Origin of the sequence: Sphingorhabdus sp. M41, assembly GCF_001586275.1 — a bacterium.
GTDB lineage: Bacteria > Pseudomonadota > Alphaproteobacteria > Sphingomonadales > Sphingomonadaceae > Parasphingorhabdus.
In genome coordinates, this window is record NZ_CP014545.1 from 57672 (window position 1) to 286652 (window position 228981).

Here is a 228981-nt window from a genome sequence, read left to right on the forward strand (position 1 = left end):
GCTTGTTGATAGATTCCACCGCACCCTCGATCGCTCCCTGACGGTGCATTTCATTGTCGAAAAACTCCTTCAGCATTGGCCAGATCAGCTCTGGCAGAACCTGGGTGCCATCATGTTTGTGGCGCAGCGCATTCGCAAAATTATTGCCGTTTTCCAGATCGAAATGGATATGTTTGTCGCTGTCCAGCCATTGCTGGAAAGGCACCACCATATGCAGCAGAACTTCGTCGCAGTCGCTGATTAGAAGCGGCTTTTTACTCATGAAAATCTCCGGGAGCGTTAAGATGCTGCGCTGCTGCAGCAAGTTTGGCGGGGGCGACACCGATAGCATCGGCGCAGGCAATCAGGTCGGGCTCGTGATTGGCAAGAAAGCCCAGCAAGGATGCCAGCATCGCCGGGTCCTCAAGGCCTGATCTCAGTTCGCGGGGATCCAGCCCGGTCAGGGCCAGCAAACGCTCCGCGCGGTCCTGATCTTGCAGCACCCAGCCGAGCGCCTGTAAGGCGATGATTTCGCTATCGGGCCCGAGATTGGGATTTGTTTCCATTGCCGCTTTCGCCTAATGGGTCGACAGCAAGTTTGAAAGGGTAAATCCGGTCGTGGCAAAAAGAGTGTTGGTGGTTGAGGACAATGAATTGAACCTCAAGCTGTTCTGCGATCTGCTGCGGGCCCATGGTTTTGTCGTCGAGCCGGTCAGCGATGGCCGGGAAGTGCTCGAAAAGGCGCGCAGTTTTGTGCCGAATCTGATTGTGATGGATATTCAGCTGCCCCATGTCAGCGGCCTGGAACTGATCGAGCAGATCAAGAAAGATGGTCAGCTTAAGATCATACCAATCATGGCCGTGACCGCATATGCCGGCAAGGGTGACGAAGACCGGATTTTGAGTGCCGGAGCAGAGGCTTATGTCTCAAAGCCCATATCGGTGGCGAAATTTGTCGAATCGGTACAGAAAATTCTGCACCGCTAAAGTCGGGCCAAAGCCTGCTTATTTGATTTTGGCTTCTTTGAATTCGACATGCTTGCGCACAACCGGATCATATTTGCGCTGCACCATTTTTTCGGTGAGATTACGCGGATTCTTGCGGGTTACGTAGAAAAAGCCGGTATCCGCCGTGCTGACGAGTTTGATCTTTACATTGGCTGGTTTCGCCATGGTGCATTCCTTAAGGCAGAAGCTGAAATAAAAACAGCGACGCTATCCGGCGCCGCATTCGTTCCCGCGCTAATGGTGAAAATGCCGATGATTGTCAAGAAAAAGCCATCGAGCTTCCTGCGGCAGCAAACTCTGCTCCGTTTACGGCTTTTTAACCATGTTTTTGCATGGTCACATTGAAGCGGGGAGCAATTGCGATGAATCATGATAGAAATCTGTTTGTGCACGCGGAAATGCTGAAGTTGCTCGACGGTTTGCCGGCGGAACTGGTTGGCCAGCATCCCCTGCAGTTTCTCATGCACCTGGACCATGTCCGGCAAAAAGCAACGCAGTATGGCCTGGCAGCGCTGCGCGATCTCAGCTGCATATTGGAAACCGCTTTGCAACCTGCGCTAGAGACTGGTGGTGCCACCACAATCGCACGCACATATCTCGAAGCGATGCGCGCGACGCTTGACTGCGACGAAATGAACCCTGCCATGACCGAAGCGCTCATGGCCAATGTAGCGCTCCGCCTTGGCGGGCAGCCCTAACCGTAACGGCAGTGGATGCATTTCTAACTTCGCTTTTTGCTCTGGCTGTTGCTGAATTTGGCGACCGGCCGCAGATTCTTTGTGCCGCTCTGGCGATAAGATATGGCCGTGTGTCGCCGATCATCTGGGGCCTGGGTCTGGCAACTCTCTGCAATTGCGTGATTTCCGGTATCGCCGGTTCCGCGGTTCACCAGTGGATCAGCGAAGACGCGCTGCAACTCTTCTATGCCCTGTCCCTGATTTTTGCCGGCTTTGGCATGGTCGCATGGCGTCGTCCGGTCGACTTGCTGGAAAAATGGCAGCTCGGACCATTCTGGACATCCTTTCTCGGCCTCTTCATTCTTCAGCTTGGCGACAAGGGACAATTTGTTCTCATGGCTACCGCCGCTCGGACCGACATGTGGGCTTTCGCCGCCGCTGGTGGATGGATCGGCGTAATGATCGCATGCCTGCCCGCCATCCTGTTTCACCGGCAACTGGCTGAGAATGTCCCGATGGCACTAGTTCGCTATGTCGGCGGCGCTGGCTTTCTTTTGGTCGGGTCTATCCTCGCGCTAGGAGCATGGGGCATAATTTGATCTCGCCTCGGCAACCTTGTGCAGGCTGCTAGATCGATATTATCAATCTGAGATAGCAAATCTTCCCGTTACATCGGGCTATCAATATATTCTAATCTCCACGTCATAAAATAATCAATCCGATAAGGAGAATGAATATGACCACAGGTGACAATGCAAAAAAGGCCGTAGCCGAATCACTGAATGGAATATTGGCTGACAGTTTTGCGCTCTATCTCAAGACCAAGAACTTCCACTGGCACGTTTCCGGCCCCCACTTCCGTGATTACCATCTTATGTTCGATGAGCATGCGGCGCAGATACTCGCCACCACGGACCTGATTGCCGAACGTGTTCGCAAAAACGGACATCGCACTCTAACCTCTATTGGTGATATCGCCAAACGGCAGACCATTGCCGACAACGACGATGCCAAGGTCGCGGCGGCGGACATGCTGGTCGAATTGCGCGCTGATAATCTGAAGCTCGTCGAAAAACTCCGTGAAGCGAAGGAATTGGCGGGAGAGGCAGGAGACAATGCTACTGACGGCTTGTTGGATGACTGGACGGATCAGGCAGAAGAACGCGCCTGGTTCCTGCTGGAAATCGCAAAGAAAGACTGAGTAAAGATAATCCATTATTTGCCGGAAGGAAAAGATGCTTCAATTTGGACCAGCCCCCCGTGCCGGCCGAAAATAGCATGAGCCCTTTCGGCAGCAATGGATCAAGCTCATTGCCAGTCATGGATTATGGAACCAGACCCTACGGCTGTAAGCGGATTTGCATCAGAATGCGGCGCATTCTGATCCGGTTTCCACGCCCTGAAGATGGAACATCCCAGCTCATTTGGAAAATCATGGTAAATAAATAATGCCCCGCTATTCTCGCTGGATTTTTCTGGGGGTATTATTGAATGAATATGAGTTTCGGGCAGTCAAAACGGTCTTTACTTTTGCGCACAGCGGCGGTGGGGGCATTTGCTACCCTCGCTGTTTTGGCAACGTCGGCACAGGCCATAGTGCCCAACGATAATTTCTCACCGGAAGATATTGTCGACACCGATGGCGGGGTGAATGGTGTCGGCATGTTTGCTCGCGGGGATGGTTTCGTCTGTTCCGGAACATTGATCAATCCGCGAACTGTTCTGTTTGCCGCGCATTGTGTGAATGATCGCCCGGAAAGTGATTATAACAATGTCGTCAACACAGCATGGTCATTTGACACTGATGCGATTCAACTCCGTAGCTTCATTCTTGATGAATTGGGTATTACGAGCGGCACGTTCGAGCAGTCGATCAACACGTTTCTGGTGAATCAGATTCGCTGGAATGCGCAGTCCACTGAACGCGCCGACAGCCAGGGGTTTCTGGAAGGCGATATTGCTCTCGCCAGCCTGGCCGCACCGGCAGGCAAAATCCCCACTTGGGCACTGTTGTTTTCAGCTTTGCCAACTCCTGATTCCATCAGCGATGCGGATGGCACAGGTTATCATGTCAACATCACAGGTTACGGCCGCACAGGCAGCGGCAGTGCCGGCTCAAATGTCGGCATTGATTTCCGTCGACGGGCTGCCGAGAATATGCTGGGTTCCCTGTCGTCTTTTGACGATCGGAACAGCTTCTTGTTCGGCGCTCCATTCGGCGACCTGCCCCAGGTTCTCTATCGCCTTGACTTTGATGACCCCGACAAAACCAATACCTTTGATTTCAATCTCTACAAGGATGAGCCGCGCACACGCGAGGGCACGACGGCTGGCGGGGACTCCGGCGGCCCGTTGATTCTTGATGCTGCAAATAACAGCTTGTCGACCGAAAATCTCCAGATTGGCGTTCTGTCTGGCGGTTCGCGTTTCTTTGGCCCTCAGGTCTTCAGCTCTTACGGGACGGAAAGCTTCTATCAGCCCTTGTTCCTGTTTGCCGATTATATTGCTGCCAACAATCCTTATCGCTACGTCAGTGCAAAAGCAGGTGACGGCAATTGGGAAGATGCAACCCACTGGCAGACCGATCTCGATCCTGCCTACCGGATAATCGATGTCGACGGCAATGTCGTAAACGGTTTTCCTGACACCCAGTCGGCTGGCCGGCTTGGTGCCGACCCGCAATTTGGTGAAGTCTGCTTTGACCCCGAAGGCGATAATCCTGGCGATGGCTGTCAGGATCTGGCGACTGGTGATTTCTCTCCTCCATCGCGTCCAGCTCCAGCAGCAGCGCCTGTGGCAAGCGGAAATTTGACGTCCGCTATCGGAAACGTTGAAGTCAGCGCAACGTCGGAAATTGCTGCCGGCGGCGAAGCGCGGGCGTCATCCGAAGTGGTCTCATCGGTTACGTCGGCATCTGCCTCTGGTGCGCGCGCAGTCATGATCACGGGATCCGAGTATCAGGCCCATGGTGCCAACAGTGTGAACATCGATGGCGCGGAAAATATAGCATTTCCCGAGGGGAATGCTGTCGAAGTCGCTGAAGCAGAAGCACAAGCTGACAATGGCGCCGAACTTGCTCAGGAAGAATCCCAAGCTCCTGGCGATCCGCAACCAAATCCAACATTGGCGAACGGATTGCCGGGTGCGACGGACTTTGTTCCCGACAATATCGATCCGGTGATCAGTGCTGATCCGGCTGTCCAGGTAAACAGCCGCTATTTCGAAGTCACGCTGAACCAAGCTGGTAACACCACTTTGAGCAGCAGCAGAACGATCGACCGTTTGAACGTTAGCGGGGCGGCAGGTTTGAGTATCGCTGCAGCTGGCGATTTGACGTCGCTAATTGATGTCAATCAGTCAGGGGGACGCGTTGCCGTTGATGGTAGCCTGACCAGTGCGGGAGACTATTCCCTGTTTGCCGGCCTGTTGTCAGGAAGCGGCACAGTAAAGGCACCTTTCGTCACCAGCATAGCGGGCGGAATCGCGCCGGACACAATGGGAACGACTGGCACTCTGACCATTGACGGAAATCTGGTTCTGTCATCGGGAACCACTTTGTTCATCGATGTTGGCGCATCGAACAGTTCTGATCGCGTCTCCGTAACGGGCGAAGCCAATGTCGGGGGCAATGTGGCCATTGGCAGTATTGAACTCTTCCAGACAGTTACGCCAAGCATCTATCGTATCCTGACCGCTGACGGGGGTGTGACCGATCGGTTTGCCGGTGTTTCCAACCTGTCGGCGATCCTGATGTCACGACTGATTTATGGTGCCAACGCCGTAGATCTTGAGATTCGTGCGCAAAGTTACCAGAATGGGATCGACAGCAACAGTGCAGTACAGGTCAGCTATGCAGGTTTGCTGGACCGCAATCGCGGAAATGCCACGGTCGGCGACCTGTTCTCTTTCTTGGACTTCGCGGATGCAGGTACAATCCAGTCTACATTTAACAGCTGGGCACCAACGACGGAATCTACGGTGCAGGCAATGGGGCGCGGCTTTATCGGGAATGTCGCGAGTTTCTATCAGAACAGAAGCAGCGCGGCCGACCGTTCTTCAAACGGCGGCACGATTGCCGTAATCGGTCGTCCGATACAATTGGCAGTGTCATCTCTCGGCGGTTTTGCCATGAACGGTGCTAGTGTCCTGAGTGATGCGGCTGCAAATAGCAGCGAGACAGAAGTGCGTTCCGGTGGTGTTAACGAAGACATGGCTGTCTATCTTTCCGGTGGTTTCGTCAATGGCGATGCCGGCTCGATGCCGCTTCGCAATCCTTCCGCAGGAGCCGATGGAGAGGATGAATTTGACGGGTTCTTCATTGCCGCAGGACTTGAATATTATTTCGACGAATCCTCATTTATCGGTGTCTCGGGATATTATTCGGATGTCGATGCCACGGTGGAATTGGGTAACACGGCGCAGTCAAAAGCGATCATGGGTTCGATTTACGGACGCAGCAAAACCTTTGCTGATCTGGTACTGGACGCCCGGGTGACATTGGGTACCTATAATGTTGAGACCTTGCGCAACGTGGCTCTTGGTGCCCAAGCGTTCAGCCTGACTACCGATGATGACAGTCTGCTATTTGCGTCTGAGTTCGGATTGTCGAAAGAATTGAATCTTCTTGATGCAATCATCGCTCCCGGCGTCCGGGGCCGTGCAGCAAAGATTAATTTCAGCGATGTCAATGAACAGGGTGGTGGACCAGCCCTGACAATTGTTCGTCCGGACTATAACAGCATCCAGGGGCTGGCCGGTGTTGAATTCAAGTCGAAGCCAGGCAAGAAATTGCAACTGCGCGCTTCGATGAACTATGTTCACGAATTTATGGATAACCCGAATAGTTTCGGCGCAAATTTTGTTGGAGGCAATGGGTTGGCTGCTCCATTTCAGGTAATAAACGCCGACAAGAACTGGGGAGAAGTCGGAGTGGGCTTGCGTTACAACGCCGGCAATATGTCATTCGACCTCTCCGCCGATTCGACGGTTGGCCGGTCGGATGTTTCCAGTCAGGTATATTCAGGTGCGGTTAGCTTCCGTTTCTAGGAACCGACAAGCCTAGAGAGCCCGCCGGTTAACATCGGCGGGCTTTTTTATGCCCCTGTGATTGGTTGGTCCCGCTTCGGGAATATAGGGCAAAAAAAAGGCGGGCCAAAGGCCCGCCATTCTTGAGATATTTGATCTGGTCTAAAGCGTTATTTCGCCACCAAGTTCACCGCAGCGGTCTTGCCGCGTTGATCAACTTCCAGTTCAAACTCCAGCTTGTCGCCTTCTTCCAGTCCGCGCATACCAGCGCGCTCTACGGCTGAAATATGGACAAATGCATCGGGCTGGCCATCATCGCGTTGAATGAATCCAAAGCCTTTGCTGCCGTTGAAAAATTTCACGGTACCCGTGGCTTTTTCTCCGGTAAGTTCCCGGCGAGGAGCACCGCCACCACCGCGATCTTCGCGAGGAGCGGCTCCGCCAGCCGGAACTTCGATAAGATCGCCTTCGATTTGAATGTCCGAAGCGGAAACCTTCCCACCGCGGTCAACCAGCGAAAAGCGCAGAGTCTGGCCTTCGGCGAGACCTTTCAGGCCAGCGCGTTCCACCTGACTGATATGGACAAAAACATCTTCGCCGCCACCATCTTGCACGATGAAGCCAAAACCCTTTTGCGCATTGAAAAATTTCACGGTCCCAGTGCTTTCGCCGACGACCTGATCCGGCATGCCGCCGCTCCGCCTGGCTCCGCCGGAATCACTCTCCGGCCGCGTGTATCTCTCTACAGGCGGACCGTTATCACCTTGATATCCATCGAAGTTTTCGTCACCGAAGCCGTCGCGCTTGTCCCGGCCTCTACCTCGCCGGTTTCTGTCAAAACCCATTCTTAAAACGTCACTTTCAATTCGCCCTACCTAAGTAATACCAATGTTACAGCGGACGACCTCCAGAACATTGTTTTGCGCGAATCCTATTACCGCACGGCTCCGTCATACAGAAAAATGAAGGAATAAGCGAATGAATTCGGTGTTTTGGTGACGGCCCGGCTGAAATAGATGTTCATACGTCCCTATTCAGAACAGCCAGGTTTTCGGATCAGCAATGGGCTCCTGTTTCTGTGCTTTGAGCAATGCGACCACCGATCGTACCAAAATCCAGACGGCGAGGGCCAGCAATATGGGTATGCCAATTAAAACAAATGAGAGAATTCCACCGATAGTTCCCACGATCAATCCGATCACGAATGTCATGACATGGAATTGCAGATGGCTTTCTTCCCAGCTTCCAGCGACCTCATCCTTCCAGACCAATGCGAGAATGAAACCCACCAAGCCGGTGACACCCACGAAAAATCCCGCGATATAGAGAAGTGCAACTATGGTTGCCTTGTTGAGATCAAATCCGGGAGCAACCGGTTCGGGTATTTTCTCTGCCATATTGCCAAATCCCTATTTTATTCCCGCATTTGCGATACGAAATGAGGATCAAACTAAACTTGCTGTTTGAACCGGCCTGCGGCACATAGCATATTCAATGATGCGCTGCTGTCAATTTTCGCAGCCGGAGATCTGGCCAGGGTTCAAAACCCCGAGCCAAAACAGGTGTCTTGCCGATGCCACGGTTGAGAAAATGAAGTTGGCCCAGAGATTAAATAGACAGGCAAATATTAATGGCAGTTTTTTTTCATGAAGAAGATATTCCCGCCGGCGTTCTAGCCGATGGCGCTGTTGCGGTGGATACCGAAACCATGGGGCTTCAAACCCACCGTGACCGACTGTGTCTGCTTCAGATATCAGACGGTCAGGGGGATGAACATCTCGTGCGCTTCGGTCCTGATAGTGACTATTCTGCGCCAAATCTCAGGGCGATCCTATCCGACCAGAGCCGCCTGAAGCTCTACCATTTTGCCCGTTTCGATCTGGCGGCAATCGAACATTATCTTGAGGTGACGGCAGCTCCTGTCTTCTGCACTAAAATCGCTTCACGGCTGATCCGCACCTATACGGATCGTCACGGGCTAAAGGAAATTGTTCGCGAGCTTCTCGGTCAGGATATTTCCAAGCAGCAGCAATCTAGCGACTGGGGCAATCCCGAACTGAGCGAGGCGCAGCGGGAATATGCAGCTTCGGACGTCCGCTTCTTGCACAGATTGAAGGAAGAGTTGGAAGTCCGACTCGAACGCGAGGGCAGAACTGCCTTGGCCCAGGCCTGTTTCGATTTTCTGCCCGATCGTGCACGACTGGATCTGGCTGGTTGGGCGGAAACAGATATTTTTGCCCATGCCTAAACGGTTGGATGTCTTTTACAGTCGCCGTGACACTGATTTTGGGATTGTGGTTTAGCCATGTCAAACGCCGCTACGCTTATCCGGACCAAGCGTCAGGAATTTGCCGCTCCGAATGGCAAGCACGATCGAAATGTACGCTGGCTTCGCTTCATACTGCCGGTCGGGGTGGGGCTATTGGGTTCTATGCTGGCACTGGCACCATTCACCATGGGCGGCGAACTGAGTTTCGTCCTGGACAAGAATAGCGTCGATGTAGCCAAGGAACGCATGCGTGTGACCGAGGCACTCTATCGGGGGGAGGATAGCGAAGGCCGGCCCTTTTCTCTCAAAGCAGGATCTGCCGTGCAGAAAAGTTCGACCGAAGCGGTGGTTGAGCTGACCGATCTCTCCGCGCGGATATTGCTGAAGGATGGCCCGGCCCAGATTCGCGCAGGCGAAGGTCGCTACGACATGGACCTGGAAAATGTCCGGGTACCGGGCCCCGTGCAGGTGGAGGCCGCTAGCGGCTATCGGCTCTCTACGAGCAACGTGACCGTAGATCTCAGGCAGCGCACATTGCGAAGTGAAGGCGCTGTGGAAGGACGGACCAATATCGGCACTTTCGGGGCGGACCGGCTGGAAGCGGATCTGGCGGAGCGCACCGTGAGCCTCAATGGCAATGCCCGTTTGCGGATCGAACAAAATGGATTAAGAAGACCTTAGATGAAATTGAACTTTTTCTTTTCCCTTGCCACGGGCACAGTCGTCCTGACTTCCGCATTTTTATTGTTAGCAGGTCCTGCGCCGGCGCAAGTTTTCGGAGGCCACAATAGCAATGCACCGGTGAATTTCGACGCTGGACGGATTGAGGTGCAGGACCGAGCTGACCGCGTTGTTCTGTCTGGTGCGGTGCGCGTTGAGCAGGCTGGGCTGGTGCTCAATTCGGCGCGTATGACGGTGGCCTATCGGAGCACCGGGGGTATCGAGATTGACCGGATTGACGCTTCCGGCGGAGTTACCATTCGCAAGGCGGGTGACACTGCTTCGGGAGATGTTGCCATTTATGACCTCAATCGACGGTTAATCACCCTGATTGGGAATGTTAAGCTCACCCAGGGAACGAATCGTCTCTCTGGTGGTCGGGTCATAATCGATCTCGAATCGGGCAGATCCACAATCGATGGGCGCTCGTCCGGAGGTTCGTCAGTCGGAACGCAGAACTCCAGCGGGCGTGTGTCTGGTACATTCACTGTGCCCCAGCGGAAAGATTGAAGTCGCAATTCGCGACAGCCACAGGCAGTTTTGTTGTGGCCTATGACAAACCAAGCTGTTTCCCTTTCTGGCGATGCTTGATTTACCGTGAGAACCATCCATTTTCGATCTACCATGCACAAAGCTTGCCAATTCGGATGAAGATGGGGCATGCTGGCGGCCGATGGACATGACAGCCCACGCAAATGAGGACGAACGATGAACGATACAGCCGTGTCAGAAACGCCGATAATGGCTGATCCGGGTGCCGCCATGGCTAGCGATGCCATGGAACATGGCCTGGCAGTGGTTTCGATCGCCAAAAGTTACGACAAGCGCTCGGTTCTGTCCGATGTGTCGCTGTCGGTAGGGCGGGGCGAAGTCGTGGGGCTGCTGGGCCCCAATGGCGCGGGCAAAACGACTTGCTTTTATTCCGTCATGGGTCTGGTTCGACCGGATTCCGGACGAATCATGCTGGATGGTGAGGATATCACGTCGCTCCCCATGTATCGCCGGGCCATTCTCGGCATTGGTTATCTTCCTCAGGAAACGTCAATTTTTCGCGGAATGACCGTCGAACAGAATATCATGGCGGTTCTTGAAATGGTGGAGCCTGATACGCAGGTCAGGCACGAAACGCTCGATCGTTTGCTCGATGAATTCGGCTTGACCAAATTACGGAGTTCGCCGGCAATGGCGTTGTCCGGCGGCGAACGCCGGCGGTGCGAGATTGCCCGCGCGCTCGCGGCAAGCCCGTCGATCGTACTGCTGGATGAACCCTTTGCCGGCATCGATCCGCTGTCGATTGCGGATATTCGTGATCTGGTATGCCAGCTGCGCGAGCGCGGCATCGGCGTGTTGATCACCGACCATAATGTACGCGAGACGCTTGATATCGTCGACCGCGCCTGCATCATCTATGACGGCCAGGTGTTATTCGCCGGCAGTCCGGAAGATCTGGTTGCCGACGCCAATGTTCGCCGGCTCTATCTGGGTGAAGGTTTCGCGCTCTAGCCATGGCTCTCGCGCCTCGCCTCGATTTGCGGCAGAGCCAGTCGCTGGTGATGACGCCGCAATTGCAGCAGGCGATCAAGCTGCTGACCCTGTCCAATCTGGAGCTGGAAACCTACATTTCCGACGAGATCGAAAAAAACCCGCTTCTCGATACCGGAGAGATATCTACCGAGAGCGGCGATGCGGCTGACAGCGAGCTTCTGATAGAGCCCGGCGCGCAGGGGAGCGACGAGATATTGTCTTCGGGTCCGTCGGAATCCGAGTCTGCACTCGACATGCAAGGCGATACCGACAGCTTTTCCAACAATAGTCTTTCCGAAAGTGACGGTGCGCTCGACGGGCAAATGGGCTTGAACGGTGCGAGTTCCGGCTCTGCGGCGGGGGGTGAAGCGCCGGATTTCGAGAATATGCTGGTCGCTGAAATAACCCTTACCGACCATTTGATGGACCAGGCAGGCGCGGTTCTTTCCGGTACTGACCTCTTCATTGCGCAGCATATCATCGACCAGACCGACGAGTGCGGCTATTTGCAGGCAGACCTGCTGGAACTGGCTCAGCGCCTGAATGTCGCTCTGGTCGACATCGAGCGCATATTGGGCATCGTCCAGACACTGGATCCTGTCGGCGTCGGCGCACGGGATCTGGCTGAATGTCTTATGCTGCAGGCTAGGGATGCGGACCGCTATGATCCCGCCATGGCGCGGCTGATCGACAATCTGGACCTGCTGGCCAAAGGGGCCCTGCCGCAACTCAAGCGAATATGCGGGGTCGACGATGAAGACCTGATGGATATGATCAGTGAATTGCGCAACTATGATCCAAAGCCGGGCTGCAAGATTGGCGGCGGTGCGGTGCAGGCGGTTGTGCCCGATGTCTTCATCGCGGAGCGTGCGAACCGCTGGATCATCGAAGTGAACAGCGCCACCTTGCCGAAGGTATTGGTCAATCGCAGCTATTATTCCGAACTGAAAGACGGCGCGCAGGACAAGCAGTCGAAGGAATGGCTGAACGAATGCCTCGCCGATGCCAACTGGCTGGTCAAGGCGCTGGATCAAAGACAGCGCACGATCGTCAAGGTGGCGACCGAAATCGTCAAGCAGCAGGAAGAATTTTTCCGCAAAGGGGTTGAGCATCTCCGGCCGTTGACGCTGAAGAATATCGCCGAGCAGATCGAGATGCACGAGTCGACGGTCAGCCGGGTGACGTCGAACAAATATCTCTCCTGTTCCCGCGGGACGTTCGAGCTCAAATATTTCTTCACCAGCGGCATCCAGTCTTCCACCGGTGGCGAGGCGGCGTCGGCGGAAGCGGTGAAAAGTCATATCAAGTCCCTGATCGATAATGAGGACCCCAAGAAGATCCTGTCCGACGACAAGCTTGTCGCCCTGCTCAAGGACCGGGGCTTCGACATTGCCCGGCGCACAGTCGCCAAATATCGCGAAGCGCTTGGCCTGGGCAGTTCGGTCCAGCGCCGGCGCCAGAAAGCGCTGGAAGGCAAAGCCGCCTAGACCGGCTTGCGCAGCACCGCGAATTCCAGCTCTGGCGTCTTTGGCAAACCAAAGCGCCGATCACCATGCGGAAACGGCCGGTGCTCGCCGGTCCGGGCATAGCCACGGCGTTCATAATAAGCGATCAGGTCATTGCGCTGGCGGATGACGGTCATTTCGATCGCTTTTGCTTGCCAGTGGTCCCGAACAAAACGCTCTGATTCTGCCAGCAATCGCTTGCCCAAGCCGCCGGCCTGCAGCGTTGGATCGACGGTGAGCAGGCCGAGATAGGCGAGCCCGTCTCCAACATGGGAGAGCTGGACGCATCCGGTGATGCGATTCCCGTCCTTCGCCAGCAGGATGACCTGGTCGTTCGCCGCGATAATCTCGCGCAATGCCTTTGCATCGGTACGCTGTCCACCGAGCAAATCGGCCTCGTGGGTCCAGCCGCGCCGGGCGCTCTCTCCGCGATAGGCGCTTTCGACCAGCGCATGGAGCGCCGGGACATCGCCGTATTTTGCAGGTTCGAAATTCATGCCAGCCGGATCCCGTCCGCTTCCAGTATCGCGCTATCAATAATCCGCCCGATTATCACAACCCGCTTCTCGACCTCGTCGATCGGCGTGCGCAACAGTTCGAGCCGATAGCGGGTGCCATCGTCGCATTGCAAAAGGAAACCGCCTGCGTCGCGTTGCAGCAGCCCGGAAAATTCCCCGTCGTCTCGTTCTTCTGTCACCATCATGCCGTGGCGAGCAAGGCCTCGCTGATCTCCCAGAGCCGCTCTGCATCTTCGTCTACGGTAATATGTGGTGCGCAATGCTCATAGGGCAGCGAATCCTCGCCCATCAGTTGGGCGACATCGCAATCTTCGCAATAGACGCCCGGCATGTCGTCGAGCAGCGGTGAAGTGGCGGCCCATAAGGTAGTGGTGCAGCCCTGTGTCGGTGTTTTGAAGATTTCGGCAACCGCCGCTGGCACGGTGCCGTCCTCGTTGAGCCAGCCGAGTGCGATCTGTTCTTCTTTGGGCAGATGGCGTTGCAGCGGGGTGAAAATCCCGCCCGGATGGACCGAAAAAGCACGGCCACCGAAGCCCTGTATCCGTCGGCTGAGCGCATTGGCGAACAGGGCGTTGGCGCTTTTTGCCTGAGCATAGGCGACCCATTTGTCATAGTCGCTATTTTCAAACTGGATATCGTCCCACAATATGCCGTTGCGTTTGTGAGCGACGGACGACAGCGCGACGACGCGCGGGGAACTAGCTTTTTCCAGCAGCGGCAACAGCGCCTTGGTCAGCGCGAAATGGCCCATATGATTGATGCCGAACTGGCTTTCCCAGCCGGGTCCGACGCGGGCCAGCGGACAGGCCATTGTTCCGGCATTGTTGATCAGCAGATCAAGCGCCTCGATGCTGTCATAGACCGAAGAAGCGAAGCCGCGGACCGAATCAAGATCTGCGAGATCCATTTTTGCCGACGAGATATCACCCTCGATGGTCGAGAGATTTTCCTCCGCCTTGGCCGGATCACGGACCGGTACGATCACCGTGGCACCAGCGCCCGCCAGCGCCCGGGTGGTTTCCAGACCGATCCCGGAATAGCCGCCGGTAACAATCGCGGTCTTGCCGGTCAGGTCGATGCCGGCGAGCATCTCGTGCGGTTCGCTTCTGGCGTGAAATCCCGATCCGAGCGGTTTCTGGTCTGCTGCTGCCATGTTGGTCTGTCCTTTCCACTAATCCGTTCGTCCTTAGCCTGTCGAAGGACAACTTTCGTCCGAGAGGCGTGGTTCGACAAGCTCACCACGTGCGGATCAAACAACCTGTTCTCCAATCAGATCTAAGCCTTCAATCCCACAATCTCCGACACCGGCATATAGTCATAGCCCAGATCCTCGGCGACTGCCTTGTAGGTCACATGACCATTCCAGACGTTCAGCCCTTCGGCGAGATGGTGATCCTCGCGCAGCGCTATTTCCCAGCCCTTGTTGGCGATGGCCAGAGTATGCGGCAGGGTCACATTGTTGAGCGCATAGGTCGATGTCCGCGATACTGCGCCCGGCATATTGGCGACGCAATAATGGACGATATCGTCGACCACATAGGTCGGATCTTCGTGGGTGGTCGGCTTCGAGGTTTCGAAACAGCCGCCCTGGTCGATCGCCACATCGCATAGCACCGAACCGGGACGCATGGTCGACAGCATGTCGCGGGTCACCAGCTTGGGTGCTTCTGCACCGGGAATCAGCACGGCGCCGATCACCAGATCAGCCTCGGCCACACATTCGGCCAGATTGGCCTTGTTCGAGAAGCGCGTCTTGGCGCGCGATTCAAAATGGGTGCCAACCGATTCCAGCACGTCCGGATCGCGGTCGAGGATCGTTACATCCGCACCGAGACCGGCGGCCATTTGCGCAGCGTTGAAACCGACCACACCGCCGCCGATAATCGTGACCTTGCCGGGAGCCACGCCGGGCACGCCGCCAAGCAAGATGCCGCGGCCGCCATGAGCTTTTTCCAGCGCGGTCGCGCCGGCCTGGATCGACATGCGTCCGGCGACCTGGCTCATCGGCTTGAGCAAGGGCAGGCCACCAGTGCCGGTGACCGTTTCATAGGCAATGCAGATTGCTTTGGATTTCACCAGATCGGCGGTCTGTTCGGGATCGGGCGCAAGATGGAGATAGGTGAACAATATCTGGCCTTCACGCAGCATGGCGCGCTCGACCGGCTGCGGTTCCTTGACCTTGACCACCATTTCGCATTTTTCGAAGATTTCGGCCGCGGTCGAAGCGATTGTGGCGCCTGCATCGACATATTCGGAATCTTCCGCGCCGATACCCAGTCCGGCGCCGGTCTCGACCAGCACATCATGGCCGTTGGCGGTCAGTTCGCGGACCGATTCGGGGGTCAGGCCGACCCGATATTCGTGATTCTTGATTTCTCTGGGGGTACCAACGCGCATGGAGGAGCTCCTGTTCTGACGAGTCTAACGGACTATCATTACCAGCAAATGACGGAGGGCGCGAGACGCTTTGTAATATTATTACCCTATTTTGAAACTTTCCTAATCGGCACCGGCACGGTGCAGATATTGCCATAGCCGCCATGGGCCCCGATATATTGCAGCAGCGCCGGACTATAGCTGGCGAGATATTCATAGGCGGGCTGTTCGGCGAGAGACAATTCGCTGGCCAGCCGGATCGAGACAATCTCGATAAATTCCGACTTGTCGGCGTAGAAGCCGCCCGGATCGGTGCCGAGCGGCAGATTCTGCAAATGCTCCAGCCCGTCGATCACCCGTCCGACCATGCCGAAGGTCGTGTCGAGGCTGCGCGCCGCTTCGCCGGTGATCACCGACATTTCCGCGCCGCTTCCGGTGTCCGGTGGATCATAATGGGCAGGGGACAGCGCACCGCGACAGGTCAGCGGATAATATTTCGTCTCGCCGTCGACGGTCTTGCTGCCAATCGGCCAGCCGCCGCCGAAACCGACTTTCGCGCCATAGCTTTCATAGATGATCTTCATCAGCGATCGGATCGCAGTGCCCTGATACTCATTGCTATAATCGACCGCTGCCTTCAGCGCCGCCATATCGGTGTCGCGTCTGGCACCCAGCGCGGCGTTATAATATTCGCTCTCCGGCACGGTCTCGAGCCCTTTGGGTGGTGCCTTGGCATCGGGATTGCCACCGAACTGGGTGACGAAATCCTTGGCGACGCGGTAGATTTTGGTGCCGTCCCACCAGCGGGTACGGGCAAGGGTGCGGACATTGCGAACATGGCCGCCGGAAAGCTCGGGCGGGAGTAGCTGGATCACCGCCTGACGTTTGCTCCCGTCTGCCGTGTCGGGCAGGGTGAGGACCATCAGGTCGGTGAGCGGGATCGGAAGCCAATGGTCGGCTGGGGTGGAGGCGAGAATTTCTGCCGGCGTGGCTTGGGGCGTTTCTTCTTGTGCGAGCGCTGGAGACACGAGCGAAAAACAGGCTGCCGCAAGCGACCAAAATGCGATGCGCGCTGATCGAAGATGCTTTTTCATGCTGCTCTTTCCGCGTCGAACTTTACAAACTTTACAGTGTTAAAGAAAAGAAAGCCTTCTCTCCCCGCGGAGCCGTCAAAATGCTGAAAATCAGGGAATGAGAAGGATGCTGGCAGGTCTATTGTCATGGCGTTGGTTTACGCATTTCCGCTGGTGTAGGAAAGATGACTTTCACTCTCCGCTCACCCGGCGCACCGGCACGGGAATATTGCAGATATCCGCTCCACCTGCTGGCACAATGAAAAACGGATCAAGCCGATTGGCCCGCGCATCGGCATATTTCGCGAAGCTGCTGCTTTCGGTATCGAGATATTCGAAGGCGGGAGATGCGCCTTCGGCAAGCGCGTCACCCAGCCGGATGGATCTAATCGGCACGCGCTTGCTGGCATCCTCGTAGAAACCCAATTGTCCCTTGCCGCGCGGCAGGCTGGAGAGATGCTCAATCCCTTCGATCACCCGCCCGATCACGGCAATGTTGCGATCGAGATGTCGCGGCGCATGGCCGATCACGGTGTAAAGTTCGGCACCGCTGCCGGTGTCGGGGGAATAATTGCGGCCGACGCCGACCGCACCGTAGCAGTGGACGGGCCATTTTCCCTGACCGTAGGCAATCTGCCAGCCCCCTTCGAAGCTGGTGATAATACTGTAAGCATCTTTTTCGCTCGCCGCGCTATCTAAAACGACCGCTCTTTTGCCATTATCTTCAGCGACATAATCACTCTCCGGCACCGTCTCCAACCCCTCCGGCAAAGCCTTCTGCCCGGTCTCGCCCGATTCCGGATTATCGTAACCGGGATCGCCCCATTGCACGACATAATTGTCCTGCACCCGGTTGATGCTGGTGCCGTCCCACCAGTGCGCCGCGGCCAGCTTGCGGATATTGCGGATCCAGCCCTGCGAAAACGGTTCGGGCATCAGCTGGATGACCACGCGGCGGGCATTGCCCTCGGCATCGGCGGCGAGGTCCATGACCAGCAGGTCGCTCGGCGCGATCTTCACCCAGTCGCTGGTCGGGGCTGCATCGACGATGGCATTGGGGCTGGGATATTCAGACGTCGCGGTTTCTTGTGCGGAAATGGATGTCGAGCTCAACAGAGCGAACAGTGAAACAACGGCGCTGATTTTTCTCATAAAGACATCCCCATAATTCCGTTCGTGGTGAGCCTGTCGAAGCACAGCCATTGACGCACCCGGTCCTTCGACAGGCTCAGGAGGAACGGATCATTTTTCCAACATTCTGTTCACTGCGCACCCTAACGCGACACAATCGCTTGCGAAAGCGCGAATCCGGCATTAGGGAAGCGGCGCTGTCTGACATTCGACCGGATTCACGGGTCAGATGGTATTTGCGGAGCCGTGGCAGAGTGGTCGATCGCGCACGCTTGGAAAGCGTGTATAGGGCAACCTATCGAGGGTTCGAATCCCTCCGGCTCCGCCATTCATCCTGTTCGTTCCGATTCGTATCCATGCGGAGAGCGACGATCCATGTCCAAGCCGCTCCCTTTCGTCGCGTAACGCGCGGACTTCGTTCGAAAAGGGCTAAGGATCGGAAGGCTGCAGGATGAGGTCGTCAGCATTCGGCTGGCGAAAATCCGTCTGGTTGTTATCAGGGCTGGCCAGGTTCCGGCGTGAAGCGGATGTTGCCTTTTGCCAGGCCGCGTTCGACGATTTCCAGACCGCCGGACTTGATCATCCATTCCAGCCGGTGATCCCGATATTCACGCTTGAACAGGCCCGCCTCTACTGCCCCCGCGACCTGTTCCATCCCGGCGAGGACCGCTTGTGCCGCCTCTTGCGCCGCAGCGACAGAGGCACGTTGGTTCGCCCGGACAAGCCAAGCGGCAAGCTTCGATCCAGCGGGCGGCGAATAGCCGAAGCCGCTCGCTCCGTTGAGGAAGGGCGCCGCGCATAGATCGCCCCAGCCGAACCGATCACCCGCAAACCACTCGGCTTCGCCCAGCTTTTCTTCCAGCCAGCGATGATAGGCCGCGATCTGATCGGCCGCCGCGACTTCAATCCTCTCGGCGAGTTCACCCGCGCCCCGCTTGAACCAGTGCAATTCTCCCAAACCCCAGACGATCGCCTCGAACTGGGTATCCAGCATATCCTCGATGGCGCGCTGCTTTGCCCGTTCGACGGGGCCTTCGGGAAGCAAGGCGGGTTCGGGCCACTTGTCCTCGATATATTCGAGAATGATGGTCGAATCGAAGAGACATGTATCGCCGTCTATCAGCGCCGGCACTTCCAGACGCGGGCTGGCATCGGCGAAGGCATCCGGCACCCCGCCCGCTCCGATGCCGTCGGGAATGCGCGTTTCATAGGCGATGCCCTTCTCGTCTAGGGCAATCTTGATTTTCTGCGCATAGGGCGAAAGCGGGTGGTCATAAAGCAATATCATGGGTGGTATTTCCTCTCAGCATGTTATTTTGGCCAGACGCCTGGCGAGGCTCGCATCGGCTTTGTCGATGTTCGGACCGACCCCCATGAACGGCCTTTCCCGGCGCTCATGCAATACCGTTCGTTCCTTTCCGGAAGACGTCGAATTACTGCCAGGCCGTGTTGCCCGGCAGGCCGAGCCTGAGAGCGGCCTGATAAGCTGGAGACTCGGTGTCGACTTTCTTGTCTGCCTGCCGTCCGATGAATTTCACCATCAGCCTCTCCGGTAGCGAGAGGTTCCATTCCGGACCGAGATCGAGCTTCTCGCGCACGATCGGCGGCAGGATGTCGACGGCGGCGCGGGCAAGCGCGCGGTGGATGAAGGCGGGAATCTGCGGGCGCGCCTTTCCGGAGGAAACGATCTCGAGGAAATCGCTGTTGATCTGATGCGGTTCGAAGCGCGGAACCAGACGCTCCATCATGACAAGGAAATCGGCTTCGGAATGGGGGATTTCGGTGACGCCGTAGAGTTTCGCGATTTCGTCGCCGCCGGTCCAGTAGTCAAGCTTCTCTTCCTCGCTCAGTTTGTGGACGAAGCGATCGTAGGCGGTAAGGAAGCCATATTGCGCGGTGGCCGAGACCCAGTCGAGCAATTCGGGATCTTGCGCGGTATATTTCTCCCCGTTCGGGGTTTCGCCGGCAACCTTTGCGTGCATCCGGTTGACTCCGCCGATCACCCGCTGCGCCATGCTTTTCGGGCCATATACACCCAGCATCGCCGCCATGCCGGTCCGTTGCGAGCGGCCGATAGGATCGACCGGATAGACCGAATGGTCCCACACGCCGGACCGGATGCGCGCGTCGGCAAATTCGAGCAGCACCGCAGCGACCCCGCCAATACCCATGGCAATGCTGTTCTTGAAGATGCGCCAGTGCATCGAACCGGGCGCGCAAATGGCTTCCTCGCCTTCCGGCCTGGTGAAGTCTATCTTTGTCGGAGTCGTGCTCTTCTGATAGGTTCTGGTTGCCGGTTTTGTGATCGACGCATGTTCGTTCATGATGCCTAGGCCCTTCGCGCGGAGTTGACGTTATGGCGAAAGATGTTATCAGAACTGATAAATGATGGCAAACGGATATAGTATGAACCTCGATTGGTCCCCCGAAGACAAGGCATTTGCAGCCGATCACGCAGCGCTGCTCGAACGCGAGCTAACAGAGGATATCCGGGATGCCGGGCGGCATGCGACTAGCGTCTATCCCGACCACGAAGCCTCGATGGCGTGGCAACTGAAACTCAATGCAGCCGGTCTTGCGGCACCGCACTGGCCGGTCGAGCATGGCGGCAAGGAATGGAGCGTTGCCCAGCATTATCTCTACGCCAACGAAAAGGCGAAAGCAGGCGCGCCTTCGCTTTCGCCGATGGGCATCCATATGGTCGCCCACGTTATCGCCGCCTTTGGCACGCCCGAACAGAAGGATTATTTCCTGCCGCGCATTCTCACCGGTGAGGTGTTCTTCTGCCAGGGCTATTCCGAACCCAATGCCGGCTCCGATCTCGCTGCACTGCAAATGAGCGCCATTTCCGATGGCGAGGATTTTATACTCAATGGCTCGAAAATCTGGACCACGCATGCGCAGGAGGCGAACTGGATCTTCTGCCTCGTGCGCACCAGCAGCGAGGGCAGGAAACAGCAGGGTATCACGTTCATTCTGGTGCCGATGGACCGGGATGGCATAACCGTACGCCCCCTGACCATGCTGTCGGGCGAAACGGTGCAGAACCAGGTCTTCTTCGACGATGCCCGCGTGGCCAAGGCCAATGTCATTGGCGAAGTCGACGAGGGCTGGCGGGTGGCGAAATATTTGCTCGAGTTCGAGCGTGGCGGCTCGGCTTATTCGGCGGGCCTCAGGATTCGCGCGCAGGCAATTGAAAAACATGCGCTTGCACAGATGCGGGGAGACCGGCCGTATCACGAGCATGGCGACTTCGCCCAGCGGCTGGCGCGGGCCATGATCCGGATCGATGTCCTCGAAGTGCTGGAGCTGAAGCTGCTGTCATCGGCTGGCCGGGGCCAGAGCGTGGGCGCCATGTCCTCCCTGATGAAGATCATGGGCACCGAACTGGCACAACATCTGACCGAACTCGCGCTCGAGATTGCCGGTCCGAGCGGAAGCGTGTTCCAGCCGCATCCGACTCGGCCAGGGGCAGACATTCCCGACTATCAAGCCCCCGAGGACGGATATGTCTCGGGCGAAACCTGGCAGGCCATTGCGCCACTGCAATATCTCAACGAGCGAGCGGGTTCTATCTATGCGGGTTCAAACGAGGTGCAGCGCAATATCCTCGCCAAGGCCGTACTCGGCCTCTAGGCGGCCTGCCGCGTCTTGCGATACCGCTCGACATGGTCGGCTGCACTGCCAAGCTTATATTCGAGCACCGTTGCGCGCTTGAAATAATGGCCGACGCGTAGTTCTTCGGTCAGGCCCATCGCGCCGTGCAGCTGCACCGCTTCCTGACCGATCCGGCGCAGGCCATCGGAGGCAGTCGCCTTGGCTGCCGAAACTGCGCAGGGCTGATCGACCTTGAGCGCGGCCAGTAACGAGGCTGCCTCGATCTCCTGTGCTTTCGCCCACATGTCGACCATCCGATGCTGCAACGCCTGGAAGGATGAAATCGGCACGCCGAATTGCTCACGCTCCTTGCTGTAGGCCACGGTGTCCTCAACCATGACCGAAGCAATCCCAGCACTTTCCGCGCATAGCGCCGAAAGCGCGCGATCAACGGCCGCTTCAAGGGCTGGCAGGACCGAGTCCCCGCGCGCGATCAGGGCGTCGGCCGGGACATTGAAGCCGTCGAGCAGGATGTCCGCCGAAGGTGTATCGTCAATCAGGGCATATGGCTTGAGCGACGAACCGAGCGCGGCCGGTTCGACCGCGAAGAGGCCCAATTCGCCGTCTTCCAGCCGGGCCGGTATCAGGACAAGACTGGCATGGCTGGCGAAATCGACGACGAGTTTCGTGCCCGACAGGATCCAACCTTTCTCTGTCTCGCTTGCGCGGGTCTCGACCAGAGAGACATCACCCCGTGTCTGTGGCTCCTCGATAGCCGTAGTGACCAGCAGGCCTTCCCCTGCAATCGCCTTCGCAATATTGGTGGCACCGACGCTGCCAAGCAGCGTGGCCGAAAGGACGTTGCAGGCAATATAGGGCGTGACGGCCAGCGCGCGTCCCTGGGCAGCAGCGATAGTCATCTCGCTTTGACTACCGCCGCCAAAGCCGCCCAGTTCCTCGGGCAGTCCCGCAGAAGCAACACCAAGCTCCGCATCCAACGCGCGCCAGAAAGCTAGAAATTCACCGCCGCCTTTCTGGCTGCGGCGGGTGTCAAACGGCAGACGCTTCTCGAGATATCGATCAAGCGATTGCTGGAGCAGTTGCTGGTCTTCGTCAAATTGTAGATTCATGCCCGCGCTTATGACATGGCGAAGAAAATTATCAAGTCTGATAATTAAACGAGCAGGCCCGCCATCAGCGTTTCAACCGTCTGCTTCTTGTAACGCTCGTGCAGCGCATCATCCGCCTCGGCAATTCCGCCAAATACGGCTGACAGTGTGAACCGGTTGGCATAGAGGCCATCGGCCGATCCGATCGTGTTGAAGTAGAACAGCTTGGGATCAACTTTGCGAAACTCGCCCGCCGCTATACCATCCTGAATGATCCGGTGCTGCGCGCTGGCAATCGGCTTGAGCAGTTCTTCCGCGATATGATGAACGCGCTCGGGCGTGGCGTCGCGGACCATCAGCTGGATCAGGCGGTTGAGATAGGGAATCTGGTAATAGGTATCGAGTATGCCTTCGAGGTGAATGCGCATCCGTTCGGTTGGGCTGACATCGAGCCGGAACAGCGCTCCCAACTGCCTGATCCGGACACCGACGTCACGGTCCAGCAAGGCAAGCAACATGCCTTCCTTGCTGCCGAAATAATAGCGGATCATGCCGTGATTGACCTCGGCGCGCGCGGCAATGTCGAGGATTCCGATCTCAACCGTGTCCAGTTCGCGCATCAGCGCACTGGCCGCATCGAGCAGCGTTTCGCGGATCGCCCCCTTAGCCGATTGGCGGGTCGCAGTGGCGGACTGGGATCGTGTCATCCTTCTATCCATGCGCATTTTGCCACTCGATAGCAATCGCTCTTGCTAAAATTATCAGAGCTGATAATCTATCAAGCCTGATAACGTTTCGCAAAGATAACGGGGAGAGGATTGATGAAGAGGATCACAAGGGACTTTTTCGCTTGTGGTGTGGCCGGAATTGCGCTGGGCCTGCCTTCTATGGGCCATGCGCAATCGGCCAGCGATGATGAAGTGGCGGCCGAACAGGGCGTAGATCGCAACGCCATCATTGTTACGGCCAACCGGCGCGAGGAAGCGATCACCGATGTCGGCGTCGCCATCCAGGCATTTTCGGGAGAGCAGCTCGACAAATTGCAGGTCAATTCGACCGAAGATCTTCAGGCCGTGGTTCCCAGCCTCAATGTGTCGAGAGGCTATCAGGGCATCCCGATTTACACGCTGCGCGGAATCGGTTTCAACACCATCAACCTTTCGGCGACCTCGACGGTCGGCACCTATCAGGACGAAGTTGCACTCGCCTATCCGTTCATGAACAGTGGCCCGGTGTTTGATCTTGAACGCGTCGAGGTTCTCAAGGGGCCGCAAGGCACGCTTTATGGACGCAATACGACCGGCGGCCTTGTCAACTTCATATCTGCCAAACCAGAATTCGGCGACTTCAACGGCAGCATCGCGGTTGATCTCGGGTCCGAGGAGACGCTCAACACCAAGGGACATCTCAATATCCCGATCGGCGAGTCGGTTGCCCTGCGCGCAGCTTGGCGAACCGAACGCAGCTGGGAAGGCTGGCAGAAAAGTATCTCGCGCGACGAGAAACAGGGCCAAGTTGAACGCTACGGCGGTCGTTTGACGATCGCTGCCGACCCGATCCCCGATATGCATATCGAACTGGCAGCTAATTTCTGGGTCAACAAATCGGATACGCTGGCGGCACAGGCCGTAGGCTTCACGCCGAACACCGATCCGGCCAACGGCACGCTGTTCAGCCTTTTCAACGCTGCCGGGCTTCCCGCCTACGTGGCAGCCAATGGCAATAACTGGAGCAGCGACACGGCCGACTGGCAACCGCTTGACCAGCGTGCACAGAATATCGGTCGCGGCACAGGGATCGACCGCCCTAATGCCGAAGACAGCAATTTCTATGGTCTGCGCGCCATGTTGCAGTTCGACTTCACGCCCGATGTCAGCTTCATTTCGTTGACTGGCTTCAACCATGTGAAGCGCGATGCAAGCTATGACTGGAGCGGCGCGCCATATGAAATTCTCAGCCAGCATGCCGAAGGCGAAATCGACTCGCTTTCGCAGGAAATTCGTTTCCAGGGGACCACCGGCCCTGCCGAATGGGTCGTTGGCGGATATTATGCGAATGACAAGGTGGTCGATACCAACCAGACGTTGCTGGGCGAAAATGCGAATGTGGGCGCAATCCGCGCGCTGATCCTCGCTCCGCAGGCGGCGCTGGGTGGTGCGAGCATTTTCGATGCATTCAACACCTTCGGCTACACACCCGCCGACGTCCTGACATCCTTTCGTACCTATCGCGACGAGGCTGAATTCGACGTCGAAACCTTCAGTGCCTTCGCGAGTGCGGACTGGGAGCTTTCACCCTCGCTGACGCTGACCACCGGAATCCGATACACTCAGGATACCCAGGATTACGAAGGCTGCTCGCGCGATTTGAACGGATCGATGCTGCCCAATGTGAACCTGTTCAACCGCTTTTTCTTCTTTACCAGTTATGGTGCGATCACCGCTCCGATATCGGAAAACCAGTGCAACACCTTCGACGTCGACACGCTGACCTTCGGACCCGTTACTTCAAGACTGAAGGAAGACAATGTCGCCTGGCGCGGGGCGCTGACCTGGCAGCCGAATGACGATACGCTGCTCTACGCCTCGGTATCGCGCGGATACAAAGCCGGCTCGACCCCGGTCAATGCTGCCAATATTGCCACGCAGAACCGCCCGGCACGGCAGGAGCAACTGACCGCCTACGAAGTCGGAACCAAGCTCGCTCTTGCCAATCTGTCGTTCAACCTCAACCTTGCCGGCTTCTATTATGACTATTCCGACAAGCAACTGGCGGTCTATTTCGCTGACCCGATCTACACGACTTTGCTGCGGCTCGATAACATCCCTGAATCGCGGGCCTATGGCATCGACGGAGATTTCACCTGGTTTGCCACCGACGAGCTGACGCTATCGGTAGCGGCCACCTGGCTGCAAACGGAGATCATCGGTTACCAGGGCATCAATGCCGCTGGCCAGCCTCTGGATTATGACGGCTTTGCATTTCCCTACAGCCCCGAATTCTCGGGTGCCGCAACAATCACTTATGATACGCCGATCACCTCTGACCTCGGTCTGCGTGCCATGGTAAATGGCCGCTACCAGTCATCCACTTCGAGTACGATTGAGGACTTCGATCCGCTGGCGATTGATAGCTACGGCATTCTCAACACCAGCCTTGCGCTCTACGATCTGGATGGTGTTTGGGAAGCCTCCATCTGGGGCCGCAACGTAACCGACACCTATTATTGGTCATCGGCCGCGACCAACGCGAATAGCGCGGTTCGCTTTCCCGGTCGTTCTGCCAGCTACGGTGCCACCGTCCGCATGCGCTTTTAAGAAAGGATAATCCCGGTACCGTCTGTCTTCGGACAGGGTGCCGGGGCCAATTCATGACTGATACTGCTCCCCCGTTCCGCCCGCTTTCCCAGAAACCCGCCGCCGTGAATGTCGAGCGGCGCGACGATGGGACAATCCTTGTCTGGTCAAAGCATGAGCCGTTCGCCGTCCCGGCCAATCTCGCCACCATTTTCCGCGACCGCAGCGAGGCGCATCCCGATCATGCTCTTCTGTTTGAACGCAAGCCCGGTCATGGCGAGTGGGCAGGAGTCACCTGGGGCGAGGCACGGGCCGCGGCGGATTCCATTGCGCAGTGGCTGATCGACCGCGGCTTTGGTCAGGACGACCCCGTCATGGTCATTTCCGGCAACTCGCTGGAACATGGCCTGCTGATGCTTGGCTGCTATACCGCAGGGGTACCGATCGCGCCGGTCAGTGCAGCCTATTCACTGATGTCGCAGGACCACGAGAAGCTGCTGCACTGTTTTCGCAAGATCGGCGCGAAGGTGGTCTTCGCCAAGGAAGGCAGCCTGCATGCGAAGGCGCTTGCACGACTGTTGGCGGAAGATCCCGAATTGACAATCGTCACCTGTGACGGCGTGCCGGAACAGGCTCTGGACTTCTCGCAGATATGCGCCGTGGAACCGGGCGCAGCGGTGGACGACCGCGTCGCCTCGATCGGCGCGGATACGGTGGGGAAATATCTATTCACATCCGGTTCTACCGGAATGCCGAAATGTGTCCCGCAGACACATGGCATGATGACGACGCTGATCGCCGGACAGGAAGGACTGTCGAGCGAGGCACGCGAAGATCGCGAACCACCGGTGACACTTGAATGGATGCCATGGAGCCACATCAGTGGCGGCAATGTGTTTTTCAACGGCCACATCTGGTCGGGCGGCACAATGTATCTTGATGCCGGCAAGCCGCTCCCGGGCATGTTCGAAACCACGATCAGGAATCTCTACGAGATTTCCCCCACCGGCTTCGGTTCTGCGCCCGTCGCCTTCGCCATGCTGGCCGACGCTATGGAGAGTGACAGGAAGCTGCGCGCATCCTTTTTCAGCAAGGTGCAGTCTCTCGGCTATGGCGGAGCAACTCTGTCAGACGATCTCTACGATCGCCTGCAAGCGCTGGCCATTGCCGAGACCGGGAAACGCATCCCGATTACCACCATGTACGGCGCAACCGAAACGCAGGGTATCACCATGGTCCACTGGGAGGTCGACCGCGTCGGCCTCATCGGTCTTCCGATGCCCGGCACCACATTGAAGCTGGTCCCCAACGGCCCCAAGATGGAGGTGCGCGTAAAAGGCCCGTCCGTCACCAAAGGCTATAAGGACGACCCGGAAAAAAATGCCGAGGCGTTCGACGAAGAAGGTTTCTATAAACTTGGCGATGCGGCGCGGTTCCTTGATGATGATCATCCCGAAAAAGGCCTCGAGTTCGACGGCCGTGTGACCGAGGATTTCAAGCTCTCTACCGGTACGTGGGTGTCGGTCGGCACGCTTCGTCCGGAGATCGTCAGCGCGTGCAGCCCGCTGATCCATGACTGCGTAATCGCCGGTCAGGACAGGGATTTCGTTAGTATTCTGGCCTGGCCCAGCCCGACAGCGGCGCAAACCTATGCCGGAGAGAAGGGCCCGCAGGGGCTGACCGACCTGCTCGGTGACATCGCCGCGAAGCTGGCCGCATTCAACAGAGCGGCCGGGGGAAGCTCTCGCAGGATCGGCAAGGTGATGCTGCTTACCGATCCGCCGTCGCTCGACGCCGGGGAAATTACCGACAAGGGATATATCAACCAGGCAGCGGTTCTGTCGCTGCGCGCCAATGCCATCAAAGTGCTATATTCCAAAAAAAGTGCACCATTTGTCATGGAGATCGTCTGAGGTCGGAAACAGTTTCGCACGATGTTTCAAGCGCAGGGAATTGCGGCGCGGGAAGCACCCCGGTGCGAAGCTTTTCACGTCAACACAAGATGAACCCTGACGGATTGCTCTCTGCCATTCGCAGGACCTTAGTTTTCCTCCGGGAACAACCGAACCGGCCTGTTGGCCAGCAAGCGCAACATCTGCAATTTCTCTGGCTCCTCGTTTCGTCGGGGCGATATCAGCCCGCCAGTCAGCCCATGATGTAGTTGGTTGTTCGCGAGCACCGGTGCTTATGTTAATTCTCCAGATCTGAAGCCGCCACCCGTGAACGGGATAGCTGTTTCTATTTTGTCCGTGCAAACGATCTGTGAGGCATTATGATATTCCAGCAGCTGAAAAATATCCGCTCAATCGCATTACCGGCACTTGCAGCAGCGGCATGCGCGTTATCTGGATGCCAGACCGCGTCCAATCTAGCACCAGCGCCGTCAAATGATGTGCAGGCTGACATGCGGATGATCGATGCCGGTGCGTATCCGGCTACGGACGAACTTTTTGCCAAACCTTATATTGATGCCCAGGAATGGCGGGATGATCCTGTTCGGCATTTCTATGTCCATGGTGGATTTGAAGGGACGGACACGCGCTTTTCCTATTATTTTCCGCCCGCCGGCCAATATGAGGGTCGTTTTTTCCAGCATGTCACGCCCGTGCCGGACAGCGAGACGCTGGCTCAGAGGCTGCCGGCCGGAAAATTCAACAAGATCGGCTTCTCGGCAGCCAGCGGCGCTTATTTTATCGAAACCAATGGTGGCGGTACCATCGATCTGACCGAAGGTTCCGAGGCGCTGGCGGACCCGACGATTACGGCTTACCGCGCAAATGCAGCCGCCGCGGCTTTTTCGCGCCATGTCGCGCAGCAATTCTATGATCGCGAGGACCGGCCTTATGGCTATATTTACGGTGGTTCAGGCGGCGCTTTCCGCACGATAGGCGGTTTGGAAAGCACCAAGGGTGTCTGGGACGGCGGCGTGCCCTATGTCAACGGCTCGACAATGGCGATCCCGAACATGTTTACCGTGCGCATGCAGGCGCTGAGAGTATTGCGGGACAAGTTTCCGCAAATTGTCGATGCGCTCGAGCCGGGCGGCAGCGGCGATCCCTATGCCGGACTAACGGCCTATGAAGCCTCGGTATTGCGCGAAGCCGACAAGATGGGCTTTCCGATGCCGAGCTGGTTTGGTTATCGCACCATGGGATTGCACGGCTTTGCCGCGCTCTATGGCGGTGTATCGATGGCGGATCCGAGCTATTTTACCGATTTCTGGACCAAGCCCGGCTATCTGGGCCACGATCACCCAGACCTGTTTGACGACGACCGGATGCAGCATGAAAGCCAGATCGTTGACCTGATAACAGCGGCAGAGGCAGCCCGGCTTGGCCTTGATGCCAATCCTTTCAGCGAAGCCAATCGGGGCGGCGTCGACACCGCGTTCATCCTTCCGCCTGGCGAAGATGGTTCGCGTATCGTCGGCCTGCGACTTGCCAAGGCACCACCGGGAAAATATTTTCTTGGCGGCGAGCTTGTCCCGGAGAGCGGCAACAGCAAAGGTCAGCGGCTGTTTTTGAGCCGCATCATTGGTGATGTGGTCATGTTCGGCGTGGTGAACCCGGAGCAGGTCGCGCAATTGCAGGTTGGCGATGCAGTGAAAGTCGACAATTCAAATTTTCTCGCGATGGAAAGCTACCACCGCCATCAGGTGCCGGGGCCGGATTTTCCGGTGTGGGACCATTATCGCGATGCGAAAGGCGAACCGCTTTACCCGCAGCGGCCGTTTCTGGTCGGTCCGCTTTTTGTTCAGTCCACTGCCGGCAGCCAGCTGACCGGAGAATATGACGGCAAGGCGATTCTCGTCGCCTCGCTCTGGGATCGTGAGGCGATGCCGTGGCAGGCCGACTGGTATCGTAAACGGGCCGAGGCGGCGGGAAGGGATATCCGCCTCTATTATACCGAGCACGCAACGCATGGCGACGAGCCGCCAAGCGGCGACCAGAACCGCCTCGTTTCCTATCAGGGCGAGTTGCAGCAAGCCTTGCGTGTTCTGGCCGCCTGGGCCGAGGATGGAACAGCGCCGCCAGAGAGCACGAGTTACCGTATCGAGGATGGGCAAGTCATCGTCCCCGATGTTGCTGACAGGCGTCTCGGTCTCCAGCCGGTTGTTGCGTTGACCGTCAATGGCGGGGAGCGCGCTGATGTCAGGGTAGGCGAACGCGTTCGTCTTGAAGGCCGAATCGCGGCACCGGCAGGTGGCGGGACGATCATGTCGGCCGGCTGGGATTTTCAGGGCAATGGCAACTATGTTCCGGTGGACCCGCTTATCACCGGAAAGACGCATGCATCGGTTTCGATCACCCATATGTTTGACCAGCCCGGCACATATTTCGTCGGTCTGCAGGGAATGTCACAGCCGGACGAGGCGCAGGGCAGCCCCTATGCCGAGCTGACCAATCTCGACCGGGTCCGGGTGGTGGTCAGCGAATAGGCTTCATCTAGATGTGATAGGAGCAGGATATGCCTCGGTACTAGACATGCCTGTTCGGTGGCATGGGATAGCGCCATCATATTCCCTGACAATTTAGCAGTCTTTGCGCTTGATGACCGATACATCGCGGAACGTCGCTGGCTATCAGCGTTGCCTAGCTGGATATTCTAGCGCTTGCCTTCAATCCGGACATGAAGCTCTTCCAGCCCGCGGATGATGAAGCTGGGTTCATAAGTCAGCTTCCGGTTGTCCGGTTGACCATGTATCGCTTCATCAAGAGTAATGGACGAGGTTTCCCGGAGCAGGGTGCCGAGCAGGAATTTCACTTCAGCTCGGGCAAGAGCTGCGCCGATGCAAGTATGGCGACCCCGGCCAAAGGAAACATGCTGGTTGCCCTTCTTGCGGTCCAGACGAAACTCTGCCGGCTGTTCCCATTTGGCCGGATCGCGATTGGCCGCCGCCAGCGTGATGACCATCGGCTTCCCGGCAGGAATAATCATATTGCCCACCTTCACATCGTCCAGCGCCAGACGGAACGTAGCCTTGGTCGACCCCTCCAGCCGCAACATTTCCTCGATAAACGGCACCAGGTCCGAAGGATTGTCGCGCAAATGATCCTGCATGTCGGGATTTTCCGCCAGATAGCGGACCGAATTTGCAACCAGCTTTGCGCTGGTATCCTGACCTGCCGCAAACAGGAACATCGAGGCTTTGACGACTTCGAGAATATCGGGTGTCGTTCCGTCGGGAAAGCTGGCGTGGGCGAGCTCGCTCATCACATCGCCCATGTCCTGCGCCTTGCGTTCGGTAATATAGCGCATGAAAAAGCCGCCGAGATAGATAAGCGTCGCATCGGCCGAACGTTCGTCATTTTCGGTCATGTTCCCGGCAGGGGGACCCTTGTCGATGACTTCGCGAAATTTTTCGCGATCATCCGCCGGAACGCCGAGCAGATCGGCGATGACCAGAGTGACATAAGGTGCCGCAATGGCTTTCACCATCTCGGCCTTGCCCTCGCTCACCGCTTCGGCGACCATTTGCTCGGCAAGCCGGGCCATATATTCTTCATTCGACTTGATGCGTGTCGGGGTGAACAAGCGGCTGAGCAGCGAACGGACATTGCTATGTTCCTGCCCATCATAGTTGACGAGCAGATCAAACATCGGATGCTGTTTACGAAACTCGGCGAGTTCGGTGCGAACGTCGGCACCATCCTGACCAAATTTGGGAATATCCTTGGCGCCGAATACCGCAATGCCCGAGGAAAGATGCTCGCTGTCGAGCAGGGTCTGAACAACTGTATCAAATCCGGTGATAAAATAGATGTCGCGCTCCTCATCATGGAAGACGCCATCTTCGGAACGGATTGCTTCAAAATAGGGATAGGGATCGCGCAGAATATCGAAATCTGCAAAATAGTCGCGCTTTGTCAGGTCGGTCATAATACTATCCTGTCTAGTTCCGCATAAGCCGAGCCTAGGCTGATGCTAGAGAGGAAGAAAGATGTCGCCAGGTCTGACGGTGAATGCATCGCCACGGCGTTCTATTATCCGGTCCGGACAGGACAGGCTGGCCTCAACAGGTCAAATCTATTTGTATCTAACCATGTTTTCGGACTGGCATGAAGGTCTAAGGACAAGGAAAAGCCCTTCTGCCGCCTATCGCAGCGACGATAGATTTCCGACAATATCGATAATGCTTTGCTCTCATCTCCAGCTTGGATAGGCAAAGCAAAGTTATCGCATTCTATAAGGATTGAGCCATGGCGACCGAAATTTTGCTTCCGAAACTTGGATTTTCGATGACCGAGGGTCAGGTGGCTGAGTGGCTGATAGCTGATGGCGGGGAAGTGAAGGAAGGCGATTTGCTGTTTCTTCTGGAAGCGGACAAGTCGACCAATGAAGTAGACGCCCCGGCTTCCGGCACGCTCAAGATCGTCGCACCGGTCGGGGAAACCATCCAGGTCGGTGATGTAATCGGCTATATTGAGTAACCGCTTGTGACTCTCCGGGTAGGCATCGTTTCGGCGGCTTGGGGCGCATTTGCGCATCTGCCGGCATGGCGGGCAATCGAGGGCGTCGAGGTTACCGCGATCTGTACCTCGCGCGAGGAGACGGCACGAGCCGCCGCCGCACGCCATGACATCAAACGGCCTTTCTGGGATGCGCTGGCCATGTGCCGCGATCCCGATATCGATATCGTCGATCTGGGCACGCGCCCGGCGATTCGTCTGCCGATGGTGATCGAGGCCCTGCGGCACGGCAAGCATATCTACAACAGTTGCCCGCACGCGCCGGACTGGGCAGGCGCCAAGGCGATTAACGCCGCCTGGGACGGCAGCGCCAGTCACACCGCTGTCGATGCGTTTTCACGTTATCTGCCCGCCCATCGCAAGATGAAAGCAATGATCGACGAGGGATTCCTCGGGCGGATGCTGGGCGGAAGTTGCCACTTCAACATGTCGCTGTTCAACCGTCCGGACAAGAATTTCCCTTATAACTGGTTCGCCGAGGAAGGTTCGGGGGTCTCCAGCCTGCGCAATTTCGGCAGCCATTTGCTTTATGTGCTGTGCGAATTCCTTGGTCCGGTGAAGGAACTGGTGGCTGACGATCAATTGATGTTGCCCGAATGGGAATTTGCCGACGGCGATCGCATGCGGGCCTATAATAATGATTTCGCTAACCTGATCGTGCGGTTTGCCTCGGGCGTCACACTGTCGTTTCAGACGAGCTGGAACATGCCCGCGCAGGAAGGCTGGACCATCGACCTGTTCGGCACGGACGGCCGGCTGCGCGCTCGTGCGCCGAGCTTTCCCACCCTGGCGGATTGTAAGCTTTACGCGGGCGCTGCGGAGAGCCGCGATGCTGCAGGGCTGGAACCGGTGGCTCTGGATTTCACTGCGGATTCGAGAATTGCGATCGAACCGGTCAGCAATCCGGCTCCTGCTTTTCCCATGGCGCTCACCATGCAATCGCTAGTCGACACAATCAGGGGACGCGGCCCTGCGCGGCCCGATTTCGCGCTGGCGCTCGAAGTGGAGCGGGTGCTCGAAGCCGCTCGCCTGTCGAGTGCCGAACGGCGCTGGGTAGAGGTTGCAAGCGTCGTCTAGCTGCTATTCGGTCACGCTGGCTGGAGTTCGGATTCCTCAAGCGTATCGGGGTAACGGCCCAGCGACAGGAACATCACGCTGGAGATTGCGAACATCGGGATAATCGCCCACAGGATCGCATCATAATTGCCGAATATTTCATAGAGCGTATTGGCGATGAATGGCGCAATGCCCGATGTGAAACCGAACATTCCCCCCAGCAATCCGAACAGGGCTGCGAAATGACGCGGCGAGAAATGGCGCGTGGTGAGATAGGCGCAGGCATCATATTCCGCCCCGGCGGTCAGGCCGAGCATCAGGCAGGCAATGGATGCAGCCAGCGTCGACTGATCGGTCGCCAAGAAAATCATCGCGGCAGAAAGCGCACCGACGGCACATCCCATGGCGACGAAGCGCCCGTCAATCCGGTCGAGCAACAAGCCGCCAACGATGCGGCCAATGATCGTGCCGATTCCGATCAGGCCGGCTACCTCTGCTGCAGCGATCAGGGTGAAACCTTCCTCCATCAGCACCGGTACAGCGTTGATCCCGAGACCCGTCGCGCCGAGTGAATAGATTACGCCGCCAATGGCCAGCCGGATGAATTTGGGAGACAGCAGTTCTTTTGTCATTGCTTCGGGTCGAACTTTTGCCAGTTTCTGGTCAGCCGGCCGTTCGGGCGGCTTGTCCTTTGCAAAGAGGAAAACAACCAGCGGAAAAACGACGATGAAAGAAACGCCGCCCATGCCGATATAGGCACCGCGCCAGCCATAAGCCTCAATCAGTGTAGCGCCGAGATAGGGCACGACTGCCGAAGCGATGCCGGTTCCCGACAGGGTGACTGCCAGCGCCAGCCCACGGTTCTTCTCAAACCGCTGGGCGACCGCTGCCGTCCATACGCTGGGGTAAATGCAGATCAGCGCCACTGCCAGCAGCGCATATAGCGCCAGCCAGGAAACAAGACTTGGTCCGGCGGTTGAAATCAGGGCGAGAGCGGCGCCGTAAAACGGGACGCCGATCAGCGCGACCTTGCGCGGTCCGAAATGGTCGACGGCCCTTCCGCCGAAGACCGCCAGCAGCAGGGCAACGACCGAGGTGACCAGTGGCCCGGCGGAAATCTCCGCGCGGGACCAGCCAAATTCCTGCTCCAGCGGTTCGATCATCACCCCCAGAGCATAAGCATGCACGGCCACCAGCGTCATGCCCATCACTGCGGGCGGCAGATTGCCTCCATAGCGACGCCATTCCTGCGGATCGAATATCTGCTTTTTGCCGTCGCTACTCATTGCCCATATTCTCCCAGTCGTCGCATGAATTTTTCCAGACCAATATCCTGCGATACATCATTTGGAAGCAAAGGAATCGTCAGGCCGCTTTATCCGCCCCGGCGATACTCGGAAATAGGCCAATAAATGCGCCGGGAAGCCCTTGATCGATTGTGGTTCGTTTGAAGATGCTTCTCTCCCACCCGGAATAATTCAACCGCCGGCGGTCTCGTCCAGCTCCGCGAAAGCTTCCTTCATTGCCGCCTTGGCAACATTGGAGGCCGGAAGTCCGCAATAGGGAACGGCCGTATACAGGATTTCCTCGATCTCCTCTTTGGTGAGCCCGTTCGCCAATCCCATTTTGGTGTGATATTTGATTTCCTCGGTCTGCCTAAGTGCAATCAGCATTCCCAGAACGGCAGCGCTGCGAATTTTGCGCTGCAACCCGTCGCGCGACCATATCGTTCCAAAGGCAAAGTCGATCGCCCATTTCGCTTGCTCCACGCCGAAATCGTCGGTTTCCAGATGTTGCCTGGCGCCGGCTGCGGCAGCCTCTCCGTAGATTTCTTCGAAAATCTGCAAGCCTGTTTCGCGTTGTTTATTCATAACCGGTCCTCTGTGTGATTTTTGAACATATTGTCGCGTCGGTCATTTCGGTCGCCTGAAAAAAATCCGTGCAGCAAGCAGCAATAGCGGTGGCTCTCCGGGTCATTCACTCGGTCCGCATCGCGGGTTCTTCAAACACCGGATATTTCCCGAGACTGAAGACTAGCATGGCACTAACGAGGGACAATATTATCCCGCCTATGAGGAAAGGCCCGTAGCCGTCGGTTTTGTCGAAGGCCAGTCCTGCCAGAATCGGTCCCAGTCCCGCCGCCAATGCAATGAGGCTCGACATGAAACCGAAAATGGCACCATAATTTCTCATGCCCGCATAGCGTGCCGTCAGATATCCGCAGAGCTGCAATTTGGTGCCTGCTGCATAGCCGTTGATCATAACCGCAACGATGATCAGCTCGGTCGCCCGCACTGGTTCCATCAGTAATGGATAGGCGATGGCGGTCGATGCGAGGGTCAGTCCCCCGACCCAGCGGACATGGAAACGGTCGATCAATATCCCGGTTACAAGCTTGCCAATAATCCCGGCAATGCCGGCGAGGCTGGCCAGCCAGGCGGCGTTGGTGCGCGAGATTCCGGTGCCGATAATGATCGGTACCTGATGGACCGTGATGCCAATGGTGATGGTAAGGGTCAGAAGCGTTGCCAGTGCTACCCGCCATAGTGACGGGTCCCGCCAGGCCTGACTGATCGTCAGGCCGGGGAGTTCCGGCGCTGCTGACAGTTCGACATTGGCCGCGATTGCCGCTTTGCGTCGACCGTCATGGGCATCGTACAGAAACAGGATAGTGAGAATCAGGGCAAAGCCTCCCCAGCCCAGTCCCAACCAGATATAGGCCCCGCGCCACCCGAATCCGTCGATCAGAAAGTTGGTCAGCGGGGCGACAATCGCCGACGCCAGGGCAGAACCGGCCAGGGTCATGCCCAGGGCGAGTCCCCTGTTGGCCTTGAACACGCTGGCAACCGCGGTCGTCCAGGTAGTGGCATGGACGGTCATCGACGCGAGGCCAAAAAGAAACCAGAGCCCCAGCCACTGGAAGGAAGCCCCGGTCATTGTGGCGAATGCGGCGATGGAAAGCGATGTGGCGGACAGGCCGATGATGGCAAGTTTTCTGGATCCGTAGCGATCAATCAAGACACCGAAGAACGGCGACAGAAGCAGGGAAATTGCCGCCCCGATTGCCGACCCGGACGACAGCAAAGTCCGGCTCCAGCCAAACTCGTCCTGCAACGGCCCCATGAACAGGCCGGTGGCCGGGCTCATGAAGGATTGAAAGGAAAAACCTATCGCGGCGGCAAGGACCAGGGTCCAATATTGTCTCCATTCACTCCTGCTGGACTCAGCCGCTGCGGGACTATTCATTGATGGAATCGATCACGTCCTGGGTGATGCCGGGCTTGCCGGGGTCACCAGCAAGAAACTCTTCGTGCTTCTTTTTGATGAAGGCATCCGGATCTTTCGCTGCTTCTTCCAGCGTTGCCCACAGTTCATCATGGGTCGGAATGACAACCTTGCCCTGTTCCATGGCATCGGAAAGGATGGTGGCTGTCTCTTGCTGTGTTTTCACGAAGAGATGGCTGCCCGGTGCCCGCATCACATAGTCGTCGGAAAAATGCTTCATGCCCTGAGTCGAGCTGGTCATGACGGGTCCGGGGCACAGGCAACTGACCTTGATTCCGAACTGCATGAGATAGAGCGCAAGATTCTCCGACATGGAAAGCACAGCGGCTTTCGATGCCGCATAATGCACCCGGCTTGCGGCGAACGGATAGAGGCCGGCGAAGCTTGCCGTATTGACGATATGGCCAGCGCCGCGCTCGATCATGCGCGGAACGATGATGTTGTTCGCACGGACCATGCCGAACAGGTTGACGTCGAACATCTGTTGCCAGGCGGACAGCGGAATGTCTTCCGGATTGCCACCGGATAAAATTCCGGCATTGTTCATGTGGATGTCCAGCGGGCCAAGCGCGCTTTCCGCCGCATCAATTGTCGCAAGAACCGAACCCTCATCAAGGACGTCGCAGTGCAAGGCGACAGTCTCTGTACCCATGGAGCGTAAGATTGCGGCGGTCTCTTCTGCCGCGTCTTTTCCAATGTCGGCAACGGCAACGCGCGCGCCGCGCCTGGCCCATTCCTGTGCAATCCGCCGTCCGATATTCTGACCCGCTCCGATGATGAGAGCATTCTTCCCCTGAAATGTCTGGCTCACCGTCCGTCCCCTTCCCAATCCCTTATAATGCCGCGTATCAGTAGGTGTGATCATGCAGCAGAGCAACCGGTGGCGCTGTGCAGATTCCTGCGCAAACCAGGGAAACAGCAAACCTGATCGGTGCATTGTAAATCCCTGAAACAGCGCAATTCAGCGGAAAACCGGTCCAGATCAATAGTACGGAAATCCCGGTTGCCGAGGTCCCCAAGCTCGCATCACCCACGCGATATGTGGAACCCCTTCGGTGCTGGTAATTGATCCCGCAGTTTCTTTCTCACATAGAACGCTCTCAATTCTAGGTCGTACATTTTTCGGTTGCGGAAGGCTGCAAAGGTCGAAACGCCAAATGACCAAAGAACAATAATGGGTTCAAGATACCAAAGTGAATCTGGCCAGCGCTGTTTCAGGGAATGGCGTAAAAATGAAGAGGGAGGATTAAAATGAAATTCAAATCGAAAAAAACTGCTCTGTGTCTGGCGTCCGCAGTAACAGCGCTCGTCGCTTGTCCGGGAGTTGCCTATGCTCAGGATCAGGATGACGCTGCAACGGTTGATCACAAAACCATCGTAGTCACCGGCTCGCTCATCCGCGGCGTGGAAGCTACGGGTTCGCAATCAATCGCTCTGGACGAAGACGCGATCATCGAGAGTGGCGCTTCGACGACCAATGAATTGCTCGGCGAAATTCCTCAGATAGCCACTTTCAACAACCGGTTTGATAATGATCCGCGGGCCGCAGACAGGTCTGAAATTTCCCGTCCCAATCTTCGCAATTTGCCGGGGGTTGATGCTGCTACCGGCGCGACAACGCTCATTCTGGTTGACGGTCACCGCATGACGCCAATGGGGGTCAGTCAGGCATCCTTCGATCCCGATTTCATCCCGCCCGGCGCAATCCAGCGCCTTGAAGTCATCACCGATGGCGGATCCTCTCTTTACGGTGCCGACGCGGTTGGCGGCGTGATCAACTTTATCACGAGAAAGAGTTTCGACGGCATTCAGGTCGATGGCGGCTACGACTTTGGCGATAATTACAGCGCCTGGAACGCCGGGATCACGGCGGGAATCAACTGGGATCGCGGAGGTGCATTTTTCACCTATTCGACTTACCAGCGCGACGAAATCTCGAACAAAGACAGAAGCTATGGCGCGCGCGGCAACTGGAATGCCGACGGTACCGTGCTGACCCCTTCAGGCACCGAATGTCTGGTGCCGGTTGGCGAGATTGTAACCTGGGCCAATTTTGGTGCGGGTTGGACGAGCAACCCGGCGGCAGCGGCTCTGGGCGTGAAGCGCACACCCGTGGGTTCACCCTGTGACATTGATGGAGAAAGTGCATTATTGCCCAAACTCTCCCGTCACAGCGCCCTGTTTGGCCTGACCCAGGAATTGTCGGATAATCTGACATTTGAAGTGAAAGCCAATTACGGTGAATCTTCGGTTCGTTTTTCCAAATATCCGCTGGGCGATACGATCTCCGGGGCAAGCCCGAATACCCTGATGATTCCCGGGGCCTTTGGCGATACATATGATGTGGCCTCGGTCGGTTTTTCCTACGGCGCGAATGCCGCCTATGTTGATCGCCAGCAGACACAGGATTTGCAGGTCTACGGCATTACACCTGAATTTACCTTCGATGCCGGCGGCGGATGGCAGATAAAAACCACTGCCTATTTCGGAGAATCGCAATCAAGCAGAGTGCTGCCTGGTTCTGATCGGGCCAAGCTGACCAACTATGTAAATACCGGTGCGCTCGATCCCGGAAATGTTGCTGCTGCCAGCGCTGCTGTGATCACGGACATACTCAATTTTGAAACCGCCGGTGAATCTGTGCAGGACCTGTTCCTGGTCCGAACGATTGTCGACGGGGGATTGTTCGAACTGCCGGGTGGAACAGTAAAAGCCGCTGTCGGTGTTGAATATAACCGTGATCGGGCAAAATTGCGGGAAGGCGATGTCACTATCGGCGGAATCGCGAACCAGCCGTTCCGGCAAGCATCGCGCAATGTCAAATCGGTGTTTGGTGAACTCTCCATACCGGTATTCTCCATGCTGGATCTGTCACTGTCCGGTCGATATGATGACTACAGCGATTTTGGCGACACGTTCAATCCGAATATCGGGTTCAATTTCACACCCGTCGACAGGCTGAGAATCTTTGGCCATTGGGGCGAATCGTTCAATGCGCCAACCGCGCTGGACAGTGTCCGGACGGCCAATGCGAGATTCATTGCCGGTGCCGTACTAGGGGTGCCGGATCCTAACGGCGAGATCACCAGCGCTCCCGGCGTTCTCATCGATCCTACACGGGATGACGTCTTGCTCGTTGAAGGTTCGGGCGGAGCCTTGAAGCCTCAGACCGCCGAAACATGGTCCGTTGGTTTTGATTTTGAACCGGTCGATAATCTGAAATTTGGTGCGAATTATTACGACATTGATTTCACCAACATTTTGGGCGCGGTTAACCCTCAGTTGGCGTCGGTCGTTCTGTTGAACCCGGAAAAGTTCATCTTCAACCCGACTCAGGCTGACCTTGATGCATTTCTTGCGGCGTCTGAAAATGGTACGCAATTTGCCGGGATTAATGTCGCAGATTTGGCTCTCATCATTGACCGGCGTGTTGCAAATATCTCCAAGGCACGTCTGAAGGGTCTGGATTTCTCGGCCAGTTATTTGGTCGAGACAGGCTTCGGTGATGTCAGCTTTGGGGTGGCCGGAAACAAACTGTTCACCTTCGATATCACGGACTCCGGCACCACGGTCGATCAACTTGAATTCGACGAACCCGATTTTAATATCGCGGGTAATATCGGTTTGAGGGCTGGTGGTTTTACCGGCAGGGTTACCGTGAAACACACCGGTGGATTCGATACCAACACCGCTGTGAACCAGACAAAAGTCAGCAGCTTCACCGTTGCCGACCTATATCTCGGTTATGAATTCCCGGAAGGTTCGGGCATTGCCGACGGTCTGGCGCTGCGGGTGAACGTGGACAATATATTCGACACCGATCCGCCAGTCTTCCGTCAGCAGCGGAACCTCAACTATAGCGGCTTCACGCTGGGACGCATTTTCAAGCTGAGCTTGTCCAAGAAATTCTGAGTTCGGAATTTTAATCGATAAGCCGAAAAGCCCGGCCAGAGTCCTCTCACTCTGGCCGGGCTTTGTTTTTTGCAGGAATTGAAAATGACCAAGAAAATCGCTCTGGTAACCGGAGCAAGCAAGGGGCTGGGGCGCGGAATCGCCCGGGCGCTGGGGTCAAAAGGGATGACTGTCTATCTCTCCGGCCGCGACGAGGCCGCTCTGGAAGCGGCCGTAGAAGAAGTAACGTCTGCGGGCGGGCAGGGTGTCGTTGCCCGTTGCGATCATAGTGACGATCAGCAGGTGAAGGCAATGTTCGATCGCATAGCGAACGAACAGGGCCGGCTCGATCTTCTGGTCAACAACGCCGCTGCCGTGCACGCACAGGAACTGGCGGCACCGGGCCCGTTCTGGGAAAAGGACCTGAAGCTGGTCGACATGATCGATGTCGGCCTACGCTCCAATTATGTCGCCAGTTTTTATGCCGCTCCGTTGATGATCAAGAGCGGCGCATCGCTGATCGTCAATATTTCCTTCTATGGCGCTGCAAGCTATTTCCATGGCCCGGCTTATGGGGCTGCCAAGGCAGGCACCGACAAGATGGTGCACGATATGGCGATCGATTTTGCCGACACCGATGTCAGCGTGGTTTCGCTGTGGCCCGGCTTCATCCTGTCGGACATGATCAAGGCGCTGCCGGAAGAGCATAAAAGCCCGGCGTTGAAAGCGATGCTGCCGAAATTTGAAACACCCGAATTTTCGGGTCTGGTCATTGCTGCGCTGCTCGAAGATCAGGACCGCAAAAGCCATTCCGGCAAGGCGCTGATCGGAGCGCGCCTCGGCAAAAAATATGGCATCGCCGATCTCGACGGCAAGCAGCCGCGGGACTGGTCGGAATTACATGGTGAACCGCTTGCGTTTTTCACCGCACCCGCAAAACCCGAGGAGCAGAAATCATGATTGAAGCGATGCTGGTCGTCCTGACCAACGCTGTCGAAGGGCGGGATGCCGATTTCAATGACTGGTACAGCAATATCCATGCGCGCGACACGATGCGGATGCGCGGCGCTCTGGCCCAGCAACGCTTTCGCTTTGCCGAGGAACAGGTGCAGGATTTTGCCGACCCCTTTCCGGCTCAATATCTGGCACTCTACGATGTCTATGATGCTGTCTGGCTCACCCAGGAACATATCGACCGGGCGCGCACGCCCTATATGATTGTCGAGGATTCACTCGATATGTCGCGGCTGGACGATTTCTTCTATTTCCCGCTGCACTTCCGCGACAAGAAACCGCGCACATTTTCCAATTGCGGTGTGGTGCTCGAGCAGATGCAGACAAAACCTGGCCAGGAAGCGGCGTTTCGAGAATGGTATGGAGACGTCTATATGGCGGACAGATTCCGGCAAGACGGTATTGTCTCCAGCGCATTTTTGGGTTTCGAAGATTACGGACAGATGATGCCGTTCCCGCCCGGCCATGATCATGTCGCTATCTGGCGGCTGGAAGATGAAAACGCGCGGGACGCCTGGCGGGGAAGCAGCCCGTTGGCGGACTGTCCGTTCATCGAGACGGACAAGACCGCAATCAGTTGCTGGGATGTGGCCTCGAAACGGATCATCAAGGACGATGTCACTTATCCGGATTCGGCCTCTCTGGCGAAGGAAGAGGCGGCGCGTGCACGGATCAAGGCGCAGAATTCGGTGCTGGTCAGTGCCAAACAGCGGATCAAGGATTGAACGCGATCTCCGTTCAGGCTTGAGCGATCAGGGGAACAAGCTTCTCGATCACAACCAGAGGGTTGAAATGTTCGGCAACCGACCGGATGCGTCCGTCACTGATGCGGAACACAAAGACATAGGTGTTTTCATAGTCTGACCCGTCGACCAGCCTGGCAGTCGCTCGTGCTTCGGCCACGGCACGATTGTCTTCTGCCGTTATCGAATCGATCGTGAACCGGATCGATCCGCCGGTCAATTTTGCCAGTAGCGGGATCGCGCCCTGATATTGCTCTTTCGCCAGCGAGCCCTGCGTGGTCGTCCAGGCGGTAAAATCATCAGCCAGCAGGTCATCGGGCAGCGCTCCTGCCTCTATCGCCGCGAAATAGGCGCGGACTATGCGATGGCTTTCTTTCATGATCTTCCCGTCCGGTTCCCTAGCTGTTGACGAGCGCCGATGTCCCGCTGTTGTCCCGGATCGTCTCGGCTGCCCGCAGGCCGGAAAAGACACAGTCGCCCAATGACAATCCGCTGACATAATAATGGGAACAGACACCGACAGCCGTTCGCCCGGCCGCATAAAGACCGGGGACAATGCCGCCTTCGTTGGAGAGCACCTGACCGGTCTCCTCGTCAACCAGCAGCCCACCCATGGTCAGCGCCGGAATGGGGGAGACTTTCAGCGAATCGCCAATGTCGGTCGCAAAATAGGGTCCCGTGTCGATAGTACGGCGATATTTTTCGGACTTGCCGAGCGGATCGGGTTCGCCCTTTGCGATATGGTCATTATAGCTGTGGATCGTCTCCGCCATCACGTCGGCGGGAACACCGATCTTGGCTGCCAGTTCCTCGAGCGTTGGGGCGCTGACCGTATAATCCTTCTGTGTCGCGCGGAACTGGATCTTCTGGAACAGCATCTTGTCCATGCCATCGATTTCTTCCTGGACCATCTGTTGCAGGGGCTGATCCATGATCATCCAGCCCTTCCCGCCTGCCTTGGAAAACACGGCTTCGCCGGTTCTTGCGCCATAATATTCCTCGCCGACAAGCCGCTTGCCATCCGGACCGACGGTACAGCTTTTCACCCAATTCTCGGGTTGATAGAGGAATTTCCAGGCCGAGATCCTGTCGAGCGAACCGGTCTGGCCACCGACCGACATGCCGAGCTTGATGCCTGATCCGTCGTCGGCGATGGTTCCGAGCGGATGGGATTTCAGATAGTCCGGCGCGGTTTTCGCCATCATGGCGCGATTGTAGGTAAAACCGCCCGCAGAAAGCACCACAGCCTTCCGCACGCGGATGCGAAGCGTCCGGGTCTTTTCCGCTTCGAGCTTCATGATCGTGCCCTGCAACTTGCTGGTCAGACCCAGGACCGAGGCAACGATATTGTTCACCAGCGCCATCGCCTTGCTGTGGCGCCAGGCGGCGAAGCCGGACGGCATGCGCTGGACTTCAATCCCGATCACCGCGCCCTCGCCGTCAACGATCAGCCGGGTCGCGCGTGTCTGGCGAAAGAAACGGACATTGGGTTTTTCTTCCATCGACCGGAGGAGCGGCGGCAGCAGATACTGGCCGGACAATTTGGTCGGTTCGCCGCCACCTTCCGGCTTGGCCCGGTGGCCGCGCGGAGCCGGCGTCGCGCGCTCGCGTCCCGGAACCGTCAGCTCGTTGCCGGAATAATAGAGCGAGGCATCGTTGGGGTAGGAGGTTTTCTGTTCGGTGGCCGGTCCGCCGAACCGCGCGCCATAGGTTTCCAGCCAGTCCTGAAAGGAGGCGCTGGCTTCGGAGAAACGGCGTACCGTTTCGGGGCGCACGATGTCGCCGGTTTCAAAGCTCAGGTAATTGGCCATATTTTCCGGGTCATCAGTGATCCCGGCTTCTTTTTGTGCTTTCGTGCCCCCGCCCATATAGATGACGCCGCCGGACAGCTTGCTGGCGCCGCCGCCTTCTCCGCGGTCAATGGTGATTATGTCGAGCGCGGAATCTTCAGAGGCGCGCAAGGCAGCGCAAACTCCTGCCAGACCAACGCCGACCACCAGCATATCGCAACTCTCGTCCCAGGACAGGGCATCGGGATCGGCAACCACTTCTGCCGGTTCGACCCGGTTGGAGGTCGGGGTCAGGTCGTCGAGAAATTGATGGTCGGGCTTCACGCAAAATACTCCTGTGGATCAGTCGGCTGCGACATCGGCAAATAATTCGCAAAGCGCGGGCCGATGCACCTTGAACGACAGCGTCTTGGGCAATTCGTCGACGAAGCGCCAATGCACCGGAATATGCGTTGCCATCACATGTTCCCGCAAATGGGTTTCGATCGCGTCCGGGCCAGGGGCGTCATGTCCCGGCTTGATCTGGATCGCAGCGCCCGGAACTTCGCCCAGCCGACGGTCCTTAACGCCGACCACGCCGGCGGCGGAAATGTCGGGATGCAGCAACAGCGCCCGTTCGATGGCTTCGGGCAATATCTTGAACCCGCCGCGGATGATCGCGCCGTCGGCCCGGCCGCGCAGATAGAGGAAACCGTCTTCGTCAATCATGGCAAGATCCGAAGTGCGGATCCAGTCCGGACCGATACGCGGGGAAATGACTTCCAATATCCCTTCGCTGGCCAGGGGCAGTTCTTCTCCGCTCTCCGCGTCGGTCACGCGCAATTGCGCGCCACCGATCGGGCGGCCGACGCTGCCGATCTTGGTGTTTCCGAACTCCTCGATATCCTTGAGGCTGGTGGACGTTACCGGTCCGCCAAATTCGGTTGCGCCATAGGAGATCAGGATCGGGATGCCATAATGATCCTCGAACGCGCGCTGGACCGACGGGTCGAGCGGAGCAGCGCCGGTGCCGATGGCCATCAGGCCGGCGAGTTCCTCTTTCGGAACATCCGCATCAAGCACCATCTGCACGCCGGCCGGCGGAAGACCGGAAATTTTCGGCTGATAAGTCGCGATGAATTCGCGCCATTTGGCAAGGCTGAAACGATCGTGCAGCACCGCCCGATGTCCGCGCAGGAAAGTTGGGATGGTCGAATAGATGCCCGAAATATTGCCGATCGGCATGTACAGCAACATGGGCGGCTGGCTCGCCGCGTCACTCGCCTGCTGGTTGCCGGTCGTGCCGCCTGCCAGCAATTTTTCGATCATAGCATATTCGACGGGGAATTGTTTGGGCGGGCCGGTGGTACCGCTGGTCAGAATTTCAACGCGCGGTTCGCCGGCCGGGTTGATATTTGCTTTTTCATTGACGGTTTCCAGTCCCGGAACAGCGTCCGCTGCAAGCTCGTCGAGCGCGATACCGGCATAACCAAAGCCCTGCATCGCTTCCACGACTTCAGGCTCGAATTCCTGCGCTGCGGCGACCACTATCGGCGATGCAAGGCGCTCAATGTCTCTGATGATCCCGGCAGGCGACTGGAAGGCATAAACCATCCGGATCGTGCGACCCTGCGACAGCAGGGTGAAAAGCGCGGCAATCGCCCATGGACGGTTGCGCGGGATGAAGGTGACCGGCGCATCGGCCGCCACGCCGCTGGCGTCGAGCAGATCGGTCAGCCTGTCTCCAAGCTGGCACAGATCGTCCCAGCCGTACCATTTCCCCTCGAACTCCACGACCTCGGTCCCGCCGGGACGGGCCAGAAGTTCGGAACATAGTCTGGGAAGTTCACTCATTCGCCTTCTTTCAGGCCAAGCCGCTGCTCATAACGGTCATGGAAGGCGCGGATGATCGATTCCTGATAGGCGCCGTATATGACATGGGGCGGATTTTTGGTCTTGAGCCCCTTGTGGACCTCGGTGATATTGGCCGTATCCTGATCGAAAATCCGCGCGAGCGTGCCCAGATCCTCGCATGATACCCAGGGCTCATCCGGATCAATCATCTGCAGTTTTGCGGCAGGCGGCTTGGGCTTGTCCTTCGGCCACGGAGCGAGCAGCATCGTGTCCAATATGCATTCATCCGGATTGTCGCCATGGGGACGGAATCGATAGACGATCCGGGCCCAGCCACCCCACGGACTGAAATTGGGGAACAGATTGTTGAACGTCTGTTCGATCAGCTCGATATCGGAATATTCTTCTACCTCGTCGCCGATCAGGCTGCGCAGATATTCGGCGTTATAGTCAGCCATCATGCGGAATATGTCGAGCGTGCGTTCCTTGGGCAGGATCATGCCGCGCTGCGGGCTCGATCCACTTGCATTGATATGGCCCAACCGCCCCCAGTTGCCGAACACATCATAGCGTGTCTCGGCCAGATCCCCGCCCTGCAGCAGCAATTGCGGGTGAGTGGCGATCGAGTGATAGGCTTCGAGGAATGCCTCCTGCATCAGTTTCCAGTTGGCCTTGATCACCTTGCCGACGTGCAGCATCTTGTAGCGGTTTTCGAGCTTGTTCTTCTTGTAATGCTCAAGCATCTCCGGCCCGGCATAATCCTCGAATGATTCGCCATCAGGATCGGGATTGATGAAAATGAAGCCGGCCCAATGCGCTACTCTGGCTTCGGTCAGATCGCCATCGGTTTCCCGAATGTCCGGGAAATCCCATTCGCAGGTCAATTCCTTCATCTTGCCGTCGATGCCCCAGCTCCAGCCATGGAAGGGGCAGCGGAACATTGCCGCTTTCTTCCCGTCCCGCTCGCAGATTCGGCGGCCACGGTGGGGACAGGCATTGGCATAGGCCTTGAATTCATTTTCGCCGGTACGCGTCACGATATATTCGAGATCGGCAATCTTGTAGAGAATATGGTCGCCAACCTCTGGAATGTCATCGGCGCGGCAGGCCATCTGCCAGCATTTCTTCCAGATATGCTCGACCTCGAGATCATGAAAGCGTTGTTCATGGAAACGGCCGACCGGGACCTTCTTCGGGCCGCCGGGATAGGGGGCGGATTTCTTGTACACTTCGGGAACAAGATCGAGCTTGCGGTCATTCTCGACAAAATATTCCTGCGGCACATAAGCAGCGGAGCGTTTCCCCTCCTCCGTATCCTGACCCGGGTCCGGTACGTAGGGCGCAATGATCTTCGGCCTTTGCTGCGACTGGCCTTTGTCCTCATCGCTGGACACATTTTGAGCATCGCGTCCGGAGCCGGTTTTGAATTTCGCCGAAATCTGCTCGGCATGTTCAGGAGTCGGAGGCATTACCGACCAGAAAATGTCCTTCTCCGCCCGCATCGTCGGGCCGCCGATGTAGCGCAGGAAATGAATGTCCGCCTGGGTCAGGTCGCCTTCAATCCAGGTTCCGTCCCATTCGAACAGACCGGACTTGTTGCGCTGTTTGTCTTCGACACGGACCTTGCCGCCTTCGACCTCCTGATAGACGGCTCCGCTTATCGGGTGTGGTTCGCAACGCATTGGCTCATCCTCCATTCATTCCATCGGGGTGCACAGAAATACGACTATCCGGTGCCCACCGTATATTGGTGGCAATCTGAGCGTTCATAGCGACACTGCGCAACCCATTTTATGGCTTGTCGACCGATAGAACGCGACGGCGATGGAATGACGGCTGTTGATACAGGGCTTGCTTGCCACTTGAACGCGCTGGATCGCCGCCGCGATAGACCATGACCTGGTCTGTTCCCCATGGCCTTGCGGCGCTATCACAGGCAAAGATTAACGCAGGAAAATAAGATGTTGCCGAGCAGGAGGTCATGGGCAAGGCTTGCTGTCTTTCTGGCAGTGGCAAATCTGTCCTGGTCTGCGTCCGGGGCAGGAATGCTGGCGGTCAGCAACGACGATGGGGATAAGGGAATTAGCGAAATGACGGCACAGGATCCGGAAGCAGAAACCAATATTCCGCCAGTCGCAGGCTGGGATGAACTCGTCGATGGGTTAAGGGATTTGCCCGGTAAAATGCTGGCAAAACTGCCCGAGAACCAGCGCAATGACCCGCAGATCAGACAGGAAGTCGCGCGTCTGGCTCTCTCGGCTCTCGGCTCGGTCACGATCGACAGTCTTGGCGGTGACCCCAACTTCCCGGCCTTCCTCCCCACAATCGGGCAGGTGCTCGGCGTCGGGCAACCGAATGCCGATACCATTTATCGCGCCGCGCGCATTTCGGCAGACGGGGTGTACCGGCTCAGCGGCACCCGGGGTTCGCTCAACCAAGCGGTGATCGGTCAGGTCGTGCCCCGCAACGCGGAAACCGGCAGCGGCCGTGCCCATCTCGATATCAATGCCCTGAAGGTAGACGATGATGACAGTTTCGAGGTTGTTATTAGTGCCGAACGACCGAAAGGCTATGACGGCGAATGGTGGGAACTCCGTCCTGCCGCCAATCGCCTGATGGTCCGCCTAGTCAGCTATGACTGGGCCAATGAGGTATCGCCAAAACTGGCACTCGAACGAATGGACCGGCCCATGCGCAAGCCGCGCCCCGCCGCCCAGGCCCTTGAGCAAAATCTGCGAACGATGCCCCAGGCGATTGGATTTTTGGGACCGATGTTTGTCGATCATGTCGAGCAGTTGCGCGAAGAGGGCTTTGTCCATCGTTTCAAGGAATTTGATGTCTCCGCGATCGGTGGGCTGGCCGGGCAATTCTATTATGAAACCGCCTATGAGCTCGAAGACAGCGAAGCGCTGATCATCGAGACCGCAGTGCCCGAGACCTGCCCCTATCGTTCGATGATATTGACCAACTATATTTACGAGACGACGGACTGGTATAATAATCACTCCAGCCTGAACGGCCATCAGTCTCCGCTGGATAAGGACGGAAAATGGCGGGTTGTGATCAGCGCCCGTGATCCCGGCGTGAGAAACTGGCTCGACACGGCGGATTATCCCGTCGGCGCGATTCAGGGCCGCTGGACAAATTGCAGCGACCATCCGATCCCGACCATCACAAAGGTCGCGTTTGATGATCTGGCGCAACATCTGCCTGCCGATGTCGAGAGGGTGTCGCCCGAAGAACGGGAAGAAATATTGCGGGCGCGCAGGCAGGCCATGATGAAACGCCCGCACTGGTAATGGCATCACGCATAATGACGAAGTTCAAACAATACAGGTAGCAAAACCCATGAACACAGAAAATCTCGCCCGCAGCTATTACCGCCGGGTCAATGCCAAGGATATCGAAGGTTTGCTCGCGCTATTTGCTGACGATGCCAGCTTCGCCTTGCCCGACGGCCGCATTGTGGCGGGCATGGATGCGATCCGCACCATGTATGAAGGCGTATTCGCGCACGGCGGTCCGCAGCCGCAGCCGGTGGCGTTCGTCCCCGGCGAAAATGCTGTCGCCGCCGAGATCGAGGTCCATCTCGCCGACGGGACCGTCCGGCAAATGGCCAGTTTCTTCCAGGTCGACAGCCAGGGCAAATTTACCAGCGTCGGCGTCTACCAGCGTACCGGCGGATAAGGCTTGGAAGTACGGTAGTGGCGGAATTTAATCCGCTCTACTTTGCTTTCAACTCGCTTGCGGCGCGATCCATTCGGGCCATCAAAACCGCGCAGGCATCCTGCAAGGCGGTCATCGCGACATTGTCGGCCGGAGCCAGCTTGGCCGAGAGTTTGACGTCTTTTTCGAGCAGGTTGCGAAGGTCGAGAACGCCTTCCGCGGTCGAATTTTCGCGCACCCCCATCATCCCCGGCACCACCTGCAGGGCAAAGCTCTGGGCCGATCCGCGCTGCAGCGCCTCGCGCAATTGCTCGCGATCAAAGTCCAGTTCAACCCCGAGGTCCAGGATCGAGGCGGCGAGGCCATAATTGGCGATACAGGCCAGATTATTGAGCAATTTTCCGACCAGCCCCCGACCGACCGGGCCGAGATGGGATACAGTGCCTATGGCTTCGAGCCAGGGTGTTGCACGGGCGATGGTTGCTTCATCTCCCCCGACAAACAGCGAGAGCCTGCCTTCGAGCGCATAGTGGCTGCCACCCGAAACGCCGACATCAATCACGCTCACGCCATATTCGCCGGCTTCTCGCTGCAGATCCTGAGCCAGTTCCGGGGAGACAGTGGAGGTGATGATGAAAATGCCGCCTTCGCCCTGCGCCTTGAAGATTTCGCCATCGGCAGTCAGATCGCGCAATTGCTCGTCGGTACGAACGCAGATGCCGACAATATCCTTGCCGCGCGCTGCCTCGATCGGATCGAGCGTGCGCTGCGTGTCCGGCTCGTCAAAGGCTTCCAGCGTGGCCGGGAAAATATCGCATCCGGTAACCGCGAAGCCTTCGCGCGCGAGCCGTCTGGCGATCGGCGCGCCCATCAATCCCAGTCCGATAAAACCCACGCTCGCCTTGCTCATTTTTCTCTCCACTGGTTCCGGTCGCCATCCCACGCATGGAAGGCGCAATTTTCGCAACAGTAGCGAAACCGATGTCCGCTTCAACGCTATTTGCTGCAAAGCCGCCGGCGTCCCGCGATATATCGGTGTGGCGGTAGTTTTCCATAGCTCGCTGATAATGCCGCCAGCATCACTCCGGCGTTGTCTGACCCATCTCTCTTTATCTCCCCGCCGTTGCGCTTATGGTCGTGCGATCATTCGACCATAGCGACGGGGATTTCATGGACTTTACATGGACTGAACAGGAACAGGCATTCCGCAAGCGGCTACAGGAATTTCTGGCTGCGACTTTGCCCGACGACTGGGAGCGCTTTTCGCAACATGGTCCGGCATCTCCAGACCTGACCAAATATGCCGAAGGCTTCTGCGGCAAGCTTGCCGATGAAAATCTGCTAACGCCGCATTGGGCCAAGGAAATTGGCGGCGAGGGTCTGGATCCATGGCATCAGTCGATCCTCGCCGAGGAAATGTGGATCGCCGGTGAGCCACGCGGCGGCCAATATATGAATGTCAACTGGATCGGCCCCACGCTGATCAAATATGGCTCGCAGGTGCAGCAGGAACAATATCTGCCCGCGATCACCGAGGGCTATGCGCTCTGGTGCCAGGGCTTTTCCGAACCGGGGTCGGGTTCCGATCTGGCCTCGCTCCGCACGAAGGCAGAGCTCGACGGCGACGAATATGTCGTCAACGGCCAGAAAATCTGGACCAGCTATGCGGGGCTGGCACAAAATTGCTTCCTGCTTTGCCGGACCAGCGATGACCGCAAGCGCGGCATCACGATCTTGCTTATTCCAATGGATACGGACGGGATTACGGTACGACAAATCCCGTCGCTCATTGGCGAAGGCGACATTCACGAAGTATTTTTCGACAATGTTCGCGTTCCGACCAGCGCACGTCTGGGCGAGGAAGGGCAGGCCTGGGAAATCATCGGCTTTTCCCTGACCAACGAACGGTTGGGCATTCCGCGTTATAGTCTGGCACGATCGGCGCTCGACCGGGCTGTGTCGATATTGAAAGAACGCGGAGATTTCGACAGCGAGGCAGTCAGGATCGAAGCGGCCCATGCCGCGGCGCTTTGTGAAGCCTCGCGCATGGCGAGCTATGCGATTGTCAGCCGCCGGGCCAAGGGCGAGAAGATCGGGGCGGAAGCATCCTCTGCCCGTTTCGCCACGATCATGGCCGAGCGCCGGGTTGCCGAATTTGTCGTCGAATATCTGCCCGAGGCCCTCGCCGATGCTCATCCCTATCTGAAGATGCACCACCAGCGCGCCATTGTTGCCGGCATTGCTGCGGGTGCCGCCGAAATCCAGCTCAACATCATCGCCTCGGATGTTCTGGGCCTGCCAAGGGAGCCACGCTGATGGATTTGGACCTAACCGACGACCAGCGCGCGATACTGGATGCGCTCGACTCGCTCTGCAAGCCTTTCGAGAATGCACCGATTCATGATGCGCCGCTTGCTGCGACCAGCGAAGAGCTGGACCGGGCAGTGGTTGAGGGCGGGTTTCTCGATGTCGCTTTTGATCCCGATCTGGGAACCGTGACAGCCGCCATAGTGGTCGAACGGCTTTCGAGACTGCCTTTCGCGGTCGAATCCGCTGCCAGCGCGCTTGTTCGCCCGCTGCTCGGAGAAAAAATCCGCTATCCGCTGTGCCTTGTGGAAGACGCGCGCTCGACCCGTCCGGTGCGATTCCTGCGAGAAGGCGCGACCGTGGCACAGGTCGGTGATGGCGTTTCGCTGTTTACCGCCCGAGCAGATCAACTGCGGCCGGAACCCGAGGCGCTATTTGCCTATCCCGTGGCGACGCTACTCAGTCGCCCGGCTGAAGTCCGGTCAATAGATGTGTCGCCGGCTGAATTTCTGGCTCGCTGGCGGGTTGGGCTGGCTGCGGAAACGGCAGGGCTTTTATCCGCGGCACTGGATGCAACCTGTGCCTATCTGACCGAACGCCAGCAATTCGGCCGTCCGCTGGCAACGTTCCAGGCGCTGCGGCACCGTCTGTCCGAAGCGCAGGTTCGCACCAATGGTGTTTATTGGCTGGCGATGAAGGCGGCCGCGAGTCTGGACCCGGCCGATGCTGCCCTGGCGGCGCTGCACGCTCAGGAATCCGCGCGTCATTGCGTTTATGATTTTCACCAGTTTCTGGGCGCAATGGGTATGACGCTGGAACATCCCCTGCATCTGTGGACCTACCGGCTCAAGCTGTTGATCGGCGATCTGGGTGGCCGTGGCGCACAGGCGCTTGCCGCCGCCGATGCGAGCTGGGGCTAAGCGCCGTAACTGCCTATTTCGCGCCGAATGCAGGTTTTGGCAGGCTGAGCAATGCGAGGCTGCTTGCCACCATGAAGCCGACGGTCAGCCACAGAAAATTGTCATAGCTGCCAAATTCGTCGAAAACATGCGCGGCGCCGAGCGGACCGGTCGCAGTACCGATCGAAAGAGACGCGAGCAGGCCGCCATATAGGGCGCCAAAACTCTTCAGTCCGAAATGTTTGGTGGTGAGATAGACGATCACGTCAATTTCCGCGCCCAATGTCAGGCCAATGAGCGAGGCGGCAAGCATCGCCGCCATTGTGCTGGATCCGAAAGAGACGAGCAGCATGCAGCCGGCAACCGGCAGCAGGAAGACGGCCGCGCCGACCAAGGACGCCCGGAACCGGTCAAGCAGAAGTCCGGTACCGAGCCGGCCGGCGATAGAGAATAGCCCGATCAGGGCCGCGATCTCGGACGCCCGGATCGCGTCGATGCCGCCGGCCTGCAGAATCGGCAGGAAATGGACCACGAGAGCAATGATCGTGAAGGTGAAAAGCAGGCTGGCGATCAGGAGGCGAAGATAGACGGTAGAACGCAATCCTTCCATAAAACCTGTGCCCTCGAGCGCTTTCTCGACGGGGACGGGCGCGTCTTCGGGATGTTTGATGTCACGCGAATGGCGGAAAAACAGCAGAATGACCGGAAATGCGACAGCGCCCCAGATCAGGGCCTGAATAGCGAAAGCATTTTGCCACCCGTAAGCGGCGATCAGGCGCGTGCCCAGATAGGGGAATAGCGCAGCAGCGACCGATGCGCCGCAAAGCGTGAGCGCCAGCGCGAGTCCTCGCGATGCTTCGAAGCGGGAGGCCACGGCACTGGTCCATATGGTCGCCTGGACCGGCAAGGTGGCACAGGCCATGACGATCCACAGCAGATACCAATTGGCCTGACTGCCTGTGGCTGTGCCCAGCAGAGCGAAAGCCGCCACAGTCAGCAAAACCCCGATGACACCCAGCAGGCGCGGGCCGACACGATCCACCAGAAATCCGATCGGTATGCTCAATACGGCCTGGATCAGGGTCGCGATCGTCAGTCCGGAAGTTGTCTGGGTAACCGACCAGCCGAACGTGTCGCTGATCGGTTTGATATAGGCGCCCAGGCCATAGATATGAATGACGCTGGTGGCATATCCCAGAGCCGCTGCCAGCGGCACGGTATATCCGGCGCGCCATTCCTGCCGGGCGGAAATATTATGGTCCTGCATGATGATTTCCTCTTCGCGCCAGTTTATATTATCCTAGTTCCGGCTGGTGCCGGTCAGACCGATTTCGTTCAATATTTCATCACCATGCTCGTCGAGCGACGGGGTTGGCCCTGCAACTTTGCCCGGTGTCTTGGAAAACCACGTTGGGACTCCCGGATAGCGAATGTCTCCGTAGTCGCTGGGTACGGTTTCAAAAAAGCCGGTCGCGTTCAGATGGGGATTGTCGAACAGTTCATCGGTGGTGCGCAATGGGGCAGCAGGAATATTGAGTTCGCGGAGCAGGTCCAGCCATTCTTGCGTGGTGCGTGTGGCAAATGTCTCGCCGAGCAAGCCGTAGATCCGGTCAATCTGCTTGGCGCGCAATTCCAGCGTCGCATATTCGGGCTTGTTCCATTCCGGTTTGACAGCGTTGATGAAGGCGTTCCAGTGCCGGTCATTATATACCAGCGCGGCGATATGGCCGTCCTTGGTCTTGTAGGGTTTGCGGTTGGGAGAGACCACCCGGTGATAATGGGCCGGCCCCAGTTCCGGGTTGAACAATTTTCCGCTGGCATGTTCGACCAGCATGAAGCTGGCCATGGTTTCGAACATCGCGATTTCAACTTCCTGTCCTTCGCCGGTGCGTTGACGGTGGAACAGGGCCATCATCGTCGCATAAAGCGCGGTCAGTCCCGCCACCTTGTCCGCCATGATCGTCGCGACAAAATCGGGGTCGCCGGTCATCAGTCCCTGAACATGGGTGAGACCGCATTCGGCCTGGATCGTGTCGTCATAGGCGGGCAGGTCTGCATCCGGTCCGCGCCGGCCATAGCCATAGCAATTGCTGTAGATGATATCCGGCTTGATCGCGCTGACCGCGGCATAGTCGAAGCCGATCCGGGCGATCGCCTTGCCGCGCATCGAGTGGATGAAGACATCCGCGCCTTCGATCAGCTTGCGCAAGGCTGCCTTGTCCTTCTCGTCGTGCAAGTCGAGCATGATGCTCCGCTTGCCGCGATTAACGTTGACGAACACCCCGCCAAGTCCCGGTGCCGGGCCAGCATTGATGTAGCGGGTCTGGTCGCCTCCCGGCGGTTCGATCTTGATGACATCGGCGCCCATATCGGCCATGATCTGCGTGCAATAGGGGCCGAAGACCATGCTTGTAAGGTCGACAACGCGAATTCCCGTCAACGGTCCGCCATGGTCTTTTTTGCTCGTCATCATCTCTCTCTTTTCACCAAGGGGCTAGATGATCGAGGGCGCAATTCCAATGCTGCACTACTTCGCCGGGCCGATATCGGGACAACAGCTGATTGTGGCTGGCCGGACCGGCTGCTAACCATCGTGACGAAATTACTCTCAGAAAAGGTCACCCTGCCGTGGATTTTGACTTGAACGATTCGCAGACGGAAATTCGTGATTCAGTATTGAAACATTGTTCGCAATTTCCCGACGATTATTGGCTTGAACATGATGAAAGCGGCGAGTTTCCGTTCGAGTTTCACAAATCAATGGCCGATGCCGGCTGGTTTGGTATTGCCATGCCCGAATCCGTTGGCGGGGCAGGGCTGGGCATAACCGAGGCGGCGGTCATGATGCAGGCGGTATCGGAATCCGGCGGCGGGATGTCGGCGGCGTCAAGCATTCACGGTCCCGTGTTCAGTCTGGAACCGATCGCGCGCTTCGGCACCGAAGAGCAGCAGCAGCGGATGATCCCGCCGGTGCTCAACGGCGAGCAGAAGATGTGCTTTGGTGTCACCGAACCCAATGTCGGTCTCGACACGACGAAGCTCAAGACCCGTGCTGTCCGCGAAGCGGGCGGCTATCGCGTCAATGGCGAGAAAATCTGGATCACCAATGCGCATGTCGCGGACAAGATCATGCTGCTTGCCCGCACGACCCCGATTGAGGAGGTCGAACGCAAAACCCAGGGGCTATCGCTATTCTATACCGATCTCGACAAGGCAAAGATCGAAACCCGGCTGATCCCGAAGATGGGCCGTCATGCCGTGGGCTCGAACATGCTGTTCATCAACGACCTGTTCATTCCCGAAGAGGACCGGATTGGCGGCGAAGGCGACGGGTTCAAGATCATCCTGCATGGCCTCAATCCGGAACGGATATTGCTGGGGGCAGAGGCGGTCGGACTCGGCAGGGTCGCGATCCAGAGAGCCGCCAAATATGCGCGGGAACGCATTGTGTTCGACCGGCCGATCGGCATGAACCAGGGCATCCAGCACCCACTGGCAAAATGCTGGGCCCAGGTCGAGGCGGCCAATCTGATGGTGATGCAGGGCGCGGCCAAATATGATGCGGGCCTGGAATGCGGCGTGGAAGCCAATGCCGGCAAATATCTTGCCGCCGAAGCCGGGTTTGAAGCATGTCATACCGCTATGTTGACGCTCGGCGGTATGGGCTATGCCAAGGAATATCATCTCGAACGCTATTTGCGCGAAGTGCTGATCCCGCGTACCGCACCGATCAGCCCGCACATGATCCTGAACTATATCGCCGAGCGGGTTCTCGAACTGCCAAAATCCTACTGACCCGAACGAAAGCAAAGATAATGTCCAACGATATTCCGATGAAAATGCGTTCATGGCTATTTGCGCCGGGTGACAGCGAAAAGAAAATGGCCAAGGCAACGCATTGCCCCGCCGATATCGTCATATTCGATCTGGAAGACGCGGTGGTGAATGAAAACAAGCCGATGGCGCGGCAAATGGTGCGGGATTTTCTCCTCGCAAACCCGGACAACCGAAATCGCATATTCGTGCGCGTCAATCCGCTGGACGGGCCATATACGCTGGCTGATCTGGCTGCGGTGATGCCAGGTCGTCCCGGCGGCATCATGCTACCCAAAGTCTACGGTCGGCAGGATGTCGAGGCGCTCGACAAATATCTCGAGGCGCTTGAAGTCGCCAATGACATCGAGCGGGGCACGACCCCGGTGATCATCCTGGTGACTGAGACCGCCGAAAGCATGTTCCATTGCGGCGATTTCAAGGGGGCGCCGCGAGTCATCGCGATGACCTGGGGGGCGGAGGATCTGGCCGATTCGATCGGCGCCAGCTCCAACACCAATGCCGACGGCAGTTACAGCTTCACCTACGAACTGGCGCGCAGCATGTGCCTGCTCGGCGCGTCCAAGGCCGGGGTAACCCCGATCGAGACCATTCAGGGCGACTTCCGTGACCTCGACAAGCTGCGCCTCCGGGCCGAAGGCGTCCGGCGCGACGGTTATCGCGGCATGCTGGCGATCCATCCCGCTCAGGTCGATGTCATCAATGATGCGTTCACGCCAAGCGAGGAAGAAATATCCGAGGCCCGCGAAATCGTCGCGCTCTTTGCCGCAAACCCGGGTGTCGGCACCATCGGCTACAAGGGCGGGATGCTGGACCGGCCCTATCTGTCCCGGGCGCAGCAATTGCTGGCACAGGTCGAGGGCGAATGAGCCGGAATATCACACCAGAGCAGCTCGACCTGACGGCCCTGTTAAAGCCCGGCGATGCCATCGTCATGGGGCAGGCTTGCGGTGAACCAACTACGTTGCTGGAGGCGCTGATCAAGCAGGGCCGCCATGTTGACGGGCTCAAACTGTTCATCGCGACCAGTTTTTCAGGCCTTTTCAACGCCGATACTGTCGACAGTTTCGCGCTTTCCAGCATGGGCGCGATCGGCGCGCTCCGATCCATGACCAAAATCGGCAAGCTGCAGGTCATTCCCGTTCACGTCAGTCAGGTCGCGCCGCTGATTGCCGCCGGAATCATCCCCTGCGACGTCGCCATGGTCCAGCTGAGTCCGGCCGATGAAAAGGGCGATCACAGTTGCGGCCTCATCAGCGACTATGTCGGTGCCGCAGTGGACAAGGCGCGTCTGGTGATCGCCGAGATCAATCAGCAGGTGCCGTTCACGCCCGGCGAAACGGTGGCTGGATCGGACATTGATGTCGCCGTCCCGGTGGACCGCTGCCCGGTCGAAGTACGACCAGCGACAATCAGCGAACTGGACGAGAAAATTGCCCGCCATTGCGCCGAATATATCGGTGACGGTTCGGTCATCCAGACCGGCGTCGGCGCGGTGCCGGATGCCATTTTGCGGCTCCTGCACGACCGCAGGGATCTCGGCGTACATTCCGGAATGCTCGGCGACGGCCTGGTCGATCTTGCTGAAGCGGGGGTGTTGACCAACGCGCGCAAGGAAATTGATCAGGGCATCTCGATCAACGGCGCGCTGATCGGCACCAGGCGCCTCTATGACTGGGCGGACAGAAACCCCGCGATCCGCATGTGTGCCACCAGCTACACCCACGATGCCGCCGTTCTGGCGCAGCTTTCGCGGCTGGTGACAATCAATTCGGCGATCGAGGTCGATCTGACCGGGCAGGTCAATGCCGAGCAGAGCGGCGCGGCCTATCTTGGCGGCACCGGCGGACAGGTCGATTTTGTCCGCGCCGGCGCCCGCTCGCCGGGCGGAGCGGCCATCACCGCGCTTTCGGCAACCGCCAAGGGCGGCACGCTCAGCAAGATCGTGAGCAAGCTCTCGGGCCCGGTGACCACGGCGCGGACTGAGGTCGACGTGATCGTGACCGAATATGGGTCGGCCGAACTGAAAGGACAGCCTCTTGCAGAACGCGCCCGGCGGCTGGTCGCCATTGCGCATCCCGATTTCCGCGAGGAACTGGATCGCGAGGCGCACATCATAAGCGCAAGGGGATATTGAAATGAACGATGCAGTCCTGTTTGATGCACGAGAAGACGGCATTGCCATCATTACGATCAACCGGCCCGACCAGCGCAACTGTCTCAGCCGCGAAGTCCGGGAAGGTCTCTTTGCCGCCTGGGAACGGTTCGAAAATGATGATGCAATGCGCATTGCCATATTGACCGGTAGCGGAGAAAAAGCCTTTTGCGCCGGCGGCGATCTGAAGGAGATGGTCGACAAGGGGCTGCAGATCCCGCCGCGCGACATGTTTCCCGTCCCCTATGACAATATTGAACTGTCGAAGCCGACCATTGCTGCGGTCAACGGCGTTGCCTTTGCCGGCGGCTGGATGATTGCCCAGGCCTGCGACCTTTGTGTCGCCAGCAGTTCTGCCAGATTTGCGATCACCGAAGTGAAGGTCGGACGCGGATCTCCTTGGGCGGCACCGCTGATCAGCATGATCCCGCAGCGGATCATGATGGAGATCATCCTGACCGGAAAACCGGTCACAGCGCAGCGCGCCTATGAAATCGGGCTGATCAACCGCATTGCCGAACCGGATGCGTTGATGGCAACGGCGCTGGAACTGGCGAAAGAGGTTCTCGAAGGCGCACCGCTCTCGGTAAAGGCCGGGCGCGAAACGGTGATGCTGGCGACTGAAATGGGCCGCAGCGCGGCGCTCCAGGCGGCGCGGGCGGCGCATGAACTGACCTATACCAGCCATGATGCGCAGGAAGGCCCGCGCGCTTTCTCGGAAAAACGCAAGCCCGAGTGGAAAGGCGAATAAGCGCTTTTATCCGCCGGGAATGCTCGGCTCGCGCTTGTTGGTCAGCGGACGGATATAGGAAATGTCCGCCCTCGATCGTTCGCTTTTCCCGTTGAGATCGATCCCCGGCAGATCGCCAAAGGGAACGGGCATGGCGTCGGGCGCGACCGACCATTCAATGGCGTTGGAGCGCAGTGCGATTTTCCACGCGTTATCGCGGCGCTCCAGCCGGTCAACATAGCGCCCTCCGGCAAGCCAGACCGTCTCGTCCTTGTTGCGCGCAACGAACATATAATAGGTTTCGCTATGCGCCGTATCGCCGTCTATTTCGCATGTGTGATTGAGCAGATTATGCTGGGTGAGGATCTGCATCTCTTCATGCATGGCGAAGGACCAGTCGCAAAGCGCCGACGGAGCGCCGACAAAGGGGCCGGCTGCGATGGTGGCGTCCTCGTGGAAGGCGGACAGGAAGATCTCCCGATCCAGTCGATCGATGCCGCGGCTGAAACGGGTCAGGCAATCCAATATATCCTGCCGGTCGATCAGGGTCTGGAGACGTTTTTCGTCCATTCTCATTCCTCCCCCTTGAAGGCCCATTCAAAGCTCTTGCCGAGATGGTCAGCCATGCCGCTGGGGTAGGGCGGGAAGGTCCACTGTTCGGACGGGTCGCGGATCGCGTCAATTTCTTCGGCCACCTGTTCGATCGACCAGCTGGAATGGAACACACCCTTGCTTTCGGTGGTAAAGGCGCGGGCCATCCGGCCGGCGGCGGCAACAAGATGCTCGCCGGACAGCGTGCAGCTTTCATGGCATAGCCATGCGACCATCGGCGCCACCAGTTCCGGCTCCATCGGCGGATAGGCACTGGTATCGAGACCATCGGCCATGCGGGTGACCGCAGCAGGAACAATCGTGTTCGACCGGATGCCATGTTCGCCGCCTTCCAGCGCGATAACATTGTTGAGCCCCATCAGCCCGGCCTTGGACATGCCGTAATTGACCGTGGTCTGGCTGCCGTAAAGGCCGCTGCACGATGTGGTCAGCACCACCCGGCCATATTGGCCTTCGATCATGTGCGGCATTGCCGCCTTCGCGAGATAGAAGCCGCCCTTGAAATGCACGTCGGTGACGGCATTGAAATCGTCGATGCTCAATTCGGCAATGGTCCCATAACGGACATTGCCGGCATTGTGGATCAGGATATCGATACGGCCCCAGTTGTCGATCGCGCACTGGATGATTGCCTGTGCGCCTTCGGGTGTCGCGACGCTTTCGGTGCAGGCTATGGCTTCACCGCCCGCAGCCACAATCTCATCCACGACATCCTGTGCCGGATTGGCGACGATTTCATCGCCCCGTGCGGCGCTGCCATTGTCATTGACCACCACTTTTGCTCCGCGCGAAGCGAGCAGGAGGGCATAGGACCGGCCCAGTCCCCGGCCGGCTCCGGTTATCACAGCTACCCTGTCATCATAACGCAATTCATTCATGTCTCTCTCCTTAAACCGGTTCCCAGATCGGTGATCCGCGCGTGGCGCGCAGGCTGGGGATAGTCCGGCCATCGATGTCGGTGATGCCATATTCCTGTGCCAGTTCGGCCGTGATAAATGTGCCGCCGCTCCGTTTCACGATCTCCGGGTCGCTCGCCATCGCCGCAATCACTCTGCCGGGAAATTCAGGGGTGCAGGCATCTTCCGGACGGGTTGCGGCGCGTCCTTCGAGACCCGGAATATTGGCCAGATTGCGGATCGCGCGCTCGGTCAGGGTCAGCCCCTGCCAGATCGACAGGGACGAGACTCCATGGGGTTTCAGTTCCACCGCCATATCGCGCGCCATTCGGTCGACAGCCGATTTGCAGGTGCCGAAAATCGTACCGTAGGTATAGGAGACACCGACATAGCCGGAAATCGCCACGATCAGACCCGAACCCTGTGGCACCATGATCTTGGCGGCATGCCATGCTGCGACAAAATTGGACCGGACACCGACGTCGACCATTTGCCAGTTCGACAGCGGTTTTTCCCAGAACCCACCGGGATCGGTCAGGTCATCGGGCAGGGCGAAGGCATTGTTGACGAGGATGTCGAGCCGTCCGTGATCTGCGCTCACCCGGTCAAACAGGGCCGCCACCTGCTCGTCGTCGCTATGATCGACCGCAACGGCAACCCCTTTGCCGCCGCGCGCGGTGCATTCCGCTGCGGTCTGGCCAACCGTGCCGGGCAAGTCATGATCGCCATCATTGACGGTCCGGCCGGTAACATAGACAGTCGCCCCTTCAGCGGCGAGCGCGATGGCAATCCCTTTGCCAATGCCACGGCTTGCACCGGTCACGATTGCGACCTTGCCTTCCAGAACGCCCATCTCGATCCCTCCGCATTTTCCGCAATCAGGCTAGGCCCTGCATCCCGAAGATTGCAAGGTTGCATTCGCTGATCAGCGATACTTTCGCCGGGGCGATTATCTTGTGTCTGCTGCTTGTGAAGCAAAGGCCTTTGCCGCACATTGCCGTCGAAGGAAGGGAGCTTCCTGCAGCAATGTGACATAGGTATTTGATGATGGACCAAACGAGCAAAAAAATTGACAATGCCGACCAGCTGGAAAAACCGGTCGTCATTCCGGTCGAGGCCTATATTTCACCCGAATATGCTGCCGCCGAACAGGACCGTCTGTTCCGGAAAACCTGGTTGCAGGCAGGGCGGATGGAAGATCTGCACGAGGTCGGCGACTTCATCACCTATGAAATCGGACCGGATTCGGTAATCATCGTCAAGTCGGGAGAGAGTGAGCTCTCTGCCTATCATAATGTCTGCCCCCATCGCGGCCGGCGGCTTGTCGATACCCCGCCGGGCAAGCGCAATGCCCGCGGCACGCGCAAGAATTTCATCTGCGGCTATCACGGCTGGACCTTCGGGCTGGACGGAGAGAATAGCTATATCGAGCATGAGGACGACTGGCAGGGATCACTATGCGAGGGCCGCGCCGATCTCGGCAAGGTCAGCGTCGGCACATGGGGCGGCTGGATCTGGATCAATCTCGATCCGGAATGTAGCTCCCTGGCGGACTATCTCGGCGTGGTGCCTGAAATGCTCGATCCTTATGGGTTGCAAAACATGCGTCCCCGCTGGCGCAAATGGGTCGTCTTCGACTGCAACTGGAAGGTTGCGATGGAGGCCTTTGCCGAAACCTATCATGTTTCGACCACCCATCCGGAGTTCAATGCCTTTGGCCAGTTTCGCGGCTGGGCGCGCAATCATGGTCTCCATACCAATATCGGCTATGAAGCACCCAAGGGCCTTGAGGAGGATTCTGGAAAATTGCGCCTCGGCACGGGTGAAGATCCGCGTATCTCGACCGCCGAGATGCAGAATTTCACCTGGGAAAACGCCAATACCAACACCACCGAGACGCTGGTCGGAGTGGCCAACCGGCTGAAAGATGAAGTGCCCGAGGGTACACCCGCCGCAGAGGTTTCGGCCTACTGGATCAGAACGGCTCGCGAGGAAGATGCAGCCCGCGGCGTTGCCTGGGCGAATGTTACCCCCGAACATACGGCAAAGGCCGGCACCGCCTGGCAGATATTTCCGAGTTTCCAGATCGGCCACGCGGTCAACAACATGCTTTGCTATAATGCGCGTCCCTATCAGGGCGATCCGGACAAATGCTATTTCGAGGCCGCGGTATATGAATTATACCCCGAGGGCGAAGCGCCTGAAACCGAATGGGAATATACCAAGCCGGACGACTGGCCTCCTGTTCTGCAGCAGGATTTCAACAATATGGCCGCAGTGCAGCAAGGCATGAAAAATGTCGGCTTCCGGGGTGCGCAGCCCAATCCCTATATGGAGCGCTCCATTGCCAGCCTGCATTTCAATCTGTCACGCTACATGGGCATGGGCGCGCCGCGCTCACGCAAGTAATGCAACCACGGATGCGTGATTGGCCCTTGGCCTAGCTGGCCCAGGGCTCTTCGCCTTCCAGCTTGGTGCGCAACATCATCCGCCCGCATTCGGGATCATAGGCTTCGGCCCGGTGCATGGTCCCGGTATTGTCCCAGATCACCAGATCGCCGACTTCCCATTCGTGGCTGTAGGTAAATTCGGGACCGGTTGCCCATTCGCGCAGTCCATGAATGATCTCGGCACTCTTCTGGTGATCGACGCCGATGACATGATGGCTTGTGCAGCCGAGCACCAGGGATTTGCGACCCGACGCATGTTCCCAGACCAGCGGCAATTCCTTTTCGCCAATCGACTGCATGCCTTTCAGCATCGCCAGCGCTGGCTCCGGACTATAATAGAATAGGGAGGCCCAGGGTGCGTGCAGAACGTGCAGATCGTCTATCTCTGCCTTCGTCTCGTCCGGAAGCGCATCATAGGCGCTATAAGTATTGGAAAAGCCGGTATTTCCGGTGCCCTTCGGTGACGGAACCTTGCAGCTCAGAAGCGAGGCAAGGATCGGAACTTCGTTGCGGGTGCCGTCAATATGCCAATAGAGCGAGCCCTTCAGATATTCGGCCGATTGCGGGTTTTCCTTCACATCCAGGGTGATTTTGGTCACTCCCTCGTCATCGCCTTCGGGCGCGAAAGTGCCCAGCGTCTTGGTGAAAGCGACCTGCTCTTCGGGGGTGAAATTGATCTGCGGAAACACCAGCACGCCGCGCGCTTCAAGCAGGTCGCGGATTTCACCGGCAATGTCACCGGAAAGCAATTCCTCCTTCGTGTTGAGAATGCGGCTGCCGATTGCGGGCTTGATTTCTTCCTGGTTCAGTTGGGTCTGCGTTGTAGTGGTCATTGTCAATTCTCCCATGCTTCTACGCCCGGCAATATCGTGCGATGCATCATCCGTCCGGAAGCCGGATCATAAGGGGTCGCACGGTGCAGGGACGTTCGGTTATTCCAGATGACGGTATCGCCTACCGTCCACTTATGCGTGTAATTATAGGGCTCGCGCGTCGAAAATTCGCGGAGTCCGTGAAGAATGCGATAGCTTTCCTTGGGGTCCACATCTTTCACATAATGCGCGGTATTGCCGAGCACTATGGACTTGCGGCCGGATTTGCTGGTGCAGACCAGGGGTAATTCGGCTTCGCCCTTGGACTGCCAGTCTTCCAGCTGTTCCATGGTCGGTTCCGGCGTATGGTATAGCTGCGAGCGCCACAGCGAATGGACCACGCGCAGGTCGGCAATTTTTGCCTTTGTTGCCTCATCCAGATCTTCATATGATGTCGCGGTATTGGCGAAATCGGTATCTCCGCCCTCGGGCGACAGCACCTTGGCGGTCAGCATGGAGGCGCGAATCGGAATTTCATTCATGGTCCCGTCGATATGCCAGTAGAGGGAGCCTTTAAGATATTCGGCCACCCTGTCATTGACCTTCTCGTCGAGCGAGACCTTGAACACCTGTTCGCCGCGGATTTCCTTTGCCACGCCGCCGAGCAGGCCGGTGAACTGCAGCTGCTCCTCATCCGTGAAATTGATTTCCGGGAAAATCAGCACGCCGCGATGTTCGAGCAGGGCATTGATTTCATCAGACAGTTCGCCGGACAGCAATTCTTCCTTGGAATTGACAATGCGGCTGCCGATTTTCGGCTTGATTTCCTCGCTTCTGAGCCGGCTTTTTTCTACCACTGACATATTTGGTCCAATCCTGTTGAAACAAAAATCTGATCGCAAGTTCAGGCAGAGCCCATATAGCGTCCGCCATTCACACTGATTGTCTGGCCGGTGACATAGCCCGCATCATCCGACGCCAGATAGGCACAGGCCGCTGCCATTTCCTGTCCGGTACCGGGCCGTTTCATCGGCAGGGTCTGCGAATAGGCTTCGACATCGACCGGTGAGGCTCGCAACATTGGCGTGTCGATGAACCCCGGCGGCACCATGTTGAAGGTCACGCCGCTCGCGGCAAATTCCAGGGCAAGCGCCTTGGTCATGCCGAGCAGACCGCCCTTGGATGAAACATAATGGCCTTGAGCGAAAGAGCCCGATTGAGTCGAGGATGAGGTGATATTTATCACTCGTCCCCAGCCGGCTTCCAGCATTTCCGGCAGCACTTCGCGGGTGCAGAGATGCGGGCCTTTCAGGTTGATACGAATGACCCGGTCCCACAGTTCCTCGTCGATATCGAGATAGGGGGTGAACGGCGCAATCCCGGCATTATTCACCAATATGCTGATGGGGCCAAATGCCGCCCTGGTTTTGTCGGCCGCTGCCTTGATCTCCGCTTCCACCGAACAATCAGCCGTGACCGCCAGCGCCTTGCCGCCAGCATCGGTAATCAGTTTGACGGTTTCCTCAGCGGCATCGCCATTCAAATCCCACACGCCAACCGCAGCGCCTTCCTTGGCGAATCGCTCCGCAATGGCGCGACCGATGCCCGATCCTGCGCCAGTGACGACCGCTGTTTTTCCGCTGAGTGGCATGACGTGAATTCCTTCTGTGCAATTTCCTGTCCGGTCGATAGCCGTTTTCCGGACATTTTCATGGCCTAATCCCGACATCCCGGCGGGTCCAGTCCAAGGCACGGCCTCGGTCATGCTATCGCTCGGGCGATTGTCGATCGCCGGGTAGTTCCATTGCATCAGAATAGGCTATCAGGCACCCAAGGGAGAAGTGAAAAGGTGACGATTGTAAAGAGACGCCAGGCCGGCCGCTGGTCCATCCGTTCGGACGAGGATTTGACGCAGAAAGCCTATCGCGACGGCCTGTGGGTCAAGACCACGCTTGCCGATTCCCTTGCGAGCGCCGCCAGCGAGACGCCGGACCGGGTTCTGCTGGTCGACGGCGATATGTCCCTGACGGCTTCGCAGCTTCTGGCCAGAGCCCGGTTGCTGGCCGCAGCGATGCAGAGCCGGATGCCCCAGGGCAGCGTGATATCGTTCATGCTCCCCAACTGGCACGAGGCGGCAGTCATCTATCATGCCGCAACCATGGCGGGCATGGTCGCCAATCCGGTCCTGCCATCGCTACGCGATCATGACCTCCGCTTCATTCTGGCCGACGCAGACACGCGGATGATTTTCATCCCGGATCAATTCCGCGGCTATGGATATGCCGATATGTTGCGCCGTGTCCTCCCGGACATGGAGGCGCCTCCCGAGGCCGTGCTTGTCCGCGGAGAAGCCGGCGACCTGACCAGCTTCAACAATCTGCTCGAAGAAAATGGCACGCTGCTATTGCCGGATATCTCGCCTGACGACGTACGGATGCTGATGTATACATCCGGCACCACGGGACGCCCCAAGGGTGTTCTCCACACCCACAACAGCCTGCACGCGCTGCTGATGCAGATCGGCGAGCACTGGCTGGTCGAGCCGGGCGACTCCTTTCTGGTCCCGTCACCGATAAGCCATATTGGCGGCTCCATTTACGCGTTCGAGGCACCGCTGCTGCTTGGATCGCGGGCAGTGCTGATGGACAAATGGGACGCGAGCGCGGCAGTGCCGATCATGCTGGCGGAGCGGATCAGCCATATGGCCGGTGCCACGCCCTTTCTCCAGCAACTGCTGGATGCAGCGCGCGCCGCCGAGACCCGGTTGCCCGATCTCAAGGTCTTCATCTGTGGCGGCGCATCGGTCCCGCCGTCGCTGATCATCGAAGCCTGCAATCATTTCGAAAAAGCCCGGGTTTCGCGAGTCTATGGTTCGACCGAAGTGCCGGTGACAACCGTCGGTTCGCTGACCGAACGCGGCATGGCCGAAGCGGCCGATACCGACGGCAGGCCGGGCATAGCGCAGGTCATTCTGGGTGAAGCCAATGAAATTCGCGCTTATGGTCCCCAGATGCTGGCCGGATATCTGCACGTTGAGGATGAGGCAGCGGCCTTCGACGAACAGGGCTTTTACCGGACCGGCGATCAGGGCGAATTTACCGCAACCGGCCATCTGGTGGTGACCGGCCGGATCAAGGATCTGATCATCCGCAATGGCGAGAATATTGCGCCGAAGGAGATCGAGGATCTGCTGGTCAATCACCCGGATATTGCCGAAATTGCCATTGTCGGCATAGCCGATCCGCGGACCGGCGAGAAAGCCTGCGCGGTCATCGTGCCGTGCGAGGGCAAGGAGCCGACGGTGTCGGATCTGGCCAAATTTCTATCCGGCTTTGGCGTGGCAAAATTCAAATATCCCGAACGGGTGGAATTGCGCGAGGCCTTGCCAAAGAATGAAGCAGGCAAAGTGCTCAAACATCAGTTGCGCGATGAACTGTCATCCGCCTGAATTCAGCATCGCCAGCGCGCTTTTCTTCCTAAGGGCTTTTTGATCGAGCCAGATAAGTTTAGCGCTAACCAAAGCAATTCAAGTCTCGAGAGGTTGTACCAATGGCAGATGCAGATCCAGCAAGCTTGCACCAGATTCCCTTCGCAGTGACCGATCCGGAACGGATTCCGTCGAAACGCTATTATGACGAGGATTTCTACAAGCTCGAGAACGAGAAGCTCTGGCCGCATGTCTGGCAGATGGCGGCCCGGCTCGAGCAGCTCGAAAATGTCGGCGATTGGGTCGAATATTCGAATCTCGGCAAGTCGGTCATCGTGGTGCGGGCGAAGGAGGGCATCAAGGCCTTTCACAACGCCTGTCGCCACCGCGGTGTTCCGGTTGCCGCGCCGGGCGGAGCGGGCAATTGCAAATCGGCCGGTTTCATCTGCCCCTTCCACGGCTGGCGCTGGAATCTCGAGGGGGAAAACACCTTCGTCTACGGCAAGCATTTCTTCAGCGAGGAACAGCTGGAGCAAGGCGATCTGGCGCTGCGCGGCTGCCGCGTGGAAACCGCGATCGGCTGCGCCTTCATCAATTTTGATGACGATGCGCCATCGCTGCGCGACAGCATCGGTCCGATGCTCGAGAAACTCGAGATGCGGGGCATGGACAAGCAGCGCGCCGAATGGTGGTATGCCACGAAACTGCCCGCAAACTGGAAGACCGCGATGGAGGCCTTCATGGAAGGCTATCATGTGATGCGTACCCATCCGCAGCTCCAGCGGATGCTGCCGCAACTTTACAATACCTTATATGGCATGGACACCGGGGGGATCGGATTGCCGATCAACCCCAGTCTTTCGGTGCGCGAAAATGTTCATGCCCAGTACGAGCATATGAAATTGCTCAACGAGGGCATGGCCGGCATGCTCCACCAGAAAGAGGTGGATATCGCCGGGCAGTTGCTGGAAGTCGATCTGCCCGAGGATCCGGCGGTCGCCATTCCGATGTGGTACGGCATCGTGCAGCATCAGGTGGTCGAACAATTGCGCGCGCGCGGCGAGGATATTCCTGATCTCAATGCCGTCGCCCAATCGCATCCGGTGCAGGCCGTCGAATTCATCTTCCCGCATTATTTCGTGCTCCCGACCATGAGCAGCGCTTCGGCTTACCGGATTCGTCCGCTGGGTCCGGAGGAATGCCTGTTCGAACTCTGGTCACTCACTAATTTTGCCGAAAGCGACAATCACCAGACGGTGAGCGAGCCCACTATGTTGCCTTATGACAGCGAGGATTTCCCGACCATCCCGAAGCAGGACTATTCGAACATTCCGATCCAGCAACAGGGGCTGCACGCGGAGGGCTTTGATTTCATGCGGCTGGGCAAGGGCATTGAAGGGATGATCAGCAATTACAACCGGATCATCGATGGCCATTTGCGTGGTGCCGACCCGGACAAGCTGGCCGAAGCAACGCAGACGCTGGCGCATAATTTCGACGGCCAGATCATGGAATATGATCTCTGATGTCTGACCAGACAGCGAAAGTAGCAATCATCACCGGCGCCGGCAGCGGCATCGGGCTCGCCACAGCAAAAATGCTGCATGACGCCGGCATGGCGATTGTCGGCATCGGGCGCGACGAGAGCAAGCTGGCGACTCTTGCGCAGGAAGTGGGGGGCAGCGATCGACTGGCTACGCTTTCGGTCGATGTCACGGCCGATGATGGACCTTCGCAGATCGTTCAGACCGCGCTTGACCGGTTCGGGCGGATTGATTTTCTGATCAACAACGCCGGCCTTGGCAGTCCGACACCGCTCCATGACACGGATGACGCAACGCTCGACCGGTTCCTCGATGTAATGCTCCGCGCCCCGTTCCGCCTGTGCCGGGAAGCAATCGGGCATATGCGGCCGGGTTCCGGTGTTGTGAACGTCACCTCGACCTATGCGATGATCGGCGGGCGGCGTGGCGGCCCTTATTCGGCAGCCAAGGGCGGCCTCAAATCGCTGACCGAGCATATGGCGGTGGAATATGGGCCACAGGGTATCCGTTCAAATTGTGTCGCGCCGGGTGTGACGATGACCGAAATGGTCCGGCATCGGTTTGAAGACGAAGCCTTCAAACGGGCAAATGTCGAGACCACCCCTTATCCCCGGCTTGCCGAGACCGGGGATATTGCAAGCGCGATCGCCTTTCTCTGCTCGCCGGGTGGCGAAATGATCAATGGTCAGTCGATCGTCGTAGACGGTGGCTGGACCCGGACAAAATATCTCAGCCCGCGCGCGATGACATCGGTCTGGAGCGATCCGGAATAGGAACGGTAGCTTCGTCAGGCGGCGCCTGGCGTATATTGGGGAGCGCATTGCATGAGCAGAATTCTCGGCCCGGCCATTCATCAGGCCTATGTCTATCCGGATTTCGATGCCGCGTTGAAGCGATTTCAGGCGGGCGGGATCGGCCCTTGCTTCGTCATGGAAAGCACCGGCAATGCAGGCATCTATCGGGGCGAAGAACATCCGCTGAGCATGTCGGTGGCATTTTTCTACACCGGTGACAGCTGTATCGAGCTTATCTCTCCCCATGGTGAGCAGCAATCGGCCTATGGCGAATTTCTGAAACGCAATCCCCACGGTGGATTGCACCATATCGCCTATGTATCGGAAGATTTCGAACAGACGCTGGCGACGATGGAGGCCGAAGGAAAGCCGCTGCAGATCGTGCAGGAGTTCCGCAATCCGTCAACCGGCGAAACCATTGAAATTTATTGCGAGCCGGTCGGCATGGACAATCCGATATTGTTCCAGTTTGTCAGGCCCGGCATGTTCGATTCCTGGTTCGATGCGATGCACGAGGCGGCGGCCAATTGGGATGGGGCCGATCCGATCCGCGATGCCAGGCCGCTGCTTGCCGCCGCCATGGCAGGCGACACAGGCAAGCCAGCCTAGGAAAAATACGATCTGGGACTAATCCAGATGCTTGCGAAAATGTTTCACGGTCGCTGCATAAGCGTCCCGGGATTCCGGCAAGGCCGGATTATATTGATAGCAATGACCCATCGCTTCGCCGACGATCAATGTTGATTCCACATCTGCCTTCAGAAGCTGGCTATTGGTGTAGATCGCCGGGCTCAAGTCCATGGCGCGCGTTCCGGTGGTGATCAGCGTGGGTGGGAAGATTCTGATCACATCGGGATGAAGCGCAGGAGACAGGACCGGGTCATCCAGATCGGAACCGTCGAAATAGCCGCGCGTCATGTCTATTTCCAGGGTTCCGTCTTCAGCGGGTCCGGGGAAACTGCCATCGGTTTTTGCGGTGACATAAGCGGAATCACCGGACTGGAAGCGCACGCCGCCAGCCCCGAAAATACCCGCAGCGCCCATTTGCGGCAGTCCGTTGGCCGGAAGCCAGGCCGCGAGTTGCGCCGTCAATCCGCCGCCGGCCGAACAGCCGAACACACCGATATGCTCGGCTTGATAACTGTTGAGCAGTTTGCGGTACACAGCGGCGGCATCCTCTACCCCTGCAGGATGTCTGTTCTCCGGTGCCATTCTGTAATCGACGCTCACGACCTTATATTTGCCGAGCGAAGCAATGGGCAGGGACTCGACCAGCGAACAGCTGTCCCAGCACACGGTGAATGCCCCGCCGTGAAGGTTGATGAGGACGCGGTCCGGATCAAAGTCGCCGTCTTTGGGTGTTATGATTCGCACTTGGACGCCGCCAATCGTGCTTTCTTCGATATTGACGGGATATATCGCCTTCATCTGCTCGACCCGGGGGCCCATCATGCGATCAAGCTGAGCCCGCCGGGCTTTGATATCCGGGTTCTCGTTGGAAGTCATGGCGCCAACCGGAATCCGTCCCCGCATTGCCTGTGCCTCGCGCGCTTCTTCACTGCTGAGTTTGGAAGGCGGTAAGCGGAAGGCCGGAACATTGACCGTACCATTTTCATCGAATGTTGGCCTGTCTTCGGGAATTTGCTGTGCAAGAGCAGTGCTGGTCAGTGTCGTTGTCAAAAGAAATGCCATGATGATATCGGTGCGCACTTTTTCTCTCCCCGGGATATTCAGCGCGATCATATGTTCCACGGGCAGAAATTCGGAAGCCGTAACACTGCGATATCGCCCGGGCGGTTTGCAATAGGCAGGAAAAAATGATCGATTGCCCGGATGAAAAATCTTACAATCGCCAGAATTGCTATGCTTGCTTCCTTTGCCGCCATGCCTGCTCAGGCCAGCCAGCAGGAAATAACAACCCCGCCGTCAGAGGTCGAACAAGCCGACGGGATCAAGGGCGATGGAACGGTGATTGTTCAATCCTTTGAACTGCCGCCGTCCGAATATCTCAGCGAAGTGGCCAAAGCCGCATTGCCGCGCAAGGTGGTTGATGCCGAGGCGCCGTTGCAGGCTGCGCTGGCGGCGGGCAAGGCGGGGGAAATGCGGGCGATGATCCCGCAATATATGAAGCCCCGGATCGATGAATTGAAAAGTCTGTACGGTGTCAAGACCGCGGTGGGTTCAATCGCCGGTATCGGTTCGGTCACTTTCGAACCCGAAAGCGGTATTCCCGAGGAAAATCAGGACAAGATCCTGCTCAACCTGCCGGGCGGCGGATTTGTCATGGGCCATGCCGGAGGCACAGGCTCGCTGGAATCGATCCCGCTGGCGAAGCTGGCAGGAATCAAGATTGTCAGCATCACCTATCGCCAGGCACCCGAATACCGGTTCCCCGCAGCGAGCGAAGATGTTGCGGTCGTTTATCGTGAGCTGCTCAAAACATATCTGCCGGAGAATATCGGCATATTTGGCTGCTCGGCCGGCGGCATGCTTGCGGCGCAATCCATGGCCTGGTTTCTGAAGGAAAATCTGCCGCTGCCCAAAGCTATCGGCATTTTTTGTGCCAGTGCTGATGCCAGATGGGCTGGTGACAGCCGGCATTTTGGTCGACCATTTGCCGGATTGCCAGTTGCAGATTCCGAACGACTATATATTCCGAAAGCGGATATGAACTCACCGCTCGCCTCGCCTATATTGTCGCGTGAAACACTGAAGCAATTTCCACCGACATTATTTGTAACCGGCACCCGCGCCTTCGAGATGAGCGCCGCAACCAACAGCCACAAGGAACTGGTCAAGGCAGCGGTTGATGCGCGATTGCATGTCTGGGACGGTCTCGGCCATGCCTTTTTCTACGATCCGAAACTGCCGGAATCGCGGGAGGCTTTCGATGTGATGGCCGATTTCTTTAGAGACCGGTTGGGCCTGGTCCGCTGACGGGCTCTATGTCGCGGGTTCTACTGCCTTTTCATTCTTGCTGCGACGCGTCGTGATGCGTTCGAAATCGGCATCGAATTTGGGGCGTACCGTGCCGCAAATATGGTCCCAGATGGTTGTATAGCCGCCAAAATTATACCGGAAATAGCGGTGATGATGGTCGTGGAAAGTGGTCGTGATAAACCATTTGGTCGCCCAGTTCTTGTTCCACCAGCGTGGGAAAAATTCATAGCCGGTGTGAACATATATACCCATGATGATATTGGTCGGAGTGATCAGCATCATGGTTTGCTCATGGACCGTGATCGCCGCCAGAAACAAGGGAACAAAGCCGCCGTTGATCAGCGATTCGATCGGGCTGACGGACAAGGTGGTCAGCGGATTGGGGGAGGTCGAATAGTGATGGATTTTGTGGATATATTTATACATCGGCTCCTTGTGCATCCAGCGATGCAGCCAGTAGAACCAGGTGTCGAAGGCAAAGAAATAGAGCGCATATTCCAGCGCCATCATCCACCATGTGACCGGACCGGAACGGGTTTCGATAAAGCCGCTGCTGACGAGATAAGTCGTCAGCCCGCCGAGCACCAATCCGGAAACAACGAGATTGATGACCGCAAAAATACCCTCATTACGGAATGTCTTCCACTTGAAGCCTTTGGGCTGGATCTTGCGTACCGTGAAAAAGCCCTGCCAGATGGCAACGCCGAATCCGGTCACCAGAAACAAGGCCAGCCACAGCGAAACACTGCTGTTTCCGCCGGTGAGATCGACAAATTTTTGCCAGAATTCCATGATATTATAGCCCTTTATCCGGCAAGACGCTTGCCCGCATGCTGATGATGGTCTGGAACTTCCATCCGCTCGGGAGCCGGATTGTCCATCCAGTCACCTAATTATCACCGGAAGGCGATAATGTTAGGCTCCGGACGAAAATTCGCCCCGGCGTTGTACGGAGCCGGATTAGCGGATGGGCAGGCTGGTCTGCCTGTGCAAGATTGTGGGCGAACCGGATCGAAGGAATGGCCATGACCAAAACCGATATCTCGCCTGAAGAATGGGAATTGCGCCGCAATCTGGCAGCGGCTTATCGGCTGATCGCCCTGTTTGGCTGGGATGACCATGTCGCAACGCATCTTTCGGCGCGCTTGCCGGACGGCAGCTATCTGCTCAATCCCTTCGGATTGATGTTCGAGGAAATTACCGCTTCGAATCTGATCCGGGTGGACATGGAAGGCAATGTGATTGCGCCGCCGGACGCTGCACTCAACGTCGCGGGATTTACGGTTCATAGCGGACTGCTAGGCGCACGGGCGGATATCAACTGCGCGGTCCATCTGCATACGCATGACGGAGTGGCGGTATCCGCGCTGGAAGAAGGATTCCTGCCGCTCAGCCAGACCGCACTGCTGATTCATTCCGACATTGCCTATCATGACTTCGAAGGCGTGGTCGCCCAAAAGAACGAGCGCGAACGGCTCCGACGCGATCTGGGCACGAAAAACCTGATGATCCTGCGCAACCACGGGACGCTGGCGGTCGGCGCGACTATCGCTGATGCCTTCTACCGGATCTATACGCTGGAATGGTGCTGCACGACGCAAATACGGGCCCTGGCATGCGGCCGGGATGTGCGGCTGCCGGATAGCGAAGCCATCGCAAAAACGGGAAGCGCCATGGACTGGAACAGCCCACAGCGCTTCTCACTCAATATCTTCTGGCCAGCCATGTTGCGCAAGGCAGCGCGTTGCTGCCCCGGCTTCGACGACTAGCTGGCCGCCGCTGTCAGCCCTTGCTGGGCAGCTCTACAATCGCCGTTCCCAGAGCGCTCAATTCGCCACGATGGGTTTCCGCCCGCTGCTGGATCTCGACATATTTCTTGCCACCATCCTCATATTTGCGGATTACATTGCCGTCGATGAAGATAACATCACCATCGGGATTGTGACGGCGGATCTGGCACTTGTGCTTGTTCAGAAAGCCGTCGTCGCCCATCCAGTTGGTGACATGGTGAGTCAGCCAGCTGTTGCGCTCCGGTCCATAGTCATAGGCACCCGGGGTTCCGACTTCGCGCGCGAAATCATCGTCCCAGTGCACCCGCTCCGGCACATCACGGACGCCGAATTTATTGGGAATGCCCAGTCCGGGGTGAGCATCAAGCAGCTGGAAATGCAGCTTGTTGGTACGGATATAGAGCCCGCCCCAGCCTTGCGCATAGCCGATGAAACCGGTGACCGTCATCGGGCCTTTCATCATGCGTGGCAATTCGTCGCCTTCGCTGACATCTTCCCAATAGCGCGGCGTAGCGCCCCGGACTTCCTCGTTGCGGTACAGGTCGAACCATTCCTGCATCTGCTCGTCGGTAAGCTGTTCTACCTTGCCCTTGACGTCGGTATATTTGGTACCGCGTTCGCGCGCTTCGTCGCGGTCGGTCCGAAACACATAGCTGTCGCACTCGGCAACCATTTCACCATGCTGGTTGTAGAAATCTACATGATAGATTTGCTGATAGGCGCGACCGGCAAAGCGGGTCTGATGTTCGATCAGGTCTTTCAGATGGGCTTCGGTGGTGATCGTGTCATCGCGGAACACCGGCTTGTGCCAGGTCCAGTCGGCGCCTGCCCACATGGCGTGTACGCCAGGCAATCCGCCGCAATAGCCCGAAACGATACGGTCGGTCGAAAAGAGAAAGCTGGGGAGAGCGACAATCTTACCATATTTGGTTTTTGCCGCATATTCCGGATCGCACCACAGTGGATTGTCGTCGCCGATACCATGGGCATAGTGACGGATGCCGTCACGCGTGGCTTCATGGTTCCACGGTTCGACCGTATTCTCGATTTTCACGCCGATGCGCTTGCGCAGATCGGCAAGCCCTTCTTCGGTAATCTTCGGAAAACGTTGTTCCGCTTCTGGTTGGGTAGCCATTATTCTTCTCCTATTTGATCAATTGGCGGCTAAGGCTTCACGGTCCCGCAAGACTTTGCGGTTGACCTTGCCCGCCGGGGTTTTGGGAATTTCATCGACAAATTCGATGATGCGTGGGAATTCATGTTGCGCCAGACGTTCACGGGTGAAGGTCTGCAATTCCTTGACAAAGTCATCCGAACCTTCGCGCGGAGAGATGACAAAGGCCTTGACGATCAGGCCGCGCTTTTCGTCGGGCGCGCCAATCACGGCGCATTCGTTGACGTCTGGATGCTTGAGCATGCTGTTCTCGATCTCGACGGCGCTCATCGTCCAGCCGGCAGAGATGATCACGTCATCAGCGCGGCCGCAATGATAGAAATAGCCGTCCTCGTCGATTTTGGCGCGATCCTTGGTCGAAAGCCAGCCATCGCGCTTCTTGAGCATCAGTTCGCCGATCTCGCCCGGATCGGTCGGTGTACCATCGCTCCGGCGCACCTCCAGATGCAATCCGGGAACCGGTTTGCCAAGCGAGCCCGGTTTGACAGCAAAATCATCCGCTCCGGGATAGTTGACCAGCACAACACCGATTTCGGTCGTGCCATACATGGAACAGGCGGGAACGTGGAAGGTCTCGTCAATCCACTCGAGAGTCGCGTCGTCGATCGGTTCGCCGGTGTAGGACAGTTTACGGATAGCGAAGCTATAGTCCTTTGACAGTCCCGTGTTCATCATCATCCGGTAATGGGTGGCGGCGGCGGACATATTGCTGATGCCGAAATCCTGCATCGCTTTCATCAAGCGCGCCGCTTCAAACTTGCCTCGCCCCATGGTGCCGGTGGTTACACCAAGCGCCAGCGGAGCGAGGGTGCCGTGCCACAGTCCGTGCCCCCAGGCTGGACTGGACGGGCAGAAAAATTCATCCCCCGGACGTATGCCGGAACCATAAAGGGCCGCAAACATGAGCGTCACCACTGCCTTGTGCGTATGTTTGACCGCCTCGGGCAGTTCGCGCGTGGTGCCGCTGGTATATTGAAAGCAGGCAAGGTCATCTGCGGAGGTCTGCGGTTCATAGGACGTATCAAATTGCTCAATATCCGCGAGCAGACCTTCGTCGCCGATGATGACGCGAAGGCCGTCGATGTCGCTGGCCATCGGGAATTTTTCATCATTGGTGATGAGCAGGCTGGGATTACAGTCGCCGATCCGCAGGCGCAGCGCATCCGGCCCGAACAGAGTGAACAGGGGAACCGATATCGCGCCCTGCAGCATCGCGCCAAACATGCAGATGTAAAAGGGCAGGGAAGGCTCCAGCATGAAGGCGATCCGGTCGCCCTTTTCTATGCCATTGGCGTCCAGCCAGTGTGCGAACCGGGCGGCGCCGGCAGCAATTACATCAAAGCTGAGAAATTCATCTGCACCGTCGCCATGAGCAATACGCACGGCGGCTCGCCCCGAGCCGTCTGCATGACGAACGATGCATTCGTTGGCGATGTTGAACCGGTCCCGCGTACCGTCAAAAAGCTCCCACAGTGCTGCGGAGGACGCAAGGCGCTGGGCATCTTCGAATCGAATATGGTCGGTTAGTTTCGTCATGAAAGGCAAATGGCATGATTTTTCTTGCATTGCAAATATAGAATGTTATTCAATATATTGAATGAAAAATGATCTCGCTAATAATGTAAAAGCCAGCAAGGCACCCGCAATTGCACGCGCAACGGCAATTTTGCGCTTGCTGGGGAAAAGCAAGGAACCTTTGAGCCTGCAGGCGATCGCAAGCGGACTCGGACTGGTGCCGAGCACCTGTCTCTATGTCTTGCGAGCGCTGGTTGCCGAAGAACTGGTGGCCTTTGATCCTTCGACCAAGCGCTACAGTCTCGACGCCGGCATATTGACGCTGGCACGGCAGTTTCTGCACCGCGACCAGTTCCATCAATTGGCACAGGAACCGCTTGATGCGCTGGCCGCCGAATATGATGTGACCACTCTGGGCGTGCAAATCGTCGGACTGGATCATATCGTCGCGCTCGCCGTGTCGGAGGGTGAAGGCAATTTCCGGCTCAGCACCAGAGTGGGCAGCCGCTTCCCGGCGCTGATCAGCGCGACGGGGCGCTGCATAGCGGCCTTTGGCAATCATTCCCCTGCTCAGCTGGAGCGGCGCTTTGCCAAGCTGCGCTGGGACAATCCCCCGACATTTGATGTCTGGATGGAGCAGGTCGAACAGACTCGCGAGACCGGATTCGCAGTAGACGAAGGCCATTATATGGCGGGTGTCGTTGTTATCGCCGCACCGGTATTTTCCGCCGCACCGGTGCCAAGCCACGCTTTGGTCGCTATCGGGATTGAAAGCGCCATTCGTGGCGATGGACTGGTTCGGCTGGGCCAAGCCTTGAAGCGTGAGGCGGCGAATATCTCCGCGATGATGGGGTGAACGCAGACAGGCCACCCGGGACGGATGTGGAGGAGGTTTACATGGATGATTTTACAGTGGCAGCGGTCGGCGTGGGTCAGCTGCATGCCCGTTTTGTCGACGCGGTTTTCCGTCAGGATATCGATGAATTTGCCCAATGTTTTGCCGGCAATGGCGTCTGGAAGATTGCCGGGATGGAACTGTCGGGTCGCGAGGCAATCCATGAAGCCGCGGGTCGTCTGCTCGGCTTTTGTGAGAGAATCCAGCTGATTGCGCAGACGCCGATACTCGATGTCGATGGATCAACGGCGCAGGGACGCCAACAGATAATCGAATTTGCCAAAATGCCGGACGGCACATCGGCGATGACATTTGGTGTCTATCATGACCGCTATGTGCTGGAGGACGGACGCTGGCGCTTTGCCAAACGCCACTGGTCCTTCAAATATCGCGGCCCAGCCGACCTGTCGGCTGCCTTTGTCGACACACCGGACTATGGTGCATTTCCTGATGGCCCGTCAGACGACGAAACGACCTATGTCCGGACCAGCTAGGGCTTTTTCGCTATCCGATTAATTCTCGCGGGAACAGAATATGAAACTATCGAATAGACTTGTTCTGATTACCGGAGCAGGCAGCGGTATTGGCCGGGAGATGGCCCTGCAACTGGTGCGCAACGGTAGCCGGGTCATTGGGGCTGATATCCGGGCGGAGGCATTGACAGAAACACGCGCGTTACTGGATGCCGGTATCGCGGAAAATTTCATTCCGCATGCGTTCGATGTGACCGACCGTGACGCGGTGAAGGCACTGCCTGAACTGTTGATTGCCAAATATGGCGAACTGGATTGCCTAATAAATTGCGCAGGCATGATCCAACCCTTCGTGCGGTTCGCGGAGCTCGATGAAGCGGCGATGGAACGGGTGTTCAACGTCAACTGGTTTGGCACATTGTACATGACACGCGCATTCCTGCCGCATCTGCTAGCGCGAGATGAGGCGCAGCTTGTCAATTTCGGCAGCATGAGCTCGATTGCACCATTGCCCGGGCAGGCCATTTATGGCGCATCCAAAGCTGCGGTGAAGTTGCTGACGGAATCGCTCTATGCCGAGAATATGAATAATAACCTGCACGTCACCTTGATTCTGCCCGGCGCGGTTTCAACCGATATCAGCAAAAATTCCGGCTTGCAGCCGATGGGTAGTTCAACCGGTGACAAGCGGCCGACGGATGTGGCTTCGGCTGAAGACGCGGCCCGGACGATAATCGAGGGAATTGAATCCAATGCCTATCGGGTGCTGGTCGACAAGATGATGCTGGATATCGACGCGCTCTACCGTCAGGATCCGCAAACGGCGACGGAAACGATTGCCAGCAAGTTCAGCGGTCTTCTGGACGGATAGCCGGCGGACTTCGGCATCAAAGCCCGCCAATCCGTCTAGACTGCTGGCGTCACAGCCAGCACGCTGCCTTCGGCATCGCCGGAAACATATATTGTGCCATCCGCTCCGCAAGCAAGGCCGGTAAACGCATCCATCGGACCGGATAAAGTGCCGACCGCACCGACCCGGTTCGGGATCATGCCTTTCGGAGCCTTCAGCGGCAGATCTCTGGCCAATATCGTGCGGAGCCCCTTTTCCAGATCGAATGCGATCAGTTCCTTGGTACCGCAATCGGCGATGTAGAGAATATTCCGGTGGATTGCGATGCCTTGCGGCTCGCCAAGCCCGTCGACGACAGTCTCGCTGCCACCTTCGGTCACCCGGATGATTCGTCCGGCTGATGATTCCGCAATCAGGCAGGCTCCGGAGTCATCATGCGCAACGCCCATCGGACGGCTCAAGCCGGTTGCCAGTTCCCGGGTGTCGCCATTTTCGACAGCCAGCAACCGGCCGCCATCGATCTCTGCGACATGGATCACCCCATCCGGTCGGCAGGCGATACCGCAGGGATTGTTCAACCCCTCGCACAGGAAATCGCTTTCGCCATCCGCTGTTCGCCAGCGCGCGACATGACCGTTGGAAGTGCTCACGATCCAGTTGCCGTCTGGCCCCTGACACACGCCCCGTACCCAGCCGGGAAATCCGGGCGTAAACAGAAATCCGAGCAATTCGAGCTGGCCTTGCGGGGCGAGCAGATAGGTAAAGCCGCCATCGGCAACAAACAGCGAGCCATCGGTGCCCATCGCCAGGCCCGTGGGCCATTGCAGCCCGCGTTCAACCAAAGGCCTTGTCTTGCCGCCGCCGAGTATCTCGGTGACCTCTCCGGGAATGGAAGAGACGAACAGGCGATCGCCGACGAACGTGCAATTGTCGAGGCCGGGGCCAAGTTGCGCGAGCAGCTCGCGTGACCCGCTTTGCGGATCGATGCGCAGAACTTGCCCGCTCGCCGCCTGGGTTGAGATGATATAGCCCTTGCTGTCGAACTTGACCGAATCCGGTACTCCCAGATCGCCGGCAACCACTTCCGGTTCGCCGCCGTCCAGCGAAACCCGCCAGATTTCATTGGCGCCCATGATCGGCATATAGAGCAGACCGTCGGGACCGATCGAAAAGGCATTGGGCATCGGCACGCCTTCCAGAATCATCCGCGCTTCGCCGCTGCTGCGGTCAATCTCCATCACCCGGCCGTTCGGACGGCATTCGCCGGCGATCAGCCGGCCTTGCTGATAGGTGACCGGATTGGCCACAGGCATGTCGCCTTTGAGGATATGGTGACTGCCGTCGGGCGCCAGGACCGTCAGCCGGCCTTCGGTAATCTCGGTGATATAGATATTGCCATCTTCATCGAACGCCAGATCATCCGGTGCAATTACCGGTCCGTCCCGTCCGCTGATGGTATCGATCCGACCGCTGTCGGGATCGATCGCGCTGATCTGGCTCCCGGCAACCTGGGCGACGTAAATCCGGCCATCGGCCCCAGTGCGCAGCCCGTTGGCACCCATCAGTCTGCTCGGCTGTGTTAGCCGCCTGACTGTCCATCCTGCATCGGCCGAAGTGGGTGAAGGGCCATCATACCGGCCGGAATTGGCTGTCATAGGACTGTTTCCTTGTTGGTTCTGCCCGAAGCCGCTTCCGGTGTCGTTCAGCCGATGATTGCCTTGGTTTCGAGATATTCGGCAAAACCATGTTCACCCCATTCGCGGCCGTTACCGCTGCGCTTGTAACCGCCAAAGGGCGCGTTGAAATCGAAGCCGCCATTCACGTAAATGGCGCCGGCCCGGATCTTGCGTGCGACTTCTCGGCATTTGTCCTGATCATTGCCATCGACATAGCCGGCAAGACCGAAATCGGTGTCATTGGCGATGGCAACCGCGTCATCGAGATCATCATATCCGATCATCACCAGTACCGGACCGAAAATTTCCTCCCGCGCAACGACCTTGTCGTTGGTGGTCGCGAACACGGTTGGCCTTACAAAATAGCCCTTGTCGAGCCCTTCGGGAAGACCCGGGCCACCGGCAACCAGTTCGGCGCCTTCCTCAATCCCTTTGTTGATATAGGCCTGAACGGTGTCGAACTGGTCCTTTGACACCACCGGTCCCATCGCGGCATTTCCTGCGGGATTGCCGACCGTGACCGCTTCGGCCGCTCCGGCCGCCGCCGCCTTGGCTTCTGCCATGCGAGCCTGCGGAACGATCAGGCGCGAACCGGCGCTGCAGGTCTGTCCCGAATTCACCATCATGCCGCTGGTCGCCGCGGCAACCCGCTCGGCCAGACCATCATCGTCGAGCAGGATATAAGGACTTTTGCCGCCCAGTTCGAGACAGACTCGCTTGACCGTATCCGCTGCATCCTTGCTGATCTGGACGCCGACGCTTTCCGATCCGGTAAAGCTGATCATGTCGACATCGGGATGGGTGGACAGGGCGGTGCCGATCACCGACCCCTTGCCCTGAACCATATTGAACACGCCTTTCGGTACGCCGGCGGCGTCCAGAATTTCGGCGAGAATTTGCGCGCTATAGGCCGCAAGCTGGGGCGGTTTCAGCACGACCGTACATCCCGCTGCCAGCGCCGGGAAGACCTTCACGGTCACCTGGTTGATCGGCCAGTTCCACGGCGTGATCAGACCGCAGACACCGATCGGCTCTTTCATGATCAGCGTATCGCCATGCTTTTCCTCGAAAGCGAATTTCTCCAGCACCGCAATCGCCGTGTCGAGATGTCCGGTGCCGAGAAAGGTGTGAAAGCTGGACGCCAGAGAAGCGGGCGCACCCATTTCCTCGGTAATCGCCTCGGCCAGTTCCGGCAGCCGCTTTTCATATTCGGACTTGATGGCTTTCAGCAGGGCAAGCCGCTCGTCGCGTGACGTCTGCGAATAGCTGGCAAAGGCGGCGCGTGCCGCCTTGACCGCCTTGTCGACATCGGCTTCGGAACCGAGCGCGATTTTACCCGAAACTTCCTCGGTCGCCGGATTGACGAGATCGACCGTGCCGGAGCCAATGGGATCCACCCACTGGCCATCGATGTAGAATTTCAGATATTCGCGCATATTCTTTCCCTCGCTTCGATGATGCCGGCGGCCTTATTGCGTGCCTTCAGCATACCATGTGCGGAACTTGTCATATTTCGGCATTTCTTCCGAATTGGCCTTCGGATCGATCGGTACGTGGATCACCGCAGGCCCGCCGCGGGCGTAGGCGCGGGCAATGGCAGGGCCAATTTCCTCGGCCGTTTCGACATATTCGCCGTGCGCGCCCAGTCCTTCGGCGATCTTGTCGAAGCGAACCTTGTCGCTCCAGTGGGTACCGGTTTCCGCCGTGCCCTGGCCGAAGGTGCGCTTGTAAACGCCGACTTCGAGACCCCATTGGAAATCGACCGCGACCACACAGACCAGCGGCAGGTTACGGCGCACCGCAACTTCCAGCTCGGCAATATGGAACAGGAAGGACGAATCGGAAGTCACCAGCATTCCCGGACGCGTCTTGCCGGTTTCCGCTATGTCGGCCAGCATCGCGCCGGTCGCATATGGCAGGCCGGTGCCGATATGGCCGTAATTCTGGTTCCAGATCACGTCATTCGGCTTGCACTGATTGTAGGTCCAGCCGAACACCACGGAGGCGCCGCCGTCGCGGATCATGATGCCGTCCGCCGGAAAGGCCTTGGTGGCCTCGACGATGAAGCGCGCAGTGTGCACCTGCGTATTGCCGGTGCCATCGCTCTTGGTCAGGGCTTCCTGACCCAGTTCGTCGAGCTCGGCCTGACCATCTCTCATGAATTTCTCGAGACCGGCCGCCGGTGGCAGCCCGTCACCGAGCGCGCGGCTCAGTTGCGGCACCACGGCGCGCAGATCGCCGACCAGCGGAACGTCGATCGGCCGATTGACGCCGATTGCGGTCGGGTCCTGCTGGACATAGATCCATTTGCGTTCGGCCTCGCCCTCGTGCCAGTGTCGCCAGCGCCCGAAATGCACCGGCTCGCCGAGCTCGGTGCCCAGCGCGACCACGACATCACAGGCTTCGACCGCCTCGATCGATGCGTCGGAAAATACATATTGGAAGGTACGGTCTTCGAGCCCCTTGATATAGCTCGTACCACCGGAAGTCTGGATCACCGGGCAATTCATCTTCAGCGCCAGTTCCCTGACCGCGTCGCCCGATTTGGTCGTATGCACCGCATGGCCAACCAGCAGGATCGGGTTTTTCGCAGCCTTGATCAGCTCGGCAGCCTCGGCGAGACGGTCGCCGTCGGCGCCCTGATTGGTCAACCGGTAGCGATGCGGCGGCAAGACTTCGGGAACATCGAGCTCTTCGAGAATGACATTGCTGGGATATTCGACATAGGTCGGACCCGGCGTGCCCGACATGGCGATGCGGATGGCTTCGCGGATCACTTCGTCGGTCTGGTCGGCATATTCGATGGCGCCGGAATATTTGACCGAATCCTCGATCATCGGTTCCTGCTGGACAAACTGGATCCGGCCGCGCCGAACGCGCCGTTCGGTCACCCGCGCGCGTTGGCCGCCGAGGAAGATCACCGGAGAATTCTCGACTTTGCAGCACTGGATGGCGGGCATCATGTTGGCGAGGCCGGGGCCCAGCGTACCGAAGCACAAGGCGGGTTTGCCGGTAATCCGGCTGGCCGCTTCGGCCATGAATCCGGCGGCCGCTTCATGGTGCGGCGACACCACGGTCCAGCCGCGCGATTCGGCTTCCAGACAGAGATGCACGAAATTGGGATCGGGAATGCCGAACAGCGTCTTGATGCCTTCCGCTTCGAACAGGTCGAGTATCCGTTTGTAGACGGGTGTGCCGCCCTCCTTGACCGTCAGTTCCGAAGTTGCGGTTACCGGTTTGGGATCGTCATAGCTCATGTTATTTTCCTTACTTCGCCACGCCCCATGAAATTCGCCAGATTGCGATGCAGGTTGATGACTTTTTGTTCTTGATGTGGATTGGGCAGCGGGCCGCGAAACCCGCTCGATTTCATGCCCTTCTGGACAAATTCCATATTGGCAAAATCCTGTGCCAGTACGGAGCCCCAGTTTTCTGCGATCGGGTCGGCATAGACCCATTCGGTTTCGGGCTCTTCCCCTTCGGGATAGCGTTCCAGCGCATAGCTTTCGAACACGCATTTATTGGGATCATCGCCATAAGGACGCACCCGATAGCAGAGCGCGAAAGTCACGCCGTGCAATATGTTCTGGTTTGGCCACAGGCCCCAGGCGAGGCCGGCCTCCGCCATGATTTCCGGCGGTATTTCCGGCCAGATCACGCCGCGCGCCGCATCGTCCTGCTTGGCCGAAGCCATCCAGTGGGCGATGACATCCGCTGGCGGTGTGCCCTTTGGCAGTTCGTCGACCAGCCGGCTCGCCGCCTTGACCAGAGTCTCGGTAGAGGCGGAAAAATTGACGGTCTCGTAATTTTCCTTGATCAGTTCATAGGTCGAAACGCGCGGGTCCAGCCCCTTGCCGGCGCGGGTCGTGCCCGAACTTTCGGCCATTTTCAGATCTTCGTCACGCGTGTCATAGCTGCTGACCGAATGCAGGCCATATTGTTTTGAAAGCGCATAATAATTGCCATAGGCGAGCAGCTGGGTATGGGTGCCGGCGACATGATAGGGCTCCAGAAAGGCCTCGATCGCTGTCTTCCAGTTGCAGTCGTAAATCGCCCATTGGCGCCACTTGTAGTGCATCTTGGAAAGCTCGAAATGATCGAGAATTTCTCCGGCGCGTCCCATCCACTCCTTCAGCGGGATACAGTCGGGATCCATGTTGATGTAGATATAGCCGCCCCAGCAATCGACCTTGACCTCGCTCAGGCAGGTCATTTCCGGCGTGAGCTTGTTGTCCCAGTCCTGCGGATCGAGAATGAAGATATTTTTGCCGTCGGTGTCATATGTCCAGCCGTGGAAGCCGCAAATGAAATTCTTGCGGTTGTTCCCGCGCACATCATGGACCTTGCCGGGCAGCATGTCGGGTACGCTCACCAGCTGGCGGCCACGATGCGGGCAGACATTGTGAAAGGCCTTCAGCGATCCGTTATCCTTGCGCAGGATGATGATCGATTCTTCGGCAACATCATAGGTCATCCAGTCACCGGGATCGGGCAGATCGCTTTCCCGCTCGACCATTTGCCAGATTTTCGGCCACAGTTTTGACTTTTCTTCTTCCAGATAGTCCCGCGACAGGAAAGCCTCGGTCGGATAGGTCACCAGTTCTTCACGGTCCATCACGTCCGGGCCGATGTTCGGCGGTTTGATATTGCTAGGTTTATCCATTGACCATGTCCTTTCCGCTCTATTCCGCCGCTTGATCTTTGCTTATATCCAGACCTTCCAGATCACCCTTCTCGCGCCATGATTTCAATGTCTGCATGAAGTCATTCCAGCCGGCACCCCATTGACGGAACAGGCCCCATTCATGGCTGCTTGCACCCTCGTTGCTGAAATAGCTCGGCGGGCAGGCATTCAGAAATTCGCTATTATCCATCTGGGTGGCTTTGAAATGGTCGGTATAAGCGTCCATCGCTTCCTTGGTCGGCTCGACAGCCGTCGCGCCGCGCTTCAGCCCTTCGGCGATGATATGTGCGATATGTTCGCCCTGACGACCGAACTGTTCGGTGACCGAGGCGTTGAGCCCGCCCTGAATATAGCCGATATAGAACTGGTTCGGGAAGCCATGGGTCATGGTTCCGTGCAGGGTCTGCGGTCCGTTGCGCCAGTGATCATAGAGCGAGAGCCCGTCCCGGCCTTCGATTCTGTCGATGCCCCAGCGGCGTTCCAGCGCGCTGGTCACTTCGAAGCCGCTGGCAAATATGATGCAATCCGCTTCATATTCCCTGCCATTGGCGATAAAGCCTTTTTCGGTCAGCTGCTGCAGCCCGCGGGTTTCCGATACGTCGATCAACTCGACATTGTCCTGATTGAAAGCCGGGTAAAAGACATCGCTGGAAAGCGGTCTCTTGCACATGAAATTGTAATAAGGCTTGAGCTTTTCGGCGAGTTCGGGACTTTCGATCAAGTCGTCAACCCGGCGGCGCATCCGTTCCATCACGCGATGGTCCATGACATCGCGCCGGGCCAGCATGTCCTCCATGCTCAGTTCCGGCCAGCCCTCCGCTTCCAGTTCTGCCTTCAGATTGCGGCTGATCTCGGTCCAGAAATCGCACACCAGATCGGTGTCGCCGGGCCCATAGGCCTCCATCGCGCCGCGGTGGAAATTGTCCTTCCGCTCAGCTTGCCAACCGGGTTGGAGCGAAGCGAGCCATTCCTGATCCGTCGGCGGATTGGGCCGCGCATCGACAGTCGATGGCGTGCGCTGCATCACATAGAGATGTTCGCAATATTGGGCGAGATACGGGACGGCCTGAACCGCAGTAGCACCGGTCCCGACAAGCGCGACCTTCTTGTCTTTCAGCTTGTCGAGCACAGGGTTGCTGTAGCTGCCGCCGGTATAGTCATAATCCCAGCGCGCTGTATGGAACAGCTTGCCCTTGAATTTATCAATTCCCTCGATTGACGGCAATTTCGGCATGTTGAGTACGCCGTTTGCCATGACCACAAATCGCGCCTTGATATCATCACCGCGGTTGGTGCCGACGTGCCAGCGCTGAATCGCTTCATCCCAGGTCAGGGACGTGATCTGGGTGTGGAACAGGGCCCGGTCGGCAAAGCCGTATTTCTCCGCAATCTGCCGCGTATAGCCCTGAATTTCTTCGCCATCGGCGAATTTCTTGGACGGCATGAAGCCGGTTTCTTCGAGCAGCGGGAGATAACAATAGGATTCATTGTCGCACTGGATGCCGGGATAGCGGTTCCAGTACCACACGCCGCCAAAGTCGCCGGCCGTATCGATGTTACAAAAATCAGAGACGCCCTGTTGGGTCAGATAATAGGATGCCAGCACACCACCCCAGCCTGCGCCCAGCACAACGACATCCATTTCGCTTGTGATCGGATCACGCGGCTTTATTTCGGCTTCGGGGTCGACAGAAAAATCGGCCACAGGCCCGCCTTGCGGACGGACATATTGCTTCTGCCCATCCCGGAACAGACGCTTTTCCCGTTCGAACTTGTATCGCTCCCTCAGGGCCGGGATATCAAGCTCTTCGGCAGGCGGGACATTACTTGGTTTGCAGGACATTCACTTCCCCGAGACTCTGGTTACAGCTTTGTCATAAGCGACAGGTCGGTTGTTTCCACCCGGAATGACACTGTTCCCCCGCCTTATCGCCCCAGCGGTGCGAAAGGCGCTGCAAAGCATGCTATTCCTTTCTGGCTACGGATCAAATGACACGGGAGGCAGGGTTGCGAGGGCATGGGTATGGATAATCTGGAGGGCAGAATTGCCGTTGTAACCGGGGCAAGTCGTGGGATGGGACGCGGAATCGCGCTCGCACTGGCCGAACAGGGTGCAACGGTTTACGTTACCGGTCGCACGGTTACCGATGGCAAGCATTCGCTGCCCGGTACGATCGCCGCAACGGCGCGGGAATGCGACGAACGCGGCGGCCGGGGCATCGCGGTGCAGGTCGACCATTCGAACGATGAAGAAATTGCCGGGCTGTTTGCGCGAATTGCCGAGGAGCAGGGACGTCTGGATATCCTGGTCAATAATGCCATTGCCATTCCCGACGAACTGACCCAGCCAGGAGGTTTCTGGGAAAAGCCCGTGTCCAACTGGTCGATGATCGATATCGGGCTTCGCGCAGCATATGTCGCATCCTGGCAAGCCGCGCAGATCATGGTCCCGCAACACTCCGGACTGATAGTCGCTATCTCCGGATATGTCGGGGTGACCTACACCTACAGCGCGTTGTTCGGGACGTGCAAAACCGCGCTCGACCGGATGGCAAGGGATATGGCGGTTGAACTCAAGCCGAGCGGTGTCGCCTCACTCTCCCTGTGGCAGGGTTTCACTTATACCGAACGCGCCACGGAAAATCTCAAATCTGTTCCCGGAATGGCATCCCAGTTGAACAGCGCAGTGGGTAGCTCGGTTGAGTTTCCCGGCCGCGTGATTGCCAGTCTCGCCGGCGACGAACGGATCATGGAAAAAAGCGGCGGCACATTCATCGCGCCTGAACTGGCGGCTGAATATGGCATTACCGATATTGACGGCCGGATCATCCCTTCGTTGCGTGAAGAGCGCGGCGCTCCGATATGGCAGCCGGTCTAAGGCTGGTTCCCTGCAAAAAACTCGTTGCTCCAGTCGTTCTTGGCACGCCCGGAAAAGCGGGAATCGCTGAACTGCTGACCCATCACGCCCTTCGACCAGTCGATCGAATCGCCCCAGTCCTGGTACCAGTCATACAGCATCTTGCGTGATCCGATCCGCCACTGCTTGTCGCGCTTTTCGAATATGTCGAGATAACGCCCGCCGATCACGGTGTCGCGTTCGCCTTCCCCCATGTCCAGTCGGTGATAGGAAACGACCTGAGTCTCTACCTTCGCTCCATCATTTTCCAGCTCGATATGGCTTTGCGCGACAACATGCTGGGTGTTGGTGATCGCGTCGGCTCCTGGCACTACCCAGGCGAGATATTCGTCAAAACTGCCTTTGAACACACCATAATCCACGACCGCATCTGGCCAGAAAGCCGACTGGATGAGATCGGCGTTGCGCCGGTCTTCTCCCCGCGCCAGCCGGGCGATACAGCGGCGAATATATTCATGATCGAGAAGGTCTTCGAGCGCAATGTCCATAGCTTCCTCTTCCTGTAGAATTTCCATCGGACACTAGGCTGCAAAAATACCGCTGCAATAGCTAGCGACTAACATCGCCACCGGGATGCGGCAAAAATGGAGCGGACCGTGAATGCCGCTTCGCGGGAGCGATAAGCACGGTTGACGGATAGCCTGCTCCGGCAAGCGTGATATGACGCGGGCTTCAAGATAGACGGGTGGCGGCTGGTGTCGTTCTGACCCGATGTAGCGTGGGAGATAAAAGTGGGAACGATTACAACGCAGGAATTGCTGGACCGGGCAAGCGCCCAGACAGGGCTGGATGACTTTGGCGATCTTCCGTTTCGCGATGCGCTGGATCGCCTGATGGATTCGGCCAGCGGCGAAGCGAAGTTGAGCGAAGCGGGGGCAGAACGCTTTGCAGGATCGATAATCGGTTATCTGGTCAATCGCCTGAAGATCGTGGATTATCTCAAAAAGCATCCCGACCTGCTCGAACAGCCGATTGAAAAGCCCATGTTTGTCTTTGGACTGCCCCGCACGGGCACCACGCTGACGATCAACATGCTGGCCTCCGACCCTGCTCGCCGCAACTATATGCGTTGGGAAGCACTGAGCTCGGTGCCGCCATCGAAATCGAGCGGATATAAGGATGACGAACGCTATCTCGCCGAGCAACAGCGGATCGATATGTCGCAAAAATATATGCCGCATCTTTCCGCCATTCATCATGAGGATGCCGACAGCCCTTCCGAAGACCAGTTCGCCATGGCCATGTCATTCTGCTCGCAGCTGTTCGATTCCATTCTGGATGTTCCGGGCTATCACAAATGGTTCCTGCATGAAGCGGACTATGAGCCGGCTTTCCGTTTCCAAAAAATGCAGCTGCAATTGATGCAGGCCGAAAATGGTGGCCGCTGGACGCTTAAAAATCCCTGGCATCCGCTATATCTGGACGCTCTGACAAACGTCTATCCCGATGCCCAGCTGGTCATGACCCATCGCGATCCGTTGCAGGTTGTGGGATCGGCCTGCTCTCTGGTGAATACGGTTCGGCCGATTTACAGCGATGCCGTCGATGGCCGCCGGATTGCGGACGCGCTGATGGAAACATTCGATCTCATGATCGAACGCCAGCAGGCTTACCGCGCCAAGCATGGAGAAGATGCGATCTTCGATATCGACTATGCCGAGCAGGTGCGCGATCCGGTCGGCATGATGGCAAAAGTATATGACCATTTCAACGAGCCGCTAACAGCAGAAGCGGAAGCAGCGATGCGCGCCTGTATCGCGGAAAACCCCAAGGGCAAGCACGGCAAGCACAAATATACGCTGGAAGAATTTGGCGTGAGTGAGGACGAGGTTCGCGAACGCTACAAGGATTATCGCGATCGTTTCGGCTTTGCCTGAACCGGCCTGTTCAATCAGGCTGCGACAACCGGCTCCTGCTGTTCGCGCTGCGCCTTGCTCGGGTTGAGCCGCAGAAAAACCAGCAGATAGTAGCGGTTCGGGGCGCCGAATATCTGTTCGGGAACCCCCGGCGCGATCAGGTCTTCAGGCAGAACATGTAAATGGCCGCCGATCGAACCATTTGCCGGTTCGATCAGCGGCCATTATCTTCTCCGCTGGTGTATCAGGCCGCTGGGCCTCACTCGGGTCGTTTGAACAGCTCGATCTCCGCCGTTGCCGTCGCCAGCACCGCGCCCAGCTGGTTGACCATCCGGCAATCGACCGCAACCATGTGGCGCCCATCCTCGTCGACATATTTGTCGAGGATATTGCCGGTCATGATCGTGATATCGCCGGTCAGCGCGGGGCTGCGATAATTGCACTTGCTGTGGCGGACCATGCCCCATTCGCTGGCCCAGCCAGCGAAATAGTCGGTGATCCACGCTCCCATCGATGCGCCATAGCCATAGCCGCGCGGCATGCCGATATAGCGCGCCCAGCGTGGGAACAGATGTCCGCGCGACGGGCCGATATAGGCGCCGTCGGTATTTTCCGGATTGATCGCTTCCTCGGTCGGATCCTGCTCCGGTCCGGCCATCGGACCGACAAAGCCGAGTTCCGCCATGTTGAGATCGGTGCGACGGTGCATGCTGCCCCATTGCGTGAAGGTGTAGCTGCGCCATTCGGTGGTGAAGCTGACGATCGAATGGATGCCGAACACGCGCTCGGGCAGGGCGGTGTCCTTCTTGACATCGTCCCAGTAACGCGGGCTGTGGCCAAGGTCGTGGAGCATCTTGATCCACTCGAACTTGCGCTCTTCCAGCTTTTCCAGCTCGTCATCGGTCCACACCGGTTCCTCATGGCCTTCGGTCGTGCCGGACTGGCTCGCTTCGCCCGCTTCCTGGCCGTAGCGGATCGAGGTCGAGCGTTGCTTGGCGACGAGATCGCCGTGCTGGTTATAATAAAAATTGTCGCCACGCTGGAAACAGGTCGGTCCGGCGAAGCTGGTTTCCTTGATCGTATAGTCAAAGGGAATGCGCTCGTTCCAGATCCGGTCGCCGCCTTTGACCGTGGGGCCATAGAACCACCATTCGTCGCCGCCGAACAGCATGTGGGAATTGGGTATCTTGCCGATGCAGGACGGTGCCGAGCCATGGCCGTCATCCATGGTGACCGGGAAGCTTTGCGGCGCAATCAGCTCGCCGTGGCGGCTCTGCATGGCATAGTTGGTGTCATAATGAAGCCGGTTCGGATAATGCATCGCCTGTACCCAGCGCCGGATATCGCAATTGGCAAAAGGATCGACCATCCGGGCAGGCTGCATGGATTTGCCCATATAATTGTCGAGATCAGAGCAATCGAGCTTGGGAGTTGACACCGTTTTTGTCTCCTTGTTTATGTTCAACCCGCACTGCAGGCCGTTTGGCATGCTGAATGCGCGACATTGGCGGAGAGGCCAAGCCGTCGAACGTTTCAGCCGCATCATATCGCTGCAGCGACGTATTGGGGCAAATGCCACGCAATATTGGATTAACTTTCGCGCGGGCGATAGATGAAAGCGCACAGTTGCAAGCATGATAGTGCGCGTCCATGCAGACTGTGTCGACAGGGGAACCGGAAAAAATGGCAAATAACAGCAAGCGCAGAGCCCGTGATCCTGAAGCGACGCGAGCAGATATCCTCGAAGCCGCCCTGACCCTGCTGTCCAAGGACGGGCCGGACGCCGTGAGCCTGTCGGCTGTCGCGGCGCTAGCCGGGGTCAACCGGGGTACTGCCTATCAGCATTTTGAAACGCGTGAAAAACTCGTCGCCGCGACGCTCGAGCTGGTGTCCGAGCGGATGTTTCTGACCGTTTTCGGTGATCCCGAATTGCTCGGCGAACGCGATGTCGAAAAGGTCGACATGGTCGAGACCACTGACCGTCTCGCCGTTTTCGCCATGGAAAATCCCGATCTCTGTCGCATCTGGCTGTTGCAACTTCTGTCCCTTCCCGATCCGTCCAAGGATCCATTCTGGCGGGAATATGCCGGTTCCATCGCCCGCTTCGCACAGACCGACATGGCAAAGCCGGGAATCGATGTTGACGTATTCTCGGTGATCACGCTGGCAGGGAATTTCCTCTGGCCGGTTTGGGCACGATCGCATTCGCATGATGAAAAGGAACGCACTGCGCTGGCGCATCGCTTCGCCCGGGAAATGCTGCGCTTGTCACTATATGGCACGCTCGTCGAAGACCGGAACCAGACCGTTGTCGAACGGCTGGCGGACGAGGATTTCGGGCAATCGCCAAAGCCATTGAAACTAGTGAATGAAAAATCAGAAAAAGGAACCAATTCGTAATGTTCAACGCAATCGTAATCGACAAGAATGATGATGGCCAATCGGTCGCCCTTACCCAGGTCGACGAAGCAAATCTGCCCGAAGGCGATGTGCTGGTCGACGTCGCCTATTCGACGCTGAATTTCAAGGACGGCCTGGCGATCACCGGCAGTTCACCAGTGGTACGCAGCTTCCCGATGATCCCCGGCATCGACCTTGCCGGTACGGTTCGGGAATCATCGCACGCCGACTATAAGGCAGGTGACAAGGTTGTGCTCAATGGCTGGGGCGTGGGCGAAGCGCATTGGGGCGGCCTGGCGCAGGTTGCACGGCTCAAGGGTGACTGGCTGGTCGGCCTCCCCAAGGCATTTGATGAAAAACAGGCGATGGCCATCGGCACGGCCGGATATACCGCAGCATTGTGCGTCGACGCGCTGGTCGACCATGGCGTGACACCCGATCAGGGTGAAGTGCTGGTTACCGGTGCGACCGGTGGAGTGGGTTCGGTTGCAATCGCGCTGCTGAAAGCGGCCGGTTTCACCGTTGCTGCGCTCACCGGCAAGCCGGATGAAGCGGACTATCTCAAGGGGCTTGGCGCTGACCGGATCATTGATCGCGCGGAAATGGGCGAGAAAGGCAAGCCGATGCAGCGAGAAACCTGGGCTGGTGTCGTTGACACAGCGGGCAGCTTCACGCTCGCCAATGCCTGCGCGCAGACAAAATATGGCGGCACGGTCGCTGCTTGCGGACTGGCACAGGGTTTTGATCTGCCGGCAACCGTGATGCCGTTCATCCTGCGCGGCGTTTCGCTGCTCGGGGTAGACAGCGTCATGGCGCCGAAGGCCAAGCGACTGAAGGCATGGGATCGCCTCGCCAAGGATCTTGATCCCGCCGCACTGGAATCCATCGGTCAGGAAATCACCCTGTCCGAGGCGGTCGATACGGCGAAAAAATTCATGTCGGGTGAAGTGCGCGGGCGCTACATCGTCGACGTGAACGCCTGACCCGCGGGGATATCTTATGCCGGTAAAGCCTCTTTCCATCGTCGCAGGTCCTCCTCTTGCAGAAGAGGAGGGTATCGGGGAACTAACGCTTTCCGGCTGGTTCCTGGAGGTCACCGAACAATTTGCCGACCGTGAGGCCCTGGTGTTCTATGACGAGGGAAAGCGCGTCAGCTGGACCTATGCGGACCTGCGCGACCGGGCATTCGAGGCGGCGCGCGCCTTGATTGCGGCCGGGGTCGGCAAGGGCACGCGCGTCGGCATATTGATGACCAACCGGCCGGAATTTTTGGCTGCGACGTTCGGGACGGCGCTGGCTGGCGGGGTTGCGACGACGATCTCGACTTTTTCAACGCAGGACGAGCTGGAGCATCTGGTGAATCTGTCCTGTTGCTCGGTGCTGCTGCTCGAACGGCAGATACTCAAGAGGGATTTTTCCGCCCTGATGGAAGCGATCGAGCCGGAAATCAGCAACTGCTCTCCCGGTCAGATCATATCCGAAACTTTTCCTTTCCTCACCCATGTCGCTGCCATCGGCGAAGCGAGCGGTGGGATCGAGACTTGGGATGATTTTCTCGCTCGCGGACAAAATATCAGTGACGACCGCGTTCTTGCCCGAGCCAAGCTAAACCGGCCGTCCGATCCTGGCGTCCTGTTCTTCTCCTCAGGCTCCACTGCCATGCCCAAAGGCGTGCTGTCCGCGCATCGCGGAGTCACCCTGCAACTGTGGCGCTTCCCGAAATATTATGGCGTCGAACGTACGCCGCGGGTCTGGTCGGCGAACGGGTTTTTCTGGTCGGGCAATTTCGCCATGGCCTTTGGTGGCGGGCTGACAAAGGGTGGCGCTTTGGTGTTGCAGTCGACCTTCCAGCCCGAGCAGGCACTGGCGCTGATGGAGACCGAAAAGGCGAACCAGGTCCATGCCTGGCCGCACCAGTGGGAGCAACTTGTCGCGGCGCCAAACTGGGCCAGCGTTGATCTGTCAGAAATGTATTATGTCGATCGGACTTCGCCGCTGGCAGCGCATCCGACCATCGATACCGATTGGCGAGAGCCTTATGCCACTTACGGCAACACCGAGACCTTCACCTTCAGTTCGACCTTCCCCTCCAACACGCCCGAGGATGTGATCGGGGGGTCCCATGGCAAGCCCTGTCCGGGTAATATATTCAAGATCGTGGCGCCGCTGACAGGCGAAACGGTGCCGATGGGCGAACGTGGCGAAATTTGCGTCAAGGGTCCGACGATGATGCTCGGCTATATCGGCATCCCGCTCGACGAGACGCTCGATGACGAAGGCTATTTGCGCACCGGCGACGGCGGCTGGTTTGACGATCAGGGCCGACTGCACTGGGAGGGGCGGCTCAACGACATTATCAAGACAGGCGGAGCCAATGTTTCCCCGCTCGAAATTGACGCCGTGCTCAAGAAAAATCCCGGCATCAAGGCAGTGCAGACAGTGGGCATTCCCCACGATACTCTTGGTGAGCTCGTTGTGTCCTGTATCGTGTTGCACGACGGTGCAAATCTGGATCAGAGCGCGGTTCAGGCCTTCGCCAAGGAGAAACTGGCCAGCTACAAGGTGCCGCGACGGGTGCTGTTCTTCGCCGAAGATGATCTGGAACTCACTGGCAGCTCCAAGATCAAGGCTGCCGATGTAAAGGCACTCGCATCCCAGCGTCTGTCAGGAGAAACATGATGAGCAGTGATGCTCTGGAGATCGCCAATCTCAAGGCCCGCTATTGCCTGGCAGCAGATACTTCGACCAGCGATCAGGCCGGTGCACGGGAGATGTTTGGCACTTTGTTCACCGAGGACTTTGTTGGCGATTATGGCTTTGGCATGCTGGAAGGACCAGAGGCCATTGCCGACTTCATGGTCACGGCAATTGGCGGCGGCAGCGAGTGGATGATCCACGCGCTCGGCTCGCCAATCATTGAAATTGATGGAGACAGCGCAACAGGGGACTGGACCATCCAGGTGGAATCGCGTCGGCGCGAAGGCGCGGGGCTGATGACCGTGGTTGGGCGTTACTCGGATATTTTCAGGCGCACGGACAAGGGTTGGCGGATAGCAAGCATCAAATTCACTCGCTTCGAATGACGATCGCATCAAGAAGCTATCGAGGGTGATATTCCGGAAGCTTTGATCAATTTCCAGAATTGGGAGAGAAATGCATGAACAAGAGATTTTCCGGTAAAACCGTCGTCGTAACGGGTGGAGCCGCCGGACTGGGCCGCGCCCATGCGCTCGCCTTCGCAGGTGAGGGCGCGCATCTGGTCCTCCTTGACATCAACGAAGCCGGTCTGGCGGAAACCAGAGGGCTGATCGAGGATCGGGGATCAACGGCATCAACCCACCGGGTTGACATGTCGGACGAACGGCAGATCATTGACTTTGGCAAGGCAATACTCGCCGATCATGACCGTATCGACGTGCTGATCAACAATGCCGGGCTGCACATGGGGGAAATTGCCCGCGGCTTCAGCGGCATGGGGCTGGCGAAATGGCAGCATTTCTTCACCGTAAACAGCTTCGCTCCGCTGCTGCTCGCCGAGGCGATCCAGCCGGCGCTGGCGAAGGCCAAAGGAATCATCATCAACAAATCCTCGATGGCCAGCTATAACCCGGCGACCGCCTATGGCATCACCAAGGCGACCCTCAATATTTTCACCCATGCGATGGCCACGCAATTTGCTGCCGACGACATCCGTTGTGTGGGGATCGCGCCCGGCCTGATGGCGACGGAAGCCGCGCAGCAGGGGGTGGATCCGGAAAATTGGGAAAAGCTGAAGGCGATGCAATATGTCAAGCGTCAGGGCACGGCTGAGGATATCGCCAATCTCGCGATATTTCTGGCATCGGATGAAGGCAGCTTCATCAACAATCAGGTGATCCTGTGCGATGGCGGCAACATGATGCGCGGCTGGCGGGGATGATCCTCATGCGCAATCCGATTGGCCGCTTCGCTGTTTCCCTGATGCTGGCCGGTCTGGTTGCATGCACCCCGGTTTCGGAAAATGTTCAATCTGCCAGCGGCGAGAATATCGAACAGCCGCCAATGCTTCGCATCGCCATCATCGGTGACAGGACAGGGGGACACCGACCGGAAGTGTTCGAGGATGCCCTGCACAAAATTCACGCTATGCAACCCGATCTGGTGCTGTCGGTCGGCGATCTGGTCGAAGGCTATATCGAGGATGAAGAAGAATTGGCCAGGCAATGGAATGAAGTGGAAGCGGAGCTGGAAAAATTCGGGCCCCGTTTTCATGCGGTGCCGGGAAATCACGACTATTCCAACGCGGTCATGGCCCGTATCTGGCGCGAACGGCGCGGGCCGGCTTATTGGAGCCTGGTGAAAGACGATGTTCTCATTCTCGGTCTTTCGACCGAAGACCCGCCAATTGCGCTGCCGCAAAGCGCGATGGAAGGGCATGTCCGGCTGCAGCAGGCAATGGCGCGCGATCCCGTCGGAACGCAGGAGCGCATTCTCGAGGCGACGCGGGGCAAGGAAAAAGTGGCTAAGCCTGGCGAGGTTTCGATCAGCCCCGAGCAGGTCAGCTATTTTCGCAAGGTCCTAGCCGACAATCCCGCGCCGCGCTGGACATTCATTCTCATGCACAAGCCCGCATGGGCCTATGACAGCGCCGAATTCCGGGAACTGGAAGCGTTGCTGGCCGATCGGCCCTATACTGTCATCGCTGGCCATGAACATTATTATGACTATGCCGCCCGGAACGGACGCGATTATCTGACACTCGGGACGACCGGGGGTGTCTGGCTCAAGGACGGCCCCGGCAAGGTTGATCATCTCTTGTGGGTCGCGGTCGGGCAGGGCGAGCCGACATTTTCCAATATCGAGATTGGCGGAATTTTCGACAAGACGGGGCGCTAGACCGGAGCAGGGCTTTGCCCTGACGCGATCAGTTCATGGATGAAGGCGGTTTTTCGCTATCCCATTCCGGGCGACGTTCACCGATCGTGCCGACCGCCTTGCTCCACCAGTTCGGATTATTGGCGAGCAGCTTGATATCGAAAGCATTGGAAGAGCGATATTCAAGCAGTTCCACGCCCTGTTCGCCGGGCGTGTAGACATAGGGCACATCGGCGCCGACGAAAAACCCGTCCCCGATCCCCAGATCCTCGGTGCCGATTCGCAGCGATCCGGCCAGGATATAGTAGAGGCAGTCGGTGTCATGGCTGTGGCGGGGCAAAGGAAAGCCGCTCTTGAACCAGACGTGGGTCAGGCTCATTCCAGGCATCTGGAACAGCACACGCAATGTGGCACCTTCCAGCATTCCTGCCTCATGCGCCGCAATCGATCCTTCGGTTTCAACCTCGGTAAGGGGCTGCTGGGTCATCATGTCGCATTCGGCACAGTCCGGGGCATCCTTCGCCCGGATGATGGAAAAGCGTATCGGTTGATTTTCGGTTTTGGCCATGACCGATCAATGATAGTCCGAAGGACAGCAAAAGGGAATATGCATGAGCCTCTACACCACGATCCACCTGCACAATGTTCCGGAAAATCGGGAGGGTGAATATGCCGACTGGTTTGACGGCAAGCACCGCGCGGATCTTTCGCGTTTGCGAGGTTTTTTGCAGGCGGACCGCTATGAACTGACTCCCGAACAGATCATGCCGGACATTCCCCAGCCATGGCGTTTCATGAGCGTCTACGAATTTGACTATCCGGCGCCGGAAATCGATTTGCCGGCGCTTGCGCCGCTGCTAGCCGAAGCGCGGGATGCCGGGATGATTGACGATAGCGACGAAAGCGAGCGCATCCACAGCTATGCCATGTATTCCGACTGGAAATTCAGCCCCAATCATCAGGCGGGCAAGCCCTTTTCCGGCGTGTCGATCATCCTCGCCAACTTTGTCGCCGGTCGCGAGCCGGAATATCACCAATGGTATGACGATGTGCATATGCCCGAAGTGTCCCGTGTCCCGGGAAAAGTCGGGATGAAACGCGGACGACTTGCCGATCTGCAGGTCGAGCCGCGCCGCTATTGTCCGGGCAGCGATCTCGTATTCTGTGCCCAGCAGACCGACGACCTGCTGTTCACCGTTCGCGACTTCAGCGCCCGCGCGCGCGGTGTCAGTCCGTCGGGTGTCGCCTTCCAGCCGCGCAGTTCAGCCGGCTCCGTGGCCCGCACCGTTCACTATTTCCGCAAGGTGAGCGGCGATCAGTTCTGGAGCGACGGAATCGCCTATGATGGCGATCTGGCGGTCTACCCCGAAGATTTTGCCCGTCCGGCTAATTCCTGAACAACCTTATCGCGGCTGCGATGAAAGCGGGTCGCTACTGGTCTGAATAAGGAATTTCGCGATAGGCTTTGTGAAAGAGGTGAAAAATGTCCAAAACAATTATCATTACCGGTGCGGGCGAGGGTCTCGGCCGCACATTGGCCCAGCGTTTCGCGGCAGATGGCGACCGTGTCGTGCTGCTCGGGCGCACATTTGAAAAAGTTGCGAAAGTTGCCGATGAACTGGGCGGCGAACATTTCGCCCTGTCCTGCGATGTTGGAAATCCTGCCTCGGTCCGCGACACTTTCGCCAACATTGCCAAAAAATGCGAAAAAATCGACGTTCTGATAAACAGCGCCGCATCCTACGAACCCTTCACTCTCGCCGAGGCAACGGACGAAAAGGTGGTAGCGATGGTGAACACCAATCTGACCGGCCCCGTATTATGTTCGCGCGAAGCCCTGCCGCTTTTCCGGAACAGCGGCAAAATCATCAACGTCAGCAGCGAGAGTGTTGCTCTCAAATTTGCCATGCAGTGGCTTTATACTGCGACCAAGGCGGGTCTCGAAGCCATGTCCAGCATGCTCGACCGGGAGCTGGCCCCCGATGGCATCAGGGTCTCTTCGGTTCGCTGTGGCCAGATGTATGACGAAAGCAAGACCGGTTCGAACTGGCCGATCGACCTGACGATGCGTTTTGTCGAAGAAAATGTGAAAGTCGGCATCGATGTCCGCACCCGGCCCTTGTCGCATTACAAATCCGTCGCCGATATTTTCAGGCATGTCGTCGATACACCGCATGACATGCATGTCGGCCATGTCGAGATCACGGGCGATCGCCCCTATGTTCCCGTTCAAGAGAAGAAAGATTCAGAATGACCATGCTCCCCGAAGCCAAGCTATATGTCGATGGAACCTTGCGCGAGGCCGCCGCTGGCAGGACATTCGACATTATCGGACCGTGGACGGGAGAAGTCGTGGGCAAGGCAGCAGATGCCTCCGCTGCCGATGTCGACGAAGCAATCGCGGCTGCCCGCCGGGCATTTGATGAAAGCGATTGGGCAACCAATGTCGAATTGAGGGTCGGTCTGGTCAAAAAATTGCGGGACCTGTTCGAGGAGAACAAGGATCGCCTGAATGAGCTCGCCAGAATAGAAGCGGGTGCTGCACTTGGAGCAGTGGGCCGGGCGCATGTCGACATGGCGCTGGACGGCTGGGACGACTATCTGCGTGTATTTCCCGAAGTCGAATGGGAAACCGACTATGGCACACGTGAAGGCTATGGTTTTACCAGCCATCGCCGGGCATTTCATGAACCAGTGGGCGTGGTTGGCGCAATCTCTCCCTGGAACGTGCCGCTGTACGTGAATGTCGGGAAGGTCATTGCAGCGTTGCTGGCTGGCTGCACTGTTATCCTGAAACCTGCTCCCAACACGCCGGGCATGGGCGCGATTTTCGGTGAACTGGCGGATAAGGCCGGTTTTCCCGCGGGCGTAATAAATGTCGTGTTTGGCAGCGATCCTGCCGAGGCCGGAGAGATGCTGGTTACCGATCCGCGCGTGGATCTGATCAGCTTCACCGGATCGACGGGCGTCGGAAAGCGCATCATGGAGAAAGGGGCGCAGACCCTGAAGCGTGTGTTCCTCGAACTGGGAGGAAAATCAGCGAAGATCATCCTCGACGATGCGCCGAATTTCGCCATGGAAGTCGCGCAGACCATGCTGGTATTTCATGCCGGGCAGGGCTGTGCCGTGCAATCTCGTCTGCTGGTTCCCGTTAGCCGATACGAGGAAACTAAGGCGATTCTGGCACAAGCCTATGCCGGTTTTGGTGACAATTGGGGCGACTTCGACAACCCGCAGCAGATCATGGGACCGGTGATATCGCAGCGCCAAATGGATCGCGTGCTATCCTATATCAAACTCGGGCAGGAAGAAGGTGCTACGTTGCTCGCTGGTGGTAATGCGCGTCCCGACAAGGGAACCGGCTATTTCATCGAACCAACCGTTTTCGTCGATGTGACCAATGACATGCGGATTGCGCAGGAAGAAATTTTCGGACCGGTTCTGGTCGTCATCCCGTTCGATGATGATGATGCTGCCGTGCGTATTGCGAACGATAGCGAATATGGGCTATCGGGTGGTGTGTCTTCGGGTGACTTCGAGCGGGCCATGTCCGTTGCGCGGCGGATCAGAACGGGTTCGATCAGCGTGAATGGCGGCATGTGTATAGCCGGGGATATCCCGTTCGGCGGCTATAAGGCCAGCGGTGTCGGCCGGGAATGGGGCCGCGAAGGGATCGAGGAGCATCTCGAAACCAAATTGATTGCATGGAAAGAGTGATTTGCACAGTTCATCGGATTTACGTATTTCGGCAGAAAATAACGAGCGACCAGCTAGCGAACGGGTCGTGCGCAATCTGAATGGACAAAAATTAGGGCGCAAGGGCATCATTACCCGACAAAGAATTCTGACGGCTGCCAGCAAATTGATTGTCGAGACAGACGACCTCCAGATTTCCCTCGGTGCCATTGCAGCCGAAGCAGACCTGGGCATGACCTCGGTCTATAATTATTTCAGCGACCTCACAGACGTTATCCTCGGGGTGCTTGAACATATAATGGTCGACGCTGAGGAGGCCTATCTGGCTCATTTGCGCATCCGCTGGGAAGATGAAAATCTCGCCGAAGAGTGCAGCAAGTTCATCAATGCCTTTTTTATCTTCTGGACCCGAAATGCGAATGTATTTCACATACGCAATAATTTTGCGGACAAGCGGGACCGGAAGATGATCGCTCACCGTGCTTCCGTTGCCCAGGAAATCCTCGGCCTGATCATTGCGCAAATGGCGAAGAAATCCGAAAGTTCCGAATATCCACATAATTCAATGGCATCTGCGGTTTATATGGGCATTGAGCGTGCGGTATCGGTGCTGAACAACAAGCTTTTGATGAACGACCTTCCGACTGCATATCGCCCCGACAAAACCGGGCTATTGGCCGCCGAAGCCCGATTGTTTGAATTTGGAATTCGCAGTGAACGCGGTGTTCAATGGTGATGCTGGCCAGCTGTCACTAAAGTCCTGCAGGACTATTTGCCCTCGCTACCGATCTTCTTGATATAATCATCAATGCGTTGCCGGTAGGCCGGATTTAACATCAACGCGCTATTTGCCATCCGTTCGACCTGCCTTCCCTGGTCACGGCCGAGGTCCGCGGCCAGTTCGATGGCTATTTTGGCTGCGCCCATTTGCTCGGGATCGCTCTTGGTCAGATGGTGGCAGAATTCCAGCGCCGCTGCGTCAAAATCCTGGTCAGGCAGGACATCGTGAACCAGTCCCATGATCAAGGCGCGATCCGCATCGACCTTCTGGTTACCCATGATCAGCCAGCGCGCCCAGTGGGAACCGCAAATGCGAGTCAGGCGGCTCACACCATTTGATGCGGGCAGCACGCCGAACAGACCCTCGGGAAACGAAAATTTTGCAGCTTTTGCCGCAAGCCTGAAGTCGCAGGACAGTGCCAGTTCAAGCCCGCCGCCGACGCAGGTCGCATGGACCGCGCATACAATCGGTTTCTCGATATGCTCCATCTCGTCATAGATTCGGTGCATGCCATGCAGGCCAATGCGATGATTCTCACGAATTTCGGTTGCGGTTTCGGGGCGTTTGCGCCCTGATCCACCCTTCATATCCGCACCTGCACTGAAAAAGCGGCCATTGGCCCTGACGAGCATGACGCGAAGTCCGGGGTCATCACGAAATCGTAGCAGCGCTTCGTCGAAAAGCTGCATGGTCTCGCCTGAAAGAGCATTGAGCTTTTCGGGGCGATTGAGCGACACGATCAGGATGGAGTCGCGTACTTCCGTCAGCAGATGTGGTTCTTCCGTCATATCGATATCCTTACGCGCGTGTTCGGGGCAGGCCAAGCGCTCGTTCCGCAATCATCGAACGGTGAACTTCACTGGTGCCACCATAAATGCGTGTCCCGTGCGCATGGCGATAGGACTGGTTGAGCAGCGCGGCGGCACCCTCGCGCTTGGTCAGCGAAAGCGGCGCAGTCAGGCTGAGCAGATCGCGGGCATCTTCCAGAAAACATTCGGAAGAGAACATTTTTGCCATCGGGCCGAAGCCGGGATTGGGCTTCTTCTCCGCACCCGCCCAAGTAGCACGATGTTCGAGCAGCAGTGCAGCTGCTGCATTGGCGCGCGCGCGTATCAGGCGCCGCCGGGCATCATTGCTATCAATCAACTTGCCGCCTTCGGGTGCGTCGATCTCCTGGCAGAGTTCTTCGGCGGCTTCGATCGTCGCGAACATCGGATTGGCAAAGCTGCCGCCATGTTCGAGTTCAAGCGCGAGCGACATGGTGCGTACTCCACCATCAACCTCGCCAAGCCGCCAACTGTCCGGGATTTTCACATTGTCGTAAAAGGTAATGTTGGTCCGTTCGTCCTGAAAGGTGTGTACAGGCTGAATCGTTACACCTGGTGCCTTCAAGGGCACGATGAACATCGTCAGGCCTTTATGCTTGGCAACTTCCGTGTTGGTGCGCGTAAGCATCAACACATAGTCTGAAAGATTGGCACCGCTGGTGAACATCTTCGTGCCATCGATCCGCCATCCGTTTCCGTCCGGTACGGCACGGGTCTGGGCAGCAAAAACATCCGATCCCGCGCCGGGTTCGGAATAGCCAAGACTGGCGATGGATTCACCGGACGTAATCTTCGACAGCACTTCCTGTTTCAATTCATCCGATCCCGCTCGCGAAATCATCAGCCCGACCATTTCCGCTACGCCGGCGGCAGGATTATTATAGCCATGCTTGTCGAATGTGCGTCTGGCAGCAGCCTTGGCATAAGGGCCGATACCGCGCCCGCCAAGTTCAGGGCTGGAGAGGAAGTGCAGTCGTGCCTCGATCAGTTTCTTGTGCAGCTCGGGCACAAAGCCTTCCCAGCTGTAGTGGAATTTTTTCCGCATCTCGGGCGTGACATTTGCCTCCATGAAGGCATCGATTTCTGCCATCATTGCACGGGCTTCTTCGCCGATATCGAATTCGATGGGCAGGTCACCGACATCCGGTAGCGATATTTTCTCCTCGCCATAATGCCGTCTTCCGGCTTCGGTGAGCCACTGCTCCGGATCTCCTGCGATCAATGGCCAGGAACGAGCGCGCTGCACATAGAGATAGATGTCATATTCGGTCGTGAGACCATAGCCACCAAAAGTATGCAGCGCCTGGCTTGTTGCTTCGCCGGCGGCGCGCGCGGCCCACCATGCCGCCACTGAAATCTGTGCGGCTGCGTCCTGATCCCCATCCGCTATGGCGCGCATGGCTTTCCATGCAAGCAATTTGCCGGAGTCAACGAGGCACAGGCAATCGGCGAGCGGATGGCTGATCCCCTGGAATTTTCCGATTTCCTGACCGAATTGTTTGCGCTCGCACGCATATTCCGAGGCAGTTTTAAGGGCCTGTCTGCCGAGACCGGCCAAAGCCACCGACACAAGAATTTTCCATTCCTCGACCGTTGCTTCGAACAAGGCCGTGGCTTCCGATCCGGATGCCAGTACGGTCGCCTCGACGAGACCGAAATCCATTTCTGCCAGTCCGTCTGAGGAAAGGCTCGGTTCGGTGGTGCGTTCGTGTTGCGACAGGTCGAACAACAGCACCTGATCACCCTTGCGTGCGACGACGATATCCGCTTCGGCTCCGCCGGCAACAAATTGTTGCGGCTTGTCGAGGATATCATGCAGTGCCAGCGAGGCGACTTTTTCGCCGCCGACCACAGCGCCCAGATGCCCGGCAAAGGCATCGCTTCCGAGTATCGCCAGCAGACGTGCTGCCAGCACCGTTTCCGCAATCGGCCCGAACGGCAGCTTGCGGCCTACTTCTTCCATCAACACCGCGGCGTCGAAGGTCCCGAGCCCCAGACCATCATTCTCTTCCGGCACTCGCAGAAGAAAGGCTCCGAGTTCAGCCAAGCCACTCCAGACCTGACGATCCAGCCCTTCTTTTTCGGCCTTGCGAAGACGTTCCGGTGTGCAAGTGTCGTCAAAAAAACGCGCGAAGCTCTCGCGCATCATTTCCTGTTCTTCGGTGAGGTCGAAATTCATTACTGGCTTACTCCGGTTTGGCGTTTGCCATCATTTTGCTGAGATCGACTTGGCCGGTGGCCAGGCCACCCATGAAACCGCCGTCAACAGGGAATACGACGCCGTTCACAACCGAAGCCAGGTCGCTGTTCAGCAAGACGATGCCGCCAGCCTGCTCTTCCGCAGTAGTGTAACGACCGAGCGGTTCGGCCGCAGCGTCGATCACGTCCTTGCCGGAGGTTTCCAGGAAACTTGCCATCATCGGCGTCTGGGTGGGCGAAGGCAGCGTGCAGTTGATGCGAATGCCCTTCTTTATCAGCTGTGCTCCCATGAACTGGGTCCAGACGATGACATTCTCCTTGGAGAAAGAATAGCCTTCCGCCACGGTTTCCATATTGGCTTCGCACCATGCCACAGCCGCGTCCCATCCATCAGTGGTCACAAGCTCCATGTTGGTCGGGATTCGTCTGCTCCAGCCCAATCCCCCGACAGAGGCGATATTGGCGATCGCTCCGCCCTTGCCCATGAGAGGCAATACCTGCTGTGTCAGATGCCGCAGGCCGATGAAGTTGACTTTCATCACGTCCATTGGCGGCAATCCGTTCGGCAACCCTGCGCAGTTGAACAGCGCATCGATCTTGCCGCCAAGCGCCGCCACGGCGGCCTCAATCGAAGCGGGATCGCGCAGGTCAACATTGGTGAAGGATGCCAGTGGCAGATCGGAATCCTTGAAATCCATCCCGTGAACTTCGGCACCAAGGTCCAGCAGCAATTTTGCAGTGGCTGCACCCATCCCCGAATAGCAACCGCTTACAATGACGCGTTTGCCAGAATAGCCTAAAATGTCGGACATAGTTTCTCTCTCATGTTTCGGGCGACGGAGCCCAGTCTGGTTCGTGAATGTTCGCAGTGAAGCAGAGGCCGATCAATGGGCCGCTCCGCAAATCGCTACCGCGATACGCGGTCATGATTCACGGCTTTTCAAAAGCTGAGATGAAAGGATCACCAGACCAGCGGCAAATGATGTGGCCCGATAACTCCCCCTGGACGATAGACGATCTCTGTTCCCGGTTTGAGTTTGAACTCCGGGATTCGCTTGAGCCACTCCTGCAACGCGATTTTTATCTCCAGCCGCGCCAGATGCGCACCCATGCAACTGTGTACGCCGACGGTGAAGGCCAGGATGATCTTCTTGGGGCGGGTAAAATCAACTTCGGTAGGATTGGGGAATACATCCGGATCGTAATTGCAGGCTGGCAGGATGCTGGTGACCTTGTCGCCTTTCTTCATCTGCACGCCCCGCATTTCGATATCCTTCGCTACGGTGCGGCCGGAAAATGTCACCGAGAAAACCCTCAGCAATTCTTCCACCTGCGCATTGATATTGTCCGGATTGTCGATGATTTCCTGTACTCGCTCAGGGTTGCGGGCAAGCCACAGCCAGATATTGTTGAGCGTCGCGAAGACCGTGTCGAGACCCGCAATGAACAGAAATATGACGAAACCGAATTTTTCTTTTTCCGAGATCGGACGACCGTCGAACTCGGCCTGGACAATCCGGCTGATCAGACCCTTGTCGGGATTTGCTTCCTTCTCCGCAATCGCGCCTTTGAGATAGTCGCTGATCTTGACCATGGTCTGGCCCATGATTTCGCGGTCGTTCGAATGCAACAGAGCGATCGCCCATTCGACGAAATCGTCACACATATCGCGCGGCAGTCCCATTAGGTCCAGAAATACGAGTACCGGCAACGGGCGACCAAAGGCCTCGTCAAATTCGCAGCCTCCCTTGTCGATGACGTCGTCGATCAACTCGTTGGCGAGTGCACGGATACTGTCTTCCAGTTCGAGAACACCCTTGGGTGACACCAGCGGGTCGACAATATTGCGATATTTGCGGTGATCAGGTGGATCGATCTCGATCGGGATAAAGTTGAAATAATCTTCGGGATCACGAGGGAAGGGCGTCGCATCCTCGGTTGAAAAATATTCCGCGTGGCGAAGGGCGAAGAGCGCGTCTTCATGCTTGGTCATTACCCAGGCATTGCCAAAAGGTCCGACGTCATAGAAAATCGGCGGAAATTTCTCATGCATCGCCGGGAAGAACTTATAGGGATCGGCAAGAAACTCCGGACCGTATATGATGCCTGCGGAGCGAACGAGCTCTGGCGGAACATGGTCCGGAATATCGTCGGGTCCAACGCGGCGGGTGACTTTTGGCGGTACCGGATTGGCGGGATCGATCTTCATGAGTTTGTCTCCTGAACGTTCAATATTGTTCTTCGGGAAGGTGCACGACCAACCCGTCAAGTTCTGCGGATATTTCGATCTGGCAAGAGAGACGGCTGGTATCGCGAATCTCCGCGGCCGCCATCTCCAGCATGTCTATCTCATCCTGTGACGTGGGCGTGCCGACTTGTGCTGCCCATGCTGCATCGACGTAGCAATGGCAGGTAGCGCAAGCGAGACCGCCTCCGCATTCGGCCACGATGCCATCTACATCATTGTCCAGCGCCCCGCGCATCACGGTTTCGCCAACTGCGACATCAAGCGTCCGGCTTTCGCCATCGCTGGAAATATAGGTTACTTTCGGCATTATGCTCCTTTCGGCCTTCGAGAAGAATTCGTACAACAATCGCTGGCGATTTGCCCGAGGGCTTCCATCATCTTTGCGAATGTCACGGGTTGTACATCATTCGAACTCGATCATGACCTTTGCTGATTGCGGGGTTGCTGCAATGCTCAGTCCTTCGATTATCTGCTCGAAAGGCAGTCTGTGGCTGATCAGAGTGGCAATTGTATCTTTCAGCCGCGGCATTGCTGCGACCACTTCCGGAAATTCATCGGGATAGCCAACAGCGGTGGTGATTGTCATTTCGCTGGTCAGCATTGCTCCGGCCGGCAATTCAATCGGTTTCAGATAGGCAGCCGTGATCACATGGCGCGCATGTTTTTTTGCCATAGCGACAACATCGGCCAGAATCGAAGGAGCGCCGGCGGCATCAATGAAGGCATCCGTGTTGGCGCGCTCCCGGTTGAAATAATGGTGTGAACCATGGATCTCCTTGATCCGGGCCTGCACATCTTCTTTTGCCGGGTTGATGATATGCGCGCCGAGCGCGCGGGCGCGCTCAAGCCGCTCTTCCGACAGGTCGAGTGCGATCACGTCCCGGCACCCGCGATCAATTGCCCACATGACCATACCGAGCCCGATTGGTCCGCAGCCAAAGATGGCGACCTGATCGCCGGCTTTGGCTTCCGCCCGATTGATACCATGCAGCGCGACCGCGAGCGGTTCGCACATCGCGGCAATGTCATAGGGAATGCCTTCGGGAATCGGCAGGACGCTGTCGTTCAAGCGGGCCTCCCGCACCAGAAGTTCCTCGGTAAACGCGCCCTCTGGCCCGCCGCTGCCGATGAAGCCGGGCGTGTTCATGGGATTAACGATGACTCGCTGGCCGATCGCCAGGCCTTCAACCTGATCGCCGACCATCATCACCTCGCCCGAACCTTCGTGGCCAAGCGGTGTCGGCTTGCCCGGTCCGGGTATGCCGCCATTCTTGATATAGGAGAGGTCGCTGCCGCAAATTCCGCAGGCTTTCATCTTGACCACGACATCCTTCGGACCCGCTTCGGGGCGCGTGTAGGGATCAAGGCTTACCTTGTCGACATCGTGGATATTGAGTAGTTTCATTTCTCGGTTCCTTGTCCGGTCTTCAGCCGCTTACCATATCGCCGCCATCAATGGTGATGGTCTGGCCGGTCAGGAAGGATGAGGCGTCCGAGCAAAGAAAGGCGCCAACGCCTTCGAAGTCATCCGGATAGCCGACTCGCCGCAACGGTAATTTGGGACCGAACATATCGGCCATCGCCTTCTCGTTCGCTTCTCCACCCATCATCGGTGTCATGATCAATCCCGGTGCGACGACATTGGCGCGGATACCGAATTGTCCGAATTCGACTGCCATGCACCGGGTCAGGGCAGCCACGCCGGCTTTCGCTGCGGCGTAATTTTGCTTGCCCGGCATGCCCCGGAACAGAGCGAGGCTGCCGCAGGCCACCAAGCTTCCTCCGGGCTCGCCGGCCTCGGCGCGGGCAACCATATGCCGTGCTCCCTCGCGCAGGGTAAGAAATGCGCCATGAAGGGCAACATCGAGAAACTTGTGCCATGCGTCGGTGGGCATGTCGAAAACCGAATTGAAGCCGGGTGCTCCTCCCGAATTGGCGAACACGCAGTCGAGCCGTCCGAAATCGGTCATCAGCTTGTCATAGCCATCAATGATCTGCTCTTCCGAAGACACGTCTACCTGGTAGGTCTCAACCCGGGCGGCTCCGGCTTCGAGCAGCTCCTGTTTGGCCGCGGCGTTTTTTTCCTCGTTGCGCGCCCATATCGCAATTGCACCACCCATTTTCGCGATGCCTTTGGCGAAACCGAGGCCGATGCCGCCATTGCCGCCAGTCACAAGAGTGACCTTTCCTGAACAATCAAACAGTTCGTTTGCCATCATTCGCTCCTTTTTCTTTCATCCGTTCATGGCGCAATCCCCCCGGAGTGACCAGTGTCTGGAGCATCGCGTTAGCGATAAGTCGTCCGGTGATAGACCGATGCGCGACAGGGAAGGATGGGAAATGCTAGCTCTGCATCACTGATCCACCAACCAGTGAGAGAGGAAGAAATTGCATGGCCATCGGGCAACATTATCAGAACGCCTATGTGACGCGGGACGTAGACAAGGCTGTTCAAGGGTTTCGTAAATGGGCGGACACGCGGCTGATTCTGGAAACAGAAGTCGAAGTGAAGCTCTGGACGCCGGAAGGCGAGGGCAGCGGAGTCCAGAAACTGGCTTTCGTCTGGGTCGAGGATCTGAACTACGAACTGATCGAGCCCAAAAGTGGCGATGTGCTGAAGATCTACAAGGAAGCACTGCCCGAAGGCGATGGGCTCGCTTTCCATCACGTTTGCCACCGGGTCGATGACTGGGATGAAACCATCGCACATATCGAGAAGAATCCGTTCCCCGTGGTGCTGAAGGGGGGGACGCCCGACATGTTGCAATTCTGCTATGTCGATACGCGCGAGTGGCTGGGCCACTTCACCGAATATATCTGGGCAAATCCGGAACGCTGGCAGCAGTTGGGCGGACGATGATAAGCAAGGAGATGCACGGGCCTTGGGTCCTAATCGTTGGCGGTTCGGAAGGACTGGGAGAATCTTTCGCCGACCGCTTCGCTGCCGCCGGTATCCACCTCGTATTGCTTGCGCGAAATGTGGAAAAGATGGAAGCACTGGCGGTACGAATCCGGGGGCAATATCCTGTGGACGTGCGGATTTGCGCTGCCGACCTGACCGCGCCGGATATGCTCGACACGGTTATTAAAGCGACTGACGGACTGGAAATAGGAAGCCTGCTCTACATTGCCGGTGCGGGCGGCAAACCCTACACCCTGATCGACCAGCCATGGGATGAGGCGCTCTCGACGATCCAGCTCAACGTTGTAGGCCAGACCGCATTGGCGCGTCATTTCGGCAAGGCCATGGCCGACCGGCAACGTGGCGCGATCATGCTGGTTGGTTCGCTCGGTTGCGTGGCCGGCTCAAAGCGGCTGGCGGTCTATACCGCTGCCAAGGCCTATACGCAGATATTGGCCGAAGGGCTGTGGGCAGAACTGACTCCGCTGGGCGTGGATGTTGCGGCTTTGCTGATCGGACGTACCCGCACACCCGCGTTGGAACGTTCCGAAGTTGGCAATGATGGCGAGATGGCGGTTGCCGAGACCGATGACGTGGCCGACTTTGCGATCGAAAATCTTCAGAATGGCCCGGTCATCGTGCCGCCTGAACTACAGCAGGCCTTTGACGGCTTGCGCTCGATGCCGCGTCGAAAGGCAGTCGAAATCATGACCCGTTCGCTCGAGCCACAAACGACCAACGAAAAGTGACTTTGGCCGCGCATCGCTGGATATCCGGGAAATAGAATGATTGATCCTCAACGTCATGGACCTTGGGCAGTTATCGCCGGTGCTTCCGAAGGCACCGGAAAGGCTTTCGCCAAGGCATTGGCCCGTGCGGGCATCGGTTCGATCCTGATTGCCCGGCGGGAAAAGCCACTGTCTGACCTTGCTGCCGAGATCGCAGATGAGACCGGCATTGAATGCATCTGCGCAGCGATCGATCTCTATGCGCCGGACACTGCCGATCATATTATCAAGACCGCCGGCGATCGCGAAATCGGCCTGTTCATCGTCAATGCGGGCGGGGATCCCGAAGGGAAGAATTTTCTCGATCTTCCGGTCGAGAACTGGATTGACCAAGTCAACCGCGGGGTGCTGGCACCGCTGCAATGCTGCCAGCATTTCGGCACGCAAATGACGGCCCGCGGAAAAGGCGGCATTATACTCGTAGGGTCCGGCGCCTGCTGGGGCGGTGCTGCAAACATGGCCGCCTATTCGGGGATAAAGTCCTTCATGCTGAATTTTGCCGAAGGCCTTTGGGCCGAATTGCAGCCGAAGGGAGTGGACGTGCTTTACGCCGCTCTGGGCACGACTGATACACCGGAACTTCGCCGCTTCATGGCAGCAAAAAATCTTCCGTTGCCTGACGATCTTGCTGATCCGGAAGCGGTCGCTGTCCGGCTATTCGACGAAATCGGCAATGGCCCCGTTCTCATATGGGGACAGGCTGATGATGAAGCGGGCCGTTTGCCGATGTCGGCAGCCGGGAGGCGCACGAGAACATTGGCGATTGGTCAGGCAACCAAGAGGATTTTCGGGAAATGAATGACGAGGGACTGGGGGCATTGCTGGCCAGGGAAGAAATAGGCCAGCAGATTTACAACTATTGTCGCGCCGTCGATCGGCTCGATGCCGCGCTTGGCTATGCTGTCTGGCATGAGGATGGTACGGCTGACTACGGAGAAGCTGTCTATCAAGGCACTGGTCACGGCTTCATTGATTTCGTCATCGCCGCTCATGGTCAGATGCTCGCCCATTCCCACCAGGTTACCAATGTCATCATCGAACTGGATGGTGATATGGCGGCGAGCGAGGCTTATCATTTCGCCAATCTGCGGATGGAACGCGACGGGCAACTTATCGAAATGCGCGTGTGCGGCCGCTATCTCGATCGCTGGTCGCGGCGGGATGGCCGCTGGGCGATCGATCACCGGCTCACCATAAGGGATTTTGATTCCGCCGGGCCAGTCATGGCAATGAGCCAATCCACCTTGGGTTCGCGCGATTTGAGCGATCCTTCCTATGAATTTCTGGAGCAAAATAGATGAAAGCTGCTTTCATACAGAATGGCGCTGTCGAGGTAGGCACGCTCGATGACCCGATCCCCGGCAAAGGCCACGCCCTGGTCCGTACGCATCGTTGCGGCCTTTGTGCGTCAGAAGCCCATTTTCTGCATGCCGGTCAGAATGTGATCGATCTTTCACAGAAGTTTGGCGGACCATATTCAGCATTGGATCCGCTAGTGCCGTTTGTCCCCGGCCACGAATATGTCGGCGAAGTCGTGGATTATGGGCCGGGTAGCAAGCGCACGGTTAAGCCCGGACGGCGGGTAACCTCGCTGCCGATCATGCGCCAGTCGGGATCGCATTCCGTAATCGGATTCAACAATGCCTGCCCCGGCGGCTTCGGCGAATATATGCTGCTCGACGAGGATATGCTCAGCGAAATACCGGACGGGCTGGACGATAATCTCGCAGCGATGACCGAACCGCTTGCTGTCGGTCTTGAACATGCGCGGCGCGGTTTGCCGACAAAGGAAGATTGTGCGCTGGTAATCGGCTGCGGGGCTATTGGTCTTGGCGTGATTGCCGGCCTTAAACTGGCCGGGATCGCGCCGATCGTCGCCACCGACTATCACGCGGACCGTCGTGCACTTGCTTTGGCCATGGGTGCCGATCTCGCGCTCGATCCGCGTGAAATTTCACCTTATGAACCGTTGGCCGATCTTGGTGGGCGACAGGTCAGTCTCGTTTATGAATGTGTCGGCCTGCCAGGACTGCTGCAGCAGATGATCCAGTCCGTGGCCTTTGGCGCGCGAATCGTTGTCGGCGGTTATTGCATGGAGCCGGAGGAACTGTTCGTCTTTGCCGCCCAGAACAAACGGCTGACGGTTCAGTTTGCCGGTGGCGAGGAACCGCAAGACATGGACCTGGCCTTGCGCTCTATTGCTGACGGCAAAATCGATGTGGCCCCATGGATCGGAGCAACGATCGGGCTGTCCGGGGTGGCCGATGCCCTCGCCAACATGTCCTCTGAGGGCGCGCCAGTCCGCACGATTGTCGATCCGCGCCTGCTTTGAGGCTGCCAGCATGAATCGTCTCGGAATTGAAATGCTCAGCTTCCACGGGCTTCCGATACTCGAACAGGTTGGTCTTGCCGCTCGGCTGGGTTGCGCGCACATCTCCAGCGGCCTGACACAATTGCCGGAGCCGTTTAATCCGTTCGGCTTTCCCGACTGGTCGCTGCGGGATGATCCGCAATTGCGGCGGGAGATGATCGCTGCCCCGCGCGATCACGAAGTCAGCATCTCTCTCGGTGAAGGCTTCGGCATTCGTCCGCAGATCAATGTTGCCCAGCGCGAACGCGACGTGGATATCATGGCCGAACTTGGCGCACGCGGTTTGGGAGCCGTTTGCATGGAGCCGGACAATGTCCGGGCCATAGAGGAATTGGCTTTGCTGACGGAAATGGCCGCAGCGCGCGATATGCTGGTGACACTCGAATTCGGGCCTGGCCTGGCTATCGCCAATTGCGGGCAGGCGCTGGCGGCTTTGCGGGCGGTCGATATGCCCAATTTCAAGCTGCTGATCGACTCGATGCATTTCTTTCGTTCCGGCGGGACAGTGGCGGAAATTGCTGCCGTAGATCCAACGCAGATCGGTTATGTCCAGCTTTGCGATGTACCGTTGATGTCCGCTCTGCCAAGTTACATGGACGAGGCGATGAATGCGCGGCTGGCACCGGGGGCGGGCGAATTGCCGCTAGCGGAATTTGTGGCCGTGCTGCCGCATGATATCCCGTTTGGCCTGGAAATACCGAATATCGCATTGGCCGGCGCTGTTCCAGATCCGGCAGAGCGGCTGCAGCCAGCCGTTGTTGCTGCCAGAAACCTTTTGAAAATAGGAGAATAAGATGATTGCAGGCGGACGTTTCGGGACGAATGATCTGGAAAGAGCAAAGCCATTTTATGATGCAATTGCTGAGTTAACAGGGGCAAAACTGGTGATGGAACGCCCCGATTTGCTGGCCTATCAGGCCGAAGGTAGCTCCATATTCCTGATCGGGCGGCCCTTTGCCGGTGGAGCGTCAGCGGGCAATGGCAATCAGCTTACAATCGAAGCCAAAAGCCGTGAGATGGTCGATGCCGTCCATGCAAAAGCGATCGAACTGGGCGGAGCGGACGAGGGTAGGCCGGGTATCCGCGGCGATGATCCGGACGGATTTTACGGTGCCTATTTCCGTGATCTTGATGGCAATAAATGGGTTATCTATCGTTTCGGGCCTGCTTAGGCGTCTGCCCGGAGAAGAAACCTAAAGCAGGGAGCCGCCGTCGACCGGATAGACTTGCCCGGTGACAAAGCCGGCGTTGTTCGACGCCAGCCAGACAACCAGCGAGGCGACTTCTTCCGGCATCGCCATCGGTCGCCCGACAACGGTTGTTCGGGCTCGCTTCGCGGCATCCTCCGGACTGGTTCCCTTGAACAGCTTAGCGAAAAAGTCACCGCGAAAACGGCTACCGCTGCTGAATGCTTCCGGGTCGCTCGACATGGTGCCATAAGGCGCTACGCAATTGACGCGTATCCCGTGTTGGCCGACCTCTTTCGCAAGAATCTTGGTAAAGCCGTGCACCGCCGCCTTCATCGCGGAATAAAGCGGCAGCATATAGTCGCCGACAATCCCGGCAGTCGACCCGATATTGACGATCGCCCCGGTCTTCCGTTCAATCATTGCCGGAAGAACGGCATGGGTCATTCGCAATAAAGTCCCGAAATTCAGGTCGATGTCGCCCTGCCAGGTATCCGGGTCGGAATCGGCGAAGAAACCGGCACCGACATTGCCACCAACATTGTTGACGAGAATATCGACCGGGCCGATTTTTTCGGCCTCTACAAGGATTTTTCGAGCTGCGTCTTTTTCCAGCATGTCGACTGCCAGGAATATGATCTTTCCGCCGCCGGAGACTTTTGCCGTTTCGACCAGTCTCGTCCCCGCGTCTTCATCTCTGCCGACAGCCAGCACATTGGCACCTTCCTGGACAAAGGCGAGGGCGATGGAGCGGCCGATATTGGCGGTGGCTCCGGTGACAATCACGGTCTTGCCTGACAGGTCCATGTCCATGATCAGCGGTCCGCCGGCGCACAGATGATTGGCAATCGCATTCTGCTTTGTGCGTGTTTCGCTTCGTCCGGTCCCTGCACTTCCTGAGCTTGGGCGGCATGAGCAAAGCTGAGTGCCAGACTCATAAGATTGGTCTGCTTGGGATCATGCGTGGCAAGCGGTGTCTTGTCGAGAAAATCGAGTGTTTCCTCCAGACGAGGAGCGAAGGCATTGTAGAATTTCTGGCGATCACCGGCTGGTACGGAACCCCGCAACATATCGCGCGCGGACGCATCGGGGACGGCCCAAATCTCAACAAATTCAGACAGTTCCTCAAAGCCTTCAGGCAAGAGCGCGCTCATGTGTCTTTCGCCTCATTGCGATAGGTCTCGACCATTTCTTCCACTATATTGAACAGGTGGCGACAGAGCGCTTCCTGTGTCTGCATGTGAATATGCGTCAACGCGCCGCTGGATAGTCCGCGCTGGCCCGCTTCGATGACATGGACATCCTCGCTGTGAACATCACGCGCCGTGACCATCAATGCCTCGCGGCCAAAACGTTCGCTGGCATTGGCATCGTCATCGACCCAGTAAAGCCGGATTACGCCGCGCGATTTTTCGGCGCTGATCGGGTAGACTATATGGACGAAATTCTGCAGCGGGGTGCCCAGCATGAAGAAGCTGGGGAAAAGGGCAAAATATTTGCGACCATAGGGCGTGTCGAGCAGCCCTTTTTCGGCTGCGTTCGGAACAAGTCGAGCAAAAGCGGTACTCAGGAATGGCGCCGGGTCGGGATTGGGATTGGTCCAGATTGTCTGGGTCCGGTGCGGTCCGATAAAATCGAATTCTTTCGGGTAGCCAAAGGGATTGTCTGGCGCGCAGGCCGACTGGCCGCTGCGCGGATGGATGAAGCGCAGATGATAATTTTCCTGGAAATTGTCATAGGTCAATTTCCAGTTGGCATCGATTTCGTAGCTATATTCACTGAAGGTTGTGGCGCGGGCGACCGGCAAGGTTTCCATCTGCTCTGCAAGCGGCCCTAACCAGTCCCGCAGCGGCGGCGGATCATCGCCGAGATATACGAAGATCAAGCCTGCGCATATATCGATGGCGACTTGTTTGAGGGCACAATCCTCCTTGTCCAGATTAAACTGCTCGAAGTCGGGCGCCGAGACAAGCTCGCCATCGGAACCAAAAGTCCACATATGATAGGGACAGGAAAATCGGCTGCGCTTACCCTGTGCTTCTTCCACCAACTGCGTGCCGCGATGGGTACAGACATTGTGAAAGGCGCGCAGCGTGCCGTCTTTGGAACGGACGATCAGCAACGATGCCCGAAGAACTTCCAGCTCACGTCGGATGAAACTGCCTGAATCGGGCAGTTCGCAAACATGGCCGATACACTGCCAGCTGCGCCGGAATATGGCTTCGCGTTCGAGTTCGAACCATTCGGGATCATAATAAGGCTTGGCCGGGATCGGCCGAGTTCCCAAAAACTTGACGCTATCCCGGGATATCGGAGTGAATTTCAATTGTTCTACATTCACAGAGCGGCTCTCCGTATAGATTTCCATACCCCGTCGCAGCGAATGACAGCGACGGGGATCTGTCTGTCAAATCCTTCACGTGAGATTTGAATGTCTATCAGGCGGCCCTGGCGTGATGAAGCATCTCGGCGTCGGATGTTTCTGGCTGTTCAACGCAAGATGCAACCGCGTCCTGAAGAAGGGCTGTCATGGCTTCGATATCGGTATTTTCACCCGGCTCGTAAACAATTCCGAGCGCCATCGGTCGTGCCATTCCAGGCCCCTTGACCAGCACTGCGCAAACATCGGCGATCGAACCGAAGCCCATCTTCCCATGTACATGTCCGCAATCCCGAGCGCGTTCGACCGTTTCGACCATTTCCGGGAAGCAGAATTGTTTGTCTTCCGAAGCTTCGGCATTGAGCCGGCGGATCATGCCGTCGCGCCGTTGTTTCTCGACTGTAGAGAGTAGCAGCCAGCCAACCGCGCTTTCGGAAAGGCTTTCCTGCATGCCACCATAAATCCCCTTCTCGGTGGATGCCTTCAGGGGCGGTTCGCCATTATGCCAGCAGAAAATTTGTGCCTCCAGACCGACCATGCCGAACACTCCGACGGAAAGACTGGTCTGGGTTGCCAGTTTGTCAACGAGACTGCCGAGGCGTCCATCGCGTACAAAATCCGGCTGGGTTGTCGATCCGAGCATCGCAGCGCGCGGCGTAAGTGTATAGGAACGCGTAGCAAGATCTTTGTAGAGAAGACCCAGATCAACCAGTGTGGAAAGCAGCTCCGAAGTGCTGGATTGCGGCCGGTCATAGCGGCGGACGATATCCATAACCGTCGCGGTCGGATGGTCGAAATCAAAGTAATCCAAAACCTCGATCACGCGTTTTGCAATTTTTGCTTTGTTTGAAACAGCGGCCTGCATGCGATTCTCTCCTACTTCTTATTTTTTAATGAACAACAATGTTGATTATAGCTGTCCGAGAGTCAACAAAAAAATGAACCTGCTTCATTTATGCGTCGCGACAGCGATTTTGAACATCGCCAAAACGATGTCTGGATCATTCAGCGGAAAAGTTGCTGGCCACAGTTCAATTGGAATTGTTCTTTGTCACGACGTCCGCCATTGGAGCTTTATGTTCAGCAGCACCGCAGACCATCGGGTTCACCCTTTTTCTCCCTTGAAGGAGCCGGTGTTTCGTAGAATCTGGTCGGCCAGCGTGTTGGGTAATCTGGGGCAGTTAATTCTCGGCGTCGGTGCCGCGTGGGAAATGACCAGACTGACCTCCTCCGCCGCGATGGTGGCCTTGGTCCAGACTGCAATGATGCTGCCGATAATGCTGGCATCGGTGCCGGCTGGTGCGCTCGCCGATATGTTCGACAGGCGCAAGGTCGCAATGACTGGTCTGGCAATCTCCATTGGGTCTGCATCATTTTTGACGGTGCTGGCGATTCTGGGACTAGCGACGCCATGGGTCCTGTTGGGATTCTGTTTCCTGATCGGAATAGGTGTGGCTGTTTACAGTCCGGCATGGTCTGCCTCGATCAATGAGCAGGTAAGTCCGAAGAACCTGCCCGCCGCAGTGGCGCTCGGCACTATCAGCTATAATGTTGCGCGCAGTTTTGGCCCGGCGCTGGGCGGCGTCATCGTTCTTGCCGTGGGCGCCCAGGCGGCGTTCGGGCTGAATGCCCTGTTATATCTTCCGCTTCTGGTGGCCTTTTTCTTCTGGCGCCGGGAGCAGGCGCCGCCGAGACTGCCCCCTGAGGGAATTGGCAGGGCGATCGTTTCCGGCACGCGTTACGTATTCCATTCACCGATGCTCAAGCGAAGCCTCGTCCGGGTGTTTCTTTTCGGACTGACGGGCGCGACAGCGGCGGCGCTAGCGCCGCTGATTGCGCGAGACTTGCTCGGCGGCGATGCGGCGACATACGGGATCTTGCTGGGGGCAAGTGGTGCCGGGGCCGTATTTGGCGCGCTGTTCGTCAGCTCTTTCCGGGAACGTTTCGGAACCGAGCTTGCCAGTCGATTCCTGATGGTGGTTGGTGGTGCCGGGCTGGTCGTCGCCGGATTAAGTACAAGCCTGTTGGTCACATTCATCGCCATGTTTGTAGCCGGTGCCGCCAATATACTGGTCATAGCGCTGTACAATGTAACGATTCAGCTTGCCGCTCCCCGTTGGGTACTTGCCCGCGCCTTGTCTTTGTTCGCATCGGCAATGACCGGGGGGATCGCTTTCGGTGCGTGGGGTTGGGGAGTATTTGCAAACATATGGTCGGTGGACCTGGCCGTGATAGCATCGGGCTGCTGCATGGCGCTTCTGCCGCTGATTTCCATCTTGTTGCCGCTTGGCCAGGAATCGCCCGAAAATGCTGAAGCCGTTGCCCTTGATTCGCAACCTGAAATCGGCTTGCCGCTTACACTGCGATCCGGCCCGATTGTGATCGAGATAGATTGCCGAGTGGCGCTGGATGATGCGCGCGATTTCTACAATCAAGCGTTAAAATTACGGCCGTTGCGTTTGCGCAATGGCGGTTACGACTGGTCAATCGCGCGTGATATTGCCGACCCTGTCCTGTGGACCGAACGCTATCATTGCCCGACCTGGGCCGATTATCTGCGGATACGCGATCGACAGACCGCAGCAGATCGCGAAGCGCAAAAGATTGTTGACCAATATTTGATCGAGGGGACACAAAAGATTGTCCGCAGACGCCTTGACCGGCCATTTGGTTCGGTTCGCTGGCGTTCTGAATCCCCCGACCCCAAAGGCGGGGATGCCGATTTCCTGACCCCCTGACCCCTAACCCAGCCGTTGCGCGGTCTGATTTGTCATCGCCAACACGATCAATGCTGCATCGGGACAATTTGCAGGTGACCTTTCTGTTCAAAGCGCGGCAAGTTTGCGCAAAGGGCAATCATTTGAAGCCCACGAACTAGAGGATGTACACATGAGATTACTGGCGCTTCGGCGGACAATGTTTGTTTCGCTGCTTTGTACAACATCGTTGCAGCCCGCGCTTGCGCAGGAAGATCGCGACGCGGTCGAGCAGGAGAATGACGGCATCATTGTTGTCACGGCCCAGCGGCGTGAGGAAGCATCGGTCGACGTCCCGATCAGTATCACGTTGCTCGATAACAAGCGTCTCGATGCAGCGGGCGTGCGGGAACTTTCGGATATTGCGAAACTGACCCCGTCCTTGCGTTTTGATTCCCAGGGGCCGGCGGTTCAACCGACCATTCGCGGTGTCGGCACTGCCATTACAACTTCCGGTGGCGGACCGAATGTCGGCATATATGTCGATGGCTTCTTTCAATCGAACACCTATGTCTCGGATTTCGATTTGCTCAAGGTCGACAATATACAGGTGCTGAAGGGGCCGCAGGGAACTTTGTTCGGCCGGAATACGACCGGCGGTGCGATCCTGGTGACGACCGCAGAGCCGTCTTTCGAAACGGCGGCCGAAGTCAAGGCGGGCTATGGCCGCTACAATGCAGTGACGCTTCAGGCCTATGGTACCACAGGGCTAAGCGATACGATCGCCATGGATATTGAGGGACAGTTCCGCAGAGGGGATGGTTATTTCACCGATCTTGCCAGCGGTGACAACGAGATTGGAAATTTCCAGAACTGGTCAGTGCGGACCGGCATCAAGGCAGAATTGTCCGATGCAGTTTCAATCTTGCTGCGCTACACGCATACGGAATCGCGTGATCCAACCACGCAGCTCGTCAACGCTTTCGTTGACCAGACCGGTGAGGCCGGTTTTCTGTCGCAGGTTTCTGCCGCCGGTCAGGCAATATATGGCGCGAACAGTTCACAGGGATTGCCGCTGGTATATTATTTCGCTCCGCAAGGCAGCTTTGCGACAAAACCCGGCGAGACTATGCTCAATCCGCCACAAAGTTTTCGGACCAACAGCGATACCGCGCAGATAACCCTGAGCGCTGATCTGGGCTTTGCCGAGCTGACATCCTATTCCCAGTATCGCGACGACCAGTCACCCTATTTTGGTGATCTGGATGCCACAGCGCTCCCGTTTTTCAACATTTTCGTGGGCGTCGATGATGAAACCTGGTCGCAGGAATTCCTGCTCAATTCCAAGCCGGGTGGACGTCTGCAATGGACGGCAGGCCTGAACTATTTCCGGATAAGGGACACGTGGGATGTCGACGCGTCCTTCGGCCTGGCACCCTTTTTCGATTTTGGCGGATCCAGTACGACAACAACATCCTATGCGGCTTTTCTGGATGTAACATACGAACTGACCGACCGGCTTTTCCTGACGGCCGGGGGGCGTTACAGCCATGATATTGTGGACGATTCCTATTTTACGGCCAATCCGTTCACCACGAGCTATATCGGTCCAAACGGGGAAACCGTGCCCTTTACCGGTGCTCCCGGAACCCGGATCCCGGTTGACAAGCTCAAGAATGACAGCTTCACCCCGCGCGCTGTCATCCGGTTCAAGCCCGATGACGAATCAAGCCTTTATGCCTCCTATACCCGCGGATACAAGGCAGGCATTCTCAACGTCGGTGGCCTTTCGCAGCAGCCGGTCGAGCCCGAGGAAATTGATGCCTTCGAATTGGGTTACAAATATGCCGGCAGCCGTCTTTCCGTGGATCTCGCTGGCTTCTTTTATGACTATAAGAATTTGCAGGTATCGAGTTTCCAAAATGGTGCAGCACAAATCCGCAATGCCGCAACTTCGGAAATTTATGGTCTGGAGGGGCAGGTGCAATTTCGCGCCACCGATGCCTTCAATATCTTCGCCGGGGCTTCCTGGACGCATGCACGGTACAAATCCTTCACCAACGCGCCATTTTACAGCTTTTGCGATCCCGCAGCTGCCGCGCTGACGCCTTTGTGGTGCGTGCCGCAGTCATTGGGGGGCTTTGGCCCCGGGGCACTGGTCCAGACGACCACAGATGCTTCGGGATTCAAGATGCAACGTGCGCCTGAATTCACCGGCAATCTGGGTGCGAGCTATGCAGTCGATCTCGGCGATAGCGGTGGTCTGACCTTCTCCGGAAACCTCTATTATACCTCATCCTTCTTTTTCGATCCCGAGCAGCAATTTCGGCAAAAGGGATATGAACTCCTGTCGCTGCGAGCAGAATGGAAAGATGCGACAGACCGGTTCTCGGTCTCTGTGTTCGGCGATAACGTGACCAACAGCAGCTATCAGTCGCAGGTGTTGTTCAATACCCTGGGTATTGGCAGTGTCTGGGCCAGCCCTGGAACATGGGGCATTTCCGCCGGGTTCAAATATTAGCGGGGTGATGGTGGGAAAACAGAGATGGGCGTGCGACAACCATTGAAAATAATCCAATGGGCCACGGGCAATATCGGTGGACGTTCCCTGCGGGCCGTTATCGAGCATCCCGGACTGGCGCTGGTCGGTGTCTGGGTCAGTTCGGCAGAAAAGGTCGGTCGCGATGCTGCGGCGCTTTGCGGGCTCGAAGCCGCAACGGGTATCGTCTCGACAAATTCCGCATCGGAGCTGATCGCGCAGGACGCAGATTGTGTGCTCTATATGCGCCAAGGCACGGATATCGATGAGCTTTGCCAGTTGCTTGCCTCCGGAAAGAATGTGGTGACCACCAGGGGAGATTTTCATCACCCGCCGTTCATGGACGAAGAGGCCAGAAACAAGATCGAACAGGCTTGCCGCGAAGGCGACGCATCGATTTACAGCACGGGTTCCAGTCCCGGCTTCGTCACCGAAGCTCTTGCAATTCCGTTACTGTCACTGTCGCGCCGGCTCGATTGTCTGACAATCGACGAATTTGCCGACGTCGGTTCGCGCAATTCGCCGCAGCTGTTGTTCGAAGTCATGGGATTTGGAAAGCCGATGAGCGCGTTCAATCAAGCCGCAGCTGATTTCGTAAAACAGGATTTCGCCGCTTCGCTGGCGCAGATCGCCGAGGCCAGTGGAATCCATATCGACCGCTGGGAAGCGCATGGCGAATATTCTCCCGCCAGCGAAACCGTCAACATAGCCGCCGGAACGATTGAAAAGGGGAATATCGCCGCCCAGCGCATCACCATTTCAGGCATTTCCGCCGATCGGGTGCGTTTTCGTTTCCGGGCCAACTGGTATGCTTCGGATCGCATTGAAAATGGCGATTGGGACCTGCGCGAATCCGGCTGGCGAATATGCGTTGATGGCGACACGCCGCTCGACGTGATGATTTCCTTCCCGGTTGCGCCAGCAGATTATGCGGCTTTTACGCCGGGACTGACGGCCCATCGCGCAGTCAACGCCGTGCCAGCCCTATGCGCCGCTCCGGCCGGCATTCGCACCACCGCCGATTTGCCGCAAGTCGTCGGGCAATTTGCCTGACCATGTTTGAAGAAGAGGAGGTTGGTCTGAACCAGCAACTAGCGGGTAAAGTGGCTCTGGTGACCGGGGCATCGTCGGGCATCGGCGAAATGGCGGCGCGAGCACTGGCTGCTGCTGGAGCCGAGGTTGTGGTGGCTGCCCGGCGGGCAGACAAGCTTGCTGTGCTGGCCAGCGAGATTGCCGATAGCGGAGGCAAGGTCTTTGTCGTCGCGGGTGACGTATCTCGAGAAGCAGACGCATTGCGGATGGTCGCGGATAGCATCGAAAAATTCGGGCGGATCGATATTCTTGTCAATTCGGCCGGGATCATCGAGGCCGGCGGACTGGAGAGCCTGTCAATCGACCAGTGGCAGCGGGTGATAGATATCAATCTGATGGGGACAATATATATTTGCAAGGCCGCTCTGCCGCAGATGAAGGCGCAGGGCGAGGGCGACATCATCAACATCTCCTCCACCGCTGGCCGCCGGGCGGCAGGATTGATGGGAGCCTATTCGACAAGCAAGTTCGGCCTGACCGGGTTCACCGAGGGCCTGCGTCAGGAAATGGGTGGATATGGTGTGCGCGTTTCGATCATCGAACCGGGCGCGACCGAAACAGAAGTGGCCGAAGGGATCTCGGACCCGGAGATGCGCGATGCCATGCGCCACCATGTGGCGCGCGCGGGCGTGATGCAGCCTTCCGATATCGCCGACGCCATAATGTTCATCATTGGCCTGCCGCGCCGCGCCAATGTTTCCCAAATCCTCATCCGCCCGACTGACGACACGGCTCCGATGTAGCTGCGTGATCGAAAAAGAGAAAGAAGATGAACCCGTCAATCAGCGCTAACACCGAACGAGCCATTCCCTCGCTGTCCCGCCGCACATGGGTTCTCCTGATGGCGATGCTGGTTGGAGCAACCAGTTACATGGACCGCCAGATTCTGACGATGCTGGTCGAACCGATCCGGCGCGAGTTCGATCTGACGGATCAGCAACTGGGTCTGCTGACGGGACTGGCATTTGCGATGATCTATACGATCACTGCCATTCCTGCAGCACGGCTCGCTGACCGATGGTCACGCCGCGGCGTGGTCAGCATCGCGATTGCTACCTGGAGCGCGATGACCGTGGTTTGCGGTCTGGCCACCAACTTCTGGCAATTGTTCCTGGCACGAGTGGGAGTCGGGTTTGGCGAGGCCGGCGGAAGTGCCCCGATGCAGGCGTTGCTCGCCGACTATTTTCCGCGCCGCCAACGCGGTACCGCCATGTCGATCTATCTGCTCGGCGCGCCGATCGGAATGGGGCTGGGTCTGGCATTCGCTGGCTGGGCCGTAGTGGAATATGGATGGCGCTGGACATTCATTCTCGCCGGCATTCCCGGACTGATAATTGCACCGCTGCTGATGTTGACCGTGAAAGAAGTCCGCGCGGGCATGGCGGACGGTATCAGCCAGAAATTCGACCAGCCGCCCTTTGGCAAGACAATCGCCGCCTTATGGGGGATTCGATCCCTGCCGCTGATGATGCTGGCGGCGACACTCATGGCGCTGATCGGAATGGGCTTGCAGGCCTGGGTACCGGCCTTTCTTGAACGGACGCACGGCCTCCCCTCGACCGAAATTGGTGCCAAGCTAGGCGCAGCGCTGGCAACGGGATCGGTCCTCGGGCATCTCAGTGGCGGGCCCTTGGCGGACTTTCTCGGGCGCAAGGACCTGCGCTGGCATTTGTGGACACCGATCGTTACCGGAGCGTTGGCCGTCCTCATGGTACTCCTGGCGCTGAACGGCCCCGCCAATCTCGCCTTTCCCTTCTTTGGCATTCAGGTGTTTCTGACCGGCCTTTTCGCCGCGCCGATGCTCTACATGGCGACGACGCTGGCCCCGGTCTGGGCCAGAGCAACTTCAGCGGCCTGCGCCATGTTTGCCATCAATCTGGTCGGTCTCGGCCTGGGGCCGGTTTTCATCGGCCAGATAAGCGACTTGCTCCGTCCGATATATGGAGAGGAATCGCTGCGTTTTTCTCTTATGCTAGCGCTAACTGTCTATATTCCTGCCGCCATCTGCTTCGGTCTGGCAAGTCGGACCTACCGGAAGGACCATGATGCGGCTCTGGCCGACCTGGAGCGGGATAGCGAGCCCGGTATGGGACATTGATTGAAAGGAACTATTCATGCCAGCCTATATGATTTTCATTCGCGAGGAGCCGGTGAAAAATACCGAGAAAATGGAGGATTACAGTGCCGCCAACCAGGCCAATGCGGAAGGATATGCAACGCGTTTCGGAATCAAGCCATTGTCGGTTTATCAATTCACCGAAACGCTGGAAGGGAAGGAAGCTGATGGCGTTGTGCTGCTCGAATTCCCTACAATCGAAGACGCCCGTGGCTGGTACGAGAGTCCGGAATATCAGGCCGCTATGGCGGATCGCAAAATGGCCGCAGATTATCGCACAATCTTGTTTGAAGGATTATAACCATGACCGACATAAAACCACGCATCAACCATGTGCCGCGGGAAGAATGGACCGATGATACCAGAGAGGTTTTTGCCTTCTGGGGAGAGCCCAATGCCTGGGAGGAAGGCTCCAAGACCAACATCATGAATGTGATGGGCAATCACCCGGATCTGGGCAAGGCCTATAATATCTGGGGCAAGCATTTGCTGATGGGCAACACATTGTCGTCCCGCATCCTCGAGATTATCATCTTGCGGGTCGCTGTGAAGGCGAAATCCGCCTACGAATGGCACAATCACGTCGGTTACGGGATGAATGCCGGCCTGTCTCTTGAAGAAATCGAAGCCATTCGCGACTATCCCGAAGGCGGCGAATGGAGCGAAGTCGAGAAGGCGGTTCTCGACGCGGTAGAAGAATTGACGTCCGGCGGCAATTTGTCCGATCGGACATGGGACGTGCTCGCCAGCCATTTCGACACAAAGCAGATGATGGATCTGGTCTTCACCATTGGCCATTATGTGATGACGAGCTGGGCGCTGTCAGCCTTTGGTGTGGAAATCGAAGGTGGGGCCGATCCCATCGGCTTCGACCTCAAGACCAAATCGGGCAGAACCCCGGGAAAGACCTACAAGCCGGGAGAGAAGGACGACTGGGTCGATACGCGCGGTTATTGAACGGAGAACAAAATCCTCGGTGCTTCAGGGAGCCGGCTTTCTTGGGTCGGCATCCTGACGAATTGCGACTTCACACCTTGGGGTTTCCCATTGGGTGGCTGTCGGTCAGTATAGCCGGTGCAGCGCAGCAGGATCGAATGTCTGCATTTCGTTGAACCTGCCTGTGCGGACCTTTTCTACCCAATCGGGCTCGGTGATCAGTACGCGTCCGACGGCGATCAGGTCGAATTCCTCGCGCTCCATCCGTTCGATCAACCCGTCGATACCGGCCGGTTCGGCCGTTGCACCCGAAAATACGTTGATAAAATCGCTCGCCAAACCAACCGAGCCAACGCTGATTGTCGCGGCACCCGTCAGTTTTTTGGCCCAGCCGGCAAAGTTCAATCCTTGCGCGCCGTCCACCTCGGGAAATTCCGGTTCCCAGAAGCGCCGCTGCGAACAATGGAGGATGTCGACACCAGCTTCAACCAGCGGAACCAGCCAGTCGGACATCGCCTCCGGCGTCTCGGCCAGACGCGCTTCCAGTTGCTGCTGTTTCCATTGGCTAACCCTCAGGATAAGCGGGAAATCTGGTCCAACCGTCTGCCTGATCGCCGCAATTATCTCGGCGGCAAAACGTGACCGTTCCCTGAGCGTGGGGCCTCCCCATCCGTCAGTGCGTTTGTTGGTCCCGGACCAGAAGAACTGGTCAACCAAATAGCCATGCGCCCCGTGAACTTCGACGGCATCGAACCCGAGCCGCCTGGCATTGCCGGCGGCTTGCGCAAAGGCGGCGATGGTGTCGGCGATATCCTCTTCGCTCATCACCACGCCACGCGCCTGTCCTGGTGCGAAAAGCCCCGAAGGGCTTTCGAAAGGAACGTCAGGCTCATATTCAGTGGAGCTGCTCTTGACCGAACCCACATGCCAGATTTGTGGAGCGATTTTGCCATCCGCTGCATGCACGGCATCGGCTGTCTCTCGCCAACCTTCCAGCGCTTCGCCGTAAAAATAGGGTATGCCGGCTTCGTTGCGGGACGCGGGGCGATCCACCACAGTGCCCTCGGTCAGGATCAGACCGACTTGCCCCTCGGCCCTTCGGCGATAATAATCTGACTGCGGTTTTCCGACCAGACCACCCTCGGCGAAACCGCGTGTCATTGGCGCCATCACGATCCGGTTCTTGAGTTCGAGCGTTTTCAACCGGAAGGGGGTGAACAGAATATCGGGGGATAGCGGCATGGGAATTCTTTCTTGCGACCGGCCAATATCCTGTTCAATGTTTCCATATGCTACAAGGGTGGTTGCGGCTTTTGCCAACTCATCGCTCCGGCGAATGCTGGCCGTTTCGGGACTAAGAACTTTAACCGCAGACATCGTGACCTATAGTGGTCGGGGTCCAGAAAATTGTCCGCGAAAGCCGATTCATACGATCAATGGAGAAACGATTTGTCGGAAGAAATTTTTGTCCGGCCTGATGTGCAGGCCTATCTTGAGCAATTAAAAGCCCAGCCACGACCGACCTTCACCACCGAAATGATTGCGATGATCCGCACGCTTCCTCCGGAGGTCATGGCGGCTGCCGATTTGCCGGTCGGTGAACTGGCTGTCGATCGTGAACTGGAGATGCCGGGCCCCGCCGGGACAATAGCGCTGCGCCTGTTCGACCCGCGCGCAAGCCGGGCCGCAGGGCCGGTGGTCGTGTTTTATCATGGCGGTGGCTTTTGCGTCGGTTCGATCGGAACCCATGCCAGCCTGTCGGCGGAGATAGCGCGGCAACTTGATCTGCCCGTCATCTCGGTCGAATACCGGCTCGCACCCGAAGCCCCATGGCCGGCCGCACCCGACGATGCCGAGGCCGCCGCGCGCTGGATTGCCGAAAATGAGGCAGTACTTGAGCGAAAGTTTGACGGACTGATCCTGTGCGGCGACAGTGCTGGCGGAAATCTTGCGATCGTGACCGCCTTGGCGCTGCGCGACAGGCCGGCCAAATATCCGGTCGTCCAGCAACTGCTTCTCTATCCGGGCACCGATGTGACTCGAGACTATCCTTCCCGCGCCGCCTTTTCGGAAGGCTATGGCCTCGACAAAGCGGATATGGCGCTGTTCAATGAACATTATGACGGCAATCCGGATGACTGGCGGCATAGCCCACTGCAAGCCGAGCTTTCCGGTCTGGCGCCGACCGTACTCGCAACCGCATCGCTGGATCCCTTGCGCGACGAAGGCCGCGCTTTTGGAGCAAAGCTGGTGCAATCGGGTTGCGAAGTAGCATTCCACGAGATGCGGGGTACAATCCACGGCTTTGCGACCTTCCGCAAGGGGATCGCGTCGGCCAATGATGATCTGGCTCTGATCCTCAGCCAGTCGCGGGTGACGCTTGCCGGGTCGAAAAAAGAAAGCGCCTGACGGATCAATCCCGCTGGAAAACCGGTGGTCGTTTCTCGATCATGGCAGTAATTGCTTCGCGGTGATCGCCGTCGCGTACCGATTCTGACTCCCATTTCATGCCGGGTAACAGGAGCGCGCCCGACAGGCGCTTGAGCTCAATATTGGTCAGCGCTTTGGTCTTGCGCAGGGCAAATTGCGGTTTGGCGAGCAGTTTGTTGCAAAGTTCCGCAATGGCACCATCCAACCCGGCCGGATCAAATGCCTGGTTGATCAGGCCGATCTCTACAGCTTTCTCTGCGGCGATAAGGTCGCCGGTCAGCAAATATTCCTTGGCCCGGGTTAGCCCGATCCTTTGCGGCCAGGCTATCGCGCCGCCATCGCCCGCAACCAGGCCGATATTGACATGCGGATCGCCGATCTTCGCCTTGTCCGAAGCGAAAATTATGTCGCACAGCAAAGCGACGGTTGCGCCGAGCCCGACAGCATGCCCGTTCATCCGGCAAACAACCGGTTTTTCGATATCGATCAGTGTTTCGACAATTTGCCGCGCCATTTCTATTTCATGATCAAAGCATTCGGGATTGTCGGCGTTATTCTGAATATGGGCGAAGTCGCCGCCCGCCGAAAAAGCCTTGCCCTGGCCGGTCAACAGGATGACATCGGACAATTCGTCGTCCCGCGCGAAAGCGAGAGCCGCCGGGAATTCGTCATGCATGGTCTGGTCGAAAGCATTCAAGGCATCGGGGCGGTTGAAGGCGATGGTGAGCAAACGTCCGTCTCGTTGAAGCTTGATCGTATCGAGTTGGGGCAAATCATGAGTCATCGGCATCCGTCCTTTTTCGACCTTCTATCACGCTGGTGCGATATACAAACGTCGCACCCGCGATAATCCTTGTCGCGCATAGGGTAAGTCGTCTTAACTGACTATGCTTGGTCAGGCTGAGGGAGCGGAATATGGCAGATTTTGATGAGACTTACGACTGGGTTGTGGTTGGGAGCGGGGCTGGATCCTTCAGTTCGGCGCTCGTGATGCGGCAGGCCGGAAAATCGGTGCTCATTGTCGAGAAGACCGGATTGGCTGGCGGCACGACGGCCAAGTCCGGTGGTGTGATGTGGATTCCCGCCAACCGGTTCATGCAAGCGGATGGCGAGAATGACAGCGTCGAGGCAGCGATGACCTATCTTGATCGCCTGCAGGAACTGGATGGTGGCGAGGCTCCCGGGACATCGAGCGAAAAGCGCCGCGCCTATCTGACCGAAGCTCCACGGGCGGTTGATTTTCTGGTTGAACAGGGAGTGAAACTGCGGCGGGGCCCTGTTTTCTGGCCTGATTATTATGACGAGCTACCAGGGGGGTGCAAGACTTCGCGAACAGTGGTCGCCGAACCATTTAATCTGAAGGAACTCGGCCCGATGGCTGACAAGTTGCGGCCAGGATTTGCCGAATTCAACGTTCTGCTCGGTGACGCGATGGAATCGGGTCATATGCGGACAAATCCCGGTGCCAAAAAAATACTGCTCAAGATAATTTTGCGGACTGTCCGCGACAAGCTATTGGGCCGCAAGTTCACCACCGCCGGTGCAGCACTGCAGGGACGAATGCTGAAGGCAGCACTGGATGCCGGTGCGGAAATCAGGCTGAATAGTCCGGTTTCGGAATTGTTGATCGAAGATGGTAAAGTCGTTGGTGTGACAGTCGAAACCGATGGCGCGATCAAGAAAATTGGCGCGCGCTTTGGTGTGCTGGTCAACGCCGGCGGCTTTTCGCAAAACCAGGAAATGCGCGACAAATATGCGCCGGGTACGCGTGCGAAATGGTCGCAAACACCCGAAGGCGATACCGGTGAGATGATTTGCGAACTGGAACGTGTCGGCGGTGTCCTCGCCCAAATGGATCAGCTTGTCGGCTATCAGTCGACGCTCGCGCCCGGTTGGGACAAAGCTTATGTGGCGCCCGGCGCACAGGGCCTGACCGGCAAGCCGCATGCGATCCTGGTCGACCAGTCTGGCGAGCGCTATATGAATGAAGGCGGTTCCTACGAATTATATTGCGAGAATATGCGCAAGAGAAATGAACAGACACCGGCGATCCCGAGCTGGGCGATTTTTGACCGGCAATATGTCGAAAAATACAAGGTTGCGGACAAATATATCGACAAGAAAATCCCCGAAGGCTGGCTCGAAAGTGGCTATTTGCATCGAGCCGATACGATGGAGGAACTGGCGACCAGTATCGGTAGCAATCCCGAAGTGCTGGCTCAAACCGTAAGTCGCTGGAATCGGTTTGTTGCGCTGGGCAAGGACGAGGATTTCCAGCGAGGTGCCCGGCAATATGACAATTGCGGATTTGTAGGCGATCCGTTTTCCGAGCAGAGTTCAATGGGCAGTATCGAACAGGGTCCGTTCTACGCAGTGCCTGTCATACCCGGAGATGTCAGTACTTATGGTGGCGTCGTGACCGACGAGAGAGGACGCGTCGTGAAGGCATACGGGACACCGATCGCCGGCCTGTACGCGACCGGTGTGAGCACCGCTTCGGTGATGGGCAATATATATGCTGGTGCCGGGTCAAGCATTGGTCCGGCCATGACCTTCGGCTATATTGCGGCAAAGCATGCGGCTGGCCTCGACAATCAACTTTGATCCCATGCTTTTGGGCAACTGGCAGAAACCAACGCGGGAGCGATAACCTGCAATATTCCAAGTTGCGTGATTGACCTTGGGTCAAGAGGACGTGATTGTCGGCAGGATTTTAACGAAGTTCGAGGGAAACAATGGCCGAACTCAGCAATGCACCCAAACCCGCCAGCGAGGATCTGGTGGATATCTACCGCCGGATGCTGCGCATCGAACGCAACGAGGACGCCGTTCTCGCTTCGATGCGCCGGGGCCGGCTCACCATGCCCTATTATTCGGCACGCGGGCAGGAAGTCATCCCGTCTACCATCTCACATTTCCTGAATGATGAGGACCAGATCTGCACGATCTATCGCGGTATCCAGGACATGGTCGCCAAGGGTATCCCGCTGAAGCCATTGTGGGCTGAGCTAGCCGGCAGAGTCGATGGAACCTGCAAGGGCAAGGGTGGTGCGATGCACATGACCCATCCCGAAACCGGTATCATGGTAACCACCGGTATTGTCGGCTCTTCAATGCCGATTGCGAACGGTCTCGGCTGGGCAGCCAAGCTCGATGGCAGCAAGCGTGTCGTGATCGCCTATTTCGGCGACGGCGCCTCCAACATTGGTGCCTTCCATGAATCGCTCAACATGGCCTCGCTCTGGAAATTACCGGTCATCTTCGTATGTGCGAACAACCGGTTTGCCGAACATACGCGCTATGAGGACGGCACAGCGGTTGACCAGATTTCAAAACGCGCGGTCGGATATAACATGCCCGGCTTCACCGTCGACGGCAATGACCCTGATGACATGTTTGCCCATGCCTCGGCCGCGATCCAACGTGCGCGCGCAGGCGAGGGACCGACATTGCTCGAATGCATGACATTCCGTTTCCGGGGTCACGTGATCGGTGATGACGACAAATATATGACCAAGGAAGAGAAAGAGGCGGCAATGGCTGCTGATCCGCTTCCGGCTCTCCGGGCGCGTCTGGTGTCAGAAGGTCATGCCACTGAGGAAGAGTTGACGAACATGCAGGAAAAAATCGAAAAAGAAGTCGAGGAAGCGCGCGACTTCGGTCTTGAAAGCGAGCTTCCCTCGCTGGATGAATTGCGTCGCGACGTATTCGCCGAGGAGATACCGGCATGAGCGAGATGGTGAAAATGCACGCCGTTCAGGCGATCAACGCAGCGCTTCACGAAGCAATGGCTGCAGATGACAAGGTGCTCGTTCTGGGCGAAGATGTCGGTGACAAAGAGGGTGGCGGGATCACTGGCATAACCTCTGGTCTGTCGACGAAATTTGGTGACGACCGCGTCAAGAGCACGCCGATAGCCGAGCAGGCGATCATGGGCGCTGCCATCGGCGCCGCCATGGCCGGTTACAAGGTTGTCGCGGAAATCATGATGATGAATTTCACAACCGTCGCGATGGACATGATCGTCAATCATGCGGCAAAGCTGCGTTTCATGTCCGGCGGACAAACAAGCGTTCCGATTGTCATTCGCACGCTGACCGGTGCCGGTTGGCAGACTGCAGGGCAACATTCCGATTTTCTCGAAGGCTGGTTTGCCCATGTCGCCGGTATCAAGGTTGTCTGTCCGGCATTCCCGGCTGATTATAAAGGTCTGATGCTGTCCTGTATTCAGGATCCCGACCCTTGTATCTTCGTCGAGGCGGGTGGCACATTTTTCATTCCGAACGACGTGCCTGATGATCAGGGACCGATTCCGCTCGGAAAAGCCAATGTTGTTCAGGAAGGCACCGATGTCACCATCGTTACCTGGTCGGCACAAACCATCCGCACAATGGCTGCCGCCGAGGCAATTGCCGAAGCTGGCATCTCGGCAGAGATCATTGATCTCAGAACGATTTCGCCGTGGGATAAGGAAACCGTATTGGCATCCGTCGAGAAGACTGGCCGGTTGCTGGTTGCGCACGAAGCATCGCGCAATTTCGGTCCTGGCGGTGAAATCGCTGCAACAGTGAGCGAGGAATTGTTCGGCAAGCTCAAGGCACCCGTAAAACGGCTTGGTGGTCCGACCTGTGCTGTACCCTTTGCCAAGAATCTCGAGACTGCGTTCATCGTCCAGCCAGAGGATATCGTCGCGGCGGTTAAGGAAATAATGGCCTGATTGCAATCGCCCCTGCCTTCGTCTTTCGACGGGGCAGGGCGATCGCCGGCCTGTCTCACTAGATATTATTTCGCGCTATATTGGTTAACCTGCCTGACGGGCCTTTTGCGCCCGGCCGTCTTCCGCCAGATTCAGTTGGCGTCGAGTAGCCGGCGACCAGCCTCTTCATCCCAATGATCTTCATTGCCGCACAATTGGCAGTTGAGGAAAGCGCGCTTGAAGAAAAGGTGGCAGGGATGTTCTTCGGTCAGGCCGATGCCGCCATGCAGCTGGATGGATTCTTCCGCTATATCCCTGAATATGCTAGTCGAATGAGCCTTCAATGCGCCCATTTCAAGCGGCGTGGGATCGCCGGCGATGCGACTCCAGAATAAAGCTTCACCCGCGACCAGCTTTACCTTGAGATCCGCTACACGGTGCTTGAGCGCTTGAAACATCGCGAGCGGCCGGTCGAATTGCCTACGCGTTTTCAGATATTCGATTGTCATGTCGAGCAGCGCGCCTGCCGCTCCCAGGCTGTCCGCAGACAGCGCCAAATGTGTGCTGATCGACAGGCTGTCGTGCAATCGCTGAACGGCTGGTCCTTCCGCTATGACAAGAGATGGGTCGATCTGATATCCGGTCATCTCGATATCAAAAAGGCGTCGGCTCTCATCCCAAAGCGGTTGTTCATGCAAGGTTACTCCGGGCGCGTCGAGCGGGATCAGAGTATAAACATCACCCATTTCTGCCAGAATATGGCTTGCCATGTCGCCTTCAAAAACACCTGCAACTCGTCCGTGATAGGTTCCGTCGTCCTGCTTTTGAACGGCTGCAGGCAGCATATGGAGCGGGATATATTCGCCGCCGCAAATCCGCTCTATCCAGCTTGTCTTGTCGACGAGGGTCGATGATGCGGCAATTCCCTGAAGCCCCAGCAGGGCCGGGATCAGGGGTGCTGCCGGCAGCACCCGCCCCAGTTCATGGTGGATGGTCGCGACGGCATCGCGTTCGAGGCCCAGGCCTCCCAGATCCTCCGGCAGATCAAGCATCAGCCAGCCCATTTCAGCGATCAGCTGCCAGCTTTCATCGCGCGGTGGCTTGAGCTGGCTCGCCGGAAAAGCCTTTTGCGCCGCATCACGCAATTCGGAAAGTTCAATTGTCACAGCGACCAGCCTTTCGGTTCGCGAGCCATGCCGAGCATGCGTTCGGCGATGATATTGCGCTGAACCTCTTCGCTGCCGCCCGCGATGGTCCAGGCATAGCTGTTCATGAAATCAGCCATCCAGTTGCCGGTGTTGAGATCGCCAAAAGTGATCGGCCCGCGATATTGGGCATCAATCCCGCCGACCCGAACACCCAGGTCGGCCCAGGCGCGAAGACAGCGCGAATAGGCATTTTTCACGATCGAGGCATCGCCGATCGCTTCGGTGCCGTCCATCCGCTTCTGCAGGAAATGGTCGGAAAGCGCACAGACTGCATCAACTTGGGTAGCCAGCCTTCCAAGATCGCGCAACACGCCGGCATCGTCCGCTCGGCCATGGTCCCGGACTGTCTCGGCCAGTCGATACATATTGCCGCGCATGCGGTAGGACAATTCCATCAGGGTCAGCCCGCGCTCGGATGCCAACGTGGCCTGCGCCACCGCCCATCCGTCTCCTTCATCCCCGACGCGTTCGCTGACCGGTATTTCCACGCCATCCAGGAAGATTTCGGCAAATTCCTCATCGCCCTGAATCTGATGGATCGGACGAACGGTTACACCCGGTAATTTCATATCCATCAGCAAATAGGTCATGCCAGCCTGCTTCGGCCCTTCTGAAGATGTCCGTGTCAGCAGCAGACATTTGTCGGCATATTGAGCCATGGTTGACCAGACTTTCTGGCCATCGACGACATATATGTTCCCCTTGCGCACGGCTTTGGTCTTGATCGCGGCCAGATCGGATCCGGCGTTAGGTTCCGAAAAGCCCTGACACCATGTCTCGCCCTTCAGGATTTTCGGCAGATAGCGCGCCTGTTGTTCCTCACTGCCACATTCGTTAAGCGTAGCGAAGGCGTGGTAGGTCGACACGAAGGACAAGAGCAGTCGTGGCGCGTCGGCGCGGGCCAGTTCCTCGTAAATCACTTTCTGCTCGGCAAGGCTGCGGCCACCGCCAGGCCATTTCTTCGGCCAGTGTGGAATCGCATAGCCCCCTGCAACCAATTTTGCGAACCAGGCGCGCTGTTCCTTTGCGAATTTTTCATGTGTGTCGGCGCTTGTCCGCCAGTCATTTGGCCTATTAACGGCGAGCCACGCCCGAATTTCGTTTCGCAGATTTTCAAGTGCATCGGTCATGGTGAAGCTAGGCACTATTCTGGCGGTGCACCGCAAGGGCGCGGCGATAATATCGATCAGGCGATGCTGGAAACATCGACAAATATTCTTCCATTCTCGATCTCGACCGGGAAGGTCGCAATATTCTCGACAGCTGGCGGATTAAGGGGTTCGCCCGTTGCAAGATCAAAACGTGTGCCGTGTGCCGGACAGGCTATCCAGCCAGCCCCAATGCGTCCAGCCTCGAGGGCCTGAAACGCGTGTGAGCATTCATTCGCGACGGCGTAGATTTTACCGCCGCTGTTGCAGACCAGAATTGGCTGGCGCCGCACACAAAAGGCCCTGGATTCTCCTGCGGCAAGTTCGGCAAGCTTTGCCACCTCAATCCTGTCCTCGTTTTTCATCGATACTATACCCCGGGATGTTGGTCGATGGCGGCACATTTCACATATATAAGCAGCAGGGACAGGTGAAACCGTTAAAGTCCGGCGAGCGCCTTAAACACTGGATCGGCATGTTCCTTCCGGCAGATCAACAGATCCGGCATGTACACATCGCGCTGGTTATATAGCAGCGGGGAGCCGTCGACACGACTGACGTGCAGGCCATGCGCCGCCGCCACGGCTATCGGGGCGCAACTGTCCCATTCATATTGACCGCCAGTGTGGAGATAGATGTCGGCTTCCCCGCGGACCACCGCCATGGCTTTCGCGCCAGCACTGCCCATCGGTACAAGTTCGGCACCCAGGATTTCCGAGACCGCCACTGCTTCTGCGGCAGGGCGGGTCCGGCTGACCACCATGCGCAATTTCTCAGGCGGTGGCGGTACCGGGTTCGGCTGGTCGGAACGCAGCACGAGATCCAGGCCGGGCAGCGCCACGGCACCAATCGCGGGAAGGCCGTCTATGGCCAGCGCGACATGCACTGCCCAGTCGGTCCGGCCTTCGCCATATTCGCGGGTGCCGTCGACCGGATCGATGATCCACACCCGCGATTTTGACAGGCGTATTTCGGTGTCCTTGCTTTCCTCGGAAAGAAGTCCGTCATCGGGACGCTGGTGCGTAATCGCGTGGATCAGAAACTGGTTCGCCGTTTCATCGCCCGCTTTGCCCAGCGCCTTACCCGACAACAGCCCGCTATCGCGTACTTGCCGCAGCAGCTTGCCGGCTGTGTCAGCGAGATGGGCGGCAAGGGCAACATCATCCTGCATGATTTTCTCGTTCATTTCAGCGGCGCGATCTGGCGGATGATATATTCCGCAGCTTCGACTGGAGTCATTTCGACGGTATTGACCCGGATATCCGGCTTCTCAGGCGGTTCATAGGGACTGTCGATACCGGTGAAATTCTTGAGTTCGCCAGCCCGCGCCTTTTTATAAAGCCCTTTCACATCGCGTTCCTCGGCGACCTCCAAAGGCGTGTCCACGAAAATTTCGACAAACTCGCCTTCGGGCAGCATCGCCCGCACCATGTTGCGTTCCGCACGGAACGGAGAAATGAAGGCAGTCAGAACGATCAGACCGGCATCGGTCATCAGTTTTGCCACCTCGCCCACCCGGCGGATATTTTCGATCCGGTCGGCCTCGGTAAAACCGAGATCCTTGTTGAGCCCATGCCGGACATTGTCGCCATCGAGCAGAAAAGTGTGACGGTTCATCACGTTGAGAAGTTTTTCGACTTCATTGGCGATGGTCGATTTGCCGGACCCCGACAGACCGGTGAACCAAAGCACCTTGGGCTTCTGGTTCTTGAGGTCGGCATGGGCTTCGCGCGTAATATCTGTTGCCTGCCAATGGACATTCTGTGCCCGGCGAAGACTGAAATGCAACATGCCCGCACCAACCGTGGCGTTGGTGATCTTGTCGATCAGGATAAAGCCACCCAATGTGCGGTTGTCAGCATAAGCCTCAAACACGATAGGTTTGTCGGTGGCAATTTCGGCTACGCCAATAGCGTTCAGGTCGAGCGTTTTTGCCGCCATATGCTGCATCGTATTGACGTCGATGCTATATTTCGGTTCCTGCACTGTCGCGGATACCATCTGCGTACCGAGCTTGAGCCAATATGCACGGCCAGGGAGCAAGGCATCGTCATCCATCCAGACGATGGTTGCCTCGAATTGATCGGATGCCTCGGGTGGATTGTCCGCCGTCGCAATGACATCGCCGCGCGAACAATCTATTTCGTCATCGAAGCACAGCGTGACCGATTGTCCGGCGACCGCTTCTTCCAGATTTCCGCCGAGGGTGACAATCTTGCTGATGGTTGAGGTTTTTCCGGAAGGCAGGACGCGGATTTCATCACCCGGCTTCACCGTGCCCGTCGCAATCTGGCCGGAAAATCCGCGGAAATCGAGATTGGGCCGGTTGACCCACTGGACCGGCATGCGCAGCGGCTTGGACTGGCTGGCGTCCAGGTCAAGATTGACCGTCTCGAGATGCGCCATCAGTGGCTCACCCTTGTACCAGGGAGTATTCGCCGAATTTTCGGTAATATTATCACCTTTGAAGCCGGAAATCGGCATGGCGGTGAAATTGTCGATCCCGATCTCGGTGGCGAAAGCGGTATATTCGGCGACAATCGCGTCATATTTTGCCTGATCATAATCGATCAGGTCCATCTTGTTGACGGCCAATACGATATTCTTGATGCCGACGAGGTTGCACAAATAGCTGTGCCGCCGGGTCTGAACGAGCACACCCTTGCGGGCGTCGATCAGGATGACGGCAAGGTCGGCGGTCGAGGCGCCGGTGACCATGTTGCGGGTATATTGCTCGTGCCCGGGACAGTCGGCGACAATGAACTTGCGCTTTTCGGTCGAGAAGAACCGGTAGGCGACGTCGATCGTGATCCCCTGCTCCCGTTCCGCAGCGAGACCATCGACCAGCAGCGCGAAATCAATCTCCTGGCCCTGCGTGCCGACCGATTTGGAATCGGCCTGCAGCGCTTCGAGTTGATCCTCGAAAATCATCTTGCTGTCGTAAAGCAACCGGCCAATCAGGGTCGATTTGCCGTCGTCCACCGAGCCGCAGGTGATGAAGCGGAGCAGTGACTTGTGCTGATGCGTCTCCAGATAGCTGTCGATGTCCTCGGCGATCAGTGCGTCGGTCTTGTAAATGGTATCGGTCATCAGAAGTATCCCTCCTGCTTTTTCTTTTCCATCGATGCCGAAGAATCATGGTCGATCGCACGGCCCTGTCTTTCCGACGTCGTTGTCAGCAACATTTCCTGGATGATTTCCGGCAAGGTTGCAGCGGTGCTTTCTACCGCACCGGTGAGCGGATAGCAGCCCAATGTGCGGAACCGGATGGATCGTTCGACCGGTGTCTCGCCCTCTTGCAGCGGAAAGCGGTCGTCATCGACCATGATCAGCATGCCGTCGCGTTCGACTGTCGGGCGTTTGGCCGAGAAATAAAGCGGAACAATCTCGATATTCTCCAGATGAATATATTGCCAGATATCGAGTTCCGTCCAGTTGGACATCGGGAAGACGCGGATGCTCTCACCCTTGGCTTTGCGGGTATTGTATAGTTTCCACAGTTCGGGCCGCTGGTTCTTGGGATCCCAGCGGTGATTGGTCGACCGGAAGGAAAATATCCGTTCCTTGGCCCGGCTTTTTTCCTCGTCGCGTCGCGCGCCGCCGAAGGCCGCATCAAAGCCATATTTGTCGAGCGCCTGTTTGAGTCCTTCGGTTTTCCACATATCGGTATGCAATCCGCCGTGATCAAAGGGGTTGATCCCGCGTTCGACCGCTTCGGGATTCTTGTAAACCAGCAATTCCATGCCGGCATCTGCAGCAGCCTTTTCGCGCAGCTTGTACATATCCTGAAACTTCCAGGTCGTATCAACATGGAGCAATGGAAAGGGTGGCGGCGAAGGGTAAAAGGCTTTCTTGGCGACATGCAGCATCGCCGCGCTGTCCTTGCCGACCGAATAGAGCATCACCGGCTTTTCTGCCTCCGCCACAACCTCGCGCATGATGTGGATCGCTTCGGCTTCGAGCCGCTCCAGATGGGTCAATGTTCGTGCCGTCAATGTCCGCTCCTCAATTGCTGGGACTATATTGACCAGAGAAAGCTTTTATATGGACCTCCCATATGGGAGGGTGTAGCAATTGTGCATGGCTTTCCCGGGAAATTCCGAAACCGGATTGCTGCTTTCCCTGCAGAAGGCGGTGGTCGAAAAATCAGGCTGGACCGAGTTCCTGGCGGGACTCGCAACGATGGCACACGCTCGGTTCGCGGCAATGATCATTGAAATTCCGGGTTCTTCCGACGCGGCATATATCGTCAATGCGATGCCAAATGGTCAGCCGGTATCAATTTCCTCCGCTGCGCTGGCTATAATTCTTTCCGACCGTCTACGCCCGGAACGGATATATTCTGCCGCCGAGCTGAAAGATATCGACTCAGGCGCCGGAATGGATGCGGCGCTCGCCAAACTTGGCACGCCCGCAGTGCGAGCGATGCGCGCCGTTGTTTCCGAAAGTCTTTCAATCAAGGTGGGAGTCTTCGGTTCGGTCGAATTTGGAGCAGCGGACGGCGCTATTTTGAGAAGATTGTTCCCCTATCTCAGGTCATGCGCGCGCGCTGCGGTGATAGTCGAGCGCGAACGATTTCATGCGTCCGTAACTGCCAAATTGGCTCGCAAAACCGGCCTCGGCTGGTTCTTGCTTGATCGTTCCGGCGTCATTGTGGAGTCAGTATCTGACCGGCCAGACAGATTGCCCGGCTTTAGCATTCTCTCTGGCATGCAAGGTGAGCGGTTCGCTTTCGCAGATCGCGCAACCGAAACGGCGCTAGCGGATATCCTTGATCGCTGTGCAACCGGAACCGCTGAACGTTCAGCGGCCATTGAAATAAGTTCCGGTCCGATGTTGCATATGCGTGTTTCACCATTTCCAGCATCGGATTATGCTTGGCTCTGTAACGCTGTTGCGCTTGTGACATTGCACGGAGAGAGCCAGATGACGGCGGACGGTTGCGGGTTGCTGGTTGACCTGTTCGGTCTGCTCCCCAGCGAAGCGCGGCTTGCCAAAGAGTTGGCTGGCGGGAAATCCTTGGTCGAGGCCGCTGACCATATGGGCCTTACGATCGAAACCGTGCGCAACTATTCAAAAAAGATTTTCGCCAAGACCGGAACTACGGGACAGGTGGATCTCGTCAGGTCGATCCTGGCCAATGGTCTGGCTGAACTTGAAGCTCCTTCACTCTGTCTGCCGAGTTCCGGAAGAGAAGATTCGGTCAGCCCATCCGAAATCTAGTGCCAATCTATCTAACCTGGCCGGCGAAACCGATCGCTAATCCAAGCTGAAATTGAGGTCCCAATTGCAACCCTCACGGATGTCGACGATGGGCGCCTAAAGCACGTTAAGTCCAAGTTCGCCAAGCAACTGTCCGGCCTGCACCCTGGAAATTGTTGCGCCGCGAAACAAACCTGCATCGATCAAGCGAAGGCCGCCAAGATCCGCACCGCGAAGATCAGCCCCTGCAAAGCGTGAGCCCGCCATGTTCGCGTCGCGCAGGCTGCAATCATCAAGCACGGCCGAGCGGAAATCACAGTTTCGCAGGTCGGCGTGGCTGAAATCTATTTTGTGCAGGGTCTGTTTATGGAAGCTATAGCCGGGCAATTTGGCACCGATCAGGAGCGTTTCTTCAAAACGTGCGTCCAGAGACTTGCTCTCTGACAGATCCGTGCCGGTCAGTTTGCAGCTTCGAAATGATGCAGACGCGAGGGTCGAGCGGCGCAGCACGGCATTGTTGAAATCGCTCGACTGGAATGAGGCCTCCGTCAAATCGGCACCGCTGAACGTCGCAAAGGCGCCGCGGCAGGACTGCCAGTCCGTCCTTTCGAGACAAGTCCCGGAAAAATCGGCTCGCCGCAAATTGCATCGTTCAAATTTCCAGCCTGACAGGTCGAGATTGGCGAGATCAACGCCTTCCAGATCACAGTCAATCAGACATGCTGGCGAATGGCCGGACGCCATTTGCACTATATGCTCTCGCGATAATGTCCGCTCGCTTATGGAGCCATCGGCAAACAGGTCGTTCATCCGGCCCCTCGAAGATTGTGATATACCGGCAGCAGCTATGCTGGGAAAACCGGCGCGATGCCAATCAATTCGGGCGAAGTGTGTTGGTGATCAAGCGGGATATTGTCCGTTCAACCAGACTATCATGACGCCTCTCAATGTTACCGGTGCGAATATGCCATCAATCATTGGGGCTGCTGTCGACTGGACAGGCTTTTAATGGAATCATGTTCAGAAACCACTGCTCGCCGTTGCACCGCCGCTGTTTCATTATCTGTTCTTGCAGTTCGAACATAGCCGCCGCCTGACCATGTCCCACGACTGGAGTTGCGGCGAAGCGCATCCGTGCCTGGTCATTGGCATATGGAGGCCATGCAGGACCTGTGACGGACGAGGGAGCCCCGGTAGTGGCAAAGCTTGCCCAATAGTCGATCATCGTCGTCGCAAGGGCATCATCGGCGGGATCGACCGGTATAGGCCAGTTGGCAGGCAATCGTTTGTCCGGGCCGACGCGGCCAAAGGTGAAGGGCAATTCACCGGCGTGAAAACTGCACAGGTCGCGCTCCTTCGCCGCAGCATAGCAATGATCGAAGATGAAGGAAAAAGCTGGCTGCCCCGCTGCGGTCTGTTGCCTGACCAGCCGCTCAATCGCCCAGCCATAGACCGCGTCGCGTGTTGCATCGAGCTGGCTTTCTGCAATATTCGAGGCGGGATAGAGCTGCAGATAGGCCGGCGCAAGATTGCCAAAACGCTTAGTGATTTCGATTTCATAGGCGTCAGGCTCATTGGGTGCAGCGGGAATCAGCAGCCGTTGTGAACGGATTTCGCCGCTGTTGAGTCCGGCCAGGATCGGCACCTGCGCTTGCTCGCTGCGGTCGAAGGTTTCGACGACTTGCGCAGGCAATATCTTGCCATCGACCGTGCCTTGTGCCGGGAAGCGGGCTTGCCAGGCCTTCACCATCAGCGCGTCGGGGTCGAGCGCCCGCAGAACGCCGATATCTTCGCCGAGCGCCGCGCCAATTGTCTCGGCAGCGGGCATGCCGAAGGCGCTTTCGCGCAGGAGCGGCACTGCGCGGATATTCGCACTCTGGATGATAGCCTTTGCAAACAGACCGTGGGCAGGCGGGCTGGACAGTAGATAGGTGATACTGAGCGCACCGGCCGATTCACCCATCACCGTGACATTCTGTGCATCGCCGCCAAATGCGCCGATATTGTCTTTCACCCACGCCAGCGCTGCAATCTGGTCAAGCAAGCCATAGTTGCCGGAAATGCCATCCGGCGATTCAGCACTGAGTCCAGGGTGTGCCAGCCAGCCGAAGACCCCGAGCCGATAGTTGATCGAAACAAACACAATCCCGCGCTTCGCATATTCGCTTCCGTCGTACATCGGGCTGGCGCTTGATCCGCGTTGCAGCGCGCCACCGTGGATCCAGACGACCACAGGAGCGCCATTTGCGTTATTCGGCGACCAGATGTTTAGTGTCAGGCAATCTTCACTGGTCGCTGCCAGTTCCTCGAAATAGACACTGCTGGCGGGGTAGGGCGGTTGGATACAACTGGCCCCGAATGCGCTTGCGTCAAAAGTGCCCTGCCATTTTGCAGGCGGAGCGGGTGGCTGCCAGCGTCGGTCGCCAACCGGCGGCAAGGCATAGGCTATGCCCTTGAATATGCCGATATCATCCGTGATTGTTCCGGTAAGCCGACCCTGGGGGATCTGGACTTCAGGCCGATCTGGCATTTTCGATGAAGATTGCGTGCCGCTTATGGCAGCCGCCAAGATTCCGATATATGCTGCGATCCGAAGAGCGATTTTGCTCATTCCATTCCTCTCCTGCCACTGCCGCAATGCTTGCCATTGTCCGGCGCCAACTATACACTCACTCGCTAGTGAATATCAAGTGCACTTCCTTCACGACCGACATAATGTCGGCAAGGAAACAAGCGGCAGAAACACCGGGAGATGATGATATGAGCGGACCGACGAGACGCGATGTGCTGGCAGGTGCGAGCAGCCTGCCCCTGACTGTCGCGATACCGACAGCGGCGCAGGCCACAGCCACCACTAAGCCCAATTCGATTGCAGACGATCTCGCCAGATATATCGGATTTGGGAGCAAGCAGTCGGGCAGCGAGGGTGATGCAGCCTGCGGCCACTGGCTTGCCGGCGAGCTTGAGGAGGCCGGATTCGTGGTCGAGAAACCCGTGCTTTCAGTGCCATATTTCGATCAAGCCATTTGCGAAATCACCATCGACGGCGCGCGCGCAACACTCTGGCCGCAACCAATTGTCATTCCGACGCCCGCCAGCGGCGTGTCCGGACCGCTGGTTCGCGTCGATGGAGCGGGAAGGGCGGATGCGCCGCTCGGCGGGGCAATTGCACTGGTCGATCTACCCTATGGCCGTTGGTCTTCTGCCTTTTCGAAATCCGTGCGCGGGCCCGTCGATGCGGCCTTTGCCGGCGGTGCGAAGGCCGTAGTCATTGTCACCAACGGTCCTACCGGCAAGGTGATCGCACTCAATGCCGATGGTCGCGCACCGATGTTTGCAGGACCCGTAGGCCTGCTTGCGCCTGCCGATGCGGCAGCCTTCCTGAGCGCTGCGACGACACATGCCACGGCGACAGCGACGCTGACGGGACAGGCCGGTCGGCGACCGGCGTTCAATGTGATCGGCCGGATGGATCGGCAAAAAGGGAAATGGATCGTCGTCTCGACACCGCGCTCCGGCTGGTACGGTTGCGCGGCAGAACGCGGTGGCGGCATTGCCGCATGGCTCGACCTTGCGCGCAACATACCCAGAATGCTGCCCGATCACGATATCGCCTTCCTTTGCAACAGCGGCCATGAATATGAGAATCTGGGCGCCGAGGAATCGCTGAAGGCGACAGCGCCCAAGCCCGAAGAGACCCACTTCTGGTTACATCTCGGAGCCAATCTTGCCGCCCGCGACTGGCACGAGGGGCTGTTTGGCCTGTCACCGCTGCCGGGCACAGATTCGCAGCGCTATCTGGTTGTCAGCCCGCCACTGCTCGACCCGGCACGGCGCCTGTTCAAGGGACTGGCTGGTCTCGAAGGCCCCTATCCCAGCGACAAATTATCGGCGGGCGAGCTAACCGCGATCATTGCCGCAGGCTACCCCTCGGTTGCAGGCGTGTTCGGCGTGCATCGCTTCCATCATGTCGCCGACGATGACGAGCGATGCATAGATGCGTCGAGCGTTGCCGAGACGACCGAGGCATTCCGCAATCTTCTGCTGGAAGCTGGCAAAGCCTGAAGGTTTGCGTTGTTACAGTCGGTTCGCGCGAGCCAGTGCACCGAAATGATAGGCGCTTGGCCGGGGCGTCCGTTTGAACGTCTCGCGGTCAACGGCTGCCAGTCCAAAAGTGTGGCCATAGCCCGATGTCCATTCGAAATTATCGAGCAAGGACCAGTAGAGATAGCTGCGGACAGCGATCCCTTCGTCGATACAGGCCCGGACACCATCGAGCGCCTGATCAATAAAGGCAATGCGGCGCTTGTCATCATTCACGGCCACGCCGCTTTCGGTTACGTAGATCGGCTTGCCGATGGTTCGATGCGCCCAGCGGATCGTGTTCGCCAGCGCCTGGGGGTAGAATTCATAGCCCGACATCGTCAGTTCGGCGTCCGGCGGCGGCGCGACCATGCCCTTCTCGTCGAAAACCATGCGGGTATAGCACTGCACCCCGAAGAAATCGGAGTGGCTGCGGGCCACATCGACCCAGTCGCCATAGAGCTTCCGCTCATAATGCGCGACCAGCGAAGGTGATCCTGCGGACTGAATCTCTTGGGTTGTCAACGTTATCCCAACCGGAAGATCCGGTCTTGCCGACTTGATTTCGTCATAGGCCAGTCGATGCGCCTGCTGCAGGATCGGAGTTGAAATTGCCGGATCGGAATAGGCCAAGCGCGAAAAGCGCGGCGAACCGGTGGCGCGAACCGCAGCCTGGTTGACCGCGCGGATCTGCTTTCGGGCTTCATCCGACTGTGGGTATAGCGCCACCAGCAATCCGATATTGGCTTCGTTGAACGTAGTCACAAGATGCATCAGCCCGCCGAGTCTTTCGGCGACAGTGCGGCAGAAGCGGGCAAACAACTGCGGCGCATCTTGTACCTCAAAGCCGCCGCGGGCAGCAAACCAGAGCGGGGTGGTGAAATGATTCAAGGTCACAATCGGCCGCAGCCCGCGAGCGCGGCATGATTCGAGCACGCGCTTGTAATGATCAAGAGCCGCATTGGAAAAACAGCCTTCGCTGGGTTCGATCCGTGCCCATTCGACGCCCAGACGGTAGCAGTTCAAACCCAATTGCTGGGCGAGTGCGAAGTCTTCATCATAACGATGATAGCTATCGCACGCATCACCCGAACGGTCCTTGAACAAGGTCGGCTCAAGATTTTCCGCCAGCCAGGCATCGCTGTTGACATTGTTGCCCTCGCTTTGATGGGCAGAGATTGCCGCACCCCACAAAAAGCCCGGAGGCGCACGTCGGCGAACCTTCACCGATGCCGTATTTGCCAGAAGCGTCGGAGCGGCCGCTGTGCCTGCCGCTACCTGCATCAACTCGCGCCGCCCGATCTCGAAGTCCTGATCCGCCATCACCCCTTCCTTTCTATGCTTCAATGTCGCGTTTATAGGTTTCCGGGAGAAACAATATTCCGACCACTGCGGTAATGCCGGCGATGACAATCGCGTACCACAGGCCCTGATAGATGCTGCCGGTCGCCGCAACCATCGCGAAGGCAACCGTCGGCATGAAGCCCCCGATCCAGCCGTTCCCGATATGATAGGGCAGCGATAGGGACGAATAGCGGATACGTGCGGGAAACAGTTCGACCAGCAACGCTGCCAGCGGCCCGTAGACCATCGTTCCCAAGGTTCCGAGCATGCAGAGGATCACGATCACCCTGAACTGGTCAATCTGGTCCGGGTCTGCGTCGGTGGGATAGCCTGCGGCTACCAACGCCCGCTGCACATCAGCTCCGAAAGCGGCAACGGCGCTATTCTTGGTGTCGCCTGAGACAAGCGCAGGGTCGGGAGCAATGATGCTCCGATCACCGATCCGGATCGACGCTATGCTGCCGATCGGCGCATCGATATTTTCATAATTTATCCCGCTCTTCGCGAGATAGGATTTTGCAATGTCGCAGCTCGTTGTGTCGAAGGTGTTGCCACCGATAGGATCGAATTGAAACGAACATTCGGAGCCATGGGCCACGATGCTAACGGGTGCGCGTTCGATAGCAGCCGCCATTGCCGGGTTCGCGGCATTGACCAGCGCACTGTAAAGCGGGAAATAGGCAAAAACGGCAATAACACATGCGGTCATCATGATCGGCTTGCGGCCGATCTTGTCGCTGAGCCAGCCCCAGAAAACATAGAGAGGAATCGTGATGGTGAGCGCAGTGGCGACCAGGAAGTTCGCGGTAGCACCATCGACCTTGGCGATTTTCTCAAGAAAGAAAAGCGGATAGAGATGGCCCGAGAAGCCGATGACCGCTTGTCCCGCAACCGCGCCGAAAAGCGCGATCAAAACGATCTTCAGGTTTTTCCATTTGCCAAAAGCTTCCCTGAGCGGTGCTTTGGATGTTGCGCCATGCGCTTTCATCCTCTGGAATACAGGGCTTTCGTTGAGCTGAAGGCGGATCCAGAGCGCGACCAGCAGCAGGACGATCGAGAAAAGAAACGGCAGGCGCCAACCCCAGGACAGGAAGTCATCGGCATCCAAGCTGGTCCGCAACCCGACCACGAACATGGAAGCCAGAATAAGACCGAGCATCGCTGTTGTCTGGATGAAGCCGGTGTAAAAACCGCGTTTCCCGTTCGGTGCATGTTCGGCGATATAGACCGCCGCACCGCCATATTCGCCACCGATCGCAAGGCCCTGCAACAATCGCAGCGCCATCAGGATAATCGGTGCCGCAATGCCGATTTGGTCATAGCTTGGCAGCAAGCCGACTGCGAAGGTCGACATACCCATGATCGCCATGGTGACGAGAAAGGTTTTCTTGCGTCCCACGATATCGCCGACCCGCCCGAATACCAGCGCGCCAAACGGCCGTACCGCAAAGCCCGCAGCAAAGGCCATCAGCGCGAGGATGAAGCCTGTGGTTTCGTTGACCCCCGAAAAAAACTTCGCCGAAATGACGCTGGCAAGCAGGCCGTAGAGGTAAAAATCATACCATTCAAACACCGTCCCCAGCGACGAAGCGGTGATGACGAGCTTTTCATTCTGTTTCTTGCCCACGCCGTCTGGCAAAGCTTCCGTGTCGGTAGCCATATTCCTTCTCCCATTTATCCCGGCAGCGGCGGCGGACTTCGGCCAGCTCGCTACTGCCGGGGAATATCAATGCCCGGCAGTGATCGCCGGATCGACCTGTTCGATGCTCATCATTTCGCGGTTTGCTGCGGGAGCATTGTGCTGCCCTCCGAAACCGCATGCGTCAGACAATGCCCGCATCAAGCTGTTCGACCGTCCCTTCAAATATGCCTTCATCATAGATCTTGTACTTTCAATAACTCACGTGTGAGTGAATAAGAAGTTCATCTTGAAACTGGAACTGATCTTGTTTCTAGTCTCAGCTACCAGCCCGTTAACGCTGCTCGCAAATTTCCTTGAAGCCCGCCGCCATGAATCGGGCCATACGTTGTTTGACCGCAGAATAATCTTCCGACTGGCAAAGGCCGTGCGACAATTTGTCGATACGGCCCGTTCGCGCCAGCGTCAGCATCAGCGCGCCGGTTACGAAATGATAGCCCCAGAAAATATCTTCTTCAGCGGCGTCCGGCAGGGCTTTTTTCAGAATATCGATCAGGCGCAGCACGACCGGGTCGAAATATTTATCCATATATTCAGCGCCATCGGGACTATTCGATGCTTGCGCGCCGAATGCGCCGTAATTCTTCCAGCCTTCACCGCCATGGATATAGAGGTCGAGGTCGGTGTCGAGAAAGGCGTGGAGCGCGCCTTCCACGGTCGGGTTTTCCCCGGCAGCGCGGTCATAATCATCAAGCGCCTGCATCCGTTTCTCGATTGTAACCACAGCACGCCGGGCAAACACGGCGTCGAACAGCGTCTGCTTGTCGTCGAAATAATAGTTGAGCAAAGTGTGATGGACGCCGACCTGTTTGGCCACATCCTTCAGTGTCACACCATAAAAGCCGTGCTTGGAAAAAAGGAGTTCGGCAATATCGAGTATCTGTTCCATCATCTCGGCCCGTTGTTCGGCCTTGGAAACTTTCTTCACACTGGTTTTTGCTGTCGATGCCAAACTCATTTCCTTCTGCACTATATCCGTCGCGACCGGGATCACCCTACGGGATCACCCTACACGTGTCCGTAATCTGCCCGCAATTGTATTTTATTGATCTTTCCGGTGGCCGCGAGCGGCATCCCGTCCAGACGGATGATTGCATCAGGAATCCACCAGGACGCGACATTCTCGTGCAGCGGCGCGAGCAATTCTTCGTCGCTGATCGAATTATCGCAGGTTTCGACCAGCAGAATCGGCCGTTCGCCCCATTTGGGGTCGCTCCGGCCTATCACCGCGGCAAGCGACACCTGGGGCAGGGCACCGACCAGTGATTCAATTTCAGCAGGGTTGATCCATTCACCGCCCGATTTGATCAGGTCCTTGGCGCGACCGGTGATCATCAGATTGCCGTCAACGTCAATGCGCGCGAGGTCACCGGTGTCGAACCAGCCCTCCGCGTCGGTCGCGGGCTTGTCATCGCCGAAATAGCGTTTGACGACACTCGGTCCGCGCACGCGCAGATGGCCCTCTGGTCCGCGTTGCTCGTCAAGCGGGTGCCCCTCGCTGTCGGTGAGGAGCAGGTCAATGCCGATAGCAGGCCGTCCCGAAAGGGCCGCCAGCCGCCCCGAATCTCCCGCTACTGCAGCGGTGCCGAGCGGCGACAGTTCGGTCATGCCCCAGCTGGTCTGCACCTCGACACCGAGCCGCTGCTCGATCCGTTCCATCAGCGCCGGTGGCATCGAAGCGCCTCCCACAAGTATCCGTTCGAGCGATGGTACATCACCGCCCTCGGTCTCGAGATGTTCGACCAGGCCGAGCCACACGGTCGGTACGCCGACGCCCAGAGTGACGCCTTCGGACCGGATCAGAGCGGCCAGATGCGCTCCAGTGCTATTGCTGCCGGGTAACACAAGCTTGCCGCCAACCGCGGGGACCGCGAACGGCAGGCCCCAGGCGTTGGCATGGAACATGGGAACGACCGCAAGCACCGCATCATTCGCGCGAACCCCCATCACGTCGGCCTGAAGCTGCCGCATCGTATGCAGATAACAACCGCGGTGGGTATAGGTAACTCCCTTGGGTGCGCCGGTTGTACCCGAAGTGAAGCAAAGTCCGGAGGGTGTGTTTTCGTTGAACTGTCCCCATTCGATGTCCGGCGATGATGCCTCAGCCATTGCTGTTGCCAGCACGCCGACATTGATCGAATCATCCGCTGCTTCGATCGTCGCTCCATCATCGTCGAGCAGCAATATCTGTTCTATGGCGCCACCCTCCGCAGCAGTCGCCCGGGCAAGCGGCAGCAGATCCCGGCTGGCCAGCAGCAGGCGCGCTCCGGACTGCGCCAGCATGGCTCCGAGACTCTTGGCGGTGAGTCGCGGGTTCAGCGTATGACACACCGCACCCATGCCGATTATCCCGTACCAGCTTTCAAAATGCCCCTGACTGTTCCAGGCGAGCGTCGCGACATGGTCGCCCTTGCCCACGCCCAGCCGATGCAACGCACCCGATACGGCGCGCGCGCGATCATGGATAGCGGCATAGCTGATCCGTTCGACAGTACCGTCCGGCGCTGCTGAAACCACCTCGGCGAGGGGGTGCCATTTTGCAGCGTGGGAAAGAAACTTGTCGAGTGTCAGTGCATAGCCTTGCATTGAACCGTCGATCATTGGCACCCCTCGGCTTTGGGTGGTAGTGGTGGCGAAATGACGCCGATGTTCCAGTTCCATGCGGTATCACCCGCAGCGCGCCGGCGGCACACGACCGCTTCGTGCAGCGCTGCTGTTCCGGGGAAAAGATTATGACCCAGACGCGGCTTGTCGGCAAAATGCATGAACGCCTTGTTCTGGGAATAGGACAGCCAGTCCGGCTGGCCCTTGGCTCGTGGTTGCCCGCTTCGGGCGAAGCTTGCCCAATAATCACCCATCGCGGCGATCAACTTGCGCTCTGACAATTTGTTCGGGATTTTCGGCCATAGGGGCGGTGTCTTGCCGGCAGTATCGAATACGAAAGGCAGTTCTGCAGCATGGAAGGCATGCAAATCCCATTCCTGGGTTGCCGGGTAGCCATGGTCGAAAAGATAGAGATAGGCGGGTATGCCGAGCGCCGCCTGATTTGATACCAGCCGCTCGGACGTCCAGCCGTACATGGCATCGCGCGTCGCGGCGAGCATGCTTTCTTCCTTGTTCTTGGCAGGGTAGCGGGACAGGTAAGCGTCCGCGAACTCGCCGTAATTGGTCCGGATAGCCGCTTCATATGCGGCGGCATTATCAGGTGCCTTGGGCAGCAGGAAACGCAGGGACCGGATTTCGCCCGCATTGAAGCCGGCGAGTATTGGCACCGGTGCCTGTTCGTTGCGGTCGAAAGTCTCAACCAGCTGGCGCGGCACGGTCTTGCCATCGATGACAGGGAAAGGGAAATATCCGGCCGCAGGTGCCTTTTCGGCAATCTCTTCTGCGGGCATTGCCCGGAGTGCGACAAGATCGTCAGTACCCAGCTTGGTCGTCAAGTCTATGCCCTGCTCTTCGGCTGGTACCATGCCATTGCGTTTTTCGCGCAGCGCTGGTGCCGAGACCATATAGGCGCTCTGGGCGATCGCCTTGTCGAACAGCCCGCGCGCGTCCGGCGCCGCCATCAGATACATGACGCTGAGCGCGCCCGCAGACTCGCCCGCGATCGTCACATTGGCTGCATCGCCGCCGAACGCGCCAATGTTTTGCTTCACCCACTGGAGTGCCGCGATCTGGTCGAGCAGGCCATAATTACCCGATACGCCGTCTGACGATTCTGCGCTGAGCTCCGGGTGCGCGAGATAGCCGAGCGCCCCGAGACGGTAGTTGATCGACACGACGACCATGCCGCGAGCCGCAAGCGCGCTGCCGTCATAAAGCGGATCGCCGCCCGATCCCGTGGTCAGCGATCCACCATGTATCCAGACGAAGACCGGCGCGCGCGTGGCATTGTCCGGTGCCCAGATGTTGAGCGAGAGACAATCCTCGCTCATCTCCGGCAGGTCCCATGCGTAGATGCTGGGTCCTCGCGGCTTTGGTTGCATGCATGCCGCACCAAATTTGGTGGCATCGCGTACGTCCTGCCAGTCAGCTGCCGGTTGGGGCGGCGTCCAGCGCAGCTTGCCAACCGGTGGTGCAGCATAAGGAATGCCCTTGAAGATGCGGACCCCTTTTTCCTCGCTTCCCTGCACCTTGCCTGCCGGCGCATCGACGACCGGACCATCGGCGGCTGCCGCCGGTACCGGGACCATGACCGCCAGCAGGAGAGCCAGATGGGTCAGGCCCCGGAACGTCGCATCTTTCATGTTACGATGCCCCATCAGAAGCGGTAGTTCGCACGAATGCCCGCCGTGCGCGGCCGCAGCCTTGCATAACGGCCATCGAGGAAGGCTTCCGGATGGATATAGGTGATCGAGGAATCATCGAACACATTCTCGACATAGGCGGTCAGGTCCAGCGACCCCAGCTTGACCCCGGCGAAAAGATTCACGTTGGTCCATGCCTCGGTGAAATCATAAGTCGGGCTCACAGCATTAGGATTGCCTGGTACGTTCGGGAACTGGTTCGGGAACGATCCGACGTGCGACGCATTGAGCGCAGCGAAGGCGGTGTTTCCGCCACCGACCGCAAAGTCGTAGCGCAATGTGCCCGATCCCTGAAAATGCGGCGACGCAAGCCGGACACCCGGAACCGCGCCAGATATCGCCGCTTCGACCGCCGAAAGTTTTGTCACCTTGGCTTCGTTGTACGACCCGTTGAGGGCGAGGCTGAGGCCTTCGACCGGCCGCGCCAGAAACTCGAATTCAATGCCATAGCTCTCGGCACCGCCGATGTTGGTCGCGAACTGGATCGAATCCGAGACGCGGTTCGCCTGAACCTGGATGTTTTTCCAGTCGATATAATAACCCGCAAGATTCGCGGTCAGGTCGCCGCCCAGCCAGCTGCCTTTGACGCCGACCTCGTAGTTGGTGACGCTGTCCGAATTTGCGCCGTCGGGAATGACGAGATCATTCGGATTGATGGTACTGACCAGGCCGGCCCGGGCGTTGACAACCGGCGTCCGGAAACCGGTCGATATGGTTGCATAGGTGGTCAGATCCGAATTTGGCTTCCACGAGACGCTGGCCTTGTAGGACAGGCGGTCGTCCTTGACCTTCAACCCTTCCTCGTAGCCAATCGGTGTGATTGTCACCGGCACATTCTGAAAGCCGAGAAAGGCGAGGGTAAGATAATTGCTGTTATAGCCACCGCCCCGGGTGAAGCTTTGCACCTCTGTGCTGCCGTAGCGCAGGCCACCAGTGACCCAGAAATTGTCGCTGAAACGGTAGGTCAATTCGCCGAAACCGGCAATCTCGCTCTGGTCGGTATAGGCATTGAACCGCTGATAATATTCATCCGGCAGTCCGGTCAGCCCGCGTGCGGCGAGATATTCGGGCGTGGAGCGATAGGCAAAGTCCACGGCGCGCCGTTTGTCGTAATAGAAGAAGCCAGCGACCCACTCGATCGGACCCGACGTGCGCGAGACCAGGCGGGTTTCCTGAACAAACAGGTCGTCATAGCCAAAGGCGTCCAGTGCGAACGGGAAGGCCTGCGCGAAAGTTCCGGCCAGATCAACATAGAAGGATGCGTCATAGGTCGACAATGTTGTCGAGCTGATCAGTTCAGCGAAGTCGAACTCATAATTGACGGTCGCGTTGAAGTTGGTGAGTTCCCCCTGGAACAGGTCGGGCCGGTCGGAAAGACGCGTGAACTCGCCGAGGTTCGGATTGGTCAGTCCCGAATCCGCGGGCTGGCTGTTTTCATAGGAGGCCAGCAGCTTCACCTGCATCCGGTCGCTCGGCTGCATCAGCAGGATTGCGCGCCCGCCATAGGCTTCCAGACTGTTGGAATTGTTCACGCCGGTGCCGATATTGTCGACCCAGCCATCCTCGTTGCGGTAATAGCCAGTGACGCGAAGCCCCAATTCGTCCGTCATGATCGGTATGTTGATCATCGCATTATAGCGCTGGCGTATCGAATCGGATCCGGTCAGGCCGATGTCGGCGCTGGCGGAGGCCTGGAATTCATCCAGGTCCGGACTGCGCGTAATGATGCGCATCGCACCGGCGAGCGAGTTCGAACCGAACAATGTACCCTGCGGCCCGCGCAGAAATTCGACGCGCTCTACGTCGTACAGATTGGGATCGAGAATGGTCGAATTGCCGTTTGCCGAAATTGGCAGTTCGTCGACGTAGATGGCAACCGCGCTCTGCAGCCCGGCGCTATAGCCGTTGGTGTTGATCCCGCGGGCGGTGAAATTATTGAAATTCTGGGTCGGCCGATTGACGACGATGCCGGGCGTATTCTGCGCAACACCTTCAAAGCCGACGATACCAAGGTCGTCCAGATCCGCTTGATCATAAGCAGTGACGCTGATGGGAATATCCTGGATCCGTTCGCTCCGGCGAGTGGCGGTAACGATAATTTCCTTGTCACCGCGCTTCTGGTCCTGCGCTGTCTCGTCGGTGGGCTGCGATGTTTCGCCGGACTGTGCCACAGCAGAAACGGGTTGCGCGAGCAAGGCGACCGCAGACACGGACGCAAAAAATGTAACTTTCATTTGAACCTCTCCTCCACGTCAACGCTCTTTGTCGCTGACTTGGGCAGGGTTTATGTCGACATCATTTTGGAATGTCAACACTCACTATCACGTGCGTGAATATTATTGCCGACAGAGATTTGCCTTTCCTTTCCGCATGTAATGCCGTTCGAAAGGGGGCTGATCACGGCAGGAATATATGCTTGAAGGCTGTTGTCCGAGGCCTGCAACCAGCTGGCATGGATGTCGATTGGTGAACCATCTGGCCGAAGGAATGAACGCCAATTCGAAATCGCTTGTCCCGGCCGCGTCGGATCCCGCCCGTCCCAATCACCAATTCCGGAGTGGGGAAGCGATAAGGGCGGCAGAAGCGACCGCTTCCGGCTCAGCCAGAATCGGTCGCTTCTGCCGCCCGGAAATTCATGGAGCAGCTATGGCTTGAGACTGTGTCTAGCGCCCCTCTGCCTCCGCAGCTTCCGCTAGATATCGCCGATCATCTCGGCCAGAGTGGCCAGGCATTCGCGGGCGAGCAAATTGCAGCGTTCAGGGGACCAGCCCTGCTCGGCATCGGGCAGATCGCGATTATCCTTGAACGGCATTTCCAACGTCATTGCCACGGCGCCGAAACGTTCGGCCAGCTGATTGGTCGACATCGACAGATTGGCTTTGCCCTTGGCCGCGGTCGGATAGCCAAGCTTGGTCTGGAAATCCGGCGTGCGCTGGGCGAGGCGATCACGGTAGCCGTGATATTTTTCCAGCTGCGCATCGGTGATCGACGGAATGCCTTCGAAACCGGCGATAAAAACCGCAGGAATCGCTTCGTCTCCGTGCACATCCATGGCGAAAGCAACGCCGCTTTCGTCCATAGCATTGCGAACGCATAGCACTTCGGGAGATTTTTCGGCGCTGGGTTCATGCCACTCCCGATTGAGATTGGTGCCGGCGAAATTGGTTCGTAAATGCCCTCTGCACGAACCATCTGGGTTCATATTGGGCACAATATGGAACCGGCATTTCTCCAGCAGCAGCCGTGCATGAGGGTCTGCCGGATCGGTGAGCATTTCCAGCGCGCCTTCCATCCACCATTCGGCCATGCTTTCGCCCGGATGCTGGCGGGCGTAGAGCCAGACCTGCTTGTCGCCGCTTCCCAATTCCACGCAGTCTATCGGCTGGCCTTCCAGGCTATGGCCAAGCGTGCGCACGCTGACGCCCTCAAATCCGGCGGTTTCGGCGATCAGATCATGGTGCCGTTCGATACTATAAGGTGCGAAATAGGCAAACCAGATGATATTGCTGCTGGCGGTGTAGCGGATCGACAAGATACCGCTTTGCTCGTCGTAGCTGCTCGCCGCGCGACCCCAATATTCCCGGTCTTCGCTGACGCAGGCGTTATAGTCGGGCCATCCCTGCGGATAGGCGGAGTCTTTCAGCCCGCCAATGTTCAATTCCAGTTCGTCGCCAATCTCGCAGGCCACCCGAAAATGGAACCACTGGAAAAACTCGCTGTCCTTGTCCTTGCGGATCGAGAGCGTTGCAGTCTTGCCTTCGATGGCATGAACTTCGATATTGCCGCTATCGAATGCGCTGGTGATTTTTATGCTCATTTCACCCTGATAGTGGTTCCGGACTCTCCGGGGAAGTCCTTGAATAGGGCTGCGGCCAATTTTGCTGCTGCCAGGCCGGGCTGCGATGCCGGGGAGCCTTGTTTGGCCTCGACCGACGCGCGGCCTTCCCAGACGACGGTACCGTCATCACGTTTGGTAATGCGGACCGATAATTCGGTGACGATCTTGTCTTTTGGCTTGCCGCCAAGATTGATGCCAATGCCCAATCCGACGCCGGATCCATAGCTGCCAGTGCTGCCGCCGACTCCGACCGATATCGGTGATCGTGTTCCGCCAGCGCTCAACACCGCTCTCTCAATCGTGTAGCGGACGAGATATTTGCTGTCTTTGGCCGCCTCGCGCGCTTCCGTGAAGCCCACGCGCTGCAATTCGTGCAATATAGCAGCGGAATAGGTCGCATATTCGATGCTGCGGCTATGGCCTTCATCGGTCAAATTGGCTTCGATAACGACACTGCCCGGCACAATCGCGGCAACCTGAGCATTGTGAAAACGGGTGACGTCCACCGGCGGCGTCATCGCCACACATCCTGACAATAGCGATCCTGCCATTGCCATCGCCACAAATGATTTCAAGCCGGTCATGATACGCACTCCTTACTTTGCCCCGCGCCATATTAGAGCATAATCGCGGCGACTGCGGTAAAAAATTGCGTCCGCAGGTCAGCCTGTTTAACCGAATGGAGAGGCCAATGCACTAAACGGCAGATATTGGTTAGTTACTAGGGATCAGGACATGATGGCAAAGCCTTTTACCATATTGGTCACCGGTGGGGCGGGATATATCGGCAGTCACGCGGTGCTTGCCTTGCTGGATGCCGGCTGGCCGGTCGCAGTGATCGACAATCTGACCACCGGTTTTCGCTGGGCGGTACCGGAGGGTGTTGCCTTTCATGAAGGTGATATCGAGGATTCCGCCTTGCTCGCCCGAATCATCAGGACCGAAAATATCGGCGGCATCATGCATTTCGCCGGTTCGGTCATCGTGCCGGAATCGGTTGCCGATCCGCTCAAATATTATCACAACAACAGCGCCAAGAGCCGCAGCCTGATCGAATCGGCCGTTACCGGCGGGGTGCATCACTTCATTTTTTCATCGACCGCAGCCACTTATGGGATCCCCGAGGAAAGTCCGGTCAGCGAGAGCACGCCGCAACTGCCGATCAATCCTTATGGCATGTCCAAGCTGATGACCGAGCATATGCTCCGCGATGTTGCGGCGGCGCACGAGCTGAATTTCTGTGCCTTGCGTTATTTCAACGTTGCCGGCGCTGATCCGCAGGCCCGGACCGGCCAGTCGACGGCGGGGGCCACCCATTTGATCAAGGTTGCGGTAGAGGCTGCGCTCGGCAAGCGCGATAGTGTCGCCGTCTTCGGTACGGATTATGACACGCCGGATGGCACGGGCGTGCGGGATTATATCCATGTTTCCGATCTGGCTGATGCTCATGTGCTGGCGCTCGAGGCACTGATTGCGGACCCGGATCGCAATCATCTGCTCAATTGCGGCTATGGCCGCGGTTTTTCGGTGCTCGAGGTTCTCGATGCCGTTGACCGGGTTACGAACATGCGAATCAAGCGAAAGATGGAAGGCCGGCGCGCAGGCGACCCCGATTCGCTGATTTCGGACAATCGGGCGATCATGGACCGCTTTCCGTGGCAGCCAAAACATGCCGATCTCGACGAAATTGTCGCCCATGCACTGGCGTGGGAGCGCAAACTGATCGAAATTCGCGGAGAATAGCGCTGGTCGCTTGACTTTGGCAGCCGCCGACCTTAATTGCCCTGCTCAACGCAGCAAGGCTGCTTTCAAGAAATTCAGATAATCAAGGCGTGGTACCAAAATGAAAGTCCGCAACTCTTTGAAGTCGCTTAAAAACCGTCACCGGGATTGTCGCGTAATCCGTCGCCGTGGTCGCACCTATGTGATCAACAAGACGAATCGCCGGTTCAAGGCGCGCCAGGGCTAACTGCCTGTTGTTGGCGGGGGTTCTGCCATCTCAAAAATTGACACCGTCATCTTCGATATAGGCAATGTCCTGTATCGCTGGGACTTGCGCTGTCTATTCACAAAACTGATTGACGACCCGGAAGAGCTGGACTGGTTTCTGGCTAATGTCGTGACACCGGAATGGCATTTCCAGCATGATGCCGGTCGGCTCTTTGCCGAGATGGTCGCAGAGCGCAGTCGCGAATTTCCCGAATATAGCGATCATATCATGGCTTATTCCCAGAGGTTTCCGGAAACCATCCTGGGGCCGGTCGAAGGCATGCTTGATCTGGTTCATGCGCTTCGGGATCGAGGTAACCCCCTGTTTGCTATCAGCAATTTCGGTGCCGAGTCCTGGGCGCAATTCCGGCCATCGGCGCCGATATTCGAACTATTCACCGATATTGTCATTTCCGGCGAAGAAAAGCTGATCAAACCGGATGCAGCCATTTTCGAACTGGCCCTGAAACGCTTTGCCCGCCGCGCCGACCAATGTCTTTTCATTGACGACCGGCTCGATAATATCGAGGCAGGTGAGGCAATCGGGCTCCCCGGACATCATTTCAAGAATGCCGTCGGACTTGAAAGGGAACTGAAAGCCTTGGGCCTGCTCTAGCTGCGCTTGAGCTCGTCGCCGCTCAGCCGCACGATATGCAGCAAATTGGTCGAGCCCGGGGTGCCAAAGGGAACGCCAGCGCAAACAATCAAGCGCGATCCCGCCTCGGCCAGCTTGTGACGCAGGGCCATGCGCTTGGCTTTGCCGATCATTTCCTCGAAATTGGTAACATCGCGCGTGACTACCGCATAGGCTCCCCATAACAGGCCGACCCGCCGCGCGGTGTGGCGATTGGGAGTGAGCACCAGCAGCGGCACGGAGGGACGTTCGCGCGCCATTCTGCGGGCTGTCGAGCCGGATGATGTATAGCAGACAATAGCCGATGTCTCGATGGTGCGGGCAATATTGTAACTCGCCGCCGCCAGCGCATCCGCCGTCGTCTCGTCGGGGACCGTTTCGGTGAAATGCACCCGATCCGCGTATGACGGATCATTTTCCACCTGAGAGGCGATTCGGTCCATCATTGTCGCCGCTTCGATCGGCCAGTCGCCCACCGCCGATTCGGCCGACAGCATGATCGCGTCGGCGCCGTCATAAATGGCGGTCGCGACATCGGACACTTCGGCGCGGGTCGGAGTCGGGGACTTGATCATCGATTCGAGCATCTGGGTGGCGACAACCACCGGGCGGCCGAGCTTGCGGGCAGCGGCAACGATTTTCTTCTGCAGCGGCGGCACCTGTTCCGGCAACAGTTCCACACCCAGATCACCGCGCGCGACCATCACCGCATCGGAAAGCTCGAGAATCTCGTCAAGCCGGTCGATCGCGGCGGGTTTCTCGATCTTGGCGAGCAGGGCCGCCTTGCCGCCAATCAATCGCCGCGCCTCTGCGACATCCTCGGGGCGCTGGACAAAGCTCAGCGCAATCCAGTCGACATCCTGCCCCAGCGCGAAGGTCAGATCCTTGCGATCCTTGTCGGTGAGCGAGCTGACCGGCAGCACGACTTCGGGGACATTGACTCCCTTGCGGTCGGATATTTCACCGGCGACAATGACTTTGGTCTCGACGCTCTTGCCGTCGGCCTTGGTCACTTCCAGCCGGATTTTGCCGTCGTCCAGCAACAATGTGTGACCCGGTTGCAGCGTTCCCAATATTTCCTTGTGCGGCAGGCTGACCCGCGTCGCGTCACCCTTTTCCTTCAGCATGTCGAGCGTGAAACTTGCGCCGTCTTTCAGCATCACCGGCGGATTGGCAAATGTGCCGATACGCAGCTTTGGCCCCTGAAGGTCGGCGAGAATGGTGATCGGCCGACCGATTTTCTTTTCCAGCGCCCGGATCGACTTCACATTGGCGGCATGCGCCTCATGCTCGCCGTGACTCATGTTCATCCGGAAGGCATCGACACCGGCACGGTACATTTTCTCGATCATTTCCGGGCTGCCGCTGGACGGCCCGAGCGTAGCCAGCACTTTGACCTTGCGGTTGCGGGAGAAGATCGGCGATGCCATGTTCAAATTCCTTAGTGGCGCTTTACTAGTCGATTGCCTATCCGCAAATCATGACAGGTTAACAACAAAAAACAACGGAAACGAACATGACCGAACAAATATCTGACGCTGCCGCCGCCGCTGCCTTCCGCCGCCTGGTCGCCCATTTGCAGCACCGGCACGATGCAGAAAATATTGATCTGATGGGACTGGCCGGCTTCTGTCGCAATTGTCTGGCCGACTGGGTGATGGAGGCGACTGTCGATGCAGGCGGTTCCATGACCAAGGACGAAGCCCGCGAGGCAATCCATGGCATGCCCGCCAATCAGTGGAAGCAAAAATACCAGACCGAAGCAACAGCGGAGCGGCTCAAAAAGATGAAGGAAAGCGTGGCCAAAAACGCCGACGCATCTTAAAGACGGGCTACGAATCTGAATACAATATTTCAAAGGAATGAAGCATGAGCGAAGGCAATGTTGCCGCAGACCAGCTGCGTCTGTTTATCGAACGTATCGAGCGGCTGGAAGAAGAGAAAAAAGGCATGGCGGACGATATCCGTGATGTATATTCCGAAGCGAAATCACAAGGCTATGACGCCAAGATCATGCGCCAGATCGTGCGTTTGCGGAAAATGGAAGCCCATGACCGTCAGGAAATGGAAGCCATTCTCGACACCTATAAAGCGGCGCTTGGCCTGGCTTGACCAATAGGCTAATAGCTAGTCTTTAGCGGCGGGAGAGCAATGATGATCGTCACCACGACACCCAGTATCGAGGGCCATGCGATTCGCGACTATCGCGGGATCGTGATTGGTGAGGTGATCGTCGGCGCAAACCTGTTTCGTGACCTGTTCGCCAGCATCACCGACATTGTCGGCGGGCGCTCGGGCAAATATGAAAATGTCCTGAAGCGCGCGCGCGATGAAGCGCTGGCGGAGATGGAAGCGGAGGCGGCGAAGGTCGGCGCCAATGCGGTTGTCGGTGTCGATCTTGACTATGAGGTCGTCGGCGACAAGGGTTCGATGCTGATGGTATCCGCATCCGGAACCGCGGTAATCGTGGAATAATAATTCGGGAATTTGAGGTAAAATGGCAGGCCATAGTAAATTCAACAATATCAAGCATCGCAAGGGCGCTCAGGACAAGAAGCGTGCGGCGCAATTTTCGAAGCTCTCGCGCGAGATAACCGTTGCGGCCAAGTCCGGCATGCCGGACCCGGATTTCAATCCGCGTCTGCGGCTTGCGGTCAACAGCGCCAAAGCGGTGTCGATGCCGAAAGACAATATCACGCGCGCCATCGAAAAGGCGACCGCGAACGAAGGCGATGACTATAGCGAGATCCGCTATGAAGGCTTCGGCCCCGGCGGCGTGTCTCTGATCATCGAGACGCTGACCGACAATAATAACCGCACTTTTACCAATGTTCGTACGATCATGTCGCGAAATGGTGGCAATCTGGGCGAAAGCGGTTCGGTTTCGCACGGTTTTGACCGGGTTGGTTATATCCAGTATCCGGCCAGCGCCGGTGACGAGGAGACCGTTCTCGAAGCCGCAATGGAAGCCGGCGCAGAAGATATTTCCTCCGATGATGACGGCCATGAAATCTGGACCGCGATGGAAGACCTCCATGAAGTGTCCGGTGCTCTGGAAAAGGCGCTTGGTGAAGCGGCCAGCGTGAAACTCGCCTGGCGGCCTTCGGTGCAGGTCGAAGTCGATCAGGAGCAGGCCGAGACCCTGCTCAATCTGATCGACATGCTGGAAGAAGATGACGACGTCCAGACCGTCTGGGGCAATTATGACGTGTCTGAAGAAATCATGGAAAAACTGAACGCCGAGTGATGTGGGAATTTGCCGCCAAGGCCGCACTCGCAGGAGTGATCGTGGCTCTGGTGGCAGCCATCGCACAGCGCCAGCCCAGCTTCGGGGCGCTCGTCGCCTCGTTGCCGCTGATCTCGATATTGGGCATGATCTTCCTCTGGTATGCACGTCCTGACGCGGAAAACATGGCGCTGCATGCCGAGGCGACCTTCTGGTATGTGCTTCCATCTCTTCCAATGTTCCTGCTGATTCCGATGATGTTGCGCAATGGTATCAGCTTCTGGCTGTCGCTGGCGGCCGGGTGTCTGCTGACGATAAGCCTCTATATGATCATGGCTTTTGTCGGTCGCCGCATGGGTCTACCGATTTAATATGATCATTCTCGGCCTCGATCCGGGTCTCGGAACCACCGGCTGGGGCGTGATCGTTGCCGACGGCAATCGCCTGTCTCATATCGCCAATGGCCAAATCAAGACCGATACCAAAATGTCCTTGGCGACCCGCTTGCTCAAACTCGACCTCGAACTGACCGACCTGCTGCTCGAATATAAACCGGACGGCGCGGCGGTCGAGGAAGTCTATGTCAACAGCAACCCGCAGAGTACGTTGAAGCTGGGGCAGGCGCGCGGCGTGGTGCTGCTCGGCGCTTCGCGGACCGGGATTGAAGTCGGCGAATATTCGGCGCGGACAGTGAAGAAATCCGTGGTCGGTGTCGGCAATGCGGACAAGGATCAGGTGCAGGCAATGTTGAAAATACTGCTGCCCGGCGTCAAACTGGCCGGTGCCGATGCCGCCGATGCGCTGGCGGTGGCCATCACCCATGCCCATCACCGGAAGAGATAGCGGAGCAAAGCACCGTTCGTCCTGAGCCTGTCGAAGGACCATGGAGCGCGCAAATTCGTACTTCGACAAGCTCAGCACGAACGGAACTGGACTTGTGCCACCCTTGCATTAATACACAGATATGATCGCAAAACTCACCGGAACTATTGACGAAATCGGCACGGACAATATCGTGCTCGATGTGCAGGGCGTTGGCTATCTGGTTTTCTGCTCGTCACGCACCATCAGCGCGATTGGTGGCAAGGGCGATGGGGCGACCATCTATACGGAGATGCAGGTCAGCGAGACCGATATGCGGCTGATGGGCTTTGCCAGCGGCTCGGAGCGCGACTGGTTCCGCCTGCTGATCTCGGTACAGGGCGTCGGCGGCAAGGTGGCACTTGCGATCCTGTCGGCATTGGAACCGGGAGAAATTTCGCGGGCCATAGCAATGGGCGACAAGGCAATGGTCTGCCGCGCCAATGGTGTCGGGCCAAAACTGGCGCTGCGGATTGTCAATGAACTGAAAGACAAGGTCGGCGGTATCGCGACCGATCCGATTATTGGAGCAGGCGGCGCGGTCCACGCACCCTCGAACAACAGCGCCGATGCGGTCAGCGCGCTGCAAAATCTGGGCTTCAAACCGGCGGATGCAAGTGCTGCGGTCGCTGCGGCGGACGCTGAGGTTGGCGATGGCGCAACACTGGACGCGCTGGTGCGCCTGGCGTTGAAGAAGGCGGCGCGGTGATGCCACTGATCAAAGGCGCTCCCAGTCATTCTGGCGCATATAAAGTAGCATTTTTTAAAAGATCACGCGAAGCCGCGAAGGTGCGAAGGGGGCAGGGCTTGCCGCACTATCTTTGCGCCTTCGCGGCTTCGCGTGAACTATTAACCACTGGTGAGACAAAGAAACGGGTTCCCGCTTTCGCGGGAATGACGGATGAGCTAGGTCACTTTGCATGAGTGAAGTTGAGAGCGAGCGGATGGTTTCGAGCGAACGCAAAGTCGAAGACATCGACGCCGCCCTGCGTCCGAAAACGCTCGATGAATTTATCGGACAGGAAGCGGCGCGTGGCAATTTGCGGGTGTTTATCGAGGCGGCCAAGGGGCGCAGCGAGGCGCTGGATCACGTGCTGTTCTTTGGGCCTCCCGGCCTGGGCAAGACCACGCTGGCACAGATCATTGCGCGCGAACTGGGGGTCGGCTTTCGCGCCACGTCCGGGCCGGTTATCGCCAAATCCGGCGATCTCGCGGCGCTGCTGACCAATCTGGAAGAAGGCGATGTCCTGTTTATTGACGAGATCCACCGGCTCAATCCGGTGGTCGAGGAAGTGCTCTATCCGGCGATGGAGGACCGGGCGCTTGATCTGATCATTGGCGAAGGACCGTCGGCGCGCTCGGTACGGATCGATCTGCCGCAATTCACCTTGATCGGAGCGACTACGCGGCAGGGGCTGCTGACCACGCCGCTGCGCGACCGTTTCGGCATACCTGTGCGGCTCAATTTCTATACGACCGAGGAACTGGAAAAGGTCGTCCATCGCGCCGCGCGGCTGCTCGATCTCGACATTGCCCCCGATGGCGCCACCGAAGTTGCGCGCCGCGCCAGAGGCACACCCCGTATCGCTGGCCGTCTGCTCCGCCGGGTGCGGGATTTTGCCAATGTCGCGGGTACAAAACTTGTCGACCGGAAAATCGCTGACGCATCGCTGACCCGGCTGGAGGTCGACAGCATCGGCCTCGACGCAATGGACCGGCGCTATCTCCATATGATCGCCGATATCTACAAGGGCGGGCCGGTCGGCGTGGAAACACTGGCCGCGGGTCTCAGCGAACCGCGCGACACGATCGAGGAAGTGATCGAGCCCTATCTGATCCAGCTCGGCCTGATCGCCCGGACCGCGCGCGGCCGGACGCTCAATGATCGCGGGTGGAAACATCTCGGGCTGACACCGCCTGCTGGCAAAGAGGTGGGCGGAGAGTTGTTTGACTAGCGGGTCACCCCAGCGAAGGCTGGGGTCTAACCCGCCATGGTTTGAATCGTGATATTGGTTTGGATCCCAGCCTTCGCTGGGATGACGAATTATCGCAGCTGCTCAGCCGAAGCCCAGGTTGCATGGGTGCCGCTGCTTATCCGGTGCGGCAAGATAATCGTGCAGACCGGGCCCGCCGCAAGATCCTGCGCGTCAATAATGATACATTCCGACCGGTCCTGCCCCATATCGGTGATAAAGCTGATCAGATAGCCGTCATCCTCGGACTGCGCATTGGCGCGCGGGATGAAGGGGGCTTCGGATCCGAATCGTTGCTCGCCAAAACTCAGATGTTCCGCTTCACCGGTCTTCAGATCATGTTTGGTCAAGCCGTTGAACAGGAACCAACCCGGTTCGCCGGTGACGCTATAGACATAGCGAAAGGGCTGTCCGGCAATCTGCTGGTTGATCATCCCGAATTCGACCGGATAGTCGTCGAACAATGTCTCTTCGCGGGTCTCGCCAGTTTTCATATTGAAGCGCCAGCGATGCAGTTCGGGCTTGAAACTGTGGAGGTCGATGCTCGCGCCCATGCTTTCATAGCCGGACGGGAAATCGGTCAGGGGTGGCGGCACCGGTTCATTCTGGAAATAGCCGTCGAGCACCACCTCATCGCCCTCTTCATAGGCATTGGACCAGTGGAGGACGTAGGTCGGCTTTGCCTCGAACCATTTGATATCCTCCGGCTGGCCCATACGGGGGATGATCCCGAAGCGGGTTGGCTCGTCGGGATGATAGGCGGGAATATAGAGATTTCGTTCGATCAATTCCGGCTTCCAGTAGAGGGGGCAGTCGTTGAAAATCGCATAATTTTCGGTGAACGCCATATCATGCGGCAGGCGCGGGCCCGGCAGTGGGATGGGAATGAAATGCTTGAGCTTATTGTCCGGCCCGACCACGCCATAATGGAGATAGGGCGTTTTGGTTGAATAGTTGAAGAACAGCAATTCACCGGTCGCTTCGTCGACTTTCGGATGGGCCGAAATACCGTCCTCCGGCACCCAGTCCGCCGTGCCGAGCGTTTCGAGCGTTTCCGGATCAAGCCGATAGCCTTCGCCGCATTGATAGAAGGTTGAGAGGATCGTACCGGCATGGACCACGACATCGGTCGAACTGCTGTCCTTGACGCTACCATGCGCGCCCCAGCCCGGGCGTTTGGACTCATCGGGCTTGCCCATGATGCCAACCCACAATGGCCCGCCTTCTTCCTGCTCCGCCTCGAACCCTTCGGTGCGGACAAAGCGGTTGCGATAGGTCGCCTTGCCGTCTTTCAAGCGGATTGTGTGAATCATCCCGTCGCCGTCGAACGGGTGATAGCGCCCGATGCTGTCGTGCACCGGATTTTCGGTGTTGCGGATATAGAGTCCGTCAATGTCTGCCGGAATGGTCCCGATTATTTCGAGATCATCCGTGGCCAGTTCTTCGAAAACCGGAGTCCACGCACCGTTGCGATAGGGGTGGTCATTCGGTTCCAGCGTTACCTTCACCTGATCCACCCCGGTCGCCATCAGTCGCGCAGCAATTCATTGATGCCGGTCTTGGACCGGGTCTGTGCATCGACGGTCTTGACGATCACGGCACAATAGAGGCTTGGCCCGGGTACGCCGTCAACATTGACTTTCGGCGGCATCGTGCCGGGTACGACAACCGAATAAGGCGGCACTTCACCGATCCAGATCTTGCCGGTGACCCGGTCAACAATCTTGGTCGACGCGCCGAGATAGACGCCCATGGAGAGCACCGCGCCTTCGCCGACGCGAACGCCTTCGGCGACTTCGGCGCGGGCGCCGATGAATGCACCATCCTCGATGATCACCGGATCGGCCTGCAATGGTTCCAGCACGCCGCCAATGCCGGCACCGCCGGAAATATGGACATTCTTGCCGATTTGCGCGCAGCTGCCGACCGTTGCCCAGCCGTCGATCATCGACCCTTCGTCTACAAAGGCGCCGATGTTGACGAAGCTTGGCATCAGCACGACGCCTTTACCGATGAAGGCACCTTGGCGGACGATCGAGCCGGGTACCGAGCGGAAACCGGCTTCGCGGAACCGGTTTTCACCCCAGCCAGCAAATTTGCTGGGAACCTTGTCCCAGTGATTGGCGCCACCCGGGCCTTCGATCAGTACATTGTCGTTGAGCCGGAAAGAGAGCAGTACTGCCTTCTTGAGCCATTGGTTAACGACCCACTCGCCATCTCTTTTTTCGGCAACCCTGCCGCTGCCATTATCGAGCATGGCCAGCGCTGCGTCCACGGCATCGCGGACTTCGCCCTGCGTTGTCAGGCCAAGGGACTCCCGTTTGTCCCAGGCGTCGTCGATGGTGGTCTGCAATGCTGCGGTCATGTCGGTGTTTCTTCCTTCGTTTTGTGGAGGCCGGTGACCCAGCTTTCCAGGTCGGTGATTTCGTGGTCAATATAGGCGGGATCATGCTCGCGACCAGCCCATTCCGCACCGGTATTAATCCACACAGTGGTCATGCCGAGATCTTTCGCAGGACGCAAATTGCGGGCCATATCTTCGACGAACAGGGCACGGTTCGGGTTAATGCCGGTGGCGGCGATCATGCTTTCATAAGCTGCTGGCTGTGGCTTCGGTACCAGGCTCGTGTCCAGAATATCGTGCATCTGGTGAAACAGGCCAGCAAGTCCGCGCTTTTCCAGCACCCGCTCGGCATAAGGCCGGTCAGCATTGGTAAAGACGAGTTTTTCGCCCGGCAGCGCTGCAATGGCGGCGCGGACCAGAGGCGCAGGCGACAAACGATCCATGTCGATGTCGTGGACGAAATCGAGGAAATCATGAGGGTCGGTGCCATGATGATGCATCAGGCCAGCAAGCGTTGTGCCGTGATCGTGGAAAAACCCTTTCTGGATTTTCCGTGCTTCCACCAAGTCACATTCGAGGGCCCGCGCAATATATTCGCCCATTTTGATATCAATCAGCGCGAACAGGTCGGACTCGACCGGATAGAGCACATTATCGAGATCAAAAATCCAGTGATCGATATGAGAGAGTTCGGGTGGCATTTGTGGAATCGCCTAGGCAATAGAATGCAGTTCGGCAAGCGCCTGTTGTCGCGCTGTCAATTATTTGAGCCGCTGCACCCAACGGCGATCTCCGTCAAATTTATTGCTAATTTCGCTGAAGCGCAGGAAATCAGCGCCTTCGGAATCGGTCAAATTGAAATATTCCAGCTGCAGGAAGTCGAGAATTTGGGCATCAGGCTGATTTCTCGCTGCCCGTTCGACCTGTTCCGTATAGGGATGATAATGGACTTGATAAGGCAGCAAAATACTGGAGTTAAATTGATCCAGCAAGCGAAAGCAGCCGCGGGCGCTTTGCTTTGTAATTTCGGTAATATCCTGCGTCTTCATTTCTTCGGCGCATTTTGGAAAGCTTTTGTCGGGAGGAGTTGGAAGCGTTGGACGGGTCGGCAAGTTTTCCGATTGCCATGCCAACACCTGCGGAGACCACGCTCTGGCAGGCGTGTTTTGCGGGGTGGAATCAAAAGAATTTGATCCGGCAATATCCGATTGTGGAACGTCATTGTCGCCCGGCACTTTTCGATCAGGATTCGGTGGGCTCAATTCAGCGGTTTTAGATGGGGTAATGGCGGTCGCATTTGCCTTTGCCGGAATTTCCTGGCTTTTTTTTTCGACCAGCGAGATGGCATTGTCCGATTGATTGAACATCGCGTTCGAATTGCCCACGACACCGCCGACAATCGAAGCGAGAACGCCTCCGACAAGCCATCGCCGCGTGCCAGCATGTTTTGGTTCCCATCTTTCGAACAGGATCAAAAGGCCGCCAATAACGCACAGTACAAAGGCAGCGATGGATGTGTAAAGAATGATGTTGGTAGCTATTGGCGGCATAGGCTCCTCCAAAGAGGATTAGCTACATTTCGTGTAACAAAGTCAAGCCCGCGCCTCTGCTTCTTTAACGCTCGCGCTATTGTGGCGCAGCGCCTTGAGTACAGTATCGACGATGCCGTCGGCATCCAGGCCTGCTCCGGCATATTGCACATCCGGCTTGTCCTGTTCCTGAAATATGTCGGGCAGCCGCATTGTGCGGATTTTCAGGCCGGCGTCGGTCAGGCCGTTGTCCGATGCATAGGTCAGGACGTGTGCGCCGAGGCCGCCGACAGCGGCTTCCTCCACCGTGACCGCAACTTCATGCGTCGTCAGCAGTTTGCGGATCAGCTCTTCATCGAGCGGCTTGGCGAAGCGCAGGTCAGCGACGGTTGTGCTGAGTCCTCTTGCTTCTAGCCGTTCAGCGGCCTTCTTTGCCTCCTCAAGCCGGGCGCCAAGCGACAGAATCGCTACCTTTGTGCCCTGTTTGACAATCCTGCCCTTGCCGATTTCCAGCCGTTCGAGCTTTTCCGGAATCGGGACGCCGGTGCCATTGCCGCGCGGATAGCGAAAGGCAATCGGACCACTGTCATGCAAGGATGCGGTATAAGTCATGTGCGCAAGTTCTGCTTCATCTGCTGCGGCCATCACCACCATATTGGGCAGGGTCGCCAGATAGGTAACATCGAACGATCCGGCGTGTGTGCTGCCGTCCGCTCCGACCAAGCCCGCGCGGTCGATCGCGAAGCGGACCGGGAGATTCTGGATCGCCACGTCGTGGACAACCTGATCATAGGCGCGTTGCAGAAATGTTGAGTAGATCGCACAAAAGGGTCGCATGCCCTGCGCCGCGAGGCCGGCGGCAAAGGTTACTCCATGCTGTTCGGCAATGCCGACATCAAAGGCCTTGTCGGGATGCGCCTTGGCAAATTTGTCGACACCGGTGCCCGAGGGCATGGCGGCGGTAATCGCGCAGATACGCGGATCGCTGTCGGCCAGCTTGGCAAGGGTTTCGCCAAAAACATTCTGATAAGCGGGAGGTCCGCCACCGGGGCCTTTGTTCTGTTTGCCGGAGATAACGTCAAACTGGGCGACGCCGTGATATTTGTCGTCGGCTTCTTCGGCAAATTTATAGCCTTTGCCCTTTTCGGTGACGACGTGGATCAGACAGGGGCCCTCCGCAGCGTCGCGCACATTTTCCAGGACGGGAATCAGATGTTCGAGGTTATGGCCATCGATCGGGCCAACATAATAGAAGCCCAGTTCCTCGAACAGGGTTCCCCCCATGGTCATGCCACGGGCATATTCGTCGGTCTTGCGAGCAGCGTCATAGAGCGCTTTTGGCAGCTTGCTGGCGATCCGGCGCGCTAGCTGGCGCACGCCAAGAAATTCGCGGGAGGATACGATCCGGGCGAGATAGGCCGAAAGTCCACCGACCGGCGGTGCAATCGACATGTCATTGTCATTTAGGATGACGACCAGCCGGTTACCGGCTGCCTCGGCATTGTTCATTGCTTCATAGGCCATACCAGCACTCATCGCGCCGTCGCCGATGACGGCGATACCGCGGCCTGGTTTGTCATTCAGTTTGTTGGCAATTGCAAAACCAAGAGCGGCGCTGATCGAGGTTGAACTGTGCGCAGCGCCAAAGGGATCATATTCACTTTCTGACCGCTTGGTGAAGCCTGATAGCCCGCCGCCTTGCCGCAGCGTCCGGATTCGGTCACGCCGGCCAGTGATGATCTTGTGCGGATAGCATTGATGGCCGACGTCCCAGATCAGCCGGTCCTCGGGCGTGTTGAAAACATAGTGGATTGCGGTGGTGAGCTCGACAACGCCGAGGCCTGCGCCCAAATGGCCTCCCGTGGTGGAAACCGTATCGATCACTTCGGCGCGCAATTCGTCGGCAAACTGGCGAAGCTGACCCGGCTTCAATTTGCGCAAATCGGCTGGAAAGGAGACATCATCCAGCAAAGGTGTATTCGAAACTGGCATATTTACTCCCTGTATAGTCCCAGCTTTAACGGCATCGCGTTGTTCTGTCGAATTTTCAGCAGGTGGTCCGTTAACATTAACTTACAAACGGGGTGGATCAATTGCATTTCTGGCAGATGCCGCGCACCTCTATCACCGGACGGATGGATTTAAAGCCCTCACTTTTCGCGACCCTGCGCACTTGCTGCGACAAGGTGTCGTCGTCAATATGAGTTGCCTCACCGCAAGTGTCGCAGACAAGAAAAATACAGTCATGCTCGCAGCCGGGATGGCTGTTGGCGAGATAAGCATTGGCGCTTTCGACCCGCATCGCGAGATTATTTGCCACGAACAGGTCGAGTATCCGGTAAACGCTGTTTGGTGCAACGCGTTTGCCGCGCGCGGTGGAAACAAGTTCCGCAATGTCATAAGCCGACGCCGGACGAGAGAAACCAGCCAGCGTGTCAAAGATCGCCGCCCTTGTATCTGTCCATTTCTCACCGGATTTCTCCAGATTGGCGCGCGCCGCGTCAGCTAAAGAATCGCCTTGATGCTCATGATGATCATGTTTTCCCATAAGCATAATTTAGGGATGTTTCGCCACAAGGGCAATGGGGCGCGCATTAATGGGTGGCGCGGTAGTTCAAATCATGGGCCAGCGCGAGCAATCCGACGCCCAATATAGTGTACAGGATTTCGGCGCTGCCATGCCCGCTGTCATGACCAATCGATATCGCGCCCATCATCATTCCCAGCCCTAGGCTGCCAATGGCGACAGGCATGATATAACCATGATCCAGGACACCGCGTCCCAGACTGTAAAAGCCAATGGCAATAGCGATGCCCAGACCGATTTCATGGATTATAGGATTAAGGAGCAAGCCACCGGCTGAAGACAGGATCGCGACAATAGCGATGGTCGAGATACAATGTACGAGACACAGGCCCGAAAGCAGTACGGCAATGCGATCCCACAAGCCGTCCCTGATCAACAGACCATCTTTGCTCCACAATTTCGCTGCCGTAAACACGACTCACCATCTCACTTTATTTTTGCGTGCACCCGATATAGGAAAAAGCGTGTTAAGATACAACATAACATTTTTGGATTCAGGCCACTGTCGTTGATTCTGGTTGTCAGTCCGTGGTTTTGATTCCACATAGCAGTCGATGACTGACCCGATCGCCCTGAAGCTGCCGTCTGATGCGGCTTTCTCCCGCCCCATAGCCATATCCAACTGGCTCTATTCCGTCGCCTTTCTGGTGTTCATCATGGTCGTGGTAGGCGGCATCACCCGGCTGACCGAATCGGGTCTGTCGATAACCGAATGGAAGCCGGTGACCGGCGCGCTACCGCCTTTGAGTGAGGCGGACTGGCTGTCGGAATTCAAGAAATATCAGCAAATCCCGGAATATCTGGAAATCAGTGGTCCGGCGGGGATGACGCTGGCGGACTTCAAATTCATCTATTTCTGGGAATGGGTGCATCGGTTGCTCGGTCGCCTGATCGGCGTGGCCTTTGCGCTGCCGCTACTTTGGTTCGCGGTGAAGCGTGCGATCCCGTCCGGCTATGGCTTGCGCCTGGTGGCCTTGCTCGCGCTCGGCGGACTGCAGGGTACGATCGGCTGGTGGATGGTCAGTTCCGGCCTGAGCGAGCGGACTGATGTCAGCCATTTCCGGCTGGCAGTGCATTTGCTCACTGCGCTTTTCATATTGGGCGGACTCGTCTGGACGGCGCTCGACTTGCGGCAGCTGGACGCCGGCAGGAAAAAGCCGTCGCGTCTGACCGGCTTTGCCCTTGCGACGATAGCTGTTCTGTTTGTCCAGCTTCTGTTCGGCGCATATACTGCGGGTCTGAACGCCGGCTATGTGTCGAGCAGCTGGCCGCTGATGAACGACTATTTCGTTCCAGGCGGGATCAATTGGGGAGCGGGCGTCTTGCACGCGCTTAATAACGACCCCTATCTGATCCATTTCATTCATCGCTGGTGGGCCTGGGTCGCTGTAGGCTTTCTCGTCGTTCTCGCCCGGAAGGTCCGGCCCATCGACCGCAGGGCGTCGATCGCCATCCACACAGCCTTCGGAATCCAGATATTGCTCGGGATTGCGACTGTCATGACCGGAATCAATATTCATCTTGCGGTGTTGCATCAGGCGGTCGGGGCACTGGTCGTCGCATCCTGCACGTGGGGCGTATATCTGATCGGTCGGCCGCAAGTCTAAACGAGGTCACGGTAACATTATACCCTCCAGCAAAGCCCCGCTTTCGCTTGACTTGCGGAAAAAACAACGCCAATAGCGCCGCAGCCGGCCGGAACTTCGTGTCCGGCTTTTATCATTTCTGAATCAATCCATTCTCCAAGAAGGAGCCACCCCATGAAGGGTATCACCAAACAGACGCAGTCGGCCAAGCCCGCTGATGTCGAAAAGAAATGGCATATCATTGATGCCGAAGATCTGGTCGTTGGCCGGGTTGCATCGATTATCGCCAATATTTTGCGTGGCAAGCACAAGCCAAGCTACACGCCGCACGTTGATTGCGGTGATCATGTCATCGTGATCAATGCTGAGAAGGTGAAGTTCACCGGCAACAAAACCAAGCAGAAAACCTATTACAAGCACTCCGGCCATCCCGGCGGCATCAGCGGTACGACTGCGGAAAAGGTCCTCGAAGGCCGTTTCCCCGAGCGCGTAATGGAAAAAGCTGTCGAGCGGATGATCCCCAAAGGTCCGCTTGGTTTCGCCCAGATGCGTGCATTGCATGTTTTTGCCGGTACCGAGCATCCGTATAACGGCCAGAACCCGGTGACGCTCGACGTCGCTTCGATGAACCGTAAGAACAAGGTGGGCGCATAATGTCTGACGTAAAAACCGATCTCGCTGATCTTAAAGATATCGCTGGCCCAGCTGTGGTTGACGCACCGGCCGCTGCTGCTGATGCGGACGCCGAAGTTGTAACCGCTGAGCCACCTGTTTCTACCATGCCGTTGCGCGAGCAAGAGCTGGACAAATACGGTCGTGCTTATGCGACCGGTCGCCGGAAAGACGCGGTTGCCCGTGTATGGCTGAAGCCTGGCAAGGGCAAGATCACGGTCAATGGCCGCGATCAGGAAACCTATTTTGCACGCCCAACCCTGCGTCTGGTGCTCAACCAGGTTTTCGCAATCACCGAGCGCGAAGGTCAGTATGACGTCGACGTCACCGTCAAAGGCGGCGGGCTTTCGGGACAGGCTGGCGCGGTCAAGCACGGTATTTCCCAGGCATTGACCAAATATGAACCGGCTCTTCGGTCAGCGGTGAAGGCAGAAGGCTTTCTTACCCGTGACAGCCGTAAGGTTGAACGTAAGAAATACGGTAAGGCGAAAGCGCGTAAGAGCTTCCAGTTCTCCAAGCGTTAAGCGAACCCAAATCGGAATACGGAAAAGGCGGCCTGCGGGTCGCCTTTTTTATGGTGTTGCGGAATCAGACAACGGGATGCTGGGATTGTCTGATTGCGCTGCGGCTTGAGATAAACAGGATAATGCTGGTCAGGATCGCGGAGATCAGCATGACCCATGCGGCCCCGATAGTTCCAGAGGTCGGTAAAAACACTGCCATTAGCGATCCAAGGGCGGCTAGGCCGGCTACACGAGCGACGAGTGCGTCTCGCGCACGGCCTGCTGCCTGCAGCAAGGGTTCCAGACCGAGTCCGGCCAGACTGATGATGGTCGCGGCGCCCAGCAGCAGCAAGATCGGGAAGGCGGCAAGATATTCGGGACCCGAGATGAGGGAAATGATGTTCTTGCCCAGCACCAGCAGGGCAATGAACAGAACGGCACCGCTAATCGCTGAAACCCGCAAGGATCGCCAGAACAAGGTCCGCAGTTCCTCCGATTGACCGATAGCGAACAATCGGGATAGTTCTGCAAATAGAGGGCGGGCAAAAACCTCTGCGAGTCGGTTGAGACTATTGGCAATCTGATCTGCCAGACGGAACAGACCGGCGGCCGCTGGTCCGACGAAAAATCCGACAATGACGACCACCAGCCGTTCCCGGACCACGCTGACCAGATAAGCGAGATTGGTGAACAATAGAAATGCCAAAAATTCTTTTCGGCTTGGTGGTGTTACGGGAACTGCGGCAGCGTCTCTTAAAGGATGATCGGTCTCCTCCCGTCGCCAGACCATTAGCCACATAACCGCAAAGCTAACAAATTCAGAGAGCCCCCAGACGATGAGAAATCCGGTCATGGAAGCTGTAGTGAGATACAGGATCAGCGCGCCGACAAAGCGTACGATAGGGATGATGGCATCTCCGAAGGCATTGCCGCCAAAACGATCCTGAGCGCGTAAGATGCCGGTTGGTGTGGACCGGACCGAAAGGAACACGATTATGCCATAACCCATGATAGCCTGCACCGTGGGACTGTTCCAGCCAAATTGGGATGCACCGTAGGGAAGCATCAGCCACAAGACGCCACATGCGACAAGCCCGCCGAGGAATTCGATCCAGAAATTTTGCGCCGAGAGTTTCCGAAATGCCTTATTCTGCCCGGCCAGCAAATAGGGTACGCCAAATTGCACCACTGCTTGCCATGTCTGGAGCTTTAAAATCGCTGTCAGAACCTGAACGGCACCAACAATGACCATGAATTCACCAAAGCCGGCGACGCCCAATGTCCGAGTCAATATGGCGAGATAGAAAATGCTGAGGATCGCGCCTACGCCCTTGGCTGAAAACAGCCAGCTGCTGTTGCGAAACACCCGGACAAGCGAATCCTCGCTACTGAACCATTTGGAGAGCATATTTCGCGACACAGGTTTCAACTTTTTTCGTTTATGATCCGGCGATTGAGCCTCTCTTTATCGCAATATCCAGCTTTTTCTATCTCTCTATTGTCAGGGTGAGTCTTTAAAAATCCTGTATAATAATCGGATGGGTCCGGGAGCGCAGAATTTTTTGAGTGGATTGCAGAGCAGCCAATGCTAGCTAGGCGATATGATCCAAGATAATCGCACCGCGCAAATCGCTAATTTCGTCACTCATCTGGAATGTTCCAAAACCGGAGAGGTCCTGCCTCAGGGAACCGTGCACAACCTGTCACCCGCTGGCGCACCGATATTGGTGCGCTATGACTTGTCCGGGGTTGCGGAAACGCTGACCAAGGAAAAGCTGGCCGCCCGTCCTTCCGATCTATGGCGCTATCGAGAGCTCTTACCAGTGGCCAGCGCAGCCAATATCGTCTCACTAGGCGAAGACATGACACCCTTGATCACGCTCGACAATTCGCTCGGGTCCAATGTAATCGTCAAGGACGAAGGGCGTTTACCAACCGGATCGTTCAAGGCGAGGGGCTTGGTCATGGCTGTGTCGATGGCCAAGGAATTGGGGCTGAAACGACTCGCTATGCCGACCAACGGGAATGCAGGCGCTGCCATGGCGGCCTATGCCCGGCGCGCCGGGATGGAGGCTTTTGTGTTCTGTCCTGACGACACACCCGAGGTGAACGTGCGGGAAATCGCTCTGCAGGGCGGGAAAGTCTGGCGGGTGAATGGTCTGATCAACGATTGCGGCAAGATTGTTGCCGATGGTGAAGCCGAATTGGGCTGGTTCAATCTCTCGACGCTTAAGGAGCCTTACCGGATCGAAGGCAAGAAAACGATGGGCCTGGAACTGGTCGAGCAATTGGGCTGGGAAGTCCCGGATGTCATTTTCTATCCGACGGGCGGCGGCACCGGGCTGATCGGCATGTGGAAAGCTTTCGACGAGCTGGAAGCGATCGGTTTCATTGGATCCCGGCGGCCGCGCATGGTTGCGGTGCAGGCCACTGGCTGCGCGCCAATTGTCGATGCCTGGGAAAAGGGGCTGGAACATGCCCCTTTGTGGGAGAATGCCCACACTGTGGCTGCGGGCATCCGCGTGCCGGTGGCGATTGGCGACTTCCTGATATTGCGGGCCGTGCGTGATTCCGGTGGTTTTGCAATGGCGGTCGAGGATGATGCGATAATCGCGGCGCAGCAAAGAATTGGGCAGGAGGACGGACTGTTGCTCTGTCCCGAAGGCGCCGCCACCGCTGCTGCCTATCTGAAGGCGCTGGAGAACGGCCTGATCAGCAAGAGTGATCGTGCCGTGCTGTTCAATTGCGGCAATGGCCTCAAATATCGCATGCCCGCCGCAGATGCCACGCTTGATCGCCATTCGCCGATCGACTGGAGCGCCATTGCCAGCGCCTGAGCGGCTGGCTAAGGCTCGGTCGATGAAATGGCTTGTCATAATCGGTGTGCTTATAATTGCTTGCGGGGGCTTTGGCTGGTGGTTCTTCTCGCAGCCGGGCCCGAAACAGCTGGATATGATCAATAATGTCATGCCGGGCGACAGCGACGCCAAGTTGCTAGTGCAAGGTAAGGTTTACGACGAAGCGCTTGGCCTTGGACTCAATATCTGGACTCCGAAAACCGCTGCGACCGGTCCGCTTCCGGTGATTGTCTTCATCTATGGCGGCGGTTGGCGCGACGGCGCCAAGGACCATTATGCTTTCACCGGGCGCGCGCTAGCCAGTCGCGGCTATATTGTCGTGTTACCTGACTATCGTCTGTTTCCGAAAACGCGTTTTCCCGGTTTCCTCGAAGACAGCGCCAAGGCGCTGGCCTGGGTGCACGACAATATTGACCAACATGGCGGTGATACGAGCCGAATATTTCTATCCGGCCAATCCGCCGGTGCCTATAATGTCATGATGCTGGCACTCGACCGTCAATGGCTTGGTCGTGAAGGCAAATCACCGGACCTGATCCGGGGCGTGGCGGCATTGGCCGGACCCTATGATTTCTATCCGTTTGATTCCGACACCACGAAGCAGAGTTTTGGCGAATATCATGCACCGGAAATGACTCAGCCGGTTAATTTTGTCCGCGCCGATGCGCCGCCACTATGGCTTTCCAGTGGCACCAATGACACTCAGGTCAGACCCCGCAACAGCAAGATTTTACGCAACAAGATTCTCGCAGCAGGCGGTGATGCCGAATATGTCGAATATCCAGATGTCGACCATCTCGAGATCATGATGGCGCTGGCAAAGCCGTTCCGTCACAAGGCCCCGGTGCTTGATGACATGGTGGCCTTTTTTGAGCGCCACAACTGATTGCATCAATTGGAAGCCCACTAGTCTTTTTTGCAGTGCAAAACGGTTGAGATACCAGCACTTCTTGGTTATGCCGATCCGCAGAACAAGGGAATCCGATCGACATGGCTACTTTTACGCTCCCCAAGAACAGTAAGATCCGCAAAACCGGCGAGTTGCACCAAGCGCTGACCAGTGGGAAAAAGCGGCCATTTAAGGTCTATCGCTATGATCCGGACAAGGGCGAAAACCCGCGCTACGATACGTTCGAAATTGATACGGATGAATGCGGCCCGATGGTGCTTGATGCATTGATCAAGATGAAGTCCGAGCAGGATGCTACGCTGACCTTCCGCCGGTCATGTCGTGAAGGCATTTGCGGATCCTGCGCGATGAACATCAACGGCAAAAATGGTCTGGCCTGTACCACTGCGATTGAAGATTGCGGGAACAAGGTGACGATCACTCCGCTGCCGCATATGGAAGTGATCAAGGATCTGGTCCCGGATTTCACCCATTTTTACGCTCAATATGCCTCGATCCAGCCGTGGCTGAAAACGGTCACGCCGACACCATCGGGCAAAGAACGGCTGCAATCGCCGGCAGATCGCAACAAGCTGGATGGTCTTTATGAGTGCATCCTGTGCGCCTGCTGCCAGACCAGCTGCCCGAGCTATTGGTGGAATAGCGACAAGTTTCTTGGTCCGGCAATCCTGTTGCAGGCTTATCGTTGGCTCGCCGACAGCCGCGATGAAATGACCGGTGAGCGGCTCGACGAGTTGGAAGATCCGTTCCGGCTCTATCGCTGCCACACGATCATGAATTGCGCCAATGCTTGCCCGAAGGGTCTGTCCCCGGCCAAGGCGATTGCCGAAATTAAGAAGATGACCGCCTCGCGCGAAGTCTGATTCGAAAGCCGGCGCCCATTCATGTCTGAAGCAGAGCGCAATTTTGTCATCAGCGAGCCCGATCCGGAATTTCCGGACTGGAAGATATGGCAGCTGAACGATCCCGATTGCTATAACAGCTTTCTGGGAAAGATGATTGTCAGACGCGGGGGCAACGGACTCGACGATGATGTCGCCCGGGTCCGGATGTTTCCCGAACGCAAGCACCGAAATCTCGGCGATGCGGTCCATGGCGGAACGATGATGGGGTTTATCGACTGTTCGCTGTTCGCCGCGATGCGGGTGCTCGAACTCGGTCCGTCCGGTTATGCCGTAACGTTGGAATTGCAGACCCATTTTCTGGGTTCTGCACGAATGGACGAGCCACTCGAGGCGCAAGTCGAGATCACACGCGAAACCGGCCGCTTTCTGTTTATGCGGGGACTGGTTGTGCAGGGTGAGAATGGGGACGACAATATGGCCTCGTTTACTGCAATCGTGAAAAAGGCTCCGCGCCAGAAAACAGATTTGCAATGAGCTCTTTCTACCAGCGCTATCTGGCTCTGATCGCGCAAGGGGAATTGAAACGCGATCCCGATCAGGAGGCTTGCGCGAAACGGCTTGCGCGATTGCAGGAGGAGCTGGAAGCCGTGCCGCCACGAGGCAGCATATTGTGGCGCGCATTCGGCAGAAAACCGAAGGTACCTCAAGGGATCTATATGTGGGGCGGAGTCGGGCGCGGCAAGTCGATGCTGATGGACCTGTTCTACAATAATCTTGAAATCCACCGAAAGAAGCGCGCGCATTTCCATGAGTTCATGCTCGACGTTCATGATAGAATTCGAGAGGAGCGCAAGAAGGAACTGGGCGATCCGATAATGCCGGTTGCCGCTGGCTTGGCCAGCGAGGCGCGCTTTCTGGCCTTTGACGAAATGGTGGTGAATAACAGTGCCGATGCGATGATCATGTCGCGGCTGTTCACCGGGCTGGTCGAAGCAGGCGTCACGATTGTAACCACTTCCAACCGTCCACCCGATGACCTGTACAAGGACGGCCTCAACCGCGAGCATTTTCTGCCATTTATCGATTTGCTCAAGACGCGCCTCGACGTGATTTCGTTGAACGGTCCGACAGATTACCGTCGGGAGCGGCTGGGCGATGTCGATCTTTGGCACGTTCCGAATGGCGAGGCAGCAACCAAGGCGTTGAGCGAAGCCTTCTTCCGTCTGACCGATTACCCGCCCGAAGATCGCGAACATGTGCCTTCGGCCGAAATAGAGGTGCAGGGTGGCCGGATGCTCACCGTGCCGAAATCGCTCAAGGGTGTCGGGGTATTCTCGTTCAAGCGGCTCTGCGCCGAAGCTCGCGGTGCGCAGGATTATCTGGCGATTGCGCGCCATTATCATAGTGTTATCATTGTCGGCATACCGGTTCTTTCCAAGGAGAATCGCAACGAAGCCGCGCGGTTTGTCACTCTGATCGATGCGCTGTACGAATATAAGGTGAAACTGCTGGCAGCGGCTGATGCGAAGCCGGATGCGCTCTATCCGGAAGGTGACGGCAGTTTTGAATTTGCGCGGACAGCATCGCGTTTGCTCGAGATGCAATCTGATGATTATCTGGCTTTGGGTCATGGGTCTGAAAGCAAAATATAGGAGAGGCAATATGCGGACGGGGATTTTTGCGGGATTGGCCGCCACTGCACTATTGGCGTCTGGTGCGCACGCAGCGCAAAAGGAAGCGCCAGAGGTCGAAGCTCGGGATCTGTTCAAGCAAGTTGTCGAAATCCCCACCGTTGAGGGCAGGGGTGAAGTGCCGCGTCTGGTCAAACTGCTCACCGCCAAATTTAGCGCCGAAGGGCTGACCGAAATTAGTGTCAAACCGCATGGCGACACTGAAAGCATGATTGTGCGCTGGGCAGCAGAGGGGCCAGCCACCGCTGAACCGATTCTGCTGATGGCGCATATGGATGTTGTCGAAGCGAAGCGTGCCGACTGGGCTGATGATCCATTTATTTTCCGCGAGAAAGACGGCTATTATTGGGGCCGTGGTTCGGTTGACAATAAGGCGGGAATGACCGCGATCGTGATGAGTCTGATCCGGCTGAAGCGGGATGGTTTCAAACCGAAGCGTGATATTATCGTGTTGTTCACCGGCGATGAAGAAACGGCGGGTGATGGCTCTCGTCTGGCAGCGACCGAATGGATTGATCTGGTGCGCGCCGAATATGCTCTCAATAGCGATGCCAGCGGTGGCGGTTTTACCGCTGACGGCAAGCCGTTGGGCTATGGATTGCAGACCGCTGAGAAGACGTACCGGACCTATAGTTTTACGGTGACCAATAAAGGCGGTCACAGCTCAAAACCGCGCCCGGACAACGCGATTTACGAATTGGCGAACGCGCTGACGCGACTGGAGAGCCATCGGTTCACGCCGATGTTGAACGAGACGACGCGTGGCTATTTCGCGGCACGCTCAGAACAAGAAACCGGCCCGATTGCGGATGCCATGCGGCGCTGGCTGGCAGATGAAAATGATAGCGAAGCTGCCGATATTATCGAGGCTGATCCGAAAGAAGTGGGTCTGACCCGTACGCGATGCGTTGCCACCAAATTAAACGGTGGTCATGCGGACAATGCGCTGCCGCAATTGGCGCAGGCGACGGTCAATTGCCGGATATTCCCGGGCGTTGAACCAGCCAAAGTGTTGGCTGAGTTGCAGCAGATCGCCGGTACAGGGGTAAAGGTCGAACAGTCAGATAGCTTTGGCGCATCGACCCCGGCCAGTCCGTTGCGCGCAGATGTTGTGGGAGCATATACGAAGGCGATCCACAAGCGCTTTCCCGGCATGGCGGTTGTACCATCCATGTCGACCGGCGCGACCGACGGCGTGTTTTTCCGCGGTATCGGCATTCCGGTCTACGGAGTCAGCGGCGTCTGGCTAAAAATTCCGGAAGATGCGAGAGCGCATGGACTGGATGAGCGTATTCCTGTGGAGAGCTTTCATATGAACATCGATGTCTGGGAAGATATGCTCCGCGAACTTGCTGGCTAGATCAGGCTCAAACTGTCGAGATCTAAAGCCATTTGTGCCGGTCTCTCAGCCATCGCTGCGAACATCCGGTCGCCGCGATCTGTCTGCTCTACATGCAGCGAGGCGTTGATTGCCATGATGAAGCCGGAAAAGGCATGGCGACGATATTCCTCCCAGAATGCGTCGAAGCTCGGAGCGTTGGTGCGGCGGCTCAGATAGCCGCGAACAAGCTGTTCTTCCTGCTCCCGCCGTACCGCTGGATCGGCAAAGCTGGTGCCAATCATATAGGCCACATCATTGGCAGGATTGCCGAGGGAACAAGTCTGCCAGTCCACCAGTGCGGCTATTTTACCGTCGTCGTGAAACAGGATGTTGTCGAGCCGCATATCGCCGTGGGTGATCGTCAGTTCGAGTGGCTCATGTGCAACATAAATATCGAATCGACCGATCAATTCTTGGCCGAGATCCAGTATGTCTGATGACAGCAGGGTTGAAAACCGGTCCCGAAAAACAGGATAGCCATTGGGCAATGTGCTTTTGAGAAAGTCGCTGTTGCCTTGACCGTGATACAACCATTTCAGGTGATCAAAACCGGCATCGGGTTGAAAACTGTGCAGGGCGGCGGCTTCGGCCAGCGTGGTCTCGACCTGGATCAATGAAGCGCCGGCCAGTTGATCGCCTTGCGACGCAGGTGCCATGTCTTCCAGCAGGAGCACAAATTCCTGTTCATTCTCGGCGATAGCGGCGTGATAGGATTTCGGGCGGAGCGCCTGACAATCATCGGCGACATCACGATACCAGCCGATTTCCATATCATAGAGATGAAATATGGCGGCTGCGCCCCGGCTGACCGGATCGGCGCTCGGGCATTTGGCGATGAAGGTTGCCGGATGGCCGTTTTCGGACCAGTCGCAGGTGAAGCGATAGCTGTCACAGACTTGGCCCGTGCCGACCGGTTCGTAAGTCAGCGATGCGAGCGATCCGGGAGCCGTGTCAAAAACCTGCTCGATGAACGAAGTTTCAAATTCTTCGGGACGTACCGGAAAACGGCCGCTCATGCTGCGGGGTCCATCATGCCAGTGAGGTCGCTGCTGGCGTGCGGGCCGATGAACAATTGTTCTACAACGCCGATTCCATGATGCTCGCGGCCATCGACGGTCAGTATCGCATCGCTCAGCGCCTGAATATGGATGGTGGTCATGTCGATGCCGGGTTCGGGATCGACCATGATGACGTCATAGCTGGTCTCCAGATCGCCATGATCCATGCCATGGCCCCAGACCGGATGGAGATAGCCGAGGCCCGACATATAGAATGTGCGCGCCGCGTCGCCGGTGCGCGGGGTGATGCGAAGCTGGCCGTCACCGGTGTCGAGTGCCACTTGCTTGATGCGGCGGGAGCCGCTGTGATAGCTGAGGTCAATCGCCTTGGGTTCGAATTCCTGTGCGTTGCCCGCAATTGCATCGACCACTCCACGACGGTTCCAGGGCAGACCGTCGCCGTCATCATTGCTGTGAAAAAAACAGGCGTGATCTTCGAAATTGAGAGGGGTCCAGAGCCACCAGAATTGCGGGAATTCTCCTGCTGGCGGTGGCTGTGATTCGGCTGCTCCGACCTGCCTGATGCCCCAGCTTCTGTCGCGGGTGCCGCGGCAGTCGGCGATATCGATATCCTGACCGTCGACGGTGATCGTGCCCGACCATTCGCCATTCTGGGTCATTCTGGTATAGTCCATCAGCAGCCGCGGGCCTTCACGGCGGATGAAGCGGGGTTCCTCGATCGGACTGTGGCGGGCGGTGAAGCTGATGTCTGCGGTGATCGGGCTGTCATTTCCGGCGACCGTTAGCCGAAGCTGCTGCAGCGGTTCGACAATATTGATGGTGATCGGGCCGACAGTCAGGTCGAGCCGTTCGCTGGACATTCTCTTCGAAGCGCGCAGATTATGCTGCTTGCCGTCAATCGAGACGCAAAAGGCGGCGTCCATGATATCGAGCTGTGGATAGACACCGAGGGCGGCGGCGAAGAAGATGCTGCCGTCTGCGCTATAGCCGTTGAAGAAATAGCGGTCGTAGAAATTGCGGTTGCCGCCCGACATCGCCATGGGTTCCGGGGTCTGGTGCAGCGGGTAGTCGTCGCCTTTTGTCAGCATATTGCCTCTCCTGATGTATCGACATGTTCCGCACTTGATACGGATTCCGGGGCTCGTCTCGTGCAAGCCTCTCATGGTTCCGTAACAAGTACGGAACATGCCAAACTTCCATCATGGCATTTCAATTTCACTTTGCAACGCAAAAGATTGGAAGAATTGGAGACATGTTTGCTGTTCCGTCATCCTGAACTTGTTTCAGGACCTCCAACGGCTCTCCCGCTTCCGGGGGTCCTGAAACGAGTTCAGGATGACGAGCGTGTCGCGTCATTATTGCTACTGCGAACCAATTGCAAAGATAGCGGTCAAATTGGTGCTTTCTGCGGTTGAATTTGTCAGAATAGGGGCCTAATCCTGCCTTTAATATCCATTTACGACTCTATTCTTAGGAGAATTTCCCACATGGCCCGTAACAAGATTGCGCTGATCGGCGCAGGCATGATCGGCGGCACGCTCGCCCACCTCGCAGCTTCCAAGGAAATGGGCGATGTCGTCCTGTTTGATATTGCCGAGGGCATGCCCGCGGGCAAGGCGCTGGACCTTAGCCAGGCCGCGCCAGTGGATGGATTCGACAGCAAGCTCAAAGGCACCAATGATTATGCCGATATTGTTGGCGCCGATGTCATCATCGTCACCGCCGGTGTCGCGCGCAAGCCCGGCATGAGCCGCGATGACCTGATCGGCATCAACCTGAAGGTGATGAAGGCGGTTGGCGAGGGTATCAAGGCGAACGCGCCGGATGCTTTTGTTATCTGCATCACCAACCCGCTCGACGCGATGGTATGGGCCTTGCGCGAATTTTCCGGACTGCCGCACAACAAGGTTGTCGGCATGGCCGGCGTTCTCGACAGCGCCCGCTTCCGTCATTTCCTCGCCGATGAATTCAACGTCTCGGTCGAAGATGTCACCGCCTTCGTTCTCGGCGGCCACGGCGATACGATGGTTCCGGTTCCGGCTTATTCGACGGTTGCCGGCATCCCTATCCCCGATCTCATCAAGATGGGCTGGACCACGCAGGAAAAGATCGACGCGATTGTCGACCGCACCCGCAAGGGCGGCGGCGAAATTGTCGGCCTGCTCGGCAATGGTTCGGCTTATTATGCGCCGGCAACCAGCGCGATCATGATGGCCGAAAGCTATCTCAAGGACAAACGCCGCGTGCTGCCAGCAGCCGCGCATCTGACCGGCCAATATGGCGTTGACGATCTTTATGTCGGCGTACCGGTCATCATCGGCAAGGACGGCGTCGAGAAGATCATCGAGATCGAACTGAGCGAAGAAGCGCAGGGCAATTTCAACGTGTCGGTCGATGCGGTCAAGGAATTGCTGGAAGCTTGCAAGGCCCTGGATAGCTCACTGGCATAAGAGCAGCCGTCATCTCGGCGATAGCCGAGATCTCATGCAGAAACGCGGCGCGCTGGAAAGGAGTTCCAGCTTTCGCTGGAATGACGAAGGATTAGTTTATGAGCATTTTAATCGACAAGAACACCAAAGTTATCACCCAGGGCATGACCGGCAACACCGGTACGTTCCACACAGAACAGGCTCTGGCTTATGGCACGCAGATGGTTGCGGGCGTTACGCCGGGCAAGGGCGGCACGACCCATATCGGTCTGCCGAACTATAACACTGTGGCCGAAGCCAAGGATGCAACCGGCGCGACCGCTTCTGTTGTTTATGTTCCACCGCCATTTGCAGCGGACTCGATCCTCGAAGCGATTGACGCGGAGATTGAACTGATCGTCGCGATTACCGAGGGCGTTCCGGTGCTCGATATGGTTCGCGTCAAACGCGCGCTGCAGGGCAGCAAGTCGCGCCTGATCGGGCCCAACTGCCCCGGCGTATTGACCCCTGACGAATGCAAGATCGGCATCATGCCCGGCAGCATTTTCAAAAAGGGCTCGGTCGGTGTGGTCTCGCGTTCCGGTACGCTGACCTATGAAGCGGTGCACCAGACGACAGCGGTTGGCCTTGGCCAGACGACAGCGGTCGGCATTGGCGGCGATCCGGTCAACGGCACCAATTTCATCGACGTGCTGGAATTGTTCCTTGCCGATGACGAAACCAAGTCGATCATCATGATCGGTGAAATCGGCGGCAGCGCGGAAGAAGAAGCGGCGCAGTTCATTGCCGACGAAGCCAAGAAGGGCCGCAGCAAGCCTATGGTCGGCTTTATCGCTGGTCTGACGGCACCTCCGGGACGCCGCATGGGTCACGCCGGTGCGATTGTTTCCGGCGGCAAGGGCGGCGCGGAAGACAAGATTGCCGCGATGGAAGCGGCCGGTATCCGCGTGTCACCTTCGCCAAGCGAACTGGGCACGACATTGGATGCGATGCTCAAAGAGCTGGTCTAGATTATTTGGCCCTCTGCGTGAGCAGAGGGCCTCCCTCCCCCAAGGAATGATCATGGGTTTTGAGAATCAGGATTTTATCGGCTCGGAGCAGGAGCAGGGCCCGAGCTGGCAGCGCAAACATTGGCCGATTGACGATGCCGATGAATTGAACAGCGCGCTCGATCCCACGCAAATGGGTATCGAAATCAAGGCTGCGGCGGAGAAATCCGGCAAGTCGATGTCCGATGCCGAGGTTGCCCAGGCAGCAGAAAAATCGATCCGGGCGATGATGCTGATCCGCACCTATCGGGTGCGCGGCCACCTGGGCGCCAATCTTGATCCTCTGGGCCTGTCCAAACTGGAGGAACCCGCTGACCTGACTCCTGAATTTCACGGCTTCACCGCCGAAGAAATGGACAAGCCCGTCTATCTGGGCGGGGTGCTGGGATTTCAAACCGCGTCCATCCGCGAAATCGAAGCCGTGCTGCGCGCTAATTATTGCGGTTCGGTCGGACTCGAATATATGCATATCGCCGACACTGTCGAACGGCGCTTCTTGCAGGACCGGATGGAAGGCAAGGATGCTGAAATCCAGTTCACGCCCGAAGGCAAGAAGGCGATTCTCAACAAGGTAATAGAGGGCGAGGAATATGAAAATTTCCTCGGCAAAAAATATGTCGGGACCAAGCGTTTTGGGCTCGACGGCGGTGAATCGATGCTGCCGGCGCTGGAAAATATCATCAAATATGGCGGCCAGTCCGGTGTTCGCGACATTGTCTATGGCATGGCCCATCGCGGACGTCTGAACATTCTCGCCAATGTGATGGCCAAGCCCTACAAGGTGATCTTTCACGAATTTCACGGCGGCTCGGCCAACCCTGAAGATGTCGGCGGCTCCGGCGATGTGAAATATCATCTCGGCACCAGTACCGACCGCGAATTTGACGGCATCAACGTTCATATGAGTCTGGTGCCCAATCCTTCGCATCTCGAAGCGGTTGACCCGGTGGTGCTCGGCAAGGTCCGCGCCCAGCAGGTGGCGCGCGACGATCTGGAAAAACATGACCAGGTTCTGCCGGTACTGATCCACGGCGATGCTGCCTTTGCCGGTCAGGGAATCGTCTGGGAATGTCTCGGCTTCTCCGGCATTCGTGGTTATAATACCGGCGGCTGCATCCATTTCGTGATCAACAACCAGATCGGCTTTACCACCAGCCCGCAATTTGCGCGCTCTTCGCCCTATCCGTCGGACGTTGCCAAGGGCGTGCAGGCACCGATTTTCCACGTCAACGGCGACGACCCGGAAGCGGTGACCTTCGCCTGCAAGATCGCGATGGAATTCCGCCAGCGTTTTGGCCGGGATATTGTCATCGACATGTGGTGCTATCGCCGCTTTGGCCATAATGAAGGCGACGAACCGAGCTTCACCCAGCCGATCATGTATGCCGCGATCAAGAAACATCCCAAGGTCAGCAAGCTCTATGAAGCGCGGCTGGTCGAGGAAGGCGTGATTGATGCGGACTGGGGTGACACGACCCGGAAAGCCTTTGCCGACCATCTCGAAACCGAATTCCAGGCTGCAGCCGACTATAAAGCCGACAAGGCCGACTGGTTTGGCGGTCGCTGGCAGGGATTGCATATCCCCGCCGATCCGGAAACCGCACGGCGCAATGTCGAAACCGCGATCGATACAAAATTGTTCGATAGCCTGGGCCGGACGCTGACAACGGTGCCCGAAGGGCTCCGGATCCACAAGACACTGGGCCGGGTTCTCGACGCCAAGGTCACGATGTTCAAGAGCGGCGAGAATTTCGACTGGGCGACCGGCGAAGCGCTGGCTTACGGATCGCTGGTATCCGAAGGCTATAATGTGCGCCTGTCCGGACAGGACAGCGGGCGCGGGACTTTTTCCCAGCGCCACGCCGTCTGGGTCGATCAGGACACCGAAGAAAAATATGTGCCTTTGAGCACCGTCAGACACGGCCGCTTTGAAGTACTCGACAGCCCGCTGAGCGAATATGGCGTGCTCGGCTTCGAATATGGCTATGCCGGCGCCGATCCGAAAACGCTGGTGCTCTGGGAAGCGCAATTCGGCGATTTTGCCAATGGCGCGCAGATCATGATCGACCAGTTCATTGCCTCGGGCGAAGCCAAATGGCTGCGGGCCAACGGGCTGGTGATGCTGTTGCCGCATGGCTATGAGGGCCAGGGCCCGGAACATAGTTCGGCGCGGCTGGAACGGTTCCTGCAACTTTGCGCGCAGGATAATATCCAGGTCGCCAATATCACCACCCCGGCCAATTATTTCCACATATTGCGTCGTCAGATGCTACGTTCTTTCCGCAAGCCGCTGATCATCATGACGCCGAAGTCGCTGTTGCGGCACAAGATGGCCGTGTCAAAAGCGGAGGATTTCCAGGGCGATCAGCATTTCATGCGGATATTGTCCGATACCAATCCGCCAGCAGACAAGGATGTGAAGCGTCTGGTGCTCTGCTCCGGCAAGGTCGCTTATGATCTGATCGAAGCGCGGGACGAGGCGGGTGACAAGAATACCGCGATCATCCGGATCGAACAGCTTTATCCGTTCCCGGGCGAACCTTTGGTGGTCCGCCTCAAACGGATGAAAAATCTCGAGACTCTGGTCTGGGCACAGGAAGAACCGGAGAATAACGGCAGCTGGCATTTTGTCCGCTCCTATCTGGAAAAATGTCTGGAGCAGGCAGCCGTCGGTCCGGTCGATCCGGTCTATGCGGGGCGTTGTGCAAGCGCTTCGCCGGCTACCGGTCTGGCATCGCGGCACAAGCAGCAGCAGGCGCAGCTGATCGCCGAGGCGCTGGGGCATGAAATAGTTTAAGATGTAAAGGCCGTTCCCCTGCCTCGGCAGGAACACAGGAAGTTACGAAAGCAGAGTAGAAATTATGGCAATAGAAGTAACAGTCCCGGTATTGGGCGAATCGATCACCGAAGCGACCCTGGGCGAATGGCTCAAGCAGCCTGGCGATGCGGTCGCCGCTGATGAACCGATTGCCAGCCTGGAAACCGACAAGGTAGCGCTGGAAGTGCCCGCACCGCAAGCTGGCGTAATGGGTGCGCACAAGGTCGCGGTCGGCGATACGGTTGAAGTCGGTGCGGTCATCGCGACGATCGAAGCGGGCAGCGGCGCAGCACCCGCGAAGAACGCGGAAACGCCGGTTGATGCGCCGGAAAAAGCGCCCTCTGTCACCGCCGCCAAGTCTGCGGACAAGCAGGATGAGGTTGCCGCCAGCATTACCCTGTCGCCGTCGGTGCGCCGACTGGTACTGGAACACGGGATTGATCCCAGCCAGATCAGCGGCACCGGCAAGGATGGCCGGCTGACCAAGGCGGATGTCGAGCAATATGTGAAATCCGGTGCGCAGCAGGCACCGCAGGCCGAAGCAGGCGCTGCGACCAGCGGACAGGCACCGGCAGCGCCATCGCAGGGTGGCAATCGCAATGAAGAACGGGTCCGCATGACCCGCTTGCGGCAGACCGTCGCCCGGCGGCTGAAAGAGGCGCAGGACACAGCAGCGCTGCTGACCACGTTCAACGATGTCGACATGACTGCGGTGATCGAAACACGCAGCAAATATAAGGAGCTGTTCGCCAAGAAACATGGCGTGAAGCTCGGCTTCATGGGCTTTTTTGTCAAAGCGGCCTGCATGGCGCTGAAAGACGTGCCTTCGGTCAATGCGCAGATTGACGGCGAGGAAATCGTCTATCACGACTATGCCGATATTTCGGTCGCGGTGAGCGCGCCCAATGGTCTGGTCGTACCGGTCATCCGCAACGCCGAGACAATGAGCTTTGCCGATGTCGAGAATACGATCGGCGATTTCGGCAAGCGGGCCAAGGACGGCAGCCTGACCATGGCGGACATGAAGGGCGGTACCTTCACCATCTCCAACGGTGGTGTGTTCGGCTCGCTGATGTCGACGCCAATCATCAACCCGCCGCAGTCCGCCGTGCTCGGCCTGCACCGGATCGAGGATCGCGCTGTCGTCGTCGATGGCGAGATTGTCGTTCGTCCGATGATGTATCTGGCGCTGAGCTATGACCATCGCCTGATCGACGGGCGGGAAGCAGTGACCTTCCTGGTGCGAATGAAGGAAGCGATCGAGGATCCGGCGCGGCTTTTGATTGATTTGTAAGCAGGCAAACCATTGCTCGTCATCCTGAACTTGTTTCAGGATCTCGGGAGGTCCTGAAACAAGTTCAGGATGACGGAATGAGAGACAGAATATGACCGACAATTTCGACTATGATCTTCTGATAATCGGCTCCGGCCCCGGCGGTTATGTCGCGGCGATTCGGGCGGCGCAACTCGGTCTGAAAACGGGCTGCATCGAGAGCCGCGAGACGCTGGGCGGCACCTGCCTCAACGTTGGCTGCATCCCGTCCAAGGCGATGCTGCACGCTTCCGAGCTTTATCATGAAGCCCATAGTGGCGCGCTGGAGAAATTCGGTGTGAAGCTGACCGGCGCGAAGCTCGATCTGAAGCAGATGCTGGCCGAGAAGGTGAAGGCGGTTGCGGAGCTGACCGGTGGCATCGAATTCCTGTTCAAGAAGAACAAGGTCGACTGGATCAAGGGCCATGGCGCGTTCGAAGATAGTCACACGGTCACGGTCGGCGACAAGAGCTATACCGCGAAAAACATCCTGATCGCCACCGGCTCGTCCGTCACTCCGCTGCCCGGCGTCGAAGTCGACAACAGCAAATCCGTCGTGGTCGACAGCACCGGCGCGCTCGAACTGTCGAAAGTACCCGGTCATCTGGTCGTTATCGGCGGCGGCGTGATCGGGCTGGAACTGGGCTCGGTCTGGCTGCGCCTCGGCGCGAAAGTGACCGTGGTCGAATATCTCGACCAGATTCTCCCGGGCATGGACGGCGATATCCGCAAGGACGCGAACCGCATGTTCAAGAAACAGGGCTTTGATATCAGGACCGGGACCAAGGTCACCGGGTGCACGGTCAAGGGCAAGAAAGCGACGCTAACGATGGAACCGGCCAAGGGCGGTGACAGCGAGACGCTGGAAGCCGATGTCGTGCTGGTGGCGATCGGCCGCAAGCCGAATATCGACGGTCTTGCGCTGGAGAAGTCCGGTGTGGAAACCAACGGTCGCGGACAGATCGAGGTTGGCCATGACTTCCAGACCAAGGTTCCCGGTGTCTATGCCATTGGTGATGTTACTCCCGGTCCGATGCTGGCGCACAAGGCCGAGGATGAGGGCATTGCCGCGGCCGAATTCATCGCCGGCCAGCAGGGTATCATCAACCACGACCTGATCCCCGGCGTCGTCTATACCTATCCCGAAATTGCCAATATCGGCAAGACCGAGGAAGAGGTGAAGGACAGCGGCGTCGAATATAAGGTCGGCAAATTCCTGTTCGCTGCCAACAGCCGCGCCAAGACCAATCGCGATACCGAAGGCTATGTGAAGATCATTGCGGACGCCAAGACCGACCGCGTGCTTGGTGCGCATATCATTTCTTCGCTGGCCGGCACGTTAATCGCGCAGGTCACCCAGGCGATGGAATTCGGCGCGACCTCGGAAGATATTGCCTATACCTGCCACGCGCATCCGACCCATTCGGAAGCGATCAAGGAAGCGGCGATGGCGGTACAGGGCAAGCCGATCCACATGTAGTGGCAATACCACCCGCCATAGATCATTTGAGCATTCGCGGACTGATGCAACTTGGCGCGTCTATCGGTGTTGAACTGCGGAAGCGAAAGATTTGTCGCACCTCCAACAGCCCCATTGGAGATGTGGCAGAATATTTATTCAGCGAAACCTTCGGATGGAACCTAGCGGTCAATTCTAAAGCGGGCTTTGATGCTATCACCCAAGAAGGCAAAAGGATTCAAATAAAGAGTCGGCGTGTTTGGGCTAAAAATACATCGCGACAGGCCGGGGATATTCGAAACTTGAGTCAGCATCTTTTTGACGAGCTGGCAGGCGTGGTTTTCGATGAGAATTATTCAGTGATTCTAGCAATTATCATCCCTCACCATCTCGTGCTGGAGCAGGCATTGGAAATTACTCATTCAAATAGCCACCGTATTTATCTTCGAGATGATTGGGTAGCGAGAGACGGCGTCAGAGACGTGACTGCGGTCGTCAGGCAAAAATGGGAACAGTTGAATAGCACGCTTTATGAAACATCATAAACTCATGCGCTGGCATGTCTGGCTCGGCTGGCTGATCGGGGTGCCGATCATCATCTGGACGGCGAGCGGATTGTTGATGGTGGTGCAGCCGATCGAAACCGTGCGCGGCAATCATTTGCGGAGCGAGATGCCGGCGCTGGATGCGATAAAGCCGGTGGCACCCTTGCTCGAGGGGCGTCAGGCGAAGAGCCTGACCCTGCAGCAGAACAGCGCAGGGCCCTTTTGGGTGATTGCCTATGCCGATGGTGGCAAGCGGCGGGCGGATGCCGAGACCGGTGCCTTGCTGCCGCCGGTTTCGGGCGCTGAGGCCAATCTGCTGGCGAGCGCGGCCCGATCCGACCCGGCAGTGATCCGGTCCGTTACCTTGTTTGCCGCCGGCCAGGCACCGATGGAACAGCGCAGCGGGCGGCCATCGTGGCAGGTTGTTTTTGACGATGATGCGCGCTTTTATATCGATGCGGACAGCGGCGAGTTGCTCGCGGTGCGCACCAAATTCTGGCGGGCCTTCGATTTCATGTGGGGTCTGCATATCATGGATCTGCAGACACGCGAGGACACCAGCCACCCGATCTTGATCGGTTCGGCCGCGCTGGCTCTGCTAGGATCGATACTCGGATTTGTGATGCTGTTCACCCGGCGCAGACGAAGGACAACGACATGAATTCGGCCTTTCTGTACAGCGCGCTCGGCTGGCTCGATCTTTTCGGGATAGCGGTATTCGCCATTTCCGGGGCGCTGGTCGCGGCGCGCAACCGGCAGACTTTGGTGACCTTCGGCTTTTTCGCGCTGGTCACCGGTGTCGGTGGCGGTACCGTCCGCGATCTGCTGATCGGCGCGCCGGTTTTCTGGGTGCAGGACGCGCGGGTGCCGATCCTGTGCCTCGGGATCGCCTTGCTGGTTTGGCTGACACCGGTCAAATTCTGGCGACCGGCAGCGGTCGACTGGTTCGACGCGATCGGGCTGGCGGCCTATTCGGTTTTCGGGGCAGCCAAGGCGCTGCAGCTGGGGATCGATCCCGTCCCGGCTGCGATCATGGGGATCATCACCGCCAGTGTTGGCGGCGTGATCCGCGATCTGATCTCCGGCGAACCGTCGATCATCGTGCGGCCGGAACTTTATGTGACTGCGGGCGCGCTGGCTGCTTTCGTCTTCGTCTTGCTGGCGCAAACCGGGATACCGGGCTTCATCGCTGCCCTGATCGCCTTTGTCGCAGGTTTTGCGCTGCGCGCTCTGGCAATTGTCAAAGGCCTGTCGCTGCCCGCCTATCGCGCCGCCGAAGAGAAGGAATAGCTCAGCAGCCGGTCGATCCAGTTTGCTGAAGCATTTGCGTTCCGGGTCACGCCGGTGCTGCATTCGAGGCACAATGCCTGGACATCTTCGCGTACGAGCAAGCCCTGAGCGGTTGCCAGTGCTTCTCCGAAAATCGCTTTTTGACGCTGTGCGGCCCAGCCGATGACGCCGGTTACGGGTGCGCTTTGCTGGCGGACGAAGGGAATGCCTTCAAAGGGAAGCCACGAGAATCTGGGTTGCGGATCGAGATATTGCGGGTGGTAGTCGCCTTCTGCGAGACCCGCGCGTTTTGCTGCCTCGGCAAGCGCCTCGGTCATCCCGCCAAAGCCGTCGACCAATCCAAGTTGCCGGGCCGTGCCGCCATCCCAGACGCGGCCCTGTCCGATTGTGTCGACTTCTGCCGGGGTCTTGCCGCGCGCGGTCGCAACCAGTTTGACGAAGTCGCCATAGCTGTCTTCGACACCGGCCTGCAAAATCGCATTGAGGTCTTCACTGAAGCCGCCGACAAAATTGGGCTCGCCCGATAATGGGGTGGTCTGGACGCCGTCAGCGGTCACGCCCCAATTTGCCAGTGCTTTTTCAAAGCTGGGCAGAACCGCAAACACGCCAATGGATCCGGTGATTGTATCGGGTTCGGCGAAAATATGGTCGCCCGCCGTAGCAACCCAATAGCCGCCGCTGGCGGCGACATCGCCCATGGAAATGACGATCGGGAGTTTCTTTTTCCTGGCTTCGAGCAGGGCCAGGCGAATTTCCTCGCTGGCGAAGGCAGAGCCGCCGGGGGAATCCACCCGGACCACCAGAGCCTTGAGGTCATCCTCATCCAGCGCGGTGTAAATCAGTTCCGCGATCCGTCCGCTGGCGGCCATACCCGGACCGGTACTGCCCCCAACAATTTCACCAGCAACGGTGATGACACCGATAGCCGAGCCATTTGAATCAACCGGATGCGCGGCAACGAAATCATCATAATCAATGCTCTTGAAACTGTCCGGCGAAGGTTTCTCGTCCGCTCCGACTTGCTCAGCAACAAAACGGTCAAAGGCGGTCTTGTCAGCCAGTTTGTCGACCAGCTTCTGCTCCATCGCAACGGCTGCAAAATCGCCGCCGGCGGCAGTCACGAACGCGGCGGGATCGTCTGCAAAGGCTTTGACCATTGCTTGTGGTCGGGCCTTTTTGATTTCGCTGACATAGCTGTCCCAGAGCACGCCGTAGAGCGCCTCGGACGCCTCCCGCGCTGCGGGTGACTGGTCGGCGCGCATATAGGGCTCAACCGCGCTTTTATAGGTGCCGACGCGGTAGATATTGGCAGTCACGCCAAGCCGGTCGATCAGGCCTTTATAGTAAAGCCGATTGCCGCCAGGGCCAGCAAAGATCATTCCGCCCATAGGGTCCATCCAGATTTCTGTCGCATGGGCGGCGAGCTGGTAGCTGTCGTCGCTATAGAAGCTTGCAAAAGCGTAGATCGGTTTGCCCGCCTTCCTAGCCCGAGCGAGCGCTTCCCCGACATCCGTCAGGCTGGTCTGGCCACCGCCGGCGAAGCTGCTGAGATCGAGGACAATGGCTTTGACCCGGTCATCTTCCACAGTAGCATCAATGGCGTGCACGACGTCTCGCAAGCGATATTCGCGCGGACCGTTGCCCGTATTGCTGGCCAGAAAATCTTCAAAGGTCGGTGCGGCGGGCTCTTCGACAATCACGCCGTTCAGGTCGAGCAGCAAGGCGCCATCGCGAATGGCGGCGCTATTGGGCTGAGACGACAGCAAGGCATATAGCGCGCCGAAAAACAGCAACATGGCGATCAGCACCATGCCATCCTTGATTGCGACCAAAAATCGCCAAGCTGCTCGCGCAAATTGCATATTCATATTCCTGTTTAGACCGGATGGACCCTTTCTATATGGGATTGGCCCGGGATATTACCAGCGGATAAGAGGGGGAACCAGCAACCGGCCGACAATTGCGCATAATGCGACCGCCAGAGAGTACCAGAGCCCGATATAGAATATGCTGTTGAACGGGCAGTGCAGGCTGTAGGCCGCAGCACCCAAAGCGCCGGAAGACATGCCGACGAGCCAGCCGGCGCGTTCCAGCGCAACCGGCGCGCCACGGCGGAGCCAAAGAACTTGTGCCGCTGCTATGCAAAGGCCCCCCAACATGCTGACTGCAAGACATTCAAGGCCATAGCGAGGGACCAATATTGTCATATTATCGGGCATGGTCATCATCGCCATGACAGCGGCGGTGACCGGAAACAGCAAGGCGGCAGCCAAGGCCCATATCCAACCCTTGAAGCTGCTGCCGACGGCCGGCTGGCTCATCGCGATAACCGCATAGCTGCTGGTCAGGCCCAGCAGCAGCAGGGCCCCGCCCCGCAGAAAGAACATCGGATGCGGCATTCCCATCAGGATGTCCCCGCGAACGCCGGCGATCATGGCGACCAGCACCGTAAGGATAGTTGCAATGGCCAGCGTAAACGCAAGGCCGTTGCGGTTTTTCAACGGCTTCACCGGCGTCAAATCTTCGACGAGACGATCTATCATCATGTCCGACATCATATATACTCTTTTACTGTCATTCTGTTTCGACCATCGCGGAAAGCTTTTTCAGCCCCCGGTGGATATTCACTTTGACCAGCGATTCCGATTGCCCGGTCATCGCGGCCGCCTCGGTGATGCTGAGGCCTTCAATCTTGACCAGGTTGATCACTTCAGCCTGTTTGGGCGAGATCAGGCCAAGCAGCCGTTCGAGACTGACCTTGGCGGTTACCGTTTCGTCCTGCGGATCGGCGACCATTTCTTCGTAAAGCTGTTCATGTTCGTGCCGGTAAATCTTCCGCAGACTGTCGATCCAGCGGTAGCGGCCAATCGCTGCGAGCCAGGGCAGAAACGCCCTTGCCGGATCATAGCTCGCCCGCTTGCGGTGGAGCGAGATCAGGGTTTCCTGCACCAGATCATCAATCGCCGCAGGATTTATCTTGCGGGCATAATAGCGCCGCAGCCATTTTTCGCATTCGGTGAGCAGGCTGGAATAGCATTGCTTGTCGCCGCCTTGCGCCTTGACCATCAAAAGTCGCATGGTTTCCTCATTGGCGATCATCGGGTCAGCCGAACTTGTGACCGGTCAGCCGGTCGAGCGAGAAGATTCCGCCGCCGCGTACGATCAATATGCCGGCCAGCGCCACCCATAGAATATGCACCTGCCACCAGGCCTCGGGATAGACGAAAAACTGGATCACCAGGGTCATGACCAGAAGGCCCGCGGCCCCGATGCGGGTGAACAGGCCCAGCACGACGAGGATCGGGAGAAAATGCTCGGCATAAGTGGCCAATAATCCGGTGATTTCCGGCCAAGGCATGCCATATTCTTCGCGGAACAGAAGGACTGTGGTGTCGCTCATCTGCAGCCAGCTGCCGTCCTCGACCTTGGTGCGGGCCGAGCGCCAGAAAATGCCGGCGAGGGCTATGCGGGTGAACAGAAGGGCGATTCCCTCCGGCACGGAAGCGCTCACCAGGCGCACTATTTTCCTGACCATGGACTTCATATCATATTTCCTCGGCTGACTTCAGTGCCCCGGCCTGGATCAGCTTGACAATATGCTGCATTGCCGTGGCTTCATCACTCAGTTCGAGAGCATGTTCCAAAAGGTTACCCATGGTCGCGCTTTCGGGAAGTTTTTCGGCAATAGCCTGTTCGGTCGCGGTCAGCGGATGGAATAATATCTGCGCATTCGGTCGGGCGATCATCAATGCGCGCGGGTCTGTGCCGGCCAGCTCCGGCAGCGCCGATGACAGGGGGGCGGTAAGGCCGATCAGGCGAATCGCCGGGTGGGTGACAACAGGGAAAGCCAGCAGATCGGCTTCGGCGAGCGTGGCGATATCGGTCAGGGCGACGGGCGCGGCTTCGGCGCTGCGATAGCTTTCCAGCCAGGCCCATTCGATCCGGGCTAGATCGATTTCCGTGCCGCCATATTCCCGCTCGCCCAGAAAATTGGCGAAGTCGACCCCGATATGGTTCAGGTCGCTGGCCATGATGCTATCCTGCTCGACATAGGCGCGGGAAAGGCTGTGAAAAGCCTCATGGCCCATATGCTCATGCAACCGGGGATAGCAGTCTTCCAGCGCCACCAGCCGGGCGTGGGAAATTGTATTGGCGTGGGCCTTCAGCCCCAGCAATGCGCGCGCCTTGTCCTGAGCGAACAGGTCATCGGGAAAATGGGCCGGGCCTTTTTGCAGGCAGGCGATGAAGCGAGACTGGCCTTCAGCGAGCGAGGGCATGGCGCGGTTCCTCCGACAGGAGGTCGCTCAATATCGTGTCGGCCTTGGCAACTTCTGCCATCAGCACGTCATATTCGGGGATATCCGTGTCCCATTCGATCAGCGTGGCGATCGGGCCCGCGCGTTCGATAAAGCGCCGGTACAGGTTCCAGCTGACATCGCTGACCATCGAGCCGTGATCGTCGATCAGCAGCGGTCCGCTGTCATGTGTTTCCGTAGCGTGGCCGGCGAGATGGATTTCACCGACGATCGCCGGATCGATCGCGTCGATATAGGCTTCCATATCGAGTCCGACATTGGTCGCGGTCACCTCGACATTGTTTATGTCGAACAGCAGGCCGCAGCCTGCCTGACGACAGAGCGCATGGATGAAATCGGTCTCGCTCATCTCGTCGTCCCGATAGGAGAGATAGCGGGACGGGTTCTCGATCAGGATGGGACGCTGCAGCCGGTCCTGGACCTTGCCGATTTCGCCGGCGAAATGGTCGAGCGCGTTGCGCGTATAGGGGATGGGGAGCAGATCGGGATAGCGGTCATGGGCATGGCCGCTCCAGCTGAGATGGTCGGACACCATCTTTGGTTGGTAGCGGTCGCAGAGCGCGGCCAGTTTTTCCAGATCGTCATTATTGAGCCCATCGGCGCTGCCCAGGGAAAGGCCGACGCTGTGGAAGCTCAGCGGATAGGCCCCGGCGATGGCGGTGAGCCAGCGGTGCGCCGGACCGCCATCGCCGAAGTAATTCTGTGGATGAACCTCAACCCAGGAAGGGCGTTTCGTCTCTGCGGCATCATCCAGCACATTGCCATAATGCACCGACTTCAGACCTATGCCACCCGATGGGGGGAGGGAATGCGGCATAGTCATCACCGAAGAAACAAGGGGTTCAGAAATATCGGCCATCCACGGAATTTAGCGCGCTCAGCCCTTTTTGGGAACCGGTTTCGCATTGCCCTTGTGCGGGGTTAGCGTGCCGCCGAGTTTGGTGCATTCGCCCTTGGCAACATATTTCCAGGCATTGCCCTGATAATCGGCGGTCGATGTACCCGCGCAACTGGTACCCGGGCCCGCCGCGCAACCATTTTCTCCGGCCAGCGCGATGCCGTAGCATTTTTCCTTGGCACCTGCCGCCTGGGCAGGGGTGGCGGACAGGGTTGCAGCAGCGGCCAGGGCGGCAGCGGCGGCGGTCGATTTCATCAAAACGGACATGATATTTCCTCTCTCGAAAAATGGGGTAACAAGTCAGAGTCTGCCAAAGCGGGCTCACAGGACATTCGGCGGGGTCGCCGATCCGGTTACACGGCGCCTCCGTAGCAATGCGGATTGCCGACAAAACGAATCGCAATGCCTTGGAAATCCAACAAAAACACATAGAAATATTTTCCGCTCTTTCCCTTGACGGCGGATGAATAGCTATTACATGGAGCCTGTTAGCACTCGGAAGGAGAGAGTGCTAATTCACACAAATTCTGCTCTGCCGACCGGCCCAAAAGCCGGTCTGAAGAGTTTTGGATTGGACAAGAAAGGGAAATCTATGAAATTTCGTCCATTACATGACCGTGTACTGGTGCGCCGCGTTGAAGCGGACGCAAAGACCGCTGGCGGTATCATCATTCCGGATAGTGCACAGGAAAAGCCATCCGAAGGTAAAGTTGTCGCTGTCGGCAACGGCCTGAAAGACGACAATGGCAAAGCTACTCCACTCGACGTCAAAAAAGGCGACAAGATCCTGTTCGGCAAATGGTCCGGCACGGAAGTCACCGTCGACGGCGAAGAGCTGATCATCATGAAGGAAAGCGATATTCTCGGCATTCTCGAGAAATAAGCGCTTATCCCGTCATCATTTCAATCAACTAAGCAGAGGAAAATATCATGGCTGCTAAAGACGTAAAATTCGGTCGCGACGCTCGCGAACGCATCCTCAAGGGTGTGAACACGCTGGCTGACGCCGTTAAAGTAACCCTCGGCCCCAAAGGCCGGAATGTTGTGCTCGACAAGAGCTTTGGCGCACCGCGCATCACCAAGGACGGTGTTTCGGTTGCCAAGGAAATCGAACTGAAAGACAAGTTCGAAAATATGGGCGCACAGATGCTTCGTGAAGTTGCATCGAAAACCAATGATGTTGCTGGCGACGGCACCACCACTGCTACCGTATTGGCTCAGGCCATCGTCAAGGAAGGCATGAAATCCGTTTCTGCCGGCATGAACCCGATGGATCTGAAACGCGGTATCGATCAGGCTGTTGAAGCCGTGGTTGCAGACCTCAAGAAGCGTTCGAAAGACGTCAAGGGCTCCGGCGAAATTGCCCAAGTTGGCATTATCTCCGCCAATGGCGATCGCGAAGTTGGCGAGAAAATCGCTGAAGCAATGGAAAAAGTCGGCAAAGAAGGCGTTATCACGGTTGAAGAAGCCAAGGGTCTCGACTTTGAACTCGACGTTGTTGAAGGCATGCAGTTTGACCGCGGTTACCTGTCTCCTTACTTCATCACCAACCCGGACAAGATGATTGCGGACCTCGAAAATCCTTACATCCTGATCCACGAAAAGAAGCTGACCAACCTGCAGCCATTGCTCCCGATCCTGGAAGCTGTTGTTCAGGCCGGACGTCCGCTTCTGATCATTGCCGAAGATATTGAAGGCGAAGCGCTGGCTACTCTGGTGGTCAACAAATTGCGCGGCGGCCTGAAGATCGCAGCGGTCAAGGCACCTGGTTTCGGCGATCGTCGCAAAGCGATGCTCGAAGATATCGCGATCCTGACCAAGGGCGAAATGATCTCCGAAGATCTCGGCATCAAGCTGGAAAGCGTTACGCTGAACATGCTCGGTGAAGCCAAGAATGTCACGATCGACAAGGATAACACCACGATCGTCGACGGCGCTGGCAAGAAGAGCGATATCAAGGCGCGTGTTGAAGCGATCCGTAACCAGATCGAAAACACCACTTCCGACTATGACAAAGAGAAGCTGCAAGAACGTCTGGCGAAACTCGCTGGCGGTGTTGCCGTGATCAAAGTCGGTGGCGCGACCGAAGTTGAAGTGAAAGAGAAGAAAGACCGTGTCGACGATGCGCTGCACGCAACCCGTGCTGCCGTCGAAGAAGGCATTGTCCCAGGCGGCGGTGCTGCACTTCTTTACGCCACTTCGGCTCTCCAGGGCCTTGAAGGCATCAACGACGACCAAACCCGCGGCATCGACATTGTTCGTAGAGCGCTGCAGGCTCCAGTCCGTCAGATCGCTGAAAATGCCGGTTTTGACGGCGCGGTTGTTGCCGGCAAGATGCTTGACCAGAAGAGCAAGGAATTCGGCTTCAACGCATCTACCGATGTGTATGAAGACCTTGTCAAAGCTGGCGTCATCGACCCGACCAAGGTTGTTCGTGCAGCATTGCAGGACGCTTCCTCGGTTGCCGGCCTGCTGATCACCACCGAAGCGGCTGTGGCAGAAACGCCATCAGACGACAAAGCCGGTGGCGGCATGCCCGACATGGGCGGCATGGGCGGCGGCATGGGCGGAATGGGCTTCTAAACCCAACCGTTCAGTCTACGCTGAAATCTACAAGAGGGGCTGGAAGGAAACTTCCGGCCCTTTTTCTGTGGATCGCCAGATGCGTTTGCAAATTGCGAAACATGTGCGATGAAGCATCGTTGAAAAACACAACGACAGGATGATGTCTTATGCGCACCCGGCTTTCTCTTTTCAGCTCCGCTTTACTGGTCGGTCTGACTGCTCTGCCCATTGTTCCAGCGACTGCGGCTACCGAGCAAGCTGCAACGCAAGCCGCGAGCGAGACCGATCGCATCAACGCTTGGTTTGATGAGAAATATGAAGAAGAGCTGGCGTTCAGCCCGATTGAACAGACCTTTGTCGGGCGCAAGACCAGCTATGGCCTGATCGACGATTTCAGCGATGCAGGGGCGGACAAGGAACTGGACTGGCGCCGTGCTGCGGTCACGGAAATGCAGAGCCGCTTTGACTATGACAAGCTCTCGCAGGACGCGAAGATTTCCTATGATATCTGGATCTATAATCTCGAGCAGGCGGAAGCCGGGCTGCCGTTTCGTTCCAACAGCTATGCGCTGCACCAGCATAATGGGCTGCAGTCCTTTTTCCCGACGTTTCTGATCAATACGCACAAGGTTGAAACCGAAGCGGATATGCTTGGCTTCATTCAGCGCCTGTCGGGCGTCGCCACCGCGCTCGACCAGCTGCTGGCGCGGGCGAAAACCAATGCGGCGGCGGGAACCCGCCCGCCACGATTTGCCTATGAAGGGGTGATCGACCAGTCGCGCAAGATCATCAGCGGTGCGCCCTTTGGCGATGGAGAGTCATCGGCAATCTGGACTGCGACCGAAGAGAAGCTGCAAGGACTGGTCGACAAGCAGATCATCGACGAGGCGCGGGCCGAGGTTTTGCGCGCAGAAGCGCGAGCGGCCCTGACCAATGCCTTTGCGCCTGCCTATCAACGGATTATCGCCTGGTATGAGGCCGACATGCCGAACACCGATGCGATGCCAAGGGGCGTCGGTGCGCTTGCCAACGGGCAGGCCTTTTACAATTACCGGCTGGCCAATCAAACGACGACCCAGTTAACTGCGGATGAAATTCATAATCTTGGTCTCAGCGAGGTCGCCCGTCTGCGCGCGGATATGGAGGCGATCAAGGACAAGGTTGAATTTGACGGTGACCTGAAGGCTTTCTTCAAATTCATCCGCGAGGATGATCGATTCTATTTTTCCGATGACGATGCGGGAGCGGATCAATATATCGCGGCAGCCAAGGCGCATATCGATGCGCTGAAAACAAAGCTGCCGGACTATTTTGGCATTCTTCCCAAGGCGGATCTCGAAGTGCGAAGAGTCGAAGCCTTCCGCGAACGCGATGGCGCAGCGCAACATTATCGCAGCGGAACGCCCGATGGTTCGCGGCCCGGCATATATTATGCCCATCTGTCCGACATGCGGGCGATGCCGATCCCGACGCTAGAAGTCATCGCTTATCATGAGGGTCTGCCCGGCCACCATATGCAGATTTCCATTGCCCAGGAACTGACCGGAATCCCGGTCTTCCGCACCCAGGCAGGCTATACCGCCTATAGCGAGGGCTGGGGTCTCTACTCGGAAACACTGGCCAAGGAAATGGGCGGTTATCAGGATCCCTATTCCGAATTTGGCCGGCTCACCAGCGAGATCTGGCGCGCGATCCGGCTGGTGGTAGACACCGGTTTGCACAGCAAGGGCTGGAGCGAAGAGCAGGCCGTTGCCTATTTCCTGGAAAACAGCTCGATACCGGAAGCGGCCGTGCGCTCCGAAGTGCGGCGTTATCTGGTCAATCCGGGCCAGGCGACCAGCTACAAGATCGGCATGATCAAAATTCTCGAATTGCGGGCGCGAGCCAAGGCCCGGCTCGGCGACCGGTTCGACATCCGTGGCTTTCATGACGTGATATTGGGCGGCGGGGCGTTGCCGCTCGGCATATTGGAACAGCGGGTCGATCAATGGCTGGACGAAATGGCTCGCTCATAGCGATCAGACCAAATTGCGGCTGAATGCTGCACGGGGGAGAGACGAATGGCGCAGCGCAAAGGGAAGATGAAACCAATTCTGGCGGGCCTGCTGCTGTTGGTGGTTCTGCTCGCTGGGGCTGCATGGATTTTTCGGCCACAGATCGGTGAACGGTTATTCGCCCGGGCCGTCGAAACCGCCGTTTCGCGCGATATTATCGGCGATCTGCCGGACGGTATCAATGTCGCGCTTTGCGGTTCCGGTTCGCCGCTGCCCGATCCGACCCGGGCCGGTCCTTGCTCGGCTGTGATCATCGACGGCAAGATTTTCATCGTCGACATTGGCGGCGGCGCGGTGCGCAATCTGGGCCTGATGGGGCTGAACCCTGGTGCGACCGAGGCTTTGTTACTGACCCATTTTCACAGCGATCATATCGACGGCATGGGGGAATTGATGCTGCAGCGCTGGGCTGGCGGTGGCCGCGACGCGCCTTTGCCGGTGATTGCACCGGAAGGGGTGGAAGTGATCGTCGACGGCTTGAACGCCGCTTATGCGGCTGACGTTCAGTATCGTATTGCCCACCATGGCAAAGCGACGATGTCCCTGACCGGAGCGGGCGGCAAGGCAAAGCCATTTTCTATTCCCGAAGCGCAGCAGATGATGGTGGTATACGAGAAGGATGGCATCAAGATTACCGCCTTTTCCGTGGCCCACAAACCGATCTCGCCCGCCGTCGGTTATAGGTTTGATTATAAAGGCCGCTCTGTGGTGTTCAGCGGGGACACGGTCAAACTCCCGATTGTTGCGAAAGCCTGCAACGGTTGCGACTTGCTGGTGCATGAAGTGCTGAATGCCGAGATGGTGGGAACCGTGGAAGCCGCATTCGAGAAAGCCGGTCGCAAGCGGATGGTGAAAATCATGTCGGACATTCCGGACTATCACACAACGCCGGTCGAGGCGGCGGAAACGGCGAAGGCGGCAAAGGCGAAAATGCTGGTCTTCTCGCATATCGTTCCGGCATTGCCGCTCGCCTATCTGGACGGCTATTTCATGAAGGGTGTCGACGTCGCTTATGATGGCCCGACAGTGCTGGGCAAGGACGGGATGCTGTTCAGCCTTCCCGCCAATAAGGATAGTATCGAACAGGGCGATCTTCTTTAAGCTGCTATCGATCCAAGGAGAAAGCAGCCGTGACCACAAACCGTTTTTGGCAATTGAACAGCCGTCCCGAAGCGCAGGATGTCTCGGGCGCGCTGTCACTGGAAAGCGAAGCAATGCCGGAGCTTGCCGATGGCGAAGTGCTGGTCAAAGCGGCCTATTTGTCAATGGATGCCGGCACCCGGATGTGGATGACCGAGCGCGAGGACAGCTATCAACCGCCCCTCGAGCTGGGCACCAAGATGGTCGGGCTGGTGCTGGGCCATATTGCCGCTTCGCGTCATCAGGGATTTGCCGAGGGCGATCTGGTGCGCGGTTTCGGGCAATGGGCCGAATATAGCGTGCTGCAACCGGAATTGGCCGGACTGGTGAAGGTCGATGACAATATCGACGACATCAGGCAGCATTTCGGCGTGCTCGGCTTCAACGGCTGGACCGCGCTTTGGGGCATAAAGGAAACGGCGGGTGTGAAGGCTGGCGACAATGTGCTGGTCTCTGCCGCTGCCGGGTCCACCGGCGTGCTGGCCTGCCAGGTCGCCAAGATATTGGGCGCGAATGTCTATGGTCTGGCGGGCGGCCCGGATAAATGCCGCTGGCTGGAAGAGGAGCTCGGCATCACCAAGGCGATCGATTACAAGAATGACGATATCGCCGCCGAGCTGGCGAAAGTGGAAGGCGGCATCAACGCCTATTTCGACAATGTCGGCGGGCCGATTCTCGATGCCGTGCTGCCCAATATGGCGCTTTATGGCCGGATTGCGCTGTGCGGTCTGCTCGCCCAATATGAGGGCGACGGGCGCGGGCGGGGGCCGGAACATTTCGACCAGATATTGATGAAGCGGCTGCGCATCGAAGGGTTTTTCTCACCCGATTTTGCCGATCAGGGCGAGCGGCTGACGGTGGAGCTGAAACAATGGCTCGACGAAGGCTTGATCGACACGCCCTTCGATGTGACGGACGGAATCGAGAATGTTCTCACCGCTTACGGAAAACTGTTCACCGGCGGCAATATCGGCAAGGTGCTGGTGAAAATCTAGGCGTTGGCCTGCCGGAAGCGCATACCCCAGAGCGACAGTCCCATGATGGTCAGTGCATAGCAGATCGCCATGATCGAAATTCCCGACCAGCCGGCATATTCGTAAACCGCCGCGCCGAGCCAGCTCGATATGCCGCCACCGATAAACATGATGACGATATAGATGGTCATCAGCCGGGTTCTGATTTCCGGTGCGCGGCTGAACAATATCGTCCGGCTGCAAATATCAACAGAAGCTCCGCCAATGGTGTTGAAAATAATCGCGATCACCAGAAGCCAGAGATTATGGCCGGCAAAGGGCAGAAGGCAAGCACCGGCGAGCTGTGCAAGAGAGAAATAGACGCGGGAGCGTTCGGCTCCGATATGGTCCGCGAAGCGGCCGGCATAAGGCGAGCCGAGGACATTGATGATGGCGATGATGGCAAGATAGCCGACTGTATCGACACCGTAGCCAGTGCGCGGCAAATGCAGGCCTATTGCCAACCAAAGCGCCAGAAAAAGTCCGAAGGAAAGCGCCTGTATCAGGCCGCCCAGCGGCACTTCCGGCAGCGACTTCATGATCGGCCAGAGCGAGCGGAGCAGTTCGCTGTAACGCGGCGGTACGGCGTCAGAGGGCTTCTCGTCCCGTTTGCGCTCCATGATCAGCGGCAGCAGGATGACCAGCAACACCATGCTTGCCACCCCGACCCAATAGGCTGATCGCCAGCCGAAATAATGACCGAGCAAGCCGCCGCCGACCCGGCTGCCCAATATTCCCAGAGTCACGCCAGAAGCCATGATCCCGGTAACATGTCCTATCCGTCCGGGGCCTACGCGGCGAGTCACATAGGCGGGCAGCAAATAGGGCGCGATGGTGACAAAGCCGAGCAGCGAAGAAGCGGCGACAAATGTTATGAAGCTTCCCGACAAAGCCATCGCCAGCACGGCAAGAAATTGCCCGGCGACAAATATCGTTACCAGCGCGCGGTTGTTGATACGGTCACCCAGCGGTAGCAGCAGCAATATGCCGAGCGCCAATGCTATCTGGTTGAGCGCCGGGGCAAGCCCGATCGTCGCGCCGCTGACACCGAATTCCTCGGCAACCGGCGTGATCAGCGGATGGATATAATAGCCATTGGCAACCACCGCCGCTGTCGACAGCGCGAAGAGGAAAAGCTTGAGTTCGCTGATACGGGCGGGCGCATTGCTTTCGATGGGTTCGGGACTGCTCATTTCCGTTTGCGCTTACGCGATAAGCGTGAAAGCGGAAAACAAAATTCCCGCACTATTGCCTATCAATAATATCTGCGAGATCCGAGGCCTGCTTTTCATAAACCCGTTCGAGCAGCGCGGCGAGCAATGTGGGGTCGGCGACATCGGGATGGCCGCTGTTGAAGGGCGGATGCGGATCATATTCCAGGCTGAGCTGGATCGATTCGGCCACCTGTTGCCCGGCAATCTCCGCAACCACGGTCAATGCAAAGTCGATGCCCGAGGTCACTCCGCCAGCGGTAATGACATTGCCGTCTTTGACCACGCGCGCTTTTTCATGCGTTGCGCCGAATTTTTCGAGCAATGCGGTATAGGCCCAATGGCTTGTAGCGCGCTTGCCTTCCAGTAACCCGGCCGCGCCAAGCGCCAGCGAACCTGTGCATACCGAGGTCACATATTTGGCTTGCGCACCCTGCTTCCGCAAAAATTGCAGCGTGGCTTCATCCTGAATGACATCTCTGGTGCCAAAACCGCCGGGAACGCAGAGCAGGTCGGCCTGCGGGCACGCCGCGAAATCGGTCGAGGGGAGAATGGCGAAGCCACTATCTGTCTGTATCGGCTTGATTGCTTTGGCCGCGGTGTGAACCACGGCACCGGGAATCCGGCACAGCACCTGCGCTGGACCCGTGAAATCCAACTGGGTGATGCCGTCAAACAGCAGAAAGACGATGTGAAAGGCTTTGGGGCTGTCGGTCATGGGGCTGCTCCGAGTTTCGAGATGCGCCCAGGCGATCGGCTGTAAAAATCGTCCGCTCCCCGATGGTAAGCCATCCTGATCTCGCCGGTCACGAACCGACGTATCCTAGCAGAAAATCAGCGTGCCAACAAACCGGAAGTGGGTGGCCAGAATATATTCATGCTTTCTGTGCTAGATAATATGGATGGATCATCGGACCGAAAATGGCTGGCAGGAGCGTGCCAAATCAATGGCTGGCGTGATCACCATTCATGCCGCGATCGGCTATGCGCTGGTCAGCGGCATGGGGTTGGATATGGCGAAGACCGTAACCGCGGGGTTCAAGGTCATCAATATAACTCCCCCGTTGCCACCGGAACCGGTTCCTGCCGAAAAACCCGCTGAAGCCTTGGAAGAGGCAGCCTCTCCAGAGAATTTGAGGGCTGCACCAACCCAGATTGTGGTGCCGATACCGGAGATCAAGCTCAGGGTAGAATCCCCCGTGATTGCCGCGCCGGTTGCCGGTCCCGGGGACGAGAATATGGCCGGTGCCGCGGATCGGCCAGGCCCCGGCTCCGGTAGCGGAGGGCAGGGCGACGGCTATGGCGGTGGCGGCATTGTCAGCGGACCGCGCTATCTGTCCGGGACGATTACCCGCAAGGATATCCCGCAATCGGTCTGGAAAGCCGGGAATCGGGGTAATGTCGTGGCGCATTTCACTGTCGGTACCGATGGCAGGGCAAGCGATTGCCGAATCCGGCAATCCAGTGGTCATCCAGCTCTCGATGCCGTCACTTGCAAGCTGATCGAACAGCGTTTCCGCTTTGAACCGGCGCGGGACGCGCGCGGCCGGGCGGTGGCGCGACCTTATGGCTGGTTGCAAGAATGGTGGCAGGATGGCCGCGGGCCGCAGCGGACCGACTGATCCAGTCTCACATGCCCATATATTCGCGCTTGCCGATCGCGACGCCCTGCATGCGCAGCAGGTTGTAAGCTGTGGTGACGTGGAAATAGAGATTGGGCAGGAAGAAGCTGAGCACATAGGTCTCGCCGTCGAGCTCCATCGTCTGTCCCGGACCGACCGGCATGGTGATTTTCATGTCGGCATTGGCATCAATCACTGCATCATCGGCTGCGGCGACCTTTTCCGCACATTCGGCGATCCGCTGAATCAGGGCGTCAAATGTTTCGCCTTCCATCGGCAGGTTGGGCAGATCATCTTGCGCGGTGCCGGTCATCCGGGCGGCGCCGCGGACGGCAAATTCGGTGATCATCTGCACCTGCCATTTCAGGTCGCTCATGTCGGGGAACAGGCGCGCAGAAAGATAGGCTTCTTCGGCGGTGCCAGCGGCTTCGGCTGTTGCCTTGGCCTTGGTGAGAACCGTGGTCAGGCCGCGAAAGGCCTGGGCGGTCGAGCCTTTGAGGATTTTGGAGAGGCCAATGGTCATAATATGTCTTTCTGAAGGCGGGTGGAGCGTGAATATCTAGAATATACCGGCGAGCAGATAAGAGCCCAGCGCAATAAAGCTGCCAAAGGTGGCCAATGCACCAATGGCGCGGAAGGCCTGAAAGATCTTGCCGGTTTCGGCGCCATGCGATCCGGAAACCGTCGACAGGGCAATGGCGTGCAGGATCCGGCCGACGATGAAGACAATGGCGATGATCCGCACCACATCATTCGGTACCACGGTCATTTCCGCCAGCGCCAGCATGACGATGAACAGCGCGGCATTTTCGGCGAGGTTGCCGTGACGACGGATTTTGCGTTCCAGCGCCAGATCATCGCCGGTACCCAGATTGACGCGATGGCGGATGCGATGCATGCCGACGAGGATCATCAATATGGCCTGCAATATGATGAGAACGGCGCCCGCAGCGGCCGCGATAATCGGTATGGTCATTCTGCTTCCTCCTCGTCGGTTTCTTCACCTTTAAGGGACGCGCGGCAGTTACCGACCCAGTCCAAGATTTCTAGCGGCTCAAAAATGGGAAGTCAAAGCGGCTGATTGCGCAGTATGCATCGCCGCCAGGCAGATGGGCTGCACACAGAACCGTCAGCCTCAAGGTTGAGTGAACTGAAAAATTGCCGGATTGCCGTTGGTTCGCGCGCCGTCCCGCCGGTCTATGAAAAGGATCGGCCCAGATATGGACATTATTGGCGCCATTTCACACCATTATATTAACCATGCATCTGCACAGCCGTTCAACATGTCTGCGTTATGCAACCGCTTCATGAACACAAATATGTCCAGCTTGTCGCCTGTTCGACAGACCGCAATCCTTTCGGCAATAGCCGCTTTATTGTCGGTCACGTTTACCGGATCGGTATATTTTCTGATTTTCGGAATCGACGAGCGATTTTGGCCCGCACTCAACATGTCGTTCCTGATACCCTGGGCGATCACCATCCCGCTGGGGCTCTATATGTCCAAACAGCGTTTCAAACTGGTCCACCTGACCAACCGGCTCAAGATTGCCCAAACCAACTTGCGCCAAGCGAACAAGGCGCTTGAACAGCGGGCAAATTATGACGGGTTGACCGGCTTGATCAGCCGGGACAGCTTTTTTAACAAGCTGGATCAAATGCGTGCCGATGAAATATCGAATGTGCTGATGATCGTCGACGTCGACCATTTCAAGAATATCAACGATAATTTCGGGCATCCGATTGGAGATCAGGCGCTGGTCCTGCTTGGTAAGGTGTTCCGCAAAACGCTGCGCCCGAACGATCTGGTCGGTCGAATTGGCGGTGAGGAATTTGGTGTATTCTTGCCCGATACAACTGCGCCCGAGGGGCAGATTATCGGTGAGATAATTCGCTATGAAATCGAGAACACGGTTTTCGAGCCCTATCATAATATGCGCCATGTGATCACTGTTAGTATTGGCGTAACCGAGGTCGCCCCGAATCAGCAACGTGCGGCACTTATGGGCAATGCTGATACGGCTCTGTTCACCGCGAAACGAAGCGGTCGCAACCAGGTTGTGCTGTTTGAACCGGGCATGCGCGCCAAACCGCGTCCGGTCCATGACAAGGCACAGGATTTCAAACGGGACCTGGCGCATTCAAATTTCCGATGACGTGGAATTTGAAATGACGAAGCCTGTCGGCGCTGCTAGTGCTGGCGGCTATGACGGACCCTACAGACAGCAAACCCAATCATCTCTATCTCGTTGACGGCTCGGCCTATATTTTCCGCGCCTATCATCGCCTGCCGCCGCTGACCAATGTGCGCGGCGAACCAGTTGGTGCGGTCTATGGCTATACCACCATGTTGTGGAAACTGGCCGACGAACTCAACAAGGCGGACGGTCCGACCCATATGGCGGTGGTGCTGGACAAGGCGGGTACCAGTTTCCGTAATGATCTCTACGATCAATATAAAGCCAATCGTCCGGAAGCACCGGAAGACCTGAAACCGCAATTCCCGATGATCCGCGACGCGACGCGTGCTTTCTCGTTACCCCTGATCGAAGAAGAGAATGTCGAGGCCGACGATATGATCGCCTCCTATACCAAGGCTGCACTGGCAAAGGGCTGGCATGTCACGATCGTATCGTCCGACAAGGACCTGATGCAGCTGATCGAGCCCAATGATGAAGGCCGGGTCGACATGCTCGACACGATGAAGAACGCGCGGATGAACCGGGCTACGGTCGAAGAGAAATTTGGCGTCGGTCCGGAGAAGCTGGGCGATGTGCTCGGCCTTATGGGCGACAGTTCGGACAATATCCCCGGCGTTCCCGGTATCGGGCCGAAAACCGCGTCAAAACTGATCAACGAATTTGGTGATATTGAAAGCGTGCTCGCCGCCGCGCCGGAGATGAAGAAATCCAAGATGCGCGATAATCTGATCGAATTTGCCGATCAGGCACGATTGTCGCGGGTGCTGGTGACTTTGCGGGACGATTGCCCGCTGCCCGACACGCTGGAGAGTTTCCTCATTCAGGATATTCCCGATGCGCCGCTGCGCGAATTTCTTGCGGATCACGGGTTCAACAGTCTGCTCAAGAAACTTGGCGGCGATGGCCATGTCGAGCCGCAAAACCCCGATGTGGCGGACAATTCTTCGGCCGCCCCGGTTCCCAAATTGCCGGATGCCCCGGCTATTGACCGGTCGAAATATGAATGCGTGCAGACAATGGCGGCGCTCGATCAATGGATCGCTCGTGCGACTGAAAATGGCGTCTGTGCGGTCGATCTGGAGACCGACAGTCTCGAAAGCGTGACCGCGCGGATTGTCGGCGTCTGTCTGGCCACTGGCCCCAACGAAGCCTGCTATATTCCACTCGGCCATGGCAGCGGCGATATGTTTGGCGAGACCCCGGATCAGATCGGTCTGGATGAAGCACTGGCCAGGCTGAAGCCGTTGCTCGAGAATGATGCGGTGCTCAAGGTCGGGCAGAATCTGAAATATGACATGGGCGTGCTGGCGCAGCATGATATCCGGATTGCGCCGTTTGACGACACATTGGTGATGAGCTTCAATCTCGATGCCGGCTTGCACGGCCATGGCATGGACGAACTCAGCAAGTTACATCTCGGTCATGAGTGCATCAGTTTCAAATCGATCACCGGTACAGGCAAGAAGGCGATCGGCTTTGCCGAAGTGCCGCTTGACAAGGCGACCGAATATGGCGCGGAAGATGCCGATGTCACGCTGCGCCTTTGGGAAATCCTGCGCTTGCGGATGGTCCCGGAACGGGCGACCCGCGTCTATCAGATGGTTGACCGGCCGCTGGTGCCGGTAATCGCCGGAATGGAGGCCACCGGCGTGCTGGTCGACCGCGAGGAACTGGCGCGGCTGTCCAAGACATTTGCCGAGGAAATGGAAAAGCTGGAAGCACAAATTCATGAGCTTGCCGGAGAGCCTTTCTCCATTGGCAGTCCCAAGCAATTGGGCGAAATCCTGTTCGGCAAGCTTGGCCTGAAAGGCGGCAAGAAGGGCAAGTCGGGGCAATATTCAACCGATGTAACCGTGCTCGAGCGGCTGGCTGGAGACGGCGAACCGATTGCGCAGAAGGTCGTCGACTGGCGGCAGTTGGCGAAGCTGAAATCCACCTATACCGATGCGCTGCAGGAACAGATCAACACCAAAACAGGGCGTGTGCACACGTCCTACAGCCTCAGCGGAGCACAGACCGGACGACTGTCCTCGACCGAACCGAACCTGCAGAACATCCCGATCCGAACAGAGATCGGGCGGCAGATAAGGCAGGCCTTTGTCGCTGCGCCGGGCAATGTCATTCTCGCTGCCGATTACAGCCAGATCGAACTCAGGCTGGCGGCGCATATCGCCGATGTGGAGACGCTGAAAGAGGCTTTTGCAAACGGCGAGGATATCCATAACCGAACCGCGCGCGAACTGTTCGGCACGGAAGACCGTGATGCACGCGCTCGGGCCAAGACGATCAATTTCGCGATCCTGTATGGCATTTCGCGCTGGGGTCTGGCCAAGCGGCTCGAGGTCGATGCGGACGAAGCGCAGAATATGATCGACACCTATTTCGAGCGTTTTCCCGGCATCAACCAATATATTTCGAAGACGCTGCAATCGGTTCGCGAGACCGGCTATACCGAGACATTATTCGGTCGCAAGACATGGTTCGAGCGGATCAAATCCCCCAATCAGGCTGAACGCCAGGGCAGCGAGCGGGCTGCGATCAACGCGCCGATCCAGGGCACCAGTGCGGACATCATCAAGCGGGCGATGGCTCGAATGCTGCCGGCATTGGCCGAGGCCGGCCTGGGCAAGGTCCAGATGCTGATGCAGGTCCACGATGAACTGGTTTTCGAATTGCCCGAGGGTGATGTTGAAGCTGCCAGCGAAGTGATCCGTTCGGTGATGTCCGGTGCGGCGGAACCGGCGGTGAAATTATCCGTGCCGCTGGATGTGGATATTGGCACCGGCAAGAGCTGGGACCAGGCGCACTAGGTGACTGACCGAACCGTGACGATGCCTCAGGTCTTGATCCAGAAACGGATGAAATAGCCAACCGTACCGACGACTGCGACGCCCATCGTCCAATAAGACAGCATCCAGAGCAGGCGCTTGGGCAAGGGTGCGCCATCCGCAGTCTTTCCGTTGGACGAGAGCGGATCAAAAGCCACTAGTGGTAACCGTCCGATCCGACCTTGCCGCGGAACACCCAATAGGCCCATGCAGTATAGGCGAGGATGACCGGTACCATGATGCCCGCGCCGATCAGCATGAATATCTGGCTTTCATAAGGGGCAGCGGCTTCCCAGATCGTGACCCGGCCGGGGATGACATCGGGCCACATCGAAACCGCGAGGCCAACAAGGCTCAGTCCGAACAGTCCGAGGGCGTAGAAAAAGGGTGCAGCTTCCTGGCGTTTGGACAGGCTGCGGAAAAACAAAATGGAGATGATCAGCGTCGCGAGGGGGATTTGGGCGGTCGCGATGACGCCGGGATAGGCGAGCCAGCGGGTATAATATTCGGTCTCCAGAAACGGCGTCGCGATGCTGACTGCGGCGATGGCGAGCAGCAGCAGGATGCCGAGGCGGCCAGCATAGCTGTAGCACTGGCGCTGTAAAGGGCCTTCGGTTTTCCAGATCAGCCAGCAGCAGCCGAGCAAGGCATAGCCAGCCAGCAGAGCGAAGCCGGTGAGCAGGCTGAACGGGGTCAGCCATTCCCACCAGCCACCGGCATAGGCGCGGCCCTCGACCGTGATCCCCTGCAGCAAGGCACCAAGCGTGACGCCCTGCGCAAAGGTCGCGATGACCGATCCGGCGGTAAAGGCGAAATCCCAGCGGGCGCGATGGGCCGGGTCGCGCCAGCGGAATTCAAAGGCCACGCCGCGCAGGACCAGGCCCAGCAACATGGCGATCAGCGGCGCGTAAAGGGCTGGCAGGATGATCGCATAGGCAAGCGGAAAGGCGGCCAATAGTCCGCCGCCGCCCAATACCAGCCAGGTTTCATTGCCATCCCAGACCGGCGCGATGCTGTTCATCGCCGTATCGCGATCCTGCCCTACCTTGAAATTGGGAAATAATATGCCGATGCCGAGATCGAACCCGTCCATGATCACATAGACGACCACGGCGAAGGCGATGATGCCAGCCCAGATGACGGTCAGGTCGATGCCGTTCATGACGCTGCTCCTTCTTCATGATCGCCTTCGAGCACCGCTGCCGCCGGGGTGATCCCGGCCGAACGGATCGGGGCGTCGTCGGGCGTCGGTTCGTGCGCCTCGGGCGTTTTTGCTGCCAGCTTGAAAATATAGACGATGCCGGCACCGAAGACGATGAAATAGACGACGACAAAGGCGAGCAGCGAAATCGCGACGGCCGGCGCGTCCAGCGGCGCGGCGCTCTCGCTGGTACGCAACAGGCCATAGATGGTGAAGGGCTGGCGCCCGACCTCGGTCGTTACCCAGCCGGCCAGCACGGCGATGAACCCTGACGGCCCCATCGCAATGGCTGCGCGGTGCAGCCAGGGCCAGTCATAGAGTTTCTTGCGCGAACGGGCGAACAGGCTCCACAGGCCGATTCCCAGCATCGCAAAACCCAGGCCGACCATGATCCGGAACGACCAGAAGACGATCCCGACCGGCGGTTCGTCCTGATCGGGAATCGTATCAAGCCCGGCCAGTGGCGCATTGAGATCATGTTTGAGGATCAGCGAGGACGCCTTGGGTATTTCGATGGCATAATCGACGCGCTTTTCCTTGCTGTTGGGGATACCGAACAGGATCAGTGGGGCGCCATCGGGATGGCTCTCATAATGGCCTTCCATGGCCATAACTTTTGCCGGCTGATGCTCGAGCGTGTTGAGCCCGTGCAAATCACCCATGAATATCTGGGCCGGTGCGATCAGCGCCGCCATCCACATCGCCATCGAGAACATCTTGCGGGCGCCGGGGTTGGTCCTGTCTTTCAGCAGATGCCAGGCGCCGACTGCGCCGACGGCAAAGGCGGTGGTCAGATAGGCCGCCAGCACCGTGTGCACGAGGCGATAGGGGAAGCTCGGATTCCAGACGATATCCCACCAGCCGGCGGCGGGTACGAACTGGCCGACATCGTTGATGGCATAGCCGACCGGCGTCTGCATCCAGCTGTTCACCGAGAGGATCCAGAAGGCGGAAATGAAGGTGCCGATCGCCACGGCCAGTGTGGCGACGAAGTGCAGCTTGCGTCCGACCTTGTTGATGCCGAACAGCATCACGCCGAGGAAACCGGCTTCCAGAAAGAAGGCGGTCAGCACCTCATAGGCCATGAGCGGGCCGATGATCGGTCCGGCCTTGTCGGAGAAAACCGACCAGTTTGTGCCGAACTGGTAGGACATGACGATGCCGGACACGACGCCCATGGCGAAAACCACGGCAAATATTTTCAGCCAATAGCGGTAGAGGTTGGCGTAAACACCCTTGTCGGTTTTCAGCCAGAGGCCCTCCAAAACAGCGAGATAGCTGGCGATGCCGATGGTGAAGGCCGGAAACAGGAAATGGAAACTGACGGTAAAGGCAAATTGTACTCTGGCCAGATTAATGGCGAGATCATTTTCTATCATATCAGGCCTCTTGCGCTCCAAATATCAACCGGACTGTCGGCTTTGTCTTCGCTGTCCGCAATTGCAATTAGTGCAGAATAGGCTCCATTTTGCGAAAGATAGACATTACCCGACAATTGGTCGAGAAAATGCGAGCGATCCAGCCGGTCCATTACCGGACCCTTGACTTCGGACAGATGCAGCGAAATGCCGCCGTCCTCGAGCCGGTGGTTGATCGCCTCGATACTTTCCAGCGCCGAGGCATCGATCTCATTGACCGCCGAGCACATCAATATGACGTGGCGAACGGTCTTCTGTTCGGCGACTTGCTCAAGTATGAATTCTTCCAGCCAGCGCGCGTTGAGATAGGTCAGGCTTTCGTCGATGCGGATAGTTAATATTCTGGGGTCGGTGAAAACCTTGTGGCGATTGACGTTGCGGAAATGCTCGGTCTCGGGGACCCGGCCGACGATGGCGGCATGGGGTCGCGAACTGCGCCACAGGAATAGCGCGAGGCTCAGGCCGACACCCGCGATCACGCCCGGCTCGACGCCGGCGAGAAGAGTGACAATGATTGTCGCCGCCATGGCGGCAAAGTCCATTTTCGAATAGCGCCAGATCGTTTGCGGGGTCTTGAAATCAACCAGGCTCAGCACGGCGACTATGATGGTCGCGGCGAGCGTGGCGATGGGAAGGGATGCGAGAAGCGGGGTGAGAAACAGCGCTGCCAAGGCGATCCCGACCGCGGTGAAGGCTCCGGCGGCGGGCGTCTCGGCGCCGGCATCGAAATTCACCACCGAACGGGCAAATCCGCCGGTGACCGGATAGCCGCCCGAGAAAGCGGCCGAGATATTGGCTGCACCGAGGCCGATCAGTTCCTGATCGGGGTCGATCCGCTGACGCCGCTTGGCCGCCAGTGTCTGGCCGACAGAGACGGATTCGACAAAACCGATGATGCTCAACAATAACGCCGGTATCGCTAGCGTTTTCCAGAGCTCCATATCGATCAGGGGCACGGAGAAGGGCGGCAGGCTTTGCGGGATGTCGCCGACCACCTTGACCCCCTGGGCCTCGAGATCGAACAGGATCGTCGCAAGGGTCGAAACGGCGACGGCGGCAATCGGTCCGGCCTTGGCGATCAGTTCGGCCGGACGGGCCGGAAGGCCAAGACGCATCAGCAATGGCTTCAGGCCCTTGCGGACCCAGAAGAGAAAGGCGGTCGCAGAGACGCCGATGATCAGCGTCGGCATATTGGTTGTACCGATGGTCGCGGCAATGCTGGAAACCAGTTCGGGCATGGCGGCCCCGCTCGCCTTGATACCGAATATCGATTTCAGCTGGCTGGTGGCGATGATGATGCCGCTGGCGGTGATGAATCCGGACACCACCGGATGGGACAGCAAATTGGCCAGAAAGCCGAGCTTGAATATGCCGAGAAGCAGGAGGAACAGGCCCGAAAGCAGCGCCAGTACCAAAGCGGCCGCGATAAATTCGGCGCTGCCGGGAGGAGCGACGGCGCTGGCGGCGGTCAGGGTCATCAGCGACACCACCGCAACCGGTCCGACCGCCAGGGTCCGGCTGGTGCCGAATATCGCATAGGCAATCAGCGGCAGGATCGAGGCGTAGAGCCCGATCTCCGGCGGCAATCCGGCGAGCATGGCATAAGCCAGGCTTTGCGGGATCAGCATGATCGTGACGATGATCGCGGCCACACCGTCATTGGTCAATGTGGTGCTGTTATAGCGGCTGCCCCAATCGAGGATCGGCAAATAGCGGGAGATTTTCATGCGGCTGTCTTATTCCGCGCCGATGCGGTGGGGCCTGACCATCCATTCCCGCCCCTTGAGCATGCCATGCCAGTAGACCGGTGGCAGGATCGTGTCCTTGAGCAGCCACGAGAGCCGCGATGGCCGCGTGCCGTCGATCAGCCAGTTGGGGAAGCTCGGCAGCAATTTGCCGCCATAGCCGAATTCGGCCAGCACGACCTTGCCGCGCTCCACGGTCAGCGGGCAGCTGCCATAGCCATCATAGTCGGCCACGGGCGGCTTGCCGTCCAGAGCAGCCAGAGCGTTGACCGCAACGATCGGGGCCTGTTTGCGGACCGCTGCCATCGTCTTGGCATTGGGGGCGCTGCACGCATCTCCCAGCGAGAATATATTGGCATATTTTGTGTGTCGCAGAGTGGCCGGGTCGACATCGACAAAGCCGCTTTCCGCTGCCAGCGGGCTAGAGCGGACAAAATCGGGAGCCATTTGCGGCGGGACGACATGGATCATGTCGAACTTCACTTCGACCCTTTTGGTTTCTTCACCCTGTTTCTGTTCAAATGTCGCAATCCGGGCTGGACCGTCGACTGCGACCAGCGTGGATTCAAGGTTCAGATGGGCGTTGTAGCGCTCGATATATTCCATCAGCGCCGGCACATATTCCTTGATCCCGAACAGCGCCGCACCGCTATTGTGGAACTGGACGTCGATATTGTTCAGGACGCCCTGGCTTTCCCATTTGCTGCAGGACAGATACATCGCCTTTTGCGGCGCGCCGGCGCATTTTATCGGCATCGGCGGCTGGGTGAACAGGGCAGTCCCGCCGGCCATGTCTTTGACCAGGCGATAGGTATAGGGTGCGAGATCGAAGCGGTAATTGGATGTGACACCGTTTTTGCCCAGCGTATCGGGCAGGCCGTCAATCGCTTCCCAGTCTAGCTTGATCCCGGGGCAGACGATCAGCACGTCATATCCGACTTCCTGTCCGTCAGCCGTGAGGACGGAGTTGTTTTCGGGATCAAAGGAACTGACCGCAGATTTTATCCATTGCGCGCGGGCAGGGATCAGATCCTTTTCCTTGCGGTGCGTGAATTCCGCAGAAAAGGCGCCGCCGCCGACCATCGTCCAGCCGGGCTGGTAATAATGGTCGTCGGCCGGGTCGACGATCGCCAGCGAAATATTTTTGTTGCGCTTCAGCATGCTGGCCGCGGTGGCGATACCGGCGGAGCCACCGCCGACGACCACGACATTGAAGCGGCTGGATTTTGACGGGGTCTTCGCTGAACTGGCCTGCGCCATTTCGGTCAGTTTCGTCGACCGTGCGCCCGAACGGCAATAGGCAAGGACCGGGGCGGGAAGGTTCGCCAGCGCGGCAGCCATTTTCTCGCCGTCTTGGTCGGTGATCGAACCGGACACCGCCGGAACATAGGCAAATTGCAGACCGGATTTCTTTGCCGCCCCAGCCATTGCATCGGAACGAGGGTGATCGCCTTCCTCTGCATCGGGCCGGTTGCAGATGATCGACTTGAAGCCGGCTTTCGCCAGTGCCGCGACATGTTCAAGCTCGAGCTGCGGCGATACGCTTATGGCGTCGTTCAACTTCGTGATTTCTGGCTTGCTTGTCATTGGACATCCTTCATGGTCGTGTCTTTTGCTAACTGGTAACCCGATGTACGATCATGCCCGCCAGCAATGCGCCAACGAAGGCCAGGGCGGGCATGGGATTGATCGCCAGATCGGCCAGACCAGGCCCCGGGCAGAGGCCGCCAATGCCCCAGCCGGCACCAAATAATACCGCGCCGATTGTCAGTTTACGATCGATGAGCGTGGTGCCGGGCAGCGAGAAATGGGCGTCGGCAAAAGGCTTGTCGAGCCGTCGCTGGACGATCCAGGCAAATGCCATCGGAATCATCGCTCCGCCCATCACAAAGGCCAGCGTCGGGTCCCAATGGCCGAAGAGATCGAGAAATCCCTGCACCCGCGCAGGATCGGCCATGCCCGAAAAGGCAAGGCCGGCGCCGAATAATGCTCCGGCAAAAAGAGCGACCAATATCTGTCTCACAAGAAACCTCCTGCGCGCATCAGCGCGACCGTGACAAAACCACTGGCCATGAAAATTGCCGTGGCGATCAACGAGCGCGGGGACAGGCGCGACATGCCGCAAACGCCGTGGCCGCTGGTGCAGCCGGAACCAAGCCGCGTGCCATAGCCGACCAGCAGGCCGCCGATGATCAGCGGAATGACCGATGGCGGAAAGCGGGTTTCGATACCGCCGGTCATCGCGGAGATGATTAGCGCTCCCAGCGGCAGGCCGATGACGAAGGCGATGGCTATGCCGCGCGGCGCTCCGCTATCGGCAATGCCGGTGGCGCGCGCCGCCAGTCCACTCACTCCGGCGATGCGGCCGAGGCCGAGCAGCATCAATGCGGCGGCGACGCCGATCATCAGTCCGCCGATCAGGCCTTCCAGCGGCATGGCATGGGGAAATGCAGCGAGCATCAGACGCCGTTCAACGGAACTTTGAGGTACCGCACTCCATTGTCTTCTTCCGGCGGCAGATGGCCGGCCCGCATATTGACCTGGACCGAGGGCAGGATCAGCCGCGGCATATTCAGCGTCTTGTCCCGTTCGGTCCGCATTTTGACAAATTCGTCCTCGGTGATGCCGTCATGGGCATGGATATTGCCTTTCCGCTGTTCGGCAACGGTGGTTTCCCAGACATATTCGGTCCGGCCAGCAGGCAGATAATCGTGGCACATGAACAGGCGGGTCGTATCGGGCAGCGACAGCAGGCGCCGCATTGACTGGTAGAGCTTGCGCGCATCGCCCCCGGGGAAATCAGCCCGGGCCGTCCCGTAATCCGGCATGAACATCGTGTCACCGACAAATACCGCGTCGCCTATGACATAGGCGATATCCGCAGGCGTATGGCCGGGAACGTGCATTACCGTCACATCGAGATTGCCGATCTTGAACGTGTCGCCATCGGCGAACAGATGATCAAAATCCGATCCGTCGCGCTGGAATTCGGTTCCGGCGTTGAACAATTTGCCAAATACATCCTGCACCGTCACGATATGCTCGCCGATGGCGATCTTGCCACCGAGCTTTTCCTGCAGATAGGGCGCAGCCGACAGATGGTCGGCATGAGCGTGCGTCTCGAGCAGCCATTCGACCTTCAGACCATGCTCGTTCACATAAGCGATCACTTCATCGGCGGAATCGAACGAGGTCCGGCCGGAAGCCGGATCGAAATCAAAAACGCTGTCGATGATGGCGGCGCATTTGGTCTCGGCATCATGCACCACATAGGTGACCGTATATGTCGGCTGATCAAAAAATGCCTTGATCACCGGGATATTGCGCTGCGCATGGGAGATCTGCTCTGCCGCATGAATCAATACCGAATCAGTCATAGATATTTCCTCAAATTCATATTTACATAAACTATGTAATACACTATATGTGTTGCGTCAATATGCCAACGCTGCCAATTCTCGAGAGGAGCCGAAATTAATGTCAGACGAGTTGCGGGTAAAGTCAGGGTCATTGCGTATTGGAGACAGGGCGCCGGACTTTCAGGCACGCACTACCCATGGACCGGTTAAACTGTCTGACTATCGCGGCCGGTGGCTGCTCTTCTTCTCGCACCCGGCCGATTTCACACCGGTATGCACGACCGAATTTGTCGCTCTCGCGCGCCATCAGGAGCAGTTCGAAGCGCTGGACTGCGCTTTGCTGGGCCTGTCTGTGGACAGCCTTTACGCCCATCTCGCCTGGGTCCGCGCCATTGAAGACAGGTTTGACGTCAAGATACCTTTCCCGATCGTTGAAGATCCGAGCATGGCGGTGGGCCGTGCCTTTGGCATGATCGACGAAAATGCCTCCGACTCTGCGGCGATGCGGACCAGCTATTTTATTGATCCCGAAGGCATTGTCCGGGCGACCACATGCTATCCGCACAATGTCGGGCGGTCCGTCGAAGAGATGCTTCGCTTGCTGGCAGCCCTCCAGCTGACGGAAGAGAAAGATGTGCTGACGCCGGAAGGGTGGCGGCCCGGAGATGACGTGCTCGCGATACCGGCACTATCGGCAAAAGAAACCGTCCGTGAAGATGACTGGTTCTGCCATCTGGTAAAAACCCCATGACAGCGATCTTTGAAAGCCGTGATCGGGCCAATCAGGCAACCGAAAAGCTGAAAATCTATGCCCAGCCGCAGCGGTTGATGATCCTGTCCTATCTGCTGCGCGGCGAAAGCAGCGTCAGCGAAATTGATGCGGCTACGGGCATCGGCCAGCCGGCGCTCAGCCAACAACTTGGGGCTCTGAGGCAGGCAGATGTCGTGAAAACACGCCGTGAGGGAAAGCAGATCTGGTACGATCTTGCCGATGACGCCTCACGTCTCTGTGTCAGAACGATGGAAGCCTTGCTGACCGACCAGCCAGACCCGAAACGGGTTATGGCCGCAGCCACCCTGCTCGGCACTTCGACTGAAAAACCACTGGCCGGCAGCGGAACCGCCGGTTTTGCGAAAATTCTGTAGGAAGGGAAAATTTGTCATGAGCAATGATAGCAGCACTTCAAACAAGCAGCCTGAAGAGCTGAAACCTGAAGACTGGGCCGGTGAAATGGGATTGAAATGGCTCGCTAGCCTTTCCCTGTTCGAAGAAATGATTGCTCCGATCGGCGACGCATTGCTGGCCCGGGCCGATTATCAGGATGGCGAGATGGTGATTGACCTTGGCTGCGGGGGTGGCGCGACGACGATTGCTATTGCAACTGCGGTTGCTCCTTCCGGCAAAGTCATGGGCGTCGATATTTCACCCGACCTGATTGCGGCGTCACGAAAGCGGGCAATGAAAAGCGGTGCGACCAACATTGATTTCACTTGCGCCGATGCGTCGACTGTCAAATTGCCGGAAGCGCCTTATGACCGCCTCTTCTCCCGCTTTGGCAGCATGTTTTTCGAAGATCCGGTTAGCGCCTTTTCAAACCTGCATGCTTTGGTCCGCAAAGGTGGCCGTATCGATCTGGCGGTATGGGGACCGCCGCGCGAGAATCTGTGGATGATGGAAATGATGGGCGTCGTGAGAAATCATGTTGAAATTCCACCAGCGGTTCCCCGCGCGCCCGGGCCGTTTGCCTTCGAAGACCTCGAATATCTGGGCGAGATACTGGACAGCAGCGGGTTTACCGATGTCGATATTGTCGGTTATAAAGGTCTGCAACCCGTCGGTGGTATCGGCGCAACGCCGGAGAAAGCCGTCGAATTTGCTTTCGCATCCATGGCCGTTGGACGCGCGCTGAGGGACAAGGGCGATGCGATATTTGCAGCGGCCAGCAAAGAATTGACAGAAGTGTTCGCGAAGCACCACCAGCCGGGAAAAGGCGTGATGATGCAAGGAAAAGCCTGGTTGGTTTCGGCAATCGCATAAGGTCGCGTATCTCTGCCATACCGAGCGGTATGTGACCGCAATCTGGGCCAAGTCTGCAGCGCGAACCGACTGGAATTTAGGATAAAATAGTCTTGTCAGCTGGATGCCGCGCAACACAGAGCAGCAAATTGAAATATGGTGCCGCTTAGAGGATTCGAACCTCTGACCCCCGCATTACGAATGCGATGCTCTACCAACTGAGCTAAAGCGGCGTCGATGAAATGAATGAGCGCAGGCCCGATGCATTTTCAGCGATCGCGCGCCATTACCAGCAGAGCATTGCTGTGACAAGTCCGTGTGATTGTTATTTCGAGTGGTCGTTGCGCGCCATTTGATAGCTCCCGGCCATTCAGGCCAAAAGGGATGGCCATGAAATTTACCAGATATTTACCATGAGCAGTGCAGACCGTTGTGAAATCGACGCAACCGCATTGGGGCAGTATGGAAAACCTAGATAATTACGGCGAACTGAACGGTCAGGATGTGGCTTCGGCACCCGACTATACGGCCTTCGAGGATGATGACTGCGCGGTGGAACCGCCGCCGACCATCGGTCAGGATGAGCGCCGTATGCATGTGCGTGCCTATAATTTCTGGGCAGGCTTGTTGGGGGAACGGCAGTTTCCCAGCGTTGAGGATCTGTCCCCTGAAACCGACAGTGATTTTGGACCGAATAGCGTATTGCTCGACTTCACCAATGGTATAGAAAATCCAACGATCCAGTTTCTCGGCCGATCGTTGCGCGAAGAGTGCCAGATTGATGATTCGATCACCACAGTAGCCGATGTACCAGCACGCTCTCTGCTGTCGCGAATCACTGACCATTTTCTGCAGATTATCGCCAATCAGGCGCCTATTGGTTTTGAAGCCGAATTCGTGAACCAGCAGGATGCCACAATCATGTATCGCGGTATCCTGCTGCCTTTCTCGACCGACGATGAAACCATTGATTTCATCTATGGTGTGATCAACTGGAAAGAAGTCGCCACAGATGCCGTCCGGCTGGACATTGAAGATGAGGTAACGGAAGCAATGTTGTCCGCCCCGGCGCGGATCATAGCGGGACCCGTCTGGGAAGATGGGCCGCATTCGGCCAATCTCGATGAGCAAGAAGCGATACCGCAATTGGAACTCACGCCAGAGTTGGAAATCGTGCAGGATGAAGTCGAACCGCCATTTCCCGACGAACCGGCCGAGGATGCAAGCCTGGCTGACTGGCTGTCCGCTGCACGGAGCAGTGCCGACAATGCGGCCCATTGCCAGCAGCGCAGTCGTGCGGCGCTTTATGCCGCGATCAGCCACGCTTATGACTTCTACCTGATGACCGAGCTGCATCCAGAAGATTACCAGATGCTGCTCAAAGATTCCGGCCTGGTGGTCCAGGAGCGGGCGCCGATGACGCCGATTGTCAAACTGGTATTTGGTGCCGGATATGACAAGACGCGCCTGACAGAATATGCCGCCGCGCTAAAATATGCAGCGCGCAACGCTATCGAAAAGGGTGCTTTTGCAGATTTTCTCGGTCAGCATGCCGGCGGGCTGAAAGCCATTGTCTATGCCGAACGCGAAACAGGCAAGTCGCCTGGCCTGCTGTCCCAAGCGCGCGCCATCGGCGAATGCCTGCTGGCGAAGCTGCGCTCGGCACCGTCACGGCAATTGAGAGATATTGACGCAGGTGAGTCGGAATTTGTCGTGCTGGTCGCCCGCAAGGATGTAGATGGAGAGCTGGCCATTGTCGGACCGGTTCGCGGCAATGACAAGCTGACCAGTCAGGTGCTCAAGCATACCCAGTTGTCAGAGTGATAACTGCAGGTTCAAGCCATCCGGCACGCAAGCTATAGTTGCGTATGTAACCAAAATATCACTATTTGCGATATTCACCGATATGGATCTGAAAAGGACCGGCTAATCTCTTGAGCGTGTGCTGGAATAAGCGCATAGCATCGGGATGCCGACGGGATTTTGACTCGTCCAGATCCACTTGGGGGAAAAATGGCAGCCAAGCGCGAACGGAATAAAACGCAATCCAACGCAAGCGTCGACGGCCTCGAAAAAGCACTGGTATCAGCTTTTCGCGAGAGCGCATTGCCGGGCGAGAATATCGGTTTTGACGAGAAAGCATGCGAAGAAGCGGCGCGGTTCACCTTGCGATGCGCCCAGGAACGCGAAGGTAGCGATGCGAAGCTTTCGCTGGAAAGCGTCAGCGGTCATCAGAATCACCGGCATTTGCGTCTCGCGATTGTCAATGATGACATGCCATTTCTGGTCGATTCTGTATGCGCGACGATCGCGGGTTTCGGCTTGACCATCGAACGGCTGATCCACCCGGTTGTCGCTGTACGGCGCGATGCCAAAGGCCATCTTATCGGGTTTGTCGAGCAGGCAACCGGCGGTGAGAAGCGCGAATCCATAATCTATATCGAACTCGAACGGACCGAAGCCCGCATTCGCCGGGAGCTAGTCAAAACGCTGCGCACGAACCTCAAGGATGTCGCCGCAGCCGTTGCTGACTGGCTGAAATTACAAATCGTGCTGCGTGAAAATGCTGATGCGCTGCCAGAAGGAGAGGGCGCAACCTTGCTGCGCTGGTTCCTTGATCGCAATCTCACATTGCTGGGCCATGAAATTGTCGATGCCAGCGGTGACCGCACACAAGAGCTGGGTATCGCCCGGATGCGAGCGCAACCGATATTGTCCGATGAAAGCCGGAGGCGTGCTTTCGAATGGTTCGAAAATGGCGGCAAGGCACCGCTGATCATCAAATCAAACCAGCTGTCCACGGTGCATCGGCATGTCCTGATGGACCTGATCATCGTGCCGATACGGAACAAGAACAAGATTAGCGCGCTATCGATCATTTCCGGGATGTGGACCAGCGCCGCGCTTGCAGCTGCGCCTGAAAATATCCCGGTGTTGCGCACCCAGCTTACCCGGTTGTTTGACAAATTTGAATTTTCGGTAGCGGGCCATGCCGGGAAAAGTCTGACCCATGCGCTGACATCCCTGCCGCATGATCTGCTGATCACCTTCGCACAGGATGATCTCGAGAAACTGGCTCTGATCTCGATGTCCCTGATCGACCGGCCGCGTCCCAAATTGCACAGCGTGATTTCGCCCCTGGCTCGCCATTTATTTGCCTTTGTATGGCTTCCGCGTGAACAGCTTTCTACCGAGCGACGGTTGAACGTCGAAAATATGCTGACGCAGGCGACCGGGGCCAAAATATTGAGCTGGTCCAATACGCTTGAAGAAGGCGGTGTCTCTTCCCTGCGCTATACGCTCGACATGGGGACCAATGGCAGGGTGCCAGACCCTGATTTGCTCGATCAGGAACTGGAGAATATGGTTCGGGGCTGGAAGCCGGAAGTCGAACGGAACCTGCGGGAAGCCGGGCAGGAAAACCGCGCTGCAGTCCTGGCGCAACGCTATGCCAATTGTTTCCCGGTCACCTATCAGACAACTTATGGTGCCCTGGAAGCTGCCAAGGACATCATGCGGCTGTTCCGGCTTGAGCGCGGCGGTCAGCGGTCAACCCGGCTCTACCGGCTCGCCAGTGATGCAGATCATTTGCTGCGACTGAAAATTTATCATCTGGGCGGCGCGCTGCCGCTGTCAAATGCGGTACCGACGCTGGAGAATTTCGGTTTTACCGTTCTTGAATCTGTTCCGACTCCGTTGGAAGATGGCCGACTAGGCTATATTCACGATTTCATGCTTGAACTGCGGTCGGAGGAAAGATGTGAAAATCTGATTGCCCGGTCCGAAGAGATCGAGGCGGCAATCACCAGCGTGCTGGAAGGAGAGGCGGAAAATGACGCCTTTAACCAGCTGATCATTTCTGCCGGCATCGACGCTCGATCGACGGTGTGGATGCGCGCCTGGTTTCGCTACTTGCGCCAGACCGGCCTCAGCTATGGCTTGGTAACTGTCGTCGACGCATTGGCAGAGGCGCCCGACGTCACCGCGGCATTGATAAAGCTGTTCCGTGTCATGCATGACCCCAATTTCGCAGGCGATCGATCGAAAGGCGCAATCGCGGCGACACATGAGGTGGATGCCGCTCTGGTCAGCGTCCACGCGATTGACGATGACCGTATCTTGCGCCTGTTCCGGGCGGTAATCGAATCCATATTGCGGACCAACGCTTTCGCTTATCAGGCCGGTGAAGCACTGGCTTTCAAGATTGAAAGTGCCAAAATTCCGGAACTGCCCGCTCCGGTGCCCTGGCGGGAAATATTTGTCTACAGTCCGCGTGTCGAAGGCATCCATTTGCGGGCCGGCCCAGTGGCTCGGGGTGGCCTGCGCTGGTCGGACCGGAGGGACGATTTCCGCACCGAAATATTGGGTTTGATGAAAGCCCAGCGAGTCAAAAATGCGGTTATTGTTCCGACAGGTGCGAAGGGGGGCTTTTTTGCCAAGCAATTGCCCTCGGGTGACGACCGCGATGCGTTCATTGCAGAAGGCATTGAAGCTTATAAAATATTCATCACCGCGCTTCTGTCCGTCACCGACAATATTGTTAAGGGCAAAGTTGTCCCCCCCGCACAGGTGGAGCGGCTGGACGAAGATGATCCTTATTTCGTGGTGGCGGCTGACAAGGGAACCGCAAGCTTTTCCGATATTGCCAACCAGATCGCCATCGATCGCGGATTCTGGCTCGGTGATGCTTTTGCCAGCGGTGGCAGCAATGGCTACGATCACAAGGCGATGGGTATTACCGCGCGAGGCGCCTGGGTTTCGGTGCAGCGGCATTTTGCGGAATCGGGCGTAGATGTGCAGACTGCGCCGATAAGGGTTGTCGGTGTCGGTGACATGTCGGGTGACGTGTTCGGTAACGGCATGCTGCTGTCGAAAAGCCTGAAGATCGTGGCCGCCTTTGATCATCGGCATATTTTCATCGACCCTGATCCCGATCCGGCAACAAGCTGGATAGAGCGCAAAAGGCTTTTCGATTTGCCGCGTTCCAGCTGGGATGACTATGACAAGAATTTAATATCCAAGGGCGGCGGCGTATTTTCCCGCAGTTCGAAGACTATCAAAATCTCGAAACAGATTGTCAAATTGCTGGGCCTTCCGGATGATGCCGAGACGACGCCGACAAATTTGATGT

215 protein-coding genes, 2 tRNA genes and 1 riboswitch (2 of these 218 running past the window's edge) are annotated in these 228981 nt (G+C 57.5%); of the genes, 111 read left to right on the forward strand and 106 right to left on the reverse strand.

Features of this window, described 5'->3' with window-relative positions:
- Nucleotides 1-262: the 5' end (the start) of a hypothetical protein gene (locus AZE99_RS00330; protein ID WP_067196863.1), read on the reverse strand. The gene continues 416 nt to the left of window position 1, outside the view; 262 of the gene's 678 nt are visible here — the first part of the coding sequence; its start codon is at nt 260-262; the stop codon falls past the left edge of the window.
- Nucleotides 255-545 (reverse strand): DUF3572 domain-containing protein, encoded by a 291-nt coding sequence (locus AZE99_RS00335; RefSeq protein ID WP_067196866.1) that lies wholly within the window; start codon nt 543-545, stop codon nt 255-257. Before AZE99_RS00335 ends, AZE99_RS00330 begins: the two co-directional genes overlap by 8 nt.
- Nucleotides 546-597: 52 nt before the next feature.
- On the opposite strand from AZE99_RS00335, the gene AZE99_RS00340 reads away from it, so the two are divergent.
- Nucleotides 598-966: a response regulator gene (locus AZE99_RS00340; RefSeq protein WP_067196872.1), complete on the forward strand. Its 369-nt coding sequence runs from the start codon at nt 598-600 to the stop codon at nt 964-966.
- An 18-nt stretch (nt 967-984) separates the two neighbouring features.
- Here the strand turns inward: AZE99_RS00340 and rpmG are convergent, their stop codons facing one another.
- On the reverse strand, nt 985-1152 hold the full coding sequence (gene rpmG, locus AZE99_RS00345; protein ID WP_066741431.1) for a 50S ribosomal protein L33: 168 nt from the start codon (nt 1150-1152) through the stop codon (nt 985-987).
- 197 nt (nt 1153-1349) lie between these two features.
- Between rpmG and AZE99_RS00350 the strand changes: the two genes are divergently transcribed.
- The 4 genes from AZE99_RS00350 to AZE99_RS00365 all read left to right on the forward strand — a co-directional run bounded on the left by AZE99_RS00350 (nt 1350) and on the right by AZE99_RS00365 (nt 6710).
- Nucleotides 1350-1685 carry a hypothetical protein gene (locus AZE99_RS00350; protein WP_067196875.1) on the forward strand — a complete coding sequence of 112 codons (336 nt, stop codon included), beginning with the start codon at nt 1350-1352 and terminating at the stop codon, nt 1683-1685.
- A gap of 11 nt (nt 1686-1696) precedes the next feature.
- The gene (locus AZE99_RS00355; RefSeq protein ID WP_067196878.1) at nt 1697-2263 is read left to right on the forward strand and encodes a TMEM165/GDT1 family protein; all 567 of its coding nucleotides are present in this window, start codon (nt 1697-1699) and stop codon (nt 2261-2263) included.
- A 131-nt stretch (nt 2264-2394) separates the two neighbouring features.
- Entirely contained in the window at nt 2395-2865 is a 471-nt protein-coding gene (locus tag AZE99_RS00360) for a Dps family protein (protein WP_067196881.1), read from the forward strand.
- A 395-nt stretch (nt 2866-3260) separates the two neighbouring features.
- Nucleotides 3261-6710: an autotransporter domain-containing protein gene (locus tag AZE99_RS00365; RefSeq protein WP_067196884.1), complete on the forward strand. Its 3450-nt coding sequence runs from the start codon at nt 3261-3263 to the stop codon at nt 6708-6710.
- A 149-nt stretch (nt 6711-6859) separates the two neighbouring features.
- On the opposite strand, the gene AZE99_RS16470 is transcribed toward AZE99_RS00365, so the two are convergent.
- The gene (locus AZE99_RS16470) at nt 6860-7534 is read right to left on the reverse strand and encodes a cold-shock protein (RefSeq protein ID WP_067196887.1); all 675 of its coding nucleotides are present in this window, start codon (nt 7532-7534) and stop codon (nt 6860-6862) included.
- 189 nt (nt 7535-7723) lie between these two features.
- Complete coding sequence (locus tag AZE99_RS00375; RefSeq protein ID WP_067196889.1) at nt 7724-8086, reverse strand: DUF4870 family protein; 363 nt, start codon at nt 8084-8086, stop codon at nt 7724-7726.
- Nucleotides 8087-8319: 233 nt separating this feature from the next.
- On the opposite strand from AZE99_RS00375, the gene AZE99_RS00380 reads away from it, so the two are divergent.
- From AZE99_RS00380 to rpoN, 5 genes are all read left to right on the forward strand, one after another.
- Nucleotides 8320-8937 carry a ribonuclease D gene (locus tag AZE99_RS00380; protein WP_067196892.1) on the forward strand — a complete coding sequence of 206 codons (618 nt, stop codon included), beginning with the start codon at nt 8320-8322 and terminating at the stop codon, nt 8935-8937.
- A gap of 57 nt (nt 8938-8994) precedes the next feature.
- A complete protein-coding gene (gene lptC / locus AZE99_RS00385) occupies nt 8995-9639 on the forward strand; it encodes an LPS export ABC transporter periplasmic protein LptC (RefSeq protein ID WP_067196895.1) in 645 nt (214 codons plus the stop codon).
- Nucleotides 9640-10188 (forward strand): LptA/OstA family protein, encoded by a 549-nt coding sequence (locus AZE99_RS00390; protein WP_067196897.1) that lies wholly within the window; start codon nt 9640-9642, stop codon nt 10186-10188.
- A gap of 231 nt (nt 10189-10419) precedes the next feature.
- Nucleotides 10420-11181 (forward strand): LPS export ABC transporter ATP-binding protein, encoded by a 762-nt coding sequence (gene lptB / locus AZE99_RS00395; RefSeq protein WP_067203117.1) that lies wholly within the window; start codon nt 10420-10422, stop codon nt 11179-11181.
- Nucleotides 11182-11183: 2 nt separating this feature from the next.
- Complete coding sequence (rpoN, locus tag AZE99_RS00400; protein WP_067196899.1) at nt 11184-12689, forward strand: RNA polymerase factor sigma-54; 1506 nt, start codon at nt 11184-11186, stop codon at nt 12687-12689.
- On the opposite strand, the gene AZE99_RS00405 is transcribed toward rpoN, so the two are convergent.
- The 6 genes from AZE99_RS00405 to AZE99_RS00430 all read right to left on the reverse strand — a co-directional run bounded on the left by AZE99_RS00405 (nt 12686) and on the right by AZE99_RS00430 (nt 17826).
- A complete protein-coding gene (locus AZE99_RS00405; protein WP_067196901.1) occupies nt 12686-13204 on the reverse strand; it encodes a GNAT family N-acetyltransferase in 519 nt (172 codons plus the stop codon). The genes rpoN and AZE99_RS00405 overlap by 4 nt on opposite strands.
- Complete coding sequence (locus tag AZE99_RS00410; RefSeq protein ID WP_231862648.1) at nt 13201-13410, reverse strand: DUF5818 domain-containing protein; 210 nt, start codon at nt 13408-13410, stop codon at nt 13201-13203. Before AZE99_RS00410 ends, AZE99_RS00405 begins: the two co-directional genes overlap by 4 nt.
- Nucleotides 13407-14378, reverse strand: a complete 972-nt coding sequence (locus tag AZE99_RS00415) for an oxidoreductase (RefSeq protein WP_067196913.1) — start codon at nt 14376-14378, stop codon at nt 13407-13409. Before AZE99_RS00415 ends, AZE99_RS00410 begins: the two co-directional genes overlap by 4 nt.
- Before the next feature lie 122 nt (nt 14379-14500).
- Nucleotides 14501-15622, reverse strand: a complete 1122-nt coding sequence (gene ald / locus AZE99_RS00420; protein ID WP_067196916.1) for an alanine dehydrogenase — start codon at nt 15620-15622, stop codon at nt 14501-14503.
- An 86-nt stretch (nt 15623-15708) separates the two neighbouring features.
- Nucleotides 15709-16695: a peptidylprolyl isomerase gene (locus AZE99_RS00425; protein WP_067196919.1), complete on the reverse strand. Its 987-nt coding sequence runs from the start codon at nt 16693-16695 to the stop codon at nt 15709-15711.
- 171 nt (nt 16696-16866) lie between these two features.
- Nucleotides 16867-17826 (reverse strand): peptidylprolyl isomerase, encoded by a 960-nt coding sequence (locus tag AZE99_RS00430; RefSeq protein WP_067196921.1) that lies wholly within the window; start codon nt 17824-17826, stop codon nt 16867-16869.
- A gap of 219 nt (nt 17827-18045) precedes the next feature.
- On the opposite strand from AZE99_RS00430, the gene AZE99_RS00435 reads away from it, so the two are divergent.
- Nucleotides 18046-18133, forward strand: a tRNA-Ser gene (locus AZE99_RS00435).
- A gap of 168 nt (nt 18134-18301) precedes the next feature.
- Here the strand turns inward: AZE99_RS00435 and AZE99_RS00440 are convergent.
- Together AZE99_RS00440 and AZE99_RS00445 are read right to left on the reverse strand one after the other, a co-directional pair.
- Nucleotides 18302-19093: a glutathione S-transferase family protein gene (locus AZE99_RS00440; RefSeq protein WP_067196923.1), complete on the reverse strand. Its 792-nt coding sequence runs from the start codon at nt 19091-19093 to the stop codon at nt 18302-18304.
- A 145-nt stretch (nt 19094-19238) separates the two neighbouring features.
- Nucleotides 19239-20129: an oxygenase MpaB family protein gene (locus AZE99_RS00445; RefSeq protein WP_082788172.1), complete on the reverse strand. Its 891-nt coding sequence runs from the start codon at nt 20127-20129 to the stop codon at nt 19239-19241.
- A gap of 82 nt (nt 20130-20211) precedes the next feature.
- Between AZE99_RS00445 and AZE99_RS00450 the strand changes: the two genes are divergently transcribed.
- Nucleotides 20212-21441, forward strand: coding sequence for an acyl-CoA dehydrogenase family protein (locus AZE99_RS00450; RefSeq protein WP_067196926.1), 1230 nt, complete (start codon nt 20212-20214; stop codon nt 21439-21441).
- Here AZE99_RS00450 and AZE99_RS00455 read toward each other — a convergent pair.
- Nucleotides 21438-22532, reverse strand: a complete 1095-nt coding sequence (locus AZE99_RS00455) for an acyl-CoA dehydrogenase family protein (protein ID WP_067196928.1) — start codon at nt 22530-22532, stop codon at nt 21438-21440. The genes AZE99_RS00450 and AZE99_RS00455 overlap by 4 nt on opposite strands.
- 44 nt (nt 22533-22576) lie before the next feature.
- On the reverse strand, nt 22577-23218 hold the full coding sequence (locus AZE99_RS00460; RefSeq protein ID WP_067196931.1) for a TetR family transcriptional regulator: 642 nt from the start codon (nt 23216-23218) through the stop codon (nt 22577-22579).
- Nucleotides 23219-23332: 114 nt separating this feature from the next.
- Between AZE99_RS00460 and AZE99_RS00465 the strand changes: the two genes are divergently transcribed.
- From AZE99_RS00465 to AZE99_RS00475, 3 genes are all read left to right on the forward strand, one after another.
- Complete coding sequence (locus AZE99_RS00465) at nt 23333-25828, forward strand: TonB-dependent receptor (protein WP_067196934.1); 2496 nt, start codon at nt 23333-23335, stop codon at nt 25826-25828.
- Nucleotides 25829-25881: 53 nt separating this feature from the next.
- The gene (locus AZE99_RS00470; RefSeq protein ID WP_067196937.1) at nt 25882-27720 is read left to right on the forward strand and encodes an AMP-binding protein; all 1839 of its coding nucleotides are present in this window, start codon (nt 25882-25884) and stop codon (nt 27718-27720) included.
- Nucleotides 27721-28211: 491 nt separating this feature from the next.
- On the forward strand, nt 28212-30245 hold the full coding sequence (locus tag AZE99_RS00475; RefSeq protein ID WP_231862649.1) for a PKD domain-containing protein: 2034 nt from the start codon (nt 28212-28214) through the stop codon (nt 30243-30245).
- A 167-nt stretch (nt 30246-30412) separates the two neighbouring features.
- Here the strand turns inward: AZE99_RS00475 and AZE99_RS00480 are convergent, their stop codons facing one another.
- Nucleotides 30413-31687 (reverse strand): cytochrome P450, encoded by a 1275-nt coding sequence (locus AZE99_RS00480; RefSeq protein WP_067196943.1) that lies wholly within the window; start codon nt 31685-31687, stop codon nt 30413-30415.
- A 320-nt stretch (nt 31688-32007) separates the two neighbouring features.
- Between AZE99_RS00480 and AZE99_RS00485 the strand changes: the two genes are divergently transcribed.
- Together AZE99_RS00485 and AZE99_RS00490 are read left to right on the forward strand one after the other, a co-directional pair.
- Nucleotides 32008-32238, forward strand: a complete 231-nt coding sequence (locus tag AZE99_RS00485; RefSeq protein WP_067196946.1) for a biotin/lipoyl-containing protein — start codon at nt 32008-32010, stop codon at nt 32236-32238.
- A gap of 6 nt (nt 32239-32244) precedes the next feature.
- Nucleotides 32245-33354, forward strand: coding sequence for a Gfo/Idh/MocA family protein (locus AZE99_RS00490; protein ID WP_067196949.1), 1110 nt, complete (start codon nt 32245-32247; stop codon nt 33352-33354).
- Between the two features lie 11 nt (nt 33355-33365).
- Here the strand turns inward: AZE99_RS00490 and AZE99_RS00495 are convergent, their stop codons facing one another.
- The 4 genes from AZE99_RS00495 to AZE99_RS00510 all read right to left on the reverse strand — a co-directional run bounded on the left by AZE99_RS00495 (nt 33366) and on the right by AZE99_RS00510 (nt 37429).
- Nucleotides 33366-34619 (reverse strand): MFS transporter, encoded by a 1254-nt coding sequence (locus AZE99_RS00495; protein WP_067196952.1) that lies wholly within the window; start codon nt 34617-34619, stop codon nt 33366-33368.
- Between the two features lie 192 nt (nt 34620-34811).
- On the reverse strand, nt 34812-35204 hold the full coding sequence (locus AZE99_RS00500; RefSeq protein WP_067196955.1) for a carboxymuconolactone decarboxylase family protein: 393 nt from the start codon (nt 35202-35204) through the stop codon (nt 34812-34814).
- Between the two features lie 106 nt (nt 35205-35310).
- Nucleotides 35311-36579: an MFS transporter gene (locus tag AZE99_RS00505; protein WP_067196957.1), complete on the reverse strand. Its 1269-nt coding sequence runs from the start codon at nt 36577-36579 to the stop codon at nt 35311-35313.
- Nucleotides 36572-37429: an SDR family NAD(P)-dependent oxidoreductase gene (locus AZE99_RS00510; protein WP_067196959.1), complete on the reverse strand. Its 858-nt coding sequence runs from the start codon at nt 37427-37429 to the stop codon at nt 36572-36574. The genes AZE99_RS00505 and AZE99_RS00510 overlap by 8 nt, the downstream gene beginning before the upstream one ends.
- A gap of 440 nt (nt 37430-37869) precedes the next feature.
- Here AZE99_RS00510 and AZE99_RS16475 point away from each other — a divergent pair, with 440 nt between their 5' ends.
- The 3 genes from AZE99_RS16475 (at nt 37870) to AZE99_RS00525 (ending at nt 42248) form a co-directional block, all read left to right on the forward strand.
- Nucleotides 37870-40530, forward strand: coding sequence for a TonB-dependent receptor domain-containing protein (locus AZE99_RS16475; protein WP_067196962.1), 2661 nt, complete (start codon nt 37870-37872; stop codon nt 40528-40530).
- 84 nt (nt 40531-40614) lie between these two features.
- Nucleotides 40615-41469 (forward strand): SDR family NAD(P)-dependent oxidoreductase, encoded by an 855-nt coding sequence (locus AZE99_RS00520; protein ID WP_067196965.1) that lies wholly within the window; start codon nt 40615-40617, stop codon nt 41467-41469.
- Nucleotides 41466-42248, forward strand: coding sequence for a hypothetical protein (locus AZE99_RS00525; RefSeq protein WP_067196968.1), 783 nt, complete (start codon nt 41466-41468; stop codon nt 42246-42248). The genes AZE99_RS00520 and AZE99_RS00525 overlap by 4 nt, the downstream gene beginning before the upstream one ends.
- 13 nt (nt 42249-42261) lie before the next feature.
- Here AZE99_RS00525 and AZE99_RS00530 read toward each other — a convergent pair whose 3' ends face one another.
- From AZE99_RS00530 to AZE99_RS00545, 4 genes are read right to left on the reverse strand one after another with little or no spacing between them, the layout of a single operon-like run.
- Nucleotides 42262-42645, reverse strand: coding sequence for a nuclear transport factor 2 family protein (locus tag AZE99_RS00530; RefSeq protein WP_067196971.1), 384 nt, complete (start codon nt 42643-42645; stop codon nt 42262-42264).
- A 19-nt stretch (nt 42646-42664) separates the two neighbouring features.
- Nucleotides 42665-44380 carry an FAD-binding protein gene (locus AZE99_RS00535; protein WP_082788175.1) on the reverse strand — a complete coding sequence of 572 codons (1716 nt, stop codon included), beginning with the start codon at nt 44378-44380 and terminating at the stop codon, nt 42665-42667.
- Between the two features lie 18 nt (nt 44381-44398).
- Nucleotides 44399-45889 (reverse strand): class I adenylate-forming enzyme family protein, encoded by a 1491-nt coding sequence (locus tag AZE99_RS00540; RefSeq protein ID WP_067196974.1) that lies wholly within the window; start codon nt 45887-45889, stop codon nt 44399-44401.
- Nucleotides 45886-47571 carry an aromatic ring-hydroxylating oxygenase subunit alpha gene (locus tag AZE99_RS00545; RefSeq protein WP_197460218.1) on the reverse strand — a complete coding sequence of 562 codons (1686 nt, stop codon included), beginning with the start codon at nt 47569-47571 and terminating at the stop codon, nt 45886-45888. Before AZE99_RS00545 ends, AZE99_RS00540 begins: the two co-directional genes overlap by 4 nt.
- A 408-nt stretch (nt 47572-47979) precedes the next feature.
- Here AZE99_RS00545 and AZE99_RS00550 point away from each other — a divergent pair, with 408 nt between their 5' ends.
- Together AZE99_RS00550 and AZE99_RS00555 are read left to right on the forward strand one after the other, a co-directional pair.
- Nucleotides 47980-49188 carry a hypothetical protein gene (locus AZE99_RS00550; protein WP_156472030.1) on the forward strand — a complete coding sequence of 403 codons (1209 nt, stop codon included), beginning with the start codon at nt 47980-47982 and terminating at the stop codon, nt 49186-49188.
- 49 nt (nt 49189-49237) lie between these two features.
- Complete coding sequence (locus AZE99_RS00555) at nt 49238-49576, forward strand: YybH family protein (RefSeq protein ID WP_067196981.1); 339 nt, start codon at nt 49238-49240, stop codon at nt 49574-49576.
- A 37-nt stretch (nt 49577-49613) separates the two neighbouring features.
- Here the strand turns inward: AZE99_RS00555 and AZE99_RS00560 are convergent, their stop codons facing one another.
- Nucleotides 49614-50465, reverse strand: coding sequence for an NAD(P)-dependent oxidoreductase (locus AZE99_RS00560; RefSeq protein ID WP_067196983.1), 852 nt, complete (start codon nt 50463-50465; stop codon nt 49614-49616).
- 260 nt (nt 50466-50725) lie between these two features.
- Between AZE99_RS00560 and AZE99_RS00565 the strand changes: the two genes are divergently transcribed.
- Entirely contained in the window at nt 50726-51871 is a 1146-nt protein-coding gene (locus AZE99_RS00565) for an acyl-CoA dehydrogenase family protein (protein ID WP_067203123.1), read from the forward strand.
- Entirely contained in the window at nt 51871-52782 is a 912-nt protein-coding gene (locus tag AZE99_RS00570) for an acyl-CoA dehydrogenase (protein WP_067196986.1), read from the forward strand. Before AZE99_RS00565 ends, AZE99_RS00570 begins: the two co-directional genes overlap by 1 nt.
- Before the next feature lie 13 nt (nt 52783-52795).
- Here the strand turns inward: AZE99_RS00570 and AZE99_RS00575 are convergent, their stop codons facing one another.
- Both AZE99_RS00575 and AZE99_RS00580 read right to left on the reverse strand, forming a co-directional pair.
- Nucleotides 52796-54028, reverse strand: coding sequence for an MFS transporter (locus tag AZE99_RS00575; protein ID WP_067196989.1), 1233 nt, complete (start codon nt 54026-54028; stop codon nt 52796-52798).
- Nucleotides 54029-54061: 33 nt separating this feature from the next.
- On the reverse strand, nt 54062-55231 hold the full coding sequence (locus AZE99_RS00580; protein ID WP_067203125.1) for a CaiB/BaiF CoA transferase family protein: 1170 nt from the start codon (nt 55229-55231) through the stop codon (nt 54062-54064).
- Nucleotides 55232-55401: 170 nt separating this feature from the next.
- Between AZE99_RS00580 and AZE99_RS00585 the strand changes: the two genes are divergently transcribed.
- Genes AZE99_RS00585 through AZE99_RS00600 form a run of 4 tightly spaced genes read left to right on the forward strand, consistent with a single transcriptional unit; the run spans nt 55402 to nt 59501 of the window.
- Nucleotides 55402-56556, forward strand: a complete 1155-nt coding sequence (locus AZE99_RS00585; protein WP_231862651.1) for an acyl-CoA dehydrogenase family protein — start codon at nt 55402-55404, stop codon at nt 56554-56556.
- 20 nt (nt 56557-56576) lie between these two features.
- Complete coding sequence (locus tag AZE99_RS00590) at nt 56577-57464, forward strand: HpcH/HpaI aldolase/citrate lyase family protein (protein ID WP_067196993.1); 888 nt, start codon at nt 56577-56579, stop codon at nt 57462-57464.
- Complete coding sequence (locus AZE99_RS00595; protein WP_067196996.1) at nt 57461-58732, forward strand: acetyl-CoA hydrolase/transferase family protein; 1272 nt, start codon at nt 57461-57463, stop codon at nt 58730-58732. The genes AZE99_RS00590 and AZE99_RS00595 overlap by 4 nt, the downstream gene beginning before the upstream one ends.
- Nucleotide 58733: 1 nt before the next feature.
- On the forward strand, nt 58734-59501 hold the full coding sequence (locus tag AZE99_RS00600; protein ID WP_067196998.1) for an enoyl-CoA hydratase/isomerase family protein: 768 nt from the start codon (nt 58734-58736) through the stop codon (nt 59499-59501).
- 6 nt (nt 59502-59507) lie between these two features.
- Here the strand turns inward: AZE99_RS00600 and AZE99_RS00605 are convergent, their stop codons facing one another.
- From AZE99_RS00605 to AZE99_RS00615, 3 genes are read right to left on the reverse strand one after another with little or no spacing between them, the layout of a single operon-like run.
- Complete coding sequence (locus AZE99_RS00605; RefSeq protein WP_067197001.1) at nt 59508-60050, reverse strand: nuclear transport factor 2 family protein; 543 nt, start codon at nt 60048-60050, stop codon at nt 59508-59510.
- 2 nt (nt 60051-60052) lie between these two features.
- On the reverse strand, nt 60053-60970 hold the full coding sequence (locus tag AZE99_RS00610) for an SDR family NAD(P)-dependent oxidoreductase (RefSeq protein ID WP_067197004.1): 918 nt from the start codon (nt 60968-60970) through the stop codon (nt 60053-60055).
- A 10-nt stretch (nt 60971-60980) separates the two neighbouring features.
- Nucleotides 60981-61841, reverse strand: coding sequence for an SDR family NAD(P)-dependent oxidoreductase (locus tag AZE99_RS00615; RefSeq protein WP_067197006.1), 861 nt, complete (start codon nt 61839-61841; stop codon nt 60981-60983).
- Nucleotides 61842-62035: 194 nt separating this feature from the next.
- Between AZE99_RS00615 and AZE99_RS00620 the strand changes: the two genes are divergently transcribed.
- Nucleotides 62036-63397, forward strand: coding sequence for an aromatic ring-hydroxylating oxygenase subunit alpha (locus tag AZE99_RS00620; protein WP_067203127.1), 1362 nt, complete (start codon nt 62036-62038; stop codon nt 63395-63397).
- A gap of 31 nt (nt 63398-63428) precedes the next feature.
- On the opposite strand, the gene AZE99_RS00625 is transcribed toward AZE99_RS00620, so the two are convergent.
- The 3 genes from AZE99_RS00625 to AZE99_RS00635 are packed head-to-tail and all read right to left on the reverse strand — an operon-like array spanning nt 63429 to nt 65901.
- The gene (locus AZE99_RS00625) at nt 63429-64271 is read right to left on the reverse strand and encodes a TauD/TfdA dioxygenase family protein (RefSeq protein WP_067197009.1); all 843 of its coding nucleotides are present in this window, start codon (nt 64269-64271) and stop codon (nt 63429-63431) included.
- A 2-nt stretch (nt 64272-64273) separates the two neighbouring features.
- Nucleotides 64274-65113, reverse strand: a complete 840-nt coding sequence (locus AZE99_RS00630) for a TauD/TfdA dioxygenase family protein (RefSeq protein WP_067197012.1) — start codon at nt 65111-65113, stop codon at nt 64274-64276.
- A 41-nt stretch (nt 65114-65154) separates the two neighbouring features.
- The gene (locus AZE99_RS00635; RefSeq protein WP_067197014.1) at nt 65155-65901 is read right to left on the reverse strand and encodes an SDR family NAD(P)-dependent oxidoreductase; all 747 of its coding nucleotides are present in this window, start codon (nt 65899-65901) and stop codon (nt 65155-65157) included.
- Nucleotides 65902-66099: 198 nt separating this feature from the next.
- On the opposite strand from AZE99_RS00635, the gene AZE99_RS00640 reads away from it, so the two are divergent.
- From AZE99_RS00640 to AZE99_RS00655, 4 genes are all read left to right on the forward strand, one after another.
- Nucleotides 66100-67698, forward strand: a complete 1599-nt coding sequence (locus tag AZE99_RS00640; RefSeq protein WP_197460219.1) for an AMP-binding protein — start codon at nt 66100-66102, stop codon at nt 67696-67698.
- Nucleotides 67699-67799: 101 nt separating this feature from the next.
- Nucleotides 67800-69203 carry an aromatic ring-hydroxylating oxygenase subunit alpha gene (locus tag AZE99_RS00645; protein ID WP_067197016.1) on the forward strand — a complete coding sequence of 468 codons (1404 nt, stop codon included), beginning with the start codon at nt 67800-67802 and terminating at the stop codon, nt 69201-69203.
- Nucleotides 69203-69994, forward strand: coding sequence for an SDR family NAD(P)-dependent oxidoreductase (locus tag AZE99_RS00650; RefSeq protein ID WP_067197018.1), 792 nt, complete (start codon nt 69203-69205; stop codon nt 69992-69994). The genes AZE99_RS00645 and AZE99_RS00650 overlap by 1 nt, the downstream gene beginning before the upstream one ends.
- Before the next feature lie 51 nt (nt 69995-70045).
- Entirely contained in the window at nt 70046-70624 is a 579-nt protein-coding gene (locus AZE99_RS00655) for a VOC family protein (RefSeq protein ID WP_067197021.1), read from the forward strand.
- A gap of 18 nt (nt 70625-70642) precedes the next feature.
- On the opposite strand, the gene AZE99_RS00660 is transcribed toward AZE99_RS00655, so the two are convergent.
- On the reverse strand, nt 70643-71725 hold the full coding sequence (locus tag AZE99_RS00660) for an alpha/beta hydrolase fold domain-containing protein (protein ID WP_231862653.1): 1083 nt from the start codon (nt 71723-71725) through the stop codon (nt 70643-70645).
- 123 nt (nt 71726-71848) lie between these two features.
- On the opposite strand from AZE99_RS00660, the gene AZE99_RS00665 reads away from it, so the two are divergent.
- The gene (locus AZE99_RS00665) at nt 71849-72952 is read left to right on the forward strand and encodes an alpha/beta hydrolase fold domain-containing protein (RefSeq protein ID WP_067197023.1); all 1104 of its coding nucleotides are present in this window, start codon (nt 71849-71851) and stop codon (nt 72950-72952) included.
- Nucleotides 72953-72958: 6 nt separating this feature from the next.
- Here the strand turns inward: AZE99_RS00665 and AZE99_RS00670 are convergent, their stop codons facing one another.
- Nucleotides 72959-73747: a sterol desaturase family protein gene (locus tag AZE99_RS00670; protein ID WP_067197026.1), complete on the reverse strand. Its 789-nt coding sequence runs from the start codon at nt 73745-73747 to the stop codon at nt 72959-72961.
- A 233-nt stretch (nt 73748-73980) separates the two neighbouring features.
- Here AZE99_RS00670 and AZE99_RS00675 point away from each other — a divergent pair, with 233 nt between their 5' ends.
- Complete coding sequence (locus AZE99_RS00675; protein WP_231862654.1) at nt 73981-74724, forward strand: class II aldolase/adducin family protein; 744 nt, start codon at nt 73981-73983, stop codon at nt 74722-74724.
- Nucleotides 74725-74737: 13 nt separating this feature from the next.
- Here the strand turns inward: AZE99_RS00675 and AZE99_RS00680 are convergent, their stop codons facing one another.
- On the reverse strand, nt 74738-75880 hold the full coding sequence (locus tag AZE99_RS00680) for an FAS1-like dehydratase domain-containing protein (RefSeq protein ID WP_067197031.1): 1143 nt from the start codon (nt 75878-75880) through the stop codon (nt 74738-74740).
- A gap of 18 nt (nt 75881-75898) precedes the next feature.
- On the reverse strand, nt 75899-77455 hold the full coding sequence (locus tag AZE99_RS00685) for an acyl-CoA synthetase (RefSeq protein ID WP_067197034.1): 1557 nt from the start codon (nt 77453-77455) through the stop codon (nt 75899-75901).
- 61 nt (nt 77456-77516) lie between these two features.
- Between AZE99_RS00685 and AZE99_RS00690 the strand changes: the two genes are divergently transcribed.
- From AZE99_RS00690 to AZE99_RS00700, 3 genes are read left to right on the forward strand one after another with little or no spacing between them, the layout of a single operon-like run.
- Nucleotides 77517-78290 carry an IclR family transcriptional regulator gene (locus tag AZE99_RS00690; protein ID WP_067197037.1) on the forward strand — a complete coding sequence of 258 codons (774 nt, stop codon included), beginning with the start codon at nt 77517-77519 and terminating at the stop codon, nt 78288-78290.
- A 41-nt stretch (nt 78291-78331) separates the two neighbouring features.
- Nucleotides 78332-78823, forward strand: coding sequence for a nuclear transport factor 2 family protein (locus AZE99_RS00695; protein WP_067197039.1), 492 nt, complete (start codon nt 78332-78334; stop codon nt 78821-78823).
- A gap of 40 nt (nt 78824-78863) precedes the next feature.
- The gene (locus tag AZE99_RS00700) at nt 78864-79673 is read left to right on the forward strand and encodes an SDR family NAD(P)-dependent oxidoreductase (RefSeq protein ID WP_082788176.1); all 810 of its coding nucleotides are present in this window, start codon (nt 78864-78866) and stop codon (nt 79671-79673) included.
- Nucleotides 79674-79708: 35 nt separating this feature from the next.
- Here the strand turns inward: AZE99_RS00700 and AZE99_RS00705 are convergent, their stop codons facing one another.
- Genes AZE99_RS00705 through AZE99_RS00725 form a run of 5 tightly spaced genes read right to left on the reverse strand, consistent with a single transcriptional unit; the run spans nt 79709 to nt 87855 of the window.
- Nucleotides 79709-81307, reverse strand: a complete 1599-nt coding sequence (locus AZE99_RS00705) for an SMP-30/gluconolactonase/LRE family protein (protein WP_067197041.1) — start codon at nt 81305-81307, stop codon at nt 79709-79711.
- Between the two features lie 47 nt (nt 81308-81354).
- A complete protein-coding gene (locus tag AZE99_RS00710) occupies nt 81355-82764 on the reverse strand; it encodes an aldehyde dehydrogenase family protein (RefSeq protein ID WP_067197044.1) in 1410 nt (469 codons plus the stop codon).
- A gap of 33 nt (nt 82765-82797) precedes the next feature.
- Complete coding sequence (locus AZE99_RS00715) at nt 82798-84585, reverse strand: thiamine pyrophosphate-binding protein (protein WP_067197047.1); 1788 nt, start codon at nt 84583-84585, stop codon at nt 82798-82800.
- Nucleotides 84582-85991: an aromatic ring-hydroxylating oxygenase subunit alpha gene (locus tag AZE99_RS00720; protein ID WP_082788177.1), complete on the reverse strand. Its 1410-nt coding sequence runs from the start codon at nt 85989-85991 to the stop codon at nt 84582-84584. The genes AZE99_RS00715 and AZE99_RS00720 overlap by 4 nt, the downstream gene beginning before the upstream one ends.
- Before the next feature lie 19 nt (nt 85992-86010).
- Nucleotides 86011-87855 carry a flavin-containing monooxygenase gene (locus AZE99_RS00725; protein ID WP_067197049.1) on the reverse strand — a complete coding sequence of 615 codons (1845 nt, stop codon included), beginning with the start codon at nt 87853-87855 and terminating at the stop codon, nt 86011-86013.
- Nucleotides 87856-88035: 180 nt separating this feature from the next.
- Between AZE99_RS00725 and AZE99_RS00730 the strand changes: the two genes are divergently transcribed.
- The gene (locus AZE99_RS00730; RefSeq protein WP_067197052.1) at nt 88036-88890 is read left to right on the forward strand and encodes an SDR family NAD(P)-dependent oxidoreductase; all 855 of its coding nucleotides are present in this window, start codon (nt 88036-88038) and stop codon (nt 88888-88890) included.
- On the opposite strand, the gene AZE99_RS00735 is transcribed toward AZE99_RS00730, so the two are convergent.
- The gene (locus AZE99_RS00735) at nt 88887-89417 is read right to left on the reverse strand and encodes a nuclear transport factor 2 family protein (protein WP_067197053.1); all 531 of its coding nucleotides are present in this window, start codon (nt 89415-89417) and stop codon (nt 88887-88889) included. The genes AZE99_RS00730 and AZE99_RS00735 overlap by 4 nt on opposite strands.
- 243 nt (nt 89418-89660) lie before the next feature.
- Here AZE99_RS00735 and AZE99_RS00740 point away from each other — a divergent pair, with 243 nt between their 5' ends.
- On the forward strand, nt 89661-90806 hold the full coding sequence (locus AZE99_RS00740; RefSeq protein WP_231862655.1) for a sulfotransferase family protein: 1146 nt from the start codon (nt 89661-89663) through the stop codon (nt 90804-90806).
- Between the two features lie 238 nt (nt 90807-91044).
- Here the strand turns inward: AZE99_RS00740 and AZE99_RS00745 are convergent, their stop codons facing one another.
- Nucleotides 91045-92223: an FAS1-like dehydratase domain-containing protein gene (locus AZE99_RS00745; protein ID WP_067203133.1), complete on the reverse strand. Its 1179-nt coding sequence runs from the start codon at nt 92221-92223 to the stop codon at nt 91045-91047.
- Nucleotides 92224-92468: 245 nt separating this feature from the next.
- On the opposite strand from AZE99_RS00745, the gene AZE99_RS00750 reads away from it, so the two are divergent.
- From AZE99_RS00750 to AZE99_RS00775, 6 genes are all read left to right on the forward strand, one after another.
- On the forward strand, nt 92469-93185 hold the full coding sequence (locus AZE99_RS00750) for a TetR/AcrR family transcriptional regulator (protein WP_067197059.1): 717 nt from the start codon (nt 92469-92471) through the stop codon (nt 93183-93185).
- On the forward strand, nt 93185-94168 hold the full coding sequence (gene acuI, locus AZE99_RS00755; protein WP_067197062.1) for an acrylyl-CoA reductase (NADPH): 984 nt from the start codon (nt 93185-93187) through the stop codon (nt 94166-94168). Before AZE99_RS00750 ends, acuI begins: the two co-directional genes overlap by 1 nt.
- Before the next feature lie 16 nt (nt 94169-94184).
- Nucleotides 94185-95864 carry a class I adenylate-forming enzyme family protein gene (locus AZE99_RS00760; RefSeq protein WP_067197065.1) on the forward strand — a complete coding sequence of 560 codons (1680 nt, stop codon included), beginning with the start codon at nt 94185-94187 and terminating at the stop codon, nt 95862-95864.
- Nucleotides 95861-96268 carry a nuclear transport factor 2 family protein gene (locus AZE99_RS00765; RefSeq protein ID WP_067197068.1) on the forward strand — a complete coding sequence of 136 codons (408 nt, stop codon included), beginning with the start codon at nt 95861-95863 and terminating at the stop codon, nt 96266-96268. Before AZE99_RS00760 ends, AZE99_RS00765 begins: the two co-directional genes overlap by 4 nt.
- 74 nt (nt 96269-96342) lie before the next feature.
- Nucleotides 96343-97104 carry an SDR family NAD(P)-dependent oxidoreductase gene (locus AZE99_RS00770; protein WP_067197071.1) on the forward strand — a complete coding sequence of 254 codons (762 nt, stop codon included), beginning with the start codon at nt 96343-96345 and terminating at the stop codon, nt 97102-97104.
- Between the two features lie 5 nt (nt 97105-97109).
- Complete coding sequence (locus AZE99_RS00775; RefSeq protein ID WP_197460220.1) at nt 97110-98060, forward strand: metallophosphoesterase family protein; 951 nt, start codon at nt 97110-97112, stop codon at nt 98058-98060.
- A 28-nt stretch (nt 98061-98088) separates the two neighbouring features.
- Here the strand turns inward: AZE99_RS00775 and AZE99_RS00780 are convergent, their stop codons facing one another.
- A complete protein-coding gene (locus tag AZE99_RS00780) occupies nt 98089-98607 on the reverse strand; it encodes a cupin domain-containing protein (RefSeq protein ID WP_067197077.1) in 519 nt (172 codons plus the stop codon).
- Between the two features lie 43 nt (nt 98608-98650).
- On the opposite strand from AZE99_RS00780, the gene AZE99_RS00785 reads away from it, so the two are divergent.
- The 4 genes from AZE99_RS00785 (at nt 98651) to AZE99_RS00800 (ending at nt 102471) form a co-directional block, all read left to right on the forward strand.
- Complete coding sequence (locus AZE99_RS00785; protein WP_067197080.1) at nt 98651-99436, forward strand: hypothetical protein; 786 nt, start codon at nt 98651-98653, stop codon at nt 99434-99436.
- Between the two features lie 86 nt (nt 99437-99522).
- Entirely contained in the window at nt 99523-100293 is a 771-nt protein-coding gene (locus AZE99_RS00790) for an SDR family oxidoreductase (RefSeq protein ID WP_067197083.1), read from the forward strand.
- A complete protein-coding gene (locus AZE99_RS00795; protein ID WP_067197086.1) occupies nt 100290-101756 on the forward strand; it encodes an aldehyde dehydrogenase family protein in 1467 nt (488 codons plus the stop codon). The genes AZE99_RS00790 and AZE99_RS00795 overlap by 4 nt, the downstream gene beginning before the upstream one ends.
- Nucleotide 101757: 1 nt before the next feature.
- The gene (locus AZE99_RS00800) at nt 101758-102471 is read left to right on the forward strand and encodes a TetR/AcrR family transcriptional regulator (RefSeq protein WP_156472033.1); all 714 of its coding nucleotides are present in this window, start codon (nt 101758-101760) and stop codon (nt 102469-102471) included.
- A 32-nt stretch (nt 102472-102503) separates the two neighbouring features.
- Here the strand turns inward: AZE99_RS00800 and AZE99_RS00805 are convergent, their stop codons facing one another.
- From AZE99_RS00805 to AZE99_RS00835, 7 genes are all read right to left on the reverse strand, one after another.
- Nucleotides 102504-103304, reverse strand: coding sequence for an enoyl-CoA hydratase/isomerase family protein (locus tag AZE99_RS00805; protein ID WP_067197091.1), 801 nt, complete (start codon nt 103302-103304; stop codon nt 102504-102506).
- 10 nt (nt 103305-103314) lie between these two features.
- Nucleotides 103315-105522 (reverse strand): acyl-CoA dehydrogenase, encoded by a 2208-nt coding sequence (locus AZE99_RS00810; protein ID WP_067197094.1) that lies wholly within the window; start codon nt 105520-105522, stop codon nt 103315-103317.
- A 7-nt stretch (nt 105523-105529) separates the two neighbouring features.
- Complete coding sequence (locus AZE99_RS00815) at nt 105530-106354, reverse strand: coniferyl-alcohol dehydrogenase (protein WP_067197097.1); 825 nt, start codon at nt 106352-106354, stop codon at nt 105530-105532.
- Between the two features lie 149 nt (nt 106355-106503).
- Nucleotides 106504-107751, reverse strand: coding sequence for a cytochrome P450 (locus tag AZE99_RS00820; protein ID WP_067197099.1), 1248 nt, complete (start codon nt 107749-107751; stop codon nt 106504-106506).
- Nucleotides 107752-107770: 19 nt separating this feature from the next.
- The gene (locus AZE99_RS00825) at nt 107771-108097 is read right to left on the reverse strand and encodes a 2Fe-2S iron-sulfur cluster-binding protein (RefSeq protein WP_067197102.1); all 327 of its coding nucleotides are present in this window, start codon (nt 108095-108097) and stop codon (nt 107771-107773) included.
- Between the two features lie 96 nt (nt 108098-108193).
- Nucleotides 108194-109195: a zinc-dependent alcohol dehydrogenase gene (locus tag AZE99_RS00830; protein ID WP_067197105.1), complete on the reverse strand. Its 1002-nt coding sequence runs from the start codon at nt 109193-109195 to the stop codon at nt 108194-108196.
- A gap of 22 nt (nt 109196-109217) precedes the next feature.
- Entirely contained in the window at nt 109218-110009 is a 792-nt protein-coding gene (locus AZE99_RS00835) for an SDR family NAD(P)-dependent oxidoreductase (protein WP_231862656.1), read from the reverse strand.
- A gap of 173 nt (nt 110010-110182) precedes the next feature.
- On the opposite strand from AZE99_RS00835, the gene AZE99_RS00840 reads away from it, so the two are divergent.
- From AZE99_RS00840 to AZE99_RS00870, 7 genes are read left to right on the forward strand one after another with little or no spacing between them, the layout of a single operon-like run.
- On the forward strand, nt 110183-110650 hold the full coding sequence (locus AZE99_RS00840; RefSeq protein WP_067197111.1) for a VOC family protein: 468 nt from the start codon (nt 110183-110185) through the stop codon (nt 110648-110650).
- Nucleotides 110647-111441 (forward strand): SDR family NAD(P)-dependent oxidoreductase, encoded by a 795-nt coding sequence (locus AZE99_RS00845; RefSeq protein WP_067197114.1) that lies wholly within the window; start codon nt 110647-110649, stop codon nt 111439-111441. The genes AZE99_RS00840 and AZE99_RS00845 overlap by 4 nt, the downstream gene beginning before the upstream one ends.
- Nucleotides 111442-111477: 36 nt before the next feature.
- Entirely contained in the window at nt 111478-112278 is an 801-nt protein-coding gene (locus tag AZE99_RS00850; RefSeq protein ID WP_067197116.1) for an SDR family NAD(P)-dependent oxidoreductase, read from the forward strand.
- On the forward strand, nt 112275-112781 hold the full coding sequence (locus AZE99_RS00855) for a nuclear transport factor 2 family protein (protein WP_067197119.1): 507 nt from the start codon (nt 112275-112277) through the stop codon (nt 112779-112781). The genes AZE99_RS00850 and AZE99_RS00855 overlap by 4 nt, the downstream gene beginning before the upstream one ends.
- Nucleotides 112778-113812: a zinc-binding dehydrogenase gene (locus AZE99_RS00860; protein WP_067197121.1), complete on the forward strand. Its 1035-nt coding sequence runs from the start codon at nt 112778-112780 to the stop codon at nt 113810-113812. Before AZE99_RS00855 ends, AZE99_RS00860 begins: the two co-directional genes overlap by 4 nt.
- A gap of 10 nt (nt 113813-113822) precedes the next feature.
- On the forward strand, nt 113823-114644 hold the full coding sequence (locus AZE99_RS00865) for a sugar phosphate isomerase/epimerase family protein (protein ID WP_067203135.1): 822 nt from the start codon (nt 113823-113825) through the stop codon (nt 114642-114644).
- A 1-nt stretch (nt 114645) separates the two neighbouring features.
- Nucleotides 114646-115023: a VOC family protein gene (locus AZE99_RS00870; protein ID WP_067197123.1), complete on the forward strand. Its 378-nt coding sequence runs from the start codon at nt 114646-114648 to the stop codon at nt 115021-115023.
- Nucleotides 115024-115044: 21 nt separating this feature from the next.
- Here the strand turns inward: AZE99_RS00870 and AZE99_RS00875 are convergent, their stop codons facing one another.
- The 4 genes from AZE99_RS00875 to AZE99_RS00890 form a co-directional block, all read right to left on the reverse strand.
- Nucleotides 115045-115851 carry an SDR family NAD(P)-dependent oxidoreductase gene (locus AZE99_RS00875; RefSeq protein WP_067197126.1) on the reverse strand — a complete coding sequence of 269 codons (807 nt, stop codon included), beginning with the start codon at nt 115849-115851 and terminating at the stop codon, nt 115045-115047.
- Nucleotides 115852-115853: 2 nt separating this feature from the next.
- On the reverse strand, nt 115854-116192 hold the full coding sequence (locus AZE99_RS00880) for a hypothetical protein (protein WP_067197128.1): 339 nt from the start codon (nt 116190-116192) through the stop codon (nt 115854-115856).
- Nucleotides 116189-117379, reverse strand: coding sequence for an aromatic ring-hydroxylating oxygenase subunit alpha (locus AZE99_RS00885; protein WP_067197131.1), 1191 nt, complete (start codon nt 117377-117379; stop codon nt 116189-116191). Before AZE99_RS00885 ends, AZE99_RS00880 begins: the two co-directional genes overlap by 4 nt.
- A gap of 97 nt (nt 117380-117476) precedes the next feature.
- Nucleotides 117477-118283, reverse strand: coding sequence for a helix-turn-helix domain-containing protein (locus AZE99_RS00890; RefSeq protein WP_067197133.1), 807 nt, complete (start codon nt 118281-118283; stop codon nt 117477-117479).
- Between the two features lie 211 nt (nt 118284-118494).
- Here AZE99_RS00890 and AZE99_RS00895 point away from each other — a divergent pair, with 211 nt between their 5' ends.
- The 7 genes from AZE99_RS00895 to AZE99_RS00925 all read left to right on the forward strand — a co-directional run bounded on the left by AZE99_RS00895 (nt 118495) and on the right by AZE99_RS00925 (nt 126818).
- Nucleotides 118495-120156: an MFS transporter gene (locus AZE99_RS00895; RefSeq protein ID WP_067203136.1), complete on the forward strand. Its 1662-nt coding sequence runs from the start codon at nt 118495-118497 to the stop codon at nt 120154-120156.
- Nucleotides 120157-120307: 151 nt separating this feature from the next.
- Nucleotides 120308-122635 carry a TonB-dependent receptor gene (locus AZE99_RS00900; RefSeq protein ID WP_067197134.1) on the forward strand — a complete coding sequence of 776 codons (2328 nt, stop codon included), beginning with the start codon at nt 120308-120310 and terminating at the stop codon, nt 122633-122635.
- A gap of 24 nt (nt 122636-122659) precedes the next feature.
- On the forward strand, nt 122660-123706 hold the full coding sequence (locus AZE99_RS00905; protein ID WP_231862657.1) for an NAD(P)H-dependent amine dehydrogenase family protein: 1047 nt from the start codon (nt 122660-122662) through the stop codon (nt 123704-123706).
- A 2-nt stretch (nt 123707-123708) separates the two neighbouring features.
- Entirely contained in the window at nt 123709-124488 is a 780-nt protein-coding gene (locus AZE99_RS00910; RefSeq protein ID WP_067197136.1) for an SDR family oxidoreductase, read from the forward strand.
- 26 nt (nt 124489-124514) lie between these two features.
- Nucleotides 124515-125843, forward strand: a complete 1329-nt coding sequence (locus AZE99_RS00915; protein ID WP_067197138.1) for a spinster family MFS transporter — start codon at nt 124515-124517, stop codon at nt 125841-125843.
- A gap of 16 nt (nt 125844-125859) precedes the next feature.
- Nucleotides 125860-126162, forward strand: coding sequence for a DUF1330 domain-containing protein (locus AZE99_RS00920; protein WP_067197141.1), 303 nt, complete (start codon nt 125860-125862; stop codon nt 126160-126162).
- 2 nt (nt 126163-126164) lie between these two features.
- Nucleotides 126165-126818: a carboxymuconolactone decarboxylase family protein gene (locus AZE99_RS00925; RefSeq protein ID WP_067197144.1), complete on the forward strand. Its 654-nt coding sequence runs from the start codon at nt 126165-126167 to the stop codon at nt 126816-126818.
- A gap of 105 nt (nt 126819-126923) precedes the next feature.
- Here AZE99_RS00925 and AZE99_RS00930 read toward each other — a convergent pair whose 3' ends face one another.
- Nucleotides 126924-128039 carry an NADH:flavin oxidoreductase gene (locus tag AZE99_RS00930; RefSeq protein ID WP_067203140.1) on the reverse strand — a complete coding sequence of 372 codons (1116 nt, stop codon included), beginning with the start codon at nt 128037-128039 and terminating at the stop codon, nt 126924-126926.
- Nucleotides 128040-128246: 207 nt separating this feature from the next.
- Between AZE99_RS00930 and AZE99_RS00935 the strand changes: the two genes are divergently transcribed.
- Entirely contained in the window at nt 128247-129206 is a 960-nt protein-coding gene (locus AZE99_RS00935) for an alpha/beta hydrolase (protein WP_231862658.1), read from the forward strand.
- 4 nt (nt 129207-129210) lie between these two features.
- Here AZE99_RS00935 and AZE99_RS00940 read toward each other — a convergent pair whose 3' ends face one another.
- Complete coding sequence (locus AZE99_RS00940; protein WP_067203145.1) at nt 129211-130011, reverse strand: enoyl-CoA hydratase/isomerase family protein; 801 nt, start codon at nt 130009-130011, stop codon at nt 129211-129213.
- 131 nt (nt 130012-130142) lie between these two features.
- Here AZE99_RS00940 and AZE99_RS00945 point away from each other — a divergent pair, with 131 nt between their 5' ends.
- The 3 genes from AZE99_RS00945 (at nt 130143) to AZE99_RS00955 (ending at nt 133944) form a co-directional block, all read left to right on the forward strand.
- Nucleotides 130143-131831, forward strand: coding sequence for an FAD-binding protein (locus tag AZE99_RS00945; protein WP_067197147.1), 1689 nt, complete (start codon nt 130143-130145; stop codon nt 131829-131831).
- Between the two features lie 131 nt (nt 131832-131962).
- Nucleotides 131963-132958 (forward strand): thiamine pyrophosphate-dependent dehydrogenase E1 component subunit alpha, encoded by a 996-nt coding sequence (locus tag AZE99_RS00950; protein ID WP_067197149.1) that lies wholly within the window; start codon nt 131963-131965, stop codon nt 132956-132958.
- The gene (locus AZE99_RS00955) at nt 132955-133944 is read left to right on the forward strand and encodes an alpha-ketoacid dehydrogenase subunit beta (protein WP_067197152.1); all 990 of its coding nucleotides are present in this window, start codon (nt 132955-132957) and stop codon (nt 133942-133944) included. The genes AZE99_RS00950 and AZE99_RS00955 overlap by 4 nt, the downstream gene beginning before the upstream one ends.
- Before the next feature lie 131 nt (nt 133945-134075).
- On the opposite strand, the gene AZE99_RS00960 is transcribed toward AZE99_RS00955, so the two are convergent.
- The 6 genes from AZE99_RS00960 to cysD form a co-directional block, all read right to left on the reverse strand.
- Nucleotides 134076-135089: an acyl-CoA dehydrogenase family protein gene (locus AZE99_RS00960; protein WP_231862659.1), complete on the reverse strand. Its 1014-nt coding sequence runs from the start codon at nt 135087-135089 to the stop codon at nt 134076-134078.
- The gene (locus AZE99_RS00965; protein WP_067197155.1) at nt 135086-136261 is read right to left on the reverse strand and encodes an acyl-CoA dehydrogenase family protein; all 1176 of its coding nucleotides are present in this window, start codon (nt 136259-136261) and stop codon (nt 135086-135088) included. The genes AZE99_RS00960 and AZE99_RS00965 overlap by 4 nt, the downstream gene beginning before the upstream one ends.
- A gap of 56 nt (nt 136262-136317) precedes the next feature.
- The gene (locus tag AZE99_RS00970) at nt 136318-136644 is read right to left on the reverse strand and encodes a Rieske (2Fe-2S) protein (protein ID WP_067197158.1); all 327 of its coding nucleotides are present in this window, start codon (nt 136642-136644) and stop codon (nt 136318-136320) included.
- Between the two features lie 74 nt (nt 136645-136718).
- A complete protein-coding gene (locus AZE99_RS00975) occupies nt 136719-137465 on the reverse strand; it encodes a 3'(2'),5'-bisphosphate nucleotidase CysQ (protein ID WP_156472035.1) in 747 nt (248 codons plus the stop codon).
- Entirely contained in the window at nt 137462-139369 is a 1908-nt protein-coding gene (gene cysN, locus AZE99_RS00980) for a sulfate adenylyltransferase subunit CysN (RefSeq protein ID WP_067197161.1), read from the reverse strand. Before cysN ends, AZE99_RS00975 begins: the two co-directional genes overlap by 4 nt.
- Nucleotides 139369-140274 carry a sulfate adenylyltransferase subunit CysD gene (gene cysD, locus AZE99_RS00985; RefSeq protein WP_082788178.1) on the reverse strand — a complete coding sequence of 302 codons (906 nt, stop codon included), beginning with the start codon at nt 140272-140274 and terminating at the stop codon, nt 139369-139371. The genes cysN and cysD overlap by 1 nt, the downstream gene beginning before the upstream one ends.
- Nucleotides 140275-140359: 85 nt before the next feature.
- On the opposite strand from cysD, the gene AZE99_RS00990 reads away from it, so the two are divergent.
- Entirely contained in the window at nt 140360-141502 is a 1143-nt protein-coding gene (locus AZE99_RS00990) for a helix-turn-helix transcriptional regulator (RefSeq protein ID WP_067197164.1), read from the forward strand.
- 96 nt (nt 141503-141598) lie between these two features.
- Here the strand turns inward: AZE99_RS00990 and AZE99_RS00995 are convergent, their stop codons facing one another.
- Together AZE99_RS00995 and AZE99_RS01000 are read right to left on the reverse strand one after the other, a co-directional pair.
- Nucleotides 141599-142291: a pentapeptide repeat-containing protein gene (locus tag AZE99_RS00995; protein ID WP_067197167.1), complete on the reverse strand. Its 693-nt coding sequence runs from the start codon at nt 142289-142291 to the stop codon at nt 141599-141601.
- Nucleotides 142292-142451: 160 nt separating this feature from the next.
- On the reverse strand, nt 142452-144092 hold the full coding sequence (locus AZE99_RS01000; protein WP_067197170.1) for a carboxylesterase/lipase family protein: 1641 nt from the start codon (nt 144090-144092) through the stop codon (nt 142452-142454).
- A gap of 149 nt (nt 144093-144241) precedes the next feature.
- Between AZE99_RS01000 and AZE99_RS01005 the strand changes: the two genes are divergently transcribed.
- Nucleotides 144242-145546: a hypothetical protein gene (locus AZE99_RS01005; RefSeq protein ID WP_067197173.1), complete on the forward strand. Its 1305-nt coding sequence runs from the start codon at nt 144242-144244 to the stop codon at nt 145544-145546.
- Between the two features lie 12 nt (nt 145547-145558).
- Here AZE99_RS01005 and AZE99_RS01010 read toward each other — a convergent pair whose 3' ends face one another.
- The 9 genes from AZE99_RS01010 to AZE99_RS01045 form a co-directional block, all read right to left on the reverse strand.
- Nucleotides 145559-146887 (reverse strand): glycoside hydrolase family 1 protein, encoded by a 1329-nt coding sequence (locus tag AZE99_RS01010; RefSeq protein ID WP_067197176.1) that lies wholly within the window; start codon nt 146885-146887, stop codon nt 145559-145561.
- Between the two features lie 13 nt (nt 146888-146900).
- The gene (locus tag AZE99_RS01015; protein WP_067197178.1) at nt 146901-148568 is read right to left on the reverse strand and encodes an MFS transporter; all 1668 of its coding nucleotides are present in this window, start codon (nt 148566-148568) and stop codon (nt 146901-146903) included.
- 66 nt (nt 148569-148634) lie between these two features.
- Entirely contained in the window at nt 148635-148787 is a 153-nt protein-coding gene (locus AZE99_RS16030; protein ID WP_156472036.1) for a hypothetical protein, read from the reverse strand.
- Nucleotides 148788-148881: 94 nt separating this feature from the next.
- Entirely contained in the window at nt 148882-149565 is a 684-nt protein-coding gene (locus tag AZE99_RS01020) for a TetR/AcrR family transcriptional regulator (protein WP_067197181.1), read from the reverse strand.
- Nucleotides 149566-149615: 50 nt separating this feature from the next.
- Complete coding sequence (locus AZE99_RS01025) at nt 149616-151208, reverse strand: AMP-binding protein (RefSeq protein ID WP_067197184.1); 1593 nt, start codon at nt 151206-151208, stop codon at nt 149616-149618.
- Nucleotides 151205-152854: a carboxylesterase/lipase family protein gene (locus AZE99_RS01030; RefSeq protein ID WP_067197187.1), complete on the reverse strand. Its 1650-nt coding sequence runs from the start codon at nt 152852-152854 to the stop codon at nt 151205-151207. The genes AZE99_RS01025 and AZE99_RS01030 overlap by 4 nt, the downstream gene beginning before the upstream one ends.
- A 14-nt stretch (nt 152855-152868) precedes the next feature.
- The gene (locus tag AZE99_RS01035; protein WP_067197190.1) at nt 152869-155148 is read right to left on the reverse strand and encodes a TonB-dependent receptor; all 2280 of its coding nucleotides are present in this window, start codon (nt 155146-155148) and stop codon (nt 152869-152871) included.
- A gap of 458 nt (nt 155149-155606) precedes the next feature.
- Nucleotides 155607-156731 (reverse strand): M14 family metallopeptidase, encoded by a 1125-nt coding sequence (locus AZE99_RS01040; RefSeq protein WP_067197193.1) that lies wholly within the window; start codon nt 156729-156731, stop codon nt 155607-155609.
- A complete protein-coding gene (locus tag AZE99_RS01045) occupies nt 156728-157336 on the reverse strand; it encodes a DUF4136 domain-containing protein (RefSeq protein WP_067197195.1) in 609 nt (202 codons plus the stop codon). Before AZE99_RS01045 ends, AZE99_RS01040 begins: the two co-directional genes overlap by 4 nt.
- 151 nt (nt 157337-157487) lie before the next feature.
- On the opposite strand from AZE99_RS01045, the gene galE reads away from it, so the two are divergent.
- The 3 genes from galE to AZE99_RS01055 all read left to right on the forward strand — a co-directional run bounded on the left by galE (nt 157488) and on the right by AZE99_RS01055 (nt 159357).
- Nucleotides 157488-158495: a UDP-glucose 4-epimerase GalE gene (gene galE, locus AZE99_RS01050; RefSeq protein ID WP_156472038.1), complete on the forward strand. Its 1008-nt coding sequence runs from the start codon at nt 157488-157490 to the stop codon at nt 158493-158495.
- A gap of 100 nt (nt 158496-158595) precedes the next feature.
- Nucleotides 158596-158721: a type B 50S ribosomal protein L36 gene (gene ykgO, locus AZE99_RS15860; RefSeq protein ID WP_011415100.1), complete on the forward strand. Its 126-nt coding sequence runs from the start codon at nt 158596-158598 to the stop codon at nt 158719-158721.
- A 48-nt stretch (nt 158722-158769) separates the two neighbouring features.
- Complete coding sequence (locus AZE99_RS01055) at nt 158770-159357, forward strand: HAD family hydrolase (RefSeq protein ID WP_443027824.1); 588 nt, start codon at nt 158770-158772, stop codon at nt 159355-159357.
- On the opposite strand, the gene pyk is transcribed toward AZE99_RS01055, so the two are convergent.
- A complete protein-coding gene (gene pyk / locus AZE99_RS01060; protein WP_067197200.1) occupies nt 159354-160805 on the reverse strand; it encodes a pyruvate kinase in 1452 nt (483 codons plus the stop codon). The genes AZE99_RS01055 and pyk overlap by 4 nt on opposite strands.
- 86 nt (nt 160806-160891) lie before the next feature.
- Here pyk and AZE99_RS01065 point away from each other — a divergent pair, with 86 nt between their 5' ends.
- From AZE99_RS01065 to ruvB, 8 genes are all read left to right on the forward strand, one after another.
- The gene (locus tag AZE99_RS01065) at nt 160892-161200 is read left to right on the forward strand and encodes a DUF1244 domain-containing protein (protein WP_067197202.1); all 309 of its coding nucleotides are present in this window, start codon (nt 160892-160894) and stop codon (nt 161198-161200) included.
- 44 nt (nt 161201-161244) lie between these two features.
- Nucleotides 161245-161487, forward strand: a complete 243-nt coding sequence (locus AZE99_RS01070) for a DUF2312 domain-containing protein (RefSeq protein WP_067197204.1) — start codon at nt 161245-161247, stop codon at nt 161485-161487.
- Between the two features lie 42 nt (nt 161488-161529).
- Entirely contained in the window at nt 161530-161850 is a 321-nt protein-coding gene (locus tag AZE99_RS01075) for a heavy metal-binding domain-containing protein (protein WP_067203153.1), read from the forward strand.
- A 22-nt stretch (nt 161851-161872) separates the two neighbouring features.
- Nucleotides 161873-162622: a YebC/PmpR family DNA-binding transcriptional regulator gene (locus AZE99_RS01080; RefSeq protein ID WP_067197207.1), complete on the forward strand. Its 750-nt coding sequence runs from the start codon at nt 161873-161875 to the stop codon at nt 162620-162622.
- Complete coding sequence (locus AZE99_RS01085; RefSeq protein WP_067197214.1) at nt 162622-162972, forward strand: DUF3147 family protein; 351 nt, start codon at nt 162622-162624, stop codon at nt 162970-162972. Before AZE99_RS01080 ends, AZE99_RS01085 begins: the two co-directional genes overlap by 1 nt.
- A gap of 1 nt (nt 162973) precedes the next feature.
- On the forward strand, nt 162974-163444 hold the full coding sequence (gene ruvC / locus AZE99_RS01090) for a crossover junction endodeoxyribonuclease RuvC (protein ID WP_067197217.1): 471 nt from the start codon (nt 162974-162976) through the stop codon (nt 163442-163444).
- Between the two features lie 121 nt (nt 163445-163565).
- Nucleotides 163566-164171 carry a Holliday junction branch migration protein RuvA gene (ruvA, locus tag AZE99_RS01095; protein WP_067197219.1) on the forward strand — a complete coding sequence of 202 codons (606 nt, stop codon included), beginning with the start codon at nt 163566-163568 and terminating at the stop codon, nt 164169-164171.
- Nucleotides 164172-164382: 211 nt separating this feature from the next.
- Nucleotides 164383-165417, forward strand: a complete 1035-nt coding sequence (gene ruvB, locus AZE99_RS01100; RefSeq protein WP_067197221.1) for a Holliday junction branch migration DNA helicase RuvB — start codon at nt 164383-164385, stop codon at nt 165415-165417.
- Between the two features lie 89 nt (nt 165418-165506).
- Here the strand turns inward: ruvB and AZE99_RS01105 are convergent, their stop codons facing one another.
- From AZE99_RS01105 to AZE99_RS01135, 7 genes are all read right to left on the reverse strand, one after another.
- Nucleotides 165507-166964, reverse strand: coding sequence for a carotenoid oxygenase family protein (locus AZE99_RS01105; RefSeq protein WP_156472039.1), 1458 nt, complete (start codon nt 166962-166964; stop codon nt 165507-165509).
- The gene (dapD, locus tag AZE99_RS01110; RefSeq protein WP_067197225.1) at nt 166964-167800 is read right to left on the reverse strand and encodes a 2,3,4,5-tetrahydropyridine-2,6-dicarboxylate N-succinyltransferase; all 837 of its coding nucleotides are present in this window, start codon (nt 167798-167800) and stop codon (nt 166964-166966) included. The genes AZE99_RS01105 and dapD overlap by 1 nt, the downstream gene beginning before the upstream one ends.
- Nucleotides 167797-168480 carry a pyrimidine 5'-nucleotidase gene (locus tag AZE99_RS01115; protein WP_067197228.1) on the reverse strand — a complete coding sequence of 228 codons (684 nt, stop codon included), beginning with the start codon at nt 168478-168480 and terminating at the stop codon, nt 167797-167799. The genes dapD and AZE99_RS01115 overlap by 4 nt, the downstream gene beginning before the upstream one ends.
- A gap of 60 nt (nt 168481-168540) precedes the next feature.
- Complete coding sequence (locus AZE99_RS01120; protein ID WP_156472041.1) at nt 168541-169146, reverse strand: hypothetical protein; 606 nt, start codon at nt 169144-169146, stop codon at nt 168541-168543.
- Nucleotides 169147-169371: 225 nt separating this feature from the next.
- Nucleotides 169372-171300 carry a 1-deoxy-D-xylulose-5-phosphate synthase gene (dxs, locus tag AZE99_RS01125; protein ID WP_067197234.1) on the reverse strand — a complete coding sequence of 643 codons (1929 nt, stop codon included), beginning with the start codon at nt 171298-171300 and terminating at the stop codon, nt 169372-169374.
- Nucleotides 171301-171397: 97 nt separating this feature from the next.
- A complete protein-coding gene (locus tag AZE99_RS01130; protein ID WP_067197236.1) occupies nt 171398-171856 on the reverse strand; it encodes a Fur family transcriptional regulator in 459 nt (152 codons plus the stop codon).
- Nucleotides 171857-171902: 46 nt separating this feature from the next.
- Complete coding sequence (locus AZE99_RS01135) at nt 171903-172310, reverse strand: MerC domain-containing protein (protein WP_231862661.1); 408 nt, start codon at nt 172308-172310, stop codon at nt 171903-171905.
- Nucleotides 172311-172449: 139 nt separating this feature from the next.
- Here AZE99_RS01135 and AZE99_RS01140 point away from each other — a divergent pair, with 139 nt between their 5' ends.
- The 3 genes from AZE99_RS01140 (at nt 172450) to rpsI (ending at nt 174677) form a co-directional block, all read left to right on the forward strand.
- Nucleotides 172450-173502, forward strand: a complete 1053-nt coding sequence (locus AZE99_RS01140) for a COX15/CtaA family protein (protein ID WP_067197239.1) — start codon at nt 172450-172452, stop codon at nt 173500-173502.
- 153 nt (nt 173503-173655) lie between these two features.
- Nucleotides 173656-174135 carry a 50S ribosomal protein L13 gene (gene rplM, locus AZE99_RS01145; RefSeq protein WP_067197242.1) on the forward strand — a complete coding sequence of 160 codons (480 nt, stop codon included), beginning with the start codon at nt 173656-173658 and terminating at the stop codon, nt 174133-174135.
- Entirely contained in the window at nt 174135-174677 is a 543-nt protein-coding gene (rpsI, locus tag AZE99_RS01150) for a 30S ribosomal protein S9 (RefSeq protein WP_082788179.1), read from the forward strand. The genes rplM and rpsI overlap by 1 nt, the downstream gene beginning before the upstream one ends.
- Nucleotides 174678-174741: 64 nt before the next feature.
- Here the strand turns inward: rpsI and AZE99_RS01155 are convergent, their stop codons facing one another.
- The gene (locus AZE99_RS01155; protein ID WP_067197244.1) at nt 174742-176064 is read right to left on the reverse strand and encodes a lipopolysaccharide biosynthesis protein; all 1323 of its coding nucleotides are present in this window, start codon (nt 176062-176064) and stop codon (nt 174742-174744) included.
- Nucleotides 176065-176257: 193 nt separating this feature from the next.
- Here AZE99_RS01155 and AZE99_RS01160 point away from each other — a divergent pair, with 193 nt between their 5' ends.
- The 6 genes from AZE99_RS01160 (at nt 176258) to AZE99_RS01185 (ending at nt 182320) form a co-directional block, all read left to right on the forward strand.
- Nucleotides 176258-177493, forward strand: coding sequence for a threonine synthase (locus AZE99_RS01160; protein ID WP_067197246.1), 1236 nt, complete (start codon nt 176258-176260; stop codon nt 177491-177493).
- A 22-nt stretch (nt 177494-177515) separates the two neighbouring features.
- A complete protein-coding gene (locus tag AZE99_RS01165; protein WP_067197249.1) occupies nt 177516-178400 on the forward strand; it encodes an alpha/beta hydrolase in 885 nt (294 codons plus the stop codon).
- A gap of 104 nt (nt 178401-178504) precedes the next feature.
- Complete coding sequence (locus AZE99_RS01170) at nt 178505-179287, forward strand: succinate dehydrogenase iron-sulfur subunit (RefSeq protein ID WP_067197251.1); 783 nt, start codon at nt 178505-178507, stop codon at nt 179285-179287.
- A 21-nt stretch (nt 179288-179308) separates the two neighbouring features.
- Nucleotides 179309-179803, forward strand: coding sequence for a PaaI family thioesterase (locus tag AZE99_RS01175; RefSeq protein WP_067197253.1), 495 nt, complete (start codon nt 179309-179311; stop codon nt 179801-179803).
- The gene (gene zapE, locus AZE99_RS01180) at nt 179800-180921 is read left to right on the forward strand and encodes a cell division protein ZapE (protein WP_067197256.1); all 1122 of its coding nucleotides are present in this window, start codon (nt 179800-179802) and stop codon (nt 180919-180921) included. Before AZE99_RS01175 ends, zapE begins: the two co-directional genes overlap by 4 nt.
- 10 nt (nt 180922-180931) lie before the next feature.
- A complete protein-coding gene (locus AZE99_RS01185) occupies nt 180932-182320 on the forward strand; it encodes a M20/M25/M40 family metallo-hydrolase (protein WP_067197258.1) in 1389 nt (462 codons plus the stop codon).
- Here the strand turns inward: AZE99_RS01185 and AZE99_RS01190 are convergent.
- On the reverse strand, nt 182317-183357 hold the full coding sequence (locus tag AZE99_RS01190) for a phosphotransferase (RefSeq protein WP_067197262.1): 1041 nt from the start codon (nt 183355-183357) through the stop codon (nt 182317-182319). The genes AZE99_RS01185 and AZE99_RS01190 overlap by 4 nt on opposite strands.
- Nucleotides 183354-184448, reverse strand: coding sequence for a hypothetical protein (locus tag AZE99_RS01195; protein ID WP_067197265.1), 1095 nt, complete (start codon nt 184446-184448; stop codon nt 183354-183356). The genes AZE99_RS01190 and AZE99_RS01195 overlap by 4 nt, the downstream gene beginning before the upstream one ends.
- 399 nt (nt 184449-184847) lie before the next feature.
- Here AZE99_RS01195 and mdh point away from each other — a divergent pair, with 399 nt between their 5' ends.
- The 8 genes from mdh (at nt 184848) to AZE99_RS01235 (ending at nt 194262) form a co-directional block, all read left to right on the forward strand.
- Entirely contained in the window at nt 184848-185810 is a 963-nt protein-coding gene (gene mdh, locus AZE99_RS01200; RefSeq protein ID WP_067197268.1) for a malate dehydrogenase, read from the forward strand.
- A 98-nt stretch (nt 185811-185908) separates the two neighbouring features.
- The gene (gene sucD, locus AZE99_RS01205) at nt 185909-186799 is read left to right on the forward strand and encodes a succinate--CoA ligase subunit alpha (protein WP_067197271.1); all 891 of its coding nucleotides are present in this window, start codon (nt 185909-185911) and stop codon (nt 186797-186799) included.
- A gap of 52 nt (nt 186800-186851) precedes the next feature.
- Entirely contained in the window at nt 186852-189635 is a 2784-nt protein-coding gene (locus AZE99_RS01210; RefSeq protein WP_067203158.1) for a 2-oxoglutarate dehydrogenase E1 component, read from the forward strand.
- A 64-nt stretch (nt 189636-189699) separates the two neighbouring features.
- On the forward strand, nt 189700-190950 hold the full coding sequence (gene odhB, locus AZE99_RS01215; RefSeq protein ID WP_067197274.1) for a 2-oxoglutarate dehydrogenase complex dihydrolipoyllysine-residue succinyltransferase: 1251 nt from the start codon (nt 189700-189702) through the stop codon (nt 190948-190950).
- Between the two features lie 91 nt (nt 190951-191041).
- Nucleotides 191042-192448 carry a dihydrolipoyl dehydrogenase gene (gene lpdA / locus AZE99_RS01220; RefSeq protein ID WP_067197276.1) on the forward strand — a complete coding sequence of 469 codons (1407 nt, stop codon included), beginning with the start codon at nt 191042-191044 and terminating at the stop codon, nt 192446-192448.
- On the forward strand, nt 192448-192972 hold the full coding sequence (locus tag AZE99_RS01225; RefSeq protein ID WP_067197278.1) for a DUF6998 domain-containing protein: 525 nt from the start codon (nt 192448-192450) through the stop codon (nt 192970-192972). The genes lpdA and AZE99_RS01225 overlap by 1 nt, the downstream gene beginning before the upstream one ends.
- Nucleotides 192959-193633 (forward strand): PepSY domain-containing protein, encoded by a 675-nt coding sequence (locus tag AZE99_RS01230; RefSeq protein WP_067197281.1) that lies wholly within the window; start codon nt 192959-192961, stop codon nt 193631-193633. The genes AZE99_RS01225 and AZE99_RS01230 overlap by 14 nt, the downstream gene beginning before the upstream one ends.
- The gene (locus AZE99_RS01235) at nt 193630-194262 is read left to right on the forward strand and encodes a trimeric intracellular cation channel family protein (protein WP_067197283.1); all 633 of its coding nucleotides are present in this window, start codon (nt 193630-193632) and stop codon (nt 194260-194262) included. The genes AZE99_RS01230 and AZE99_RS01235 overlap by 4 nt, the downstream gene beginning before the upstream one ends.
- On the opposite strand, the gene sppA is transcribed toward AZE99_RS01235, so the two are convergent.
- Genes sppA through AZE99_RS01270 form a run of 7 tightly spaced genes read right to left on the reverse strand, consistent with a single transcriptional unit; the run spans nt 194235 to nt 199743 of the window.
- Nucleotides 194235-196124 (reverse strand): signal peptide peptidase SppA, encoded by a 1890-nt coding sequence (gene sppA / locus AZE99_RS01240; RefSeq protein WP_067197286.1) that lies wholly within the window; start codon nt 196122-196124, stop codon nt 194235-194237. The two genes, AZE99_RS01235 and sppA, sit on opposite strands and share 28 nt — an antisense overlap.
- Before the next feature lie 57 nt (nt 196125-196181).
- Nucleotides 196182-196820 (reverse strand): NrsF family protein, encoded by a 639-nt coding sequence (locus AZE99_RS01245; protein ID WP_067197289.1) that lies wholly within the window; start codon nt 196818-196820, stop codon nt 196182-196184.
- 16 nt (nt 196821-196836) lie between these two features.
- Nucleotides 196837-197340: a sigma-70 family RNA polymerase sigma factor gene (locus AZE99_RS01250; RefSeq protein ID WP_231862662.1), complete on the reverse strand. Its 504-nt coding sequence runs from the start codon at nt 197338-197340 to the stop codon at nt 196837-196839.
- A 25-nt stretch (nt 197341-197365) separates the two neighbouring features.
- Nucleotides 197366-197806 (reverse strand): DoxX family protein, encoded by a 441-nt coding sequence (locus tag AZE99_RS01255; protein WP_067197295.1) that lies wholly within the window; start codon nt 197804-197806, stop codon nt 197366-197368.
- A 1-nt stretch (nt 197807) separates the two neighbouring features.
- Nucleotides 197808-198539, reverse strand: a complete 732-nt coding sequence (locus AZE99_RS01260) for an HvfC/BufC family peptide modification chaperone (RefSeq protein ID WP_067197298.1) — start codon at nt 198537-198539, stop codon at nt 197808-197810.
- Nucleotides 198523-199395: an MNIO family bufferin maturase gene (bufB, locus tag AZE99_RS01265; protein WP_082788428.1), complete on the reverse strand. Its 873-nt coding sequence runs from the start codon at nt 199393-199395 to the stop codon at nt 198523-198525. Before bufB ends, AZE99_RS01260 begins: the two co-directional genes overlap by 17 nt.
- Nucleotides 199396-199455: 60 nt before the next feature.
- Nucleotides 199456-199743 carry a BufA1 family periplasmic bufferin-type metallophore gene (locus tag AZE99_RS01270; RefSeq protein WP_067197301.1) on the reverse strand — a complete coding sequence of 96 codons (288 nt, stop codon included), beginning with the start codon at nt 199741-199743 and terminating at the stop codon, nt 199456-199458.
- Nucleotides 199744-200068: 325 nt separating this feature from the next.
- Between AZE99_RS01270 and groES the strand changes: the two genes are divergently transcribed.
- From groES to AZE99_RS01295, 5 genes are all read left to right on the forward strand, one after another.
- Nucleotides 200069-200359 carry a co-chaperone GroES gene (gene groES / locus AZE99_RS01275; protein ID WP_067197304.1) on the forward strand — a complete coding sequence of 97 codons (291 nt, stop codon included), beginning with the start codon at nt 200069-200071 and terminating at the stop codon, nt 200357-200359.
- A gap of 47 nt (nt 200360-200406) precedes the next feature.
- A complete protein-coding gene (gene groL / locus AZE99_RS01280) occupies nt 200407-202059 on the forward strand; it encodes a chaperonin GroEL (protein WP_067197307.1) in 1653 nt (550 codons plus the stop codon).
- 149 nt (nt 202060-202208) lie between these two features.
- Nucleotides 202209-204056, forward strand: a complete 1848-nt coding sequence (locus AZE99_RS01285; protein WP_067197310.1) for a DUF885 domain-containing protein — start codon at nt 202209-202211, stop codon at nt 204054-204056.
- Between the two features lie 45 nt (nt 204057-204101).
- Nucleotides 204102-205196: an MBL fold metallo-hydrolase gene (locus AZE99_RS01290; RefSeq protein ID WP_231862663.1), complete on the forward strand. Its 1095-nt coding sequence runs from the start codon at nt 204102-204104 to the stop codon at nt 205194-205196.
- A gap of 29 nt (nt 205197-205225) precedes the next feature.
- A complete protein-coding gene (locus tag AZE99_RS01295; RefSeq protein ID WP_067197313.1) occupies nt 205226-206230 on the forward strand; it encodes an NADP-dependent oxidoreductase in 1005 nt (334 codons plus the stop codon).
- On the opposite strand, the gene AZE99_RS01300 is transcribed toward AZE99_RS01295, so the two are convergent.
- Together AZE99_RS01300 and AZE99_RS01305 are read right to left on the reverse strand one after the other, a co-directional pair.
- On the reverse strand, nt 206227-207441 hold the full coding sequence (locus AZE99_RS01300; RefSeq protein ID WP_067197315.1) for an MFS transporter: 1215 nt from the start codon (nt 207439-207441) through the stop codon (nt 206227-206229). The two genes, AZE99_RS01295 and AZE99_RS01300, sit on opposite strands and share 4 nt — an antisense overlap.
- A 52-nt stretch (nt 207442-207493) precedes the next feature.
- Nucleotides 207494-208177 (reverse strand): DJ-1/PfpI family protein, encoded by a 684-nt coding sequence (locus tag AZE99_RS01305; protein ID WP_067197317.1) that lies wholly within the window; start codon nt 208175-208177, stop codon nt 207494-207496.
- A gap of 18 nt (nt 208178-208195) precedes the next feature.
- Nucleotides 208196-208279, reverse strand: a riboswitch (ZMP/ZTP riboswitch).
- A gap of 82 nt (nt 208280-208361) precedes the next feature.
- Between AZE99_RS01305 and AZE99_RS01310 the strand changes: the two genes are divergently transcribed.
- A complete protein-coding gene (locus AZE99_RS01310; RefSeq protein WP_067197320.1) occupies nt 208362-209081 on the forward strand; it encodes an energy transducer TonB in 720 nt (239 codons plus the stop codon).
- Between the two features lie 7 nt (nt 209082-209088).
- On the opposite strand, the gene AZE99_RS01315 is transcribed toward AZE99_RS01310, so the two are convergent.
- Both AZE99_RS01315 and AZE99_RS01320 read right to left on the reverse strand, forming a co-directional pair.
- A complete protein-coding gene (locus AZE99_RS01315) occupies nt 209089-209604 on the reverse strand; it encodes a DUF1993 family protein (RefSeq protein WP_067197323.1) in 516 nt (171 codons plus the stop codon).
- A gap of 36 nt (nt 209605-209640) precedes the next feature.
- Entirely contained in the window at nt 209641-210057 is a 417-nt protein-coding gene (locus AZE99_RS01320) for an MAPEG family protein (RefSeq protein ID WP_067197326.1), read from the reverse strand.
- A gap of 343 nt (nt 210058-210400) precedes the next feature.
- On the opposite strand from AZE99_RS01320, the gene AZE99_RS01325 reads away from it, so the two are divergent.
- Complete coding sequence (locus AZE99_RS01325; RefSeq protein WP_197460221.1) at nt 210401-211237, forward strand: GGDEF domain-containing protein; 837 nt, start codon at nt 210401-210403, stop codon at nt 211235-211237.
- A gap of 50 nt (nt 211238-211287) precedes the next feature.
- Nucleotides 211288-214092: a DNA polymerase I gene (gene polA / locus AZE99_RS01330; protein WP_067203163.1), complete on the forward strand. Its 2805-nt coding sequence runs from the start codon at nt 211288-211290 to the stop codon at nt 214090-214092.
- 26 nt (nt 214093-214118) lie between these two features.
- Here the strand turns inward: polA and AZE99_RS16035 are convergent, their stop codons facing one another.
- Genes AZE99_RS16035 through AZE99_RS01365 form a run of 8 tightly spaced genes read right to left on the reverse strand, consistent with a single transcriptional unit; the run spans nt 214119 to nt 221851 of the window.
- On the reverse strand, nt 214119-214268 hold the full coding sequence (locus tag AZE99_RS16035) for a DUF2474 domain-containing protein (protein ID WP_156472047.1): 150 nt from the start codon (nt 214266-214268) through the stop codon (nt 214119-214121).
- Nucleotides 214268-215272, reverse strand: coding sequence for a cytochrome d ubiquinol oxidase subunit II (gene cydB, locus AZE99_RS01335; protein WP_067197332.1), 1005 nt, complete (start codon nt 215270-215272; stop codon nt 214268-214270). The genes AZE99_RS16035 and cydB overlap by 1 nt, the downstream gene beginning before the upstream one ends.
- Nucleotides 215269-216690, reverse strand: coding sequence for a cytochrome ubiquinol oxidase subunit I (locus AZE99_RS01340; protein WP_067197335.1), 1422 nt, complete (start codon nt 216688-216690; stop codon nt 215269-215271). Before AZE99_RS01340 ends, cydB begins: the two co-directional genes overlap by 4 nt.
- Nucleotides 216687-218456, reverse strand: a complete 1770-nt coding sequence (locus tag AZE99_RS01345) for a SulP family inorganic anion transporter (RefSeq protein WP_067197338.1) — start codon at nt 218454-218456, stop codon at nt 216687-216689. Before AZE99_RS01345 ends, AZE99_RS01340 begins: the two co-directional genes overlap by 4 nt.
- 9 nt (nt 218457-218465) lie before the next feature.
- Nucleotides 218466-220061 (reverse strand): bifunctional protein tyrosine phosphatase family protein/NAD(P)/FAD-dependent oxidoreductase, encoded by a 1596-nt coding sequence (locus AZE99_RS01350; protein WP_067197341.1) that lies wholly within the window; start codon nt 220059-220061, stop codon nt 218466-218468.
- Between the two features lie 28 nt (nt 220062-220089).
- Nucleotides 220090-220497, reverse strand: a complete 408-nt coding sequence (locus tag AZE99_RS01355) for a DUF6691 family protein (RefSeq protein WP_067197344.1) — start codon at nt 220495-220497, stop codon at nt 220090-220092.
- Nucleotides 220494-220934 carry a YeeE/YedE family protein gene (locus tag AZE99_RS01360; protein WP_067197346.1) on the reverse strand — a complete coding sequence of 147 codons (441 nt, stop codon included), beginning with the start codon at nt 220932-220934 and terminating at the stop codon, nt 220494-220496. The genes AZE99_RS01355 and AZE99_RS01360 overlap by 4 nt, the downstream gene beginning before the upstream one ends.
- Nucleotides 220934-221851, reverse strand: coding sequence for an MBL fold metallo-hydrolase (locus tag AZE99_RS01365; protein ID WP_067197349.1), 918 nt, complete (start codon nt 221849-221851; stop codon nt 220934-220936). The genes AZE99_RS01360 and AZE99_RS01365 overlap by 1 nt, the downstream gene beginning before the upstream one ends.
- Nucleotides 221852-221951: 100 nt before the next feature.
- Here AZE99_RS01365 and AZE99_RS01370 point away from each other — a divergent pair, with 100 nt between their 5' ends.
- Genes AZE99_RS01370 through AZE99_RS01380 form a run of 3 tightly spaced genes read left to right on the forward strand, consistent with a single transcriptional unit; the run spans nt 221952 to nt 223871 of the window.
- Nucleotides 221952-222584 (forward strand): peroxiredoxin, encoded by a 633-nt coding sequence (locus AZE99_RS01370; RefSeq protein WP_067197351.1) that lies wholly within the window; start codon nt 221952-221954, stop codon nt 222582-222584.
- Nucleotides 222581-222979, forward strand: coding sequence for an ArsR/SmtB family transcription factor (locus AZE99_RS01375; RefSeq protein ID WP_067197354.1), 399 nt, complete (start codon nt 222581-222583; stop codon nt 222977-222979). Before AZE99_RS01370 ends, AZE99_RS01375 begins: the two co-directional genes overlap by 4 nt.
- Before the next feature lie 16 nt (nt 222980-222995).
- A complete protein-coding gene (locus tag AZE99_RS01380) occupies nt 222996-223871 on the forward strand; it encodes a class I SAM-dependent methyltransferase (RefSeq protein WP_067197357.1) in 876 nt (291 codons plus the stop codon).
- A gap of 136 nt (nt 223872-224007) precedes the next feature.
- Here the strand turns inward: AZE99_RS01380 and AZE99_RS01385 are convergent.
- Nucleotides 224008-224083, reverse strand: a tRNA-Thr gene (locus tag AZE99_RS01385).
- 229 nt (nt 224084-224312) lie between these two features.
- On the opposite strand from AZE99_RS01385, the gene AZE99_RS01390 reads away from it, so the two are divergent.
- Nucleotides 224313-225674 (forward strand): PAS domain-containing protein, encoded by a 1362-nt coding sequence (locus tag AZE99_RS01390; protein ID WP_231862664.1) that lies wholly within the window; start codon nt 224313-224315, stop codon nt 225672-225674.
- A gap of 189 nt (nt 225675-225863) precedes the next feature.
- Nucleotides 225864-228981 carry the 5' portion of an NAD-glutamate dehydrogenase gene (locus AZE99_RS01395; RefSeq protein ID WP_067197360.1) on the forward strand. Its footprint extends 1559 nt past the window's final position, so only the first 3118 of its 4677 coding nucleotides appear in the window; the start codon lies at nt 225864-225866; the stop codon falls past the right edge of the window.

Excerpts from the sequence above, each read along its gene's own strand:
- AZE99_RS00335 (WP_067196866.1), bottom strand. The coding sequence starts at position 545 with ATGGAAACAAATCCCAATCTCGGGCCCGATAGCGAAATCATCGCCTTA.
- rpmG (WP_066741431.1), bottom strand. The coding sequence starts at position 1,152 with ATGGCGAAACCAGCCAATGTAAAGATCAAACTCGTCAGCACGGCGGAT.
- AZE99_RS00350 (WP_067196875.1), top strand. The coding sequence starts at position 1,350 with ATGAATCATGATAGAAATCTGTTTGTGCACGCGGAAATGCTGAAGTTG.
- AZE99_RS00360 (WP_067196881.1), top strand. The coding sequence starts at position 2,395 with ATGAATATGACCACAGGTGACAATGCAAAAAAGGCCGTAGCCGAATCA.
- AZE99_RS16470 (WP_067196887.1), bottom strand. The coding sequence starts at position 7,534 with ATGGGTTTTGACAGAAACCGGCGAGGTAGAGGCCGGGACAAGCGCGAC.
- AZE99_RS00375 (WP_067196889.1), bottom strand. The coding sequence starts at position 8,086 with ATGGCAGAGAAAATACCCGAACCGGTTGCTCCCGGATTTGATCTCAAC.
- AZE99_RS00380 (WP_067196892.1), top strand. The coding sequence starts at position 8,320 with ATGGCAGTTTTTTTTCATGAAGAAGATATTCCCGCCGGCGTTCTAGCC.
- lptC (WP_067196895.1), top strand. The coding sequence starts at position 8,995 with ATGTCAAACGCCGCTACGCTTATCCGGACCAAGCGTCAGGAATTTGCC.
- AZE99_RS00390 (WP_067196897.1), top strand. The coding sequence starts at position 9,640 with ATGAAATTGAACTTTTTCTTTTCCCTTGCCACGGGCACAGTCGTCCTG.
- lptB (WP_067203117.1), top strand. The coding sequence starts at position 10,420 with ATGGCTGATCCGGGTGCCGCCATGGCTAGCGATGCCATGGAACATGGC.
- rpoN (WP_067196899.1), top strand. The coding sequence starts at position 11,184 with ATGGCTCTCGCGCCTCGCCTCGATTTGCGGCAGAGCCAGTCGCTGGTG.
- AZE99_RS00405 (WP_067196901.1), bottom strand. The coding sequence starts at position 13,204 with ATGAATTTCGAACCTGCAAAATACGGCGATGTCCCGGCGCTCCATGCG.
- AZE99_RS00410 (WP_231862648.1), bottom strand. The coding sequence starts at position 13,410 with ATGATGGTGACAGAAGAACGAGACGACGGGGAATTTTCCGGGCTGCTG.
- AZE99_RS00415 (WP_067196913.1), bottom strand. The coding sequence starts at position 14,378 with ATGGCAGCAGCAGACCAGAAACCGCTCGGATCGGGATTTCACGCCAGA.
- ald (WP_067196916.1), bottom strand. The coding sequence starts at position 15,622 with ATGCGCGTTGGTACCCCCAGAGAAATCAAGAATCACGAATATCGGGTC.
- AZE99_RS00425 (WP_067196919.1), bottom strand. The coding sequence starts at position 16,695 with ATGAAAAAGCATCTTCGATCAGCGCGCATCGCATTTTGGTCGCTTGCG.
- AZE99_RS00430 (WP_067196921.1), bottom strand. The coding sequence starts at position 17,826 with ATGAGAAAAATCAGCGCCGTTGTTTCACTGTTCGCTCTGTTGAGCTCG.
- AZE99_RS00440 (WP_067196923.1), bottom strand. The coding sequence starts at position 19,093 with ATGATATTGCTTTATGACCACCCGCTTTCGCCCTATGCGCAGAAAATC.
- AZE99_RS00445 (WP_082788172.1), bottom strand. The coding sequence starts at position 20,129 with ATGAACGAACATGCGTCGATCACAAAACCGGCAACCAGAACCTATCAG.
- AZE99_RS00450 (WP_067196926.1), top strand. The coding sequence starts at position 20,212 with ATGAACCTCGATTGGTCCCCCGAAGACAAGGCATTTGCAGCCGATCAC.
- AZE99_RS00455 (WP_067196928.1), bottom strand. The coding sequence starts at position 22,532 with ATGAATCTACAATTTGACGAAGACCAGCAACTGCTCCAGCAATCGCTT.
- AZE99_RS00460 (WP_067196931.1), bottom strand. The coding sequence starts at position 23,218 with ATGACACGATCCCAGTCCGCCACTGCGACCCGCCAATCGGCTAAGGGG.
- AZE99_RS00465 (WP_067196934.1), top strand. The coding sequence starts at position 23,333 with ATGAAGAGGATCACAAGGGACTTTTTCGCTTGTGGTGTGGCCGGAATT.
- AZE99_RS00470 (WP_067196937.1), top strand. The coding sequence starts at position 25,882 with ATGACTGATACTGCTCCCCCGTTCCGCCCGCTTTCCCAGAAACCCGCC.
- AZE99_RS00475 (WP_231862649.1), top strand. The coding sequence starts at position 28,212 with ATGCGGATGATCGATGCCGGTGCGTATCCGGCTACGGACGAACTTTTT.
- AZE99_RS00480 (WP_067196943.1), bottom strand. The coding sequence starts at position 31,687 with ATGACCGACCTGACAAAGCGCGACTATTTTGCAGATTTCGATATTCTG.
- AZE99_RS00485 (WP_067196946.1), top strand. The coding sequence starts at position 32,008 with ATGGCGACCGAAATTTTGCTTCCGAAACTTGGATTTTCGATGACCGAG.
- AZE99_RS00495 (WP_067196952.1), bottom strand. The coding sequence starts at position 34,619 with ATGAGTAGCGACGGCAAAAAGCAGATATTCGATCCGCAGGAATGGCGT.
- AZE99_RS00500 (WP_067196955.1), bottom strand. The coding sequence starts at position 35,204 with ATGAATAAACAACGCGAAACAGGCTTGCAGATTTTCGAAGAAATCTAC.
- AZE99_RS00505 (WP_067196957.1), bottom strand. The coding sequence starts at position 36,579 with ATGAATAGTCCCGCAGCGGCTGAGTCCAGCAGGAGTGAATGGAGACAA.
- AZE99_RS16475 (WP_067196962.1), top strand. The coding sequence starts at position 37,870 with ATGAAATTCAAATCGAAAAAAACTGCTCTGTGTCTGGCGTCCGCAGTA.
- AZE99_RS00520 (WP_067196965.1), top strand. The coding sequence starts at position 40,615 with ATGACCAAGAAAATCGCTCTGGTAACCGGAGCAAGCAAGGGGCTGGGG.
- AZE99_RS00525 (WP_067196968.1), top strand. The coding sequence starts at position 41,466 with ATGATTGAAGCGATGCTGGTCGTCCTGACCAACGCTGTCGAAGGGCGG.
- AZE99_RS00530 (WP_067196971.1), bottom strand. The coding sequence starts at position 42,645 with ATGAAAGAAAGCCATCGCATAGTCCGCGCCTATTTCGCGGCGATAGAG.
- AZE99_RS00540 (WP_067196974.1), bottom strand. The coding sequence starts at position 45,889 with ATGAGTGAACTTCCCAGACTATGTTCCGAACTTCTGGCCCGTCCCGGC.
- AZE99_RS00545 (WP_197460218.1), bottom strand. The coding sequence starts at position 47,571 with ATGCGTTGCGAACCACACCCGATAAGCGGAGCCGTCTATCAGGAGGTC.
- AZE99_RS00550 (WP_156472030.1), top strand. The coding sequence starts at position 47,980 with ATGACGGCACAGGATCCGGAAGCAGAAACCAATATTCCGCCAGTCGCA.
- AZE99_RS00555 (WP_067196981.1), top strand. The coding sequence starts at position 49,238 with ATGAACACAGAAAATCTCGCCCGCAGCTATTACCGCCGGGTCAATGCC.
- AZE99_RS00560 (WP_067196983.1), bottom strand. The coding sequence starts at position 50,465 with ATGAGCAAGGCGAGCGTGGGTTTTATCGGACTGGGATTGATGGGCGCG.
- AZE99_RS00565 (WP_067203123.1), top strand. The coding sequence starts at position 50,726 with ATGGACTTTACATGGACTGAACAGGAACAGGCATTCCGCAAGCGGCTA.
- AZE99_RS00570 (WP_067196986.1), top strand. The coding sequence starts at position 51,871 with ATGGATTTGGACCTAACCGACGACCAGCGCGCGATACTGGATGCGCTC.
- AZE99_RS00575 (WP_067196989.1), bottom strand. The coding sequence starts at position 54,028 with ATGCAGGACCATAATATTTCCGCCCGGCAGGAATGGCGCGCCGGATAT.
- AZE99_RS00580 (WP_067203125.1), bottom strand. The coding sequence starts at position 55,231 with ATGACGAGCAAAAAAGACCATGGCGGACCGTTGACGGGAATTCGCGTT.
- AZE99_RS00590 (WP_067196993.1), top strand. The coding sequence starts at position 56,577 with ATGTCCAACGATATTCCGATGAAAATGCGTTCATGGCTATTTGCGCCG.
- AZE99_RS00595 (WP_067196996.1), top strand. The coding sequence starts at position 57,461 with ATGAGCCGGAATATCACACCAGAGCAGCTCGACCTGACGGCCCTGTTA.
- AZE99_RS00600 (WP_067196998.1), top strand. The coding sequence starts at position 58,734 with ATGAACGATGCAGTCCTGTTTGATGCACGAGAAGACGGCATTGCCATC.
- AZE99_RS00605 (WP_067197001.1), bottom strand. The coding sequence starts at position 60,050 with ATGGACGAAAAACGTCTCCAGACCCTGATCGACCGGCAGGATATATTG.
- AZE99_RS00610 (WP_067197004.1), bottom strand. The coding sequence starts at position 60,970 with ATGAATGAATTGCGTTATGATGACAGGGTAGCTGTGATAACCGGAGCC.
- AZE99_RS00615 (WP_067197006.1), bottom strand. The coding sequence starts at position 61,841 with ATGGGCGTTCTGGAAGGCAAGGTCGCAATCGTGACCGGTGCAAGCCGT.
- AZE99_RS00620 (WP_067203127.1), top strand. The coding sequence starts at position 62,036 with ATGGACCAAACGAGCAAAAAAATTGACAATGCCGACCAGCTGGAAAAA.
- AZE99_RS00625 (WP_067197009.1), bottom strand. The coding sequence starts at position 64,271 with ATGACCACTACAACGCAGACCCAACTGAACCAGGAAGAAATCAAGCCC.
- AZE99_RS00630 (WP_067197012.1), bottom strand. The coding sequence starts at position 65,113 with ATGTCAGTGGTAGAAAAAAGCCGGCTCAGAAGCGAGGAAATCAAGCCG.
- AZE99_RS00635 (WP_067197014.1), bottom strand. The coding sequence starts at position 65,901 with ATGCCACTCAGCGGAAAAACAGCGGTCGTCACTGGCGCAGGATCGGGC.
- AZE99_RS00645 (WP_067197016.1), top strand. The coding sequence starts at position 67,800 with ATGGCAGATGCAGATCCAGCAAGCTTGCACCAGATTCCCTTCGCAGTG.
- AZE99_RS00650 (WP_067197018.1), top strand. The coding sequence starts at position 69,203 with ATGTCTGACCAGACAGCGAAAGTAGCAATCATCACCGGCGCCGGCAGC.
- AZE99_RS00655 (WP_067197021.1), top strand. The coding sequence starts at position 70,046 with ATGAGCAGAATTCTCGGCCCGGCCATTCATCAGGCCTATGTCTATCCG.
- AZE99_RS00665 (WP_067197023.1), top strand. The coding sequence starts at position 71,849 with ATGAAAAATCTTACAATCGCCAGAATTGCTATGCTTGCTTCCTTTGCC.
- AZE99_RS00670 (WP_067197026.1), bottom strand. The coding sequence starts at position 73,747 with ATGGAATTCTGGCAAAAATTTGTCGATCTCACCGGCGGAAACAGCAGT.
- AZE99_RS00675 (WP_231862654.1), top strand. The coding sequence starts at position 73,981 with ATGACCAAAACCGATATCTCGCCTGAAGAATGGGAATTGCGCCGCAAT.
- AZE99_RS00680 (WP_067197031.1), bottom strand. The coding sequence starts at position 75,880 with ATGGCTACCCAACCAGAAGCGGAACAACGTTTTCCGAAGATTACCGAA.
- AZE99_RS00685 (WP_067197034.1), bottom strand. The coding sequence starts at position 77,455 with ATGACGAAACTAACCGACCATATTCGATTCGAAGATGCCCAGCGCCTT.
- AZE99_RS00690 (WP_067197037.1), top strand. The coding sequence starts at position 77,517 with ATGAAAAATGATCTCGCTAATAATGTAAAAGCCAGCAAGGCACCCGCA.
- AZE99_RS00695 (WP_067197039.1), top strand. The coding sequence starts at position 78,332 with ATGGATGATTTTACAGTGGCAGCGGTCGGCGTGGGTCAGCTGCATGCC.
- AZE99_RS00700 (WP_082788176.1), top strand. The coding sequence starts at position 78,864 with ATGAAACTATCGAATAGACTTGTTCTGATTACCGGAGCAGGCAGCGGT.
- AZE99_RS00705 (WP_067197041.1), bottom strand. The coding sequence starts at position 81,307 with ATGACAGCCAATTCCGGCCGGTATGATGGCCCTTCACCCACTTCGGCC.
- AZE99_RS00710 (WP_067197044.1), bottom strand. The coding sequence starts at position 82,764 with ATGCGCGAATATCTGAAATTCTACATCGATGGCCAGTGGGTGGATCCC.
- AZE99_RS00715 (WP_067197047.1), bottom strand. The coding sequence starts at position 84,585 with ATGAGCTATGACGATCCCAAACCGGTAACCGCAACTTCGGAACTGACG.
- AZE99_RS00720 (WP_082788177.1), bottom strand. The coding sequence starts at position 85,991 with ATGGATAAACCTAGCAATATCAAACCGCCGAACATCGGCCCGGACGTG.
- AZE99_RS00725 (WP_067197049.1), bottom strand. The coding sequence starts at position 87,855 with ATGTCCTGCAAACCAAGTAATGTCCCGCCTGCCGAAGAGCTTGATATC.
- AZE99_RS00730 (WP_067197052.1), top strand. The coding sequence starts at position 88,036 with ATGGATAATCTGGAGGGCAGAATTGCCGTTGTAACCGGGGCAAGTCGT.
- AZE99_RS00735 (WP_067197053.1), bottom strand. The coding sequence starts at position 89,417 with ATGGACATTGCGCTCGAAGACCTTCTCGATCATGAATATATTCGCCGC.
- AZE99_RS00750 (WP_067197059.1), top strand. The coding sequence starts at position 92,469 with ATGGCAAATAACAGCAAGCGCAGAGCCCGTGATCCTGAAGCGACGCGA.
- acuI (WP_067197062.1), top strand. The coding sequence starts at position 93,185 with ATGTTCAACGCAATCGTAATCGACAAGAATGATGATGGCCAATCGGTC.
- AZE99_RS00760 (WP_067197065.1), top strand. The coding sequence starts at position 94,185 with ATGCCGGTAAAGCCTCTTTCCATCGTCGCAGGTCCTCCTCTTGCAGAA.
- AZE99_RS00765 (WP_067197068.1), top strand. The coding sequence starts at position 95,861 with ATGATGAGCAGTGATGCTCTGGAGATCGCCAATCTCAAGGCCCGCTAT.
- AZE99_RS00770 (WP_067197071.1), top strand. The coding sequence starts at position 96,343 with ATGAACAAGAGATTTTCCGGTAAAACCGTCGTCGTAACGGGTGGAGCC.
- AZE99_RS00775 (WP_197460220.1), top strand. The coding sequence starts at position 97,110 with ATGCGCAATCCGATTGGCCGCTTCGCTGTTTCCCTGATGCTGGCCGGT.
- AZE99_RS00780 (WP_067197077.1), bottom strand. The coding sequence starts at position 98,607 with ATGGCCAAAACCGAAAATCAACCGATACGCTTTTCCATCATCCGGGCG.
- AZE99_RS00785 (WP_067197080.1), top strand. The coding sequence starts at position 98,651 with ATGAGCCTCTACACCACGATCCACCTGCACAATGTTCCGGAAAATCGG.
- AZE99_RS00790 (WP_067197083.1), top strand. The coding sequence starts at position 99,523 with ATGTCCAAAACAATTATCATTACCGGTGCGGGCGAGGGTCTCGGCCGC.
- AZE99_RS00795 (WP_067197086.1), top strand. The coding sequence starts at position 100,290 with ATGACCATGCTCCCCGAAGCCAAGCTATATGTCGATGGAACCTTGCGC.
- AZE99_RS00805 (WP_067197091.1), bottom strand. The coding sequence starts at position 103,304 with ATGACGGAAGAACCACATCTGCTGACGGAAGTACGCGACTCCATCCTG.
- AZE99_RS00810 (WP_067197094.1), bottom strand. The coding sequence starts at position 105,522 with ATGAATTTCGACCTCACCGAAGAACAGGAAATGATGCGCGAGAGCTTC.
- AZE99_RS00815 (WP_067197097.1), bottom strand. The coding sequence starts at position 106,354 with ATGTCCGACATTTTAGGCTATTCTGGCAAACGCGTCATTGTAAGCGGT.
- AZE99_RS00820 (WP_067197099.1), bottom strand. The coding sequence starts at position 107,751 with ATGAAGATCGATCCCGCCAATCCGGTACCGCCAAAAGTCACCCGCCGC.
- AZE99_RS00825 (WP_067197102.1), bottom strand. The coding sequence starts at position 108,097 with ATGCCGAAAGTAACCTATATTTCCAGCGATGGCGAAAGCCGGACGCTT.
- AZE99_RS00830 (WP_067197105.1), bottom strand. The coding sequence starts at position 109,195 with ATGAAACTACTCAATATCCACGATGTCGACAAGGTAAGCCTTGATCCC.
- AZE99_RS00835 (WP_231862656.1), bottom strand. The coding sequence starts at position 110,009 with ATGATGGCAAACGAACTGTTTGATTGTTCAGGAAAGGTCACTCTTGTG.
- AZE99_RS00840 (WP_067197111.1), top strand. The coding sequence starts at position 110,183 with ATGGCCATCGGGCAACATTATCAGAACGCCTATGTGACGCGGGACGTA.
- AZE99_RS00845 (WP_067197114.1), top strand. The coding sequence starts at position 110,647 with ATGATAAGCAAGGAGATGCACGGGCCTTGGGTCCTAATCGTTGGCGGT.
- AZE99_RS00850 (WP_067197116.1), top strand. The coding sequence starts at position 111,478 with ATGATTGATCCTCAACGTCATGGACCTTGGGCAGTTATCGCCGGTGCT.
- AZE99_RS00855 (WP_067197119.1), top strand. The coding sequence starts at position 112,275 with ATGAATGACGAGGGACTGGGGGCATTGCTGGCCAGGGAAGAAATAGGC.
- AZE99_RS00860 (WP_067197121.1), top strand. The coding sequence starts at position 112,778 with ATGAAAGCTGCTTTCATACAGAATGGCGCTGTCGAGGTAGGCACGCTC.
- AZE99_RS00865 (WP_067203135.1), top strand. The coding sequence starts at position 113,823 with ATGAATCGTCTCGGAATTGAAATGCTCAGCTTCCACGGGCTTCCGATA.
- AZE99_RS00870 (WP_067197123.1), top strand. The coding sequence starts at position 114,646 with ATGATTGCAGGCGGACGTTTCGGGACGAATGATCTGGAAAGAGCAAAG.
- AZE99_RS00875 (WP_067197126.1), bottom strand. The coding sequence starts at position 115,851 with ATGGACATGGACCTGTCAGGCAAGACCGTGATTGTCACCGGAGCCACC.
- AZE99_RS00880 (WP_067197128.1), bottom strand. The coding sequence starts at position 116,192 with ATGAGCGCGCTCTTGCCTGAAGGCTTTGAGGAACTGTCTGAATTTGTT.
- AZE99_RS00890 (WP_067197133.1), bottom strand. The coding sequence starts at position 118,283 with ATGCAGGCCGCTGTTTCAAACAAAGCAAAAATTGCAAAACGCGTGATC.
- AZE99_RS00895 (WP_067203136.1), top strand. The coding sequence starts at position 118,495 with ATGTTCAGCAGCACCGCAGACCATCGGGTTCACCCTTTTTCTCCCTTG.
- AZE99_RS00900 (WP_067197134.1), top strand. The coding sequence starts at position 120,308 with ATGAGATTACTGGCGCTTCGGCGGACAATGTTTGTTTCGCTGCTTTGT.
- AZE99_RS00905 (WP_231862657.1), top strand. The coding sequence starts at position 122,660 with ATGGGCGTGCGACAACCATTGAAAATAATCCAATGGGCCACGGGCAAT.
- AZE99_RS00910 (WP_067197136.1), top strand. The coding sequence starts at position 123,709 with ATGTTTGAAGAAGAGGAGGTTGGTCTGAACCAGCAACTAGCGGGTAAA.
- AZE99_RS00915 (WP_067197138.1), top strand. The coding sequence starts at position 124,515 with ATGAACCCGTCAATCAGCGCTAACACCGAACGAGCCATTCCCTCGCTG.
- AZE99_RS00920 (WP_067197141.1), top strand. The coding sequence starts at position 125,860 with ATGCCAGCCTATATGATTTTCATTCGCGAGGAGCCGGTGAAAAATACC.
- AZE99_RS00925 (WP_067197144.1), top strand. The coding sequence starts at position 126,165 with ATGACCGACATAAAACCACGCATCAACCATGTGCCGCGGGAAGAATGG.
- AZE99_RS00930 (WP_067203140.1), bottom strand. The coding sequence starts at position 128,039 with ATGCCGCTATCCCCCGATATTCTGTTCACCCCCTTCCGGTTGAAAACG.
- AZE99_RS00940 (WP_067203145.1), bottom strand. The coding sequence starts at position 130,011 with ATGACTCATGATTTGCCCCAACTCGATACGATCAAGCTTCAACGAGAC.
- AZE99_RS00945 (WP_067197147.1), top strand. The coding sequence starts at position 130,143 with ATGGCAGATTTTGATGAGACTTACGACTGGGTTGTGGTTGGGAGCGGG.
- AZE99_RS00950 (WP_067197149.1), top strand. The coding sequence starts at position 131,963 with ATGGCCGAACTCAGCAATGCACCCAAACCCGCCAGCGAGGATCTGGTG.
- AZE99_RS00955 (WP_067197152.1), top strand. The coding sequence starts at position 132,955 with ATGAGCGAGATGGTGAAAATGCACGCCGTTCAGGCGATCAACGCAGCG.
- AZE99_RS00965 (WP_067197155.1), bottom strand. The coding sequence starts at position 136,261 with ATGACCGATGCACTTGAAAATCTGCGAAACGAAATTCGGGCGTGGCTC.
- AZE99_RS00970 (WP_067197158.1), bottom strand. The coding sequence starts at position 136,644 with ATGAAAAACGAGGACAGGATTGAGGTGGCAAAGCTTGCCGAACTTGCC.
- AZE99_RS00975 (WP_156472035.1), bottom strand. The coding sequence starts at position 137,465 with ATGAACGAGAAAATCATGCAGGATGATGTTGCCCTTGCCGCCCATCTC.
- cysN (WP_067197161.1), bottom strand. The coding sequence starts at position 139,369 with ATGACCGATACCATTTACAAGACCGACGCACTGATCGCCGAGGACATC.
- AZE99_RS00990 (WP_067197164.1), top strand. The coding sequence starts at position 140,360 with ATGGCTTTCCCGGGAAATTCCGAAACCGGATTGCTGCTTTCCCTGCAG.
- AZE99_RS00995 (WP_067197167.1), bottom strand. The coding sequence starts at position 142,291 with ATGAACGACCTGTTTGCCGATGGCTCCATAAGCGAGCGGACATTATCG.
- AZE99_RS01000 (WP_067197170.1), bottom strand. The coding sequence starts at position 144,092 with ATGAGCAAAATCGCTCTTCGGATCGCAGCATATATCGGAATCTTGGCG.
- AZE99_RS01005 (WP_067197173.1), top strand. The coding sequence starts at position 144,242 with ATGAGCGGACCGACGAGACGCGATGTGCTGGCAGGTGCGAGCAGCCTG.
- AZE99_RS01010 (WP_067197176.1), bottom strand. The coding sequence starts at position 146,887 with ATGGCGGATCAGGACTTCGAGATCGGGCGGCGCGAGTTGATGCAGGTA.
- AZE99_RS01015 (WP_067197178.1), bottom strand. The coding sequence starts at position 148,568 with ATGGCTACCGACACGGAAGCTTTGCCAGACGGCGTGGGCAAGAAACAG.
- AZE99_RS16030 (WP_156472036.1), bottom strand. The coding sequence starts at position 148,787 with ATGATGAAGGCATATTTGAAGGGACGGTCGAACAGCTTGATGCGGGCA.
- AZE99_RS01020 (WP_067197181.1), bottom strand. The coding sequence starts at position 149,565 with ATGAGTTTGGCATCGACAGCAAAAACCAGTGTGAAGAAAGTTTCCAAG.
- AZE99_RS01025 (WP_067197184.1), bottom strand. The coding sequence starts at position 151,208 with ATGATCGACGGTTCAATGCAAGGCTATGCACTGACACTCGACAAGTTT.
- AZE99_RS01030 (WP_067197187.1), bottom strand. The coding sequence starts at position 152,854 with ATGAAAGATGCGACGTTCCGGGGCCTGACCCATCTGGCTCTCCTGCTG.
- AZE99_RS01035 (WP_067197190.1), bottom strand. The coding sequence starts at position 155,148 with ATGAAAGTTACATTTTTTGCGTCCGTGTCTGCGGTCGCCTTGCTCGCG.
- AZE99_RS01040 (WP_067197193.1), bottom strand. The coding sequence starts at position 156,731 with ATGAGCATAAAAATCACCAGCGCATTCGATAGCGGCAATATCGAAGTT.
- AZE99_RS01045 (WP_067197195.1), bottom strand. The coding sequence starts at position 157,336 with ATGACCGGCTTGAAATCATTTGTGGCGATGGCAATGGCAGGATCGCTA.
- galE (WP_156472038.1), top strand. The coding sequence starts at position 157,488 with ATGATGGCAAAGCCTTTTACCATATTGGTCACCGGTGGGGCGGGATAT.
- ykgO (WP_011415100.1), top strand. The coding sequence starts at position 158,596 with ATGAAAGTCCGCAACTCTTTGAAGTCGCTTAAAAACCGTCACCGGGAT.
- pyk (WP_067197200.1), bottom strand. The coding sequence starts at position 160,805 with ATGGCATCGCCGATCTTCTCCCGCAACCGCAAGGTCAAAGTGCTGGCT.
- AZE99_RS01065 (WP_067197202.1), top strand. The coding sequence starts at position 160,892 with ATGACCGAACAAATATCTGACGCTGCCGCCGCCGCTGCCTTCCGCCGC.
- AZE99_RS01070 (WP_067197204.1), top strand. The coding sequence starts at position 161,245 with ATGAGCGAAGGCAATGTTGCCGCAGACCAGCTGCGTCTGTTTATCGAA.
- AZE99_RS01075 (WP_067203153.1), top strand. The coding sequence starts at position 161,530 with ATGATCGTCACCACGACACCCAGTATCGAGGGCCATGCGATTCGCGAC.
- AZE99_RS01080 (WP_067197207.1), top strand. The coding sequence starts at position 161,873 with ATGGCAGGCCATAGTAAATTCAACAATATCAAGCATCGCAAGGGCGCT.
- AZE99_RS01085 (WP_067197214.1), top strand. The coding sequence starts at position 162,622 with ATGTGGGAATTTGCCGCCAAGGCCGCACTCGCAGGAGTGATCGTGGCT.
- ruvC (WP_067197217.1), top strand. The coding sequence starts at position 162,974 with ATGATCATTCTCGGCCTCGATCCGGGTCTCGGAACCACCGGCTGGGGC.
- ruvA (WP_067197219.1), top strand. The coding sequence starts at position 163,566 with ATGATCGCAAAACTCACCGGAACTATTGACGAAATCGGCACGGACAAT.
- ruvB (WP_067197221.1), top strand. The coding sequence starts at position 164,383 with ATGAGTGAAGTTGAGAGCGAGCGGATGGTTTCGAGCGAACGCAAAGTC.
- AZE99_RS01105 (WP_156472039.1), bottom strand. The coding sequence starts at position 166,964 with ATGGCGACCGGGGTGGATCAGGTGAAGGTAACGCTGGAACCGAATGAC.
- dapD (WP_067197225.1), bottom strand. The coding sequence starts at position 167,800 with ATGACCGCAGCATTGCAGACCACCATCGACGACGCCTGGGACAAACGG.
- AZE99_RS01115 (WP_067197228.1), bottom strand. The coding sequence starts at position 168,480 with ATGCCACCCGAACTCTCTCATATCGATCACTGGATTTTTGATCTCGAT.
- AZE99_RS01120 (WP_156472041.1), bottom strand. The coding sequence starts at position 169,146 with ATGTTCAATCAATCGGACAATGCCATCTCGCTGGTCGAAAAAAAAAGC.
- dxs (WP_067197234.1), bottom strand. The coding sequence starts at position 171,300 with ATGCCAGTTTCGAATACACCTTTGCTGGATGATGTCTCCTTTCCAGCC.
- AZE99_RS01130 (WP_067197236.1), bottom strand. The coding sequence starts at position 171,856 with ATGGGAAAACATGATCATCATGAGCATCAAGGCGATTCTTTAGCTGAC.
- AZE99_RS01140 (WP_067197239.1), top strand. The coding sequence starts at position 172,450 with ATGACTGACCCGATCGCCCTGAAGCTGCCGTCTGATGCGGCTTTCTCC.
- rplM (WP_067197242.1), top strand. The coding sequence starts at position 173,656 with ATGAAGGGTATCACCAAACAGACGCAGTCGGCCAAGCCCGCTGATGTC.
- rpsI (WP_082788179.1), top strand. The coding sequence starts at position 174,135 with ATGTCTGACGTAAAAACCGATCTCGCTGATCTTAAAGATATCGCTGGC.
- AZE99_RS01155 (WP_067197244.1), bottom strand. The coding sequence starts at position 176,064 with ATGCTCTCCAAATGGTTCAGTAGCGAGGATTCGCTTGTCCGGGTGTTT.
- AZE99_RS01160 (WP_067197246.1), top strand. The coding sequence starts at position 176,258 with ATGATCCAAGATAATCGCACCGCGCAAATCGCTAATTTCGTCACTCAT.
- AZE99_RS01165 (WP_067197249.1), top strand. The coding sequence starts at position 177,516 with ATGAAATGGCTTGTCATAATCGGTGTGCTTATAATTGCTTGCGGGGGC.
- AZE99_RS01170 (WP_067197251.1), top strand. The coding sequence starts at position 178,505 with ATGGCTACTTTTACGCTCCCCAAGAACAGTAAGATCCGCAAAACCGGC.
- AZE99_RS01175 (WP_067197253.1), top strand. The coding sequence starts at position 179,309 with ATGTCTGAAGCAGAGCGCAATTTTGTCATCAGCGAGCCCGATCCGGAA.
- zapE (WP_067197256.1), top strand. The coding sequence starts at position 179,800 with ATGAGCTCTTTCTACCAGCGCTATCTGGCTCTGATCGCGCAAGGGGAA.
- AZE99_RS01185 (WP_067197258.1), top strand. The coding sequence starts at position 180,932 with ATGCGGACGGGGATTTTTGCGGGATTGGCCGCCACTGCACTATTGGCG.
- AZE99_RS01190 (WP_067197262.1), bottom strand. The coding sequence starts at position 183,357 with ATGAGCGGCCGTTTTCCGGTACGTCCCGAAGAATTTGAAACTTCGTTC.
- AZE99_RS01195 (WP_067197265.1), bottom strand. The coding sequence starts at position 184,448 with ATGCTGACAAAAGGCGACGACTACCCGCTGCACCAGACCCCGGAACCC.
- mdh (WP_067197268.1), top strand. The coding sequence starts at position 184,848 with ATGGCCCGTAACAAGATTGCGCTGATCGGCGCAGGCATGATCGGCGGC.
- sucD (WP_067197271.1), top strand. The coding sequence starts at position 185,909 with ATGAGCATTTTAATCGACAAGAACACCAAAGTTATCACCCAGGGCATG.
- AZE99_RS01210 (WP_067203158.1), top strand. The coding sequence starts at position 186,852 with ATGGGTTTTGAGAATCAGGATTTTATCGGCTCGGAGCAGGAGCAGGGC.
- odhB (WP_067197274.1), top strand. The coding sequence starts at position 189,700 with ATGGCAATAGAAGTAACAGTCCCGGTATTGGGCGAATCGATCACCGAA.
- lpdA (WP_067197276.1), top strand. The coding sequence starts at position 191,042 with ATGACCGACAATTTCGACTATGATCTTCTGATAATCGGCTCCGGCCCC.
- AZE99_RS01230 (WP_067197281.1), top strand. The coding sequence starts at position 192,959 with ATGAAACATCATAAACTCATGCGCTGGCATGTCTGGCTCGGCTGGCTG.
- AZE99_RS01235 (WP_067197283.1), top strand. The coding sequence starts at position 193,630 with ATGAATTCGGCCTTTCTGTACAGCGCGCTCGGCTGGCTCGATCTTTTC.
- sppA (WP_067197286.1), bottom strand. The coding sequence starts at position 196,124 with ATGCAATTTGCGCGAGCAGCTTGGCGATTTTTGGTCGCAATCAAGGAT.
- AZE99_RS01245 (WP_067197289.1), bottom strand. The coding sequence starts at position 196,820 with ATGATGTCGGACATGATGATAGATCGTCTCGTCGAAGATTTGACGCCG.
- AZE99_RS01250 (WP_231862662.1), bottom strand. The coding sequence starts at position 197,340 with ATGCGACTTTTGATGGTCAAGGCGCAAGGCGGCGACAAGCAATGCTAT.
- AZE99_RS01255 (WP_067197295.1), bottom strand. The coding sequence starts at position 197,806 with ATGAAGTCCATGGTCAGGAAAATAGTGCGCCTGGTGAGCGCTTCCGTG.
- AZE99_RS01260 (WP_067197298.1), bottom strand. The coding sequence starts at position 198,539 with ATGCCCTCGCTCGCTGAAGGCCAGTCTCGCTTCATCGCCTGCCTGCAA.
- bufB (WP_082788428.1), bottom strand. The coding sequence starts at position 199,395 with ATGCCGCATTCCCTCCCCCCATCGGGTGGCATAGGTCTGAAGTCGGTG.
- AZE99_RS01270 (WP_067197301.1), bottom strand. The coding sequence starts at position 199,743 with ATGTCCGTTTTGATGAAATCGACCGCCGCCGCTGCCGCCCTGGCCGCT.
- groES (WP_067197304.1), top strand. The coding sequence starts at position 200,069 with ATGAAATTTCGTCCATTACATGACCGTGTACTGGTGCGCCGCGTTGAA.
- groL (WP_067197307.1), top strand. The coding sequence starts at position 200,407 with ATGGCTGCTAAAGACGTAAAATTCGGTCGCGACGCTCGCGAACGCATC.
- AZE99_RS01285 (WP_067197310.1), top strand. The coding sequence starts at position 202,209 with ATGCGCACCCGGCTTTCTCTTTTCAGCTCCGCTTTACTGGTCGGTCTG.
- AZE99_RS01290 (WP_231862663.1), top strand. The coding sequence starts at position 204,102 with ATGGCGCAGCGCAAAGGGAAGATGAAACCAATTCTGGCGGGCCTGCTG.
- AZE99_RS01300 (WP_067197315.1), bottom strand. The coding sequence starts at position 207,441 with ATGAGCAGTCCCGAACCCATCGAAAGCAATGCGCCCGCCCGTATCAGC.
- AZE99_RS01305 (WP_067197317.1), bottom strand. The coding sequence starts at position 208,177 with ATGACCGACAGCCCCAAAGCCTTTCACATCGTCTTTCTGCTGTTTGAC.
- AZE99_RS01310 (WP_067197320.1), top strand. The coding sequence starts at position 208,362 with ATGGATCATCGGACCGAAAATGGCTGGCAGGAGCGTGCCAAATCAATG.
- AZE99_RS01315 (WP_067197323.1), bottom strand. The coding sequence starts at position 209,604 with ATGACCATTGGCCTCTCCAAAATCCTCAAAGGCTCGACCGCCCAGGCC.
- AZE99_RS01320 (WP_067197326.1), bottom strand. The coding sequence starts at position 210,057 with ATGACCATACCGATTATCGCGGCCGCTGCGGGCGCCGTTCTCATCATA.
- AZE99_RS01325 (WP_197460221.1), top strand. The coding sequence starts at position 210,401 with ATGTCCAGCTTGTCGCCTGTTCGACAGACCGCAATCCTTTCGGCAATA.
- polA (WP_067203163.1), top strand. The coding sequence starts at position 211,288 with ATGACGGACCCTACAGACAGCAAACCCAATCATCTCTATCTCGTTGAC.
- cydB (WP_067197332.1), bottom strand. The coding sequence starts at position 215,272 with ATGAACGGCATCGACCTGACCGTCATCTGGGCTGGCATCATCGCCTTC.
- AZE99_RS01340 (WP_067197335.1), bottom strand. The coding sequence starts at position 216,690 with ATGATAGAAAATGATCTCGCCATTAATCTGGCCAGAGTACAATTTGCC.
- AZE99_RS01345 (WP_067197338.1), bottom strand. The coding sequence starts at position 218,456 with ATGAAAATCTCCCGCTATTTGCCGATCCTCGATTGGGGCAGCCGCTAT.
- AZE99_RS01350 (WP_067197341.1), bottom strand. The coding sequence starts at position 220,061 with ATGACAAGCAAGCCAGAAATCACGAAGTTGAACGACGCCATAAGCGTA.
- AZE99_RS01360 (WP_067197346.1), bottom strand. The coding sequence starts at position 220,934 with ATGCTCGCTGCATTTCCCCATGCCATGCCGCTGGAAGGCCTGATCGGC.
- AZE99_RS01365 (WP_067197349.1), bottom strand. The coding sequence starts at position 221,851 with ATGACTGATTCGGTATTGATTCATGCGGCAGAGCAGATCTCCCATGCG.
- AZE99_RS01370 (WP_067197351.1), top strand. The coding sequence starts at position 221,952 with ATGTCAGACGAGTTGCGGGTAAAGTCAGGGTCATTGCGTATTGGAGAC.
- AZE99_RS01375 (WP_067197354.1), top strand. The coding sequence starts at position 222,581 with ATGACAGCGATCTTTGAAAGCCGTGATCGGGCCAATCAGGCAACCGAA.
- AZE99_RS01380 (WP_067197357.1), top strand. The coding sequence starts at position 222,996 with ATGAGCAATGATAGCAGCACTTCAAACAAGCAGCCTGAAGAGCTGAAA.
- AZE99_RS01390 (WP_231862664.1), top strand. The coding sequence starts at position 224,313 with ATGGAAAACCTAGATAATTACGGCGAACTGAACGGTCAGGATGTGGCT.